This window comes from Acinetobacter sp. 778_lipA, from assembly GCF_058242985.1.
In genome coordinates, this window is sequence record NZ_JBZAYT010000001.1 from 2,822,629 (window position 1) to 3,053,314 (window position 230,686).

The window sequence follows — 230,686 nt, forward strand, 5'->3', positions numbered from 1 at the left end:
TACAATTAGCCAAATTCTACTTCAGCTCTTGCAATGAGTGCTTCAACCATTACCAATACATCATCTTTTTTTCTGGCATCCACCGCAAAAATTGGCATGGTTAATTGATTTAATTGCATCCAATCTTTATAAGGTTTTAACAGATATTGAGGATTTTCATCTATATGGGTTATACCAACCACAATATTGTTTAAATGTTCCTTAAAACTTTGAAAATAAAATTTTAAATCTTCAAGTGCATCTTTTTGCGTATGGTCAATCAGCACAACTGCTCCGATTGCACCTTTACATATCACTGACCAAACAAAATCAAAGCGATTCTGCCCTGGCGTTCCATATAATCCAACAATAACGCCTTCATCTAATTTAATTTCACCATAGTCAATCCCGACAGTGGTCAATGCCTTATTATGTGCTTGCTCATCTGTATTTTGTGCTTCTGTAGATAAGACTGAAATTTCAGATAATGATTTTATTGCTTCTGTTTTACCTGCGCCCATTTTACCGCCAAAAACAATTTTATACTTTTGTAAGATCACATCATCACCTATTTTTAAACTGATCACGGCATCATATAAACTGGTTATACATTTACTTATCGTGTCAGTATAAACAAACTTGATTAAAAGGTTAATTTTTAGAAGCCTTATTGGGTTCTCATACTCTTTACACAGTTAAAGCCCTAATTTTTTTCTTAACTTACCAAAAAAGCCACCTAAAATGCCTGAAGATGGTTTTTCTTCAGTAAGTAATTTTGCATCTTCCACTGCTATTTTTTTCAACGCATTGGTCATTATGCCAATTGAAACAAATTTAGCTAATTGCGCTTTGCTATAGCCTGTTTTCTGAGCCACCTGAGCAATACTTGCCCCCAATTCAAAACACGCTGCAATTTTAAAAACCATTTGGCGTTCATTTTGATGATTCGGTTGTGGCCAATCTACGAGTTTATAATAATCACTAGAACTGATTTGAATATTTACATCATCTGAATACCACAATAAATTCCATAACCATGATTTTAGCTCTACCCCTTGGAAAATACTGACAGACTGCGCCATTTGCATAGTGGCATAAGTAAAATTTAAAGAAACATCCGTCCCTTGAACTTTTCGTAGCGCGTCTACCCAAACTTGTTGTGTACGAATATTGACTAATGCGATGTTGCCTTTTGAGTCGAATACTTGAACGTTACCATTCCGTTCATTAGAAAGCTCAGCTACCACCTTGTTTAAATCAGCTTTTTTTGAAATTTGATTGACAATTTTGACGGTTTTTTCACTGACAGGTACGTGTAAATAACGGTCTTTAAACCATTTTCGAATGTCATCTGAAGCTGAAAAAGGTAGATATAGTTTATCTCCTTCGATTTGCCCTGATTTTTCGTTCTTATTAATCAGACGCAAGTATGGGACTTTCTTAACACCAATCAAATTCTGAATTGTTGGCGAACTAAAAAACATATCATTCACAAGAAGAATATCTAAATGAGGATCAGCAATATTCGCCCAACTTACTTGAAGTGAGTCATCATACATAGATCGTATCTTTTGCTTAATTGCATCAAGCACATTTAAACTTAAACCGAATATAGCGATTTTTACTTCTTCTTTCATTTAGCCCTCACGGCCTCATATAAAGTGTGAACAGTTTATCATTTTTATTAAAAAATAAAATATAAAACACTATAGATGCGGTAAAAAATATCTACAAATTTAATATACTATTAAGCGTATAAATTACAAGAATAGTTATTAAAAACATTTGCAGTAATCACGAAACTCAAGCAGTCAAGATAATATATAGTATTAAATTTCAACAACTTAATTTAAAAATAGCTAAAAAATTGACGTCACGGGTTAGAAAAAATTCCGATCATTTTTAATAAAACTTAAAATTTTATTTAAAAATATTAATTACATTTGTATATTAATATCGGACTCATGCATAAATTGTGTTTTAATAAGTTAACCTTATTTCTTAAGCTACCCCATTTCCAAAAAGAGCAGTTAAATGAATATCAATGCATTCAGCAGCACCAACATATCTCACACTATTTAACGGGTGAATAAAGCCTAGACTCGTTAGGGCTTCAGTCGTTGTAATTGCTTGAATTGCTAGATTTTCAATATAATCATGATTATTATTATTTTTAATATCAGATTGATCAGAAATATAATCAGTGTTAGTCGGATTGGAAGCGTGTAAATACTAGATTTATAAATACTGTTAAGATTTGAATGTGACGATGCAGTTATGGCTGCATGAATTTGATTAGATACAAATAACAACATTAAAGCACCTGTTATATTTTCACTTATTTACCTTTTTATAATTTTGCTCTTACCTTATTTTTAATAAATAATTGAAAATAATATGTTTGAATATTTCAACTTTAGAAAATATCAATTAAATCTTCTTCAATCAATTAAAAATTTTCTATAATTTAACAATATATGACAAACAGAGAATTTTCAAATTTTTAAGTATTAAAATGAGTAAAATAAACTTAATCAAATTTAAGAAATAGGTTTTAAGCATAGTTATAAAAAAGTATATAGCTAATCAGTAAATCTTATATATTGAACTTTATCGATTTTCATATACTAATTATAATGAGCATCTTTAAAATTTAGTAGTAAAAAGATGTCTAATCACCCTTTAAAACTATTTTCTTTTTAACTTGTCAGCGTATCAACCTTACCCTATACGTCCTGAAAGCTAAAATTTATGCGTCTTTACATTAATTAAGATTGAATGCGAAAAATAGCCATCACGTGGGCTTTTTTCTATAAGTTGACCGAATTTTCAAGCACTAACTGTTCATCTTTCCTAATCTTCAACAACAATTTAACATTTATGAATTGTCATAGGCTGATATAAAAAACCCACCTTTCAGTGGGTTCTCGGAGATAAAGCATGAAGTGTGTGAGTCATACACATATATACTATAGCTGAATTTCATAGGTAGAAATCAAAAACAAATACGTTATAACGTAACAAAATAATTCCCTAAAATTAATTCAGAGTCTCTGTAAATGCGAAACTATAATTGCTGATAAATAATGATTCGACCAATCGAGAGAACTGATCAGAAATAATCTAAACCTAACACGATGACCAATAAAATAGAAGAGAGAATCAAATAGGTATTAATAGTATTAAAGCTCTTAAGATAATTTAACATTCGTCATTTCCCATAAGAATTTAATAAAATACTACATAGATGACTGAATCAAAAAAGCTTAAGAAAAGAAAAATAGACAAAAAAACACTCAATGAAATTGTTCACTGCACTTATGAAACATTAAATCTGTTTGGATTCATTTAATCTTGTATAATTGAGAGGTGACACATTCCCAGTACTGATATGCGGCAACCAGTGTTACATATTTGGCTTTATTGTACCAATTTGAAAGAGTTTGCATGAATATACCAAGCTGTCTTGCTATTCCTGAAGCATTGCCCTCATTTTTTCGATTAATTTTATGGTTTCAGCTTAAACTCCGCTGTATAAAACTTTTGTTTTGCTTATGGTAAACTCCTGATAAGTGTGTTTAGCTTATCAAGTTAAAGTCTTTATTTTTTAACAAAACACATCATTATTGTATAGATTCGCATAAATCATATTATATTAATTTTAGAAAAAGTTTAAAGAACATAAATTATGAATGTAAAAATAATTATACTGCGCAATTTTCCTAATAATGACTTTTATGATAAATTATCATTTATAGGAATGTTGCATGAAGAAAAAATATGGGATATGGAGGAATATTGGCTTTTAGAATGGGGGATTTATAATCTTAAAAAAAATTCATCTGAAAAATTAGATTGGGAAGTTTTTAGGATTTATAGCTTTATTATGCTTTCCCTAAGCTCTCATTTAGATAAGAATGACTCCTTTAAAATAAGGAGTTTGGAACTAGCATTAATTTATGAATTTAGGGAAAGAATTCAACTAGTATTTGAGGGTTATTTCTCCCAAATAATGCCAAGGCAAAGCATTTTTGAAAAAACTAATCCTTTACTTGCTTTTACTTCAACATAATCAGTGTTAAATGAAACGTCCCTCACTTAAAGGATCATGCTTTACTCAATCTTTCAAGATCAGGTACATGTTCATAAGTTGTAAATCAAAAATTTATGTAAATCCAAGTGATTTCAAAGATCGAAAGTGATCTATGAGCCGAGATAAGCTGTCTAAGAAATTAATTTACTAAAAATTGGACGATTAAAGTTTATTAAATCTATTTCTAAACTGCCTATGTACCCGTGAACCGAAGCAACTGAGAAAAGAGCTAAACCAATTAATTTGATTTTTCATTTTCAAATCTGCCCTATCTAAATTTAATACGTTCAAATCATTGGTTTACTAAACTCATTTTGTCTTTATCAATATATTTATCGTATTCATGTTGATACTTTTTCGCTAAGCTTACTTTATCATCATCTTTTAAAATTTTGCCAGATTGCTGGAAAAATTTATGCTCTTCTTCATCTAAATGATGATGTACCAGCTTACGTAGCTGTTTTGCTATACGTAACCAACTGGGGTTATTGAATTCATTTTCAGTCAGTTGTTCAAGTAGCTCATCTATTTCATGATGCTCAGACAAAGCATGCCTTGTTATATTTAAACCTGCATCTGTCATCATAAGAGGTATGTAAAAATACCTGTCTTCAGCCACAGCATGTGCAAATAATTCATTTTTTAATAATGAAAAATAATGTTTTCTTTCTTCTGAGTTACCAGTGGTTTCAATTAACTTATCAGATAACTCTCTTTGTTTTTCATGACTAAATTTTAAGACATCAAATATGGTGAGTTGCTTACTATGGCTCATACTTTTATCCTATTGATGGAAAAATTAATTTCATATTCAATCTTAATGGATAAACTTATATTTATTATTTGATTCTTGTTTCAATAGTATTTTAATTGTAATTACTAATTATATAGTATGATCTATAAAATTTAAAAATCAATTAAAAAAACATCGACTTAAGGCTTTATTCTGCTCATCATTCAAAGTACTACACTCATTGTATGTTCAAACAGTATCAATGAGCCATAGCGTGATTTCGTTACCCTACCCTAATTCTAATTTTAAGAGTTTAGAGCAAGCCTGCCTTAAAAACCGCTTCGCTCTGCTCCCTAGGTCATATTCCCAAAATAAAAATGTTGAAATTAATTGCGACAAGTTTATATTAGGTATATCGGTCTACCTAATTTTTTAATATGAAAACTAAATCTGCTAAAGAAAAAATCTTAGAAGCTGCAGCTACATTGTTTTATAACGATGGAATTGCTAACACAGGAATAAATACAATTACTGATAGGGCTGGTGTTGCGAAAATGTCACTGTATAACAACTTCCCAACTAAATCCGCTCTAATCTCTTCATACGTTGAATTTAGGCATCAAGAATGGCTGGATCTGTATCAGAAAAGGAATGCTCAAGCTAAATCTCCCCTCGAAAGTATTTTAGCTGTTTTCGATGCATATCAAGATCACGCTGAGTTTGCTTATGAAAAAGGATTTAGAGGATGTGGATTACTGAATGCAGCTGCTGAATTTCCTGCTAATAGTGTTGAAAGAAAGGCAATAAAATCACATAAAGATGAAATTGAAAATATTATTTTAAATCAACTCTCACTGCTTATTTCAAATCACGAAAAAGCTCATGAAATAGCATTAATGTTTTCTTTTATTTTAGAGGGTTCAATTGCGAGAGCTGGTTTGGAAGGTTCTAGTCAAAAAATTAAAGCAGCCAAAAAAATTGTAATTAGCATTCTAGAACAAGAGGCCATTCAATGAATCATTCAATTTCGAATTCTTCTAGTTATGGTTTTATTGCAGTTCTTTTAGCGGCATTTCTTTGGGGAACTACAGGTACAATAGCTACTTTTGCCCCAAATCTTAGTCCTCTTGCTATTGGTGCAGCAGCAATGGGCGGTGGTGGCCTTTTACAGGCAATTTTAGCTCGAAAGAACATTAAAAATAACATAACTCAGATAAATTCTAATTTAATCATTCTTTTCATAGGTGTCATTTCTGTTTTCATTTACCCATTAGCATTTTATTCTTCAATGCATCTAGCGGGAATTACAGTCGGGACAGTCGTTTCGATTGGCACAGCACCACTATTTACAGCTCTTTTAGAAAGATTTTTTGATCATAAAAAGCTTTCTATTAAGTGGTTTATTTGTTTTGTGTTGGGTATTAGTGGTGTAATTTTATTATCAATTGGAGAAAGTCATTCATCGATTTCGTCAAAACAGATTACAAATGATAGACAAATTCTAGGAATATTTTTAGGAGCTCTGGCAGGACTTACCTATGCGTTATATTCTTGGATTGCCAAAAAACTGATAGATAGAGGTATAGATTCAAAAGCCTCTATGGGCCTAATATTTGGTATTGGATCTCTATTTTTACTGCCAACATTATTTTTTACTGGTGCAAATTTGTTTGAGGAAAATATAAATATTTATGTGGTTGGCTATATGATGCTCATTCCAATGTTTTTAGGTTATGTCTTATTCGGATATGGATTAAAAACTGTCCCAGCAAGTAAAGCGATTACCTTAACGTTATTTGAGCCATTAGTTGCTGCCATATTAGCTATTGTTTTAGTTGGGGAAAAATTGGCACCCATTGGTTGGATTGGCATGATTTTTATTTCATTGTGCTTAGCGCTTCTTTCTAAAACTAAGTAGCCCTCAATCTAAGAGCCATGCTTCATCTAATTTTTCTTTATCAATTCGCTCTGTATCAGCTCGTTTCGTTCTGCCACTTTTGTATATCTCTTTATGTAATCAGTGATCAGCCAGCTGAATCGAATGATTTGCCAAGTGAAGTGGTTAATAGTTTGGGAGAAGTGGTGTAAATCAAACTAAACAATGTATATGGACTGAATATCTGGATGGTAAAGAAGGAAGGTTAATGGAAATTGATCGTCGTGTCCGAGAAAAGGTTTTTATTGATTACTTGGATATGGTCGCAAAAAGTTCTACTCTGAAATTAAGCAAGTAAATATCAAACAACCCAATCGAATTTCGGAAAAGATGTGTTCGGATATGACTCCTATGCAAAGTAAAAAGTGGAAGAATTTAAACAAGAATCTGATATCATAGCCTGCACCTAGCAGGCTTTTTTTATTTTGTGCTGTAACTAGGTACTTTTTTCAAAATGGGTAACCTAATGGGTATCCAAATTCATCAAACAAAATAAATTGATAAATTTCTATAGGTTAATATCAATATGCTTCTAATGATCGATAATTACGATAGCTTTACGTATAACATTGTCCAATATTTTGGCGAGTTAAACCAAGACGTTAAAGTTGTTCGCAATGATGCCGTGACCTTAGAGGATATCGAACGATGGCAACCAAAGTACTTAGTGATTGGTCCCGGTCCTTGCTCACCATCTGAAGCAGGAATTTCTATCCCTGCAATTCAGCATTTTGCAGGAAAAATTCCAACACTCGGTGTATGCCTAGGTCACCAAGCGATTGGTCAGGCTTTTGGCGGCGAAATTGTGCGTGCCAAAACAGTGATGCATGGTCGTTTATCTGACATGTACCATAGTGACCAAGGGATCTTCAGCAACTTACCTTCTCCATTTTCAGCAACACGTTATCATTCACTTGTGATTGATCAAGCCAGTGTGCCTGAATGTCTTGAAGTCACTTGCTGGACCAATGAAGCAGATGGCTCTATTGAAGAAATTATGGGTGTCAAACATAAGACATTGCCAATTGAAGGCGTGCAGTTCCATCCAGAATCCATTCTGAGTCAACATGGTCATCAGATCTTTAAAAACTTTTTAGAAATTTATGCTTAATGTGTGTAGTACAAGATAATGAATATTCAACAAGCTTTAAATAACATCACTAAAAATATCGAACTCACTCAACCTCAAATGGAAGAAGTGATGCGGACCATCATGCGTGGTGAAGCCACAGATGCCCAAATTGGTGCATTTATGATGGGACTTCGTTTAAAAGGTGAAAGTATTGACGAAATCACCGCTGCAGCACGTGTAATGCGTGAGTTTGCAATTAAAATTGATGTGGGTGATATCCCGCATTTAATTGATATTGTTGGTACGGGTGGTGATGGACAGAACCTATTTAACGTCTCTACTGCCTCTTCATTTGTTATTGCGGCAGCAGGTGCAACTATTGCAAAACATGGAAATCGTGGTGTTTCCTCTAAATCAGGCTCGTCTGATCTTTTAGAACAGGCCGGGATTAACCTTGATTTAAATATGCACCAGACAGAACGATGCATCCGTGAAATGGGGGTTGGTTTCTTATTTGCCCCAAATCATCACAAAGCAATGAAATATGCTGCTGGTCCACGTAAAGAATTGGGATTCCGCAGTATTTTTAATCTCCTTGGCCCGCTTACGAATCCGGCTGGGGTACGACGCTATGTGATTGGTGTATTTTCTACAGAATTGTGCCGTCCTTTAGCGGAAGTTCTAAAACAATTGGGTGCTGAACATGTCATGGTAGTTCATTCAAAAGATGGATTAGATGAAATCAGTTTAGCTTCATCAACCTATGTTGCCGAACTAAAAAATGGTGAAATCACGGAATGGATGATTCAACCTGAAGATGTAGATATTGAGTCTCAGACCTTAACTGGTCTTTCTGTTGATAGTGCTGCTGAGAGCCTAGCATTAATCAAAGATGCGCTCGGTAAGAAGAAATCAGCAAAAGGTGAAAAAGCAGCCAGTATGCTGGCATTAAATGCAGGTGCTGGAATCTATGTTTCAGGTCTGACCAAGAGTTATAAACAAGGTGTCGCTTTAGCACATGATATTATCTATGGTGGGCAAGCTTTAGAAAAAATGGGCATTTTGTCTGAATTTACCAAAACACTCAAAGAGTATGAAGCTTAAGGATTAGAGGACGTTATCATGGTGGATATTGCCAATACAATGTTGGGTAAAATTGTTGATCGTAAATACGAAGAATTTGCTCAACGTTTAAAACAACGTAGTTTAAACGATGTAGAAGCGCTTGCCCAAGCTGCAACACCTGTGCGAGGTTTTGCAAAATCTTTATACAGTAAACGCCCAGGTGTGATTGCTGAAATTAAGAAAGCCTCACCATCAAAAGGAATAATTCGTGAAAATTTTAACCCTGCTGAAATTGCTCAACAATACCAGCAAGCTGGTGCAGCCTGCTTATCTGTTTTAACAGATTTAGATTTCTTTCAAGGTGCTGATGAAAATATTCAGATCGCACGTAGTCACTGTGAATTGCCTGCGCTACGTAAAGATTTTCTGATTAATCCTTACGGCGTTATCGAAGCGCGTGCTTTACATGCCGACTGTATTTTATTGATTGTGGCTTGTTTGTCAGATCAACAACTTGAAGAAATGTCAAAGACCGCATTTGAGCAGAACCTTGATGTTTTGGTCGAAGTTCATGATGAAGCAGAACTAGAACGTGCATTGCAACTTTCAGAGCATTGTTTACTGGGTGTAAATAACCGTAATTTAAAGACCTTTGATGTCGATTTAAATACCTCATTGCGCTTGAAGAAGTTACTACCACCTTCACGTTTACTGATTACTGAAAGTGGTATTGCAACACCAGATGATGTGCGCATGATGCAAGAACACGATATTCATTCGTTCCTTGTGGGTGAAAGCTTTATGAAACAACCACGCCCTGATCATGCATTTAATGCTTTGTTTGGTCTGCCTGAAACAGTGTAATTAAAAGTCAAAGGGTGAGTTCGCTCACCCTGTTTTCATATTTCTCCCACTCCCCCTATAAATTTTTCAACTCCCAACATTCAGGTCATGATCAAAGCAGATATAACTGTGTGAATTCAATTCAGTTCAAATTTGACAAGATTCAGACTATACTGAGCGCCTAATACCGTCCATTTACTGTTTTTTGCAATTATGAGTAAATCTGATTCCACATTCTCTAAATCACAGCTTGATTTATTAAAACAATTCAAAAAACAAATCACTCCTCCTCACTCTTCAAAAGTTGCAGTGCAACCTGAAAGTAAGAATGCCCAAGTAACAGTACCTGAGGAGTTAGATGATGCTGATTTGTTTAAAACCGCACTTGGCGGTGTAACCAAACTTGATAACGGCAATATTGCCAAAATCGAGCGTAGTGATTTGCGCAAAAAACCTGATGCAAAAACCCTTGCCAAACGCGCGGCGGCTGAAGGTGCATTTGAAATTAATGATGCAGAATTGTCAGATACTCAAGCGATTTTAAATCCTGTTGCAAGTCAGGCGGCTTTAAGCTATCGCATCGCAACACTACAACATAAAGTTTTTGAAGACTTAAAAGCTGGTAATCTACGCTGGTTTGAAGCTGTTGATTTACATGGTTGTACTGTTGAAGAAGCGCGCTCTGCTGTATTGCAAATCATACAAATGGCAAAAGATGAAAACCAAAATGTCATTAAAATTGTCCATGGCAAAGGCCCAGAAGCCATACTCAAAACTTATGTGAACGGCTGGCTTCGTCAACATCGTGATGTTTTAGCTTTTGTAAGTGCTCCTGAAAAACAAGGTGGCACAGGCGCAGTTTTAGTTTTACTGAAACGTGCTGAAAGAAATCCAAAATTAAATGGAAATCCATGATCATTCGTTTTAAATGATCAAAACTCTCATAAGTGTCGGTTTATCTTGTAATTAGAAAATATTATTCATTTTTCTGATACAATGCCGTCCTTGTTCAAACCGTATAAGTGAACACGTTTTATGTCTATGCAGCAATCCTACGCGAATATTTTAACTGCCGTTGGCGAGGACTTAGACCGTCCTGGTCTGAAAGATACGCCTATGCGTGCGGCTAAAGCTTTTTCGTACTTGACGTCTGGCTATAGCAAAACGCTAGAAGAAGTGACCAATAATGCGGTCTTCCCTTCTGATAATGATGAAATGGTCTTGGTAAAGAATATTGAATTTTATTCTTTATGTGAGCATCATTTATTGCCTTTTCATGGTCGTGTACATATTGCCTATCTCCCTTCTGGCAATGTTTTAGGACTGTCTAAATTTGCCCGTATCACAGAAATGTTTGCTCGCCGTTTACAAATTCAAGAACAGTTGACCAAACAAATCGCAGATGCCGTGGCTGAAGTTACCCAAGCACGTGGTGTTGCTGTGGTCATTGATTCAGCGCACATGTGTATGATGATGCGTGGTGTCAGTAAACAAGAATCGACCACACGTACTGTGTCATTTGTTGGTGATTTTAAAACAGATAAAGAAGCACGTCGTGAATTTTTATCTGCCGTGCCTGAAGCACATTAAGACGGATCATTCAGTAAGCAATATAAATATCAAAGCCTCATTTTATTGAGGCTTTATTTTACGATAGGGTTTTACAATGTCTTTAATTTGGTTGGCAGGTCATGGTTTAACGCACAGTGAAACCAGTATCGACTATCCTCGTGCAGAACGGTTGGTTAAAGGAAATCCCAAACGACTCACGCAAAGTTTGTATGAACATCCCAATATGAATTGTGGTATTTGGCAATGCGAGGTTGGTGCATGGGATATTCAATTTGCAGACAATAAACAGGAATTTTTTCAGCTAATTGAAGGTATTGTTCGTTTGCACGATAAAAACACCTCATCATTTGTAGAAATTAAAGCTGGTGAAGCAGGAATTATCCCGCCTTCATTTATCGGTACATTTGAAGTTATTGAGGTAGTTAAAAAATATTTTGTTGTGGTTGAAGTTTGAGTCAGTAAAACTGGTGACTTTTTTTGATGATCAGTGCGTTCAAATATAAGCTTTTTTATATTTTTTGCTTTCCTATAACTTATATTTGTAAAACATTCGCTTATTGTCCACTTAAAACTATATGATTTAAATTATCTTAGCCTTATGCCATATTTTAAATGAAAAATTTACTGATCTTTATTTCAGCGTTAACTGCCACTAGCGCCTTTGCCGACAATCTAAATGCCAACGAATTAAAAGATGTGCAAAGTGTCATTAAATTATTTAAAAATAAAAATATCACCGCGATTTCAAATAACATTACCTATCCCTTACATCGTGAAGAACCCATCCCAAGTATTGCCAATGCAACCCAGATGAAACAACGCTTTAACCAAGTGTTTGATACTCAACTTATTCAAGAGATCGCCAACTCAAAACCATCACAATGGAAAAGTATGGGTTGGCGTGGTGTGATGCTCAATGGTGGCACACTATGGTTAGATGGTCATAAAATTAAAGCCATTAACTACAGTAGTGATGCTGAACAAAAATATAAAGCACAGCTGATTTCACAACAAAAAAATCAATTACATTCATCACTTAAAAATTTTAAAACACCTGAATTACAGTTTAAAACAGCCAAATTTCAAGTGCGTATAGATGCCATGCCCAATGGTAAATACCGTTATGCATCTTGGGGAACAAAACAGTCGCAAGCGACAAAACCTGATCTGATTTTAAATCAAGGTCGTGTTGAAATGGATGGTTCAGGCGGCGATCATCACTACATTTTTAACAGTGGTACATATCAATATGTAGTTTATCGTAATGTTTTAGGTACAAGTGAAACACCAGATGTCACATTAGAAGTCACTCAAAAAGGCAAAAAGATCCTTTCTCAAGCAGGCAAATTATTTAAATAGTTTGTATCAATGATTGAGCTGAATCATTTTTCTCAAGTTTTTTTAATTCATAAGATTTAAAGCTTATCGAGCAAATCACCATAATGAAATGAACTGCTCGATAAGCTGTTCAAAATCATGTGCTGTGCGATATATCACAAACACACAGCCAATCCTTTAAATATGATATTTGATTATTTTTTTTCAGCCAATTGATAAATCAATTGCTCCATTTGTTGCATGTATTGACGATTCTCATGGTCCCACGGATGGAAGTTTGGACGGAAATAATCGATATAATTTCCCAATTGCTTTCTTAATACGCCTATACCGCCAAAGGTATAATGATAGGTCTTTTTCCAGCTGGATAAATCGCTTAACTTCCCTTCTCCTTTAACAATGGTCAAAAATACAGGAATCACTAAGCCCCAGAACACAATCGTTGCGACCACCAATCCAAAACTACGAACAGCATAGGCATAAGGACCATGCCCCATTGCAGTATTCCATACATCAAAAGCTACAGCTTTATGTTCGGTTTCTTCAAAAGCATGCCAACGCCAAATATTGGCATAATGTTCTTCAGCGCCTTCAAATAACTCAGGTGTGCGTAATACAGAATCTGCCAATAAAGCGGTAAAATGTTCTAATGCAATTGTTCCACTGAGCCAAAAATATGCAGGTAAATGCTGTTTAAGCAGACCAAAAAACTCTAAAACCAATGCTTCAAATTTTGGTGCAATCGGTGAGCGTGCAAATAAGGCTTGGTTATATTCTTCATGCTCACGTCCATGCATCGCTTCTTGACCAATAAAAGCCGTCACTGCTTTTTGTAATTCAGGGTCTTGGACTAAATCACGATGTGCCCTTACCGCATCAATAAAGAAACGCTCTCCAATCGGCAAGACGATAGAAAACGTATTTAGCAATGCGGTAAAAATTGGACCTGCGGCGGTATGCCAATCTGCGATTCGCTCCGCAGGTAAGTTAAATCTGACATCACGGCGAATAGGTAATGGCTCATGATATACACTCGATTTAATAAATTTTTTTAAAATGCCCATGGTTGATCCTGCCTCTGGCTGATTATCATTTTTTTAATTTAGCTGGTGCGCTTATTAGAATTTTACTTAACTGGGTATAATTCCATAGGTCATTTCGACTCATTTACATGTCATTGCATCTCTTTTTTTCTGATATTTCGATCGAATAAGTCTCTCGAAGTATGTCGATATATGCTTGCGATACCATCAACAGCATGATCTAAATTGTGTAAAAAGTGGATCGTCCAAATGCCTTTTTCTGTTCAAAAATAGACTTTGCTAAAATGCCACATCAAGCATATTTAATAAAAATACTGAGTTATAACGTGGATTAGTTATGCAACATTTAAGTGAGATGCTTGCCATTATTCAGTTTATTTTTCTAAATTTGGCCATGTCCAAGAAGCTCACTCTTGAATAAATTTGTGCATTAAGAAAGCCATGCCTTATAAAACTAAAACATTGCTTTCCTGAAGGTATAAAGAATTTAACAATTAAAATAATAATTTTTTTAGATGCTCATCGCTTTGTAATGGAACCACATGGTCATCTTTTAAATCTACACCCGAAAGTTGTAATTTGAATGAATTACGCATCAATGCCATTAAACGCTGTGTGGCAATTTGAATACTCAGCCCCGCAGGTCTTACATTGGAAATACAGTTTCGGCTGGAATCCAAACAACCTTTTCTCGCTTTCCACGTATAATAGATACCCATACTATCAGGTGAACTTAAACCAGGCCGTTCACCAATTAACATAATTAGCAACGGCGCATTAAAACTTTGTGCCACTTCATCACCTAATGCCACACGGCTACCTGTCGCAATCACAATAGGGGCAAGTTTCCAACCCTCAGTATCAATATGTTCACGTAAAGAATTGATATAAGCAATCGCATTCTCCTCTATTGCTCGCGCAGATAAGCCATCACCAACCACGATACATACATCACATTGCTGTGGGTGCTGCTGCACATAAGTCTTGAGCTGAGTTTGAGCCTGTTCCGATAACTCACGTCCCAAATCGGGACGTTTTAAATATACTTCTTTGTCAGTTGCTTTACTTTCCACAATGAGACTTTCAAATTTTAAATCTCTAAGCCGAGCTTGCATGTTTTCAGTATCTAATTGGTGAAAAACAGCATCTTTGGCCTGTGCGTGAGAGAGTTGAAACTTAAGCAATTCTTGGGTTGGAATGCTACATCCTACTCTTCCCATCGCAATTCGGGCATCAGTATATTGTTTTAACTTATGCCAAGGATCTTCGTGAAAACCATTTGGAAAAGTTTCAAGTTTTGAGAGCTTCATGATTTACTCTCCTTTTTATGATAATAATTTAGCAAAGTTTTTTGGCATGCTACTAGGCCAATGAATTTGCCGTTGTTCTTGGTGCAAAATTCCTTGCTGATCTAACCAAGCCGAAAACTCAGGGGCAGGTTTTAATCCCATTAACTGACGTAAATATAATGCATCATGAAAAGATGTGGTTTGATAATTCAACATCACATCATCCGAACCTGGAATTCCCATGATAAAGTTAATTCCCGCAGCGCCAAACAAGGTGAGTAGTACGTCCATGTCATTTTGATCTGCATCAGCATGGTTGGTATAACAAATATCACAACCCATAGGTACACCCAGTAATTTGCCACAGAAGTGATCTTCTAATCCAGCACGAATAATCTGCTTACCATCATACAAATACTCTGGTCCAATAAACCCGACCACAGTATTAACCAATAATGGATTGTATTTACGTGCGACTGCATAGGCTCGCGCTTCGATAGTTTGCTGGTCAACACCATGATGTGCGTTACTGGATAAAGCACTGCCTTGTCCAGTCTCAAAGTACATCACATTTTGACCAATTGTGCCTCGATTGAGTGCTAAAGTGGCCTCATAACCTTCCTGAAGTAAATCTAAAGTAACTCCAAAACCTTCATTAGCCAGTTGCGTACCCGCAATAGATTGGAACATCAAATCAATTGGAATATTACGTTCTGCAAGTTGAATCCCTGAACTGATATGGGTTAACACGCAAGATTGCGTCGGAATTTCATATTCTTGAATAATATGGTCAAGTAACTTTAACAACTCTGACAAATTATGGAGATTGTCTGTGGCAGGATTAATCCCAATGACAGCATCACCATTGCCATACATCAGACCATCCAATAAGCTGGCTGAAATACCCAATATATCATCCGTTGGATGATTCGGTTGCAAACGAGTAGATAAATGACCTTTTAAACCAATTGTATTACGAAATTGGGTGACCACTTCGCATTTACTCGCAACCAGAATTAAATCTTGATTACGCATAATTTTACTCACAGCAGCAACCATTTCAGGGGTTAAACCCTTAGCTAAATTGGTCAATTTTTCGGAAGTTGCATCTTCACTCAGCAACCAATTTCGAAAATCACCCACAGTAAAGTGTGAAATCGGTGCAAATAAATCATCACAATGTTCATCAATAATTAAACGCGTAATATCATCTTTGTCATAGTCAATAACCGTTTCATTTAAAAAATTTTTTAAAGGGACTTCTGCCAAGGCCATCTGCGCTGCCACACGTTCTGTTGCATTACTGGCAGCAACACCAGCCAATTCATCTCCAGAACGTAATGGCGTTGCCTTTGCCATTAGGGTTTTTAAATCTTGGAAAATATATTGTTGCTGAGCAACGCTATAACGATAACTCATAATTATAATTCCTGTTCTGCTGCCTTAATGCTGGCAAATTCTGCTTCAGGTGTACCTGAAATCAGATGATGACGACTATAAACAAGAAAATAAACAATGAAGACCACATAAATACCCAAAGCAATAAACCAGACTTTAGGATCGACAAGAAAACCTGCAACCACCGCGACAATTGATAAGATCAACGCAATACTTGAGGTAAAAATACCACCTGGTGTTCGATATGGACGATATACATCAGGCTGTGAAATACGTAATTTGATATGTGCCATCATCATTAAAACATAAGAAATCGTCGCACCAAATACCGCAATCAAAATCAGTAAGTCACCCTGTTTAGTCAATGATAATATGAAGCCAATAATCCCTGGAATAATCACGGCTAAATACGGCGATTTATTTTTGTTGGTCAGCGACAATGATGTTGGCAAATAACCCGCACGAGAGAGGGCAAAAATTTGACGCGAATATGCATAGATAATCGAGAAGAAACTTGCGATTAAGCCTGCCAAACCAACAAAATTTACAAAGTTTGCTAACATGCCATGCCCATATACTTTAACCAAGGCATCCACCAAAGGGGCACCTGAATCTTTGAGTACACTTGCACCTGCGGCACCCGCACTCAGTATTAAAATTAAAATGGCGAAAGCAGCCAAAATCAACATTGCACCCATCAAACCGCGTGGTAAAGATTGTGCTGGATCTTTTGCCTCTTCCGCGGCCAAAGGAACGCCTTCCACTGCAAGGAAGAACCAAATTGCGTACGGAACTGCTGCCCAGATTCCTATATAACCTTGTGGTAAAAAACTACTCGCGCCTGCTTTAGCTAAATCTGGTGCAATATCAAATAAATTGGCGCTGTTAAAGTGAGGAACCATCGCGACAAGGAAAACCACAACTGCAACAACAGCAATAGCTGTGATCACAAACATGATTTTAAGTGCTTCACCTGCACCTTTTAAGTGAATTCCCATAAAGACCAAATAACAGATTAAATAAATTAGCCATCCGCCCACTCCAAATAATGATTCGCAATATGCACCAATAAAGGTCGCGATTGCTGCCGGAGCGATGGCGTATTCGATCAGAATCGCTGTTCCTGTTAAATAACCTCCAAATGGTCCAAAAGCCATACGCGCAAAACTGTATCCACCGCCTGCTGTAGGAAGCATAGTCGACATTTCTGACATTGAAAGGCATAAACATAGATACATAATCGCAGCAAAAATGACAGCGACAAACATACCGCCCCAACCACCTTGTGCAATACCAAAGTTCCATCCAGCAAAGTCACCTGAAATCACATAGGCAACCCCTAAACCGACCAATAGTAGCCAGCCAACTGCGCCCTTTTTTAATTCTCGTTGAGCAAAATATTCTTTGGAATCTTCTGTTTTTACGATAGTTGATTGTTCATTTCGAGCGTCCATCATCGTACCTTTAAATTTGCCTTTTTTTGTATAAGCAAAAAAAGTGCCTTTCCTTGGATGACGTCAATATTTTTTGTTCAATCCTATGAACATAACGCCTTCTTAGTCGTATAAAACTGCTTTTAGATAAATCTATCAAACAAAGGTAGGAGAAAAGTTGAATAGCTTATAATAGGAAATCGAAAAATTTATGAAAAATGAATAATTAAAAGAAAAGTAATGAAATTAATATATTTTTTTACTTTGTTATTTGTTTGTTTAATTTAAGATATTATTTAGTATATATGCATAAATGAATTATGTGATGCATTCAAAACCACATGCTAAAAAAACAAGAATCAAAAAAGAAAAATTAAACTCCACTCAACCAAACTCAATTTTCCAACAAGCTTTACAATCCGCACTGATTCAATGTCAGCAGGATTTACTCAACACGGCCCACCTAGCATCTGTCGTGGTACAGATCAAGGATATGCAAAAAAAATCAACTCTGGTGTTCAGCCAATACAGAACAATTCGCAGGATTCCAGCAAGATCAAGATTTAAAAACAAAGCTAGATCAGTATATTTATAGTGCACCTATTCTTGATTTAACATCAGGGGAAGCATGTGGTGAAGTAGTTTTATTTCACAGCTTAAATCAAGCAAATATTTTTGGACAATTGGCCGTTACACAATGCGCTGAGATCATTGCACAAAAATTATATGCACAACCCTTCAATCATTTAACCATCCATGCATTTTCAGTGCCACAGAAAATAATAATCAATGATCAATCAATTCTTTTAACACCTCGGCAGTTTGAAATCATATGTATTTTGATTCTGAATCCTATGGGCTTGACCCTAAAGCTACTACATATTTATCTCTATAGTGATGAACAAATCAGCTTAAATACACTTAAATCTGAGATTTCATATTTAAAAAATAAGGTGGGCGAATTAATTTGTGCAAGGACCTATCAGATACAGGCAGAAATTCACGCAGATTTTAAAGAGTTGGAAGAAGCTGTCGATGCGGATTATCTTGATACAGTGAAACAATTGTATCAAGGTGGTTCATTCATTAAAACCAAAAGTCCTTTTCTAAACAATTGGCAACAAATTCTAAGTTTGAGAATCAATAATCTACTTGTATAAAGAACCTTGGCTTGCGATTGATTAATACTTATCGCAGTATGTCATTCTCAAAATCCGATTTGTCAGATCCCTCTTTAAAAATAATGTACAAAGCCTAAACCAATTTTTTGCCAATCGAGTTGGTTTTGTTGTTGGTATTCCCAATTGACGTTTAATGAATTTTGACGATTAAGTGAATATTGCAGTGTACTCTGGATCCGTAAATTCCACTTACTTGAATCTTGCCAATAAGGTAATTCAACTTGAACAATACTGTTTAAACGATCTGACCATACATTTTGACAGCCCAGTGTTGGTCCTAGACCAACACGCCAGCCTTTATCCAATGAAGTACCTGCTTGAAGCTGTGTTTGCAGCTCTGCATAACAAAGATGCTTACGATCATCATCTGCAAGAGTATAACCAGATTGGGCTTTTGCACTGACCACCCCATGTTGTTGCTGATCGCTGAATTGTCCATTTTGAATGGCTTCCTGCTGCCAGCCCAAAGTAAAACCCCAGGTGATTGGCATTTTAAATGGGGTGATGGGGTTATAAGAGTTTACCGTTAATAAATCAAGATGTTCCAATTTCAGTCGATCATCACGCCATTGCGCGGCACCATCTAGAAACATCAATTGTGTGCCTGTACGGAAGCCGCCCTGCGGATCTTTTAGTTCGTGATAGGCCTGACGATGACCAATTTGTACATATTTTTCACCTTGAACCTCACCCGCTTCCATGGACCACTTACGCGAATCATGTCCATTGACTGGATCAACTTTCGGACGTACAGGTGCTAAACGTTGTTTCTCTATAGGAATTTGACTACGTAAGCCTAAGAGTTGTCTAAAGCGCGGTTGGGTAAAACTTGCATCGACCTGACGAGCAACAAATTGTAAATATAAATCGTCATAGGCCATTTCTAATATTTTTGCGCGATCTTGATCATCGTAATTAATTAAAGCCTCTTGCATCTGCTGCGGTTCTAACACCGTAATTGCATGGGCTTTTTTTGCCAAAGCATGACCATGTTGTTTGGCCTGCGAATTTAATTGTGTTTCTAACGCTGGACGATATACCGCTTCTCGTACTAATCCCTGTTGCTCTACGGCTTTAATGGTTTCAATCGGGATCGCTGCATACGTAAATTGCTTGCGTAAATTCGAGCTTGGGCGGACTAAATCAATCAATCCCAATAAACGATAGGCACAATTATCACTGACAAAATAATAAGGAAAACTGACTTTTTGCATTTCCCAAATGTGTTTTACCAAAAATGCAGTCTCTTCAGGATCTAAATTCAGTTCATACTCCCAAAGATCACGGCTTTCAAAATCACCATACTCTTTCACTTTGCGATAATAAGGCATTAAAGAGTATTCACCAGGATATTTGCCAACCACCCCTTTCCATGCATAAGACCAATTATCATCACTGTTTACTGTGGCTGCGTAATTCACTGCATAAGAGACTAAATTGAGCTGCTTTTGATCTTTAGGATCAAGACGTAGCAAAGTATGCCCAAACATTGAGCTTGGATTACCCATAAAATCAGTCGCATAAATCAACGTCACTTGATAAGGTTTGATCTGTGCATACCATTGATCAAATTCAGGACAAGATACAACTGGTAATTGTTGTTGTGAAATATTCAATTGTTGCATCAGCCATTGGCTACGCGCAGGAAATTTACAACGAATAGATTGATTGACATCGGCGAGTTGAAACAGTGCAGTGATATCCGCATTCATTTCATTTTGAATATTCTGACGGCCATCTTGAGCAAAAAAATAACCCGAATAACTAACTTCACTTTGATTTACATTTTTGACAGAGGCATCTTCTGCATAAAGTAAACGTTTCCATGTGATATTGCTGGCTAGTCGTTTTTGTTGTGCCATTTTTAATGCATTTTCTAATACATGCGATTTCTCTAAAGATGATTCTGCATGCAAATGAGTTGTAAAAAATGAACTGAGTAAGCTTAAGCTAAATACTAAATATTTCATTCAATCATCAATTTATATAGATATATTATAAAACTGTGCAATTAAAAAATGTCGGTTCAATACAGGAGTTAACTTAAGATTTACTCATGCAAAATTCATTTCTCAATAATGGGTATTCGATAAAATTTAAATAAAAAAACCCTGCAACAAGGCAGGGTTTTGGCGCATTAAACGTATGCTTTTAACACTTCGTCTTTTGCCATCACTTGCTGAAGTGATGCTAATACTTGTAGAGAATTTTGATTTTCTGCTGAATAGATACTGGCAAAGTTTGACTTCGCCACAGCATTGAAACGTGCTTTATCTGCATCTTTAACATTTAATAATGAAGCAAGTACATTTAGGCTTTCACCTTGTCCTACAGCCATATCACGTGCAAGAGATTCTGAGTTTTCATTGGTAAATGTCACGACTTGAGCAGTTACTTTGCCATTACCATTACATCCTAAAGTACCAAATGTAATACCTAATAATTGGTTAGTGAAAAGACCATTAGTGGTTGCCGCTAAAATCTTAGGTACTTTTCCAGACTGACCAGCCCAAACTTGCGAGCCGACACCACAACCCACATCTGGATCAGCCATAGCAACACTTGAACCCGCAGCCAATACAGCAGCTAAAGCGATTTTTTTTAACATATAATTCTCCAGAATTTTCATATGCATTGTTTTAATTCAACATATGTAAATTGTTATTTTCCATTATGTGTAAGTTTGATTACACCTATTTAGATTTATCACATAAATTCAGATATGCAAATCTAAATGTGACAATTACGAAATTATTTATTGTACTTTTTTAGTGACCATTCACCTTCTTTATTACGTACTCCAAGAATTTTAAGGACCAAAACTAGACTTAAAAGTAAGAGTAAATACCAAGAGCCTAGCTTCCCCCATCCCACCATATGCCATGCATCTACTTGACTTGGGTACAACCAAATTTTATTAAAAGTGCTAATATTTTCAGCAACCCAAATTAAAAATGCCAAAACGACCAGTACTGGTAACATCGGAAGCTGAAATTCATGTTGCTGTAACTTAAAACGAACTTTTGTTTTCCAAAAAATTACCACACTCCAAATAAATAGTGCATTTCGAAAATCTGGAATAAAAAATTTGCTCATAAAATTGAGATAAGACAAAACTGCTAGACACAACATATTGGCAAAATTGGGCAAATTTAAAAAAGAAACCTGATACAAACGTAAAGAACGGGCAAAAAAACTGCCAACTGCAGAATACATGAATCCTGCAAATAAAGGCACAGTCAAAAGTTTAAAAACGGAAGGTTGTGGATATTGCCAAGAAGCAATCTGTGGGTGGGTTAAAAAAATTTCCATACCCATAGCCATAATATGAAATAAAGCAATGACTTTGGCTTCTGCCCAAGATTCAAGTTTTAAAAACAATAAACAGGCTTGAATGATCAGCGCATATAATAATAAATAGTCATAACGGAATAAACCATAAAATTCATGGCTGCCCATATTCGCCGTAGTAATAAATGCAATCAACAATAAAATACCAAATAAGGCAGCCGATGCTGCCTTAAGTAGAAATTCAAATAATGATTTAAAATAGATCATAAATACATTTACAACAATAAGTTAACCTAAATATTTGGCACTGTATTGGTGTACAGTATCAATAAATGCTTTGGGTTTTTCAGGATCAACCCACTGCGTAATTCCATGACCTAAGTTGGCAATATAACCTGTTTTCTCTCCATTAGCATAAGCATCATCAAGCATAGCTTTGGTTGCTTTTTCAATAGAATCAGCTGAACCATACAAGGTTGCTGGATCTAAGTTCCCTTGTAATGCTGCACGTCCATTAACTGTTTGACGAGCCACGTTTATTGGCGTAGTCCAATCTAAGCCAAATCCATCTGCACCAGTTGCAATCATTGGCTCTAACCATTGACCACCACCTTTGGTAAATAAGATCACAGGCACTTTACGTCCTTCATGCTCTCGTTTTAACCCAGCAACAATTTTCTGCATATATTTGAGCGAAAATTCTAGATATTCACGGTGCGCCAATGCACCACCCCAACTATCGAAAATTTGTACGGCTTGAGCACCCGCCTCAATTTGGGCATTTAAATAGTCAATTACAGCATCGGCTAAACGATCTAATAAAGCATGTAAAACTTCAGGTTGTGCATACATCATGTGTTTCGTAAAACGGAAGTCTTTGCTTGAACCGCCTTCCACCATGTATGTTGCCAAGGTCCATGGACTACCTGAAAAACCAATCAAAGGCACTTGACCAGCCAAAGCTGAACGAATGGTTGAAACAGCGTTCATTACATAAGCCAGATCAGATTTGGCATTGAATTTCGGTAAATTAGCCACATCTTGTTCTGTACGAACTGTTTTATGGAATTTAGGACCTTCTCCAGTTTCAAAATAAAGTCCTAAACCTAAAGCATCGGGAACAGTCAAAATGTCTGAAAATAGAATTGCAGCATCAAGCTCATAACGGCGCAAAGGTTGTAAAGTCACTTCACAAGCAAATTCTGTATTTTTACAAAGAGAAAGAAAATCACCTGCTTTCGCACGTGTTTCACGATATTCTGGTAAATAACGCCCAGCCTGACGCATCATCCAAACTGGAGTCGTATCTACAGGTTCACGCAATAAGGCACGTAGAAAACGATCATTTTTTAAGGTCGTCATTTACTTTCCCAATCAAAAATTAAATTCGCCCCATCATAGCAAAAAGGTTTGCTCCATAACCATTTCTAGAAAATTTTTCTCAACAAAGTTTAGGGTCTGTTGATATTTCATAAATGGCTTGCGTTGTAGATTAAAATTGAGCATGAGACGTATACGTCGTAAAGCATGAAGAGAATAGCGAGACTATTTTCGAGTTTCATAACGAAGGCTGAGATAAATTTAGCCACTACCCTAAGCAAGAACAAAGCACTGCTTTGTTTGCAGCGCAAGGCGCAGCAGAGGGCTAGCGTGTTTTTTGACGCTACGTCGTTACCTTGCGAAACAATGTTCCTCATCACTTAGAATGACTAAATTTCATACTCCGCTCCTAGTATCGCCTAAAAAATACACGTAGTCGCAAACGTAGACGAATTGTCAACTGACCCGATTTGATTACTTAGATTTAAATTCCCACGGGTATACGAAAATAAAACAAAACTTGCAGACTAGGAAAATGTCTATAGAAAAAAATGATTAACACAAAACAAATACTGCAACACCTTATAATTTCTGCAATACTTACACAGATTTTTAGTTATAAATTATGAATAATTCTTAAGGTTGATCTACATGTTCGTTCGCTCAATTCTTGCTTTGAGTTTAAGCTGTTTATTAACAGGTACAGCTTTTGCTGCATCTACAGCTGAGCAACCTCTAACGCCTAAAAAAGTTGCTGCTCCTGTTGAAGATCCTATTGATCCACTTGCTATTGATGATTCTGCTTCAAGTGTAGAAACACAGATAAGTCAGCAAGAGCAACAAGACTTAGACAAAGCTGCAAATACGCTACAAAATTTAGAAAAAACTGAGGATAAAAACTCAGGTACCGCTATCTCTCCATCTTCACCACAGACCACGACTGCAAAAACGGCAAGCAATCCTAATGCACCTAAAGCGTCATGGACTTTAGATGGAATAAACAATGCACAATGGTACGAAAATATTGGTAAGGGTCAATTCCCTGTCTATGCCCGTGCCCATGTCATGTTAAATAATGCCCATGCTTCACCTGGTGCCATTGATGGTTCAAGCGGTATGAATACGCTTAAAGCAATCGCTTCATTCCAACAAATGAATGGTATTAAACCTACTGGTGAATTGACTCAAGAAACTTGGGATGCTTTAGTTTCTCAACAAGGCAATAAGCCTGCTTTTGTGGAATATACGATAACAGCTGAAGACCTAAAAGGTCCTTATGCAAAATCGATTCCGCATGATTATGCATTACAAGCAAAAATGCCAGGCCTGTATTACACTCGTGTAACAGAAATGCTAGGTGAAAAATTTCACATGGACGAAGAGTTTTTAAAGAAACTGAATCCTAAAGCGACATTTAATAAAGTTGGTGAAAAAATCGTTGTGACGAATATTCGCAATGAATTACCTGAAAATATTCATTTGATTGTCGCGCATAAAGGTGCTAAGCAATTATATTTGTTTAATGCACAAAACCAAATGGTTGGCTCTTTCCCTGCAACAATTGGTAGTTCTGATACACCATCTCCAAAAGGAACTTATAAAGTTACTGGAGTTGCACGAAACCCATGGTATAGCTATTCACCTAGTAACTTTGTACAAGGTAAAAACTTAAAACCATTATCATTACCACCTGGTCCAAATGCTCCTGTAGGGAATATCTGGATTGGATTGAGTAAAAAATCATTTGGTATTCATGGTACACCAAATCCATCTGCAATTTCGAAAACAGCTTCACATGGTTGTATTCGTTTGACCAACTGGGATGCCAATGACTTAGGTAAAAAAGTTAAATCAGGTGTAACGGTTAAATTCTTAGAATAATCTTATACTTGATGAAATAAAAAACCAGTGTGCATACACTGGTTTTTTATTGCAAAGATAAAAATTTATCGTTCCAAAAATAAAACAATATGTTGCTTTTTTGCTATTTCATCCCAATTACTTAAATATTAAAATTCATTCATGTTAAAAATAAAGAATTGGAGATTTGAGATGAATACTTTTTTACATCACAGTGAAAACCGTGGTCACGTAAAAATGGGGTGGTTAGATACCAAACATAGTTTCTCTTTTGGTAGTTGGTATGATCCTAAATATATGGGTGTTGGTTCTTTACGTGTAATCAATGACGATACCATTGCAGCACATAAAGGTTTTGGTACTCACCCACATGACAACATGGAAATTTTGACTTGTGTGCTTAAAGGTACTATCTCACACAAAGACAGCATGGGAAATGAACGTCATATCCATGCGGGTGAATGGCAATTGATGAGTGCGGGTACAGGTGTACAACACAGTGAAATCAACCAAGGTGATGAAGCAGTTCATATGCTACAAATTTGGGTAATTCCAAATGTTCAAGATGCCGAACCGAATTATCAACAAATTGAACGTGATCCTAAAAAATCACCCAATGAATGGCAATTGATTGTTGGCCCAAATAACAATGCGCCAATGCATATTCGTCAAGATGCTGAAATTAAAGCGGCATATCTGGAAAAAGGTCATACCCTTGAAGTTAAAGCAACCCAAAAATTTAACTATGTACATGTAATCGATGGTGAGATTGATATTGCGGGTCAAGTCGTTAAAGCAGGTGATGGTTATTTATTTGACGAAGATTCGACACTCACTGCACATGAAGATAGCCAATTTATTTGGTTTGATTTAAACAGCTAATTCATATGCAATAAAAAACCTCCGCATGTATAGATGGAGGTTTTTTATGTCTAGCTTATTGAACAAGTTAGAAGCCGTGTTTAAGCACAAAAATCTTTTTTCTGATCTTTAATCAATGATAAAGCAGCATTCCAAGCAGCCTGAACAATCGGTTCAGCAGCATCACTTTCAAATTGCTTCACCGTATATTCGCATATTTGCTTACTCGGATAATGAAGTTTTGAGCTGCTCATGGCTTTAATCTGAACCTGACAAGCTCGCTCTAAAAAATAAATTTCATGAAATGCTCTTGCAATACTGTTTCCAGTGGCTAACAAACCATGATTGCGTAAAATCATGCAACGATAATTTCCCAAATCCTGAACCAAACGTTCTCTTTCAGCTGTAGAAAAAGCGATACCCTCATATTCATGATAAGCAATATTGTTATAAAATTTCAGCGCATGTTGTGACAAAGGCAATAAACCTTTTTCTTGTGCAGAAACAGCTATGCCATCCGCCGTATGGGTATGAATGACACAGTGAATATCATCTTTAGCATGATGTAAGGCAGAATGAATGACGAAGCCTGCAACATTAACCATTTTGCCTTGATCATAATCTGCCACAATATTCCCTTCATGATCAATTTTCACCAAATCTGAAGCTTTCATCTGATCAAATGTTACACCATAGCGGTTAATCAGAAAATGATCAGGCTCATGCGGGACACGTAAACTGATATGGGTATCTATCAAATCAGTCATTCTATAATGTGCAATTAAACGATAGAGTGCTGCCAACTGGCAACGCGCTTCCCATTCAGTCTTATCAATATACTTTGGGCGTTTCATCATAAAATCCTTTTTATTGCCTATGTATAAAACATCCATAGTTTTAGCGAGAGTTCAGCAAATAAACAAGTCTTAATTCGTGAATGAAGACTAAAAAATTATTTTTTGGGTTGCATAATATAAAAAATCCAAACCAATAATTGAATATTGATTTGGATTTAAATTATTAATTATCATATTTCATACTATTATTTATATTTATTAAATTATTATAATAAGTTTTCATTTTTGTTTATTTTTATTAAAATAAAAATTAAATTATTATTTATTTTAATTCTTCATTATTATTATAAAACACCCTCATTATCTATTATAAAAAGTAGATTTAAATACTTAACTGATAAAGTAATTTCTTTCCTTTAAAAGTTAAATTCTTAATAAAAACAATATCTCTATTATCTAAGTAAGAAATAGCATCATCAATTTCAATGTAGTCTTCATCAATCAACCATGAAATATCCAATTCATTTAAATCAACCATACCGACTAAGTAAATAGTCTGTTTTTTATTTTGCCGATTTTGAATATTTTTTAAAATTTCGCGTATCTTAATCCAGTCTTTCATATTTTAAATCTCATCGTGCTTACAGGTTCTATTATATTTATTGGAGAATTAAATACTAGATAGAGAAATGCCCTGTGCGACAAAATTTGTCGCACAGGGCAGCACCCTAAAAAACCAAATATCTGTAAAAATTTCAGCCACCAATATGGATACGAATTTCCCCGATAATCGCTTTAAAATTGCAATACTAAAGCTTGAATTCATACCCTATATTCAATTCTCTTGCTTATAGTCAAACAAGGAAAAATCACCTATGCTGTAACGCTTTTTACAAACTCACTGCAAGCGTCGCAAATTTTTGTGCATGTGATTAATCTTTGCAAAATCTTGATTCCATACTTTCACTCAGGTACAAACTTTGCTCAAGGACATGCCGTATATCATCTCATTGTCCCTAACCTACTAAATGCCACACCGTTCACTATAAAATCTACTGTTCAATCACTTAAAATCTCAATCTGCGCCTTTAGTTTAAGAGGACTGCGATAAGGACTTTGCAGCATCACTTGATTCTAGCTTGATCTCATCGGGCTGTTTTTCTCTACGATTTAAAACTAGATTCAATAAAATTGCAGCCAAAGTTGCTGTACCAATTCCACCAAGATCAAATGAACCAATATGTACACTAAAATTACCTGCGCCCATGATCAAGCTGACCGCAGCAATAATTAAGCTACTGTTTTTAGTGAAATCAATTTTATTATCAATCCAAATCTTTGCACCAGCCACTGTGATTAAACCAAACACCACAATTGAGGCACCACCTAAAAGAGCAACAGGAATAGTACTAATCACAGCACCGAATTTAGGTGATAAGCCCAACAAAATTGCAAAGATCCCAGCGATTACGAAAACTGTGGTTGAATAAATTTTAGTGACGGCCATAACCCCAATATTTTCAGCATATGTGGTCATACCTGTTCCCCCAACAGAAGCTGACAAGCTGGTACATACCCCATCTGCAAAAAATGCACGGCCCATATAAGGTGATAAATCACGACCCGTCATTGCAGATACAGCTTTAAAGTGACCTAAGTTTTCAGCGACCAGAATTATTGCTACTGGCGCAATTAACAACATGGCGTTTGCATTAAACGAGGGTGCAACAAAATGCGGGAGACCAAACCACGCCGCATTGCTAATGACTGCAAAATCGATCGCTTTGCCAAAGCCCATTAAATTGGCAAGGATAAAATATAGAACATATGCACACACCAACCCCAGTAAGAGCAATAAGCGACGCATCATACCTCGGGTAAATACAGCAATCGCACTGATACAAAGGATTGTCAGAATTGCCATCCAAGTATCAAATGGGTTTGCAGAAACACTTTTAATGGTGACAGGTGCTAAGTTTAGACCAATAATCATCACGATTGCACCCGTAACAATCGGTGGCATCAACTTTTCAATCCAACCAGTTCCCGTCTTCATGACAATTAAACCAATTCCGGCATACACCAAACCACAAGCGATGGTCCCCCCTAAAGCCAAGGTAATATTTGGATTTGACCCCACACCTGCATAGCCCGTTGCAGCAGCGACAGCGCCAATAAATGCAAAACTAGATCCGAGGTAACTCGGCATTCTTCCACCCGTCATCAGGAAAAATAAAATCGTGCCGATACCCGTGATAAATATAGTCAAATTGGGATCAAAGCCCATCAGCAAAGGTGCGAGAACCGTTGCACCAAACATTGCAAATGCATGTTGCAAGCCCAAAACGATACTTTTTCCAACAGGTAAATATTCATCAATTTGCACAGGGTTTTGATCTAAATTACCTGTGTATGGTTTAAATGATGTAAACCATGGTTCTTTTGTCGCCATTTTCTAATTCCCCATATTTAGAGATCAACATACATTTTGAGGTTCACAATAACTGCGTTTGAAATATAGAAGCGCATTTAAACTTGGGTTGTGACGAATTGCTTTGACCCGACAAAACAATACATCATGACTACCGACCACCTGACTTGATACCACTTCACAATCAAATGAAATTAGGGCGTTATCTAACACCGGAGAACCTGTCACGAGTTCACTCCATTCACCTTGTGCAAATCTGTGTTGCATGGGTGTTTTGCCACCAAATAAATTAGACAATGCGGCTTGATTTGAACCTAATGTATTGACACACAAAACTTTATTTTCAGAAAAAACGCGATATACCGATGCGGCGCGATTAAGGCATACCAATAAGGTTGGAGGTGAATCCGTTACACTACACACTGCAGATGCGGTAAAACCTGCCTGTCCTGCATCACCTTTAGTAGTGATCACATTGACTGCTGCACCCAAATTAGACATACCTTGTCTAAAGATAGCTTGATCAATTTCTAAATGGACTTTAGTTTCACAAGGCTTGGTAAATTCAATAATTTCACTACTAACTGTACTTTCCTGTTTGACCATTTGCATCATAACTCTCCCACCCCAATGCGCAAATGTTCATCGAGGTTAAAATTCATTTTTAAAAAAATGACTAAAACACATAGACAAATTTAGACATGCATTATCCCACATGTGCTATTGATGCAATTTCAACAAGGGCTTCAGGTTTAACCAGTCCGACCTGTACACAATAACGAGCGGGTTTGTCATTGGGAAAATATTCAGCATAGACCACATTTATTGCGGCATAATCTGCCCAATGTTTGACGAATATTGAGTTAAACGTCACATCATCCATCGTGCCACCTGCAGTTTCGATGACGTTTTTAATGGTTTCTAAAATATGTCGGGTTTGGCCTGCGGCATCACCGACACAGACCACCTCATTATTTTCATCAAATGCTAAAGTCCCAGAAACATAGACAATATTGTCTGCTTTGGTTGCAGGCACATAAGGTGCAAGGGGTTTAGCTGTACCTACTGGGATCACAACTTGTTTGGACATTTTAAATTCCTTTATTTTTTCCTTAAAGCATCTTCGCCATAGACTAAAACTCTAGAAAAGACACTTGATCTGGTTAAAAGCATTAAGCTGATTTACTAAAAGTGACTGAATTTGGCTGCTCTTGTTGGGTTTTGAATGTCTGTACAAATGATTCCGTATCAGATACCCATCCAAAAAAGGTTTTAATATTATATAAGGCTGCCTCTTGTGCTGATTGAGGGCCAGCTTGATAACATGCATCTTTTAGCGCTATACCAAAATATTCCAAGAAAAAACCATCTCTAAGGGTTGATTCCACACAAACATTGGTGGCAATCCCAACGAAAACTAAATTTCGGATGCCACGAGTACGTAAACTACTGTCCAATGCTGTATTAAAAAAACCGCTATAGCGTGATTTCTCGATCACAATGTCTTGAGGTTGAGGCTTTAGTTCATCAATTAATGCAAAATCCCAACCACCTTTTGCCAATAATTTGCCTTGTAAATCAGGATTTTTACGCATGGTTTTTAAAGCATTGGATTTATGAAAGTTAGGAGAACCTATGCCACCGGCTTCTACATATTGTTCATCCCATCCATTTTGAAAATAGATCACTTGGATACCGGCTATATGTGCTGCATCAATGCTTTTTTTAATATTAGCAACCACAGGTTGAGTAGTGGAAACATCAAAACCAGCCAAATCCAAATAGCCACCAATTGAGGTATAGGCATTTTGCATATCAATGACGATAAGCGCCGTTTGTTCAGGTGCGAGCTGAATCGATTCTGGCTCCGCTTTTAAAATTTTGCCTGTTCCTGCATGAGTCGTGAAATCTGTACAAACCAGATTTTCTATCATTTTCGAGTTTTCAACTATACTCATGCGCTTTTCTCCAAAACGGGTTGAGCTAGCTGTTGATAACTTGCAACAACCTCCTCACGACAAGCCATCAACGGTTGGACGCGCTGTCCAAAATCCTCAACCCCTTGGATAAAATCATCAAATGTTAAAAGAATTCCTTCAGTGCCTTTAATGGTAGAAATTTCATCCAGCATCATGGCAACATTTTCATAAGAACCGACGATTGTGCCCATATTAATATTGACGGGTGAAACACTAGATGCCATTTGACGAATATTGGTATCTGTACCTGATGTTTGATCTTTACCGCCTTGATTCATTAACCAGTTAATTGCTGCCAGGTCTGCACCTTGGTTATAGTTCTCCCATTTCGCCATAGCTTCTTGATCTGTTTCAGCTGCAATCACCATAAACAAAACATAGGTTTGAACATCTCTTCCTGTCTGATCAGTATGTACTTTTAGACGTTCATTGATTTCAGCATAGGCCGTTGGTGTATTGAAACCTTTTCCAAAAACAAAATTATAATCTGCATATTTTGCAGAGAATGCTAAGCCCGCATCAGATTGACCAGCACAAATAATTTTCATGGCGGATTGTGGTATTGGCTTTACTTGGCAATCATCCATTTGGAAGAAATCACCTTTGAAATCAGATGTTCCCGTTGCCCAAAGCTCACGTAAAATTTCGACATATTCAGATAAGTAATCATAACGTTTAGAGAAATAATCATCCCCTGGCCACAACCCCATTTGGGTATATTCTGGTGGTTGCCATCCAGTCACAACATTTAGCCCAAAACGTCCATTTGAAATCGAGTCAATCGTTGATGCCATACGTGCCACAATGGCTGGTGGCATCACCAAAGTCGCTGCCGTAGCAAAAATTTTTATTTTACTGGTCACTGCCGCTAAACCCGCCATTAATGTAAAGCTTTCTAAGTTATAATCCCAGAATTCAGTTTTACCCCCAAAACCACGCAGTTTAATCATCGACAATGCAAAATCAAAACCATAATGTTCTGCACGTTGTACAATCTGTTTATTCAATTCAAATGTTGGCTTATATTGCGGTGCATTTTCTGAAAGCAACCAGCCATTATTTCCAATCGGACAAAATACACCAATTTTCATAGCTAAACCTCACTGTACAAAAAAATATTCTAAAAATATTTGATATAAAACCAAAAACAAAAACCATCTTGTAATTATAAATAATGCATACAACATGCCACTAAATTTAATTAGTTGTTTTCATTATTAATTTTTTTATATTTATTTTTTATTTTACCTTTTGGTAAAATTTATGAATTTTCAAGCCATAAAAAAATAAACTAAAATAGTGCATAAATGCGTCATTTTAGATCATTTATAATTTTAAAATTAACCGACACTATAAATAAAAAACCGCAGACGGTATGCGGTTCAATAAGATAAAATTCTGACGAAATACAACACTGGTTCAATAAAATTAGTAATCTAATAAAATAGTTATTAAAATAAATCTTTATAATATTTTACAAGCATCATCAAAATCTAATCTTGGTAATCTTGTATATATTTTTGTATGATCCCCATATCCTATGTTGATAATCATATTAATCGAATAATCAGTCTCTTTAAAGAAAGTCTCATTCACTTGCATATCATCAAATCCAGACATTGGCCCTGTGTCCAAAACTAAACTTCGACATACCATAATCAAATACGCAGCTTGCATCGAGCTATTTCTTAAAGCTGTTTCATTGGCAAGTTTGGGATTTGAGGTAAACCAAGATTTAGCGTCTGTATGCGGAAAAAGTTTAGCAAATTGATTATAAAATTTCTGATCCGTTGCAACCAACACTGTCAAAGGCGCTGTCATGGTTTTCTCTATATTTCCCGAGGATAGCGCAGGCTTTAGTTGTTCTTTCGACTCAGATGTCATTAAAAATATAAATCGAGCAGGGCAACAATTGGCAGAGGTAAGTCCCATTCTCACTAAATCATAAATTTGCTGAATCTATTCAGTGCTGACTGCCTTATCCAACCAAGTATTGTGCGTTCTGGCATCTGGAAACAATTGGTTTAAATCTATGTTGAGGCTCTGGTTCATAGGGTTTCTTCTACTAAATTTTGAATTAAAATCTGATTGACTGTATTACTTTCTGTTACAGATGAAGCATGCGCACCGGTTTCCAATAGTGTTAATTCGCCATGCCCCAATATTGCTTTAAGGTCTATACTCTTTTGATAAGGCACTAAAAAATCATCTTTGTTGGCAATGTAATACACATCAGTGTTCGCCAAAGCAGCGATATGTTGCGGTAAAATTTTAAAATTCATCAATGCATTTAAGCGTAGCAACACGTTATTAATCGGTGGGAAATCTTTAAATCCCTTGCTTTCGATCTCTTGAATTTGTTGAATATGCTTTGAAATATAAGCAGGTGGATATAGAAATAGAGCTTGTGCACGTATATAAGCTTCAGCACCAGCATTTTCTAACAAGGCAATACGGGTTTTGAAACATTTATCTGTATGTGGATCAAGAGCATCCCAAGCATTAATAAAGGTTAGACTCGACAGTGAAATTTCGGTGTTGTAGATCAAAACAGCCAATTCAGCTCCAATTACCGCACCTAAGGCATGCCCAATAAAATGGCATTGTTTGATTTGTTGCTGTTGAAGTATGTCTAATACTTGCTTTGCCATATTCTTTATTGAATATGCTGTGGGTAATGCTCCAGAGTCTGCATGACAACCTTCTTGGTCATAAACAAGCACCTGAAAATATTGAGTTAAAGTTTTAATTTGTGGTTGCCAAAAAGATGCATGCCCACCTAAACCAGAAGATAGAACCACAGTTTCAGCATCTGGTTGCGCTACACACGGAAAAATTTGATAGCTCATTTTTGACCATTTGATAAATTAATCACTTTGATGACAGCAAAAAATATGCCGAATAATATTTATATTTAGTTTTGAAGGTTTTTGATGGCGAATGTGAATATGAGGATTGTTATGTTATTGGCTACTTGCTCAGTAGCTATAGGTCTATTATTGATAAAACACACAATGAGCTTTTGTAATAAAGCGAGTTTATATTCAAAATAATCTGATTTCACAACTAGAAAACTACACGCTCAAATTTTGATGTGTCCTTAGTATTCTTAAATTGATCATAAAAAAAGCAACAAAAATGTTGCTTAAAAACACGACAGACTTAAAGCGTTATCCTCAAATATCTTCTCTATCAATCAACGCATCCGCTTTAAGTTATAAGTCACAACTCCCCATATTTCGAATTCTTGCCCTTCTTCAATATAAATATTTTTAAACTCTGGATTCTCAGCTTTTAACCAGACTTTCGGTGGATCAAATTGTTTATCAATCATCAAGCGTTTCACCGTAAAATCATTATCAATACGGGCGATGACAATATCACCAGATTTTGCAGAAATGCTACGATCTACAATCAAAGGGTCTTCGATATCAATCCCCACATCTTGCATTGAAAGCGAATTTGCTTTAACAATAAATGTAGAACTCTCATTTCTAATTAAATATTCATTCATATCTAAAGATTGTTCTATACTATCTTGAACTGAAAATGGTACACCAGCAGCGACCCTTTCAGTCGCAAGTGGAATCTGATAGACCTTATCATTCTTAGGCTGTATGGTCTGGATCTTTATGCTCGCTGTTAAATCACTGAGCTGACCATTTTTGAAATTTTTCAGTAACCAGTTTTTGATAAAATCGACTTGTGACTCTGGTACACGGATGACTTTGGTTGGCTCACTAAACTGTGCCTTACGCCCAGCATTTGCTCTAGCACCTCCGTGTTCAAATTCTACTTTCTTAGACATTATTTATCCTATATGCTTCATAAAAGCCTGTAAAATCAATATAGCTTGAAAAAGTTACAAATTCAAGTTGACGGCAAGTTTTTTTTGAATAACAATAACTCTATCGATCAGTTTTGATACATCTATTTGAACAAGGACGACAAAGATAATCAATATACTTATCATAAATCAATAATTTAGAATACAGATATCTTGTTAATTTATTGATAATTTTGAATAAGTTCTCTGATCTCACTTAAGCACTTAATTGATTGATTTTCTATGTGGAGACATAAAAATGGCGACTCAACGTGATGCAATTCTTGGTTATGCAGACGAACAACATGCTTACTATATTCGTTTGATTGAAGACAATAATGTATTAGGCAGCCAATATGGTTTATTTTGTGAAAATACCAATAGTGATATCGCTGAAAGTATAATGACTACATTATTTTTAAAGAAATCATTTTGGCTAAATGGCTCTGAATTTAGTGATATTGTAAAAGGTTTAGAACCTCTTCCCCTTTAAACAGATGCTCACCTGATAAAATTGAATATGCTTAAATATTCAACTGAAGTTTATGATTTGATATGTATTTAATAATTAAAATGTCGTTGTATTCCCCTCGATACAACGACGATTTAATTTCAATTAATCATCAGATCAATAGGTTTGAATGGCAGAGCTAAGCATTCAGAATTTTATTAAATCAGCACCTAATCTTGCACGATTACTTTACTTTTATTCCTTTCATATTTTTTATTTCCTTGTAGTTCTCTTCCTGTTTGGGTATTTTCAGCATGCTTTAGCGCGATGAGCTCCTACAGATCATTTATCACCGACGACTCGAGCGTTATTGATAAATTCTAATTAGCCTCGCCTCATTATATTTATTCATGGCACTTATTTTGCTTAACAAATATTACGTTTTTCAACAATCGTAATACTCAAGCTAAAATGAGGGCGGTAAATATGGGTTATGTTGTAAAGGAAATTGGTCAAAAGAATAAGCTATTACTGAGCTTGTGTTCTTTTCTGATCCCTATATTGCTCTGGTGCGCTGTCAGTTATTTACCTTTTATTTGGCATCCTCAAGTCCAAATCACAGATTCAGGCAGTGTCTCATATTTACAAGTCGGTAGCCGTATCGAAAAAAGTGTGTTCTATAGTGAGGCACAAAATGCGGTTGCTCATGATTCTGCACCACCACAAGGTATTTTAGTCAATCCCATTTACTTACCTGCACCACATGAAGTGGCTAAGGCCTTGGTCACTGCATTTACCACACCGCCAGAACAACCAGATACCCCATGGTTTCATCAAAGCTTATGGCACAGTATTAAAATCGTATTTTCAGCTTTTTTAATTTCTTCAATTTTTGGTATTCCATTGGGTATTCTCTGTGGTTTCTCACAAAAAATATCACTGCTCACAGAACCTTTTGTTGAATTTTTCCGTTACTTACCAGCCCCTGCTTTTGGCGCGCTTGCTGTTGCCATTTTGGGAATCAATGATGCACCTAAAATTGCAATTATTGTGATTGGTACGCTTTTTCAACAAATTCTAATAATTGCCAATACAACACGTATGGTCGATAAAGGCTTAATTGAAGCCGGCTATACCCTAGGAACCAATAAGCTCAAAAGCCTATTCAATGTGGTTATTCCTGCTGCTTTTCCAGATATTTATCGTGATTTACGCGTGCTACTAGGTTGGGCTTGGACCTATTTAATTGTCTCTGAATTAATTGGTACTACTTCTGGTATTACATGGTTTATTACCCAACAAGCACGCTATCAAAACTTTGACAATGTCTATGCTGCGATTTTGATTATCGGGGTGATTGGACTGGTTTGTGATGTGTTATTAATGAAATTAGGCGAACGTATGTTCGCATGGAAAGCAGGGGCCAAATAATGAATGACTCAACTTTTAATTCACATGAATATTTTCAAAAAATTTATGCACGCCCTGTCATCTTAGAAGCCAAACAACTGAGCCAAGTATTTAAACATGGTAAAAACGAACGAACTGTTTTAAATCAACTGGATCTTAAAATCCATAAGCGTGAATTTATTTGTGTGATTGGCCCATCAGGTTGTGGTAAATCAACGTTAAGTCGCGTAATTGCAGGTTTAGATCCTTATCATAGTGGTGAAATCTTAGTCGATGGCCAACGCATCACAGGACCTAGCCCTGAACGGGGCATGGTGTTCCAAGGGTATACCCTGTTTCCATGGAAAACGGTTAAAGAAAATGTCATGTTCGGACCACGGATGAAAGGTGCCAGTCAAATGACTGCGGAAGCCCATGCACGAGAATGGATCAATATTATTGGCTTGGACAAATATGAAAATCAATATCCACATCAACTTTCTGGTGGAATGAAACAGCGTGTTGCGATTGCTCGAGCTTTAGTCAATGAACCTAAAATTTTACTGATGGATGAACCTTTCGGCGCGCTCGACCCTCATACCCGTCAAAAGATGCAAAAACATTTAATGGATTTATGGCAAAACATTGATATCACCATTATTTTTGTTACCCATGATATGGATGAAGCCATTTTATTGGCTGATCGTATTATTGCGCTAAAAGCCAATCCCGGTGAAATTAAAGAAATTATTGAAGTGGATTTACCTCGCCCACGTTCATTAGCTCTCATGGCAACTCCTGCTTTTCAACAATTAAGGGCACGTGTTGATCAGTTGGTACACGCTCAGGAAGATGAGCTTGATCCATCACTTCAAGACTTACCCAAAATACCGAGGATGACCCAAGTCAGCACGGATAAATAAACAAACAGATTTCTTATAGCCTTTGGGACGACCCAAATCGCTTAGTTCATTGTTGGACGGCCAACCTTGGTGATATTCATGTCAAACACATATGTTTTACCAATTGTGGACATTTCCCTATTATCCAGTCCTGACCTCGAAGATCGTCTAGTCGTGGCACACGCTTTAGATCAGGCATGTAAAGATGTGGGTTTCTTATATCTAAAGGGAGAACAATTTAAACCTGCGTTATTCAACAATCTTTATCAAACCGCACAGCAATACTTCGCCCAAGATACTGCAATTAAGATGAGGAATTATATTGGCTTATCTGAAAATCACAGTGGTTATGTACCGATCGGTGAAGAACGTTTTGTAGAAACGAGTTATGATCTTAAAGAGGCCTATGATGTCAATTATGATCATCAAAGCCCCGCAGATCGCCGCCCTTTGATTGGTCCAACCCAGTGGCCAGATGACCCCATTTTTAAACAGCATGTTTCAGATTATTATCAACATATTAAAAATATTGGGCACACAATTTTCCAAAGTTTTGCGCTAGCACTTGGCTTAGATGAGCATTATTTTGATGCACATAATTCCAAAGCACCCAGTCAACTTCGCCTTATTCATTATCCTTATCATCCTGAAATTCAGGATAAAGATGGTATTGGTGCACATACCGATTATGAGTGTTTTACTTTGCTCTTACCCACAGCACCTGGATTACAAGTCCTCGATAAAACAGGGCAATGGATCGATATTCCACTGCTTGAAAATACATTGGTTATGAATATTGGCGATATGATGGAAATTCTGTCTAATGGGCGATATTTGGCAACCAAACATCGTGTTAAAAAAGTTTCCGAAGAACGTTTTTCATTTCCCTTCTTCTTCTCTTGTGATTATGACTATCTGATTCAACCTTTGCTTAAAGATCAGCCTGCAAAATATTCCCCTTTAAAAGGCGGTGAGCACCTTTTTAATCAAACCGCACAAACTTTCCAGTATCTAAAAGAAAAAGTAGCCCGGGGTGAAATTCAACTTGAAAATCCCCGCCCGCTTTATTCATTTGGTTTAAGTCAAAACGAGGAGTCACTATGAACTTATTAGAACTCTGTGCACAACTTAAACCGAGTGATGATTCAGCCTGCGTATTACCTCGGTATTTATTGGGTGCTTTTCGCCGTAAGAGTATTACTTTTTCCAATGGTTTAACTGATGAAAATACGCTGGTCTATTGGTTTCAATCTAAAACCTTTACCATTGATTTACGCTTAAAAGACCCCATTTCAACGCCCGTTTTAGAACGACAGGGCTGGGTTGGCGATACAATTTGGGATGCTCAAAATCAATTACTTTCATGGAATGTCAGCAGTAATTATCAAAATCATGTGCAATGGCCCGAACCAGCAAAATTGTATTCAATTGGCAATGCCATATTAGAGTTTTCACCAAGCCATGCTTATGTTGAAGATTGGCGGCAACAAGCTACCCGTGGGCTATATCTTGGCCTACGTTTATTTAAAGTTGAAAATATCGATTTAAGTATCAGTTATCCTGCAGATGGTGGCTTCATCCTTTGTGATCATTTTATTGCCTTTGCCAAGTCTCGACATCCAGATATACAACAGGCTTTTCACTCCACTAATGCTTTAAAAGATGCTATTTCTCAACAACAGATTAGTCTAGAAGCAATTCAGGACTATGAGGTTTCGATCAGTTTTGATAAGCAGATCATCGATCTTAGCACCATCAGCAACAAAGTTGGAACTATGATTGATCTTGAAAATTTCCAACAACTCGATCACAACACACTTGTCCAACAGCAACTGATCAATGGTGAACATTGTCGTTTATTTTTTACACTTGATGTATTTCAAAAAGATTTTTGCTTTACAACGCTTACGGGCACTTCAACTGAAAGTCAAAATTGGTTTGATCATGAAGAAAATCATCTTTTTCATCATGCAAAAATAGCGTTATAAGGGATATTCTCAATCAATGTCTTTTTTATATTTAATGATTGCCATTGTTGCAGAAGTCATCGCGACTTCTGCAATGAAGGCTTCAGATGGTTTTAGCCAGTTATTTGCATCGATTATTACCGTGATTGGATATGCGGTTGCCATTTATTTTTTATCACTGACCATGAAAACGATTCCTGTCGGTATTACTTATGCGCTTTGGTCTGGCGCAGGCATTATTTTGGTGTCCTTGGTCGGCTTCTTTTACTATAAACAACACTTAGATTTAGCTGCAATCATCGGTTTGGCTTTTATGATTATTGGGATTTTAATTATTCATCTTTTTTCAACGAGCACTGAAATATCATAGACTTCTTGTGTTAGTCAAAAATAAGCACTCGATACGTGTAAACTTTTAAATTTTGATGAAACATAGATGGTGTTTCTATCGTGATGCGACATGGATGTCGCCTTATTGGGTGGGGATACAGAACGTGCCCCTCACTCAACATGAGCAAAAACAAAGTACTGCTTTGATTGCAACGCGGGGTTTAGAATCCCCTATGAAAAGTGATACATCGCCTACACAAAGCGATTTAAACTTTAAATGTAAAGCGCGGCATTGCAAATTTGATCCTCATACACTTAATTTTTATGTAATAGTAAAATTTTCATGATTCATAAAGCTTAACCACATTTAAATATCATCTCTAAGTTTATTTTGGCAAGAGCTCTAGTGAATAGAAAATCCTCTTTTAATGTGATTAAAGTGACGCCTTTGTAATCAATTTAAATTTAATTTGTTAATCTTTAAAACAGATCTACCACCATAAAAATTTCACTGATTTGGTTAGTTTTCCTGCATTCAAATCTGTTCAAAAATTGCGTCTAGGCTCTATATAAAGCTTTTGCACCTAGAATAAAATAGCCCAAGACATGCTTAGGCTATTTTTCCAACGATCTAATTCTTTTAAAACCGCTATTTCAACTCTTGCAACAATGTCGGATAAATCAGACCATCGACATTTTGTTCAGTTTTATAGATGCCATTTTCCACGTTAAATTTATTGACGTGATAGGACGAGCCATAGATCGAATCAAAACCATTGCCTTTGCTAAAGACTTTTTGATTGGCGTCTAGATCAAGTAAATGGGTGCCATTCACCATCGTTTCGTATTGTTTTGGATCTACCCCTGAACGGATTGCCATAATTTTTACAGCATCTGTATGTGTTGCAGGATCATTAATATATTTCACTGTCTTGTCCCACACTTGAAGGATCTTTTTCCATTCATCTTTATGGGCAGTTAAATGACTCATATTCACAGTTAAGGTGTCATAAATTAACCCCGGTTTATCCTTGGAGGTATAAATGATTTTTGACCCTGCAACAGTTTTCAATGCTTGACTGGCAACAGGTTGCCATACCGCAATAGCTGAAACATCTGGGCTCGAGAATACTTGTGGTAATTGATTGGTAGCTGAATTAACCAATTTTATTTCATTGATGGGAATCTTTTGATCTGACATTGCCGTTGCTAGAAGCAAATGATCGACTAGACCTTTTTCAACGCCGACAGATTTACCTTTTAAATCTTCAATACGATTGATCCCCTCTTTGGCAATAATCACATCATTGCCCGCAGAGTAGTCAGTCGCCATGATCATCATGCCTTGAGTACCACCCGAGGCCGTCACCAAGTTATCACCATTGGTAACAAATACTGCATCTAATTGATTGGCAGAAAATGCTGAGAGTGATGCTGAATAATCAAACCATTTAAAATCAACATTGAGACCTGCTTCTTTTAGCCAACCTTTTTCAATTGCAACTTGCCATGCCACAAATCCGGGCCAATCACTATAGCCAATGGTAATAGGTTTAGCATCTGCTGAAGCTTGCGCACCCTCTTTTGCTTGAGGAATTTTTGCCGTGTTGTCACAACCAGATAACAGCATTGCTGATAATAATGATACGGATAAAAAAGATTTATAGATCATACAGAAACTCCCCCGATTTTCTCGCTTTTAAATTGTGTATTGGTTTGATTCAGCGACTGTATATATGCACGCCAACCACCTAAATGGCTGATATCTATAGCGTCTTTAATTGCATAAGCTTCGCAAATAAAACCTTTTACCCAACTGCCATCTTCAAGTTGTAAATTGCCGATTCCCAACGGTGCTGGAACCTCAGCAACGATTGCGCCAAAGTTTGCCAATGGAATTTCCCAAACTTCAACTTCAATAGACGTTCCTGTTGCATCACATTGCAGACCAGGTTTTGGTGGACTGGTATTTTTTAAAGCAAATAATTTGTAATTTTTAGCGGTATAGGTTTTCTTTAATAAAGTCCCTTGGCGTGTAGTGAGCTGAAAATTAAGTGGCATCGCTGTTAAATGCGCTCCCACAACCGCCAACTTGACTGAATTTTTTGAAGCAATCTCAAGCATTTTTTGATAGTGCTGCTGAGATTTGCCTAATGTAAGGGCTGTTAGTGTTTGCCATTTTTGAGCAAAATTTGCCAAAGCTTGATCATGCCAAGCAGGTGCAATAAATGTTACTCCGCTCGGCAACCCATCTGAGCGAATTGTATTGGGTAATGCTATGGCTGCTAAATCGGCAAAATTGACAAAGTTGGTATAAGCTCCCATATGTGAGTTCTTTACGATTGGATCTACTTCAACATCGACAATACGATAAATCGTGGGTGAAGTCGGTACCATTAATGCATCATAGGCTTGTAAAGCCAGATTAATTTTTCGTGCCAGCACAGCACGTTTATATTCAGCTTGAAGTGCATCCGTGGCTGTAAATTTATCTGCTTGAGCTATGATTTCAGCAATGACCGGATGCGCTTGGTCACGTGTTACAACTTTTTCCACAGCAACAGTCCGTTCCGCTACCCAAGCCTCGTTATAGAGGGCTTTGGCAAGTTCATTAAAATCTGTGAAATCAATACTTTCAACTTTATAACCAAGTAATTTGACTCGTTCTACTGCGGTCGCAAAAGCTTTTTCAGTTTCTGTGTCACCATAAAACTCAAGCTGTGCAGGTATGGCAATTTTGCCTTTAGAAAACTGAGAGGGAACATTTGCTGGATGAATACGTGAATATTCATCTTTTTCATCATAGCCTTGCATAACACTGGCAACCGTCCAAGCATCGTCACTGCTCAATGCAAAGATAGAAATGACATCAATCGTTCTACAAGCAGGCATCAAGCCTGTGGTTGAAAACCAGCCTTTGGTCGGTTTAAGACCAACAATATTGTTATGCCCTGCTGGCACACGACCCGAACCTGCTGTATCGGTCCCTAAGCTAAAGGGCACCATACCATTTGCAACTGCAACGGATGAACCAGAGCTGGAACCACCGCTGATATATTCTGGATTAAAACTATTTTTGACCGCGCCATAAGGTGAACGTACCCCGACCAATCCCGTTGCAAACTGATCAAGGTTAGTTTTTCCAATCACCACAGCACCAGCTTTTTTTAACTTGGCAATCACCACAGCATCATTGGTTGCTAAATATTCAACGTCTTTACAAGCAGCGGTGGTATGGAACCCTGCGACATCGATATTATCTTTGACGGCAAATGGCACACCGTATAAAAGTAAATCATCTCTATCTTGTAGTTTTAAGGCTTCAATTTGGGCTTGAATTTGCGTTTCAGATGCGATTTCAATCCAAGCATGATCATCATTGTGAATGGTTTTAACATAATCGATTAACCCCTCAATCTTGATTTTCTGGCTGGTATACGCCTCTCGCCAGTCTTGAATTGTCCATAAGTCTTGCATCACCCTACTCCCGATTTAATCATTTTGCAGAATTGGTGGCATTACAGCATCCATCAGCTCTAGATGCCCTTTGATCACACCCTTGAGTGCTGTAAATTGTTGGCTAATATGTCGAAGCTCAGAACTTGCGCCCTGCATCAGCATGACTTGTAATATTTTTTGTTGATCTAGCTGGATATGCAGTGAGCTAATCACTTGAGTTAAAAACTTTTGTTGAAAATCAATCAGTTGGTTTCGAAGTGGCATTTGTCCTGCATCATAAAGTAGGGTCAGAGTACCCACCATAACCTCATTGGCCTGTGCCTGTTCCGCAATCAGATGTTTATTGATCATGTCGACAATGGCTTGAGATCGACTTTCATAGTGCTGATCGACAATTTTCTGATCGAGTGCATTCAACGTTGCTTCTGGTACAGTAATGCTGATCCGAGCCAACTTTTGTTTAGCCACACAGTTATCCTTTTATCTTATTTACAGGAGTGTTTTGTTTGATATACACACCTGCTCGTACAGTGAATAAATCAACAAAAAATCTTTTAATCGAATGTGTTTTTTTGACTGTTGTTTTGACCTGATTCATAGCACAACTCCATCTCAGTATTACCAAATTAGGTTTTTGTATTACCAATATAACAATGCAGAAAATGTGCCAGTTTTTAACCAAGTTTTTGCTGGTTTTAACGTGTATTTATGGACGATTTGTGGGCAAAAACAGTGTAAATGCACAAGCATAGCGCGTAGGGTTATATGCGCTTAAAATCCAAAGTTTTTACTAATTTTATTTTAGTTGGCTAAGTATTTGTAAATTATTACAATCCATAGAGTTCTGCTTATAAAATAAAACAAACCATACTTACAAAAAAAGGAGCATCATCATTGATGCTCCTTTGCTGACTTTTATCAGGCTACAGGTGCCAAAGTAAACAATACCTGTCCGGTCTTGACGGTCTGACCTTTTTCAATGGAGATGGCTTCCACCTTCATCCGTTCAGGTGCAACAATCGGAATTTCAATTTTCATCGCTTCAATCACTGCAAGGGTTGCACCTTCTTCAACAATATCTCCAGAAGCACATTCGATTTTCCAAATTGAACCTGGCATATGTGATTCAACAGCACAACCACCTTCTGGGATACTGACTGCTTCACCATCCTCTACAGTATCTAAACTTTCAGAGACATACTCTTGTAAACCTGCAGCATGCCAACGAAGGCGCTCTGCTTCAAAATTGGCTTGTTGCCTCTGTTTAAAAGCATGAATACTGTCCTGATTTGCAGCAAGGAAATCATTGTATTCTTTTAGATTAAGCACCCCGTCTTCAATACGTAGTTGCAACCGCCCTGCTTTAAAATCTTCGCGCATCTGTAGCAATTCTGCTTCTGAAACCTCATAGAATTTAACCTGATCAAAGAAGCGTAATAACCACGGCTTGCCAGCTTCAAAATTGGCGTTTTTACGATAACGGCTCCACATTTGTGTAGTACGGCCCACAAATTGATAGCCCCCGGGACCTTCCATACCATAAACACACATATATGCCCCACCGATACCAACAGCATTTTCCGGTGTCCAAGTCCGTGCAGGGTTATATTTTGTTGTGACCAAACGCTGTCTCGGATCAAGTGGTGTGGCAACGGGTGCGCCTAAATACACATCACCCAATCCCATGACCAGATAATTGGCACTATAAACCACATCTTTTACCGCTTGCTTGGATGCTAGGCCATTGATACGACGAATAAACTCGATATTATCAGGGCACCACGGTGCATCAGGACGGACGATTTGCGTATAGCGCTCAGTCGCCAATTGGGTTTGTGAATCTTCCCATGCCAGTGGTAAATACACCGTCCGTGAAGGGACTTGCATATTGTGTATATCTAGCAGTTCCGCTTCCGCGTGTTGAAGTTTTTCCAAGAGCTCAAGTTGATCAATTTGAATTGAATCAAAATGAATCTGTAATGAACGAATCCCCGGTGTAAGATCAATAATTCCGTGGATATTCTGGTCTTTTACCCATTGCATTAAAGCATGAATACGGAAACGTAGATTTAAGTCTAAAACCAGATCACCATATTCAACTAATACATAGCTATTTCCCGCAGGTCGGTAAGTCACACTGGGTAAATGTGCTTGTCCTACGCGTGTGGCTAAAACAGCATTTTCTAATGTGTCATTTTCTGCGTGGAATACAGGATTAAAATTCACTGCATCTGTGTCAGAAGCGATAATACTTTGATGATATGTTTGATCCAAGGCTTTTGCTTGGGCATAACTCACAGGAATAAATTTAACTTTATCCCCTGCTTTAAGCTGACCAATTTTCCAAAGTTCTGAATGAATCACCACAGCTGGACAAACAAAGCCACCTAAGCTTGGACCATCAGGCCCTAAGATGATCGGCATGTCGCCTGTAAAATCAATCGCACCAATTGCGTAAGCATTGTCATGAATATTTGAAGGATGTAGACCTGCTTCACCGCCATCTTCACGTGCCCACTCTGGTTTTGGGCCAATCAAGCGAATGCCTGTACGACTGGAATTATAGTGAATCTCAAACTGGTTACTAAAGAAGTTATCTATATCGTTTTTGGTAAAGAAATCTGGTGCGCCATGCGGACCATACATCACCGCAATTTCCCAATGACGCGCAAATTTAGGGATTTGATCTGTGGCTAAACTTTTGCTTTGATCAGATGAATATTCAGTAATCGCAAGCATATCTCCAATTAATAAATTACGCCCTGCATGCCCACCAAACTGCCCCAGAGTAAAGGTTGCTTTTGATCCTAAATATTCGGGAACATGAAAGCCACCTTTGATCCCAATATAGCTTCGACATCCCGTACTCATTGTTCCACACTTTAACACCTGACCTTTTTTAACATTCACGGTTTGCCACATTGGAACCAGTACGCCATCCAGCTTAGATGGCATATCGCCGCCGGTAATCACAATTTGACTATCACAATGAAACTTTAAACTCGGGCCTTGCAGCGTACATTCCAATCCAGAAGTATTATAAGGATTACCTAAAAGTTGGTTGGCGACATTTAAACTCAAAGGATCAATCGCTCCTGATGGTGGAACACCCACATCCCAGTAACCTAAACGACCTGTAATATCCTGAATTGCGGTTTGAATGCCCGATTGTAAAACCTCAATTTTTTGGGTTTTCCATACAAATGTATTTAAGAAGCGTGTGGTTTGTGTCCCTGAATTAAACACCTCACCCGCAATAATATTTTGTAGATATTCCAAATTGGTTTCGATGCCTGCAATCTGTGTATCTGCCAGACTTGATTGCATGGCTTGAATTGCTGAACCTCGATCAGATGCTGTCACGATGATTTTGGCAAGCATGGGATCATAAAATGAAGACACATTTGAACCAGTTTCGACCCATGTTTCGACCCGTGCATTTTGATCAAATTGCACATAGGTGAGTAAGCCTGCGCTGGGTTGAAATTGTTTAATCGGATCTTCCGCATATAAACGAACTTGAATTGAATGTCCTTTTGACACTAATTTTTCAATGGGTGCTGTCCAATCTCCACTGGCCAAAGTCACCATCCATTCAACCAGATCCACGGCATAGACTTGTTCTGTCACACCATGCTCAACTTGCAGACGGGTATTCACCTCCAAGAAATAGAATTGCTCAGTTTCAGTATCCATCACAAACTCAACTGTACCTGCTGAACGATAATTCACAGATTGCATAAGTTGAATTGCGACAGTTTGAATATAGTCACGTTGCTCATCGGTTATATGCGGTGCGGGTGTTTCTTCTATGACTTTTTGATTACGACGTTGTACAGAACAATCGCGTTCCCCTAAAGCCAACACCTGCCCTTTTCCATCACCAAAAATTTGTACTTCAATATGTCGAGCATGCTGCACAAATTTTTCTAAATATAACCCTGCATCTTTAAAGTTGGCTTGAGCCAAATACGAAACGGTTTGATAAGCGTCTTTGAGTTCAGATTCGTTCCAAACTAAACGCATACCAATACCACCACCACCCGCAGTACTTTTTAACATCACAGGATAGCCAATACGTGCAGCTTCCGTGACTGCTTCTTGCTCACCAGAAAGCAAAGAACTCCCCGGCAACAACGGCACTTGGCTTTTAATCGCCAGCTCACGGGCAGTATGTTTTAGACCAAAATCCAGCATTTGACTAGAGGTTGGTCCAATAAAAGCAATACCCTGATTTTCACAGAGATCACAAAACTCCGCATTTTCAGATAAAAATCCATAACCTGGATGGATTGCTTCAGCACCTGTTTGCTTGGCAATTTCAAGAATTTTTGCAATGTTTAGATAACTTTGTTGTGCTGGTGCAGCACCAATGCAAAATGCTTCGTCGGCTAAAGTCACATGTAAAGAATCTTGATCAGCTTCTGAATAAACCGCAACTGAACCAATCCCAAGTTTTTTTAGCGTACGAATCACGCGACATGCAATTGCACCACGATTGGCAATGAGAACTTTTTTAAACATAATTATGCTCCCATACCATTATGTATCAGCAATTGAATTTTCGATGGGTTATAGCCATTACACGGATTATTTAATTGTGGGCAATTTGAAATCAGTACGATTAAATCCATCTCAGCTTGAATTTCTACATATTTACCAGCGGCAGAGATACCATCAGCAAAGGTTAAATGTCCGTCCGAGCTGACAGGCACATTCATAAAGAAATTAATATTGGGGCCGATGTGCCGAACGTTTAACTGATGTTTTTGTGCAATGGGATGTTTGGCTAATGCATACATAAAATTATTACGGCAACTGTGCATCGGATAGGTGTCATGTGCATAGCGAACCGTATTACTTTCACATGAACAAGCACCGCCTAAGGTGTCATGACGACCGCAGTTATCATCGACAATCACTGCAATTGGGCGGCCTAAATTACTGTATAAGGTTGTCCCTTTTTCAAGGTAAACATGCTGATTAATGGCCAAAGTATCTGTTGCGCTATAACGTTCTGCTGGGTTTTCTGCTGACATAAATAAGGTATCGACGGCTTGATTGCCTTCTAAATCAACAATACGGAAATATTGGCCTTTTTTTACTTCGCCCATCCATGCTTCACCCGCAGGACAAACTTCATTTAACAAGGCTTGATCTAAAATAGGTTTTTCGATTGACGTTAAAATGCTCATGATGATTGTCCTTAAATGCGTGTGTTATTAGATGAACTCAGCGCGTAATAACGCTGGTTATTGTCAAATGCACGTTGATTTTGCGGACATGAGTCTCGACAAATATCGTTTTCCGTTAAGGGCAATGCAGTAAAAAGTCTCATTTCTATATCAGCAGGGGAATATTGCGCTGAATGATCTAAGCCATGCGGTGCAGCCGATAAGAATACAAAGCAATCCATTTCAAAACGCAGCTCAATGAATTGCCCAGTATTGTCTGAGCGGATATAAGACAAAGCACCCACATCATCTGGGGTCACTTTTGAAAATAAATTCACTGTTGCGCTGAGATCAATTTGCCCAAGTGAATATTTACTCATTTCAACCAGCAAACCATCTAAACCATTTTGAATCATTTGATTTCGGGCATCTTGGAATGTCTTTATTCCAAAAGTAGCTTGGATTTGTTCTGGACGACTTGGACCACACAAAGCGTCATTCCAGCCATGATCATCATACATAATTGAGGCCATAACCCGTCCCAAATCGGAATACAACACATGACCTTGAGTTAAAAAAGCAGTATGTTGCCCTTTTAAACTATCTGGCATATTAAAACGCTCAAGTCGATCATGGGCATTCACACAAAATAAAGAGACATTGGCATCGGCAGATAAAGCTTTAAATTGAAGTACGCTTCCTTTGGGAATGCGACCTGACCAGTGATGTCCACCGGGTAATTTTTCAGACCAAATGACCTGTTGATCATGATAATTTGTCGTATGCATAGCCACTCCTGTTCGGATAGTTTATTGACTTCCTCCCGGGCTTTTATCCCTCCGTGTAGTTCTTTCGAACCGCGAACTCTCGGTCCAGACATACTCTTTTAGACAAGTATCGGAACCCTAGATCACTTTTTATAATTTTATTTGATGCAAAGGATGTGCCAATTTGGTATTACGATTTTAGGCTTTAGTAATACCAAATTTGTGCAATAAGAGTGCATTTCAGGGCATAGAAAGCAAAAATGAGTTATTAATGATCTAAAAAATGGCGATGTGCTAAATAAAAACCCGTTCTAAATTAAAACGGTCTCTAATTGAAAGCCATCTCTAATAAAATCCTTTTTAAAAAAACGTGTCATAGAAACAACACGGCGCAAAAATATTTAGGTTCGCCGATAGGTTGACTTAGGGTATGGCAAACCTTACGCTGCAAACAAAGCCAAGCTTTGTTTTGCTCATATTCTGCTTAAGAAGTTAATTCAGGGATATAGCGAAAACACCCGATAAAAAACACGCGCTCATTTAGGCCAAAACCAGCCTGAGTAAGCGCGTGTTAAAATGATTCATCGTATTCAGCAAGCAGGTGCTACAGGATGAATCATTAATTAATAATATATTTTAATAATACGTTGCTCTTTTTTTCGAGAATTTATCCAGTTGCTTAAGAAAACCATCAAAATAATCTTTTTCTTTTTCTTCTACACGATAACCTGCATATAAAGTTCTACGTAAACCTTCAGGCGCGACACAATCTAAACGGCGAGAAACCACCCAGCCCTTCTGCTCATATTCATTGACCACCCAATCAGGCAGTGCTGCGATACCATGACCACTTGCCACAAGTTGAATCAACATTTGAGTTAAATCTGTAGTTCGAATATGTTTTGGCTGAATATTGGCAGGAATAAATAATCTCGACATGATATCCAGTCGATGCTTATCCACTGGATAGGTCACCAAGGTTTCTTCAGCCAACTCTTGTACCGTAATTTGTTTCATTCGTGCTAAAGGATGCGTGATTGAGAGCACCAATCTCGATTCATATTCAAAAATTGGAAAATACTCTACCCCTTTTAGCGCAATTGGATCTGCTGTAATTAACAAATCAAATTCACCGGTTTGTAATAACTCATGCGGATTGGCTTCAAATCCTGAGGCAAAATCCAAATCTACATCTGGGTATTGCTGACGATACTGATTCAGCAACGGCATAAGCCAATCAAAACAACTGTGGCATTCAGAAGAGAAAACGATTCGTCCCGTTTGCCCATGCACAATACGGGTAATATCAGACTGGGCAATTTGCACTTGTGGTAAGATATCATCAGCAAGTTTCAGTAAGCGTTGACCAACATTAGAAAAACTCACAGGACGTGAGCGACGATTCACCACTTCGACACCAAACCATTGATCTAACTCTCGAAGCTGGTGTGATAAGGCAGAAGGTGTTAAACACAAATCTCCTGCTGCTGCAACCAATGAACCATGTTCACGTAAAGCAGTCAGTGTTTTTAGATGTCGAAGTTCTAACATTCCATCATTACCAAATTAATATGTTAAAGGTGATCTGGCTATAGCATAACGGATTGATGGCATTTATGTTTAATTATTTTCACTTAAATTTAAAATTTGTTATTTTTATTCATTTTTAAATGATACGTAAAACATGAGGATACTTTTACTCATCCATACAATTAAATCGCTCGATTTTTGGAATGAATAAATTGTACAGTTGCATACTTCATCTATACAGCTATATAAGTTTCTTTGTGAATGAACTAAATCTGGCTTTTTAAAATATCATCCTTAAAAACTTTCAGCTTAGACTGAAAACATTTCAGTGAATTCAAGCACCACAAGACGTTAAAACTTTTACAATAGAAGATTATTCATTTTTTATATTGTTTAACATGACTCTGGAACGCCAAAAGCTCACACTCCCCCAAGGCCACGACAAATTGTTGCTGCATTCATGTTGCGCGCCGTGCTCAGGTGAAGTCATGGAAAGCTTAATTGAATCAGGCATCAACTTTTCAATTTTTTTCTATAATCCGAATATTCATCCAGTCAAAGAATATTTAATTCGCAAAGAAGAAAATATTCGCTTTGCTGAGAAGCATAATATCCCATTTATTGACTGTGACTACGATACAGACAATTGGTTTGAACGTGCCAAAGGTATGGAAAATGAGCCTGAAAAAGGCATCCGCTGTACCATGTGTTTTGATATGCGTTTTGAGAGAACCGCACTCTACGCACACGAACATGGATTTAGTTTAATCAGCAGTTCATTGGGCATATCGCGTTGGAAAGATATGCAACAAATTAACGGCTGTGGAATCCGAGCTGCCGCACATTATCCACACATTGAATATTGGGATTATAACTGGCGTAAAAGTGGCGGTGCACATCGTATGATCGAAATCAGCAAACGTGAAGAATTTTACCAACAAGAATACTGTGGCTGTGTTTATTCACTGCGAGATACCAATCGCTGGCGTATGAAAAACGGTCGTGACCGAATCAAATTAGGTGAAAAGTTTTATACCAACGTGATGGACGAGGAAAATTAATTTATTCAGACTCGCCCCTTTATCACTGCTTCACATACCAGTTTTTCCAAGAGCTGGTTCCACGTACTTCTATCGGTACAGTTGGAATCAGCTGTTTTTTTAATATCTGAATTTGATCGACCTCTTCAGCCAATCGAGCTTTGACAGAGTGTATACACTCTCGATCCCCAAACTCACAACGGTCTAAATGTGTGCCACCGCATGGCCCATTTGCTAAACCTTTAGGGCAAGTTTCAGGGCAAATATATAAGGTTTCAGCCAGCCGACACTGACCACAGCTCTCACACCCGACAATAAAGTGCTTACTCAAATATTCCGCTTGTAATAGTAATTTTGCTGCAAGGGCTTTATTCCAAAAACCCGCACTAAAAATATAAGCACCCAGCCCTTTGACCAAACTAGAATTAAACATGGTACTGTGAATAGTATCTAAAAATTGATATTTCACTTTCTGATGCAAATTACTCAGCTTAGACTTTTCTACAGCAGCTGGGCGTAATTCATTGCCCGTTTTAAGCTGCCATAATTGAGTCCATAATTGTTCACATTGTTTAAGATCAAGATGTCGATACTGTTCAATATAACTAGTTAAAATCGTTTGCTCATCGGCTTTATGGCACGCAGAAAGATGCACACCAGCATAACCAATATGCTGACAAATCAAAATTTGTAAAGCACAACGTAAATAAGTATTTTCAGTTTGATCAGAATCATGTTCTTGAGCCAACACTTCAAGCATATGTGGTGTAATCACAATACCTGCAACATTATGTTTCAGCATAAATTTCGCTCGTGCTAAAGTCAGCGGCATCACACAAGCAAGAATTTTTTGTGTATAGTTTTCTTCAATTAAAAACTCATGTGCTTGTTTAAGTGCCACGAGGTCAAAGCCCAACTGGGTAATAATATAATCAGCGCCTGCTTGTAGTTTTTTATGTAATTTTAAATACTGCGCTTGTTTTTCTGCTTGGCTATATTTAAACGGATTCAAAGCAACGCCGATATGAAAGCCGCCCTGTTGTTTGGCAGCGATGACCGCATTCACCGATTCTAAATAGCGTGTTCGAGCGTGGCTACCTTGTCCATCATGATGTCGTTTTAACTTATCGCCAGTCAGTAACAATAAATTTTGCTGTCCGTGTTGTTTGGCTTGCACTAAAAAAAGATTGAAATCATGTATATCTCGACCTTTACCTGCATAATGTAATACTTTTTCAATCTGTTGCGGATAAGATTGTGCAGCGATTAAAGGCGCAATATCGTCATCTGAACGTACTCGATCTGACAAAGTCATACATACAGGAAAGCCCGCCAGTTGTGTTGCTACAGGCAATACCTCTTGCATCGAAGGTAAATATTCTACTAAACAGCAAAATTTGTTTTGAGCAAAGTATTGGGAAAGCTGAGACATAAAAAATTTAGATAAATACAGCAAAATAAATAGGCCTGAATTATAGAATGTTTTAAATCGAATTACTGTAAGCATAGAACGCTTTTCAAGCAGATCTCTGCATAATCGACATCATTCATTGCATCTTAATTTAAGCTTTTTTATCACTTCTCTATAGGAGCAATGGTTTTTATTACGATGGTAGAAATTAGACATAGTGTTGTTCTAAATTGAATATCTTAAGGTTTTCACTCGATTAGCCATTATTCTAATAAATCCGAGTATCTTTAATTCCAACTTTTTTATACTGAAAAAAGCGGGTATTGTTTCCAATACCCATAAAACTTAGGTCTGAGCATTAAATTCAAATAGTGAAAACAACATCTAAACTAAGCTACTGTTAATATTTAAATTTTACATTCAGACGAACCATCATAGGATCTCCCCAATTGACCAATTGTGCATTGGGTGTGGTCCCTGCCAGATACTCTCGATCAAATAAGTTTTTAATTGTTAAACCTGCGCCCCAATTCTTGGCTTCGTAACCCGCATTTACATCAAATAAGGTATAACTTGGTAAATAGACAAAATCCGTATTGCGCTGTGCTGTTCTAGAACCTTGATAACGAATTCCAGCACCGATGTTCCAACCTAATTTATCTGGGCTAAAATAATACTGGGTGGATAACGAACTGGCATTTTTAGCTACATGATTGGTCCGTTTGCCAATATCACTGGCAATCACACTTTCAGTGACTTTTGCTGTTGGGATATAGCTATAGGTTGCTGTGGCATTCCATTGATCGGTTAATGCCGCTGCGATTTCTGCTTCAAAACCTTTGGTAACTTGCTCACCTGTTTGGATTGAAAATTTTTGAGAGATATCTGTTTCAGTTACATTTTTACGGGTTAGATCATAATAGGCAATATAACCTTGTAGACGCTGATCCAGTGCTTGTAACTTAACCCCGACTTCGGTCTGTTTACCCTCTTCAGGATTCAGCAATTGACCATTTTCTCCAGCATCTGTTACAGGCATAAATGAGGTCGAATAACTGATATATGGTGCAAACATATCATTGATACGATACATCACAGATGCACTGCCCGTAAAAGCATTGTCAGAGTTTTTGCTGTTGCTATTTTTTAATACATCGTCAATTTCAACCTGAGTCCAATCATGTCGACCAGACAATCCGATAATCCAGTGGTCATCTACTTTAATTGTATTGCGTAGATAGAGACCCGTAAATTGGCTATAGGTCAATTGTTGTGTTGGCGTCCCCAATTTGGTACTGGTAATTCCATAGGCTGGATGGTCAGAATTAAAAGAATTGATGGTATCGTTTCTACGATAGTAATCACTGCGCTCTCGCATCATATCGATACCCACCATCACATCGTAATTGATCTTTCCAAAATCAAAATTACGTTGCAGGTTGCTGTCCAAGGTATAGTTGGTATCTTGCTTATCTTGATTATTTACAGCGCGTTTAATGATTGGCAGTGTGTTTGTACCTGATGCCAATATCGGATTGCCTTGGGTATCAGTTTTGGTAACCGCAAAGTTTTGTTTAAATACCCAATTATTGTCAAAGTAGTGCGCATAATTTGCACCAAGACGATAAACATCGATATCATAACCATGATCAGGTTCACCAAAGAATAGACTTGAAGGGTATTTTTTATAATCGCCTTTGCTATAAGGAATGCCCTGTTGACGGATGTATTCACGGTGTTGATAACTGGCAATGACGGATAAATCATCTTTATCGCCTAGATCAAAATTGTAAGATGGAGCAATATATTGATTTTTAAAATAAACATGGTCAGTCGGGTCATCTTGATCAGAGACCCGTCCTACAATACGAAAAGCGCCTTTTGCACGATTGTCAGGGGCATAATTTAGGTCAAATGTACCTTCTTTTAAAGCATAGCTTCCATAACTTAATGTGCCTTTGTAAGCGGTTTCTGCTTGTGGTCGTTTGGTGGTTAAATTGACTAAGCCCCCTGGCAGCGCCAAACCAAAACCAACTGAGGTTGGCCCTTTGACCACTTCAATAGACTCCAAGCCTGAAATATCTTCCGCTCGTAAAACATTATCCGATGCTTGGATACGCAACCCATCAATATAAGTTTGTGAACTGGATATTTGTCCACGAATAATAAAGTCATCCCAGCCTCTTCGTCCATATTGACCAGAGGTCACGCCTGCCACACCTTCTAAAGCTTCTGCTACTGTTTTTGCTTGCTTTTGTTCAATTTGCTGATTGGTGATCGCACTAATCGACTGAGCTGTTTCAAATAAAGGTGCTTTAGATCGCAATACCGCGCTTGCTGTTTTTGCTGCATAGGCTTTTTTATCACTGTCTGCTTGTACGGTAATCGTTGGCAATTTATTGCTTACAGCATTTTGCGTTATCTCTGATTCTGACTCAGCATGAGCGGTGGATAGCATGATGGCAAAAACTGAAAATGCGAGGGAGGATTTATTAAACTGCATTAAACAATGACCTAAAAACTTGAAGAATAATTATAATCATTTTCATTTATATTTATCACTATTTTTTACACTTTCCTTTCACTGATATATGTTTGAAAAGCAACATGCTTTAAATAAAACGTGTTTTTTCTAATGATTCGACTGTATCAATCAGGTCACTGATAAGTTAGGCTTATTTTTATAACGTTCAGTCAAAAATCAAAAATACAGTTTATCTAGATGTTTTATTTTGCAGATGCCCCATATATTGAGTCGGGCTTAAACCTAGAACTCGGTGAAACATGGTGGTGAATGCAGCAGGATTTTTAAAGCCAAAATCATAAGCAATTTTCTGGATCGGCTGATTTTGGAGCAATTTTTCAAGACTTAACAGTACACAAGCATGTTGTCGCCATTTTGAAAAAGACATCCCGACTTCACTTTTAAACAGCCGACTAAAATGCCGTTCGCTGATATAAAGTTGTATCGCAATTTCTTCAGGTGATAAATGAATATTTGGCTGCTTTAAGAACTTTTGGCAAATTTCTAACATGGCTTTATCTTCTGGTAAAGGTAAATGCAGTTCAATTGTTTCAGAAATTTCCAGCTCGGTTAAAATCAATTCTTGAATCAGCTCATCATGTCTTGAAAGCGGTTCATTTAACTCTGGTGCTTTTAAAAGTAATTGTCTAAGCAAAGGCGAAATTGACAGAACTTCACAGCATTCAATCTGCCTAGGGACGTATTCAGGAAGGATATACAAACTACAGGTTTTAACATTAAACAAAGTCAGTTGATGCGGAACTTGTGGTGGAATCCAAACTGCCCTTTCTGGTGGAATGATCCAGTTTCCTTGTGGTGTTTCAACATGCATCATGCCCTGAGCTGCATAGAGTAATTGTGCTCGTTTATGGCTGTGCATCTTCAACACATAATAATCAGCATACTGCGTTTCTATCGCAATCATTTTATGTTTTAAATGCTCAACGCTATGAATCGAGATTTGTTTCATATCTCTGTCTGATTTGAGTAATTAAATGCGGAATATAACAAATTTTATTGATTGGGAAATCCTTAAACTGGTATTTATTTTCAAAGATCTATGCTTATGGAACTCTATCTTATTTTATTGGTTGCAGGATTTGTCAGTGGCATACTCACCATATTATTTGGTTTTGCTGGGGGCTTTGTGGTGGTTCCCTTGGTTTATTCGACAATCCGTATGCAATATCCAATTCATTCTACCGCCTATGATTTAGCTTTTAAAAGTGCTGTTGCCACCTCATTGTTATTGATGGTGATCAACTCAGGATTGGCAAGCTATCAGCAATATAAACAGCGAAAAATACACACGCAGTACTTATTCCCCATTGCTTATTGGATTGCTGCTGGTGCAATTTTAGGCACTTTGATCGCCCTGAATACTTCATCACATCTGTTAAAATGGGCTTTTGCACTCTATTTGTGTTTTACAATTTTTGATTGTCTGATTCGTCAATTCAGACAGCCCCACTCAAATGCTCAAACAGTAAGATTACTCACCAAAACAGAGCAAGGCTTAGGCGGAATATTCATCGGTGGGATAGCTGCTGCTTTGGGTGTCGGAGGCAGTGTGATGACTGTTCCCCTGTTCCGTCGTTGTGGTTTGGATATGTCTTCATCGGTTGCCCTTGCCAATCCTTTGAGTATGCCAGTTGCGCTTGCAGGTTGCTTCACCTTGATCATTGGACAATTCATTCAACCCCAACATTTAGGCATGCATTTTATTGGTTATTTTTATTACCCTGCTTTAATTGCGTTGATTATAGGGGGCTTTTTAGGCATGAAACTTTCGATAAAGTGGATAGGGAAATTGTCTAATCAGCTGCATGAACGTGGTTATATCCTATTACTCACGCTGGTTTTGATCAGTATTTTATTTCAATAACCAAGACTGGCAGCTTAAAGACTTAATGCTTACCTGTTAACAATCCAACTGAAAACCAAGCCATATATCGTTTTAACACTGCAACTGTTAAATTTGATAGATGTTGCAATCGAACGCCTCGTGCTAAAAATTATATGATTTTAGAGATTTAAATTTATGCTGATGAGTTAATTAAAAAAAGCGAAAAGTGAATTTAATGGTTAAATTAAATTTACTTTTCGCCATGTCATTCTTTCATTTCGTATGGTTGGTGCAGGTACATTAGAATTTCTGAGAAATACTTACCTTATAATCTCGACCTGTACCTGTCATATATTCACCCAAATACATTTTGTAATCACGATTAAATAAATTATCAATCGAGAAATTCAGCGTAGGCCCTTTTGCACCGATTGGCTGCCAGTCTGCATAAACACTATGTAGTGAATAGCCTTTGGTTTTAGGTAATGAAAATGAAGATGCCGCAATTGACTTATCATTGTCAGAAAGGCTTCGGTCTTGCGCAGCTACAAATATCCCTCTCCAGCCCATAGTTAAGTAATGTTCAGGCACATTTACCCCTAAAGTCGCCGTGGCTTTTTTCGGTGGGATATTGGTCATCCATGTTTTTTGATCAAACCATGGATTTACCGGGGAATTATCACGTTGCCCGCGAATATAGGAATAAGTTAAACCTGCGAACCAAGTTGGCTGGTTATAAAAGGCTTCGGCTTCATAGGCTTTGATGGTGTAATCAGTCACATTACGATAAAAACCATGATCATAGTTGCCTTTACAATCCGCTACGCTACCCGAGCCATTGTTGGCATTGTTTTCTGCTTGTGCTCGACAGAATGTTGAACGATTACGAAATATCTCATCACTACCCCGATTATGATGATAAGTTAAACGAACTTGCAGATGATCTTCATTGCTAAACACATCATCAAAATTCATCTCATTTCCGATACGAATCGCCAACATTTTTTCAGGCAGTAGATAACGACTAGTCGAGGGAACAGTGGTCGCTGCGGATTGCACATAATATTGTTCATCAACACGAGGCGCACGCCAAGTTTTACTCACATTTGCAAACCAAGTCATATAGTCCGCCTGTTTCCAAGACATCGCTAAACGTGGAGACCAGCCAGTATAAGTTTTACTAGAATAATCATGTCCAGCAGTTGGATCATTAAATCGTGATGCACGATTTGGCTTGCCGTTATTTTCGATATGATCATAGCGTAGCGATGGTGTAATGACGAAATTATTAATCTGATATTGATCTTCAACAAATGCACTGAGCATTTGTTGATCGCCAGCAGGCATATAGTTCGGTTCGTAATAACCAAAATTATAATCTGGCTTTTTGCCATTGTTCTTGTCATATATCAGCGAATTTTGTTCCATTTTCTGATATTGCGCGCCAACTTTTAATTTATGCGTCCCCAAATTTGTTGGAATGTCGCTGATATTATTTATTTTCAATGCAGTATTGGTATAAGTCACCCAACTTTCGTTGCCTAACAGTGCCGCTGAACCGTTTACACTTGGCAAGCGTTGATCATGCTGATAAGTCTTTGAATAGGATGCGACCGCTTTTAAATTTAGATATGGATTAGCGTCAGGGTTGAACTCATAACTTGCTGAGTAACTGGTATCTTCTTGATCACGGTCCACCAAACGGCGCTTCCAAGCCTCTTCATAGCCATATTTGGCAATATCTGCTTCAGTTGGTACTGCATCCTGATCACGCATAGCAGCAAAAGGTTCCCAGCCCTCATGCCCACTTTGCATCGCATTTAAAGAAATTTTATGACCATCTGCTGGATAAAAATTCAGTTTGGCTAAATAGGTTTCTTGCTCTTGCCCAGAATATAAAAACTGACTGCCATCTGGGCGCTTTACATTTCCACTATCGCGATTGGTATAGTAAAACAGACCATCGACCAATCCATTCTCTGCTTTACCATATACTGCACCAGTATAAGTATTTTGGCTGTTATTGGAAAAACGTGAATATTTTAAAAATGCACCAATATTTTTATCAGCGTCCAGTAGATCAGTGGCATCTTTGGTTTCAAGTGTGACCTTACCGCCAAAACCGCCATTTCCGACTTCAACATTATGCGGTCCTTTATCCACCGTGATTTTCTTTAAAATTTCTGGCTCAATAAAGACTGAACCCTGTCGATATTTGTCAAACGTTTTAACAGAATCGTCTAAGGTAATGGGAACATCTGCTACACCACCCATCCCCAAAATATTAATCGTTTGCCCCCCCGGGCGTGGAGATCCGGCTGAACCAACACTGGGCATATGATCCAGTAATTGTGCAACATTATTTGCCTGATAACGATCAATCGCCTTTTGATTCAGTACGCTTTGGCCAAATTGTATAGTGTCTTTTTTTATGGCTTCTACCACAATCGGTGTCATCTGATAAATTTGGTTTTCATCAGTACGGGCATTTGAACTTGTTGTTTTTCCTGTTGTTGTATTCGCTGTATTAACTACTGGGATTTGTACAGTAACGGGCTTTTCAACTAACAGATAACCTGCTGAGGTTTTTTGAATCTGAAATGGCGTATTTTGCACCAATAACGCAAAAAACTGGTCTAAGCTATATTTACCCTGAATCGTCTTCACCCGATAACGATTAGTTTTTTCTGGATCTAATAATAAAGATACGTTGGCTTGCTGTGCCAAACTATTTAAAGCTTGGGTAAGTGAACCGCTTTGCACTTGATAAAAAGTTACTGGTAAAGTGTTATTTGCATGCGTTTGCATACTCATTGCACCCATAGAAAGTGCGATTGCAACAGCCAAAGCAACAGGCTTTATTACTGTCTGATATAAAGATTGAGACATTCTTTACTCACCCAAGGTTAAATGATAATCATTAACTTCATTCAGTTAAAATAATCTGTGTTTTCATGCGTTCTAAGTTATATGACGAAGCAGACAGAAAAAAACCGCAATGAACTGCAGTTTTATTTAATTTTCTCAATCTGCAACAAACAAACTATTCCCTGTTGAAACCATCAGACGAAAATTAATTATAGTGCAATGTATAATTTACTCTCGCTGTGACATCCTGAGCATCGACAATCCCTGTTTTGGAAAAATAGCTTACTCGAAAACCTACTCGGGCGACATTACTAGTCCCATAAACAATACTTCTTGCTTGGGTATCCCAAGGCGCAGAAAGATCAACAATATTCCAGCCACCTGGAGTACTTATTTGAATAAAAACAGGGTGTTTAACAGAAGCACCTGTGGCTTTATTGATCAACAAAGTCTTATCCGATTCATCTAAGTCAGTTGCTGAAATTGGACTGAGATGAATACCTTTAAAGGCTATATTTTGTGCCACATCACAGTAATCACCCAAGCCATTTACTAAGTCCAGAAAAATGTTTGTGGTCCCTTGTATCGTATTTGTAGGGGTAAAGCTTGAATTAGGCACAGCGGCCATCGGAATCATTATATTCTTCATGCCAGTTCCTGGATGAATTTTAGTAGGTCGTAAAGTACATGTTCCATCAGTCACAGCACCATTCACTGTAATTTTTCCATCTACAGCAAACACATGACTACTTGCCAAAAGTAAAGCCCAAATAGCCAATGTAGGTAGAGTAAGTTTCTTCATTGAATTCACCTTACGAAGTTTTAATTATTTTTTAATTGGCTTAATCAACAACAAACATATTGTTCCCAATTGAAACCATCAGACAAAAATTAATTATAGTGCAATGTATAATTTACTCTCGCTGTGACATTCTGAGCATCGACAATCCCTGTTTTGGAAATATAGTTGACTTGATAACTTACGTGGACGGCCTGACTATGGCCATAAACAGCGTTTCTTCCCTGAGTATTCCAGGGCTGAGAAAGATTCACAGGTACATTGCCACCCGAAACACTTAATTGAATAAAAACAGGGTTTTTAACAGAAGCACCTGTGGCTTTATTGATCAACAAAGTCTTATCCGATTCATCTAAGTCAGTTGCTGAAATTGGACTGAGATGAATACCTTTAAAGGCTATATTTTGTGCCTCATCACAGTAATCACCCGCACCATTTACTAAGTCCAGAAAAATATTTGTGCGCCCTTGTAACGTATTTGTAGCAGTAAAGCTTGATTTAGGCACAGCGGCCATCGGAATAATTATATTCTTCATGCCAGTTCCTGGATGAATTTTAGTAGGTCGTAAAGTACATGTTCCATCAGTCACAGCACCATTCACTGTAATTTTTCCATCTACAGCAAACACATGACTACTTGCCAAAAGTAAAGCCCACATAGCCAATGTAGGTAGAGTAAATTTCTTCATTGAATTCACCTTACGAAGTTGTATTATTTTTAACTGCTTTATCAACAACAAACATACTGTTCCCTGTTGAAACCATCAGACAAAAATTAATTATAATGAATGTTATAATTTACAGTCGCTGTGACACTTTGAGCATCGACAATCCCAGTCTTGGAAACATACGTAACAAGATAATTTATAATTGTATCTTGCTGCGGAATAGGCGTGGTTGCTGGAGAGTACGCCTGAGTTCCCCAAGGTGCAGAAAGGTCGACAGCTGCTCCCTGCCAAGTGGTTAGTCGAATAAATATAGGATTTGTAGCAGAGGCGCCTATAGCTTGATTGACCAATAAGGTCTTATCCGTTTCATCTAAGTCTGTTGCTGAAATTGCACTGAGATGGATACCTTTAAAAGCTTTAGTTGTTGCTGCATCACATTTACCACCCGCAGAATTTGTTAACTTTGCAAAAAAATATGCACCAGCTTGCTGTGGGGTACTGGGAGCAAACCCAGATTTAGGTACATCTTGTAAGTGCATTGTTAGATCTTTCTTACCACTTGCCATTACATTGTAAGCTTGTAATGTACAGGTTTGGTCAACCACGACACCATTCACTGTAATTTTTCCATCTACAGCAAACACATGACCACTTACCAAAAGTAAAGCCCAAATAGCCAACGGGGGTAGAGTAAGTTTCTTCATTGAATTAACCTTACGAAGTTATAATTATTTTTAACTGGCTTAATCAACAACAAACATATTGTTCCCTGTTGAAATCATCAGACAAAAATTAATTATAGTGAATGTTATAATTTACAGTCGCTGTGACATTTTGAGCATCGACAATTCCAGTTTTAGAAACATACTCAACTTGATAACTTACGAAAGAGAAATCTTCCTTATCGCCATAAATCATACTTTTTGCCTGAACTCCCCACGGTGCAGTAAAATCCACAACATTTCTATGATCCGCGAACATTTGAATAAAAACAGGATTTTTAACAGAAGCACCGCTTGCACCTGTAGCTTTATTGACCAATAAAGTCTTATCCATTGCATCCAAGTCAGTTGCAGAAATTGGAGTGAGATGGATACCCTTAAAGGATTTATTATGTGCCACATCACAGTACGCGCCCGTACCATTTACCAAGAACAGAAAAAAATTTGTGGAGCCTTGACTTGTATTTGTAGGTGTAAAGCTTGATTTAGTGATAGCCTTCAACGGAATAATAATATCCTTAATGCCAGATCCCACACCAAGTTGAGGTTGGATCGTACACGTTCCGTCAGTCACAGCACCATTTACCGTAATTTTCCCGTTGACAGCAAACACACTATTACTTCCCAAACTTAAAGTCCAAACACTCAATATGGGGAGAATAAGTCTCTTCATAGAATTAACCTCATGAAGTTTAAAACAATATTACTTTATCCAAATTACAAAAAAATAAACCCCACATAAACAAACACATTTAAATATATACACCCCTGCTTCCATTTATTTAAATTGCCTATTTATTTTAAAATCTGTTTATTTTAAGCATAAACTTGTTTTAAAATCCAGCTATTCAAAATTTATTTTTATTTTAAATTTCAACCAATTTTAAAAAAACCACCACCCCCACAACAATATATTCTCACCACAATATCTCCCAAGTTAAATTTTTATCATGCACATACATTAAAAAAATAAATAAATTATTTTAATTGTTTTTATTCAATATCTTAAAAATTAAATTAATAAAGTTATAATCAATATTGTATTTTAAAACAGAATTTAATGATCTAAAAATATAACCAAACATAAATAAATTATTTTAAAAAAAATCTATTAAATTAGGCTAAAATAACATTTTTGTTATTTTGAAGTAATATAAATCACATAATTACCAAGTTTAGTAATTTTAATTGGATAATGACTAACCAATAAACGCAGGGTTTGATCTAAATCCTGTTGCGCATTAATCACACCACTGACTTTATAATCTTTTAAAGTAGAGTGATTAAAAATTAAATATTGATGATGATAACGACTTAAGTTTGTGAGTAAATCAGGCAAAGGAAGTTGATCTGCCAATATCTGATGCTTATCCCAAGCAAACTCTGTCGATGCAATATCAAGTTTAGATATTGGACTCAAACCAAGTGGATTAGCGGTAATTTTTTCACCCTGCTTGACTACTTTTGATTGATGATCCTTGCCCAAGGAACGAGTTTCAACTTTAGAATGCAGCATATTTACCACGCTGCTGTTTGAGTATTGATAAACGATAAATCGAGTACCGAGCGCTTTAAAATCTGCTTGAGGTGTATGAATGATTAACGGTCGTTGAGGGTCTTTGGCAACATCAATATACATGTCCCCTTGAACTAAATTGATTTGTCGTTTTTCAGAACTAAAATCTAGTTTAATTGCAGATTTTGCACCTAAAGTCACTTTGGAACCATCTTGCAAGGTGATTGAATGTATTTGGCCAACTTCAGTTTTAAAATCAGCAGTATGGTACGACAGCATCGTTGAATCACTGGCTAAATAGATTACACCGCCTACCCCTACAAAGAACAGCAAGGTTTTACTCAGCATTTGTAAAATATGTTTTTTACTTTGCTGGCTGAGTTTCATTGAATTTCGAACATTTTGGCTAGATATGCCATGTGTTGTTGAAAATTGCTGCATCGTTTGTGAGAAACTAAGCATTTGATCGAGTTGATCATGATGTTCAGGGTACTTGTTTCTCCACGCTTCAAACTCGATTTGAGCTTGTTGACGTTCATGTAAATTATCGGTATTTAAACGAACAATCCATAAAGCCATCTCTTTTTGTAGTTGTTTAGCGTTCATCTTGCTCTAGCTCAAGCAGATTGTTTTTCGCCTCATAACATAACTGTAAACAGTCAGCTAAATATAGCTGTGTCGTGCGTAAAGATTTACCAATCTCAGTCGCAATTTCACTCTGACTATAACCTTCAAAGTAATACATAATAAAAGCTTTTCGAGTCAGTGCTGTCGTACCCTGCAAAGCAACAGTGAGAAAATCTAAGATGAGTACTGCTTCTTCAATTTGATTTGAAGATAATAAAATATCCTGATCATCAGCATGCTGTTTTAGGGTTTCTAAATAATTCTGCTCTAAAATATAACGACGATGTTTATCAATAAGTAAGTGTTTAGCAACATTCACCAAATATGCACGCGGTTCTTGAATAGAAAAAAGCTGTTGAGTTTGTAGCAATTTTACAAAAGTATCTTGAACCAAATCCGCTGCAGTAAAGGGATAGCGGACTCGCGAGTTCAACCAGTGTCTCAACCAATCATGATGATCCAAATACATGTCTTGCAATATCTGCTGCCGTGAGGGTGTGGGGAGAATTGGAACCATAAAATTAAATTTAAAAACCCTAAACAATAATAATTATCGTTTACATTCCATGATTTGTAAATGCTCTCTGAAGGAACTTTTTTTGTAAGGTCTTTTGCATGTTTTTCTCCTTCCATTCGTCATCTCTTATATACCGCCTTTTAAATCAGAGAATGGAATGAATCAAGCACTGATCAATGAACCAAACGCTCAGCAACAACTTAGTTTGTCAATGCGTCTAAAATTACAAACTGCAGATGAGCATGAAAGAATGCATAAGCTGATGGCACAAGCAGATGTATTTTCAAGTTTAGAAAAATATGCTTTATTCACATTGTCTCAGTATTATTTTCAATTAGAAATCGAACATTTATTTCAACAAGATCAAGTAGCTTCATATATAACTGATATTGATATTCGTGGTCGCTCTGCTCAGGCTTTACTCGATCTGCAAGATTTAGGTATTCAGCCTCAAGGTCAAACTTTAGAAAGCTTAAATGTGACTTTCCCTGCTGCCCTAGGTTGGATTTACGTTTCAGAAGGATCAACATTGGGAGCTGCATTTTTATTTAAACAAGCTCAGCAACATTTAGGGCTCAGTGCGGAAAAAGGCGCTCGCAATTTGTCTGCTTATCCTGAAGGGCGAGCTAAGGTTTGGAAACGATTTGTTCAAGCTCTAGATCAAGCTCGACTTAGCCCAAGCCAGAAAGATGAAGTTATTCAAGGTGCGCTTGATGCATTTGAATATTTTGGCAATGCATTAATCAATTTAGAGCAACTTCATTAGTTCTGTTGCAGAACAGTGAATTGATCTGATGGTAGAAGCTTGTACAGCCACCTATTACAGTGAAAAGTTTAAATTTGATTGGCATAAACAATAGATCTTTCATAAATAAAAATATGATTATATGGCGTGAATCGTATTGGTATTGAAAGTCCCTTCTCCCTTCGAGAGAAGGCTAGGATGAGGGGCTTTTATCTTGATTTACGGTTTTAAAAGGACTAATGAAAGAAGCCTAATGTCTCACTCTTGTACTGTCTCATCCTTACGCTACAAAAAAGTCATGCTTTGTTCTTGCTTATGTTGAGCAAGGGGTACGTCCTATACGCCCACGATATCTACACCATGTAGAATTCAATGACGCAAAGGTGCTTGCACAGCCCTATATTACAGTGAGAAGTTTAAATTTAATTAGCGAAGGCGATGCCTCACTTTTCAGAGATGAAAAGATGACAAAAATCTTCCGTTTAACAGGGCTCTTGCGCTGCAAACAAAGCAGTGCTTTATTTTTGCTCATATACCCCCGCCCAACAGCGACATCCATGTCGCCATGCGATAGCTACACCATCTAGGATTCAATGAAGAAAAGGTACTTACACTGCCCAACCTAGGTTGCAAAGTTTTAGCTCATTGGTGTAAACAATAGATCTTTCATAAATCAAATGATTGAATTAAAGAATATTAATTAGGAGAAATTATATTCTTGTGTATGAGTTTTTTGACAGGTTAACTATATCAACTATTTCGCTTGTTTTTGGCTATACAGCATAACCAAAATAGACAATAGAAATAGTCCCCCCATCAACATAACAGTAACATGAAAAGCCATCAGTTCAGCAGATTCTAGGCTATTGCCTTGCTGTTGAGAAAAAGCCGTCATAAAAGTCATCGTCGTACCCAATACTGCAATTCCGAGTGTCATTCCAAGTTGGCGTAGGGTATTTAAGATTGCTGCCGCAAAATTTGCATCTTGAACTTGCACACTTCCCATAATCAATGTACTTGAACCTGGCACGATCAGTCCCATCCCGATTCCCATCAGTCCACCACATAAGACAAATAGCAGCAAAGATGAATCGAGTTGAAAACTCATCATGGCCAACAACGCAACGCCTGCAATTGCCAAGCCCAGTATCAATAAGCTTGCCACTGTAAATCGTTGATGTAATTTGGCAAAGGCTATTGAAACAAATGCTTGAGTTAAAAACTGTGGTGCAATCAACCAGCCAGTCTGTGCTGCACTCAACTCGATCTGATTTTGATAAAATAAAGCAAATATAAATAACGAACTATATCCTGCAAAACCCAAGATAAATGAAATTGCGTTATAAGCTAAAAAATGTTTGTTCTTAAATAAATGATTGGGGATCAAGGGATGAACTGTATGTTTTTGCTGCCATGCAAATGCCATACTCGCCACACCAAACAAAACAATACTCAGCATCAACCAATGCTTTAAATAGTCGTGTTGTAGGGCAATAATACTATAGGTTAATGTGACAATGGCAACAGCGCTATATAACAAACCAAGATAATCAAACGGTAGAGATTGAGATTTCTGGTCTGGGTCAATTCCCTTATATCCCAAGTAAATCGTCACAACCCCAACTGGAAGGTTAAGCCAGAATATGCTTTGCCAACCAAAATGATGCACCATCAAACCACCGATTAGCGGGCCAACAATCAATGAAAAAGCACTAAAAGAACTCCAGCGACCAATTTCACGTGCTTTGTCTTGTGGTTGATGAAAATGATGTACCAAAATCGCCAAAGCCAGAGGGATTAAAACTGCGCCAGCCACCCCTTGAATCATACGGCCAATGATCAACAAACTAAAATTGCTTGCCATTGCACAAATCATTGAACCCACTATAAAAATGATGACACCCAACAGCCATAATTTTTTACGCCCTAAACGCTGGCTTAATGCCCCCACTGCTAACATCAAACTCGATAGGCTTAAAGCATAACTATCAATTACCCACTGTAGATCAGCCATATCGCTATCAAATTCTTTTTGAATGCTTCCAAGTGCCAGATTGACACTACTTAAATCCACCAAACAAAGAAATGTGCTGATATAGAGCGCTAAAATGAGATAAATCGGTTGGCGAGATGCGTTCATACATCACCTAAGACAGATAAATGAGAATCATTATACTATATACTGACCGACCGTCAGTCAATTGAAAAGCACCGAAAAATAAACACCTCATTTTGGTAGACATGACTCAACTATCTTTTTGAAGATCACCAACGAGATATAACTAAATGACTTGCTCTTAGATCACATAATCATTTTTTATCTAAAATATAAGCTGAAATAAATATAGAAAGATCACTCATCATGACCTAGCATTTTTAAATATTGCATCGCAATTTGTCGCGAGAAATCTGTACTATCTTGCAGTTGATTGGCAATTGCTTCATCCGTTACCCCATGCACCCCCGAATAAATCAACAAAGCGGTTAATTTTGGCTGTTCTAAATGCCAAATGCCTGCTTTCTGACCACCCTTTAAGATATGCAGTAATTGTTCAACTATCATATTTTTTTCTTTATTTTGACGCTCATGATGATGTGCGCCAAAAACAATATCATGTATAGGATAACTGTTGAGATAGGTGTGAATATTTGCAGCGACCCAAACTTTAAATTGACTGACCCAATCTTCTGCATCACATTTTGCAACTGCTGTATCTAGAGCCTCAATAAAAAAATCGATATAACGTTTTTTTAATGCTTCAACAATATGCTGTTTTGATTCAAAATAATGATAGAACGTGCCTTTAGCCACACCCACGCTGGCGATAATTTCGCTAATCGTGGTTGCTTCCACCCCTTTTTCTAAAAAAAGCGTTTGTGCAGCATTCATCAGCTCATCAATTCGGACTTCTGCTGGCTTGGTTTGCCTTTTTGTCACCTGAGTAGAAGCGACTTGAGATTGTGATGACATACTTCTCTATTTTCTACACATAAGAATTTAATTATAAATGAGCCCTTCCCAATTCACAATTGAAGCCAAGCTCAGTTCTCTAATCACTTTAACATCATGAAGATATACAGACTACTGATTTTAGATTGAGCATATCTGACAGAATATCAAAGCCAGCTTAGACAGTTTTTGACTTCCTGAGGCGTTTATTCAATCTCTCTATAGAGTTGCTTCATAACTCATCATGTTGAGTGAATCATATAGGTACTGAAAGTTCCATCTCTCTTTGGGGGGACTAGGATCAGGGAGGAATTTAAAATTGTTCTATCGTTTTAAAAAATGACTTACAAAAGAAGTATAATATTCATTCACCTTAAAAAACTGGTTATTTCCGGATAATAACCAGATTGATAACTGCTAATCTAGCCGTATAAGCATCAAGAGCATAAAATAATCTGGCATCATCTTTAAACTATTTAAATGAGACAAACCAATTTAAATGAGATAAAAAATCTAAATCATTGAAAATTTCAGCTTAAAGTAATCCAATGTACAAATAAATAATTACAACTCAAATTAAAATAAATATTTACTAACATAAAGACAAACTCATTAATTCTATTCATATTTTACTTATAAATAACGATATCTTTAATATTTTGAAATAATTTAACAAAATATATATTTGTAATCTCTGTATGTTTTTTGTCTATATAACATAAATAATCACCTTAAAAGCAATAATTAAAGTAATAATAAATTAATTAAATTATTTAAAGGTAAAAGAATGAATGATTCTTTAGCATTAAAAAAAGCGAGGATTATTTCACCTAAAGCACTCATCCAAAATATACATCATGAGAAAAATGATCTAACGCATCCGAACTACAGTTTATTTTTAGATATTGATGGCACACTGGCTGATTTCACTTCAGATCCAAGCCAAACAACTTTGAATCAAAGAAATTTTAATATTATTCAAAAACTTGTCAACAATTCTATAATTATCAGTATTGTTACGGGTAGACCTATAGATCAAGCAAAAACCTTTTTCCCAAATCTAGCCTTAAATATTGCAGGAACCCATGGTCTGGAAATGCAATTAAAAAATATCGATACGCATATTTCTATGCCCCATACTCATTATAATCCAGAAGATTTAATTCAAATTAAACATGAGATTAATCAACTTTGCTTATCTCAACCCCATATTCGAATAGAACATAAACCTTATTCTATTGCGCTACATTATAGAGAACACCCTCAATATAAAAACCAAGCGTTGCATTTTTTAGAACAAGTGCAAGCGAAAAATTTAAATTTTAAAATTATTCAGGGTAAGTACGTATTTGAATTAATTCCTACACAGGCCAATAAAGGAAATGCAATTCACAGAATAATCCAACAATGTAAACTAGAAAATAGTATTGCATTATTTATTGGCGACGATTTTACTGATGAAGCAGGTTTTGAAGTCATTAATCAGGTTGGTGGTATCAGTATCAAGGTTGGTGCAGGCGATACCCAAGCTAGATTTAGATTAGAAAATACAATGGCTGTGACCGATTTTCTCGAATTATTTGCTCAACATATCCAACAAGAAAAGATTAAATCTTCGGTAAAACGCTTGGAGAATACTCATGTCTAGATTAATTGTTTTATCAAATCGTGTCAGCTTACCCGATCCCTCGAATAACTCAGCAGGTGGTCTAGCAGTGGCTGTGCAAGATGCACTACATGATATTGGTGGAATATGGTTGGGGTGGAATGGTCAACAAATTGACAATCATAAGTCGGTAAAGTTTGAACATATACAGCAAGATAATATTGAATTTATTACCTGCCCACTACAGCAGAGTCAATACCAACAATATTACTGTGGCTTTGCCAATAACACCTTATGGCCTGCTATGCATGAGCGTGCCGATTTAATTGAGTTTAAATCCGAAGAATATGCTTCATATCAACAAGTTAACCAATTTTTTGCCGAAAAGCTGTATGAGATTGCTCAACCTGATGATTTAATTTGGGTACATGACTATCATTTTTTCAGTATAGCGCATTATTGTCGAAAACTTGGAATGCGTAATCGTATCGGTTTTTTCTTACATATCCCATTTGCCAGTGCTTCAATATGGGAAAAATTACCGGAGGCTCGCACCTTACTGCAAGATTTAACTCAATATGATGTATTAGGCTTACAGACTCAATTAGACCAACAAAAATGTATGCAGCTTTGCCAAAATAGTTTGAAATTTAGCCGCGTACAAGATGATCTTTTGATTCAACCTGATCAACAAACCCGCATTAAATGCTACCCTATTGGTATTAATCCTGAAGTGATACAACAGGCAGCACAACGTCAGAATCAAACCATGAAATCGATATTCGATTTTGAAGATAATCCTTTGTATAAAACTATTATCGGTGTTGACCGTATTGATTACTCAAAAGGTTTACTTGAGCGTTTTGGAGCTTTTGAATGCTTTTTACAACAGCATCCTGAGTATCATCAGCATATTGTGGATTTACAGGTTGCGGGCCCATCTCGCATGGACATTACGACATATCAAGATTTTTATCTATCTTTCATGGACAAAATTAAGCAAATCAATCAAGACTACGCTACTGCTGACTGGACGCCCATTAACTGCACTCAGGACGTGGTAGAGCATGATGAATTAATGCAGATTTATCAGTATGCCGACATTTGCTGGGTTAGTTCGTTAAAAGATGGGATGAATTTAGTTGCCAAAGAATATATTGCAGCACAGGATCCTGATAACCCTGGGGTGTTGATTCTCTCTAAATATGCAGGTGCAGCAGAGCAAATGACCGAAGCGGTGCTGGTCGATCCAAATAATGAAAAGCAGATGGTTAAATCCCTTGAAACTGCTTTGTTTATGTCGAAAGAAGAACGTATTGAACGTTATCAACAACTGATGCTGGGCATCGAGCAGTTTGATATCAATGACTGGCGTAATGCATTTTTACATGACTTACAGCAACCCATAGATGAACCAATTTATATGCACAAGGCAGGGATTTCATCTCGGGCTTCAATATTTAAGGTCTAGTTTGCTCCTATTCACTTGAATGTGCTGCTTTCAATTTTAATCTGCCCAGCAAGGGTTACAGCAAATTGCTGTAACCCCGTGTGATTCTATTTTGCTTGTATCTGGGTGTATCTGTTGACGATGCCAATCATTGCCAACAGCAGTGCAATGATAATAAATACCGAGCCTAATCCAATCACTTCACTTAAAAAGCCTACCAGTGCAGGGCCAAGTAAAGCCCCACTATAAGCAATTGTTGAAACCAATGATAATGCAGCTGCTTTGGGAATTAAATTTTGCTCTCCTACCCGAGAAAACATCACTGGTACAATGTTAGAACTCCCCAAACCTAAACAGCAATATCCTAACAATACTACCGACCAGTGAGGAGCAAATACGATAATCATTAAGCCCAAAGCAGCCAAAATGGCGCCATACAATACTACCTGCTTGGCACCAAACCATCGTAACAAAGCACTGCCTGAAAACCGCCCTACTGTCATAGCGATTGCAAAAAAAGTATAGGCAAAACCAGCGTAAGTAGGATCTAAGTGGTATTGCTTTACCAGATATATCCCACTCCAGTCCATTGCTGCCCCTTCAGATAAAAAACTGATAAAACATACCAAACCGATCAGAAGTAAAGTGGGATGCATCAATTCTTTTAACTTTAATTTTTCTGGCTTATTTTCTACTACTGTGCCTTGCTCTATGTTCTCTATTCGAGTCAAACATAGCGGTATGGCAAAAAATGCAATGCTTAACAATATACAACTGATACTCAGTGCGGCAAGTAATGGTGTAACACCTAAAGCCAATAAGATGCTGACCAATGCCACACCCATTAAGCCCCCTAAACTACACATGCCGTGAAAACTGGACATTCTATTGCTTAGGCTATTTTTCTCAACAATGACTGCTTGCATATTAATAGCAACGCCCAAGCTTCCTACCATCGTGCCAAACACAAACAATAAAATGGCCATAGATAAAGCAGTATTGCATATACTTAGAAAGGGCAAAATACATAGCATAGCCAATAGCGTAAAACCAATAATTGACTTACACCCCAACTTTTGGATTAAAGCACCCGTGGCAGGCATAGATAAAAATGAGCCAATACCTGCGCAAAGCAGAAGTAAACCAAAATCTGCATGATTCAGATACAAGCGTTGCTGGGCAAATGGAATTAATGGCGCCCATGCTGCTGTCGCAAAACCCAAGCTAAAAAAACTAAGCTGAGTTGCTAAAATTTGACTATGGATGGGGTTCGTACGATCCCATACAGCTGTTTTAAAAATGAACATTTACGATGCCACTCACAAAAAATTTAGGCATTTCCTTACAAAACCACAATCCATAGAAAAACCCCTTGTCTTTTGCCATGTAAAACTGACAAATGAACAAGGGGTATTTGGCGAAATTATACTCAGATTTTAAATGCTGTCATTGTTTATTTTTGAGTTTTCTCTAGAAATTTGTAACATAGACAATGCAGTTCCCACTTAAATCTATATAACTAATATATATCGTTTTTTTATTTTTAGATTTAATTAACTTTATAGTAATTCGCAAACATGGGGTTGAATTATCCTATCTCCAGTTGCCAAAGCATAAACTATTTTAAATCTTATATTGAGTTGAACGCTTTACGTTTTATATCTTTATGATGACTGTTAAGAAAGATAGGTTCATCCATGATTATTTATAGCTCAGCATTTTCCAACCGACTGAGAAAATAAGATAAGCCCTCTGGCGCACGTGCATCCAAACGGCTACTTGTACTCACGCGTACTTGATTAGTCCAAGTAATTTGATATCCGTGTTGAATAAATTTTTGTACCAATCCAACATCTTCATGGCAGCAAATCGCTTCAAAACCACCCACTTGTAGATATACTTGCGCACTAAAGCTTAAATTAGCTCCATGAATATGCTGATGGTTCATACGATCTTTGTAATGGATCAAATAGTTTTGCTGAGCATTTAGGGACAAATGGCTAAAATCATCAAGCTGCACCACGCCGCAAATGACATCAGTGGGTTGATGCTGTATTTGAGCATATAACCAATCTAAATCTACACAACTGTCCGCATCTGTGCATGCAATCCAAGTCGCACCCTGCGCGATTAAATGCCGAATTCCTAAATCACGTGCTTGCCCTACGCATTGATAGCTACATGTAAGCCAACGTATATGATTGTTTTTTACGATATTTAAGGATTGATCATTACACTGATCTAATACCACTAAAACTTCAACTTGATGGTGCTTAATTTGTTCAATTGCTTTTTGAACAGCTTGCAAGCATGCCGATAAGTACTGTTCTTCATTATGGGCCGGAATAACGATACCTATTTTCAAATACTTCCCTCCTGTTGTGCCAGTGAAGAAGCGCCAACTGTCCAAAGATCGACGATAAAATCGGGATCACTCAGCGTTAAATAATGATGAAATGGCAATTGATTCCTCAAGCTTTCATGAACCCGTTGCGCATCTAGCTCAAAACCTTCTATCTCATGGCGCCAATGGCAGCACAGAATTTCTCCATGTGGCGTTAAACTATGCGTTAAATGATCAATTAATTGATGTAATTCTTGTGAGGTCAAATAATATGCAACCTCACTCATTACAATGAGATCAAAATGTCCAGAAGGATAAGCGTTGGGTATTCTTCTCTGTTCTACCTTAACATGTTTATAGCCGTGCAAACGTTTGGAAGCCAATTGAATAGCATTTTCGGAAGCATCTATTGATAAGACTCGATCAGCGCGCTGTGCCAAATGTTCGCTTAGATGGCCATTAGAACAACCTATTTCTAAAAGATTTATGTAGTGTGGTCGCGTCAATAACGCCAGACAAATTTGCTTTTTTCTAGCTTCATACCAACGGTGATCATACCCCCATGGATCCTCACTTTTTGAATACAATTCTTCAAATACATCGATATAGTCATTCACAGAGATAGACCTCATAAGGCATGAGCAGACGCTCAATGATTGATGGCGATAGAACAGCATTCTGTCCCGTACTCTCATCTGCTTGGGTTTGAGAATTGAACTGTAAAATGGCTTGACGTTTTTGGCTAATTTGCTCATCAGTCAAGCAATAAGCGTAGGCTTGATGCCATGGGATTCGGGGATCCTGAGGAATTGCCCAATGCCAAGCCCAGATCAGAACTTGCAAACAGGGCAATTGGTGTACTTTTGCGAATGACTGAACGGTCTTACCTACTGCTTCATGATCTGGATGACCATCGTATTTATAGGTGCAAATTAAAAAATCTTCTGGGTGAATGGTCTGATCTAATCCAGACCAAAGTTGATTGATTTGTAAATGAACTTGTCCATCAGTCAAATTCAATCCGATACGTTGGGTATGTTTAGCAATCGCTAAACACTCTAGGGCAGCCAAACTTTCTAGTGGACGCAATTGATTTAACTGTTCGGGTGTGTATTTTTTCGATTGTGGATGGCTCTGGGTACCATTTGTAACTGCCAATACAACAATGTTGCAATCTAATTGCATAAGCTGTTGCATTAAGCCAGCACAACCCAGTATCTCATCATCAGGATGCGGTGATATTATCACCACCCTTTTGGAACGAAATTGCTCAAGATCGAGTGGTGGCAACGGCTGTTTTTCAAATGCCTGTAACCATTGACTCTTTTGAGTGCCCTCACCCTGAATCATCCGATCTTCAACGAGAGGATGTCTTAAAGTTCCCATGACATATGCTCCTGTAAACATCGTTCAGCAATTTGCACATCATCAAATGCGGCATGGCTTTGCCGAATAAATACAGGTAGATCAGCCATTAATTGAGCAAAAACACCCTCTTCACAATATGGTCTTGCCCCTAAAGCTTTACCAGCCAAATCCATGACAGCTTGACAGCATTGCTCAGTTTGCGCACGCAAAATTCGAATCACACGTTCATGATTCTCATGAGGCTGTGTGTCTATAAGTTTGGCTGTATATTGAAAAAATGCTTTTGTCACTGCCAACTGCTGAGCCAGCTCACCCATATACATAGACTTAAATGAATTTGGACTATCTTGACAACTCAGTTGTAAAAAATGCATCAAACGTGCAGCAGCTCCATACCAACACGCTGCTATACCTGCTGCACCATGCCAGAAACCTGGACGTTGTAAATATTGATCAGGTTGCCCGATAAGCCGAATTAAGCAGTTGTGAAAATGAACTTTCGCTGTTTGGGTATGTTGCATACCCACTGCTTGCCACTGACTAAAATCTATAGAAATATTAGGCTGATCTAATTGAACCATGCACAACTGAGATTGACCTTGTTGATTCTTATAACTCATTAATGCTCGTTGTACAAAGGCAGCCCCAGAACACCATAACTTAGTTCCAGTACAATGGTTATTTGCCACCTGTAGAGGCGCTGGACCGCCTTCAGCAGCCCATACAGCCCATATCTCTGAAGAACGTATGTTTGTCGAATCGCCTAATTCGTACAAGATACTAAGTGCATCACAATGTGATTCAAATAGTTTTGCCAAACTTAGATCAATTCCCGCTATTTCAGCAAAACACTGCCAACGTGCATAGGTTTGCCCTTGTGCGGGAAAGGGTAAATTCTCAGATAAAAGGGTTAATTGGCGAAATACAGATATACGCTGCTGATTTTTATATTCGAAAGTTGCCGAATCAAAATCTGCTAATACCTGTTTCATGGACTTATTTATTTGGATTTGAAGATTCATTTTAATTTAGTTTTTCATAAGCTTTAAAATTTAATCTATCGTTTAAAATTAATATATTAAATTTAAGTTTTGTAAAAAAACAGGAAATTGCCAAACAACTCACATTAAGCAGATAAAATATCATTTCATTTTGTGACGTTGTTATTGAATAACGTGAGTTAAGTTATTTTAAAAGACTGTTCTGTAACTATTATTATAAATTAAAGAATAAATCCAAAATACACGGTAATCTAAATACTCTAAATCGTTTTATTTTTAATAAAGAAGAGGCTGAAATGACTACTTTCTTTCAATATTCAAGATATTAAAAAGCACGCGAATGTTATTGCATCTTGTGGCACACAAGTTGGAACAGTTGATCATCTCGAAGGCGATAGTCAGCTAAAATTAACTAGTGATGATGATCCGAATGGTCAACATCATTTAATTCCAACGTCTTGGATTAGTGATGTTAAGGGTGATCAAGTTATCCTGAATAAAAACTCAGAAGAAGTCCGTGATCAGTGGAAAGCTATATAAATAAACCTAGCGCAGTCATACTTATTTGGCTGCGCTTTAAGCTATTTGTAGATATTTACAAAGTGCAAGCTAATCGAACTCACCAACACCTACAACAGCGTAACAAGTGCATTATGTAAATATAGGCTCTCAAAAAGGAAAATCAACCCGTAGGTATTACAAAATAAGTTTCTTAATTATGCTGACTATATAAAAATATAAGGTTGATAAAATCAAGATTAAGCTCTTAAACTATCGAATATTGATACGATCAACATGACCTATATATTTACTCAATATATTAAAAAAATGACACAATCAAGTCATCTTTAATAAAATGTTATTTTTAATAAAAAATATTTCACAATATTTTATCTACCTTTTAGTTAAAAATATCGCTTAAAGCTATTATTTATGAGTAAATTAATATAAAAATAAACATTTTTTTAAACAAGTTGCCAATTAAAATTCCTCCCTAGAAAATACGCTATAAAATTCAAAAAATATTTAACAAAGTAGCAACAGGGTTAAAATCATTATAGTTTACTTTTAATTTTGAATACCGTTACAAGAAATGATTTCTTTTATTGCCTGCGATAAGAGTGGGAGAACTAAGTTGATAAGTTCCCCCATCTATATTTAGATCTACTGATTTAAGCTTATGGCTCTATTTATTTGAGCCTAGCCTTGTAACTTTAGCCATTTGGTCGAGTCACAATTGGGAAAATTGAATCTGGCCGTTTAAACATTGCAAAGAATTTTCCAATTTTCAGTGGATTGCCTTTGACTTTACTGTCTTTAGAAAGGAGGATTTTTACCCCTTCTATTTGACCTGTAATCATTTTTAGATATAAGGGTTTGGTTAAGGTTAATGTTGGGCAATCCGATGCCAAAGCGCTACTGTGATCATAACGCTTGAATTGCATGACTGAGTTTTCAACCCACAATGAAAAATTCTCTTTGGTATCCGATAAAACCAGATTGAGACACTGGTTTTCACTTTTTAAATTTTCTACATCTAAATTGGTTGCCATGGCTTCAAGAAATCTTTCTGTTGGCGTGTGAATCAATAAGTCACTTGGATCAGATGTATTTTGCAAAGGTAGATTATTTTGTAGCTCTTGGGCACCGACTAAAAAGAAATTACGCCAAGTTGAAGCCTCAGCAGCATAGCCCAATTGACGATAAGTATTTGCCAATAAGTTTTTCGCTTGTTGGTTTTGAGGGTTATTCAACACAATATGCTTTAAAATCTCAGCAGCCCATCTATAATCAGCTTGATCATAGGCATCTTGCGCATTTTTCAACGCTTTGCTCTCCCCACCTGCTAATTCAATATATTTTTTTGCAACAGCTTTAGGTGGCAATGGATCTAAATTGGAAGGATGGGCATCGAACCATCCCATATAATATTGGTATACCGCTTTTACATTATGCTTTAGGGTTCCATAATAGCCATGAGCATATAGTTTTTGATCAAGTGCCGCTGGAAGCTGAATTTTCTCAGCAATTTCAGCGCCATTTAAACCAGAGTTCATATATCTCACCGTCTGGTCATGGGTAAACTTATATACATCTCGCTGCGTTTTAATAAAATCTTGAATATTGTCATTGCCCCATACTGGCCAATGATGCTGTGCAATCAACACATCCGATGTTTTGGCATGTTGCATTGCCTGATCTAAATAACCCACCCATTTTAAGGCATCTCGTACTTTAGCACCTCGAAGGGTATAAAGATTATGCATGGTATGCGAAAGAATTTCCGCGCCATTATAAAGTTTGAGTGATGGGATAGAGAAGGTTAACTCGGCGGGCGCTTCTGAACCCGGCACGTTATAAAACACAAAATCTAGACCATCAACGGTCATTTTCTGTTCCGCCTGAGTAATCAGTTGTGTAGGCTCAAGGATTCCCATTTTCCCAACAGCAACTGCCTTACCTAAACCTGTATCTACCAGCCCTTGTGCATTCTTCGGTAGAAAAGTTCCATACATGTAACTGGCACGACGTAGCATGGCTGAACCTGCCATCACATTTTCACTGGTCGCTTCTTCCATAAAGCCTTGTGGCGCTATAATTGGCGTTTTTCTTGCGTTAATTTCTTCGGTAGAAATAACACCTAATGCCCCACCAAAATGATCGATATGGCTATGGGTAAAGATAATGGCTGAAATTTTTTGCTCACCTAAATGCTGTCTAGCAAATTTGAGTGCAGCTTCAGCTGTTTCTTTAGAAGTTAATGTATCCACAATAATCCAGCCAGTATCACCCTGTATAATAGTCATATTTGCCAAATCGAAACCACGAATTTGCCAAACTCGATCTGTAACTTTAAAAAGACCGACATTGTTGTTTAACTTTGCTTGTCGCCATAGACTCGGATTAACAGTATTTGGAGCTTGATCGTTTAAAAAATTAAACGCATCAAAATCCCAGATAACATTGCCTTTCTCACTTTTAATTTGACCCGTCGGCTTGGCAATAAAGCCTTTTTGCGCATAATTAAACTCAGTCATATCATCTAAATTATATTTATTCTTATAGGTATTATTTGACTCAATGACTGCTTTTTCTACCGCTGCATTTGCTGCAAAAACAGAAAATGGTAAAATAAACATCAATGAGACCGTCAAAAATTTAATTTTCATTGTCTTTCCTTTTAAAAACATCCATATTTTTGGGTTTTATGATTTGTGCATTATTTTCATCTGGCATTCAACCCTGTCTTATATCCCGCTATAAAATCCTCTTCCTTCTACAATTTGATTCATCCCCGCTTTCAATTGGTGATTTTATTGATCAATCATAACTTTGATTTACCTTGAATCGAATGCCACCTTCAATATAGTCTTTTAAGTATTTACCCAACAGTTTGTGATCTTTTACCTTGGTCGGCCAAAAGTGTTCAAGACCAATATCACTGACCACATTGAGTATCGTATTGAAGGTAAAAAGTACTTTTAATGCAATCGCGTCAGGTTCAGAATCTGGTAAAGCCAGTTGTAATAAAGAGACTGCTTTATCTGAAATAGGTACCAATGTCTTTACAACAATGATCCGCCCTTCGTCTCCTGCGCTAATCGTCTTAGAAAAGAATTTTATATAATGAATCCCATTTTCCTGTAAAAGAATCTTCACCATCGGTTTCATCAAGGCATCTACAACATCAGAAACTTGTACATGTTCAGATTGAATCGCATTTAAGAGCGCGAGGCTGTCTGTAACATAAGGTGTCATGACATGATCAAGCGCAGCTTCTACCAATCCCCATTTAGATTTGAAGTGGTAATATAAAGCTGATTTATTTGCTACTTTTGCAGTTTCATTAATTTTCTGTACAGACAAAGTTTCAATATTGTTCTGTGAAAAGAGAACAATCGCAGCCTCGATAAGCTTTTCTTTGGTTTGATTACTCATCACATTCCATAGAGAAAAATAAAAAGAGAGGTCTTTTTATATCAAAAATGATAAAAAATAAACCAGTCCAATCGACTGGCTTATTTTTGACAGATGAACTATGAACAACCTTTGGCTTCAAATTCCTCTTTAGAGCTGTAGTTCAAGTCTGGTAAATAATCACCCATGACTGTCTTTTCATCTCCCCAAACTTTGGTGTTCTGGATTGCTTGACTAAAGTTTGAATACGGTAATAAATTTCTCATGATCAGGAAACCAACATCGTTATGCCCTTTTTCCACCGCATCTGGACCAGTATACCCATCACCACGTGGACTTAAAGGCAAGTACGCAATTCCACATTCTTCTGTTGCATTCTTTGGTCGATCTTCTGGTAGAGATACAACGAGAGTATAAAAGCCATTTTTGTCTGTATGCTTTATTTGCTCATCATAGATACAAAAGTTAGTTGCTGTCGAGATCAGCTCATTGCTACAAATTGACCAATATCGAATATCACCTTTCCCTAAAGTGGTTTCGTTACCAGAAGTTGCTGCGATTTGTGGCAGTTTACCTTTCACCACAACCACCTTACCGAGCTTACGGCTAATCACAGAAAAGGTATATTCATTATCTGGTGTAGCCCATTGATTCAGCTTACGTTCAGTTTTAAATCCTTCACACTGAGCTAAGTTATATTTATAAATACAACTAATATTCGCAGGCCCGTTATAGGCGGTATACCATGTTGGGGTCAATTGCGCAGGGAAACCCGTGTAAGGCTGTTTATTATACAAACTTAAAATTAAGTTCAAAGGCGTTTGCACATTATCCAAAGCTTTTTCTTTCACTTTAAGGACCGTACAAACTTCTGCACCTGTTTTGATTTCACCATTGGCTAACTGCACTTTAAAGCGAGGAAAATTAACCCCTCCTTTCTCATTAAAGCCTTTATTCGGCACATAAACACGATAGATTAACGCCACTTCATTACTGTCTGTTTTAGGTGCATATAAAGTATTTTCTTGAGGCAATGCAGGTAGATCCCCCAAGACCAACTCAGCTTTAAATCCTCTTTCTTTATTTAAGCGGTTATTCCCCACAATAAAGGGATTGGTCACACCGTGATTGGGTTTAATATTGACATCTACCAAAGAGTTAACGCGTTCTCCTTTAGCTGTATAGCTAACCAGAGAAGTGTGACGGGCATAAGGATAATCACCATCGATAAAAACTTTTGCACCTTCTGGCACTATAAATTCACTCGACCAATAATTTACATTGGAGTCTGGAAGCGCATAATTCATAGGATTGGCACCACCGGTTCCATCCTTACTTGAAACCGCATTTTGCCACATACAATCTGTCAGTTCTGCTTTAGGCGGTTGGGTTAGATATTTCTCATCATCATTGTCGTTACAAGCACTTAAAGTGATTGAACCCATAACCGTCGTCAGCAGTATCCCTACTTTTAATTTATTCATTTTTTCCATAACTTACTTTTCCTTTACACCATGTACTTCGATCCTAGAACGATGGCGACTTCATTTTAATTTTAATTGATCATTTAAATGGATTGTTTTTTAATCCACTTAGATTAAATATAATAATCCACTTAGATTAATTTTCAAGCGTTTTTTTTTGATGGGAAAAAATAGTACTTCCCCATATCCTTTAGTCATTATTATGGTCTGGGATTCAACCTATTAAAAATAAGGATAACCAACATAAATACATGAATTATATTAATAAAATTATTATAATTCTCATTTTTCACATTTTAAGTTTATAGATGTATTTAACAAATATCTGCTACAGCATCGTTCCTTCCAGCAGTCTTGTTTTTGACAAACGAGTAGTCATTATACTCTGTTGAATTATGCTGCTTTGGTAATGATTCCGGATATAGCATTCCCTCAAGTTCAAGCGGAATTTTTTTGATATAAAATCCATTGCAACAAAGCCTTCAAGAAGGGGAAACTTTATTTTTATTCGAAGTCAACAAAGTCATACGCCTATCACAGTTATTCCATCTACTTTGTTTTCTAAAATTTTTTTTAAAAAATTAACAATTTGATCAATCATTTCAATAGCATAATTTTTATATAATTCAAAATTTTCAATAAAATTTAACTTACTTTCATTAAAAATTAAACGAATATCATCATTTTCATTTATTACTGTTTTAGAATCCAAATACATTCTATAAGCTTCTAATCTCCCAATTATCACTTCTACCTTTTTTGAATCAAGATAAATATCTCTCCAATGCGCCCATTTATCTTCGTCTTCAAAAAAGAACCTCTCGATTAAAGAAAAAGCAGTTTCGCCAATCACAATAGAATTTAAATAACTCCTATTATTTTCAATACTTGAAGGAATAATTTGCATACAAAGCCCTCCACACAAACCATCATTTTTTTTTACTTTAAAGTTAATATTTCTGATTTTCTTTGCCATTAGTTTTAGTATCCTCTTTTCCCAAATGAAACAATAATATTACCGGTGCACTATCTATACACTTATCTCCTTTAGGCTTTGTTGCACAAACCTATCTCTAAAGGCTTATTCAGTAATATAGCTTGCACCTAAAACCTATCGTACAACGAATTGGTCTTCTTATAACCAAGCTTTAATCAATCGTGGAAACATCATGATATGGTTTAATCCTAAAATTCAATCGTATGCCGAGTCAAAAGACAAACAAAGGAGAAATCAAATCTACTCAGATACAGCGATTCAGTGCTCTTTAATGATTAAATCTCTCTTTCGTTTATCTCTACGTATGCTCACTGGCTTCGTACAAAGTCTGATTAAACTTTGTGGTTTGAGTTTGACTGCGCCCCAGACTATACGACGATTTGTAGGCGACAAAATATCTTAATATTGCCATTGGCTCTCAAAAAAGCAGTGATGGACGTCACCTATTAGTTGATTCTACAGGTTTGAAATTTTTAGGCGAAGGAGGAATGGAAATGTAAGAAACATTAGCCTGAATATCGTAGACCATGGCGTAAATTACATATTGCAATGGATGCTAAAGCCTAAAAATACGCGCAGTTCAGATAACAACAAATAACGTGGTGATTCACAAGTGCTTAGCGACTTATTGAATCAGATCCCACAAGATGAACACACAGAGTCAGTGTATACCTATGGAGCATATGACACGAAATGGTGCCGACAGTTTATTTCAGATCGTCAAGCTCATGCAGTAATCCCACCCAGAAAAATGCTAAACCTTGGAAAGATACAAAGACTAGCTCGCTAGAACGCAATGAACTGCTTCGAACTGTTAAACATTTGGGCAGGACTAAATGGAAAAACTGGTCTGGCTATCATCGCCGGAGTTTGGTTGAAAGCAAGATGCATTGCGTCAAATTATTAGGGGATAAACTGACTGCAAGACATTTTCAAAGCCAGATCAATGAGATTCATGCACGTGTAGCTGTACTCAATAAATTCACGGATTTAGGAAGACCTGATACCCGAGTTGTATCTTAAATTTAGATAACTTAGGTGAACTTTAATTTTAAATCTTTGTGCAACAAAGCCCTGATCAATTATGATAAGAGCTATGATTAATTATAAAAAGATTAGTCCCATAAATGCTGATAATAAGTTGCAAATAAAGCTAAGCCCTTATCAATCTCAACTTCATATTCCGCTTTATAATCTTCGGCTAAGATCAATTCAAATGCATGGATCATTTCTGTTAAGTATTCCAACCAAATTTTATTTAACTGTGCTGCGCTAAAATTCTTAACATTATCATTATTTACAACCCATTCTGGTAAAGAATAATTTTGACCATCTGCTATTAACTTCCTATATGCTTGTAATATAGGAAGGACTTTCAATGCTATTTGTCTTTTAGGATCAGCATAGTATAATGTGGGGATAAATCCATACCCCCTTTTCCAATTATATAATCTATCTTTAAAAGACGACAAAAAATCAACCACCTTATTCAATAATGTTATTATAATCATGACCTTTCACAAAACCTCTAATTTGCACTTCATTATCAGTTACTCTGTACACAACTCTGCCAGCACCTCTTTTATTTCCTGTATAGGAATATCTATCGCTCTCCAACCTGTTAAATTACCACGGCTTTGTTGCACAAACCTATCTCTAAAGGCTTATTCAGTAATATAGCTTGCACCTAAAACCTATCGTACAACGAATTGGTCTTCTTATAACCAAGCTTTAATCAATCGTGGAAACATCATGATATGGTTTAATCCTAAAATTCAATCGTATGCCGAGTCAAAAGACAAACAAAGGAGAAATCAAATCTACTCAGATACAGCGATTCAGTGCTCTTTAATGATTAAATCTCTCTTTCGTTTATCTCTGCGTATGCTCACTGGCTTCATACAAAGTCTGATTAAACTTTGTGGTTTGAGTTTGACTGCGCCCCAGACTATACGACGATTTGTAGGCGACAAAATATCTTAATATTGCCATTGGCTCTCAAAAAAGCAGTGATGGACGTCACCTATTAGTTGATTCTACAGGTTTGAAATTTTTAGGCGAAGGAGGAATGGAAATGTAAGAAACATTAGCCTGAATATCGTAGACCATGGCGTAAATTACATATTGCAATGGATGCTAAAGCCTAAAAATACGCGCAGTTCAGATAACAACAAATAACGTGGTGATTCACAAGTGCTTAGCGACTTATTGAATCAGATCCCACAAGATGAACACACAGAGTCAGTGTATACCGATGGAGCATATGACACGAAATGGTGCCGACAGTTTATTTCAGATCGTCAAGCACATGCGGTGATTCCGCCAAGAAAAAATGCAAAACTATGGCGTGACAAAAAACTATGATCTTTAGAAAGAAATGAATTATTGAAAACAGTCAAACGTTTAGGAAGATCAATTTGGAAAAAGTGGTCTGGGTACCATCGAGGCAGTTTAGTCGAGGCCAAGATGCATTGCATCAAATTATTAGGCGATAAATTAACGGCAAGGAACTTTCCTAGTCAGGTGAATGAGATTCATGCACGCGTAGCCGTACTCAATAAATTTACAGAATTAGGCCGACCTCATACCCAAGTTGCATCCTAAATTTAAGTCCATTAGGGGAACTCTATCTCTCAGCTCTTTATGCAACAAAGCCGTTTATAGATCAAAATAAACACTAACCATTTTCTCTTTCATATTCTGCAATCGCTTCTTTCGCAATACGTAAACTATCCATACCAGCAGGCACTCCACAATAAATTGTGACTTGTAACAGGACTTCTCTGATTTTTTCTTTGGGAACTCCATTACGTAAAGCACCTTTCACATGTAGTTTCAGCTCATTTGGGCGGTTAAGTGCTGAAATCATAGCCAGATTAATCAGACTTCGTTCAGGCTTAGTCAATCCATCACGTCCCCAAACTGCACCCCAACAATACTCAGTGGCTAATTCTAGTAATGGCAAATTAAAATCATCAGCATTTTTCATAGATTGATTAACATATTCTTCGCCGAGTACTTGTTTACGGATCGCCAGTCCTTTTTCAAATATTTCATTACTCATTTGCTTGATCCTCATCATTAATCAGGTGCTTAATCCACCCAACAATACATATTTAATTTCCAAATAATCTTCTACTCCATATTTAGATCCTTCACGTCCTAATCCAGATTGCTTTATCCCACCAAACGGCGCCACTTCGTTGGACAATATTCCAGTATTTAGTGCCACCATGCCATATGCAAGAGCATCAGAAACACGCATTGCTCTAGCTAAATCACGCGTATAAAAATAAGATGCCAAACCAAACTCAGTATCGTTGGCATAGCCAATGACCTCGTCTTCAGTTTCAAACTTGAATATAGGTGCTAAAGGACCAAAAGTTTCTTCTTTAGCAACTTTCATTTCAGCAGTAACATCTTTGACAATAGTTGGTTCAAAGAACAGTTCTCCGCATGGATGGGGGTTTCCACCCAATACAATCTGGGCACCTTTACTTACTGCATCTTCGATATGTTCTGCCACTTTACGGATCGCCATACTGTCAATGACGGGTCCAAAATCTACGCCAGCATCCATTCCATTGCCGACTTTAAGCTGTTTTACCGCCACCGATAATTTTTCAATAAATGAATCATAGATCGCTGATTGCACATAAATACGATTGGCACATACACAAGTCTGTCCGGCATTACGAAATTTACTTGCAATCACACCTTTCACAGCAGCATCAAGATCAGCATCATTAAATACGATAAAAGGCGCATTCCCACCCAACTCCATCGATACCTTTTTCACTGTTGATGCACACTGTGCAATCAATTTTTTACCCACCTCAGTTGAACCCGTAAAACTAAACTTCTGCACACGCTCATCAGTAGTCAATACTTGACCAATTTCGCTAGAACTCCCTGTGATGACATTGAATACACCTGCTGGAATACCTGCGCGTTGTGCCAACTCTGCAATCGCAAAGGCAGATAATGGAGTTTGTGAGGCTGGACGGACAATGATGGTACAACCTGCCGCCAATGCAGGTGCAACTTTACGGGTAATCATGGCATTGGGAAAATTCCATGGAGTAATTGCAGCACAAACGCCGATGGGTTGTTTGTTGACTAAAATTTTCTGATCCGCGGCATTTGAGGGAATAATGTCGCCATAAATCCGTTTGGCTTCTTCTGCAAACCACTCTATATAAGCTGCGCCATATGCAATTTCACCCTTGGCTTCTGCGAAAGGTTTACCTTGTTCCAAGGTTAAAATATAGGCCAGATCATCCTGATGCTGCATGATTAAGTCAAACCATGAGCGTAAAATCAGACTTCGTTCTTTGGCACTCTTCTTACGCCATAAGGGTAATGCTTGCTCAGCTGCTGCAACTGCATCCAAAGCCTCTTGCTTCGCCATTTTTGGCACGCTGGTAATGATTTCACCCGTGGCAGGATTAGTTACATTGAAGGTTTGTTGAGAGTAAGCAGCTCGCCACTGCCCATTGATCAATGCTTGAGACTTTAATAAACCAACATCATTAAGCTGTGCCATTTTATTGTTTTCCTATTTTTAAAATCTTTTGCGAAACATCAAATGCTTCACATATTTAGCAATGTATTTGTCGATTTAAATTACTTGTAGTGAAAGGTTTTGACCAAGTACCTTAAATTGATATTCCCCCACTTTTAAATCCATGGGCCGAATGATTGAACCTGTTAAAATCACATCATCTGCTTGCAAACTTTTAGCCTGCTCCATGACAGTCCGTACCAACCATAGATAATTACGAATTGGCTGATCTTGTGGCTGTGTTGTCACTGTTACATCTATATTGCTATGCTCAATGAGTCGGTGGATATCTAAATCCTCTATAGATATCTCCACCTCATTGCCAAGTAGATAAAATTGCGCTGCCGCATTATCGACCAAAAATTGATCTAGATTAAAATGCCAGTTTTGCCAGCGTGTATCTGCAATTTCAATTGCTGGACGAATTTTTCCTACTTTCGCCAACAATTCAGCATCGGTTAAATCCCTGCTCAAAATGGCTTCTTTTAAAGTAAAGGCCAACTCAACTTCCAGTTTAGGTTGGTACAATTGGCTAAGCTCAATACAACTGCCATTTGCCAATTGCATATCTATACAAAGATGTCCATAAACAGGATGTTGTAAAGCATATTTTGCTTGAGCAGGTGCACCCGAAAGTGCCACTTTCCAACCCGAGAGTTTACTGTCTGTTTCTTGACAATATTGTTCAATCAGTTCAGCCTGACTGAGATAAGCTTGATCGTGTTCAATAAAGTCAAACTCATTGGCATCCAGTACATGTCGCGCAATACGAGCATCTAATAAGCGATGTTGTAATTCGGTTAGTTGATCAACTGACATGCCAATTTCTCCAATGTTTCTTCAAGCTTTTCCAAAGCACATGTGGCTGCAATAAAACGGTCAGGACGTACAATCACCACCTCATCACGGGCAAGATCAAACCAGTCTTCTAGTTTACGCTCCACATCCTCTACACAAATCACCTGCTCAGAAGCATTTAAAGGTTGCTTACGATTTAGACCACTTTTAGCGCGATTGATCTGAATAAAACGAGTTTCCCGACTTTGCCAAAATTCACGAGTCTGCTCGGATAAATGCTGAAGTGGGTCTTTTCGGAATGCAATTACGGCATACCATTGACCAAGAATCTCATCAAATTTCACCTTGTTGGCTTGAAGATCTTCGACGTAAGGCTGAATAAATATTTTTCCAACAACATCACTTTCTTTAATGTGAGGACGTGGATGATAGACCAACCCCTTATGAATAAAGGGTTTAGGTTTAAATTTAAATTCAACTAAATGGCTGCGTAAGGCATCGACATTATTAAAAGCTTGAAATAGCCAATCGCGCACTCCAGCCATCAGTGGATTGGTCAAACCCAATACCATGCCCATATTGTCAGCTAAGGCGACTAATTCTGTAGCATGCGTACGACGCTCATCATCATAGCTGTCCATAATTTTTTCTGAAGCATAACCTTTTAATATTGCAGCCAATTTCCATGCAACATTCCCAACATCACGAATACCTGAATTTAGACCTTGCCCCGCCCAAGGTGGAGTAATATGTGCCGCATCTCCAATCAAGATGATCCGTCCATCAATAAATCGGTTGGCAACCCGTGAATTATGGGTATAGGCACGAATTCGAATGATTTCCAGTTCATCAACGCTATCACCAATATGGTTACGGATCAGTTGGCGAATGCTATCTTCCTTACACATGCTTTCTTCATCCTCACCATCAAACAACATAAACTCCCAACGGCGTTGCTGATAAGGTAAATATATACAAACAAATGGACGGTTTGGGTCAGCATGTAAAGCTGTATACGGCGCATCTAGAGAATCATGTGCAGTATCCACAACAATCCATTTATGTGGATGAGTTAAGCCTTCAAGCTGAATCCCAGCGTTCTTACGTACACAAGAACGCCCACCATCTGCACCAATGATATATTTGGCTGTGATTTGGTACGTTTTCCCATCAGGATCTTTGACTTCAACCGTTGCCAACTCATTGCTCTGAGTGATATCAAGCATTTCATGCCCAGAACGTAATTCAATCTGCGAATAATTTTGCAACATTTCCCGCATGGATTTTTCTAAAAGTTGTTGCATAAAGATATTACGCATCGGCCAACCATAGTCGGCAACAGATGGTTTTACTTCAGCAAAACAAATTCCACGCGCATTGTAATAACGCAATGGCACATTGTGGATCATGTCTTTCACAACTTCATCAGCCACACCAATGGTTTGCAAGACACGCAATGCCTCATCATCCATTCCCACTGCACGAGGGTATGGCAAAATATCAAGATTTTTTTCTAGAACAATGGCTTGAACCCCATACATTCCCATATAGTGTGCCAATGCAATTCCATTTGGGCCACCACCTACAATCACAACTTGTGTGTGTTCTTGCTTCATGCCTATTGCTCCCTTCCTTGTTACTTTCCTATGTCACTCAACAAACTGATTTAAAAAATCCTGTACAGTCTGATTAAACTGCTCACTTTGATCATCATGGACATAATGTGATGCATCCGCAATTTCCACAGTTTTCACATCATTTTTTTTGATCTTGATGTGTTTGAGCATTTCAGTGGTTAAAAAATCTGACAAACCACCTTTTATAAATAGCGTAGGACAAATCAAACTTTCAACCGCAGGCCACAGATCTATCGATGGAAAACTCAAACGCGCTTTAGCAATACCTTCTTGATCATGTCGCCAATAAATCTGCCCATTTTTTTCCACCAAGGTATGTTTCAAACGCGATTGAATACCTTGCTCATCAATCAATGGGCGAAGCTTTTGCCAAAATGCTGTGGCCTCATCCCATGAAGCAAAGGACAAAGGTGTGGTTTGCATTTCATGTCGAATACGCAATGCGCCATCACCTTGGATTGATGAACCTGGCCCAATATCCTCAACAATCAATGCTCGGACCTGTTCAGGATGTAAACGGGTAAATTCAAGTGCATTGGCTCCGCCTAAAGAGTGACCTAATAAGATAACTTCACTTACCCTTAATTCAGCAATCAGATCTTCAAGATCATGCACATAATATTCAGTTTGATAACTTGAATATTCCGCCCATTCACTTTGTCCACGACCACGCTGATCTAATGCGACTACATAAAAATGCTCTGCAAGCAGTGGTGCAAGCATGTGCCATGTTGCAGCATAGGAACGTAGTCCATGCAGCATGATTATGACGGGTTGCTCCGGATCGCCCCAACTTAAATAATGTAGTCCAAGGCCACTGCGGTTTTTAAAAAAATGGCTCCCTATGCGCATGATGTCCTATCCTTGTATTTATCTGCGATGCTTAAAATTGAGTGCGTTATCGCTAACTTAATTCAAACCATCCTGACCTTTAATTTCAGAAGCCTTTAAACCACCTAAACGGGCATGTAAGCGTCCACGGGTTGCAAAAGCCCAAATCACGATAATTTCATCACTATTCGGTGCATCATTAAACGATAAAGAAAAGGTGTCATAGTGTGAACGTACATAAAGCGCATCTTTGTGAGCTAGAGGAACATCAATAATCGTCCCGGCAACGCCACGTTTACCTGTAGAGGGTACCCATGATTTACCGCCTCCAATCGCTTCACGTACAGGGTTCGCTGCTGGATTGGTGAGAAATGCGTTGCCATGTTCATATTCACTATTCATTCCTACCAAAATGGCTTTGCCATAACTTTCAATAACACGTCCTTGAGCCAAAGCCTGTATACGGCGACCAAACTCACTCCCCAGTTCAGGTGATTTTTCAATCAGCGCATTGAGATCTTGCTGAAACTGACCAGCAAATGGATTATGGATCGCAACAGCAACCGCATATTTATAAATTGGCTCACCATCTGCCAACACACCGCTTTCATTAGCAAGTGTTTCCTCTACAAAGCTGTACCATTTACGAATATGGTAATGTTCAAAATTTGCTTTTTTCATATCAGAACCATTTAAAAAATAGGTTTAATTTCAATAGGATTACTTGGCGCACCTGTATCATGAAAAGCTTTAATTGCCTCGCTATCGTCATGAATCGTTTCTAAAAAAAATTCTAGACGATTACCATCAGGGTCATTGAAATATAGGCCATTGCCTACGGTATGATCTGTGGTTTTGACCACTTCTACGCCTTTTTGAATCAGCATGCCATGCAATTTTTGCAGGGTTTCAAATGTTCCCTCAATTTCCAAACCATAGTGCTGCAAGCCAAGCCCACCTTGCTGTGCATCAGGTGCGGCTTTGATCAGAGCAATATCATGATGTTTCACACCAAAACTCATCATGATCCATGCAGGGCCTCGTGCATGTTCTACCATCCCCAAAACATCGGTATACCATTGAGCAGACAGCTCGGGATCTCTGACGAAGAGTGAAAGATGGGTACGCAATATTTTAACTTTCATCTTTTTCCTCGCTTTATTTTTCAATCACAGATTGATGTAATGCCTTAATTTCAGTAATGGCTGAACTCCATAGAACATCTGCAATTTCACTAAATTCACGCCAATGTTTAATCCAGCTATTTCCGCCATTCTCACTGGTAAACAGATGACCATACTTAGTTCCAGCGATCATCTGATCAGGATTATTGAAGTTTTGCTGAATCGCCCAAATGCATGAATTTGGTTGTTGTGGTAAAGGCAAGATTTCCCATGTTGCAGCAGCATTCTTCGATACCAGAATCTTGCTGGTCGTACCCGGTGTCCCATCTGAAATACTGATATAGACTGTATCCTGATTCTGATGATGTGCTGACATCGCACGCACGTAATACAAACCAAATGTTTCTTTAGCAATAATTCCTGTCCATGTCTGCCCGTCATCAAAACTGCGATAAACGGCATTGACACAAACCACCACCACCACTTTCTGACCATGGTTTGGCAAGACGGTAATCGCGTGAACATCCGAATTAAAATCCCAAAGCAAGCGATCATCTAGTCGCTGCCAAGTCTCACCGCCATCCTGTGAGTGGAATAGTCCACCTTCTTCTAAACCAAACCAAATTTTATTGGCATCCGTTGGATCATAAGCAAAAGCCAGCAATCGTGGGCGACTTACCCCTGCACAAAACTCTGGAATTTCAACAGGTGCAGCATCCCAAGTCTGACCACCATCTAAGCTACGCCAAAGCACAGCACGTGACGGGGCTCCTGTTCCAACAAAAATTCTTTGACGATTTTGAGGGTCAACAGCAACTTTCCAAACCGTTTGCCCATTAAAAGGTGTATCCAAACGTTGCCACGTGCCACCACAATCATGGCTGACACATAATCCAATATCAGTTCCCACATAGATCACATTGGGTTGTTCAGGATCTTGCGATAAAGAACGGGTTATCGCATCAAACTCTATATCTTGCCCAACCCCTAAACGGTGCCATAACTTGCCATCATCACCACTACGAATTACCGCTTGCCCAACTGTAGCTACTAATAATGTTCCATTTGACATGATGCTTACTCCTTAGATAAAGATGCCACGGGTCAAACCACCATCAATCCCAATCGACTCACCTGTAATCGCACCTGCTTTAGGGGAGGCAAGAAAACCGATTAAGTAACCCATTTCGATAGGCGCAAGTGTTCTACGAATTGGTGTGCTGTCGATATAACCCTGACGCACTTGCTCAGGAGTTTTGTCCTGCTTCACGCCTTCACGTTCATAAAGCTCCTGAATATGTGGTGTATCAACAACGCCAGGATGAATCAGATTTACAGTAATACCCGATGGACCAAGTTGGTCTGATAAGGTCTTGGTCAGATGGGCAATCGCAAGATTACGCATCCCTGACATAACCTTACTGCCACGACCTGTTAAACCACCAATATTAATCACTCGCCCAAAACCAGCCTTTTTCATATGGGGGGTGACAGCTTTGATGCAACGAAAATATCCAATAACCTTGGTATCTAAATCCCCCAATAGCTCGTGGTCTTCTGCATGTTCAATATCATTACGGACTACACCTGAAGGCGCTGCCGCACCATTCACTAAAATATCAATTCGTCCAAAATGCTGCATGGCTTGATCAACCATAAACTGTACCGCTTTCATATCCGTGGTATCACAAAATAATGGCAAAACCTCATTTCCGGTTTCAGCAAAAATCTCTCTGGCTGTTTCCTCCAAATAACTCATACGACGCGCGCAGATCACGACTTTGCAGCCTTCTTGAGATAAAAGACGGGCAACATCTTTACCTATTCCCATCCCACCGCCTGTAACGATTGCAACTCGATCTTTTAATTCCAAATCCATTTTTTAGTCCTTTTTGAGTTAGAAATCCCCCTCATCCCCGCCTGTAGCGGGAAAGCTCTCTGTTTCATCAAGAGAAGTTCGGAGGAATTTTATTAATATAAATTCACGCAAACATTTTTGGTTTCAGTATAGGCCTCAATCACATCGTGGCTCATTTCACGGCCCCAACCTGATTGTTTATAGCCACCAAATGGAGAAACTGGGTCAACCACGTTATAGCAATTCACCCAAACAGATCCGGCTTCTAACTTGGCTGCAATCTGATGCGCCTGAGATAGATCTTGTGTCCAGATACCAGCAGCTAAACCATAAATTGAGTTATTGGCACGCTCAATCAACTCATCTGTATCTGACCAACTCATCACGGTTAATACAGGCCCAAAAACTTCCTCTTTGGCAATACATGCTTTTTCTTCACGATCAAGGAAAATGGTCGGCTCGATAAAATATCCGTGATCAAAACCGTCTGGACGCTTACCGCCAGTCAACAATTCCGCACCGTCAGCTAATGCCTGCTCAATATAACGATTGACCGTTGCATACTGACGCTCCGACACCAATGGTCCCATCGTAGACGTTTCATCTAAACCATTTGCAATCTTCATGCCTTGTGCTTCTTTAGATAATTTATCTAACACTTCATCAAGGACTTTTTCATGAACATACAAACGGGAACCCGCTGTACAGACTTGCCCTTGGTTATAAAAAATTGCTTGTGCGGCGCCAGGGATAGCTTTGCTCAAATCAGCATCAGGTAAAATAATATTGGGTGATTTACCACCTAACTCTAAAGTGACACGCTTCATATTCGATGTTGCTTGCTGAGCAATGGCTTTACCCACTGCTGTTGAACCCGTAAACGCCACTTTATTGACTTGCATATGTGCACTCAGCGGCTCACCCACTTCACGCCCTGTACCTGTCACTAAATTTACCACTCCAGCTGGGAAACCTGCTTGTTCAAAAAGTTGCATTAAACGCACAGCAATTAAAGGTGTTTGTTCAGCAGGCTTTAATACTGCTGTACATCCTACTGCCATTGCTGGTGCAAGTTTCCAGATACACATGGTAAGCGGAAAATTCCAAGGTACAATCAAGCCACAAACACCCACAGGATCACGCAAGGTATAGTTTAAAAATGTGCCATGAGGTGCACCTGAAATAGGCACCTGACGACCTTCAACTTTTGTGGCGAAACCCGCAAAATAACGCAAAATATGAGCAGCTCCGCCACACTCATGGCGTGAATACAATAAAGGCTTACCATTATCCAAAGTTAGAATTTGCGCCAGTTCTTCAGTGTGTTTTTCAACTAAATCTGCCAATTGATACAGCAATCTGGCACGGGTTGCAGGAATCTCGTAACGCCATGTCTTAAATGCTAAATTGGCAGCATTAACTGCTAAATCAACATCTGCAGCACTACCTTTTGCTACTTGGGCAATAACTTCTTGGGTTGCTGGATTTTCAACATTAAATGTCTGTTTACTGACTGCATCTATCCATTGACCGCCAATAAACAATTGTTTTGGTTGAGCTAAAAAGCTGCGTACTTTTGGAAAAATCGCATTTAAAGCCATGTGATACACCTCATATTTCCATTATGATTAGATGGGGTTGCATTGATTGATTGGTTCGGGTCAATGCAGTTTGTAATTCTTGATTGGTTCGAGTGACTGTAGACTCTAATCCATATGCCTTTGCCAAAGCAGTCCAATCTATTTTGGGTTGATTGATTTCGGTTAAGGACAATGCTGTTTCACTAAACTTCTCTACACCAAAACGCCTTAATTCATTTTGTAAAATGGCATAGCGGTGATTAGCAGCAATTAAAATCGTAATTGGTAAACTTTCACGCGCAATGCTCCACAAGGTTTGAATGGTGTACTGAGCACTACCATCAGACTGTAAACAAAATACCCGTGTGCCTTTTTCAGCCAATGCCGCACCAAAACCTGCTGGAATCCCTTGCCCGATTGCTCCCCCTGTATTGGTCATGACCCGATGTTTTAGCCCATCATTCGAAGCGGTAAAAAATGGATAACCACAAGTACCACCCTCAATAGAAACAATACAGTCCTCAGTCAGGCTTGCAGAGAGAACTTTAGCAATAGATGCTGGACTTAATACTGCTTGAGCTGGTGGTAGTTCTATCGCTTTGCTTACAACAGGCACAAAGGCTGGTGCATTCAGTTCATCCGCCAGTGCATTGAGTGCCGCAGGAACATCCTCACCTACCTCAGCCAGATAAAGCAAACGATCTGATTCAGCCAAACGCGATGGCAACCCTTCATAGCCAAAATAGCTAATCGGATCAATGACGCCTGCACACACCACATAATCATATTGCTCCAACACCGCAATCGCCTTTTCTGGAAAATAGGGCAAACGATCCAAATCCGGCAAGCCACCACCACGATGACTGATCCGTGGGAATGTCTCAGCAAACATATGTACATGGGGTAGTTGTGCCAAACGCCCTGCTGCTTTTAATCCTTCGTCATTTACACCAGTGTCTCCCACAATAAACACCAGAGATTTACCTTGCTGATACTGGCGAGCAATCCGTTCAACCTTACTCGCAATAAAGTGACGTTGTGGTGCTGTGGCTTGAAAATGCTGACCAACATCCTGAATCTGTTGTGCTTGAAAATCCATGGGTAAAATCAGCGTGGCAATTTGTCCTTTTGCTTGCCAAGCCGCTTTCATTGCATCCTGTAAATCATCACCAATACTGTTGGCATTACGTGTCATACGCACCCAACCAGATACCGTTTTCGCCATACTTTCGATATCACTGGCCAATGGTGGATCATAGTTCACATGCCATGACGCATGATCACCAACAATGTTAACGATTGGCGTATTGGCACGGCGAGCATTGTGCAAATTTGCCATACTATTGGCAAAGCCAGGCCCCAAATGCGTCAGGGTTAAAGCTGGTTTTGCAGCTACACGACCATATCCATCAGCAGCTCCAGAACAGACTCCCTCAAACAGAGAAAGTATGGGCTTGATTGTTGTCTCAGCATCCATCACTGCAACCATAGGAATTTCTGTTGTTCCAGGGTTAGCAAAACAGTATTCAAAACCAAGTTGAGCTGCTGTTTTTACAAAATATTCCGCACCGATCATCTTTTTCACCAGAAAAATTAAATTATTCCCTTATTAAGAGATTTATAGAACATTAAATTTATTATTTCAAGAGTTATTTTCATAATACGGGATTTTTTACATTTTCAATATTTCAATTGACCAGAATGCATAACTCGTGAAAGATATGAAAAGTAATTTGCAGTTTTAATCGAGAAAATATGAATAGCAGCTTGGCCAGAATACTCAATGTACTCAACCTATTTGGTCCTGAACAATTAGAAATTGATGCGGAACTTATCGCACAAAAGTTTGATTTATCTAGAACTTCTTCTTATCGCTATATCAAAGAATTATGTGATGCTGGACTCATTGTAAAGCGGGGACCCGGTGGTTATGCCCTAGGCCCTCGTGTTATTGAGCTGGACTGGATGATGAGAAAATATGATCCAGTTTTAAGTACAGGTCGCCCGTATCTAGAAAACTTAAGCCAAATTACTGGGCTAACTGTTTTTGTCAGTGCTTTTTATGATAGTAAAATTATCAACACCTTTATTTTAAGTCCAAACAACGAAATGCATTTCAGTTTTGGACGTGGAAGACCTTTACCCCTATTTAGAGGGGCTCAAGCCAAAGTGTTGACTTCCTATAGAAGCATAAAAAAAATTAAACAGCTTTATGAAAATCAAATATCCAAAGACCCACAAAATATTTATTCACTTGAAGACGTATTAAAAATTTCCAAGAATATCCGTAAAAATGGCTATTGTGCGACGAACAATGAATTAAATGTAGGCAATATCGGGATCGCAGCCCCAATTTTTTCAGACTTTGATTCAAAAGAAGTGACACATAGCGTCTGTGTAGTGGGCTCCGATCAACAATTTAATTTATTACGACAAGAAACCATCATTGAGATTTTATTAGAAACTGCCAAAAACTTGACTCAATCGATTGTGTCATCCCCAAAATCAATCCATACACCAATTGAAATTGATGAAGTCCAAATTCAAAGAGAAGAGGTTGAACATCTAGAATAAGCAAAGAATGTGAAATAATCATTCATTTTAATATACGGCATTATCGCTATAACAGCATAATGACCGTACATTCAAATTTTAAATGAATCACAAATATTTAGGATCTAGCGAGACTGAATCAATAGATCTGCCCCTTTTTCAGCGATAGCAATGGTAGGTGCGTTGGTATTACCACTGGGTATAGATGGCATCACTGAACAATCAATAACACTTAACCGATCAATACCATGCACCTTTAAATTTAAATCAACCACTGAGTTTTGTGGATTTAGTCCCATCCGACAAGTTCCAACAGGGTGATAGGTGGTTTTACAGTATTCTCTTACAAAGGCCTCTAATGCGACCACATCATCCCGTTTTACGGCGTGATCTGGTGCAAAAATTTCATCAATCTCATTGAACAATGCGGGTTGCTGAAGTAAGTCCAGACCAAATTGAGTTGCTCGAATTAAACCTTGTAGATCATCAGGGTGCTCCAAAAAATTGGCTTCAATTCTGACTTGGTCTTCTGGATTTTTACTCCGAAGATATAATTGTCCCCTAGACTTTGGCCGTAAATGACACATCTTTAGGGTAATACCATGCATATAATTTTTACCTTGACCACTTGGATCATCAAATACATCTAAAACAGGTAAAAACATTGCCTGCACATCTGGACGGCCCTCATGGTTGGTATCCTTAAATGCCCCGCCTTCTAATACGCTTGAGGCAACCACACCCTCTCGAAATAACAGCCATTGCAAACCATGCTTGTAACGTCTGATTCCTTTATCTTCGTCATATAAAGAGATCGGGTTTTTAATCGTGGCATTAATAGAGGTATGTAAGTGATCGTGATAGTTTCTTCCAACAGGAAGATCTTTTTGTACTTCGATACCAATATCTTCAAGATGCGTTTTAGGCCCAATACCAGAAAGTAATAGGATTTTTGCTGACCCAATAGAGCCAGAACTTAATATCACTCCTTTTTTGCTTTAATACGAGTACTTACACCCTTTATCCGACATTCGATACCCGTTGCTTTTCCATGCTCAATCAAAACTCGATCTACCTCAGTATTCAATTGCACTGTTAATTGGGGACTTTGCCGCACTGAGGCTAGATAAGTTCTTGACGTGCTTCCTCTTTCACCATTCTTGATCGTATGTTGATAAAAACCTACGCCTTGTTGAGACTGCGCATTAAAATCAGTTACATAGGCTAAGCCAAACTCTTGCCCTGCTTTAATAAAGGCACGAGTTAAAGGATGTTTAAGGCGGGTATCACTGACCGACAAATGCCCATGACCTCCATGGTATTCACCTGACAGACTTTCATTATTTTCTGCTTTTTTAAAATAAGGCAATATAGACTGAAAATCCCAACCTATACAGCCATAATGGCTAGCCCATTCATCATAATCTTCCGCCTGCCCCCTTAAATAAATCATACCGTTAACAGAACTACTCCCCCCTAAGACTTTTCCTTGTGCACAAGACATTTCTCGTTGCTTAGTTCTTACATCAGCCTCAGTGGTATAACTCCAGATGGCATTGATCACCACTGGAATACCCGCAGGAATCTTATAATTAAAACCCTGATCACTACCACCTGCCTCAACCAATAAAACAGAGCCTTTGTTCTCCTCAATCAAACGTGTTGCAACCACACAGCCTGCCGACCCTGCACCACAAATAATATAGTCAAATTCCTTAACTTGCATGGTCACTCCTTTGATAACATAAGAATTTTAAACCATATTTCACCTTCTAAAATAGTCAAGTTGAACACCACAAGACCCACTTCAGCAAGACGAATGCGATCGTTTAAAAGTTTTTGGTTATACTGAAATACAAACGGTCATCATACATATCGAATTGGCTATCAATATTATTACCAACCCACGCAAATTCAGTGGTTACCCCTTTATAGTCACCGCGAACACCGACTTTATAATCAACGTAACTGTCTTTTTTACCATCTGGAACAGAACCTAGCTGAAATTCAGCAATACTGTCTTGTTTGGTATAGCCAGCTGAACCAAAGAGTTGTACATTTTCAATAACTGGGAAGCTATATTCACTACTAAAGTAATACTCATTGCCTGAACCAAAAACATAATCCGGTGAATAGTAAACGGCGGCATTAAAATTATCCTGAGCAACCAATGTGCCAGTGCGTTTGTACATCACACCATACTCACCAAAATCAGCAGATTTTCCATTTGGACTAAAATTTCCTCCTGGATAATTTACATCTGCATAAAAGAAATCCAGACTGTTTTTGTCATCAATCCGCCATGTATAACCTAAGATTGCGTCTGCCTCCATGCTTCCACCATTCGGTGTAGTAGCACTTGCTCCCCATAACATCAAGTAAGCACCCGACTGATGAGCTAAAATCAAGCCGCCTTGAACTGATGGTTTTTGATCTGACTTGGAAAAACCACGACTACGATAATCTGAGGATAAAGTTAAGGTTCCATGCACTGAAAATTGATCCATAAATGTTGCTGGCTTTGAGGTTGATGTATCTGCTTGTACTGCCTGTCCACATCCGATCAGCAGCATAGTCGCTAAAACTGAATGTTTCATATTGTTCTCTCCTTTCGTCCTTGTTGTTTTGCCCACCACAACATTCAGCTTGAATGTAGATGAGATGATGCCTAAATAGGCATTATTTAGTGTTTTTATCCCTTATTACGGGATTTATATATTCAAAATAGAATAAATACAACATATTTTTTAAAATATTTTCACATTACGGTATTTTTTATTATTTAATTTTAAATAAAATACAAAAGGATACTGCATAATTTCATCAAATTTTAAAAATGTATTTTTTAAGATTTTATCAAAATAAAAGATTTTTTATAATTTAACTCTTGTTTATCGCTTAAAAAAGTAATATATATCCCATATTAAGGGATTTTATTGTAAATGGAATTTAATTATGATACTCAAACAAACAGGCTTTTTCTCAGATGAATGGTGTTTCTGGCACACTACAGGGCTACACGCCACAGTATTACCTGTAGGCGGATGGGTGCAACCCCCTGCAAGTGCAGCGCATGCTGAATCACCTGAATCAAAGCGCCGTTTTAAAAATTTATTGGATGTATCTGGTTTAACCAAACACCTAGATAACCGTTCAGCCTCTCCGGTCACAGAGGAAGACTTACTCCGTATTCATCCCGAACATTATCTGAATAAATTTAAAAATTTAAGTGATCAAGGAGGCGGATTGCTCGATGAGCATGCTCCCATTGGCCCAGGTAGTTATGAAATTGCCAAAATTTCAGCTGGGCTTGCTTGTGAAGCAGTCGAAAAAGTATTTCTAGGTGAATTAAACAATGCATATGCACTATCACGTCCACCAGGTCATCATTGTTTGCCAGATAAACCAATGGGCTTTTGTTTTCTTGCCAATATTCCCATTGCCATTGAACGAGCTAAAGCTAAATTGGGCTTAAATAAAGTTGCAGTGATTGATTGGGATGTTCATCACGGTAATGGTACGCAGCAAATCTACTATCAACACAATGATGTGCTCACCATCTCCTTACATCAGGAGCATTGTTTCCCGCCAGGCTATCGTGGTGCTGAAGATGTAGGAGAAAATCAGGGGCACGGTTATAACATCAATATCCCTCTATTGGCAGGCTGTGGTGATGAAGCTTACCTTTATGCCTTTGAAAGCATTGTACTGCCAGCTTTGGACAAGTTTAAACCAGACATGATCATTGTGGCCTGCGGTTATGATGCTAATGCTTTCGATCCATTGGCTCGTCTTCTACTACATAGTGAAACCTTTCGACGTCTAACACAACTCACCAAACAGGCAGCAGAGCGGTTATGTCAAGGCAAATTAGTTATGGTTCATGAGGGTGGTTATGCCGAATCTTATGTTCCGTTTTGTGGTTTAGCTGTCGTTGAAACACTTTGTGATATTCGAACTAAGGTACAAGATCCGTGTATAGAACTACTCAAATTACAACAACCCAGTGAACACTTTAATCAGTTTCAGAAGCAATTAATTGATCAACTCGCTCAAAAAATAAACTCAAACTCATAACTCAACGATTCATTGCATGGAAGAAAATGACTTCAAGGAGAAGATTATGTTAGATCGGATATGGGCTGGATGGAAGATTTCAGATGAACATTTTCAATACGGTATTGCATGGCTATATTTTTTAGCGAGTGTTCATTACAGAGAATTCAAACTGAATTGGCTTAACAAAAAAATAAAAACCATGGGAGAACAAGAATGAATACTCAGGCTTTTTTTGATTCAAAAGGACATATTTTTGCGCTGTGTTTCTTCGCAGCTATTGGTCCCTTGGTGATGATGACCACCCCAGTGCTCGCTTATCAACTTTCAACTGAATGGCAGTTTGCGCCCTCACAGGTCGGAACATTTTTCTTTTATGAGCAAATATTTATGGGCATTGCGGCATTGCCTGCAATTTATTGGGCGAAACGCTATTCACCACAGAAAGTGATGAAATTTTTTATTGGCTTGTTTATTTTGGGAAATTTTCTATCTTTATTTGCAGATAGTCTGACTACACTGGTGCTTACACGCTCATCCGCAGCCTTTGCCGCAGGCAGTATCATGATTGTCACCATGGCTTCATGCAGTATGACCTCCAAGCCTGCTCGCACGTTTGCCTTATGGTTACTCGGACAAACACTTTTTGGTGCCTTAGCCATCTTGATTTTACCCCACTTGTTTGCACAGTTTGGTTTAAAAGCATTCTTTGTGCTTTTAATTGCCCTCATGCTAATTGCAGCACCTTTTTATAAAAAACTCAGCAATGAAATACCTCAAGCATCACAGCAAATTGAACCAAATGCCCATAATTCTTCAAACCAATCCATCATATGGGGTATCATCGGAGTTGCGTCGGTTCTATCCTTTTTTATGTCCATCAGTAGTATCTGGACCTTTCTCACCAGCATTGGTCTCAACTCAAAAATTCCTGAAGCATCTATAAATGGCTATTTATCCTTCGCCACTTTATTTGGAATTATTGGCTGCTTTATTGCGACGCTCATTGGACATAAGATCAGTCGAATGATTGTTGTGTTCATTGGCTTTGGGCTGTTCTTTGTTTCACTTTACTTATTATTAGGCACAATTGCGGCTTCAACCTTTATGACAGCAATTATTGTTTTTAAATTTGCATGGATGTTTACTTTCCCATTTATACTCGCCAGTTTAGCGATCATGGATCACACAGGCAGTATTATGAAGTATGTCAGCTTGATGATTGCAATTGGTATGGGGGTGGGCCCTGGTGTTTCAGGTCAAATTATCGAACATACAGCAAGTTTTAATACACTTGTAATGTATGCCATGTCGATGTTCATCATTTCTTTAATTTTAGTGACTTTATTAAATAGCAAATACCATAAACACAAAAATAAGGATCAATCGCAAACTTTAGTACATTGATTTTATCCCCATAAACATCAAAGCCAGTCAAAAGACTGGCTTTGATGTTTTAGTGCAACCCCTTTGAATGAAAGTTTTGAGCAAAAATTACCTCATCTTTTCATAATGAATCACTCGTAATTATACAATCCGATAAATTTTATCATCCATGACTCATCAGCATTTATTTGCACTTTGCCAATGTTTGCGATGGTGATTCACCAAACAGTTTCTTATAGTCTGTCGCAAATTGCGATAAGTGCCAAAAGCCCCAATCGCTGGCCACTTCACTTACTGAAGTGGATGCAGCATTTTGAATAAAACTACGCCTTACACCATTTAAACGTAGATGTTTTAAAAACTGTGCGGGACTTTCTCCAGTGATCAATTCAAAACAGTTCTGTAGGGTACGGCGTGAGGTAAAGGTTAACTGGCACAACTCGTCCATCGTCAAAGGATTATTCTGACAAGAGTACATCGCATCTAATGCGCGTTGGACTACTTTTCTTGCTTTAATGGTTGATACACGAATCACATGTCGTTGTTGCTGTAAAGCTTGAATATATTGAAAACCTAGATCCAAAATCTCAGATTTTGCCTGCTGCATACTAACTAAATTTACGCTGTCAGGAAGTTTAGAGAGGTTATTTAATAAAGTTGAGAGCTTAGAATAAATTTCTTGTGCTAAGTGTTGATCAATTAACATACTTGCACCTTGTGGAATCTCTCCCGCCTCCCCCAATAAAGAAATGGGTAAACTTAAAGATAAAAAGGACGATTGCTCTGGGGTTCGCATCATAATTTCACCACCTTGGCATAATGAGATAATTTCTGCGCCTTGTAATACTTGTCCCATCCACAGTGCGGAGTTAGATAAATTTGAAAAAACACCTAAACACAGTGAGTCCGCCTTTCCTTCTCCACTTTGAAAAATTGCAGGACTGATTTGTTCTTCATAAATTTGAATATCATCTAGCCAAAGTTCATTTAAATGACTTTCAAAATGACCTGAAGAAAGTTGGTCATAGGATAAAGACCAATCTTTTAAAATTTGGGTATGTTGTAAAGACTCACGTATTTGAAAGGCATGCAACAAACCTGTATTTACACTTGGTTCAACGACTAACATCCGTGCCTCGCTTTACCTAAAAATACAAAAAAAATCTTACACTTAGATTTAAATGAAAAATAAAACTCACCTTTTATTGTAAAACTAATCCTTTATTTCACAAGCCCTTAAGTGTAAATATTCCAATATTATCTTTACAAGCTTTTTAACAAATAAAACAGGATCAAAGTGCCGCATAGCGCAGACACTTGATCCTATTTTTTAACACAAATTTGTCGAGTTATACATCGACCTGTTCAAATGCTGTCTGTAATGCATTGACCAATAACTCACAACCCGCCTGATCAATCACCAACGGTGGGGCTATTACAATTTTTGGTCCGACAGGGCGAACCACTGCACCTGCATCACGACAAGCTTCGGTAATACGCCAAGCTAAATTATTATCAGGCATAATCGATTCACGGGTTTTCTTATCTGAAACCAGATCAATTGCTAACATCAAACCTTTACCACGTACATTACCAACAGATGGAAATCTTTCTTCAAAGGTTTTTAATTGGTTCAGTAAAGTATCACCCATTTTGGCTGCATTGCCAGGCAAGTCTTCTTTTTCGACAATATCAAGGACGGCTAACCCTGCTGCACAGCCTAATGGATGCCCACCATAGGTATAACCCTGCATCAAAATACCTCGATGATCTTTGTTTTGTAAAAAGGCTTCTTCAATTCGATGATTGATCAATGTTGCTGAAAGCGGGATATAACCAGAGGTTAAAGCCTTGGCAAACACCATAATGTCAGGTTTTACCCCCCAGCCTCGTGAACCAAACATATGACCACTACGACCAAAACCGGTCACCACTTCATCCGCGATCAAGAGTATTCCATATTTATCACAAATCTGACGGACTAAAGGCCAGAAATTGGCAGGAGGAACAATCACCCCCCCTGCACCTTGAATGGGTTCTGCAATAAATGCGGCCACACTGTCGGGACCATAATATAAAATGTCTCGTTCCAGCTGTTCAGCAACTAACTGTCCTAATTGCTCAGGATCATCACAGTTCCAAGGATTGCGATACAACCATGGCGATTCAATTTGTGAACAGCCCTCCAAAACAGGACCATAGTTCATTCGATAAATAGACAAACCACCCACTGAAGTCCCGCCAAAATGCACACCATGATAAGCATTTTTCAATGAAATAAAGCGAGTCCGTTGAGATTGTCCCTTTAAAATCCAATATTGACGTGCTACTTTTAGAGCTGTTTCAACACCATCCGAGCCTCCTGTCCCATATAGCACTCGTGCCATATTTTCCTGAGCAGTCATTTCAATGAGTTTGTTTGACAAAGCTTCTGCTTTTGGATGGCTCACACCATCAAATAACTGATAGTAAGCCAGCTCGTCCATTTGTTGATTAATCGCTTGTTTAACTTCTGCACGATTATGCCCAACATTGACACACCATAAACCCGCAAAGCCATCCAGCATTTTACGACCTTTATCATCCCAGATAAAAAGCCCATCTCCTTTGACGATTCGCAACGGGGTCTTATCCACCCAATTATTGGGATGAGTCATAGGATGCCAGAATTGATAATCTTTTTTTGCAACCATTTGGCTATTCATAGAATAAGCTCCTTGTCTATTTTGATGTTAAGAATGAATAACAATATTTGTGACATCTTCATATTTTTGTGGATTGATATGTTTCAACACACGGGCTGTGATCATGCCAATGACCATACAAGCCAGCAGTAGCCAAGGTAAAAACAGCACGACTGGAGAAGATGACCCACTCAACATTTCCAGATTTGCAATCACCACATACAGTATGACCAACATACCGAGTGCTGAAATAATCGGTGCAATCAAACGACTCCAGATCGAGACAGGTAACGTATTACGTTGTCGAAAATATTTTATTACTGCGAAAGAAACGCCGATCTGTAATACCAAAATTGCCATACTTCCGAGTACAGATGCCCATGCAAAAATATTGATCATTGGATCAAGTTTAAACAGCCCGAAAGTCACTAAAGCGACAATCATAAAAATGCCTTGGACGATACTGGCAATATAAGGAGTTTTATAAACAGCATGTGTCTTGGCCAATTTGGACCATAACAAACCATCACGGCTAATGGTAAATAAGTAACGTGACAACGAATTATGGAACGCTTGAGTTGCTGCAAATAAACTGGTGATCAATAGAATTGAAATGACTTCAACAGCCCACCCCCCTAGCAATTGTTCAGCGACACTGTAAACATAGACACCTGGATCTTTCGCCGCCTCAGTAGCTATTTGGCTAGCACCTGTATATTGCACCAACACCCATGCAGTTAAGGCATAAAAAAGCGTAATTAAAATCACAGCAGTAAAAGTTGCTTTAGCCACAACTTTTTTGGGTTCTTTACATTCTTCAGCATAAATTGCTGTTGCTTCAAAACCGATAAAAGAACAAATCGCAAAAACCATGGCAATCCCAAAATTACCATTTAAAACCGTACTGGGTTGAAAAGAGCTAAACTCCCAAGTCACTGGTCGAGCCATAAAGACTGCATCTATCAGCAAAACAATTGCAATCTCAAGTAGCATGAGTACACCAAGGACTTTTCCGCCAATTTCAACTTTGGCAATCCCCAGTCCGATGACCACCATTTGCATCAATGCTGCATATGCCCACCAAGGCAAACTGCTACCCAAGTGTCTCGTAACAAAGAGTTCAGTAAAGAAACCAAACATTGCACTGCATGAAAGTTGCATCGCAGCATAAGCAAGTAAAGCAACATTGAATCCCGCTAAACCACAGGTAAGCCCCAGTCCTTGCACAATATAAGAATAGAATGCGCCTGCATTGACAACATGACGGCTCATTGCTACAAGACCGAAACTAAAAATGAGTAATAGCGCACCTGCAATAATAAAAGTACCTGCTACCCCAGCTCCATTACCAGCCATAAAAGCGACAGGCAATGCTCCAACCACACCAGTTAAGGGTGAAGCTGCGGCGACCACAAAAAATACAACGTACCATAGCCCTAAACTTCCTTTTTTTAATTTATATTCTTTTGACATGCTGATCTCCTTCCTTGATCATCTCTTGAGTCTATAAAGGAAGAACTATTGAGTGTTATCAAAATATGGCAATTTTAGCGATCAATCCTGATAGAGATACTAGGAAGGGATAAGCCCTATTCTTGAAAACATAGTAGATAAAACTAATGATTAGAAAGATAAGTAAGAGTAAATGTGAGATCTGATCATTTCTAATCTAACTTAATTTCTTATAGAGCTCATAAAGGGCAGTAGACCAAGCGCGCCTATAATACCCGCTCAAAAAAAAGATACGGTCAGGTCGATTTCTCCTGAACTTCAAGCCTTGGTTCGTTACTCATTTCCCCCCATTCATCGGTATGTTTGAGGGCAAACATCCATTGTGCACTTTGAAACAATCTTAATCGGCTTGTTTCATAAGCCTTTTTTAAAGTACAGATTAATATCCCTCTCATGCTAGCCTTCTCCCGTTGGGAGAAGCCTCATTCAATAGCGATATGATGTACTCAACATGAGCTTTATTGATTGATAAAATCGCTCTAATATTCCAGAGTTCAATATCTTTTAAAATTCCAGCTGCAATATCGTTTTCAAACTAGGTTATCTATAACCAATCAATTACAATAGCTTCTTTTATTCAGCACAGCATATTTTGAATCGCTCATCTTCCCAATTAAAACGTGGACTTAAAAATCGTCATATCCAATTGATCGCTATGGGTGGCGCTGTGGGTACAGGATTATTTCTAGGTTCTGCACAAGTCATCCAATCTGCTGGCCCTTCGATTATTTTAGGCTATGCCATCGTCGGTTTGATTGCCTTTTTAATCATGCGCCAAATGGGTGAAATGATTGTAGAAGAACCTGTTGCAGGTTCATTCAGTTATTTTTCACAAAAATATTGGGGAAAATTTCCTGGCTTTTTATCTGGCTGGAATTACTGGGTCATGTATATTTTAGTCGCCATGACTGAGCTTACAGCGGTAGCTAAATATGTGCATTATTGGTGGCCGCATATCCCCGCTTGGGTCTCTGCTTTATTTTTCTTTGTCATCGTGACTGGTTTTAATCTGGGCAATGTTAAATTTTATGGTGAATCAGAATTTTGGTTAGCCATTATCAAAGTTGTTGCTGTGATTTCGATGATTGTATTTGGTTTATATCTTTTGCTCACAGCTGGTGCTGATTCAACTGCAACTGTGGCAAACCTATGGCAACATGGTGGATTTTTCCCACATGGTTTTTCAGGGCTGTTTTATATGCTGGCCTTTTTAATGTTTGCATTTGGCGGCATTGAATTGATTGGGATGACCGCTGCTGAAGCAGAAAATCCTGAAAAAAGCATACCACAAGCAGTCAATCGCGTGATTTTCCGCATTTTAGTTTTTTATATTGCTTCTCTTGCCATTATTATGTCATTAATCCCATGGAATCAACTTGATCTGGGTGGTTTAGATAAAAGTCCCTTTGTAATGATTTTCAGCCAACTGGGCTTAGGCTGGGCAGCACATTTACTCAATTTTATTATTTTGACTGCGGCACTTTCAGTATATAACAGTGGTATGTATGCCAATAGCCGTATGCTGTATGGGCTTGCAGTACAAGGCAATGCACCGAAGATGTTTGCAAAAGTGAGCAAACAAGGTGTTCCAATATCTGCTGTGGTATTTTCTTCTATTCTAATTTTTGGCTGTGTGTTACTGAACTATTTTGTGCCTGAAGAAGCATTAAGTCACCTGATGTATTTGGCTGTTGCTGCTTTGGTTTTAAACTGGGCAATTATTAGCTTTACTCATTTAAAATTTAAACAAGCCATGAAATTGGAAGGCAAAACCGTAAAATTCCCTTCAATTTTTTCACCTATTAGTAATTATATTGTTTTAGTTTTTATTAGTATGATTCTATATATCATGTGGAAACAAAACTTTAAGGAGTCTGTCATCTTGATTCCTATCTGGATTATGGTGATGTTTGGATTATTTAAAATTTTAAGCTGGAACAAGTCACGCTAATATTTAAAAAGGCTTATTGAACCGAATAGGCCTTTAATGATTCTAATATTCTCAGCGTTCCATAACCAGAATTTGGTTAAAGTATCTAAAAACTTTTTTTCACAAAAGCTCGAATGATTGACGTAGAATTTCTTACATTGAGAAGTCCAAATCTACAACGATAAAGCATTGATAAAAATTTCATATCTACAACTTTCAAGTGATAATATTCATAAACTCAAGTTGCTATGAATGAAGCATGTTCTTTTGGAAAATTTTATGACGCAAGATACAAAACGAAATAAAGGTTCATCGATCACACGAGTACTTGAGATTTTAGAAGCAATTGGTGAAGCAAAACATCCCCCCTCTCCACTTGATCTCTCTTTAGCACTTGATATTCCAAAACCCAGTATTCATCGACTCATTCAATTATTAGAAAAAGAGGGTTATGTCAAAGTAGATTTACACGGTGGCTTGTTGGTGGGTGGAAGAGTCAAACACTTATTATTCAATGTTTGGGAAAATGAAAAATTTAGAATTGAGCGATTTTCTATTTTAGAAAAGCTGTCAAATAAGATTGGCGAAACCTGTGGTATTGCCATACTACAAGATAATCATATGCTATACGTGGACCGTATACAGACGAACTGGCCATTACAGGTATATTTACCTGTCGGTTCAACAGTACCTGTTTGGTGTACATCAAGTGGTAAGCTTTTTCTAAGCCATTTATCCGCAGAAAAAAGGAAAAATATTTTAAAAAATATCCCAATTACACAGTACACAAAAAACACCATTACAGATCCTAATTTGCTTGAATCTGAAATTCAGCGCATTGGCGTAACAAATTTAGGTACAGACAATGAAGAGTTTATAGCCGGTATGGTGGCTTGCTCAGTTCCTATACTCCACCCCAACGGTGAAATCATTGCTTGCTTATATACCCATGCACCAAGCATTCGAAAATCTTTAGATGACTTAATCAGTTATCAAGATGCATTAAGAGATGCAGCCACAGATTTAAATACTTATATCAAAAACTCTATCCATTAAAAGATGAGAGCTCGTGATTACACTTGTTGTATTAGTCAAAAAATTGAGCATTGAATACCGATCCCTAATTTAGACTGTCTATTCAATGGCTTGCTGATAATTTAATGAATTACACGTAATCGTTTATAATGTTGCGACTTAGAATTCGCCCCTAAACGCGTGTACATGTGGAGGTACAGGACGTACCTCTCAACTAATATGAGCAAAAAAAGCATAGCTTGGTTTGCAGCGCAAGGTTTGGCATCCCCTATGTAAACTTTAACTGTAAAGAGTGTATTACAAGCTTTTAAATCCAACATATTCATTTCTATGGAAGAATATAAGTTGCATAATTTATAAAGTTTACTGAGGCATAAGAACTACTCAACATGCACAAGCATCTAGTCTCAACAATTCAGTCGTTAAAATGATCCAAAATATGTTCCAAGCGTTATCACTCCGATCAGTGCCATCAGGGGGAAAATAACTGCGACAACAAACATGTCATAATAGGACTGTTTATGTGTAAGACCGCAAAGTGCAATAATAGTAATCACCGCACCGTTATGTGGAAGTGAGTCTAAAGAACCTGAAGCCATAGAAGCGACTCTGTGCATTAATTCTGGTGAAATACCAAAATCTTGCGCTAGGTTCATATAGGTTTCGCCCATCGTATTTAATGCGATACTCAAGCCACCAGAAGCAGAGCCGGTGATGCCAGCCAGTACATTGACCAAAATTGCTTCTGAAACCAGCGGATTACTGGGTGCTAAACTGACTAAAAAATCTTTTAAAATGACAAAACCAGCTAAGGAAGCAATAACTGACCCATATCCAACTTCTGAGGCAGTATTAAAAATCGGTAAAAAAGAAGAAGAAACACCATTTTGAATGCTGTCTCGAATATCGTTAATTCGCTTCCAATTTAGACCAATAATGGCAATACATGCGATGACCAATGCCGTAATAATAGACCAAAGGCCAATCACTGAATTCAAACTTGTATTACCAAATTGAGCAGTTGCCAAATATGAAGTATCCATATTTGGAAAAATTACTTTAGATAACATTAAATTAGATAAAATAACCAATACAATCGGGATCATTGCAATCAGCAAACTCGGATCTGAGTGGGTTAAAATTTCTTTATGATTTTCGATGTGATTACCATACCCTTCACCTTGTTTTATTGAATGCTTGACTCTTCTATTTAGCCACCACATCCCCGTAATTAACATAAAAATTGATGCAATGATGCCAAGAACAGGAGCCGCATATAGATCCGTTTTAAAATACGGCATTGGGATTGCGTTTTGAATCGCGGGAGTTCCAGGTAAAGCAGTCATGGTAAAGGTTAATGCACCAAGCATAATTGCAGCTGGAATGAATCGTTTAGGAATACCCAATTCTTTAAATAATGCCGAAGCAATGGGAAATACTGCAAAACCCACTACAAAAAGTGAAACACCACCATAAGTTAATATCGCACAGGAAATAACGATCGATAACATCGCGCGGTGATGCCCTAAACGTTCAACAAAAAAAATTGCAATCGTACGGGCCGAACCACTATCGTCCATGAGCTTTTCGAAGACTGCACCTAAAAGGAAAAGTGGAAAATATTTGATAATATAACCACCTAAACCACTCATAAATACTTGCGAATAAAATCCTAATAATTCATGTGTCATTCCACTCCAAATGACTGCAAACAGTGCAAGTACAGGCGCCAAAATAATGACACTAAAGCCTCTATAAGCTAAATACATCAGCAAAATCAAAGAAACTACTATTCCAAATAGTCCTAACATCTTAAACTCCATTTATTTAATTATTATGATACATATTGTATCGATATACATGTATATCCAATTTTTAATGATGAAGCTAGATAAAAATATTTTCCACTTTAAAAAATCACTCAAGATATTGTTATTTATATATAAATATTTTTATTTTAGTAAAAATCATAAAACGCCTATTTACATATTAATTTATATTGATACGATACATATCAATATACAAGTATTATAAAACTAATCTACAGCATGCAAACTCATCATTTTCAAATGAAAAATGCATGTAAATGGAATGAAACTAAAATGGAGTTCGCTGATGTCACATACAATTTTATTGCCCCGATTTATTGAAGTTGGAAAAAATGCTAGAAAAAAAATCCCTGAAATTTTAAAAAGCTTAGGCTGCCATAAACCATTGATCATTACCGATCAAATGATGGTGAAATTGGGCTATATCGCTGATATTCAAAATATTCTCAAAAATGAGCATATTGAAGCAGACTATTTTGATCAAACTATTCCAGAACCAACATCAAGTTCTATTGAGGCTGGAGTCAAATTTATTCAAACAAAACAATATGATTCAATTATTGCCATTGGTGGTGGGAGTCCAATTGACAGCGCAAAAGCGATTGGTATCTTAGGTCGCTATGGTGGAAAAATCAGAGATTACAAATTTCCTCGGCAAGTCAATGAACAAGGCTTACCGATTATTGCTGTTCCAACAACTGCAGGGACAGGTTCCGAAGCAACCAAATTCACCATCATTACCGATGATGAAAGCAATGAAAAAATGCTTTGTGTTGGTGCTGGTTTTATGCCGATCGCTGCAATTGTGGATTATGAACTTACTTTAAGCTTGCCTGCTCGTACCACAGCGGATACTGGGATTGATGCCTTAACACATGCGATTGAAGCCTATACCAGTAAAAAAGCCAATTTATATAGTGATACCCAAGCATTGGAAGCAATGCGCTTAATTGGACCCAATCTAAAAAAAGTCTATCTAGACCCAAGTGACAAAGGTGCCAGAGAAGCTTTAATGCTTGGTGCAACATTGGCAGGTGTGGCTTTTAATAATGCTTCGGTCGCTTTAGTTCATGGCATGAGCCGACCTATTGGCGCATTTTTCCATGTCCCACATGGTTTATCGAATGCCATGTTATTGCCCATGATCATCGAATATTCAATTCCGGCCGAACCTGAAAAATATGCTGATTGCGCAAAAGCCATTGGCGCAGCGCAGCAAACTGATTCTGTTGAATCTGCCAATGCTAAGTTAATTGAAGCATTAAAAGACATTAATTCATCACTGCAAGTGCCAACCTTGGAAGCTTTTGGTGCAGATAAAAGATATTTTGATGAAGTTGTAAATACTATGGCAGAACAGGCACTTGCTTCAGGCTCACCCAGTAATAACCCTCGTCTACCGACGAAAGAAGAAATCGTAAAACTTTATCAACAATTATGGTCTTAATTTTTCAACGAAAATAAACAAGGAGATATCAATGAATACCATCGGGCATTTCATTAATGGACAACTCTCAACTGAAGCAAGCCGCACTCAAAAAGTATTTAACCCAGCAACAGGTGAATCAAATTCCGAAGTTGCCATTGCTAGCCAAAAAACGGTACTTGAAGCAATAGTAGCAGCAGAAAATGCATTTCCTGCATGGCGCGACACACCCGTCATCAAACGTGCGCGAGTCATGTTTAAGTTTAAAGAGTTACTTGAAAAGAATGCAGATAAAATCTGTGAGCTAATTGGTTTAGAGCACGGAAAAATTTGTCATGATGCTGCAGGAGAATTACAGCGCGGTATAGAAAATGTTGAATATGCTTGTGGTGCCCCTGAGTTTTTAAAAGGTGAATTTTCAAAAAATGTAGGCCCCAATATTGACTCTTGGAGTGAATTTCAGCCTTTAGGTGTCGTTGCAGGGATTACCCCTTTTAACTTCCCAGTGATGGTGCCGCTTTGGATGTTCCCAATGGCAATTGTCTGTGGTAACTGCTTTATTTTAAAACCATCCGAGCGTGATCCATCCTCAACATTATATATCGCACAATTATTAAAAGAAGCAGGTCTTCCCGATGGTGTCTTCAATTTGGTCAATGGGGATAAAGTTGCTGTAGATACACTTTTAAACGATCCACGTATCCAAGCCATAAGCTTTGTCGGCTCAACTCCAATCGCTGAATATATTTATAAAACGGCAACAGCTGCGGGTAAACGTTGTCAAGCTTTAGGTGGTGCAAAAAATCACGCGATTATCATGCCAGATGCTGATGTAGATAATGTGGTTAATTCTCTACTTGGTGCAGCTTTTGGTTCATCAGGTGAACGTTGTATGGCACTTTCTGTTGCTGTTGCAGTCGGTGATGAGATTGCGGATACCGTGATTACAAAACTTCAAAATGAAATCAGTAAATTAAAATTTGGACATTTTTCCAATAAAAATAATGATTTTGGGCCTGTAATCACAGCAGACCATAAAGCTAAAGTGGTTGGTTTTATCGACAGTGCTGAGCAACAAGGTGCAAAAATTGTCGTGGATGGTAGACAAGCAACCGTTGGTGACTATAAAAATGGCTTCTTTGTGGGACCGACCTTAATTGATCAAGTTACACCAAACATGCATAGTTATCAGCAGGAAATTTTTGGTCCAGTCTTACAAATCATGCGGGTAGAGACTATGCAAGAAGCTATGGATCTGATTGATAATCACGAATATGGTAATGGTACATGTATCTATACTCGTGATGGAGAAGCAGCACGTTATTTCTCTGATCATATTAAAGTGGGGATGGTTGGCATCAATGTTCCTTTGCCTGTACCTGTCGCTTATCATAGTTTTGGGGGGTGGAAGCGCTCACTATTTGGTGATTTATATGCATATGGTCCAGATGGTGTCCGTTTTTATACACGCAGAAAAACGATTACTCAACGCTGGCCTTCTGCGAACATCCGTGAAAATAAACAATTTTCAATGCCCACTTTAAATTAAGATTTTTAAATTAACACAGTTTATTTATTTATCGATTTACTATTGCGATTTGGGAAGTATCTAACATTTTTTGATATTTCCCAAATTCTTCGATATCGGCTTCCTTAAAATAAATTTATAATTTCTCTTAATAAAATCACATATAAATTCTCTCTTTATAAATAATTTTAATTGAATGTTTTTTAAGATCACATAATTCAAAAAAATAGTCTCTTAGATCAAAACATTAATTAAAAAACAAAATTAAATACTTGTTATTTATACTATTTAAATCAATCATATTATTTACATGAGTAAATTATCATAAAATAATACTATAAAATTCTATTTTTTATAAAAATTTTTATTTGCATAATATATTAATTACCATCGCCATACTTTCAAATAACCAACATTAAAAAAATTAAAAACATAACTTAAAAATATAAATAGATGTATATTTTTGATTTAACTCAATCATTTAACTTACTATTAAACTTATAAAGTTAATAGCAAAAACCCATACCTGCATTAAAAAATTATAAAATCTATTTAAATAATGATTTTGTTAAATCCACAACATATAGACTTGATCCATATAAAAATATAATGGTTTTTCCTCCATGCTTAATTCCTTGAACTCTATAGTTGACCAAACCATTTAGCGACTTAATTTCAATACTATACTGACTGATCAAATTTTTTGCTTTTTTATGATTTGCTTGTCGTAACACATAAACCAATTGCACAATAATTGTTTTCTTAACATCAGTTTTTTTTTGAGCAATTGCAAACCTGCTTATATGATTCTTATCAAGTTTTTTATTCCTCATCTATTGGTCGTCACTATTAATGACATCAGAGGATTTTAGTATTAAGCGTTGGATTACAGTTCGAGTAACTGAATAATGCTTAGCGATTGAATAAATGCTGTGACCTTTTTTAAAATTCTCCAAAGCTTCTTTTTTTTGTTTATCGCTTAAAATTTCAGGACGACCAACACGCTTTTTTGCTTTATTGAGGACACTTTTTTTTGAAATATTAGCTTTTCCTTCAAAATCAGCACATAGCTTCAAAAAGTGTATAAAAAATTTCTTAAGGTCTCCTGAGATTTCGTTCTTTGAAAACTCTAAACAAATTAATTTAATTTTTTTTTTAAATATTAAATTAGCACTTGAAAAAACTTCATTAAAATTCCCACCTAATGAATCAATTCCATTGACTAATAATATATCTCCACTTTCCATAGAATAATTAACTAAATTAATAAATTTATTTCTGTGCTTTAATGATATACCAACTTCTACTTCTTCCACAATGATTCTCTTAACTGGTATTTCATAACCCGCATTTGAAATAAAATCAACACAAATATTTTTATTTATAGATATATTGTCAACTCTACAATATGCATAGACACGCACAACAGATAACCTTTTCATTTAAAAAAATATTATAATATTTAATTCACAAAAAAAACACCTGTTGAAAATTATATTTATGTTTTAAACACTACAAACGTTTCAAATAACACACCCATAAAAATAAATAAAAATACAAGCGTATAAAAAAATAATATCTTAATTTGAATTTTTTCTTTTACATTTTAAATTTTAAATTTATAAAACACTCTATATTCTCACTTCAAAAAACAAAATGTTTACAAACAAAAAATTTAAAATAATACTTTCAATTAAGAAAAACGATGAACGGTAATTTATATTAAAGATAAATTTATGATTTACATTAAGTCTTATAATTTATTTATATGTTTATTTTTATGACATCATAATTTTTTATCATGATGTCATTATCAGTATTACTAGAATTCAACCTGTACAGTCACAGTATCACTGTATTTATCAGCCGGTAAATTGTCAGGATTATTTTCAAGGATTTTTGTTGTGAAGGTATAACCCTGTTGAGTTTTTGCATCATAAATACCAGCATTTGTGGTTGCATTACTGCTTGACCATTTCTCAGCTCCGTTGCTGCCCCAACGATCAGTAGTTGAATTTTTATATATTTCATAACGTAGAAAGTTATTGCTATTGACCGCCTTCATCGCACGTTGATTACCACTTTGTGGATATAACCCATTGTTTAATCCCACATTATAAGGCGTTTTTACAGAACAGCGTACTCCCATTGAAGTTTGAACAGGCTCAAAGGCTGTCGCAAAAGCAGCCGTTCCAAAATTAACATCTCTAGTTGATATGCGACAATCAGGTAGAACCTCAAGGCTTAAGTCAAAAGCAGAATCTCTACCACTCCCCCAAGAACCTCCCCAAGTATCAGGACCAAATCCTAAATATCCTCGACTAAAACCAGGGCTTTCAAATTTGGTAGAAAATGCTCCAATCCCAAAACCTGCTACTGAATACCACCATTTTAGTTTGAATGGCTGTTCAGCTTGATATATCCCAGGTGATACGGCTTGGCCTGGATTAACATTTGCAATAAATTGTAAGGAACCACCGGGTCCACTAAATAAGTTCACAAGTGAAAATCCACCTAAATCTCTTTCAGATCCGACTTTAATTACATTGTTATTCGTATCTAAATAATTTACTGTAATGCGCTCACCTGTCGCATTATTTATATAGTTGACTGGCATTTGATCTATTCGATAATATAAATAATTCGTTGTTAATACAGTCAAAAATGCCTGACAACTCATCCCTGAATTAAACTTTGTAGATTGTATCCCCGTTTCGGCTAATGTAATTGAAGGAATCTTCCCAATCGAAGTATTGCCACTGGTGCTAACTTCACAATCTGCATAACTCTGAGCAGTAATCAATATCAACCCAGAGAATAAAAGGCCTGTGGGTATTATTTTTTTCAAAGTAATCATGGTTTAACCACCTCATGACAAACAACCGATTTAATCACTGCGATCTGTTGTTGCGCTTTTTTTAAATCTAACGAAAAATTTGCTTCACATAGGTGCTGATCTGGCAGTTGCACTCGAATTGTATTTTCTGCCGCCAGATCTTCAAGATAAGCAATTCCATCCATCCCTACATAACTCGATTCTTGATCTGTACGATGTACCACCGCACCCACTGGAACCGCTTGCCCATTACTCTGTACCAAAGACACATTTGCCGCATAAGATTGTTTAATTGGGAAACCAATCACTACACCTGAACCGCGTTTTGCCGCAATCCGATTTTCAACTTGAGTTGCATTAAAGTTAGAAGGTAAATCTATCGGGTTGATGCTGTATTTGGCTGCGTAATACGGGGTCACTGACGGTACAAAAACATAACCCTTGGCATTACTCCGCCCCACAAGGCTGTTTTCATAATGCACAGGAACATCTGCAACTTTGTTAGTATCAATCAAGGCAAAAGACTCACCCAATCGATTGGCAGCAAAGACATTGCCTGACATCAACACTACTGAACCAGAAAGTCCAAACCAGTAGTTATAGTCATTGCTACCCGACATGCCGATATCGGTATTAAAATATTGGTTACGGTAGCTTATTCGTGCTTGATTAAAATCATCACTTTTTTCATTAAAGCGTCGAGTTAAATCTACACCAACCCCTCCGTCCAACGGTGCACTACGGTTATAGTTGATATAACCATAATCGCCGTTAGATTGCTGACTATAGCCTAAACTGGCTGTGGATCTGCTTTTGGAAAAAGGAACCGACAACTGAAATGCAGCACTCCAGTCTTTTTCTATAAAATCCCGATTGGCACTTAACGACACTGTCGCACCACGCAGATAGGAGGGTAATACCGGTGCCCAAGACAGGTTCATTAGTTTATTTTTGATGTCGCGGTTCTTGGTTTGGATATAGGCCACCCCAAAAGTACCTGACTTATCCGTCGCAAAATAAGTATTGGCAACCGAACTTTTATGACTGTTGGCTGAAATCAAATTGCTATATTGTAAACGCGAAAGATCATAATAGTCCTGATCGCGTTGGGTATGATTGAGACTAAATCCAAAGCGTTGCTGGTTATAGCTATAGCCTAAAGTATATTGATTTCCCTTCATGTTTTGACTATTGATCCGATTAAATTCACGGTCTGCCCAGCTTTGAGTTGCCGAACCACTTAACACACCAAACTGATTCAGCTTGAGTACTGAACCCAGTCCAGCCAACTGAATTGAATCTGAAAGTTCAACCCGCCCTTCAGCGGTGAGCCAATCATTGATCCCATAACGTGCATCCGCTGAACCAGCAAACTTGCCGTATGAAAAGTTTTTGATTCCATAATCTTCGCGGATTTGCCCCATCGACACCGAATAATCCAATAATCCAGGTTTAAGCAAAGTATTCGAAATATAAAATGGCACTGAGGTGGCCACCTGACGACCCACGCTGTCCGTGGTGACAATCACCGCCTCGCCTTTACCATTGATAAACGGAACATTATTAAGAATAAAGGGGCCTGACTGTACATCGGTTGAATTGGCTTTCTGTCCATTGATCAATAAATCTACGGTGCTTGGTAAGGTCGCTTGTCCTTTAAACTGCGGTAAAGGATAAGTAATCAAATCTGGGCGAGTACCAAAATTACGCTGGAGTTGTAATCCACCTAAACGCACTGAACTTCCCCATGCGTTTTTACTTCCGGTAATTACATCACCCGCTAAAAATGAAAATACCCTGACTGGGTCATCATATTGCCAAGTGGTGTCATAGCGACGGTAGCCATCATTATTTTGATTTGAGTCTTTTCCAACAGAATTAAAATCTGTTTTGCTATAGACCCCAGAGTTTCTCAGTACCCCATAAGGTGAGAAAAAGCGTTGTTCTGTAAATAGCGTACTGCTATAGCCACCATTCTCTGGGCGGTAGGTATAAAAGTCATAGTTATTTAATAAACCAATACCCGACTGTGCTGTTTCAGGTTGATACCAGGAGTCTAATCCACGTATTTGCACCGGCATCCAGCTGGCTGGAAGATCTAGACTAAAATACTGTTGTGCTGAATTATATTCATACTTCAATTCGGGAATCTGATTGAGGCTGACCCAATCCAAGGCCTTGCCCGAAAAGCCTAGAGTAAATACATCCAGATCAGTCAGGTTTTTTTCGGTCTGTTGCTGTAGGGCATCCACAGGCAGCTTGATCTGTAATTCATCCAGTTTTGACTGCTGGATAAAATATTGATCTCCTTTGACTATGATGGGAACAACCCGTTGTGTCGAGTATTGATTGATCACCAAGTCCAGATAGAGCTTAAATAAGCTATTCACTTCTGAAACATCTCTCGGTGGTGGAGGTAAGCCATTTGCATACACATTGCAGCTCAACATTGGGATATTCGAGATCAATATAAAGGTCAGGCTTTTGCATAAAAAAGAAGGTGAATTTAAACCAGATAAATAACCCATTTATCTCCCTCCTTGTTTTTTAATCTCAATCAACTCCTGTTGTACCCCTGAACTGTCGATTCCATACAAGCTTGTTTGACCACTTAGGCTGTTGAGTATCTTGCTGTCCAGATCAAACTTCATGGTGCTGTTTGCCAACACATAACCAAAGGCAGTTTTGCCAAAAGCCATTTGTTCTGAAGTTGGAGTCAATTTAATTCCTGAAAGTCGTGAAAATTTTGAACCGGTATTTTGAATATAAAGTTCAGGTTTACCCTGTTCATTATTTTTGACCCACCAGCTTAATATCGGTTTAGCCAAAGGATTTTTCGCATTGGTTTTTTGTGAAAGCTCAGTCAAGCCACTGCCAAGTCCTTTGCCATAGCTAAACAAGGGAATTGAATAACGCATCTGAAAACTGACTGTCGAGGCTTCTTTATCGTTTTCTGGATTGAGCTTGATCGGCAGTTCATCAACAATAATTCGATAGGCAAGTTCTTTTGTATCTGGTACTGAGGTTGCCCGAGTTAAACGCAACATATGCTTTTCACCGGCTTTGATCTTTGCCACCGGCGGACTTGGGATAATCTCAGTTTGCTCCTCAAAAGCATCTTGCTGATGATTCTGATCCCATTTAAATACCCGAATCTGTACCATGGCATCAGAGTTACCAGTATTTTGTAGCCATACCGCAGTGGCTTTTTCGTTTTCTTCAATTTTAGGGTAAATTGGCCAGATTAAAAAAGTAGCCTGTGCGAATACAGGTGAGGTCATCATCAATATTGCGGCTGCAAAGAAAGTCCTGCCCGACCATATGTTCATTTTATTTAAGCTCATAGAATCACCATGTAATCGTAATTGCGACCGTATCTTTATAAAGGCCTGCTGATCGTGGTTGATTGTTATTATTCAAATCTGCAACACCATAAACTGAAAAACCCAGTAGAGTATTCGATGTAGTGGTTGACGTCAGTGAGTAACTATTCCCACTGGTATATTCATTCTGCAAATTACTGTTCTGATAAAGCTGATAGGACACAAATTCATTCTGTTGCGCATGTTTCATCCGTCGAGAATTATTTGAGAAGTGATCTCCACCATTCAACATGACCTTTACTGGTAACCGTGCAGTGCACTGGATATTCCAGCTTTGTGCAGTATTGACGACTGACCCAGTTAACTTTCCCTGTCCCACAACAGGATGACGACCAAAATTAAGTCGCTGCTCAACATTGCTGAGTTTGCAGCCATTTTCAATGGTTGCCTGCACTTTAAAATTCGCTGTTGTTCCAGCAAATACGCACGGCCCAGCCAACATAAGCAGAACACTTAAACCTATTTTTTTCATGATTTTGTTCTTTAAAATTCAATGGTAATTGGAATAGTGTCGGTATATTGTCCAAGCGAGACTGACCGACCATTATTAACAGTTTGACCTATGATATTAAGCGTCTGTGGCTGACCATTGTTGGTCAAAGTGATGGTTTGATTCGGTTTTAATGCTTCCCGAGCAGTGCCATATAAGATGTTGTAGGCAAGGAAATCGGTACCATTACTGATAGCACGGAAATAATTTGCACTAAAAGGGGCTGGAACCTTGCTGTCATTCTGTCCTGCACCAAAAGTAACTTTTATCGGAGAATTGCCAGGACATTGAATGGTCAAACCCGATGCAGAAGCATTACTTAAACTCGTCTCAATCACACGATTAAATGCAGCAGTAGTTTCCCCGAAATCTAACTGACCAAAATTCAAGCCAGTTGTTTCGTTATTTACAGACTGATTGTTAATCTTGCAGGATGGCTCTAATTCAAGTTGGATATTTAACTTAGCGGCTAACTGCCCAGCACTACAGAGTGACGAAAAAAGGCTACAAAGTAGCAATCCAACGCTTTGTTTAAGTAACAGGTGCATACGTTCCTCCTTAAAACAGGCTTGTTCAACAACAAACCTGTTTACTGTTACGTATACTGATTAGAAATTAACTGTTACCAACAAAGTGTCTTTATAGTCACCCTGTGCTTTTGCAGTTCCACTGTTTGCAGCAATTGCACCAAAGATTGGGACTTCTTGAGATTCACCACTCGCAGCTGTGAAAGCTTGAGGTGTATTGATTGCGTAGAGATTGGTACGTGCTGCATCACGATAGACGTTATAGCTAACCACGTCTGCAGCAGTGGTATGTTTAAGACTACGATCAGCACGCTGACCACCATCAATTGCAACAGTAAACGCAACAGGATCTGTACTGTCACATTTTACAGCGAGGTGACTACCTGTACCTGCTGAAGCAACCTGAGCAGTTAGAACGTTGGTCCAAGTACCAGAAGTTTTACCAAAATCCAAACTACCAAATTGGTTCATAGCTCCAGCAACTTCAGAACCTTCAACAGAACAACCTGTTGAAACATTCAGCTTGACATCAACTTGACCAGTAACAGCAGCTTGTGCAGTCGCGATATATCCTGTACCTAACAATACAGTTAGCGTTAGTTTTGTTAAAATATTCATATTATGTCCAGTGATATGCATTATTTATTAACTTTTACACAAGAAGTGTGAAAGCATTTACATAATCACATGTGACGAATAAGTGTTCAATAATGACCCTAATTAACAGCACAAAACCACACTATCAAATTGTTTTTACTTTAGATTATGTTTAGACATTGGAATTAAATTATTATTACATTTAAAACATAAATAAATACATTTCATTTGATAGATTAATAAAGTTAAAAGTTAAAATTAATTTAATTATTGTTCAAATAACATAAAGATTAATATGCCGATCTCAGAGCTCAAATTCCGCTTATGCATATCGGATTATATGTGGTTCACATTTCAAAAAACATAATTAAATTATATACTTAAAATATTAATAAGTAAAAATCTATACATTAAATCTAATTTAGCACAATAACTACAAGCTTAAACATCTCTTTATTTTCTATAATATTAAATATTCTTTTTTAGGATACTTTATTACTCCCATCTTTCTTTTAAGTTTTACACCTAAAAAATTTTAGAATATCTTTTATTTTCAACACTTACATTTACAAAAAATAAATATTCTTTCATCTGATTTTATGTATTAAAAATATGAGGACAGAGTAACCCTGATATTATCCAAAGAAAAGCAACTAATATTAACCTTTTCCAATCGTTGCTCGTATTTGTTTTGTATGGATAGAACCATCATTATTAAGAGACTACAAATTAGTCATAGAGACCTCGTTAAACTACGATTTTATCAATAAATATTAAGACTTAAACGTTATTTTATCTATTCATCAAAAAAAATCCCATTCGTTCTGGGGTGAAGAATGGGAACCGATATGACACTTTAACATGTCGACCGAAAATCAAAAATTTATACGAATGTCTATAAAATTTAGAGGGTGACTAAAGATGATAAGTATTTCCACTTGGCTGAAGAACATCTCGTTCTTTAACTCTTAAACAAATGCATTGGTCAATTGTAGCGATTGCATCACGAAGAAATTCAGCTTCCATTCTATCTACATGGAAATGGCTTTCTTTATGAACTTCTTCAAATAATGCTTTTAAATCATATTGATCATCACTTAGACATGCCAATTTAAAATTACTCAGTTCAGCATCAATATCTAAACGTATTAATTCAATAAAATGCTGACGTGAAGCATAGGTATTTTCACTATAAAAAAAATGAGTGCTTTCATCTATACCTTTATGAAACACCATTTCATAAATTTTCATTATTTATTTATATCCAACATTCATATTTCTATTCTTCAATATATCTGCTAGAACACTTTAAGCTATTCAGATAATGCATATTTTTTATCACTACCTACCTTGTTTTGCAAACTTTCACACTTTTTTATATTATAATTAAATACATAGTTTATTAAAAATATAATTTAAAAACAAATATTTAAATTTATATTATTTTTAAAATACAGCTTGTAATAGTGTTCATATTATTATAATTTAATGCATATTTCATGTAATTCACCACCAAACAACAGGTTAATTTTAGGCCAATTTAACAGATACTATTGATAATAATTTTTATCCTTATTCTATCTTCTGTATTGCTTAATTCTAGTTTTGATTGGAAGTGAATTAATATGATGTTAATTATTAAATCTATATTTTTTATTTTCGGTGAGCTTACTAATTATAAAGTTATTGAGCATTTATTCTGATCACCTCGCCTTGGCAAATATGATTAAATATTGAGAGGGATATGCCCATTCTTATAATGATTAAAAAGCATATCACAATCAATATCCTTAGAGAATCTAACAGCTGCCATATCAATAAGTTTGAATAATTTAATACCTTCAACAATAGAAAAATCAGTTTTTCCCAAAGCTATATAGCCGTTTGATCTATAAATAAGTTAAATATTTATGATTAAAAGATGAGCTTTTTTTGACACCAACGATCCAATAAACATAGCATCCAATTTTTAAATTCCCAACTTCAAAAATTAGCTTTAAATATCAATGAAGCAAAATCTCGGTCATCGATTGTACTAAAATCATTCGAACCAAAAAAATTGGTATATGCAAGTTCAGCAGTATATTTTTGCTGATAGCTTACTGAAATAGTAGCTGCGATACTCATTTGACCTTCTTGAAAATTTTGGCTAGATCCTGTTATGTCATGGCGAAAGATAAAACTAGGTGTAATGACAACTGCTGGTAAAATATCTTGATAGCTTAACACTCCACGTAAACGATAGCCGTAAGACCATTCAGTAAAGAAACCATCTTTATTACAAAAGCGCTCATTCATACGATCAACTACATCATTTGCAAGGTGTGCTGTGCCATAAAGCGTACATTTGTATTCCTCAGTTTCAGGATTATAGGCACCAGATGAAAGCTCACTCCGCCCAAAAGCCCCTACTCGCCCAAAGCGATGATTACCGATATTTGCAATATGATTGACTGCAATTTCTACCGCCCAATTCAGTGTAGTTGCACCCAATATATTATTCAGATGATCACTTGCACCTACTGAAAATTGCGTTACTGGTGTTCGTACATAACCTTCAAGATATTGTCCAAATTCAGCTGCAACCCCAGGTGGAGTGAGCGGAGTATCTTTATCTAGAACTTGTGCATAGACAATATCTGTACCATTTAATTGCAAAGGTTGATTTGCTTTATGTGTTAATTCGCTAAAAACAGACGTAGTACCCAATTTTCCCGCAAGACTTAATCCATACATTTGGATATTTTCTGGATAAACTGAAAAAAATCTGGCTGTATTAAAATGTGCAGGTCCGGAGGCTGTCACTGCTGTACCGTCAAAATTAGCATTACGACTGTGATAATTTGCGAAATATAAGCCAAGTTCAGCATTGTTCCAACCCAATAAGCTTTGCTTTAAAGAGAATCCATATTGTCCGCTATTTCGAGCATACCGACTTTCTGAACGTGGAATATAGGTCTTTGCATCTAAAGCACTTTCAGACAACTTATCTCCTGGTGTAACGGTCAAAATAATTGGCCCACAATTTTCTGGAACAAAGTCAGAAATTGCAAAAAATGTCCCGCAACCGTCCACAATAGAAGGTCTAAACTTAAACTGATAAAAACCACCTAATTTAAGGTTTGGCGTTATTCCAGCCTCGAATGAAAACATTTCGACAGGAATTATTCGTTCTTTTACTTCCCCTCCCGGCCGATTGATTGCAGCATAATCCAAGGCACTGACTGAATTTAAACCATTTTGGAAAAACAGCGATTTCCCCCAATTTAAGCTATGTTTACCTAATTTTAGATTGGCATTTTGACCATTTTGTAAAGTAAAGTTTTTCCAGATATAGGTATCCCAAAGATCAATACCCTTAAATTTGGCTAATCTAGGCCATCTAGAATCATCAAAGGCTTTTAAATCTCCACGACCAGTTTCATAAGCATGGTCATACCAATATTTAGCACTGAGTACTGCACCTTGTTGTTTTCCTTTTAAACGAAACTCGGTCAGCCCTTTTGCAATTTGAGAAATATTATCGTTTTTACTGAAATTCAAATGTCCATCGTCGCCATTCACATCTATGCTTAAACCATTCTTACCGATATGATTTGCATCAGGCTTATACACCAACTGATTTGAAGCATCTTGAATACTCCAATTTGCACCTAAGCTGAACATCGTATTGGTTTCAAATTTCCAATCATCATTAATCTCAACACTTGTCGCAGATACTTTTGAAAGGCTTAAGCACAATATTAAAAAGACACCAAATTTTTGAGTAAAAATAACAGTGTGTTTATTATATAAATAATTTTTCATCATTCGATCTCCATATCGACATGATTTAATTTGATTTAATTTCATAAGTAGCCATGATGACTGTTTTGAAATATGCATTTTTTTTAATTGTTTAATCTGTTACGAATACTACTAACCTATGAGCAATGCTGTCTTAAAACGGCGTGTATACTAAACAAGCAATCTCTAAAACCATTCCACTATAAATATCTAAAACTAAGCGATACATATAGACTCATCCACTCGGTCTAATTGTTGAATAAATTGTTCAGCTTGTGCCCAATAGCCATAGCCAGCAGCTGGATTAAGATGCCCCACTTCGCCTAAATTCACCAATCGGCTGCCCCATGTTTTTGCCATTGTCGTAACTGCACTGTAACTGGCTAAATGGTCATTGGTACTTGCAACCACAATGCTTGGAAATGGCAAAATTTTGTTGGGTAAAGGATCCCATCCTAGTTTTTTTAGCATTGCAGAATTTGGATAATTTTCAGGCCATTTGGCTGATAAATCAGGTGGTGTCACCAACAAAGCCCCTTGAATCTTGTATTGATATTTAGCTGCCCAATGAACGATCATTAATACCCCTGCACTATGTGCAACTAAAATCACAGGACCATCAATTTCTTCTAGTTGTGCTTGGATCGCTTTAACTCTTTTTATGCAGTTGATTTTGTCTGTTTCCAGCGGAGGGACAGATCGTACCTTGACCAGCCTTTCTTCCAATAAGGTTTGCCAATGTTCAGCAACATGGTCACGTAAACCTGGGACAATTAAAACAGTTGCCTTTGTTTGTATTTTTTCCATTGATCTACCTTAAATTATGAGTGAATAAATGAATGTGAATTTTATAAATTGCTTATTCACAATATGATTTAGTTGATTTTGCTGATGCACATTTGATGACAACTTCTTTTCATTTGATGACAAATTACCTATCAAAAAATCCTTCAAACATAAGCAATCAAAAATATAAGGTATTGATTTTATTTTTATATTTTAAAATTTAAATATTTGTTAATAAATTCTAAATGTTGTTTATAACGTACTTGAGATTGCTTTAAAGAAGACCTGCTTGAATAATGGTGTCGTGTTTCAGAAAGATTCCACTGAAACCATAAAAAGTGAACTACAGGGAAATTTTAATGAATCAGATTTATAGAGTTGATGTACTATTCGAATGACTTTGCACAGCCAACTTAGCTTATAAAGCTACTGATTACTCAAGAAAGTTCAGTCCTTTTAAAACACTCATGTTTCTAAGCAAATTTGATAATTTATTTCTATCACCTGAATGTGTACTCAATTGAGATACTTTTTTTAAGATATTTTGATAAAATTGTCGAGATTGCAAAAATGCTAGAAATTTTTATAGTGCTTATTAGCAAAGTTTGTAAACAATAATGTATTGACCAGGATGGTTAATAAAAAAATAAGGAGATTGGAAATTGATTCCTCTTGCACATACAGCCGTACTCAAAAATTATCTAGATGTTAGTCGACAGTTAGACCTCAATCCATACCATTTATTATCTGATGCTGGAATTTATTCTGCTCAATTAAATGATTCAAAACAACGTATTTCGGTCGATAAAGTCATTACATTGTTAGAACATTCTGCTCAAATCAGTGGCTGCGAAGTATTTGGTCTACATATGGCAGAACAACGACAAATTGCTGATTTTGGCAAACTTAGCCTATTGTTAAGTTATCAGCAAACCTTAGGTGATGCCTTAAAAACAATTGTAAAATACAGAAATATCATCAATAACGCGCTTGAAATATATATTGAAGAAGTTGGAAAAACAGTGATTATTCGCGTGGAAGTTATTTCCGCTTCAGCAAAATATAGTCGCCAAGCAATTGAGTTAGCTTTGGGGATTATTCAGCGATTCTGTGCTACATTGTCAGCTCAAAAATGGCAACCATTAAGCATTCATTTTACGCATGATGCACCACATGACTTATCTGTGCATCAACGTATCTTTGGGAGTTCATTTGAGTTTGGTAGTGAGTTTAATGGTATTGTCTGCTCATCATCTGAACTTGATAAAATCAATCCACAAGCAAATACAGCAATGGCAGACCATGCACAGCGCTATTTAGATCTCGACATCTTACAAAAAGATAATGAGTCATCACTTATTTTTGATATCCGTAAAAGTATCTATCTGCTTTTACCGATGGGACGAGCTACAATTGATCAAGTTGCTCAAACGCATGAGGTCAATGTTAGAACGTTGCAACGTCGTCTAGAAGCCGCACAAACAAATTTTAGTGAATTAATGAATGATGTACGCAAAAATTTGGTCTTTCGCTATTTAAGAAATATCAATTACTCATTGGCACAAGTTTCAGATATTCTTGGTTACTCTATGCCAAGCTCTTTTACCCGATGGTTTATTGGTCAATTTGGCATAACACCGAATGCTTGGCGTACCCACAATAAAACCGAGATCATCGATGCGAATATGATAAAAATTAAACCAATGAGCTACTGACGTTTGGTATTGATTTCAAAACAATAACTTAAAAACGAATCAAAACAAAAGTTTTGCACCTAGCAAATTTTTTTATTGCGCCTTGCAAAACTTTTATTCAATGAATGACCAATTAAAACAACCAATGCATCAGGCTTAATACCAACAATACCAGAAAAATACTTTCTCCAATCATCAGCAGTATCGGTTTTATACCGACTGTTGCTAACTCTTTTAATTGTGTTTTCATCCCTAAAGCACTGATCGAAATAATCAAACACCAACGAGATAATTCATTTATTCCACCTTGAACGAGTGTTGGCACCCCTCCAGTACTATTAATACATGCGAGAATCAAAAATCCCACTGCAAACCATGGCAACAATGGCGGTCTTTTCCCAGTAGACGGCGAACCTTGCCTACGAGTAATCATGGCTGCACAAATGATGACGGGTAAAAGCATGGCAACGCGCATCAATTTCACCACTGTTGCAGTATCACCTGTTTCTGTAGACATGCTATAGCCTGCCCCTACCACTTGGGCCACATCATGGATAGTTGCACCTAAAAAAATTCCAGCATGTTGAGGGGTTAATTCTAACCATCGCGCAATCATCGGATAAACGATCATTGCCAAAGTTGATAGTGCGGACACCCCAATCACCGTGAATAAGGTTGCTTTTTCTTTTTGAGGATGACTTGGTAAAGCAGCAGATAAGGCCAATGCTGCGGAAGCCCCACAAATGGCCGTCGCTCCTCCTGTCAGCATACCGAAAAACTTATTAAATCCAAGCACTTTGGCTGTAATGACTGAAGCTAGAATGGTAATAACAACTAATGAAATCACCAAAACAAGGGGTTGCCAACCTAGCGCAGTCATTTGCTCAAGGGTAATTCGCATTCCGAGTAAAGCGATCCCAAAACGCAGTACTTCTCGCGCAGTAAATTCGATACCCGCTTTACACTTTCCTTCTGTTGCAAGAAAGTTCACACCCATCCCGAGCAACAAAGCGAATAACATCACTGGCGCACCATAATGCTCAGATAAAAAACAGGCCGCTGTGGCAACAACAGTACTGACAATAAATCCTGGCATGAGTTCACTTAGACGTTGTCGCCAAACAATAGGAGCTAATTTACTCATCAAACGCGGCTCCCAAATCTAAACCAATAAAGACATTTTCTCCAATCACCTCTACTGGGTATATTTGTACTTTCAGCTGTGTTGAATTGAGTAAATAACCATTTACTACGTCAAAACGTAAACCATGTGCACAACACTGAATCACTTTGCCTTCCAATTTTCCATTGAGGAGAGAAGCACCTTGATGTGGGCAACTGTCTTCAATCGCATAAAATTGTTCAGCAATATTAAATAAAATCAGGGATTGGTCACCAATCATCAAAAAGGATCGATTGCCTAAAGTTGGGATTTTTTCTTGAGGAACTTGAAAACGCAAGGTCATACCATTTGTCCTTGTGCTTGTGCTTGTGCTTGAAGCGTATCCAACATTGCTTGATAAAGTGCACTTGCAGGTTGTGCCCCAGCCATTGCAAAACTTCCATCAAAAACAAAATACGGCACCCCTTTACCCCCTGTATCTGCTGAGATAAAAGGAACAAATGGCTTGGCTAAAATACTTTCAACTACCTCATCCGCAAAACCACAATACATGGCTATTTTCTGCAATGTTGCTAACTCACCTATATTTTCCGAATGATGAAAATAGGCTGTGAATAGCGCATCTAAAAATCGCTCACTTTGATCTGAATGATATACTTTTGAAATGTTTGCAAAAAAATGATGCGCCATAGCTGTGTTTGGCATACGCCGAATCTGATCAAAATCAATATCGACATTGACCGCTTTCGCGGCTTGACGAACTTGAGTTTGGCGCATTCGAACCGCTGTTGAACTGCCTAATCTTTGTAAATAAAAGGCACCAAAAGGAACCCCCAACAGCGGAATATGGGGTAAAAGCTGTACACCACGCCATTGGATATTGACCACAACATCTGGATCACTTTGTTTTAATTTTTGAATCGCAGTCTGTAAATGACGTTTTCCAATCACACACCATGGACAGATAAAATCAAAAAAAACTTCAATATTCATTTTACGCGTCATTATTGATTACCCATATTGCATGACTGTGCTTGTACTGTTTGACCTTGTCGTGCTGTTTGTACATTAAAGTTTTTAATATCATTGGCATAATGGCGTTTTGCATAGAAGAATACGGCAGCAGCCACAATGCTCATCAGTGGCATCAATTGAAAAGCGTGATGTAAACCGATTAGATCAGATAGCTTCCCAATCACTAAAGGTCCTAAAGCTAAGCCGAGAAAATTATTTGCTAGAGTTAAAGTTGCAAATGCTGTGCTATGTACAGAATGATGTGTCAGGTTGGCAACCATTGCGCTGGATGGTCCATTGGTACCCAAAGCGATAAACATCCCAATACAAATCATGATCAATTGAGCATTTCCGACAGACATGGCAAAAGCGATGAATAGCAACACACAACCGATCAAACAAAATGCAATCGCCAAACTGACTTTTCGGTCTGGTCGATCTCGTCCTAAACGATCACATAACATCCCACATAAAATCGTACCAACTGCACTACTGAGTACAACCATTGCTGCGACCAACCCAGCTTTATCTGTCCCCAATCCGTAATATCGATTGAGATAACTGGGAAGCCAAACGATGACCGTACCACCCACAAACAATTGCAAGCCACTGCCAATATAAGTGGCGATCACAGACCGACTTGAATAAATCGATCTCAAAGGACTTATCGACTTATCCTGTTTCTGTTGGATCTTAATTTTTCGCTGAATGCTTCCTATCTTGTTTTCTTTAACCACAATAGGGTATAAAAATGCCAGAATCAGCCCAAAAACAGCCATTCCACCAAATGCCCAACGCCAACCAAAATGCTCAGCCATGACACCACCTAAAGCCATGCCTAAGAATGAACCAAATACACCACCTGCCATAAAAGCACTTGCTAAAGTTGCACGCATATCACGGGGGAAAACTGCTACAACAACAGCTATCCCGACACTACCATAGGCAGCTTCGCCAACACCCACCATAAATCGGGCAATAAACATATGTTGATAACTTTCAGCAATTGCACAGCCTAAGGTTGCCATACTCCATAATACGGCCATCAAAGTTAAGCTTTTTACTTTGCCAAAACGATCTGCCAAGATCGATAAAGGTAAGGTTAATAAACCCACCATCAACGCCACAATCCCACTTAATAATCCGAGTTGGCTGTCTGTTAAAGCCCATTCACTTTTGACCAATGGAAATACTGCATTTAAGACTTGCCGTGACATATAGTCAGAAATCAACAAACCAAATGTGAGTGCAAAAACCAACCATGCATATTTACGTGGTATGCCAACCGAAGTATCTACACCGCCCGTAGGACTTGAATATTGATGCGCATCCATACGTTCTCCTTGTGTTTTATAATTTATCATTGATTTTTTTGATGACTACGCGACTTCACCGTAACGTAATCCTCTGGTTCTCACTGTTTGAATCAAAAATCCTTTAGACTCAAAACATTATTTACGCTGTGGAACACCCTTTTGACCAGCTTTACGATTGGGCGCCATACCATTTTCCAACAAGGTTTCTTCAATCGTGTCGTATTGCACGCCAATACGATAAATTTCACGTGCTTCTTTACCTGATGCGACTTCACGACCTAATTCATGGGCAATACGCACAGTCTGTTGAATTTGCTGTACTGAAGAAAAACGTTGCCCTTGATGATCGATAATGGTGTCTTCATTTCCGACACGTGCATGTAAGCCCATCGCCATTGACATGGTGTTAAACGGCAAAACATTTTTAAGTAAAGACTCTGAAGTTAAAGTACAGCCATCAGGTACGCGATGAATAAAGTTAAAGAAGTTAAAAGGATTTGGCCCATCAAAACCGCCCCCAATTCCAATCCATGTTAAATTCAACGGACCTTTATACAGCCCTTTACGCACCATACGTTCCAGCGTTTCTAAACCATGCATCCCAGTTAACTGGAAATGCGGTTGAATGCCATTTTGAGTTAAACGCTTTAAATGCTCTGCTACCCATGCTGGGCCTGCTGGTACAGTCATTTCAGCATAAGCAGCCTGAATTGCTGGATGAGACAAAGAAGTGCCTTCTAAATATTCAGGATAGAGCAACTCCATAATATTCATTTGAGTGGTGTTGATTGCCACGGTTACTTGGTCTGGTTTTGGCATTAATTCAGCCAGCATATGACGCGTATCATCGCTTAACCAAATTGCAGCCTCACCTTCACTTTCTGGAGCAAAAGAAATTGATCCACCCACTTGAATAATCATATCAGGCACCGCTTCACGCACACCGGCAATGAGTTCATTGAACTTAGACAGACGTTTCGAACCTTTCCCATCTAGTTCTCGAACATGCAAATGGAGGACTGAGGCACCTGCTTCATAACACTCTACCGCTTTTTGAATTTGTTCTTGCATTGTCACGGGGATATCTTCAGGAAAATCCTCAGGCATCCATTCAGGCCCATAAGGCGCTACCGTAATCACCACTTTGTCCATGTTTTCAGGGTGTAATGAGTCATCAAAGAATTGCATAAACATCTCCATATGTATTTTAGAATTAGGGTTTGGATAAAATCTTTAACTGCTACTGCTACGCTTAGTAAGTTGCATCGCCAATAATGCCTGCCCGTTCCATTTTTCGATGACATGGTGGATAGTCCATTACGGCATAATGTTGGGTACTGCGATTGTCCCAAATTGCGATACTATTCGGTTTCCAACTCCAACGAACTTGGTACTCTGGAATATAGGCTTGGGTAATTAAATAACGCAGTAAATCGGTTGCACCAGGATTGGCATCTTGTCCAAAACGAACGTGTTCTTTGGTATGGTAGTTACTAAAATGAGTGGTAAACGCGTTGACATAAAGAATCTTCTCACCCGTTTCTGGATGAGTACGTACCACAGGATGTTCTGCATCAGGAAACTGTACTTTTAATGCCAAACGTTTTTCAATCGGCATCATTGCGCCAAAACTGGCTTCAATACTGTGATAGGCACGTAAATTTGCAATTTTTGTTTTGATTTCTATAGGTAAATTTTCATACGCCATCACCATATTGGTCCACATGGTATCGCCACCCACTGTCGGACATTCAATACAACGTAGCACACACCCCATTGGCGGAACTTTGCGCCAGCTTGCATCGCTATGCCAAGCATTTTCATAACGATCAATTGGACTCTCTGGGCTTTTATAAATTTGTACCAGTCCAGGATGCTCTGGATGGCTTCCGACAGCAGGATGACTTTCTAGTTGTCCAAAACGCTCAGCAAATGCCACATGTTCTGCTCGGCTTAGGTCTTGGTCTCTTAAAAATAAAACCCGATGCTTTAACAAATTCTGATGAATTTCAGTAAATAACCCATCATCGCCAATGGCATCAGCCAGATTTACACCTAACAATTCTGCACCGATATTGCAACTTAATTGTTCAACTTGCATAAGACATCCCTTCAAATTACAAAAATTGATGATCCCGTGGTTTTACGTGCTTCTAGATCACGGTGAGCTTGAACTGCATCCTTGAGTTCATAGCGTTGATTGATTTCAATTTTGATGCGTCCATGTCGGACATGATCAAATAACTCATTGGCAAGTTCTTGTTTTTCTAAAGGATCGACAATGAAATCTGCTAGTGCTGGGCGGGTCATATATAAAGAGCCTTTCATTGCCAATAAGACCGGATTAAATTCTGGAATTGCACCTGAAGCAGTCCCTACACAAACCAATAAGCCACGGCGTTTTAACGAATCAAGCGATACCATAAACGTGTCTTTACCGACACTATCAAAGACCACATTTACCCCCACCCCATCGGTTAATTCTCGTACTCGTTCTGCAACATTTTCATAACTATAATTAATGACATGGTCACAGCCATATGTACGGGCGATTTGTGCTTTTTCTTCTGAAGAGGTTGTACCAATCACTATCAATCCGAGTAACTTTGCCCATTGAGAAACAATCAAGCCCACACCACCAGCGGCGGCATGTAATAAAATGCTGTCCCCTTTTTTAAAGTCATAAATACGACGCATTAAATAAGCCGAGGTTAAACCACGCATGGTCATTGCTGCGGCTGTTTCACAAGAGATTTCTTCAGGTAGTTTGATTAATACATCAGCCGAGATTAAACGTGCAGTGCTATAAGCACCTAAAGTATTTAAAAAGCCGGTATAAGTGACTCGATCACCCACTTGAATATGATCTACCCCCTCACCCACAGCTTCGACTACACCAGACGCTTCTACGCCCATACCATTTGGCAGTGGAATTTTATATGTACCATCGCGAAAATAAGTGTCAGCATAATTTAATCCAACTGCCACATGACGCAGACGCACTTGTCCTGCTGCTGGTTCACCAACATCAATGTCTTCATATTGCAAAACATCTGGTGTTCCTGTTTCATAAAACCGTATTGCTTTATTCATGCCATTTCCCTATCCATGCCGTATTTTTATCAATATTTAAAAATCATGATTAAAACTACAACACAGCAGATGCAGCTCACTTTACATAACACGACACTGACTTAGCATTTTACGACACGCTTGTTTTTAAAATTGTAAGCTAGTTGAGTAAGGCACTGTTTTTAAATTATTTTATGATTTTAAAAACAGATCACCTATGTTGTTTTTTTAAAACTTATACTTGTATATCTGTGACCACCCAATTGGTATGGGAAATTTTAGCTGTAAGCCTATTTCTTGGAAATTCTAGAATTGAATCAGTCTTTAGAGTAAATAAATCATTTCACTTATTGTTTTAATTTTTAAACAGGTTGAGACTTCTGAACAATTTAAAATTCAGTTTTAACTTTCAATAAAACTAGAATGATCCACCTCTAAAGACTTATCACAAAACTTAGCTAACTTAGAAAATATTTAATTTAAACCCATTTAATTCTTAAAGGCTTTCACAATACAACCATTGAATCAAAGATAGATCTAAAACAGCCTATTTCTTATTCTTATGATTTTTCTCGGAAACATTAATGCTTTTCCTCAGCTATTTTATGCATAAAATCCGTTAAAGGCATAGGACATCCCCATAGGTAGCCTTGAAATTCAGTACAGCCATTTTCTTGAAAGCGATTAAATTGCTCATAGGTCTCAATCCCCTCAGCTAAAACACGCAAGTTTAAATCAAGGCCAATTTTAACAATTCCATAGACCAATTTATTACAACGTTCATCATCTAAAGCCGCTTGTACAAAACTCTGATCAATTTTGATCTGGCTAATGGGCATTTTCTGCAAATAGCTTAATGATGAATAACCTATGCCAAAATCATCTAAAGCAAGCTGAATGCCATTTTTATTCAGCAAACTCATTTTTTCTATAACACTTTCAATATTATTTAACGCAACCCTTTCAGTTATTTCTAATATGAGTTGGGATGGAAGCACTGCATTTCTCTCCACCATAGAGGTCACGATTTGCTCAAAATTCTCTTGCATAAAATGATCAGCACTTATATTGACTGAAAGTGTAAGATCTTTTGTAGATTCATTTTTACTCCATTGTTGTAATACTTTAGTTGCCTGAATCAGTATCCAATCTCCAATTTTAGGCATTAACTCCAAAGTTTCTGCGACAGGAATAAAATCGTTTGCTGGGATATATCCAAGCGTCGGGTGATGCCAACGTAGCAAAATTTCAGCACCTATAATTTTTTCAGAAGAATTTACTTGAGGTTGATAAAAGAGCTCAAACTGTTGTTTTGAAAGTGCCAAGCGTAGATCATGTACCAGCTTACTTTCTATCTGCAATTCCAATTGCATGACAAAAATTGATATACACATCATAAGCGTGGCAACAGATATTGCAATCCAACCACCATAAGCCCGAATACTTTCAGATAAAGGTATTGCCGCATCCAAAGTAAAAGCACTTCCACCAAAAAAGATAAAAGCAGCTATCGATAAGATAATTAAAATCAACTGTAAAGCATTGGGATCTCTTCGATAATTCAAATATCCCAATATTGCTCCTGCTGGAAGAAATAAATGTGAAACTCTAGGATGGTCTAGTGTGGCCACATCAAATATTAAGCAAAAAACTACAGGAAAAATAAAGAGGACGACTTGTGAAAGCAATATACCCGCTGAAATCCGATGTATATAAATCAAAAATAAACTGAAGATAGACATTGTTGTAAAAAAAATATCAATACAAACAATGAACCACATCTTTGCAAAGCTGAAATATATGGTCCAAAATAGGCAAAAAGCGATACAAATAGCAATATTTGCTTTAGCCGCAATCGTTATTTGCTGGTTTTTTATGGCATTGAAATATTTATTTTGGTTTTTTAAATAGGATAAAACGACCATAAATCACTCCATTACAAATATTTATTGATCAAGTATCCACATTGTTTTTATATACAATTTCAGAATCACATCAATAAACACTAAGCTATTAAAAATACTTATAAATTATAAATATCTGACTTGTTAACATGCTTGATTAGCTTTAAAAAACGACTGTCGTTTTCAATTTAGTCCTTTAAATAATTATCCGTCTAGTAATCGATCAATTTATATTTTTTGACATTTATAGCTCAAAAGTGTTCAAAATCAATATTGTGAATAATATTAAAAATAGTCATAAAGGTAAAAAGTATTTTTTAATGAAATTGTATATGCTCCAGCATCCTGCTAAGTGAGTTGTATTAAAAAGATAGCTTTAATTGAAAAACTATCTTAGACAAAAACAGAATATACCATGTTTTTTCACATGTTACGGCGCCAACAGATGAGTAGATAAAATAAATATCCACAAGCATTGTGTAGTTAAAACAACGCAATACTCATTTTCACCCACTCAAATAAACAACCAAATTCACGTGAAAAAACATATTTTCTAAAATATTTCATAAACCCTACAAAACCCAATATAAAAAAAATATAAGTTTTACATCTGAATAATTTTTTGGAAAAACATATCATGTCCCCAAGTAAAACTTACCTATTTAAAACAAATACATCACCATTCTCTATTACTCAAGCAATAATTTATATAGACTGAATCAGCACTTTTTAGCCTATAACTTTAAAAATCAAATTAAAATTAACGTATTAAAATATTTATAATTTAGCTAATTTTTCGAATTAATGTTTAAGAATTTCTTTAATATTCAGAAAAATTTATCATTTGTAAAGCTGATATAGAGTTTCTTTCATAATCTGTTGTCATTTGGTCTTTATCAAAGTCTAAGGACACATTCTCATCTAACTTAGGCAAGTTTGGTGTACAGCATGAAATAGACTGTCTCCAGATGCATATCAAACTTATAAATTTGCCGAGAATATTTATGCAACAGGAATTAGTGCCCAAAAGAAAGTTTTATACAAATGATTTGCTCTCAGGTTTAGTTGTTTTTTTAGTCGCTCTACCGCTCTGTTTAGGTATAGCCAGTGCCTCAGGTGCACCATTAATTTCTGGCATTATTGCAGGTGTTATTGGTGGAATCGTTATAGGTTATTTGAGTGGTTCTCATATCAGTGTCTCAGGTCCTGCTGCTGGACTTACTGCTATTGTTTTAACGCAATTGGATAAGCTTGAAGGCAATTATCAAGCTTTCTTATTTTGTTTGGTTTTAGCAGGTCTCCTCCAATTATTTTTTGGATTATTTCGCTTAGGAACATATTCAAATTTTATCCCAACCAATGTGATTATGGGGCTTCTTGTTGCCATCGGGTTAATATTGATCATCAATCAGCTTCCTCTGCTCTTTGGGATCAAAACTGAAATTCTTCAACAACGTTGGAACGAAGGGATAGGCCTACTACAACACCTTGATTATGGTGCGGCAATCATTGGTATTTCTAGTGTATTCATTATTTTATTGTGGGATAAAACACCTTTAAAAAAAATGGTGATCCCCTCTGCGCTTATTGCGGTTATTTTTGCTGGGTTATTAAATTATTTTTTTATCAATACAAATTCCAGCCTCGCAGTCAGCACTGAACATTTAGTCAATCTTCCCAATATCTTTTCAGGTGTTGAATCAATTATCAGTTTCCCTGACTTCACTCAATGGAATAATCCTATTATTTATACAGGCGCCATTACACTCGCAATCGTCGCCTCGCTTGAAACGCTATTAAATCTTGAAGCAGCGGACAAAATGGATCCGCAAAAGCGGGCCTCTCCGCCGAACAAAGAGTTGGTTGCTCAGGGTATCGGAAATACCATGTCTGGTTTAATTGGAGGTATGCCGATTACTTCAGTGATTGTTCGAAGTTCAGTCAATGCAGCAAGTGGCGCAAAGACTAAATTCTCTGCAATTTTTCACGGTATTTTATTGATTATTGCAGTTTTATTTCTAACACCATTAATCAATGTTGTTCCATTATCTTCCCTTGCCGCCATTTTAATTTTAACTGGCGTGAAATTAGCAAGTCCTTCACTTTTTAAACGGATCTATGGTCAAGGATGGAAACAATTTCTACCTTTCATTGTAACGGTTATTGCAATTATTGCGACTGATCTGCTGATCGGTATTTTGTTGGGGTTGTTGATTAGCTTTATTATTGTATTAAAAAATAATTTATTCCGTGGAGTTCGTATCATTCATGAAGCACATTTGCATGGAAATATTACCCGTATTGAACTAGCACCCAATATTAGTTTTTTAAATCGTTCGGCTTTGGTTTCTGCTCTAGAGAAAATAGTCAGTGGTGATACCGTAGTGATCGATGCATCAAATACCTACTACATCGATCCTGATGTATATCAAGTGATTAAAGACTTTAGAGATGAAACTGCTACAGAAAATGGGATTGATGTAAAACTTATTGGATTTAAAATACATTATCCTGAAATTAAAGAAGAAGAACTGGATATTGATGTCAGTACTCAGGAAATTCAACGACAACTTACGCCTTCGCAAGTATTTGAGCTACTCAAAGAAGGTAATCAAAGATTCGTTAACCATGAACGTATTTATCATAATATTGCTCGTCAAATTCAGGTCACTGCACAATCTGGACAGCATCCATTTGCAACTGTTTTAGGTTGTATGGATTCACGTGCGCCAACTGAACGGATTTTTGATGTCGGAATTGGTGACCTATTTAGTTTACGAATCGCTGGAAATATTGCGGGTGAAAAAGTATTAGGTTCTTTAGAGTTTGCCTGTAAGAGTAAGGGCTCAAAATTAATTTTAGTATTGGGACATACAGACTGTGGTGCTGTGACTGCTGCTTGTCAGATGTATGAACAAAAAAAGGATATCACTCAACTGAGCGAAACCCCACATGTACAATATTTCCTGAAACCGATTATGCAGGCAGCTGAAAACGTACATAAAGAAATGACTGATTACCAACTCACCAGTAATTTCATTCAAGCGGTGACTATTGCAAATGTACAAAATAATATTGCCTATATCTTAAGAAATAGCCCAGTACTGAAAAAGATGGTCGAAGAAGGTGAAATTGGCATTGCAGGTGGTATTTATGATGTAAAAACTGGAAAAGTAGATTTTTTATAAAGTCGATACCAGTATAATCTCATTGTGATCTGTATAAGGATATCAGCATAAAGCTGATCTTAAAGGCAAGTGTAGTGATCGACATGGATGTCATCTTCGCCCCTTTTGCAAGGATCTCTAATAAATCTTTATCAGCTTTCTATTCATAAATGAAAGAATCTAAATCTTTAGTAAAAATTAAACTGAAAGCCCATCACTATACTCTCAACAAAACAAAAGAAGCCTGAATATTCAGACTCCCTTCCCTTATGATGCGCTTGATATTAATTTTGAAAATATTAGGTCTATTTCTTTAAATATTTGCTTATAGCCCTTCAAGTTTAAGACGATTGACCTGTTGACGATAAAGTGACACAGGATCTGGTCCAAACCATGCTTTTAAGCCCAAAATCTGATTGATTTCGTCTAGGTGCGTTTGATTATAGTCGTCTCTAATCACTTGTCCAAAATGTGCATTGCAACGGTTAACCAAGCCATCATTGTCATTATTTTTATAAGATCTTGGTGCCATGGTGGAAATGGCAACGTCAATGACATCAAGTAGATTGGTTGCTTGAGCTTTACCTGTCCACGAGTAATGATATACCCCATTACTGGTAATCTTCTGACCGTTACCACAATCAGATGGGATTGCTGCAGTTGGGAATCTTGCATTGAATTCTGCAGAACCCTTTTCACTTAATGATTTTAATGAGCGATCTAGACTAATCGGCAAATCAGGATTACCTTGTAGGAGTAATTCCACTGGAGCAACGATATACTGTCCTAAGACGGTAAATAAAAATTTCTCAGCAGGATTATCCAACATGTCATCTCCCACTTTGGACCCTTTAAACGTTCCAGCAACAGCAGTGAGTGAAGCAACTTTTTCAGGTGCAATCGCTTCAATATAACGAATGGTCGGTCCACCATGACTATGACCAATCAGATTAACTTTTGACTTTCCCGAGAGTGCCAAAACTTCATCTACTTGTTGTAGCAACTGCTCGCCACGAACTTCGGTGGATTCTAGTGGAGAAACCTGGGTTGCATAAACCGTCGCACCATTACGTGCCAAATCAGGAAGCACCTGATAAAAATAATCCATCCCAAAAGCTGTCGGACCGAGTCGAGTAAAACCAAACATCCCATGGTTAAATACAACAGGATATTTGGTTTTTGCATAATCAGAAGCCACATAGTCGCTGCTGACGCTGTTTAAACCAGAAGCAAAAACTGGCATAGCCAATGTGGCCAAAGCCACAATACTAGCGGTGAGTAAAGTCTGTTTCATATATTTCCCTGCTATCTTGATTTCTTTTATTAAGAAATAAGCATCATTCACGTTATAAATCCTCTATAACCATGCATTTTTTGTTTTTTGCATAGTGCTCCTCATAAATAAAGCTATCATCTAAAAGCCTTATTTACTCAATCCTATTTACCCTCCTTGGTTATGGATATATTCAAAGTTGTGTAGGCACAATTATTCTGGTTGATTGCATAAATGAAATGACTGCATTTGTTTGACTAAATCACGCAGTGTCCTTATATCTTTTAGTTTTGACTGTTGCTGAATTTCTTCTTTTCGGCCTTTCTAAAATCACATTAAATTATTTTTCCAGTTTTGAGCTTACTCAGTAGCTGAAAGATTTTCATGATCTATCACGTTTATTCGCTTGACTGTGTAAATATTGTAAGCTGCTTACTTGTCTAATTAGATCGCTAGCCTCTTCCCCCAGAAGAAAGAGGTTTTGTAGTGGTCTTAAATTAAAATAAGCTCATTGATAATATTTAAAATATTCCTGAATTATATTACGGGGCGTTGATGACTTCGTTGCTTAGGATATGAACAGAACGAAAAGTAACTCATCAGTTCATTTTACTGAAAAAACTGAGATATCACTTTAGAGATGTTGTGTAAAGCCAAGAAAATCGTCCAGTTGGCTAAATACCACCTAAACAGATAGATGTGAATAGTCATCATTGTTTATTAGTATGGCATTTAATTACTTAACTATAAAAACCTTACATTTTTCAAAAATTACCACTGCATTCCCTTGCAACCTGCTTAAATACTTTTACAAAAAACAATTCCATTACTTAAATATTGATTTAACTTGTCCGTTTTAAAATTCATTATTTTTAAAAATTTCTCTATAAAATCAAAATTTTACTGAAAATACACCTCAAACGATACAAGGCAAAACTCAGATTTCTCTTATGATTTAAAGTACATTGGTTAAATGATAACTGCTAATTTTGTTGGACAATTTCGATTGTAACTATCCCAAAAAGTCATTTAGTACAGAACGATAAGTTCACATTCAGCTTTTATTTTTTAAATTTCAGATGAAATGAAAACTCAACATTAGAAATGCACTTGAATGCTACTTATTGTTATATTATAACATAACATTTAAATAATCTCATTAACTGCGTTCCTTTAAGTCACAGGGCATTTTTTACATGTTTAGGTCGTTTTTTCCCAATCCAAAGTGGTTTTTTTTATCTTTAATTACTTGGTTGATTATTAATTTATTTTTGTGGAACTTTGGTGGAAGCCATTGGGGTGAGTTTTTAGGTTTACCCAAAGGTTATGCAAATTTAGAACTTCCCATAGGCGTTAGTCGCTTCTGGTCACTCTCTTTCATATGGTTTTATTTATGGTTCTTCATCTCAACATCTATTTTTGCAGGTTTTTGGCATTTAAAATCAGATAACCGTTGGCAAAGATGGTCCGTATGGGGGTCATCATTTATTCTATTTAATATCTGGTTTGGCGTTCAAGTAAGCGTCGTAATCAATGCTTGGTATCAACCATTCTATAACCTTATTCAAAACATGTTAGAAAATGGTGGAGGTGATATTAAAGAACTCTATATGGGAACAATTACTTTCTTATTGATTGCTCTAGTTGCAGTTACTTTAGCTGTAATCAATTCTTTTTTTACCAGCCATTATGTATTTCGTTGGCGCACAGCTATGAATGAATATTATACCAAGCACTGGCAAGAACTACGTCATGTAGAAGGTGCTTCCCAACGTGTTCAAGAAGATACCATGCGTTTTGCAACAATTTTAGAAGACCTTGGTGTAAATTTTATTAAGGCGATCATGGTCCTAATTGCTTTCCTGCCTATTTTATTTGAACTTTCTAAACAAGTAACAGAATTACCACTGGTTGGAAATATTGATCATTCTTTAGTCTGGGCAGCAATCATATGGGCAATATTCGGTACAGTTTTACTTATGCTGGTCGGGATTAAATTACCCGGTCTACAATTTAATAATCAAAGGGTTGAAGCTGCTTATCGCAAAGAATTGGTTTATGGAGAGGATCATGAGCAACGGGCACAACCTAAAACATTAAAAGCACTATTTGGAAGTGTTCGGCAAAACTATTTCCGATTGTACTTTCATTACACCTATTTTAACCTTGCAAGCATCTGGTATATTCAATTAGATATTTTGTTTAACTTATTCGTTTTATTTCCATCCATTGCAGCTGGAAAAATGACATTAGGACTCATTACCCAAATTACCAACGTTTTTGATCAAGTACGTCAATCTTTTCAATATTTGATTAACTCTTGGAAAACAATTATAGAGTTACTTTCCATTCACAAACGCTTAAAAGCTTTCGAATCAATTTTAGATAAATAACATTAAGACTAAATTATCTTCTCCTGTAACAGCTTTGAAATGTGTTGATCGTCTTTATACTGATTTTTGTATGATTGATGTGGCTGAGAAAGGTGTGAAAGTCATTGAAAACGTAGACAGTTTAAGCTTTGACGAATTGCAGTCGATAACTGGATGCGAAGTTGATTGATGTAACTATATAAAACCTCCCTTCGTCCCTCATGAAAGGGGGGTAACTTAAATTGCAAAACATTGGATGGAAGCTATTAGGCAACATAAGTTTTATAAGCATAATTTTGGAAAACCGTACTCACTTCCTTATAAAATCGATTTAACTCATAGCTTGGTCTACCACAAACAACCAAGCAAACACTCAAGTTAATTAAACAATTTCTCATGGATTCATCATTTTCATGCAGCATGAGGAAATTAAAAAAAGAATTGATACTTCAGCACTAAAAAAATACCAGTCATAAAGACTGGTATTCATCATCTGTTAAGGCTTTTCACCATTTGCTAAACGCTGTTCAATCGCATCCAATACCGCAGGTAAGTCAGCAATACTATCAATCACATAATGTGTACCTGAAGCATTCATTTTTGCGTATGCTTTTTCTTTTAAACTTAGTTGTTCAGACGCTGAAAGTGCAGACCATTCTTCGAAGCTTAGCCCCACTTCATTCCCACTAACGGCCAAACCCACAGTCCAACAACCAGCGTTTAAACCTTCTTCGATGCCGACCACTGTGTCATCCACTTTCACCACATTTTTAACATCTAACACATCAAGTTCGATTAAGTTTTTCCACAACATTTCAGGATATGGACGACCATGTTTCACATCACTGGCTGTGATAGTACAGTCAGGCACATAGCCTTGATCAGCTGCATCTTGCATCAATTGACCAATCATCATCGAAGCATAACCAGTATTACTGCCTATTTTTGCACCACGGGCACGAATATCAGCAAATGCCTCTAATGCCCCCGGAATCAATTTTGAGCAGCTTGGGATGCTTTTCAATTGGTATGGAATAAAGTCCTGATATAAACGGTCAATATCCGCCACAGTCACTTCAGCACCATGTGCCTGTTTCCACGCATCTGCAACACGTGGCATTTTCAAAACTGCCGCAATGTGATCGCGTTTTTCCAAACCCATTGGCGCACGTGCTTCTTCAATTGAAATTTCAACTTTATTATCTGAAAATAAGGCCATAAATGCTAAAATTGGTGCACGTGAACCAAAATCTACTGTTGTACCTGCCCAATCAAAAACCACGGCTTGTAATGCTGAAGTTGAAGTGTTCATAAGTTTGTCCTATTCATTTCTCAAAGTTAAAAATAGCTATCTTGCGTAAGTTGAGTTTTGCGTAATATTTAATTTCAAATGGAAGCGCCCGCTCCTTTCAAAGGAGATAGCTAGGGAGAGGATTTATAATCTCCCCCCATCCAAACCTCCTTCCTGAGCCATAAATGGCGCAAAAATGAAGTTGTGAATTCCAATCAAATTCGATAGTGCTCAATCGCTGTTAAAAGTCGTTCAATATCATCTAAATAAATCTCTCCGATATTGCCGATACGGAAGCAATTTAAATCGGTGACTTTGCCGGGATAGATCACAAACCCTGCTTGTTTCAGATTTTCATACAAGGCTTGAAAGCTAAAATCGACTTCATTTGGATATAAAAATGTAGTGATAATTGGAGATTGTGGTGCGTCTTGATCTAAGACCATTTCAAAACCAAGCGCTTGCATACCTGCAGCTAAACGTTGTTGATTATGGAAATAACGCTGATAACGAGCGGTTACTCCACCTTCTTGTTCTAATTCTAAAAGTGCTTGATAAAAAGCACGCACCACATGAGTGGGTGAAGTAAAACGCCATTTACCATTATGCTGTTCCATGGTGTTCCATTGGTCATATAGGTCTAAACTGACTGAACAAGCCAAACCTTTGCACGCTTGTAATTGCTCACGTTTTGCCAAAATAAAACCAAAACCTGGTACACCTTGGATGCATTTATTGGCACTTGAAATCAAGAAATCAATTTCAAGCTCTGCAATGTCCATTGGTACACCACCAAAAGAACTCATCGCATCGACAATCCACACTTTGTTTTTGGCTTTGACAATGCGTCCAATCGCTTGAATTGGATTTAATAAACCTGTGGTGGTTTCGCAATGCACACATGACACATGAGTGATATTGTCATCTTCAAGTGCTTTTTCGATATCAGCCAGTTGAGGGATTTGCATTTCAGGGTAGCGTAATTCCACCACGTCAATTTTTAAACATCGAGCCATTTGCACCATGCGTGCACCATATGCCCCGTTATTGATAATTAAAATTTTACCATCCTTTGGAATCGCCGAACCTAACACTGCTTCTACAGAGAAACTCCCACTGCCTTGCATCAACACAGCACTATATTGTTCAGGTTTTGCAGTTGCCAACGCCACCAAACGACTGCGGATCTCCTGAACCAATGCGTTATATTCTTTGTCCCAAGTACACCAATCACGTTGCATCACACGACGCACACTTTTCGAGGTAGACAATGGTCCCGGTGTCAACAGTAAGTATTTATTTTCAACATCGTTTTCAATTGTGTTTGCAAGTTCAATTTGTGCGTTCATTTCGCCTAACCTTGTTCAATTTCATACAGTATAAACAAATCTGGTTTAAACCAGATTACAAAATATAATTTTCTAACATTTCTTTCATAAATCCTGCGCCTGTGGTCATGCCTTTGCCTGCAATCGCACTAACAAGGAAAATATTGGTTTCAGCTTCTATCACACATGCCAATTCCGTAGGATGAGTCAGATAGTAACCATTCCAACGAGATTCAATTTCAGGTAGTTCTAAGCCAATATTTTCTTTGCAATATTGCAAAATGAATTGGTTAATTTCTTCACGTTGATTAAATTGTGGTATGTCTTCAATCGGATAATATTCATGGCTATCGCCCAAAATAATTTGTCCGAATTCATTTTGTTTAATCAGGATGTGAATACCGTATTTTTCAACTAAACCGATTTGTGATTCATTGCGTAAATCTTGATGACTAGGGCAAATCTCAAAAGCGGGATAACGAGAGATCGACAATCCTGAATAAATCGAAGCTTTAAGATTGACTTTTAGCGGTTTGGTTAATGCCATTTGTAAAGTACAACGTAATAAACCTTTTTGTTGTAAGAGCTCGGGATACAAGGATTGTGTCTCTTCACCATGACAAATCATGACTTTATTTGCGGTAAATGTTTGACCTGATGCCAAGCGAATATGCGCCATGCCTTGATCAAAGTTCGTCAATACCACAGAAGCATTGCAATGAATGTGTACACCAAGTTTTTCGGCATATTGCAACAAACGCAATCCCACCAAATGTGGCTCAACTGAATAATCTTCATGAAACACCATACCGCCACGTAGCGCAGTTTCTGGGTTTAAATAAGCATATTGATCAAACAGTTGCTGCTTAGACAATAGACTTACAGGAATCTGATAATCAGCTGCAGCTTGAGCAAACTCGTTTAATACTTGCCATTCAAGTTCAGTATTGGCGAGATACAAGCCGTTTCGCTGTTGAAACGAAATATCGGTTTGTGCCTGAATCCGTTGATAAAATTCACGGGTCGCCAAAGCATATTCACGCCATTTCGCATCAGGACGGCTTAGAGTCGAAGTCCCAACCATGCCAAAGTTACGGCGAGTCGCACCTATAGGTTGTGCATATTTTTCAAAGACTTGCACCTTTAAACCTTGCTCTGCCGCTTGGATTGCAGCCGATAATCCTAAAATGCCTGCACCGACAATAATTAAGTCAAATTGTGCTGTATTCATTGTCTTTTCCACCTTATCTACCTTTTTTAGGACGCAAAATCCCCAGCGCCTAAAAGAAAGCGTTCAATTCAAATGATTTAGTTAATTAAAAAGATTGACTGAAAGATCAATTTGTTATGAATGTGTTTGCTCACGCCAACGTTGTGTCGATACCATCATTTTCCGAGTGAATAACCAATGCAGCAACTTGACTGCACATGAGGTGAGTAAAATCAAAATACTCATCGCCACAGCTGCCACGGTATCACCTGCATCATCCATATTCAGCACCGCCACCGATGCCAAATTGGTATCAGGTGAATAAAGGAAAATCGCAGCTGAAACAGTTGTCATAGCATTGACAAATAAATACACCAACACATCACACAGCGCAGGAAAGGTTAAAGGCAAATATACTTTGCGGAACATTGTCCAATGTGAAGATCCTAAACTTTGTGCAGCATGATCAAGTTGATTCGGGATCTGTTGAATCGCATGCGTTAAGGTCAAATGTGGCACGGTGTAATAATGAATAATGGTTGAAATCACCAACAGCGTCATCGTACCGTAAACGAAAGATACAGGATTTTGCGGTGCGTTAAAGAACAAGATATAAGCAATACCCAACACCAAGCCCGGCACAGCCAAAGGCAATAACACCAAGGCTTTTACATAGTTTTTTAGCAAAGGATGTGCTTTAAAACGGGTACTAAATAAGGCAATGATGAAAATTATCATCGTACCGAAAACTGTACTAAACAATGCCAATTTTATTGAGTTAAAATAACTTGACCAACCACCACCATCAACATAGTCAAAACGATAATGATTTAAGGTCATTGACAAATCATAGGGCCAATAGCGAATGAATGATGCGAGAATCGCAGTCACAATAATCAGTAAAATACCGCCTGAAATCACCCCACAAAATACAGTTAATGCTTTTTCAATTCGAGGATTGGCACGCAAACGATAAGGCTGAATTTGGAAATTTTGATAGCGTTCCTGATGGCGACTTTGGTATCGATCAAAAATGAATGCCAACACCGCAGGACAGAGTAACAGAATCGAAATGACGGCACCCATGTTCATATTTTGTTGACCAATGATCTGCTTATATACATCCAACGCCATCATATTGAATGACCCTCCAATCACTTTGGGAATCCCGAAATCGGTAATGACATAAGTAAATGCCACTAGACAGGCACTGACTAAACCATAGCGAATCGCAGGAAAAGTCACAGCCCAATGAGTTTGTAGTGTATTTTTTCCTAAAGCATGAGAAGCCTCAATCAAATGTTGATCAATATGGCGAAATGCACCCATCATCAACACGACCATGGCAGGAAATAGCCAAAAGCAATAACTGATCAAAATGCCTAGTGGACCATAAATTTCCACCTCTCCCAGCATGCCCTTAAAAACACCTTGCTGACCAAATAAATATACCAAAGCCAATGAAGGCAGAAGTGAAGGCGCAAGAATCGGTAAAAATGCCACGGTTTTAAAGAAAGCTTTGCCTCGAATATTGCAATTGATCAATGCAAAAGCATAAACACTTGCCAAGCTCACCGTAATCAACATGGCTGTAATGGCAATCCACATCGAATTAAAAATCGATGAGATTAAGGCCGGATTGGAAAAATAAGCTGTAAAGTTATCCAACCCGACAAATTGATGCTGTTCATTTAAAAATGCGCTTTGCATCAATACGATTAAGGGTGCAATCAAACTCATGGTGAATAGAATTGCTGCGACAAACAACACCGCACTTGAACGCAATGAATAACGAAAACGATGTGCTGTTTGACTACTTAATAAAGCATCTGCAGCAGACTGATTTAACATCTCGCATGCCCTCGTGAATTAAACACATGTAAGTCACGAATCGGCACTTGCAGATACATTCCAGCTTGCACCACCGCCATATGTTGATGATCCACATCAACTTGCAACATATTGTCATCTGCCTGATCTTGGTTTTGCATCACGCAAAATAGACGACGTTTAGCACCTAAAAACTCAGTATTGACAATATGTACAGCTAAATTTAAATATTCAGTAGAAGGTTCATTTCCAGCAACAAATTTGACATTTTCAGGTCGAAAAGCGATTTCATAATGTTCATCTTGGGCAAAGCTTAAATGTGGAAATTCAATAAAAGATTGCTCATTCATTTTTAAATGATGCGTATCGACCGCTACTGTCTGTATAAAATTCATCGAACCAATAAACTGTGCTACAAAACGAGTTTGCGGTTTGTAATAAATATTATGTGGCGTATCGAGTTGTTCAATCACACCTTTATTCATCACCGCCACACGGTCAGAAATACTTAACGCCTCTTCCTGATCATGCGTAACCATGATCGCAGGCAAATTTAATTGACATTGAATGGTACGAATTTTTTGGCGGAGGTTTAAACGTACCAAAGCATCCAAAGCGGACAAAGGTTCATCCAACAATAAAACATCAGGATTGGGCGCAATTGCACGGGCTAAAGCCACACGCTGTTGCTGACCACCTGACAATTGATTGGGATATTTTTCTGAGATATTGGGCAATTCAATTAAGTTTAATAATTCATTGATACGAAATTGAATCTCTTGCGCTGACCAGTGTTTTTTATGCAAACCAAATGCAATATTTTCCGCCACAGTTAAGTTTGGAAAGAGTGCATAGTTTTGGAAAACAATGCCACATTTACGTTTTGCAGTATTAAAATGGGTAATATCAATTTGTTGTTTAATCACTTTGCCATAATCAGGCTGTTCAAGCCCAGCAATGATGCGTAGCAATGTTGTTTTACCACAACCTGATGGACCTAAAAAACTAACAAATTCACCTGCTTTCAAGTCAAGGTTAATGTGCTCCAAGACACGGCTTGAACCAAAAGATTTTTGAATATCCATCACTTCAAGCACTGTTTTTGATTCTGCCATTTTAAACGTTCTTAAAGTTGAGAGCAGATGCCCTGCCGAGTTTGGCATGTCTTGCCCTGTCCTACTATTTTGTAAATGCGATGGAATTTGCATACTGCACCTAGTTTTTAATCGTTAATTTTGAATAACTGATTCTGAATAGCTTTTTGTGTGTATATGATTCAATTACTTTTCAAATTTTGCTGACCATTGTTTTAGAATTGATTCACGCTGTTCAGCTGCCCAATAAAAATCATTCTTCACCAATTGCTGCGCGAGATTTTTTGGGAAGTCTTGGTTTTTGCTATGAACATTTTGATGTGCCACCATTGAAAAGTTTTGTGCATAAGCTTCATTGGCAGCTTGGCTAACACTCCAATCAATAAACTTCTCTGCACTGCTGAGTTTTTTCGTACCTTTGACAATGGCTGAGGCTTCCATTTCCCAACCTAGCCCCTCTTTCGGATAGACAATTTCTAAAGGTGCACCACGTGATTTCAGCTTAAAGCCCGGATAACCAAACGAAATACCGATGACCGTTTCACCTTGAGCCGCCATCTTGCAAGGCTTCGAGCCTGAATGTACATACTGAGAAATGTTTTTATCGAGTGCCTGCATATATTGCCAAGCTTGTTTTTCACCAAAAATTTGTATCCATGCAGTCACATCCAAATAGCCTGTGCCACTCGATGCCGGATTTGGCATCACGATTAACCCTTTATAAATTGGTTTAGTCAGGTCTTGCCATGTTTGCGGAATCGGAAGTTTTTTCTTTTCCAATTCAACAGTATTGACACAAACAGCTGACTCCCAAGCAGTCATGCCTGTCCATGTTGGAATGTCGTTTTGGCTATAAAAATCAGTTTTAAGTTGTTCGATATGCTTCGGACGATACGGTTGCAATAAGTCTTTTTTTTCCATGACCAATAAACTGGTCAAAGCAAGTCCCATCACTACATCGGCTTGTGGATTCTTTTGTTCTGCTAATAATTTTGCGGTGATCACACCTGTCGAATCACGCACCCATTTTACTTTTAATTCAGGATGTACTTTGCGTAATTCCCATTGATAACGCTTTAATTGATCCGCTTCAACCGCGGTATAGACTGTGATTTGCTCAACATCATTCGAGGTTGAAGACGTGGTGCATGCTGTGCTGACACAAGCAAAGAGAATACTTGTGCCCATGGCGAGGAGCTTTTTTTGCTGCTGTTTCAGATACGGGCTCATTATGACATTCCTAACGAATGCTGCTTCTTGATAGCCTGTATTTCAACAAAAGTTTATGACAATTTAATTAATCTGGTTTAAACCAGATTAATTATTTTAATTCTATATTATGACGCTTCAAAATGTAAATCGAGTACATCATGTAACCAATATTCTTGGTCAACATCGGTAATCACTCCATTTTGATCGCAGTTGGTACGGCAAATATATAACCCCATACTACCAACATTGACATGCAAAGCTTTGGCTTGTTGTTCTGACAATACCGTTGGATAAAGATTAATATGCGCTCGGGTCAATTGCCGTTGATAATGCTCTGCCATCAGAGTCGTAATAGAACCTTCTAATTGTTGTTCTAAGAATTGAGGAAATAAACTTGCATTGATACGTAAATGTTCAACTACCGCAGGACGACCATTGATACTACGACGTCGCCACATCGAATAAATATCATCACCCACCGAAATTTTTAAATGTGCTGCATCCCAAGAGGTCGCTTGCAGCAATTCCGCAGAAATCAATTCCGTACTTGGTACACCCCCTTGCTCAGTCACATATTGGTTAAAACTTTTAGTCGATTGCGGCCGGTAAATAATTCGTGGCGCACGAACAAACCAACCACGGCGATCTAAACGATAAATCAGACCATCCATTTCCAAAGCCAATAATGCTTCTCGAACTGCGACACGTGTAGTAGCAAATTGTTCCATCAACACACGCTCTGAAGCGAGTTTGGTATTGGCACTCCATTGCCCAGACTCAATCTCATGGGCAATAGCATCTCGAATGGCAATATATTTGGGAATACGTGGAGAAGTCGTTTCTTGAACAGGCATACACATTTATTTTGTGAAAATTTCTTCTAATATACTCAAATATCGTGTCTAAGCGATGACATTTTTAAAATAAGCATAGTTCATACACAAATTTTATGTTTTAAAAAGCTCATCTTTTGATGAGCTTTTGGAGATCACAATGAAATGTGTTGAGTCAAAAAGACTCATGATTTTTCTCAAAGAATTACTTATTTGTTTTGTTTGGCATCTCCATATTTGAATGATTCATATCCCTCATCGAAGAAGGCATATTGGTCATTTTTGAATGATCCATTTGTGACATTTCTGAAGCGTTTCCATGCTGATGTTGCGTTGAGTTATTTGTTTGAGTTTTAGGATCATTGTTTGTTTTACAATTTTTTTCACATTTCTTTTGTTTTTTGTCTATTGGCTGTTCATCGACTGTTCTAGTCAATACTTTGTCTTCATCCTCATGTGCCCATGTTTGAACTGTGGTCATTAAAGCACCCATACAGATTAAAGCTTTTACACTTCGACTAAGTACATTTCTCATGAGTTTCTCTCAGATTAAGTTTGTTCACTTTTACAATAAAATAATTTGCCAAACTTTAAAGTGACATGAAAATGATATTTTAGTCAGCCAAAACTATATGAGCTTTTATAAAACAATCTGCAGCATATGATCACAGTATAAGTACTTTGGTGTTCTACTCATTCAATCAACTCAAAATGGGGGTTTTCCGAACGATTTGTTTTTTCTATAAAAAAGAAAGCCAATGTTCATTTTAATGCCACATCAATTCGCTAAATTATTGCATTAAAAGACGGAACTAAAAATTTTAGCTACTATACTTTCTACCGAGAATACACTGACATTTAAAAACACAAGAGAACCTAGTATTATTTTAAAATATAAAACTCATACAAAAAAATTCATAGTATTTTTATCATTAATTTCTGATTTTAAAAGGGCTTAAAGAATGATATTGACAAATAATCAGTTTTTTTATTTATCCATTTTCTTTATTCTTATCATTTATTTAACTATTGAGAATGCACATGCTGAAGGGAATTGTCCTTCAGGCTATTATCCTATAGGTGGACAAGGTGTTCAAGGTTGCGCACCTATTTCAGGCGGAGGAAGTGGTGGATATACAAATCAAAATCCAACGTTGTATCCTCAGATTGAAACATTATGGGGTGCGATTGCAGAGGATAAAAGTAAAGGCTTAAAAGGGCGTCCAATTGGTTTTACAAGAAATTTTAAATCTAAAGATGAGGCACAAGCAAAAGCATTAAAAGCGTGTCAACAGGATGGCGGACAAAAATGTGAAGTATCTAAAACTTATTCTAATCGCTGTGTTGCTATAGCTGATCCAATTAATGATGGTCAAAAATCAAAAATTTTACTTGATTTTTCAGAGGATGGTGCTAAAAAAGGTGCATTAGTGTTTTGTTTAAGTGAAAATTTACAGCCTTGTCGTATTGTATATTCTGGTTGTAGTATTGGAGATTAGATACTAAAAAATGAACGTATTCAAAATACAAATTATGAAATAGATTTAGAAATCGCCAGATTAAAACGATCTCGATGAATCACACAATTACCTCATCTCTTTTAGACAAATTTCTGAATAAATTAAAAAAATCCCTTGTATCAACAAGGGATTTTTAAATATTTGGCGGAAGCGCTTCATACTGTCTAAAACTGTCTGACATAAAATTATTTTTTAATAACTTAAAATAAAAACCAATCCAACCGATCAGTTTTAAAACTTAAAAAATTTAAATCTCGCTCATCTTCTTTTTATAAATATTTTAAAAATAAAAAACATTTTCAACTGGGGCTAAAGCATCATGATCTTTTATTAAATTAATATAACTCATCGGAAAGTTATATCCTAAACTACTCTCAACTTCATGTATTATATCTAAGGATAGTTGTCCGTTATCATCATAAACTCGCATCTTATTTACCTATCTTAATAATTACCACTTGATAAAGAATTTTGCCCCGAACGAGGAACAGCCTTATTCGAATGAATAGAGTTTGGAACTAATTGCATATTATTCGGCGCTGACTGACTATTATGATACCAAGTATAATCAGGGATCATCTTTAATTACATTCCACATATCTTTTGATGCTTGAATCATTTGTCCTATATAATTTTTTTCTCATCTAGCTTAGTTTTAAATATCACAACATCATCAAAAATTGCTAAACCTCGACTATGAAATGGTGCAATTTATAACTCTGGATTTTAATATTTACCAAATTCTAAATCTATCCACTTAATTTCCGAAAATTTACTCTTAAAAAAATACCCTCCAAATTAGACTATAAGTGTCCAACTTTCAGGGTGCAATTCAAATTTTAGAGGTTTTTAACATTAATCATTAAATTCATCCATACATGATTGTATTTCATAAATAAACTGCGTTTTCGCTTTACCTTGCTCATCTATAGTTAATATAAACTTTCTCCAATCACCGCCTGTATGTGATTCCATTTCATCATGAAGTTTTTGACAAAGATTGCTAATGCTATCTTTTATTTCATCTGATAAACCTGAAGAAAATTTTTCCTCATTTAAAAATGTAGTTAGTTGAGTTCCAACCCAATTTTCCTCGGGGTTGAATTTATATATATATATAATTTGATCAAATTTGATCAAATTTTCATAAAAAGTCTTACATATCTCATTCAATATTTCAAATTGCATTTGCATTATTTTCCACCACCTGCTCCATTTTAAAGACTTGCTCAAACTCACCCCCATAAACTTTAAATGTTAATCTTAAGCTATTAGGTCTTAATGAGCTAGTATCATTTTGCATAAACATAATTTTTATTATTCATTTTTATTTTTCAAATATATTTATATTAATTTTTATAATTTGATCCCTTTATCTAGCCAAATATGAGGGCTGCTAAAAAATACCAGCCCTTTTTATTAATATCTACTACTCATGTAACAAATTTAAAAAATCATCAAAATCATTGGCAACATTATTAACAACCATAGAACTTGTTCCATCTTCAAAATCCACAAAATCATCATGATAAACTAATACTATTTTAGGGTTTGAAGTTTGAGAGTCCTCTCGATAATCAAAACAAATATAGTCTCCATTTGCACATATTCCAAAAACAACTAGATCTTTTATACCATAATTTTCAAGATCATTTACATTATCCTGATTGCTTAAAATATCACCATCCAAATGATCAGATTTAAAACTTAAAAAATTTAAGTCTCTTTCATCAACATTATTGTAAATATTGGTAAAATTAAATATATTTTCCTCTAATCTCACTGCATCATGATTCTTTATAAGATCAATATAATTTTTCGGAAAAAAATAACCTAATTCATCTTGGACTCGCTGAATTTCATTTAGTGAATTTTTACCATTATCTCTACGAATTTCCATAAGTTACTCCACTATTTACCATCTTTTAATGAATTTTGACCTGAATGAGGAACTGCTTTGTTTGAATGAAATTCATCTGGGACTAATTGCATAGTGTTGGGTGAAGATTGAGGATTGTGATGCCAAGTATAATCATCTATTTTTTTCTGAACGCAATTAATACAGTTGAGCAGATCAAAATTCAGAATTTTAACAATCCATTAAAAAAAATAGTATTTTAAGGGAGTTCATAACCAGAATTCTTCATATTTTCAATAATTAGCTCATCAAACTGTTCATCACTTATTCCTCTTATTGATTTTATACTTCTCCAATTCCATATTAATGGTAAAACTTTGCTGTCTAACATTGTAAAATGAGCTAAAAACATATCTGCTAAGTCATATTTATCTAAAATATTATTCTCTAAAAGAAATGAATTGAATACTTCACTTGGCCTTTTACCACTTAATATTTCATTAAAAGATTCACTATTTTCCGAATATGACATATGTTACTCCTCCACTGCTTTCAATTTCTTCAACTTTTGTATAACCATGTCTTTGAGCAATTTTTCCTGTCCAAGTATTTAGTGCAGCATCATTCAAATGAGTGCCTTTCATTCAAATGAGTGCCTTTCATTCCAATAACATCTGAGCCAATGATATTAATATTGGATTTGTCTCCTGCACCTGTGACAACAATATTGGTTTTTCCACCTGCATAAACTTGGCTTTGGTTCGCGGTTGAATAAACCCAACCTTACTCTATTAACAATTATGAATTTTATAAAAAATCACATATAATCAACCATATAATTTCCAAAAATTCATTCCATTAACAATCCAATATTGATATTTATCTGGAATTAATGACCAAAATTGATTAGAAGCTTTACCACTCCAATCCTCAGGTAGATTTTCTTCAAAATTACGCTGCCAATCTGTGTGAAAAAATAATTTACGATCAAGATTCAAATAAAATTTTGGCAGCCTACATTCTAACAAAGACCACTTATCATTATTTATATCCCCCCTACTAGACATAAGGTAACTTTCCACATATTTATATAAATTTTCCAAGTCACTTTCATCTATTTCATGAATAAAAAAACCAATCATCCAATCTAATGATTTAATATTATTTCTAGGCAAGCTAGACAAATATAAAGGCAAATTTTCACTATTTAGTTTAGAGGCGCCCCCTCTAAAATTTTTCAAAGCGCACAAGTAACTTTCCTTATTAAATATCCCCTTCTCCAAATATAAGTCGTAAAACGGCTTAATATCTATTACAAAATTCTCTTTATCATCAACTATAAAATAATGACTCCCTTCCGAAACAATAATTGCTATTTCAACATATCCTTCAAATATAGAGTTCATCAAACTCTGATATTTATTGTTATTTTCTATACTCATTTTCAAACTCCTTCTGTGTCATTACTCTTGCTTTTAAAGATTTCTCTTCTTACAATCGCTCCATATTTTGTTTCTATCGCAACAATTAATATTTCTGTTAATTTAATTGGTTTAGATAAAGTTTTGGAAAAACCTAAACCTAACATTGCTGCTTTAGTTTCTTTTATTTCTCTAGGTGAAAAATACTCCTTTGCAAGTGGATCATATTCAGCACCTAAAGCTGCTGCTAATTGACGAACTGTCAAATCGTTTATGATTCCAATAGCCTTCTCACCCATACTTTTTTCAGGAATTGGAAAAATACAATCTTGACCTTTTGGACAGCTAAATTTAGGCTGAGCTTCATCTTTCTTTTTATTTTCAGTTAATTTCTTTTCAGTACCCTGACTAATTATTGAAAACTCATTATTTTCAACAGCATTCTGCCCAACAACACCAGCAAGCTGCGCATTAAATGCTGAATCTCCAACTGTTCCACCAACCCCTGCTCCTATCGCTGCAGTCAGATCTCGAATTTGAGTCTTTACATCTTCTGGTAAAAGATAGGGTATTGGCTGCAACTTGTAAATCTGTTTGACCGCCCAATGCTCCTGTAACTGCCATAGCTACCGCATTGACTGCTCGACTCTTATCTCCACCCATACCCCAATCTTGGGCTGTTTCTGAAGCTTGTTTGTAACTTGGTGAATTATTTTTCAGAAGTTCTTGTTTTTCAGCTTCATTGTTTGAGTTTTGATACTTATTCCAATCTTCTCCACCTTTGGCTTGTAGTTCTGCTATCGCTGTTTGTTCAGTGTTTTTCTTCTCTTGTTCCGCTTGTTTTTGCTGATTTTGACTATAGGTTCTTGTCGCCGCCACAATGGTTGAAGTCACTTATTTACGTCGGACTTATCTTGAAAAATGTAAAGCTCTGATGTCTGACTTGGCTAAGTTTTGTGCTGCATAAAAAATAAATAGCATAAAATTAATGCGCCTACCTTTGAGGCAGAATCATCAATCCATTTATTAATAATCAAAAAAACCTAAAAATTAACTTACACAAAATAATTTAAGAGCTCTACTACATTTAATTTACAGTCCCATTATTACTTATAAATTTTTTAACCAATCAGGCTCTTCTTCTTCAATAAGCTCAGCATATTCTCTATTTTCAATGATATTAATCCATCCTTCTCCTCTTACAAACATTTTAAGAGATTCAATAATATAGATATCACCAATTTGATGACTAATCGTTATTAAACCATGTTTATGATGTATATATTTTCCGCCAACACCTGCTGGAACTCGCTCATCAATATCTTTAATATTCCATTCATTTACTATCCCTGTCATTTCTGGAATAGATTCAAAAAAGATTATTTCAAAATTTTCATAAATTTTGCACAAGCAAGGATTATCTCTAGTTTCCAATAGTATCTTTGTATACAAATTATTTTCGAACTGTACCTTAACACTTAACATTTATTTATAATTCCTTGGAATAACAGTTTCACCTGTGAAATATTTTTTAAAACTTGCAATGGGGGTATAGTATGAAACATTATGTGGATCTCGAATTACAACTACTTTCTGGCCAGCTTTTTCAGTAATACCATCAACTACCACAAAATGAGAAAATGAGTCTTCACCAATTTTTCCATTAGAAATTCTAACTATAATTGGAGTTCCCTTATTTATTTATCTTTCAATGTCTGAAATTGTCCTACCTGATAATGCTAAATTCTCAACTCCATTACTTGTGAGTAGTCTAAATACATCTTTATAGAAAATTCCACTATCAGATGGAGGTATCTGTTTTATCAATTCATTAACATCCACCTTTTTTTCCTAAAGTATCAAATACCATCACACAAGAGTTATGACCACAAGTTGGTGCATTGCATTCCCTTGGCTTACTAATAATCTTTGTGTTTCCTTCACGATTGCATCCGTTTTTATTAAAATGTGACGGTTTCTTTGCATAAAGGTCTCATAACTATATGATTTTAAAAAATTTGATTAAATTTTAATCCAAATTTAAATTTATTAAAATCAATAGCTTACGTACCTATACAACAAAGCCGTTGACCCCTTTGCAATAGGACTATTTAGTAAATTTTATAATTTCATCAGGAAGATATATTCCTTTATTAGCTACTAAAATTCCATTATCATCAAATATGAAACTATTTTCACTTTTAGATAATACATAAGCTAATTTATTCATAATTTTTATTGTTTCGGGATCTCTACTTTTTGAACTAACATCATACATATAACAATATAGTACATCATCTTCATTTTTATCAGGAAAGCAACTTAAAATTATTGACTCACCTAATACTGTATCCTTTAAGTCACTTAAAGTTGTTTCAATATTATAAATATCAACCCAAACTCTCGCCTTTAAAGTATCTATATATATTTTTTTCTGATCTTCATCAAAAATTAACTTAACATCTGAAATATTGTTTTGTTCCAATTCATTTTTAATAAAATTAAACAAAAAATTAGATGAAAGATTATTTTTACATGGAATCGAGTACGAAATCATAAAACACCCTTTTTTACTTATTAAAAGTAGATCTATTAATAATTAACCAACCATCTTTTGTGTTAATTGAAACTGATTTTACAGCACCTTCATTTAAGATATTACTGATAGGTGTTCCTGGTTTTATAAAATCATTTAACTGTTTTCGGGTAATCCCTGTTTGGACAGCATCAATATACATTTCTGCTTGATGATATCCTTCTTTTTTCAAAGCAGTATCTGCTTTTAATATATTTCGCTTTATAGCAGTTAAACCATTTCCAGTAACTGTTTTAAGTTGAACAGGTATACCATCGAGCCAACCATCAATGGCAGGATATCTAGCTGTAGGAGTACCTTCAAAAACACCACCTTTCAAATCAATAATACTCTGAGCCTGTTGAATTTCATGTGAATCCATGTGTTGCATATTCACTAATTTACTAGATTTAGGAGCTGGTAATGCTAGAAGTTTCTGCGTTGCAACTTTACCTATTTTTGATTCTAAAGCAATAATGACTTCTTCAGTCAATTTTATTGGGCCTGATAATGTTCTAGAGAAACCTAAACCTAACATTGCTGCTTTAGATTCTTTTATTTCTCTAGGTGAAAAATATTCCTTTGTAAGTGGATCATATTCAGCACCTAAAGCTGCTGCTAATTGACGAACTGTCAAATCGTTTATAATTCCAATCGCCTTCTCACCCATAGTTTTTTCAGGTATTGGAATAATGCAACTCTGACCTTTTGGACAGCTAAATTTAGGCTGAGCTTCATCTTTCTTTTTATTTTCAGCTAATTTCTTTTCAATACCCTGACTAATTATTGAAAACTCATTATTTTCAACAGCATTTTGCCCAACCACACCTGCTATCTGCGCATTAAATGCTGAATCTCCTACAGTTCCGCCAACAGCGACTCCGATTGCAGCTGTCAAATCGCGGATGCTAGTTTTAACACCTTCTGGTAATAAGTTTGGATCAAACTTACCTGTGTTCGGGTTAATTGCTGTTTTACCATCATTATATTTATTCGCAAAATACGTTGCTGCTGCTTCACTCGCGACTGCCGCACTGCCTCCTGCCGTTGGATTACCACCATTCACATAGGCAAGTGTTGCACCCAAAATCGCATGGCTGACCATTTGCGCTGTGGTATTCTTGTCTTCACCATGACCAAAGGTTTGACCAATTAACTGTGATGCATATGGTGCCAAAGCATTGCTTGCAACTTGAACATCCGTTTGTCCACCTAATGCTCCTACAATCGCCAACGTAACTGCATTTAATACACGACTATTATCTCCTCCCATACCCCATTTTGCAGTTACATCTTTCTCATTAGATGATGCAACCAAATAACTTGAATATTGAGAAAAATATCTATCCTGCTCAACTGGGCTCATTTTTTCTACAATCGCTAAATCCTCAGCGCTTAAATCCCCTTTGATTGAATTTTCAATCGTTTCTTTATCTGCCGTTGCATTTTTAATCTGATCTTGCGCATAAGTCCGTGCTGCTGCCACAATGGTTGAAGTCGCATCTGCTACAGTTTTTTTGCTTGTCGATAATCTCTTGTAGATTTGGTAATGTGTCTACACTTCGATGTGCTGTATTGGCATCACTATGGATCCCTAACGCTGTAGTCGTTGTTGCTTGACCTCCAATCGTGATATTACCTTCGCTTAAGGTTGAACGAGTGACACTACTGTCTTTGTCAGATTCATGCTGTGGTAAGCTTGGGCTAAAAGTCGTGCTATCTCGCCAATTGACGTTATTGGTATATTTATTTCCCTGATTATCTGTTTTGGTTTCTTCTCCAAAGCGTGTTCCACCAGATAAACTCACCGAAGTCGCATCATAACTACTGTTATTGTTGATATCGCTAAACGTCAAACGATTTGCAGTCAAATCATTATTTTCTTTCTTCGCGGTAGAAACAATTGCACCACCTTTGAGATCAACTTGATCTGCTTTGACATGGTAACCACCATCACCCGCGAATAGGCCTGCTTGCTGATTCACGCTATTGGATGAACCGTTTGCGCTACTGTTGGATAGATTTCCAGACGCTTGCCATGCTGTACCCAATGAAGCTTGGAGACGTGCTCCTGCACCACTTTGTTCTATCTTTTGTTCAACTTGGTCTTGTTGACTGATGATACTGAGCTTGCCACCGACATCCGCATCAATACGATTTGCTGTGGCTTTAGCGCCAGCCAAAGTTGTATCACCCTTACTCGTCAAACTCACTTTATTGGCTTCTAATGTTGTTTGACTATGCGTATTACGATCAAGCTGATTACTGCCTTTACCATAGCCTGCCTCAGCATAGATATACGCACCTGTTTGTGCCCCTACCGATGCACCGACACCGACACTTAAGCCAGCATTACTATTTTTCCCCTGCGCCTTTTCTTTGCTTTGTCCTGATTCTAAAAGAATATTTTGAGCCGAATCTAAGCTTATTGTTTCTTTCGCTTTGACTTGAGTATTCTGTAAATGAATATCACCTGCTGTACTGGTGAGATTGACATTACCACCCGCGCTGATCTGGTTCTGTTGTGAATAAGTTGATTGATTATCCTGCTGAGCTTTTACATTTGATTTACCATAACCAATACTCCCTTACAATCCCTAATATTTTATCTTTTTTACTTAACTAACCCTCTTTACTCTTTGTAAATAGCCTTTCCCCATAGTTCCGGTATATGAGGAAATTCAATAAATTTTCTATCAACTCTTTCTCTATATATCTGAAGTTCAGCAGGCATAAATGAATCATTAAACCATTCACTCCATAACATTAATAAAAAATTAAAATAATTTTTTTCTTCATTATCCCAACTATCCCAACTAGCCCAATATGTACTTTTTATATTAGGATTCTCTAAAAAGCTTGTATTGCCTTCAATATTATTTAGAAAAGCATTTCCAGTTACCCATTTTTTTAAAGTAATGCAATATCTTAAATCTTCTTTATACTGAAGCATAGCCTGAGTAGAAGGCCACTTTACAGATAACCATTTTTTTATAGCGTAAAATACATCATTTTCATTTGAAAAATCTAAACTATAAAATTCATCTTCTTGCTGATAATACTCCAAAGTATCTGGATTCCAACTACCATCTATTAATCTTTCTATATGTTTTGGGCTTACATCAATCATTCTAATATCACTTTTAACGAAGTTTTAAAGGATCAGGTTTTGTAACTCCCAATTTTACATTTGGGAATGCAGTAAAAGCTTTTCCTGTATTTTTATCAATATTTACTGTTGCGGTATTACTCCATCGATATTCACCAATAGGCTGATTTGACCTAATATTTGCTCTAGTATTACCTATATATCCCTCTCCTATTGGGCGTTTAAATGTAATATTTACACTAATTGAACCATTAGGTTGAGTATATTTTGCAGGGTTCTGCATATACAATGCTTCAGCTTGATCAATTGCTGTTTTCATGTCTGTAGAATTAAAAAACTTCGAAGCATCAGCTGGTGCTCCTCTAGTTCCAGTTTGAGGATTAGTACCATTCATTGCCCTTTCGTATTGTTTCTCTAGTGAGGTATAAGCACCGTGTTTACTATCATAATGTGGATTATTTACCCCACTACTACTATCAATACTCTTCTTCTGACTTATGGTTATGTCGGCTGCTGCATTAGGATTTCCATTTAAAACATTATTTAAATCTCCATCACGATAGATATTATTTTCCTGAATTGTTTTTGAGCTACCTGTAGTTTTCACTCCTTTAGGTAAAAATGCCCCTGTAATCATACCAAAGCTTCCTGCCGCATCCATTGCTGCAAAAGCCCTATCGACCATACTTAGCTGTTCATTTGTCAGTATTGATTGACCTGTAGTTGAATCATGAAGTCCTTTTACTAAATTTGCCAATGGGGCTGTTAATGCTCCTCCTTGCGCTAAGGCCCGTGAGGAGTCAAGGTCTTTAATTGAATTAATCACTTGGTAATTGAGTGGTAATAATTTTGCCTTTAAAACTCCATTTTCTTTCACAACGAGGTATTGTAACCCAGCACCAATGATTTCTCCCTCTTTGTAATTTGACCCATTGAGTATTAATATTTCAGGTGCAGTTTTCATTGCATCTTTTGCATTATTGGTTAAAACCATATTTACACATTGCGCATGACTACAACTTCTTAAAGCCTCTAAATATTCAGTGTTTTTCTTACCATCATATTTTTTACCATCAGGAGTCAAAATTGCATATAAATTATTCTCCACCGCATTCTGCCCGACCACACCCGCTATCTGTGCATTAAACGCTGAATCTCCAACTGTGCCTCCAACCACTGCACCTATCGCTGCCGTCAAATCTCGGATTTCAGTCTTCACATCTTCGGGTAAAAGATTAGGCTCAAACTTACCAGTTTTAGGGTTGATCGCAGTTTTACCATCATTGTAACGTTCAGCCAAATAATCCGCTGCTGCTTCACTTGCAACTGCCGCACTGCCTCCTGCTGCTGGATTACCTCCATTTACATAGGCAAGGGTCGCTCCCAATATCGCATGCGCTACTAATTGGGCTGTCTTGTTTTTGTCTTCTCCATGACCCAACTCTTTCCCGATCACATTCGCTGCATAAGGTGCAAGTGTATTCGCAACAACTTGTAAATCTGTTTGTCCGCCCAATGCACCTGTAACAGCCATAGTTACAGCATTGACTGCTCGACTCTTATCTCCACCCATACCCCAATCTTGGGCTTTTTCTGAAGCTTGTTTGTAACTCGGTGAATTATTTTTCAGAAGTTCTTGTTTTTGAGCTTCATTGTCTGAGTTTTGATACTTATTCCAATCTTCTCCACCTTTGGCTTGTAGTTCTGCTATCGCTGTTTGTTCAGTGTTTTTCTTCTCTTCTTCCGCTTGTTTTTGCTGATTTTGACTATAGGTTCTTGTTGCTGCCACAATGGTTGATGTCGTTTTTACGCGGGACTTAGCTTGAAAAAGTAAAGCCCTGATGTCTGACTGGGCTAATTTTTTATGCATAAAAAATACTTCTGCCAATTAAAGCAGAAACATTAATAGACGTATTTAGTGAATGATGGACATACCATTTAGAAATATGGAACTTACACAAAATAATTTCCAATCTTATAAAAAAGCCTTGAGTACAATTTCAAGGCTTCATATAAAAATTAATTTTTACTTACTCTGATTTCTCAGCTTTACTCGCTTTTCCCACTCTTCTAATGGAATATAGTATTCGTCTATCTCTTCTTCTTTAAGATCACTAACTCTTTTCATATATAATGTGGGCCAATGGTCTTCTTCAGGTACGTAAGCAAATTCTGCATTAAATCCCCCCCCTTCTGTTAATGTTATTCTGTAATTGGTCCATTTCTCAGAGAAAGAATCTAGCGATCTTAATTTTGCCATTAACTGGCATATTTCATCTTCAACCTCAGACGCTCGTTGTTTAAAAGGAAAAGTTTCTATATTTCCATTTTTCAATAACCACTCTGCTCCCCCTGAATAATTATTTGGGTAAATATCTCCTGTAAAATAAATTTCGGTAGCTTCTTCTGGCATAATCGACCAAAGTAACTTTCCAATTTTCTGATAAAGTTCTTGTTCACTCATAACTATTTTCCTGATGCTGTATTCTGTAATCTTCGTGCTGGAAGGCTAACACCATTAATCTGTTGTTCCACTACAAATGAAGTTGGTCGTTTACTGGTACCTGAATAAACTGGCTGAATAGAAACTTTTACCTCTTTATTTTGCTTCAATGCATTTTGCCATGTTTTTTCAAGCAGCCCCCAGTCACCACCACCACCATTAAAAGTCTTATCCATAGGTACAATATTTATACCTTCACCAGGTCCTTTAAACATGGATGCAATTAAGTGACCACCATGATCATCTTGAAGTCTTCCATTATTTTTACCTGAATTACTTTGCTGATATTTGTTACGGTCATTAGCTTCAAGTTTTAAATTTGCTTCAACATTACTTACACGACCATTTGCATCTGTTTTGTAAGTATAACCATTGTCAAACTTATAGATTGAATTCGCTTCAGGTTTATTTGCAAGTTTATTCCATGCACCTTTTTGCCCTGCTTTCAAATCAAAATATTTGCCATCTATCTTTGTAATCGTAGATGGTGTTTGTGTAGGAGGTTTAATTGCACTATTAGGTGCTTTGATTTCACAACAATTCGCATTATGAACCCATATACCCAGCTCACCAACATGATACGTATGGAATCCATCAACTTCAATATTGTAAACAGTTTCAACTTTATTTGGGATCAGTAACTGATTAACAATTGTTAACTCTTCATTATTTCGATCTAGTAAAATCATCCCCCTTTGAAGTAATGAAGCCTTTAACCAACCAAAATTCTTAATCCAGAACGGATGTTCAGCTGTCGTTTCAATTGTTTCTTCTTTACCTTGTTGATTTTTAATAACAACTTCAAATATCGCTTGTTCAGCAGTCACTTTTGTCGCTATAACAGGACGATAGCCATATTCTAAAGTAGTATCATTCCTTGACCAAACAAGCTCACCACCTTCGAATTTCTCTACAGCTTTTAATCCTTCACTCGTTTCAATGAGTGTTCCAGCTGTAAAACATGCTCCTCCCGAACAAGCCTGTACAGCATCATTCATCGCTGCTTTCATCTTGGCGACATCACGAACATTACTGGCTTCTTCAAACATTTTTTGTGCTTGGTAATATTTTTTTGCAGCATCGCCAGCTAAAGGCACAATACCTGCTGTAGCAAAAACATACTCTCCAACGGTGGTAGCTTCAGCAAATCCTTTAATATCACCAATAAAGGGAAGAAAATCTAAGGTTAAATTCCCTGCACTTTTAAGTACAACTAGAGTTTCCTTACGAATATACTGATTACATGCAGCAGAACCTGCCGCCAATCCAGCTGATGCACACGCCGATTTATATAGTTGGTTTGCATTTGCTTTAGTATCTTTTCGGTCAGCTGGTGAATCAATATTATTCTCCACCGCATTCTGCCCAACAACGCCAGCAAGCTGCGCATTAAATGCTGAATCTCCAACAGTTCCACCAACCACAGCTCCTATCGCTGCTGTCAGATCTCGAATTTGAGTCTTCACATCTTCTGGTAAAAGATTTGCTTGGAACTCTCCATTGACATCTTGATATTCTTTTTTGTCTTTGTATTGATTGGTGAGATAATCCGCTGCTGCCTCAGTTGCAACCGCTGCACTGCCTCCTGCTGCTGGATTACCACCATTTACATAGGCAAGTGCTGCTCCCAATATCGCATGGGCAGCCAACTGAGCTGCTTTGTTTTTGTCCTCTCCATGACCTAACTCTTTTCCAATAATATTTCCTGCATAAGGTGCAAGGGCATTGGCTGCAACTTGTAAATCTGTTTGACCACCCAATGCACCTGTAACTGCCATAGTTACTGCATTGACTGCTCGACTCTTATCTCCACCCATACCCCAGTCTTGATTTAATTGACTTGCTTTATCGTAGTCAGGTGAATATTGGCGTAAATATTCATCTTGTTTTGCAGGGTCAAGACTTTGATAGTAATTAAGCGCATCGCTATTTTGATTGAGTTGTTCTAGTACATCTTGCTTGGCAGTTTGTTTTTCTGCTTCCGCTTGTTTTTGCTGATTTTGACTATAGGTTCTTGTTGCTGCCACAATAGTTGAAGTCGCATCTGCTACGGTTTTTTGCTTGTCGATAATCTCTTGTAGATTTGGTAATGTGTCTACACTTCTATGTGCTGTACTCGCATCACTATGGATCCCTAACGCTGTAGTCGTTGTTGCTTGACCACCAATCGTGATATTACCTTCGCTTAAGGTCGCACGGGTAACACTGCTGTCTTTGTCTGATTCATGTTGTGGTAAGCTTGGGCTAAAGGTCGTGCTATCTCGCCAATTGACGTTATTGGTATATTTATTTCCCTGATTATCTGTTTTGGTTTCTTCTCCAAAGCGTGTTCCACCAGATAAACTCACCGAAGTCGCATCATAACTACTGTTATTTTTGATATCGCTAAACGTCAAACGATTCGCCGTTAAATCATTATTTTCTTTCTTCGCGGTAGAAACAATTGCACCACCTTTGAGATCAACTTGATCTGCTTTGACATGGTAACCACCATCACCCGCGAATAGGCCTGCTTGCTGATTCACGCTATTGGATGAACCGTTTGCGCTACTGTTGGATAGATTTCCAGACGCTTGCCATGCTGTACCCAATGAAGCTTGGAGACGTGCTCCTGCACCACTTTGTTCTATCTTTTGTTCAACTTGGTCTTGTTGACTGATGATACTGAGCTTGCCACCGACATCCGCATCAATACGATTTGCTGTGGCTTTAGCGCCAGCCAAAGTTGTATCACCCTTACTCGTCAAACTCACTTTATTGGCTTCTAATGTTGTTTGACTATGCGTATTACGATCAAGCTGATTACTGCCTTTACCATAGCCTGCCTCAGCATAGATATACGCACCTGTTTGTGCCCCTACCGATGCACCGACACCGACACTTAAGCCAGCATTACTATTTTTCCCCTGCGCCTTTTCTTTGCTTTGTCCTGATTCTAAAAGAATATTTTGAGCCGAATCTAAGCTTATTGTTTCTTTCGCTTTGACTTGAGTATTCTGTAAATGAATATCACCTGCTGTACTGGTGAGATTAACGTTACCACCCGCGCTGATCTGGTTTGGTTGTGAAGTTGCATAGCTATTGCTTTGTTGATTTTTACTGGTACTAAAACCTATACCAGCCTCAGCTTTAGCAACTGAACCGCCTTTGATGTCACTATAACTTTGATAGGCTTGCGCACCCGCTGCCAATCCCTGTAAAGCTTGGGTACGATCATCTGCGGCATTGCCTTTAGCGGCTTTGTCTGCCGAACCCAGCAAATCTAAAATTGGTGAACTTATCCGTTTAAATACACCGACTTTTAAATCTTTCGATGAACTGTCTGAGCTTCCAGTATTGTAATCATCCAATACACTGATTTGTTTTGCAGTAATATTGATATCTTTATTGGCAACAATATCTGCAACTTGCTGATTATAGTGATTCCCTGCCTGAATATTAACATTGCCCTCTAAACTTCCGACTTGGCTACGTTGCTGTTCAATACTTTGACTATTGCTTTGGTTGTTACCCTTCATATAGCCATAAAATTGTTCAGTATCTGAAATCTGAGCACTACCAATGCCTTTATTTGAACTGCTTTGACTTTGGCTTTGACTACTCTGTGCTGATTTAATATTGACATCATTCGCAGCATTGATCTTCACATCACCTTGTGAAGCGACTGAACTGCCAAGGATATTGATGTCACCTTTTTCTGTTTGTAATGTGGTTTTTCCACCCACAGAAAGTTGGGTACCTGTAACCTTATCTACATTTCCTTGACCTTTGTCTTTATTATTATAAACACCTGCAGGCGCAGTCCAATTTCGTGTATCAACGCTAAACCCACTTTGTTTACTATTTGCAGTCTGATCTTGACGATCAGTCACATAGTTCAAGTTAATGTTATCTTTAGCATGTAACAGTGCATCGCCTTCAGCAGCGAGTTGTGCACCTTGGCTATTAATATTTCCGCCTGTTGCAATGATATTTAAATTACCTTTTGCTTCTGCTTGAGTCACAACGGCTTGAGTATTTGTATAGTTACTACTTTGATTGGATTTTTGATTTCCTGCAGTCAGCACAATAGGCGTTTGTGCGGCCATCAATGCTTTATCAACAGCATCCGCTCGTGACATCACCTGACCTACAGCACTATCACTAAATTGACCATTATCGGCATTTTTCTTATAGGTTGAAGCCGCTGCTGTTGCAGGTGAATAGGTTAACCCAACTGAAAAACCTGAGTTTTTACTCTGTACCTTTGTATGTTGCTTACTACTTTCATATCCTGCATTTAGACTAACATTAGCACCTTGTAGATTGAGGTCTTTGCCTGCACCCAAAATAGCGGCTTCCGCTTTCAAATCCTTGCCTGCTAGAATATTGGTATTTCCTTGCGTACTTATAATTTTACTTTGCAGTAACTCAGTTGATTGATTATCCTGCTGAGCTTTTACATTTGATTTACCATAACCAATACTGGCTACACCACCTGAGAGGCTTGCAGTAAAACCAGATTTTTTAACACGCTTTTCTGACTCATTTAGGTATTGGTTTTCAGCAGCGGTAATACTGACATTTTCTTTGGCCTGAATTTGTGTTAATTCATCTGAAATTATTTTACTGCCTTGTATCTTGACATTTTTGGCATCTAAAATAACTTGCTTACCATCAACAGTACTGGCTATGCCCTCATCTGACTTATCTTTTCGGTAAGTTTGGGTTGTTTTACTGCTTAAAAAGCTCTTTTTCTTCACTTCATCTGCATGTTCAACTGTACTACGAGCACGCCCTTCTTGAATATTGAGTTGTTCTTCAGCACTTAAAGTCGTCCGACCTAGCACACTACTGACCTGAGAACCTGTAATATCAATATTTTTCCCAGTCAATGTTAAGTCGCCTTTTGCAACGATTTGATTACCTACATCTTGTTGCGTTGTACTAAAGTCATAATTTTTATTATTTTTATAACTATTGTTAATCCGCTCTGTTTGTAATGTCGCTAAATTTACATCCCCTTGCGTTTGTAGAATGGTTGAACCATTGCTATTTAAAATTTCTGCGCCTTTCAATGTGGTATTACCAGCCACTTTGATATTTAAAGTCGTTTTTAAATTATCACTACCTTCCACTGAGCTAGTCTGGTTATTACCCACATAGATCCCTGCTTTGCGATCTATAGCGGTAAAACCATAATTACTCCGGCCTTTTTGTTTATTATTACTGGTCAATGTACTATTTACATTTAAATTTCCGCCAATATCAAAAGATGCTGCTTCTTTTGCAACAATCTGACTGCCAATATTGTTTAAATCATTTTGCGTTTTAATTCCAACACGATTGGCTTCCATTCGTCCAGCCAATTGGTTGACATTATTTGCATTGATGATGAGTGCTTCACGTCCAGCGATCGTCGCTTGATTAAGCACATCACCGTTCATATTCAGTTGCACTTGATCAGCACTGATCAAAGTACCATCACCTTTTAAATCACCAGGTCTTGCTCGAACATAAACTTGTGGAACCAATACTTTACTGCTTGTCCCATCTGCCAATGTGATGGTTTTTTCTTCTAACCACACAATATCACTGGTGAGCTGTGCAATCTGGGCAGCAGTTAAAGCAATTCCAGGACGTAAATTATAACTTTTAGCAAAGGTTAAGCCGTTGTTCATTAAAGCTTTATATTGCTCTTCATCACTACCATAACCAGATAAAAAACGATGCCCTGTCAATTGTGCAATTTGATCTTGCACCAAACGTTGCTCATAAAAACCATCACCTAGTCGTTTTTGTTGATTTGCTGGATCTAAACCAAGTGCACTCAGCATGTAATCGGATGATAGCCATTTTTTATATTGGCTAAATGCTGGATCAGTTTCTACCAAATACTGCGCTTGGCTATCTTTGGTTGTGCTATACAACGCATTACTTGGCAAGGTAATTGTCTTTTGTTCTACACTACGCACTTCATAGTCAGATGCTTTGTCTACCCCAGACACCTGCTTGTCTAAAGCATTTAGCTGTTGAGCTGAATCAACTTTTTGATTTTCAGTTGGTTGGACTTGCTGTTGTGAACCATTCGGATCAAGCTCACCAATCTGCTGATTTTGTGCATTTTCTGATTGTTTAACGTTGACCTGTTGTCCAGCATCCACTGCAACTTGCTTTTGTTGAGCCTGTTGTTTTTCATATTCAAGTGCTTGCGCTTGTTTGGAACCTGTTACATCCACTTGAACAGTGTCATTGGTCTTGTCTTTAATCTCTGTCGTTGGAACAGCAATAACTTTATTGCCACCATAAAGGCCACTTAACTGATATGGCTCTGTCTCATCAGCAGGCGTATAGGCCATTGAACTCTTTCGACCAGAATCATAAAACCATTTTTTTGGATTTTTAAATTGAATGAGTTTATTTGCTAAATAGGCTTTGTTATCAATATCAGTTCCTTCTACCTTTAATACGCCTGCTGCAAGTATTTGGCTCTGATCATTTACGATATGATCAGATTGAAGCAACATATTGCCCCCACTCAATATTTGCCCAGGTGTACTGGTTAATACTTCGGGAACATAGGTTTCTTTATCATATTCAAAAATATTATAGGTACGTAAACGTCGCCCATCACTTAACACAAGCCAGTAAAAACCACCGTCTCTCTCCAGCTCAACAAGCAAATCTGCAACATCAATCCCAGGATGTCGATTATCCTCATAACTATGTACAAATTTGGAAGACTCTAATACTTGATGTACTGAAAAATTATCATTTAAATTTTGAATTTCTTTTGCAGTGAGTCGCATATTGCCTTGAGACTCAATGGTTGCACTACGATTATTAATCAGTTGGGCTTGACCTTGTGCTTGATAATTACCATCCAGTGAGCCCCCAACATTTAATTGCCCCATACTCAATATCCAAGCATTGTCTTTTGAGTCACTATTGATCAAACCTCCTGCTTGGTTATTTAAAATATCAATCCCTAAATCAATATCTCCACGTGAAGCAATAACTGCGCCTGAGGAAGGACTAGCAGAGCACTGCTCTGTCCCGACGCAAGAGCCGTTCGATTTGTTATTTAAGGTCTGTGCTTGTATAGCAATATGATCACCATAAATTTTAGCACCATCATTCCAGACTAAGTTTGCTTTTAAGTGGGTTAACTCACCATTAATTAAACCTTGATTATGTAGTACATCGTTGGCGATTAAATGCGTTTCAATACTACTAATACTCGCCCCAGTTTGATTTAAAATATTCTGAGCATTTACAGTAAGGCCTTTGCCTGCACTTAGGACAGATTGATTGATGAAATCGTGTTCGCTATTGATCTTCAGTAAACCATTGGCACTCAGTTCATCACCTTGCTGATGTGTATAACTTTGCTTTAAATTCAATTCAGCATCACCAAGGCTAATGATTTTACCTTGATTGATTAAATTGTTCGCACTGATTGCTAACCGATTTTGCGCGATGAGTTCCCCTTGAGTATTCTTAATATTTAAGGTTTTTTGAGAATCGCCAATCAATAATGTCCCTAGGCTGGTCACACTGCCTTGTTGATTATCAAAGTTCTGCTGAATCAAAAGTGATGCATCTTTGCTTGCTCTAATTACACCAGATTGGTTATTTAACTCACGTGCATTTAATTGGATATTTTGGGCATCTAAACCACCCAAAATCGTATCATCTAAATTTTGTCGATTGTCGATCACTTGCGCTTGGATTGATAAATCCTCAGCAGCAACAATATGGCTGCCTTGACCACTGTTGTTCAATTGGTCGGTATGAATTTGAATATTTTTTAATGCTTGAATTTGACCTTGGTTATTCAGCACCCCACTTGACTGTTGTTGAGCAATTGTTAGATTGCCTTGACTATTGATTTGTCCTTTTTGATTGGATAATTGCTGTGCGCTGATTTCTACATCATCTGCTGAAGCAAGAATGCCGTTATCATTTAATAACTGTTGGACATGGGTTAAATTAAGTTTTCCTTGGCTGAGTATTCCACCACGAGCACCAGAATTTTGATTCAACAAATCATGCTGATTGGTATCGATGCTTAATTCAGAATTAGATTGGATCAAACCTGAATTATTATTAAGCAAGCCAGTTTTTAGCAAAATTTGATCTGCTAAAATTTTACCTGATTCATTATTCAATGTTTGTAATTGACTGTCTAAATTCAATTTTTCTAACGATGAGATTTGCCCTAAGCGATTATCAATCCCTTGAGCAACAACATTTAATCCTTTACTTGCAAATAATTCGCCCTGATGATTATTCAATGCACCTTGTACAGTTAAATCTGCGCGTCCCTGTTCTGATTGAATAATACCTTGCTCATTATTTAAATCTGTACTGTTTATCTGTAGATCTTTTTGTGCAGCGATTATACCTTGCTGATTTTGAATTGCTGACTGTGCCAACAGTTGTAGTTGATCTTGGCTATAAATTGTTCCAGATTGATTATCTAAAGTGTTTGTTTCAATCTTGGTTTTTAAAATACTCTGTATTTTACCTTTTTGATTATTGATTTGCTGCGCTTTTAAATTTGCTTCTTGTTGTGCAAATATTTCACCTGACAGATTACTCAGCTCATTGTTTACAGATAAATTTAACGAACCTTGTTCTGCTCTGATTTTACCCAAATCATTAAGCAATGACTGTGAGGTTAAATCAATCTGTTTAGACGCAATAACCCCTGAAGTATTATTCACTTGACCAGTGGCTACAATCTTAGACTGGTCTTGTGCATAAATCACACCAAGATGATTGTCTAATGTAGCGGTATTTAGGTGTAATTTTTGACCCGCTACAGCTTTACCTTCAACATTATTCCAATGACCACTATTCATTGTTAAGTCTTGCGCGGCTGAAATCTCGCCTTTGATATTGCTTAATTCGTTGGCAATATCGAGCTGCATTGCAGATTGCTGTGCAATTAATTTACCAGCATTATTTGATAATGAAGCTGCATTTAAATTAAATCCTTGGTTAGCCGCGATCACACCATCTTGATTGTTAATATGCGCTAAAGCATTTAATTTTAATTGACCATCTGCATAGAGTGTACCAGAAGTATTATCCAAAGATTGAACGGTTAAATCAGCATGTTGACCTGCTTGAATTTGTCCATTTTGAGAAGATAGATCCTGTGCAGTGATCGCAACATTTTTTGCTGCCACAATAACGCCTGAATCATTGTTTAAATTTTGCTGAGTAATAATATTTAAATGTTGTTTTTCAGAGCGTATTTGCCCTGAAGTATTATCTAATGATTGAGCATTAACTGAGATATTGTTATTGGCAGCAATTGTACCAGACTGATTTTCAATTCCCCCGTCTACATCTAAGTTTAAGCCTTGATTAGAAAAAATTGTTCCAGATGCATTGTTTAAACTTAGACTTTGAATACTGATATCTTGATTAGACAGCAGTTTTCCACGTTGATTATCCAGCGCTCCACTGATACTGAGATCAAGATTTGACTGTTCGGATTGAACTGTACCCTCTGTATTATTTAATGATTGTGCCTTTACGTATACCGCTTGTTTGGCTGCTAAGATACCTTGCTGATTATTAATGCCATGTTTTGCAATGATACTAAGCGAATCGTCTGTATATACAGTACCTTGTGTATTGTTGATATCATCAGCTTTTATCCCAAGTTGTTTATCTACAAGAAGCTTAGCTGCACTGTTATTCAGTTGAGTAACATTCAGCTGAGCGCTACCAGCAGCACTAATCACACCTGAGCTATTATTCAATGTTTGTGCAACATTCACTTTCAACTGCCCATTGGCATCACTTTGAAGCAATTGCCCTTGTTGATGGCTCAGTTCAGTTGCATTCAAATCAATATTTTGTGCAGATGTAAGCGCTTGATCTAAATTGGTAATGCCTAGATCGAGTTGTAGATGGCTGTTACTTTGGATTTTGCCTTGTTGTCCTTGTAGGTTTTGTGCTGTGATTTTTAGCTGTTGATCACCTGCATGTAAAATTTCACCTGCAACAGAGTTCAATGCATTGGTCTTGATTTCTGTACCTGTAGCATTACTGATGATCTGTCCAGCATTGTTATCAATCTGATTTGCGACATCCAGAATAAAATCATTTTTACCTGTGTGTTGAATTAAACCTTGGTTGTTATTCAACTGTGCTGTATTAAGATTGACCTGTTTTGCACTATATTGCCCTTTTTCATTGACAATACTTTCTGTTGCGGTTAAATCCAGTTGCTCATCTGCAATAATTTTTACATTGTTGGTATTCAGTTGGGTTGTAGCAATGTTTATATTTTTGGCTTGGCTTTCACTTTGACTTAAGTCTGCTGTTTGAGCTGCTTTAATTTGCAACTCAGCACCTGACAAAATTTTCCCTGCCAGTTGAACCTGTTGCGCATCAATATTCAGTGTGGCGTCTGTATTGCTGAGTTTACCATCTTTGTCTAATCCAGCTGCCCATACTGCATTTTTATCACTGGTGATGGTATTTGCTTGAACCTTGATTTTGTTCTGCGCAGCAAGCTGACCATGCTGTTGTAACTGATTCACAGTTAAATCAGCACTATTGCCAGCATAGATTTGCCCAGTACTTTGTAACTGCTGGGCATTCAATTTAAGATTTTGCGCAGCAATCAGATTCCCTGCTGAATCCTGCATCGTACCATTATCAATTTGATCAACATTGATGTTTAGATCTGCTGTTTTGGATTGAATTGTACCCTGTTGATTGTTTAAAATCTGACCTGTCAGGTGTACATTCTGTGCTGAAATCTCCCCTTTACGATTGTCTAAAGTTTGAATAGACAGCTTGGCATCCGCATTGACTGAACCGATGATGCCTTGGGTATTATTGGTATTTGCAGAATTTAGCGTTAATGCATCCGCAGCAAGTATTTGACCTTGGCGATTATCAATCTCAGCTGAATTTAAATTGAATGTCTTGGCGCTTTGTAAACGGCCTTGATTGTTATTGAGTTGCTGTGCAGTTAAATCAAAGCTTTGATTGGCACTAATGACACCTTTTTGATTATCCACCTGCTGTGCATTGATATTCACCACATTCGCAGTGAATTTACCTTGTTGGTTGTCAAAGTTTTGTCCATTAAATTGCAATTCAGGCAGTTGAATTTCACCTCCATTGTTTTTAATGCTGTCTTGTACGTTTAGACTGATATCTGCATTGTTAACAATTGCACCTTCAATATTGGCAATATCTTGAGCAATCTGAATATTTCCTGCTTGGAAAACCTTGGGTGTCAAATCTGTAGGTGCAACTTCAACCGTACTTGAGTCTTGCGCTGAAGACTGTTGCTCAGGATCAGTCACACTTGGCGATGTGGTTCCACCCGGTGTTTGTCCTGTCCCGCTAGGATCGACGGTTGCCTGACCAATTAAGCCTTGAGTATTGTCTAAGTTTTTTGCAGCAATGTTGAGTTGTTGCTGACCTGTTTGCTCGATTTTACCTTTATTATTGGTTAAGTTTTGTGCAGTAAAATCAATTCGTCCTGCGTTAATCACCCCCTCATTATTATCAATCTTGCCTTGAGCATTGAGCTTAATTTCATCACGAGTCGCAATCAGCCCAGTGTTTTGAATATTGTCGGCTTGAATCTGTATTTGTTGTTGTGTACTACTGATATTACCGCTGTTTTTTACATTGCTTGCCTGAATTAGAATTTGATCTTTATTGGCAATCATATTGCCTGTATTGATTAAGTCACCATTGGCATTTAAATGCATTTGACCGCTCAAAGCATTGAGTGACCCTGCATTACGTACCCCTAAACCTTTTTCAGTACCGACCAAATAGATTTTTCCAGCATACATCCCACCTAATTTTCCAACATCAAGGGCAAAGCTCGGTGTAGGTGAAGATGGGGTACTTGTTGTTGCACTAATTTTTGCTGAGTTTGGATCTTGAACATTGATGTCGTTTTGACCCAACACGGTTTTTAGCTCATTGGCATATAGACCCGCATTGACATTTAAAGCACGTGCATAAATATCGGTATAAGGGGTTAAGCTTCCATTTAAGCCTTTCCCTTCAATCGTAACTTGCCCTTCACGTACTCGGAATGAATCAAGATAACCTTGATGCATTACTGCTTGACCCGTGGTTAAGGTAAAACGATCTGCGTTAATCACCCCACAGCCATCACAGACCAAACCAGATGGATTGGCAATCACCACTTGCGCTTGTTTACCCGCAACCTCCAAATAGCCCTTTAATTGACTCGGATTACTGCTGTTCACTTCATTCAGGATGACCTTGGCTTCACCTTTGGCGAGCCATGGATTACCTTGTACCCAGCCACCCAATTGGGTTTGGGTATTATTTCGTGCATTATTTAAAATCGCACCTTCCTGCCCCACATCAAATTGGCTATAGGTATTGCGAGAGACACCACCGGCACTTGGGGTTTGAATATTGACTTGGGTCAAGCCATTGCTGCTGTTGAGAATGGTGGCTTGTTGTGAGTTTGGTGCTGATCGATCTGCCACAATTTGACTTTCAGCAATCGTCGCCATCGGCAAGGTGTAAATTGCTGCACCCAATAGGCTCACCACAGCAAAATTAACAGGATTGAGTTTTTTATAAGTGATTGAAGATGCTCCCGTGACATCCTCTATCTCGATTTCACCAACAGCATGTGATTGCCCCGCTGTTTTGGTACGGCTTTTTACAATCTCAGCAACCGCAATAAACATGCCACGTGCTTGGCTAAAAATAACGCGATAACGATTCTTATTCATAATGTTTTACCTAAATGTTTTAATATTTTTTCAAGATTGAATGTTGCATATGGACATTGAATGTAATGGATTAATACATCCAGTTCAGGCTAAATCCTGTCGTCACATTGTCTGTTTTAAAGTGGTCTGGTTTTTTTAACGGCGTCCCAACAAAAACGTCATAATTGACCGATTTTAAGACTTGCCCACGTAATCCAAAGGCAGCACCCATTAAACTTGTTCCCAACAATGGATTTGGCTCATGTGCGGTTTTACCCCCCACTTCACCATAGTCAATTCCGGTGTACCATTGCATCGGAAGCTTAAACATCGAGCCACTGATTTCATTACGCACTAAAAATCCATTATCTGCCAATAAGGTCTGTTCACCATCAAACCCTCTTACCGTATAGCGATTCCCAATCGAGAATCGATCTTGTGGGGTCAGGGGTTTTTTACTATATTGTGTTCGCCATTCAGCGAGATACTGTAGCGATTGATTACCCACTTTAAATGGCACTTGCAGACTGGCATTGGCTTGTAAAATACCGACATGGGTATAGGCTTCGCCAAACTCTTCTTCAGGTGCATGCATTGCATTAAATGCACCTGTGCCTCGTTTATAGGTTAAATTGCCTGTTAATGTCGAATTGGCTAGATATTCTATATGATCCAGACTGGCTTTCCAGCCACCAGTTTTTCGACGTTGTACTTCAATTTCTACATCATTGATAAAGTTTTGTGATTCCCGATACCAGCCTCCTACACTGGCTGTAGTTTTTCGTTTGGCATCACGATAAAGTACCCGAGATAAATCAGCCCCGATCAGTTTGCTTTTGCCGCTATAGTTATAGCTTTGGCTATCACCTGCAACCGTTTGGTTATAATCAGACTGACTATAACTGGTGCTAAGTAACCAATATTTGAGTGGAATGCTATAACTTAAGTAATAGCCATCTGTCCCTCGTTTACCTTGATCTCCTCCGCCCAAATCATGGTTATAACTACCATAAAACAGGTCATTTGCAGTAAACAGATGGTCTAAAGATAAGGTTGCTGTACCTTGATACTTCCCAGTTGAATCTGAGCCTGCATCATCAACCCCCAAATGAATCCGATAGGGTTTTGATTGTTGCCATGCCAGTTCTAAATCACTATAGCCGGGTTGATTACGTTGTTCTGAGGGTTTGATTTTAAAGTCTGCCTCAACAGTCGGCACACGTTTAAAGTTTTCTAAGCCTTGTTCAATATCCCGAATATTTAAAATATCCCCAGAGCGAACAGGCAAGGCATTAAATTTGTGAGCACGCTTAGACGTCCCTTGAACAAATTGAATTTGATCTACTTTCCCAGCAATCACTTGTAGTTTAATCTCACCCGAAGCAATATTTTGTTGAGGGAGCAGCATGCGGGTGGTGACATAACCATGACTAATAATACTGTTTTGAATCAGATCTAAGGCTTGGTTTAAGCCTTGTACCCCAATACATCGGCCAATGAGATTATGTTCACCTTGCGTGACGGAGCGCATAGCAAAAGTAAATTGATGCGCATCCTCTCCCATCAACACAAATTTTTTAATTTCAAAACATACATCTTCACTGTTTGATTTTAGATAGTGCAGTTGTGTTTGGGTTTGAAGTTGTTTTTCTAATCCCGTTTGCACTATAGCTTCGGGCTGTAATTGCTTTTGTAATGCTTGATCACGTTGTTGCTGGCGCTGAACAGCATCTAATTCTAAATCTGGACGCGGCTGTGGTTCTGCAGCTTGTATTGTTGTTGCTAAAATCGTAAAAAAAACACACAAAGTAAGTTTATTAAATTTAAAATTATTCATGTCAATAGTGATTGTGATGAGTTTCACATTTAATTATGTTTAAATTATTACGTTTTGTAAATAGGACGCCGTGTATAATTCTAATCAATTTCAATAATAAAAATTAAGAATATAATTTCTAAATAAAAATATATATAAATTCAATATTTTAAATAAAATAAAGAGTGCTCTTTTTGGATTTTAAATTAATCCAACACTTGTCCAATCGAATAATAGGCTTGAGCAATAGGAGTTAACATATCATCAACCTGATACTACTGAATCGCATAATCACCCGTTTTCTAACCATCAAATAGAACATAACTCACCCAGTTTTGATCACTTTGAGGATTTACAGGCTGAAGCGTAAATAATTATACTTATTCACTCATTTCACAAAACCTGATCAATTTTCGATAGTTTCCCTAATGTATCGAAGTAAGCAATGATTAGTCGATTCTTATAAACTTCCGACATGTGCACAGACTGTGAGTTATTACTTTGATTTCTAGATAAAATGAGTTTACCTTATATATCTTCTTTAGAAACACTAGCTTCACTCGTGAGTACTTCTAATAGCCTTTCTGAAAACTGTTTTTTATTTTGAATAGAACTAAAATTGTTTAAAGGAAATGCTTTCGACAAATAGTGTGCAACCTCCTGATTAGGCATTTGCTTGAGTACCATTTTTATTTTATCTATTGTTGCTTGGGATAAAATATGCCCATTCGGTTGTGATATCAATGCATTAAATTAATCATCATGACTGTTTGGAATTGGTTTATTTATATTTTCACTTAATATTTTAGAATCAATTTCATTTTAGAATCAATTTCATTGTATGGCTGAGACGGATTATTTAATCCTTTATCAAAGTTCTTCAAAGCGATTCCATAGCATGAAACAAAATAGAATTGGCCAACAAGAATTACCTTAAAATTCATTTTATAAAGCACACTGATAATTTATGTTATTAATAAGAAAATTAGAAATAGAAAAATTGCTCCCACTATCAATCACATACTATTTAGTAAAGCCTGTACTAGTGAATGATTTAAAACTTGATGTGGATGCACAAACAGCTGTTTTTGCATCAGCAGAGATTTTCACCAAACACCGACCTATTGTAATTTAAATAAGTTTTCAAATTGTCTAATGTTAAATAGCTTCCCCCTGATTTCTGGCCGATTGCAACTACAGACACATATAAATTCGAAAGCGCATAATCTATTGCTTAGTGTTTAACTTCACGACTAAAGCATTTAGCCATTTTTACATCTCCAAAGTTAATATTGCATTAGCTTTAAAGCGACTATATGTCCATTTTTTCGTTTAGGATCAATTCACAGCCCCTGAGTCACTAATTGGGATTTTTTATTTGATGAACGTCATTTTATGAGCTTGTAGAAATTTAAACTAAATGAGTGACTATTCCTACAATGCCCTAAATACACCCAATTAATGTCATCTAATCTAAAATTTTATGTGAGTTACAGTGTGAGAAAAAAATACACATAAAAAAAAGGCCCTTGTAAAAACAAGGGCCTTTTAAAATATTTGGCGGAAGCGGTGAGATTCGAACTCACGGAGGACTCACACCCTCGTCGGTTTTCAAGACCGGTGCATTAAACCGCTCTGCCACGCTTCCATGTGCGCAAGAATACTAAGCTTTTCCAATTCTGACAAGAAAAAAATAGACTTAAACCATTCAAATGCATATTGTTTCATCAAAATAGATGATTTTGATTAAAGTTTAGCTGCTATTTCAGCACCTTCACGAATCGCACGCTTGGCATCAAGCTCACCAGCCAATTTTGCACCACCGATAATATGGTAATTTGCTAAAGTTGACTCCCCCTCTAGAGGCATTAAATCCTTAACGGATTCCTGACCTGCACACACCACAATCGTATCGACTCGTAACAATTGATCATGACCATTGCTTTCAATCCATAATCCTTCATTGGTTACAGACTTATATTGCACACCACGCATCATTCTTACTGCATGTTTTTTCAATTGTGCACGGTGTACCCAACCAGAGGTTTTACCTAAACCAATACCAAGAGGTGTGGTTTTACGTTGCATCAAATATATTTGACGAACCGGTTGCTCTACTTCAGCAGGAACAAAGCCACCTTCAGTCATATAGTTCGGATTTGGGTCTACGCCCCACTCACGTTGCCAATCTGCCAAAGGTTGTGGTTGCGGCTGATGCTCAGGTTTTAACAAGTATTCAGATACATCAAATCCAATACCACCTGCACCGACAACAGCAACTCTATTGCCGACAGGTGCGCCACGTAATACTTGAGCATAAGACAACACTTGCGGTGCGTTACTGCCCTCAATATTTAAACCACGTGGAATCACACCTGTTGCGATCACCACATCGTCAAAACCTTCACGCTCTAATTGCTCACGATTCACTTTGGTATTTAAACGTAAATCTACACCAGTTTTTTCGATCTGAACTTTAAAATAACGTATGGTTTCATGGAACTCTTCTTTACCGGGCACAACTTTAGCGAGGTTAAACTGTCCACCGACCTCAGTAGAGGCTTCAAACAAAGTTACTTGATGTCCACGACTTGCAGCTATAGTGGCTGCAGACATTCCTGCAACACCACCACCTACAACTGCAATTTTCTTCGGCTTTTTTGTTTTGAGATAAACCAGTTCAGTTTCATGTGCTGCTCGTGGGTTCACCAAGCAACTTGCACGCTTATTTTGAAAACTATGATCTAAACAGGCTTGATTACACGCAATACAAGTATTGATTTCATCAACACGATTGGTTGCGGTTTTACTTACCCAAAAAGCATCTGCCAATAATGGGCGCGCCATTTGCACCATATCAGCTTTACCTGTTGCCAAAATTTCTTCAGCAGTATCAGGCATATTAATTCGATTAGAAGCAATGACAGGTACAGCCACATGCTTTTTCACTTCTGCTGTGTAATCTACAAATGCAGCGCGTGGAACAGAAGTGACAATGGTGGGTACACGTGCCTCATGCCAACCAATCCCTGTATTGAGCAAAGTAATACCTGCTTTTTCCAATGCCTGTGCAACAGTGATCACCTCGTCCATGGTATTACCATCATGAACTAAATCGAGCATCGACAAACGGAAACAAATAATAAACTTTTCACCAACTTTAGCACGAATCGCTTTTACAATTTCTACCGCTAAGCGCATACGATTTTCAATTGGCCCACCCCAACGGTCTTCACGTTGGTTAACATGACGACTTAAAAATTGATTCAGCAAATAGCCTTCTGAACCCATAATCTCTACGCCATCATAACCGGCCTTTTTTGCCAGACTAGCTGTTTCAGCATAATCTTGAATGGTTTCAAGTATCAGTTTGTCACTCATCTGACGTGGTTTAAACATCGAAATCGGCGATTTAATTGGGCTTGAAGACACAACGAATGGCTGATAACCATAACGCCCTGCATGCAGAATTTGCATCAGAATTTTTGCACCATGCTTATGTACCGCATGTGTGACTAAACGATGTGGTGCAATATCACCTAAAGTATTCATCGTACCACCAGCGGGGAGTAACCAACCTTGGCGGTTTGGGGAAATCCCCCCTGTAATAATTAGCCCAACACCACCTTTGGCACGTTCTCCAAAATATGCAGCAAGTTTTGGATAGTTATAAAAACGATCTTCTAAACCCGTGTGCATTGAGCCCATCACGACACGATTTTTAATGGTCGTAAATCCCAGATGGAGTGGTTTTAAGATATTTGCATAGCTATTTGACATGATGAATCCTTTAAGTTTGGCTTTGCAACTTGTTGCATACTACTTTATCGAGTTTTAATTTTTTTTTGATGGCAATTTTTGATATTTTCATCGTATATAGTGTCAATTCTAACTGTCTTACGCATAGCGAGAAGTAACACATCTTGATATGATTCATAAAAGAAAAGTGTTATACAGTTTTATAACAATCTTCTGTGTCAATTTTCGTTATTTTGCAATATAACTGCTGAATAAAAGTAAATAAGAAAAGGCATCAACGTTATGAGCCACCCAGTATTTTTAACCAGTTCTACCTTTAGCCGTATGCCAAGAGGTAGTCAAAATCAATGGGCTGAGTTTTTTCAAAGCGCATCTTTTGAACTTGAAGCAAATGCGTTTATTCCAATTTTATGGTTTATGCTGTTTAAGCAAGAGAATATTTTCTGGACTAGATATATAGATGATCTTGATATCAACGATGATCGCAATCAAGTTGATCTTGAAGAACGCCAAGAAGATTTTGGGGAGAGTCAGTATGCTTATTTAGTCATTGACCAACAACAAGCACTTCTCAATTTAGCAGCTCGAAAACCCTTATTTATAGAAATTTTTGGTACAGAAAATATCTACCATTTTGATGATTTTAAATCTTTAATCGAACAACATTATCCTGAGTACATTCTATTGCGGACCAGTGGTTTACCTTTGGATTTAAATGATGCTTATTTCTTAACCCAATTGCTACAACACATCGAAAACAAAGCACAAGATGATTCACAGCAGCACTCTTTTATCGAAATGCAACGTATTGAACTTGCGCGTTTTGATGATCATCCTTATTTCTTTTATGGTGTCAATCTGCATACCCCTATTCTCAATTTAACCACCACAGAAAACCAATCAACAGTTGAACAAAGCAACCATGCTCAATCTCAACAACACTCTTTAGAAACTTCTGGTTTGGCGATTTGGATTTGCACAGCTATCGTTGCAATCTTAACCATTGCAGTATGGTTTACGACACAATCCGCACTCTATGCTGGTATTACCTTCTTGATTAGTGCTTTTGTTCTTGGGTTTATTTCTTCCAAATTTGGCGAACCGAAATAAAAAATAGCCATGTTTTTTAGCATGGCTATGTTAATCAAATAAATCAGTTCTTCATTTATTACTTTTTTTAAAGACTGCTGATTTGATCAATCAGCATGAGCAAGTTAAATTAAAACGGCTCAACATCATCATTTCCAGTACTTTAATTTACTGGTCTGCCCAATCCCAACATTAAAACTATTGGTTGGATCAAGTTTTTGATAATGATTTTTTAAAGTAGGCTTTGCAATATATAAATGCCCGACATTGTGCTCCGCTGGATATTCTGCACCACGACTATCTAGCAAATGCCACATTTGATGTTCCATCGCCAAAGGATCTACACCTTTTTTGACAATATAATCTTGATGAAACACATGACAGAGGAAATGCCCGTAATACAATTTATGGGTAATCAAATCATCCATCTCTTTAGGTAAAGTTTCGACCCATTCACGATCGTTACGACGTAAAGCAATATCCAGCGCAACAATGTCCTCAACTTCCGAACGATGTGTATCACGATAACGAATGGCAGCACCTGCCACTGCGAAACGGTGTAAAAATGCCTTTCGGCCTTCTTCATCTGTACAACGGAAAAAATGGCCTGATGTTTTATGTTGGAAATACTCATTTAAAAAGAGTTCAACTTGTTCAACATCCTGATTTTCGATACGAATCATCAAATGATGTTCATATAAATCACGAAATGTATTCATTCGTTTTGGCAAATGATTTGGCAACAACTTCGTCACCATCTGCAAAACTTTATCAGACAAACTGCGAAGACCAATTTTTTCAAGATATCCGTCTACCTTATCTTTTAACGCAAATGCAGCAGGCACTTTTGCCGTACCAAATTTTTCGATAAACATAAAGGTATCTTTGCCAAATTCAGCACCAATATCATAGGCAACACGATGAATATATTCACCAGCAATCGGCAATCTCGGCAAATCTTTCAATAAGAAACGGCGGATTTCAGTCAAATCGGCATGTGAGTTGGTTCCCACATAAAATACCTGACTTGGAATTTTTTCAAAGGTGTCTAAACGCACTGCAAAGACACAGACTTTACCCGCAGAACCTGAAGCTTCAAATAAACGTGATGGATCAGCATTAAAGCGTGCAGGCGTATTTTCATCGACCTGTTTAACATCATGCGCATAACGATGGTCAGAAGCACAACAACTAGAATTATTAATAATATCATTGAGTTGATATTTTTTATTTTCAAGTTTTGTCAAAATTTCTTCAGGTGTTTCACCCAGATTCACACCCAAATGATTGACCAATACTAATTCACCAGACTCATTTATCCGTGCATAAAGCGCTAACTCCGTATAAGCAGGCCCTCGACGAACCAATGCCCCACCAGAGTTATTACATATTCCACCTAAAACCGATGCACCAATACAAGATGAACCAATTACTGAATGCGGCTCACGATTATAGTGTGCCAACTCTTTTTCAAGACGATCTAAGGTTGCACCAGGTAGGCAAATCACTTGCTGACCTTGATTAATCACTTGAATACCAGTCAAACGACGTGTACTCATTAAAATAACTGGTCGGTCGTAATCATCACCAAAAGGTGTTGAACCACCCGTGAGGCCAGTATTTGCAGCTTGCATAATCACAATACAGTCCGCATTTACAGCAGCTTGTAACACTTGCCATTGTTCAAACAAAGTTCCAGGAACCACAACAGCCAAGACTTGCCCTGAGCCATAACGACGACCCTGACGATAAAGGCGGGTATCATTATCATGAGTTAAAACGTGTTGCTGACCGACGATGTTGATTAATTGCTGAATGGTTTGTTGTGAATCAATATTAGATTGCATTTTCCCTATCCTATTGATGAACCCTTATTTAATCTCAGTCAATAAGGCATTCATTCCGACAGCATTTTTTTCAATATTATTTGTATTGAGGGATTAATGATCAGTTCAAGCTACTGTTTTGATGAAAAGTAGCTTAAACCTCGCTTATCCACAAAACTTGTTAAATCACATCTTTTCATTTGATGCTTTGCAAAAACAACATGTTATAAGGTCGTTCTACCTGAAAGCTTTTCAGATGACATTTGCACCTATCAAATTTAAAAATATCATTTATCTTGATGAATTATCAAAAATACATCATTCATCCAATCCTTTGTCTAACTTCACTAAACAATCGGCGCTTATGTCTGCAATTGTTTTGGCGCCCGTCAAAGTCATTGCGACACGCATTTCTTTATCAATTAACTCAAGCAGATTTGAAACGCCTGCACCACCCGCTGCCCCTAATGCATAAACAAAGGCACGTCCCAGCATGCAGGTATCTGCACCCAATGCGAGCATACGTACAACGTCCAAACCATTACGAATACCAGAGTCAGCAAGGATTTTAATATCGCCTTTGACGGCATCTGCAATTGGCGGAAGTGCGCGCGCAGATGACAAGACGCCATCTAACTGACGACCACCATGATTTGATACAACAATACCATCGGCACCGAAACGAACTGCATCTTTGGCATCTTCAGGGTCAAGAATTCCTTTAATTACCATTGGGCCATCCCAAAATTCACGAATCCACTCAAGGTCTTTCCATGAAATAGACGGGTCAAAGTTATTGCCCAACCAACCAATATAATCTTCAAGTCCAGTCGGCTTTCCTAAGTATTTTGAAATATTTCCTAAATCATGTGGACGACCCAGTAAACCGACATTCCAAGCCCAATGTGGATGAAAACATGACTGCATATAACGACGCATCGCTGCATTTGAACCACTCATGCCAGAATGTGCATCACGGTAACGCGCCCCTGGTACAGGCATATCAACAGTAAACACCAAGGTTGAGCAACCTGCAGCTTTGGCTCGCTCTAAAGCATTTTTCATAAAGCCACGATCACGCAGCACATATAACTGAAACCACATTGGGCGGTTAATTGCTGGTGCAACTTCTTCAATCGGACATACTGACACTGTAGATAATGTAAAAGGAATGCCCTTTTTATCTGCCGCTATAGCAGCTTGAACCTCACCACGACGTGCATACATACCTGTTAATCCAACAGGAGATAATGCAACAGGCATTGATAAAGTTTCATCAAACAATTTTGTTTCTAGACTTAGCTGAGACATGTCATTTAAAACACGTTGCCTTAACGCAATTTTTGATAAATCTTCTACATTTCGTTTCAGTGTATATTCCGCATATGCACCACCATCAATGTAATGAAAAAGAAATGGTGGTAAACGACGTCGCGCGGCTTCACGATAGTCATTTGCAGAAGAAATAATCATGCTCATATCCTGTTTAATCGACTCGCACGCTGACGACGGGCTTCTTCCTCATCAATCATACGTACTTGCTGTACTACAAATTCTATATGTCCACATACTGCATCTCTTGCTGCATCTGGATCATGACGTTCAATTGCATCCATCACTTTAAAATGTTGATCATGCAATTGATCAAAACGATGTGTTTCTGAATACACTTTACGTCTACCCAGTAGCACGTTAAATTGCAACAGATCAAAAACGCCCCGCATCATCTGAATCAATACTAAATTGTGTGATGCTTCAGCAATCGCTAAATGGAATTTAGCATCTGCTAGAGAAGCCTGCTCATCATCGCCAATCGACTGAAAATATGAAATCTGATCATAATATTCGCGAATCTGAGCTAGATCTTTAGGCGTTGCACGTTGCGCAGCATACCAAGCTGAACCACCCTCAAGTATTGTTCGAGCCTCTTGCACATCAAAACGATATGCAGGGTCTTCATCAATCAAATTACTTAAAGGTTCAACAATCTGAAATTTTGACCAGTTCACAGGGAATTGTTGTAAATACGTCCCTGCTCCAACTTTACTGACCAGCATACCCGTACTGGTCAGTTGTGAAATCGCTTCTCTTAAAGAGGAACGGGATACACCGAGTTGTTCACACAATTTTCGTTCAGCAGGTAGACGTTCTCCGACTTGCATGTTTTTTTCTTCAATTAACATACGAAGGCTTTGTACCACTTTGTCAGAGACTTTCATCTGCTTTCCTCAGTTTTGTGTTGGTTCAACGATGCTTCATTCTCATGGAATCATCCAAGGGAACACATAAGCTTGTAGTGTAACGATAATACCGATCATTATAGTAAACGTTATACTGTGTTTAACCGTAAAACGGAACAAATCAGATTCTTTACCTACAAGCCCCACTGCCGCACATGCTATTGCAATCGATTGAGGCGAAATCATTTTTCCTGTCACACCACCACTGGTATTTGCAGCCACCAATAATACTTCTGGAACTCCAATTTGCTGTGCAGTCGTGGCTTGTAATGCGCCAAATAAAGCATTTGCAGAGGTATCAGAACCTGTGAGGAATACCCCCAACCATCCTAAGAATGGAGAGAAGAATGTAAATGCCTGACCCGTATGTGCAAGTGCCAAAGCAAGCGTGGCAGACATACCTGAATAATTTGCAATAAAGGCGAAAGCCAAGACCATACCAATAGAATAAATTGGAATTTTTAACTCATTAATCGTTTCACCAAAAGTTACAACAGCTTCTTTTGGCTTCATTTTTAAGAAAATAATGGTAATGATCGCTGCAATAAAAATTGCGGTACCTGTGGCTGAGAACCAATCAAACTTATAAATTGCATCATAATCTTTCATTTCAGAAACAACAGGTGGCATCTTTTGAATCATTTGATGCAAATAAGGCACTTGGATTGAAATCACTAAATCATGTAGCGCACCATCTTTGGTAAATAAATCCTTAAACGGTTTTACACTCCATATCGTGACCATCACAGTTAAAATTGCAAATGGAGACCACGCTTTAGCTATTTGAGCAAGGCTATATTTCTGTTGTTTTTGTGCAGCAAGATTCTCATCCATGCTGGCATCTTCATTTGCAAAACGGAAAATATGCTTTGGCTGCCAATATTTCAATAAAATTGTTAATGAAACCAAAGAAGCAATTGAGGCAGTAATATCTGGTAATTCTGGCCCCACAAAGTTTGAAGTCAAATATTGTGCAAGTGCGAAGGAGCCACCACCAACAATGACAGCAGGCCAAGTTTCTTTCACACCACGCCAACCGTCCATAATCGCCATGATCCAGAACAGCACAATTGGCACCATAAATGGTAATTGACGACCAACCATCTGACTGATTTCCATCGTTTCCACACCAGAAACCTGACCAGCAACAATAATTGGAATACCCATTGCGCCAAATGCCACAGGTGCTGTATTTACAATTAAACATAGACCTGCTGCGTAAAGTGGTTTAAAACCAAGTCCCACCAACAATGCAGCGGTAATTGCGACAGGTGCACCAAAACCAGCGGCACCTTCCAAGAACGTACCAAAAGCAAATCCCACAAACAGCATTTGCAAACGTTGATCTTCAGTAATCGACAAGATCGAAGAACGAATAATATCAAATTGCCCTGTTTTTACTGAAATTTTATATAGAAATACTGCTCCGATAATGATCCATGCAATTGGCCATAAACCATAAAGGAAACCATAGACCAATGATGCCAATGCCATCATCGTTGGCATTTGATAAGCAAATAATGAAACCAGTAAAGCCAATACAACCGTAATTGTCCCCGCAACACTTCCTTTCATGCGGAATACAGCAAGGGCTAAAAAGAAAAATATAATTGGTATAAGCGCAATAGCACTAGATACCCAGATATTGCCCATCGGATCATAAATCTGTTGCCAATGTTGAAGCATTGTCATCTCCTTGAAATGCTTGCTAGAACGTGGAATGTCATTGAATCATCCATTTATTTCTCAATAATTGGTATGACCAATTTAGTTTTAAATTAAAAAATTTTGCACTAACTGCCACTTAATATTAATTTTTGCTGATTTAAAGATCAATAGTTGACACTCAATTAATTATTTTGGTATGACCAATATTGCAAGTATTTAAGTCAATTCACAAATCAATCCTTCAGATTTCAGGGTTTCAAATCGAATAACTCATTTGTTTTATATTATATTTTTTTAAATTAAACTAATTTTCTACAACTTTAGTCGCATGCTATTCTTAATGCACTTTTTAGTAACACTGATTTAAGTTTATTATCGGGTTTGGAAATACCTCAAAACCAAAATTAGTCAGACCAATTTAACAATCAGTTAAAATAAGCGTTAAGGCATCGCCTTAAACAAACAAATATCAAGTAAAAATAGAAAGAAAAAGCAGAAAGAAAAAAAGCAAAACCAATAAATTTTCACTGATTTTGCTTTTCACTTTAATTAAAAAATTATATAAATTTAATCAACTATAAATTAATTCATCAATACGCATTTATTGATTTAACGATGCTCACAACTCAATAAGGTTTCAGGTTTTTTCTTGATTTTAAGGTTTAAAGAACTTGAAATAATTCCTGAACAGATCAATGCCGCGCCGATAATAATGTTGATTGTAATCGGCTCATGCCAAAGCACATAACCAAAAAATAAACTTAGAATAGGAATACACATGATTGAAATAGACGCAACAAAGGTATCTACCTGACTCACAATCCAATTCCACAAGGCAAAGGCAAAACCAGTACCAATTACAGCAATATAGAACAGGATTGAATCATTCAGTGGATTCATCCAAACTTTAACATCTACAGGTTCAAAAATTAAAGCACCGATCAAAATCACCACTCCACCCATCAACAACTGCCAAAAGGTCAATTTGATTTTGTCATAAGTTGCAAAATTCTGTTTGATATACACTGTGGTTAAAGCCCAAAAGAAGCCAGACAAGATTAAGAAAGCTTGACCAATTAACGATAAATTCAAATGAATATGATTTAATTGTGGCCAAAGAATCGCAACCAAGCCCAATGTGCCAAGAACCAACCCAATCATTTTTTGGCTATTTAAACGCTCATTTAAAATATAATGCGCCAATACACCAATAAAAATAGGCATAGTAAACACTAAAACTGCAGACAATCCTGAATCAACAAATTGCATGGCAAAGGTTTGTGTTGCATAAAAACCAATACAAATCATCAAACTTGAGATTATCAGTTTTTGCCATTCACCTTTTGCGGGTAAAACAGATTTTCTTAACAGTACTTGAACCAACATAAGGGTAAGCGCAGCTAAGATTAAACGCGTAGAAATAAATAAGAATGGCGGAAATATTTGCAAACTATGTTTGACCAATCCCCACAAAGATCCCCAGACGAGACACAATAATACAATTGCACCAATCACTCGAAGATTCATTTGCTGTACTCAACAGATGGAAAGTGCTTAGAGTATAGAAAATAAATGACATCATGAATAATGCTGTGTTTTAATGTACACATCATTTTTTTTGATGCCAAAGTGGATACTTTAGTGTCAGCGCTTATTCAATGCATTTTTGAGGAATTGAAATGAATATCGATATGGGTGATATCAAATCATTTGTGACTGTTGCTGAACTAAAAAGCATTACAGCAGCAGCAAATAAACTCAATTATTTACAATCAAATATGACTGCAAAAATAAAAAAGATTGAAAATCACTATAAACGTCAACTATTCATCCGAAAACCTAAAGGTGTTGAGCTCACTGAATCTGGCATGAATTTATACCAGCAATATAAAAAAATGATTTTCACATGGGAGGAAACTGAAAATAAAATCTATCAGCAGGAAAAAAATTTACGCTTTGGTACCAACACCAGTTTAGGCGGAATGCGTTTCTACCCTTCTTTTAGCCAGCTATATGAAACTTACCCTGAACTTTCGATCACCATGAAAACAGGTGCGACAGGTTATATTGAAGATGAAATATTACTTGGAAATCTAGATATCGCCTATGTTTTAGGTCATCCCAAGCAGAAAAATATTCAGTATATTCAAAAAGCAGATGACCAGCTTGTGATTATTGGGAAAAATGTCATCAACCATGACAACCTTGAAGATTGTCTCAATCATCAAAATATTTTACTTGCTTCTGAAGAATGCTGTTATGCAACCACTTTAGATCACATTTACACAGACTATAATTTAACCAAAGGCGAGTTAACCCATATTTATGATCATGAGGCCTTAGTCAATTTCACTCAATTGGGTATGGGAATATCAATGATTGCAAAATCACTGATTAAAAAATTTAATATTCAATATTATCGAGAAACACCTGAACAATATCGAGATATTGGATTCTATCTGATTGCACGAAGTGAGCATGTATTTACGCCGATTGAAAAGCAGTTTATCGGATTGAATGATCAGCTTTAACCACACCAATATTTTGCTTTTAAACATTAGCTTTCATAATTTATATTGGGTTATTTTATTTGGTGCGCGTTTTCCGATTTAAACACTGAGAAAAACAGCATAACCGTGGCAACAAAGTACCAACAGGAAATATTTTGAGCATAAAAAGAGGAAAGAAAATTGAGCCTAAACGATTGCACAAGCTTCCAGATTTCACTCCATTTGCGCATGAGAAGTGAATAAGAATTAACACCAATTTCTCTAATATAGCACCAACAAAATAGCTGCCTTGATTTGTAAACACATAATACAGCATGTTTATTAAATCAAAAATCAAGGCAAATGCTACAATTTTATGCAATGTTGATGAAGTTTGATTTTTCTGTATTCGTCACACTTTTTTATCTTTGTTATTTGATTCCATTTCAGTTTTTTACTCAATGTAAAACCATCGTTTTTGCTATATTAATCTATTTTTCAAATTAAAAAAAAATGATTTCCACTGACAATAGCCCAAAATTTGTATTGAAGGGTGTTATAATACTGCGTTTATAAAATTCTCTTTGGCCACCCATATATGTGGTGCCTCTTTCGAAATAGTTAGGACGAGCAATGACTGATAATGCAACGATCTTGCAGAATGTACCAGTAGGCAAAAAAGTGGGTATCGCCTTTTCTGGTGGTCTAGATACTTCAGCAGCTTTATTGTGGATGAAACAAAAAGGCGCAGAACCTTATGCTTATACAGCAAACTTAGGTCAACCTGATGAAGATGACTACGATGCAATTCCGCGTAAAGCTGAAAACTATGGTGCTGTAAAAGCCCGATTGGTTGACTGCCGCTTACAACTTGCATTGGAAGGTATTGCTGCAATTCAATGTGGTGCATTCCATATCAGCACTGGGGGTGTTCCTTATTTCAACACAACACCATTAGGTCGTGCAGTAACAGGTACAATGCTTGTTACAGCTATGAAAGAAGATGATGTTAATATTTGGGGCGATGGTTCAACTTATAAAGGGAACGATATTGAACGTTTCTATCGTTATGGTTTATTAACCAACCCAGCACTTAAAATTTACAAACCTTGGTTAGATCAGCAATTTATTGATGAATTAGGCGGTCGCGCTGAAATGTCACAGTTCTTGATCGACAATGGTTTTGATTACAAAATGTCGAAAGAGAAAGCTTATTCAACAGATTCAAATATGTTGGGTGCAACTCACGAAGCAAAAGATCTTGAATATCTCAATGCAGGCATCAAAATCGTTGAACCAATCATGGGCGTTGCATTCTGGAAAGAAGATGTAAAAGTTGAAGCTGAAGAAGTTTCTGTAACGTTTGAAGAAGGTTTCCCAGTTGCATTAAATGGCAAGCGTATTGAAGACCCTGTTGAATTCATTCTTGAAGCCAACCGTATTGGTGGTCGTCATGGTCTTGGGATGTCTGACCAAATCGAAAACCGTATTATTGAAGCAAAATCTCGCGGTATCTATGAAGCTCCGGGAATGGCGCTTCTTCATATTGCTTATGAACGTCTTGTAACGGGTATTCATAACGAAGACACTATTGAACAATATCGCATCAATGGTTTACGTCTAGGTCGTTTATTGTACCAAGGGCGTTGGTTCGATTCACAAGCATTGATGCTACGTGAAACAGCACAACGCTGGGTTGCTAAAGCAATCTCAGGCACTGTGACTTTAGAACTTCGTCGTGGTAATGACTATACGATTATGAACACTGAATCAGAGAATCTCACTTATGAAGCTGAGCGTTTAACCATGGAAAAAGGTGATTCAATGTTTAGTCCTGCTGACCGTATCGGCCAATTGACTATGCGTAATCTTGATATCACTGATACCCGTGCAAAACTTGGTATTTATACCAATACTGGTTTATTGGCTGTTGGTACAGGATCTGCGATCCCTCAATTGAAAGACAAAAATAAATAATTTTTGATGAAAAAAAACCGCCAAATCAGGCGGTTTTTTTAGCTTTAGTCTTTGTGATTTTTCATTAAAGATCGCTTATCAAGACACTGCATTCTTAGTTTCAGGCTGCGATAAGTTTTGTTGCCCTAATTTTTGCTGTTGTTTTTGCAACTCAATCTTTTCAGCATGTTCTTGGCGAATTTGATCATATTGTCGTTTGGTTTCAGCATCACTTTTAGCCGCAAGAAAAGCCATTCCCACTAAAAATACTGGAAATAACAACGCTAATGTCGCAAAGATATAAAATTTTTTCGAACTTGTCTGTGACATAAATTCAAGGCTTTCAATAAATTTAATTAGGCTAATTAATATAACAGAATAATCCCATCCAATACATTACTCACCTACAGCCATAGGACGACAATCTCCTATATATTTAAAGCGAAAAACTTAAGTAAAAATCACACCACCCTGTGACCTAGAAGCTTTATAAATCACTTTCAGCAATACTCTTCATCAATCAAACTATTGTTATATGGAGCTTATCCCGCAAACTTCTTTAATAAATGTAACTTTAATAAAAACCAGATGCCCATAAAACAAAACGGTCTAAGCCAATTTAAAGAATAATTAACGATTCTTTGTTTGTTTATAAGCTTCTTGCGCTATAGCCAAACTTTTCTTTTTACCTTCAACTGTATCTGAAATCTCATTAGAAGTTCCATTTCCTGAATGACGTTGCAGATGTTGCTGTTGAGAATACTGATGCATTTCAGACTGAGTTTTTTGTTGCTGTATCGAAGTTTGGTTTGCAGTTCGTTGGGTTAATTTTTGTTGAAGTTGTTGCTGTGGATTTACAGTAGCAGTTCCTGCACAAGGTCTAGATTGGTAAGTTACCGAACCTTTTACCACACATTTGTGTACGTCTTTAGCAAATACATGATGCGAAATCCCTAAAGCTAAGATAACCAACAATACTTTTTTCACAACCAACACTCCATTTAAGTTTCAACAAAATATCAATAATTGATTTAAATTGCTATTTACACAGGAGTTTTCTTATTCACAGGATTTTTCATTTACAATTAAGGTATAAATATGACTTTTTTTGCCAAGTTTTACAGCATTTTGTCATAGTTCAAATCCTTCAGTTTCAAGATTTAATTTGAAGGTTTTTAAGTGATTGCTGAACAATAAAACCATGAACTAAAGACACAGGCAGCATATAAATTTTCCCGAAAAGATTATAGGTGACTACACTGGTACACACCTTCAGTTCATTTCTAAGTTCATCATATTCCTCGATTTGTAAAACCAGCAATACACTCAAATGTTTATCGGTTGACTGTAAAAAAAGCTCACGATCGGAGACTTTAATCACATCAAAAAAATCTGCTTTCCTACCTACTTGAAGTGGTTTAGTTGATTCACCAAAGCCTTGAATAGGTTGCACACCACCTAAACGCTGGCTTAAAAAATCCCTCAGCTTAAACGCAGCCTTCAACCAAACTGGCGGCTTGCTAGTCATTAGATAATAGGCTTGAGTACTGGTGAGATTTTTATCAATATATTGCTTGGCTTCGTGTAAAAAATTTAATTGATCAAGTGGAGCAACTAAAGTTTGTGGATCTCTTTCTATATTCAATTAACCACCCCTATAAATATAATTAATATTTTTTCAAACAACCGCTAAAAACAGTCTACAGTAATCAGTTATTGGTGCAATTACTCACAGCCTAAAGTTTAAGAAATATATAATCGACCTGTCAAAAAAGCTTAGACACAAGAACATAATTCCCCTTAATCAATATTTTCAATTAAATCAATCGCATGGACAAACAAATTATTTAATTATAAAAAGCTTGTACTGCCACACCTTACATTCAAAGTTTAAATACCTTTGCGTAGGCGATGCCAAACCTTGCGCTGCAAACAAAGCAGTGCTTTGTTTTTGCTCATGGGCGAGGGGTACGACCTGTACCCCCCCCAACGGCGACATCCATGTAGCCACACAGTAGGATCACCATCTAGGATTCAAAAATCTAAAAAATGAATTGATAACTAAAATTTTATAAAAATTATTAAAAAACATAAGCTTAATTTATACTCAATGACTTAATAAAAGTCACTGGTATGAATAATTAAGTAGTTTGAATACAACAAAAAGGTCTGCACTTGACAGACCTTTGATTATACTGACTTTAGTGCGTTTATCTTTTAATTAACTATCCATATTTTCAATAATCGCTTGACCGAATTCAGAACAGCGAAGCAAAGTTGCACCTGGCATCAATCGCTCAAAGTCATAGGTGACAGTTTTCGCAGCAATCGCTCCCGATACGCCCTGAATAATCAAATCAGCAGCTTCAATCCACCCCATATCACGAAGCATCATTTCCGCAGAAAGAATAATAGAGCCTGGATTGACTTTATCTTGGCCTGCATATTTTGGTGCTGTACCGTGAGTTGCTTCATATACAGAAATTGCGCCACCAATATTTGCACCCGGTGCAATACCAATACCACCTACTTCAGCTGCCAATGCATCAGAAATATAGTCACCATTTAAATTAAGTGTCGCAATCACAGAGTATTCAGAAGGACGCATTAATATTTGCTGTAGGAATGCATCTGCAATCACATCTTTAATAATGATCTCTTTACCCGTTCTTGGATTTTTAATTTTTACCCACGGGCCACCATCAATCAGCTCTCCACCGAAACGATCAATTGCCAGTTCATAACCCCATTCTTTGAACGCACCTTCGGTATATTTCATAATGTTGCCTTTATGCACTAAAGTTACACTTGGCTTATCATTATCAATCGCAAACTGAATCGCCTTACGCACCAAACGCTGAGTACCTTCTTTTGATACCGGTTTAATACCAATCCCACAATTATCTTCAAAACGAATCTTAGTTACACCCATTTCTTCTTTTAAAAATTTAATGACTTTTTTCGCTTCAGGAGAATCTGCTTTCCATTCGATACCCGCATAAATATCTTCGGAATTTTCCCGAAAAATCACCATATCGGTCAGTTCAGGGTGTTGAACAGGTGACGGCACTCCTTCAAACCAACGTACAGGGCGTACACAAACATAGAGGTCGAGCTCTTGGCGTAAAGCCACATTCAATGAACGAATACCGCCACCCACAGGTGTGGTTAATGGCCCCTTAATCGAAACAACAAATTCCCGCAGCGCCTCAAAAGTTTCTTCAGGCATATATGTTCCGTAGATTTTATCTGCCTTTTCACCACAGTAAACTTCCATCCATTCAATCGAACGTTTGCCACCATATGCTTTTTGAATTGCTGCATCCACAACAGCTTTCATGGCTGGTGTAATATCAACACCAATACCATCCCCTTCTATAAAAGGAATGATTGGATGATTTGGAACATTCAGTGACAAGTCCGCATTTACAGTAATTTTGCTACCATCAGCAGGCACTACGATCTTCTGATAACCCATTGTTGAGGTTCTCCATTTTATTATAGTTGGCAAATCCAAAATAATTGCCAAATCGACAATATTTCTAACCATTCTTAACGCATATCAGTCTAGTCTAATTTGTACATTTTTTGAGATTTATACGAGGAATAACAACATTTCTCTACTGAATAAAGCACATTGTTCCATTATTTAATGTCATTTAATTCATCATTTTTTATATAAATCAATATTCTCAATCACCTCGAATATTGAAAAATAAAAGTATTAGCTATGTTTTTCCACACAAAGAAATTTTCCAAGAGTCGGATCTTCTCCATGTTTCACACTGTAAACACAAGTAGTTAATTCTTATTTTTTAAATGATAGCCACTCTATCCAACATATCAGCCGCCAAAATAACTACAAAACCACCCAATCGGATCTTTAAAAGTGAGAGCTAATATACCTTTTCACTATAAGCTTTATTTTCAATTTTTTGATTTGATATTCGTTATTTAATTTAAAAATTTATAACATTTTGACAATAGATTAATGACCAAACTGGCCACCTTAAAACCACAATATATTCATATATTTCATTGTATTAAAATACGCACCACAATAGAACACAAACAAAAACCCGTAAATTTATTTTGATTACTGGTATTTTTTGCCATTGCTTTTAATTTAAAAATCAAATTATTAAAAAAAACATCATCGACTTAAGATTAATTACAAAAATATTTCACTTTTACTATATGTTTTCACATGAATTTTAATGAAAGAATAAATCGAAATTCATTTTTTGATTCCTTCTGTCTATCCTATAGCCTCCAATCAAATTAACCATCTTTGCAATTATTATTTAGTCTTAAAATCTTTAACATTATTCCTGTTTTTTTAAATCGCAATGAATTTTGAATTAATTACGATTCAACCTAACTCATGGATGTAAATAATGGATCAAACTTACAGTAAAGAAGAGAAACGAGGCCGTATACGCGGTATCGTCGGCGCAGCTTCAGGAAACTTAGTAGAATGGTTTGATTTTTATATTTATGCTGTATTTGCGGCATATTTCACTAAAGCATTAACTGCACCAGATATGGACTCCGGTACTCAAGCCATTTATGTATGGGGTGTCTTTGCAGCCAGCTTCTTTATGCGACCAATTGGTAGCTGGGTTTTCGGACGAATTGCTGATAAACATGGCCGCAAAAAATCAATGGTCATTTCAATCTGTCTTATGGCAGTAAGCTCTTTCTTATTTGCCGCACTCCCAACCTATGAACAAGTTGGGATGGCAGCACCTTTCCTACTTTTACTTGTTCGCCTGCTACAGGGTTTATCTGTAGGTGGTGAATATGGTGCTGTCGCAACCTATATGAGTGAACTTGGCTTAAAGGGTCAACGAGGCTTTTTTGCTTCTTTCCAATATGTCACCTTGTCAGGTGGTCAGTTATTAGCAAGTTTGCTCGGTGTTATTATGCTGGCATTCCTATCAGAGCAGCAATTGCTTGATGGCGGCTGGCGTATTCCTTTTGTCATTGGTGGTATTGCTGCAATTATCTCCCTACTTGCACGTAGTCGTTTGGAAGAAACATTATCTAGCGAAGACAGTGATAAAGAAGAATCAGGAAGCTTAAGTGAACTGTTTAAAAATCACTGGAAAACCTTCTTATTGGTCGTAGGTTATACTTCTGCGGGTTCCCTCACCTTCTATGTGATTACAGTATATTCAAAGACCTACCTCACCAATATGGGTGTGGATAGTAAGACTGTCGGATTCATTATGACAGCTTCACTATTTATCTTTATGCTTGCACAACCTGTGTTTGGTGCTATTTCTGACCGCATTGGTCGTCGTGCTGCAATGCTTGCGTTCAGTGGAACTATGGCAATTTTCATCTATCCAGTTATGGTGATCTGGATGCCACATTTCAGTTACTCACCATTGATGGTTGCACTGCTACTTATTTTCCTGATGATGTTACTCAGCTTCTATACCTCTATCAGTGGATTGGTTAAGGCAGAAATGTTCCCGCCACATGTTCGTGCATTGGGTGTTGGTTTCTCTTATGCTGTGGGGAATGCAATCTTTGGCGGTTCTGCACCATCTGTAGCACTACAGTTCAAAGCAGCCGGTATTGAAAGCACCTTCTTCTTCTATGTGATTTTCATGTTAGTGATCTGTTTCTTGTGTAGTTTTAAATTACCGAAAGAGCCAGAATATCTAAAACATGACCACTAAATAACATGGTTAAGTCATAAATAGCTTGTGATCACTGATTAAAATTTGAGATCTACACTATTCAAATAAGCTGTACTATCCAAAGGTGGTACAGCTTTTTTATTATATGGTTTTACTTCAATAGACGCTGTTTTTTCCAGTTGTTTAGCTTAATTTTATGCAATGGTAAATTGCAAAAAGATAAAACCTCCCACCCTACTCTAAAAACCTCGTATCTTAAGATCGCCCATCTAAGAAAAATGTATTTACAACTCAAGCTTGGTAAATAAATAAAGTTGAAGAATACAAAGCGTAATCTGATATAGTAGCGCACATATCGTAGTCTTTATCTTTACCCAACTCTCTTCAAACGGGTAACTTTATCAAACTCAAAAATTTTATTGATATTTATTAGTGGTCTAAAGTGAAAATTGTCATTCTTAATAAACCTTATGACGTCCTCTCCCAGTTTCGTAAAGACGAAGCACATATGACGATGTCAGACTTCGTAGATGACTCGACTTTGCGTTTGGCGGGTCGTCTCGATATGGACTCTGAAGGTTTAGTTTTTTTAACTGATCATGGTGGTTTAAATCAGTACATTACCAATCCTGCCAATAAGAAATTTAAAACTTATGTGGTGCAAGTTGATGGTGATGTGACTGAAGAAGCCCTTGAACAGTTGCGCAAAGGTGTTGAGCTAAAAGATGGTATGACTTTACCTGCTCAAGCGAATAAAATAGAACAGCCTGGATGGTTGTGGGATCGTGATCCACCTGTACGCTTTCGTGCGAACATTCCAACATCTTGGATTGAAATTTCGATTTGCGAAGGCCGTAACCGCCAAGTACGTCGTATGACTTCAGCTGTCGGTTTCCCTACTTTACGTTTAATTCGTACCAAAATTGGTGCAATTGACTTGGTACAAATGGGTTTACAGCCTGGTGAAACCAAAGAAATTGAACCATTGCTTTATCCTGACTTCCAAAATATTCCTGCGGACGAACCTTATCGTTCACGATCTTATGTGAAGAAACCTGGTGGTACAGGTGGAAAACCAATTGTTCGCAAGAATAAAGATGGTTCAACAAAAAAGTCAGGCACTAAACGTATCTGGCAAATGGAAGATGGTGAAAAACCACGTCGTAAGACCAATGGTACCACTCGTCCAAATACCAAAACCCCACGTGGTCGTGGACGTAATGGTCGATAGGATTTAGTTATTCGAAGCCATTAATCGATTGTCGCATATTATAAAAATGCCTAATGAAATTCATTGGGCATTTTTATTTTTATAATTTAAAAAAACTCAAGACCAATTAAAACCAATCTCCCCCTCATCATTTAAATTGATTCATACAAAACTTGCAAATAAATTACTTAAACAAAGATTTATTCCCTCAATAAAAAAGCCGATGCTTATGCATCGGCTTTTCTCACCAACAAGATCGTTGGTTTATAGCATTTAAAACTTAAACATTAGCAAGTGTAGCGTTAAGCGTAGCACTTGGACGCATTACAGCTTCAACTTTAGCCGTATCAACTGCATAGTACCCACCGATATCCGCTGGCTTACCTTGAACAGCAGCAAGTTCAGCAAGAATTTTGTCTTCGTTCTCAGCTAATGCTTTTGCAAGTGGTTCAAACTTGGCTTTTAATTCAGCATCGTCATTTTGAGCAGCAAGTGCTTCAGCCCAGAATTTCGCAAGGTAGAAATGGCTACCACGGTTGTCTAGCTCACCCGTACGGCGAGATGGAGACTTATCATTATCTAACAATTGACCTGTTGCTTGATCCAATGTCTTCGCCAACAACTTAGCACGCGCATTGTCTTCTTTAATACCTAACTCTTCTAAAGAAACTGCTAATGCCAAGAATTCACCAAGAGAATCCCAACGCAAGTGGTTTTCTTCTACAAGCTGTTGTACGTGTTTAGGCGCTGAACCACCCGCACCTGTTTCGTACATCCCACCGCCCGCCATTAACGGAACGATAGATAACATTTTCGCAGAAGTACCCAGTTCCATGATTGGGAACAAGTCAGTTAAGTAATCACGTAAAATGTTACCTGTCACTGAAATTGTATCTAAACCACGAGCAACACGTTCAAGCGTATAACGCATTGCACGTACTTGTGACATGATTTGGATATCAAGACCCGCTGTATCATGATCTTTCAAGTATTTTTGTACTTTCTTGATCAATTCATTTTCATGCGGGCGGTATGGGTCAAGCCAGAAGATTGCAGGCATACCTGAGTTACGCGCACGCGTTACTGCAAGTTTTACCCAGTCACGAATCGGTGCGTCTTTCACCTGACACATACGCCAGATATCGCCTTCCTCAACGTTTTGTGACATCAACACTTCACCAGTCTCAAGATCTGTGATGTTTGCAACACCTGCTTCAGTGATCTCAAAAGTTTTGTCATGTGAGCCGTATTCTTCAGCTTTTTGCGCCATCAAACCAACGTTTGGCACAGTACCCATAGTACGTGGGTCAAAATTGCCATTCCACTTACAGAAATTGATCATTTCTTGGTAAATACGTGCGAATGTTGACTCTGGCATAACAGCTTTACAATCATACTGCTTACCATCAGCTCCCCACATCTTACCACCGCCACGAATCATCGCTGGCATAGATGCATCTACAATCACATCATTTGGTGAATGGAAGTTGGTAATACCTTTCGCTGAATCGACCATTGCAAGTGCAGGACGGTGTTCTTGACAAGCATGAAGATCTTCGATGATCTCTTCACGCAATGATGTTGGTAAAGTTGCAATCTTCTCATAAAGACCAGCCATACCGTTATTGACGTTAATACCTAACTCGTCAAATAACTTGGCATGCTTTTCAAATGCTTCTTTATAGTAAATTTTTACACAGTGACCGAATACAATCGGGTGTGAAACTTTCATCATCGTTGCTTTTACATGCAACGAAAATAAAATGCCCGCTTCACGGCAATCATCAAGTTCTTTTTCATAGAAATCGCAAAGCGCTTTTTTGCTCATAAACATTGAGTCGATGATTTCGCCATCAAGTAATGCAACTTTTGGCTTCAGCACAATGCTCTCACCATTTTTGGTGATAAGCTCCATTTTGACGTTACGCGCACGGTCAAGGGTCATTGACTTTTCACCGTGGTAGAAATCACCCTCATCCATATGAGAAACATGTGTTTGAGACCACTGTTTCCATTCGTTCATTGAATGTGGATGTTTCTTGGCATAGTTTTTCACTGCAGCAGGTGCGCGACGGTCAGAGTTACCTTCACGTAACACTGGATTCACCGCTGAACCAAGGCATTTGCTATAACGTACCTTAATTGCTTTTTCTTCTTCAGTTGTTGGATTTTCAGGATAGTCAGGGATTGCATAACCCTTTGACTGAAGTTCCTTAATACATGCGCTCAACTGAGCAACAGATGCACTGATATTTGGGAGTTTGATAATGTTAGTGTCTGGATCTTGAGTAAGACGCCCTAGCTGTGCAAGGTTGTCAGATACTTTCTGTTCATCGCTTAAGTATTCCGCGAATTCTGCAAGAACACGAGCAGCTACAGAAATATCAGTTTTGACAATCTCTACGCCAGCTGGCTTAGTAAAGGTCTCAATGATCGGCAGTAGCGAATAAGTCGCCAACAATGGCGCCTCGTCAGTCAGTGTGTAAATGATTGTTGACTTTCCACCAGCCATATATAGCCCCTTGCTTTAGATTGTGTTTTGAGAACCGAGCTTGTGACCCAGCTCTTACGAACCGACTTGCTTAAATTTAACCCCAAGAGTATCAGCCTTCCTGCTATTTCAGTCAACGTAAGATCTGTGATAACGACATTTCGTAAAAAAATGGTACATCACAAATATTGCATTAATAGCAATATTTGCACAAAAATTAATCACTTTCTTGTAAAAATAGCCATTCCGACCAAGAGCAACAACAATCCATACCATCTTCTTCTTTATTGTTTTAAACATTAAAAATTTTATCTTGCTGATTCTTACAAACAGAGCAACCAATTAAAAACCATTGAAAACACATCGACGCGCTTCAGCGACATAAAACAAGCCGAACAGCACAAAAAAAATCAGCTAGATACTGTTTAAATTTTAAATCATTCAAGTCTGTCTAAAAAGTGAATGAGCAAATGAATGGAAAATTTATTTATTCCCCAATACTCTGGTCACGATATGACAATAAATATGCTTTGGTTAACTTATACTCACAAAACAACAATACTTTTACCTTGAATAGTAAGTCAAAAAATCGTTATTAATAAATTACATGTTTAATTTTTCATCACATCATTAATGAAAAAATAAGCTTCAATGATGTATTTCCGATCCCCAAATTAATATTAAAACTGTAGAGGTAATATGTTAATGCTATTACTCATCGCAATACTTATTCAAATCATCTCACTCTGGGCCGTTTTCTTTTTTGCACTTGATCGGACAATCGGTAGTATCACCACGATTGTCATTGCGATTCTGAGTGCAGTGATCAGCCCATGGTCTCTCATCCTTGGTCTCCCGCTTATTCTTATCAGTTTAGTTTTACTGATTGAGCCACTGCGAATGCAAGTTTTGACTAAACCAGCTTATAAAACATTAGCCAATGCAATGCCAAGCATGAGTAGCACTGAACGTGAAGCATTGGATGCGGGTACCAGTTGGTGGGAAAAAGAATTATTTATGGGGGCGCCAGATTGGGAAAAATTTAACAATTACCCCTACCCGACGCTTAGTAATGAAGAGCAATCTTTTTTAGATCATGAGGTTGAACAACTCTGTCAGTTGCTAGATGAATGGGAAATTCATCAAAATAAAGACCTGAACGCAGAGACATGGCAATTTATTAAAGACAATGGCTTTTTTGGACTTATCATCCCTAAAACTTATGGTGGTCGTGAATTTAGCTCTTTTGCACAAAGTCGTATTATGAGCAAAATCGCTTCACGCTCATTAACCACTGCCGTAACCTGTATGGTGCCTAACTCATTAGGGCCGGGTGAGCTTTTACTGAATTATGGTACAGATGAACAAAAAAATCGTTATTTGCCCGGCTTAGCCAAGGGTGAAGAAATTCCTTGTTTTGGACTAACCAGTCCTGAAGCGGGTTCTGATGCTGGAGCGATTCCTGACACTGGGGTAGTTTGTTATGGGGAGTTCGAAGGTCAACAAGTGCTTGGCTTAATTATGAATTTCTCAAAACGCTGGATTACCTTAGCACCCGTTGCAACCGTAGTCGGTCTGGCCTTCAAACTGTATGACCCAGATGGCTTATTGGGAGATAAAACTAAAACTGAGTATGGTATTACATGTGCACTTATACCCGCCTCTCATGCAGGCGTAGAAGTTGGACCTAGGCACCATCCGGGTGGTTCTCCATTTATGAATGGCACAGTTGAAGGTAAGGACGTCTTTATTCCGATTGACTGGATTATTGGGGGCGCAAAAAATGCTGGGAATGGCTGGCGTATGCTGATGGAATGTCTGGCTGTTGGACGCGGTATTTCCCTTCCTGCATTGTCTACAGCCGCAGGTGAAATGACGTATTTATCTGTAGGTGCATTCGCTAAAATTCGTCAACAATTTAAATTATCAGTCGGTAAATTTGAAGGGGTCCAAGAAGTTAGCAGTGACATCGTCAGCCATACCTATATGCTTGAAGCTTTCCGCTATTTAGTCACTTGCGGTTTAAATCAAGGTGGCAAACCCGCTGTTATGACCGCAATGGCAAAATACTACGCCACTGAAACGATGCGAAAAATCGTCAATCATGGTATGGACATCACAGGTGGTCGTGGTATTCAACAAGGTCCGCGTAACTTTCTTGCCAATATGTATCAAGCTATTCCGATCTCGATAACGGTTGAAGGAGCAAATATCTTAAGCCGTTCGTTGATGATCTTTGGTCAAGGTTCAATGCGTTGCCATCCTTATTTATTTGAGGAATTACAATTGTTACAGGCTGCAGATAAAGCTTCTGCCTTAAACACATTTAACACCATGTTATATCAACATTTAGGCTACACTTTAAACCGTGGAGCTCGTGCATTCACTTATGGATGGTTTGGGGCAAGTAGTCAACGACCTGACTCATCAGATGCTTTTACTCAACCTTATTATAAAATCATCAATCGCTTCAGTACTGATTTTGCCCTAACCGCAGATATGTGTCTTGGACTATTAGCTGGTGATATTAAACGTAAAGAAATGCTCTCAGGGCGATTAGCTGACATTCACTCCAAAATGTTTATTGCGACAGCCATACTCAAATTTTATGAAAATGGTCAAAGATCCACGCAAGAACAGGTACATGCCAAACTTGCATTAGATGAAACGCTTTATGATGCCCAAGAAGCATTTTATGGCTTATTTGATAATTTTCCGATTCAAATTGCATCAAGTCTGGTTAAATTTGTTTGTTTCCCATTTGGTCGACCGATCAAGAAACCGAGTGATCGTCAAAAGAGTGAAGCAGCAGAACTGCTCATGCAAGATAACCCATTCCGAGATTATTTAAAAACGCAGGTTTATTATACTGTTGATCCGAATGATGCTTTTGGCCGAATGGAAGCCACCTTCAATCTACTCTCAACCGTTGAAGACGATTGGAACAGCTTTAAAAAAGCGGAATCTAAAGGTGAATATCAGGGGCTAACATTTGAAGAGCGCATACAGGATGCAGTCACTCGTGGCTTAATCAGCGATGATTTAGCCACAAAATTAACCCAATATAATGCCCTGCGTTATGACAGTATGCTCACAGATATTTTTGATGAAAAATTAGAGCAGGTATTGGTATTAGAAAATCCTCATCTTCACTCAACTTAAATCTATTTGGCAAATGCCATTTAAGAGATAAGACGATATAAAACGTTGACCATAAACAGCGATTCACCATCGCTGTTTTTTAACATAGACATATTGCCAATGGGTTATTTGGTTATTTCGGTATAGTGTTAAAAATATAACAGCTGAGGAAAAAAGCAATGTCTCAACAAGATTATGAAAATGGCTTAAAAGTCCGTACAGAAGTGATGGGAGAAAGTTTTGTAAAACGCGCTCAAGATAACACTGTTCCTTTTACAAGACCTTTGCAAGACTGGATCAATGAGCATGCATGGGGTTCAACTTGGCAACGTGAGGGTGTTTTACCACGTAAATACCGCTCTTTGATTACCATTGCATTTTTAGTTGCGCAAAAAAGCCCAACCGAACTTAAAGGTCATATTCGTGGCGCATTAAATAATGGCGCGACAGTTGAAGAAATTCAGGAAGTATTATTACACAGCCTACCTTACTGTGGCGCACCAGCGACACAAGAAGCATTTCGTGCTGCACTCGAAGTCATCAATGAATACCAAAAGGTAGATTCATAAACAATTAATGCGATCAAATTCTTCAATATAGGCCATGCTCCAACATGTTGCCTGTATTGCTGAGTTAATTCCAAAACACATTAAAACTATAAAAAAACTCATCTACTTCAAAGCGAACATGGTATCCCAACTGAGTTAACTCAGAAGAAAGCTCCCGAATATCCTCTAAAGCTAGATGTTTAGGTAAAACTGTAAAAACAGCAGTATTGCCCTGCTTGGCATTTTCTTCAATCATTTGAGCTAAACGAAATTTATATAGCTCTATATTTAAGTTAGAATTGGCTGCCAATTGTTTGGCGTCTTCAGCATGAATAAACATGATTAAATTTCCATATTATTGTTTTCCACGATATCACTACAAGATATAAATAAATATCGGAATACGCTGTATGCTTTATGTTCGAAAGCACATGCACAAAAATATACTCACGAAAAAATTTTTATAGCCATAAAAAGCTTATAAAATTCTCACACATATCTTCAGAATTAACTTGTATAAAAGTGTGAACATAAAAATTAAATTAAATCCAGTGCTTTATTTTGGTGGAATTTAATTTTTTGTATTTAAAAAGTAAATGATAATTGTTATTATTTACTTAATTTTTAACCTTTCTTATTTGATTGCCTATGAATAGCCAGACTGAACTCGATGTCCTAAACGCATCTGTTTCAACTCCGACTGTATCAACACGAGCTAAATCCGCACACTCTCTCATACAATATCGCATCATGATTGCCTACCGTTTTGCTCTGGCAATTCTTGGTGGTTACCTGCTTGCATCCATGTCCGCTATAGTGATTGCAAAAACATTTGCCGATTATCGTGCTGCCGCTGCAATGAGCGCCACACTTCTTGCTTTCTGTATTCACTGTGCCGCATTCATTTGGGTTTTTATGGTCAATAAGACATTAAAAGCCAGCTTAGGCATACTTGTTCCAAGTATCATTTTATTTGTCATTTATAAAATGATGGGGAATTAAGATGCGCGTAGATGCAAAAGTTGAAGGTCCACGCCAATCCATGTCATGGTTACATACATGGGCAAGCTTAATTCTTGGTTGGTTACTTTATGCAATTTTTTTGACAGGAACATTGAGTTTCTTTCAGTCTGAAATAACTGCTTGGATGAAACCTGAAATTCATCAATCTGTTCCAAGTGATTCTCAAGTACAGCAAACGCAGGTTGCTTTAAATTATTTACAAAAAAATTATCCTGATGCAGGTAGTTGGTCAATTCAATTACCCAACTCCAGACAAACCACAACTGAGTTAAATATCCGCAAAAAAGGTGAAGATCTACAAGCACGTCGTGGTGGAGAAAGAATCACCCTAGACAGTGCAACTGGACAAGTCATTGAGGCTCGAGATACGCGCGGTGGTGGATTTCTCTATCGCTTTCACTTTGAATTGTATGGATTTGATCGTATTTGGGCCCGTTGGATCGTCGGTTTGGCTACTATGCTGATGTTTGTGGCAATTATTAGTGGCATTATCACCCATAAAAAAATTTTTAAAGACTTCTTTACTTTCCGTTCCGGTAAAGGGCAACGATCTTGGTTAGATGCACACAATGCCACAGCTGTTTTTGCCCTACCCTTTCACATTATGATTACATTCAGTGGTTTGTTATTGCTGATGTTTATGTTTATGCCTTGGGGAATCAACCAAGTTTATAAAGATCGACAAGAGTTTTTTCAAGAAATGCGCGGAGGCGCAGTTCAGCAAAATAATTCTCGCAATAGAAATGTTGAAAATCGCTCATTATCTGCAAATACATCCCAAGCTCGAGGCATCACTGAACAACGCTCACGAGGAGAAAGAGGCAAACAACATGAACAAGAAGCAGGATATCCTGCACCACTTACGAACTTAACACCACTTATTATAGCAGCTCAGGCACAATGGAAAGAAAATCCAATTGCCTCTATTCAAATCCTTGCGCCAAATACATCCAATGCCACCATTGAACTTCGTGCTTTATATGCAAAAAGTGTGGTAGAACGTGGTGTTTACCCAATTTTGAAATTCGATGGTGTAACTGGTAAAGACATCAATGAAACTGTTCAAACAAAGAATGCATCTATCCCGATGGGAATTTACAATGTTGTGACTGTATTGCATGAAGCTCGAGGTCTTGATTTAACCTTCCGCTGGTTATTGTTCTTCTCTGGCGTAATAGGTACCTTAATGATTGCAACTGGACTTATTTTATGGTGTGTCAAACGTGCACCTCAACAACAAAAGCAAGGCTATAAATCATTTGGTTATCGTTTTGTTGAAGTGATGAATATTGCTGCTGTGATTGGACTACCTATCGCATGTGCAAGTTATTTCTATGCCAATCGTTTCATCCCATTTGAGATAGAAACACGTTTAAATTGGGAAATTCGTGCTTTCTTTATCGCATGGTTAGCTACGTTAATTTATGCAGCGATTCGTCCACACCGTCAGGCTTGGCTTGAGCTTCTAGCTTTTGCTAGTGTTGCTTTTGCACTACTGCCTATTGTCAACTTTACCACGGGTGGTCAAGCATTTTGGAACAGCATTGCCAATGACCAATGGATGATTGCCTCTTTTGATTTAATGACATGGGTACTCGCCATTTTATTTTTCTTGTCATTTTATAAAGTTAAAAAGCACAAAGGACTTCCTGTCAAAAAATCTAGAAATGCACCATCAAATAAGGAGATTTCAGCGTGATTTTCTTCTTACTGGTTTGGTCTTTGTCTAGCTTGGCTTTTATTGCACTTGCCAGTGCAATGTCAAAGCATCAAAAACAGATGTATGGACAGGAGTTAACAGCTCAACAAACACGACTCGCTTCTATTTTAGGTTGGACTTTACTGCTTATATCACTGATCATTTGCGTAATATCAGGGCCGCTTAGTAGTATGCTCAGTTTTTGGATTGGCATTCTGACATTTTCAGCATTATTTGTGGGTGCCTTATTAACCTATTACAGTTTAAAAGTGAAATTTGTTGCCTGCTTTTGTGCGGGAATGAGCTTTGTCACCAGCGTGATCCTACTCATTTAAACTGTTTCAAAAAATCAGTTATACTCATAAGCCAATCTCTAGATTGGCTTTTTTTATCAAATTTATTGCTTAGTGTTGGTATTTTTATGTCTAAACCACTTTCAATCCCTTCAGAACTACTCAATCGTGCTGCAATGGGTAATCCAGCAGCACAATTTGAACTTGCTGAAATATATATGCAAAGTGAAGATGAAGATAACAATCAACTTGCAGAAGAATGGGCTCTTAAAGCAGCACAATTAGGCCATGTTGAAGCCATGTATTGGTTAGGTGAAGGCTATGCTTATTATGCAAAAGATATCCTTGAAGAAGATCCTAAAGAAGCCAAGGCTTATTTTGAACATGCCCACCGCTGGTTAGAGCAAGCGGTCAAACATCAACATCCTGCTGCGATTTTAGAGTTATCTAATTTCTATCGCCGTGGGGATGTGGTTGAAAAGGATCTGGTGAAATCAGTCGAATTGGTTGAGCAAGCAGCAAAACTGGGTGAAGTTCAAGCCATGCGTGATCTTGTTTGTATTTACGAACACGGGATGGGGGTTGATGTTGATGAAGAAAAAGCTGATTTTTGGGCTGAAAAAGCCAAGTCAGCTGAAGACACTTCGGTATAATTGATAAATTTCAGCCCACATTAGTCAAACCACCTAATTATTCATACAAATGATTGCTATCAAGTCATTGATCATAAATAAAGCTTATATTTTTGTATGAACTTTTAGAACTGTTGGTTATCAATTCATTTTTACTTTTGAATCCTAGATGGTGATCCTACCGTGGGGCGGGGGTATATGAGCAAAAATAAAGCACTGCTTTGTTTGCAGCGCAAGAGCCCTGTTAAACAAAAGATTTTTGTCATCTTTTGATCTCTGAAAAGTGAGGCATCGCCTACGCAAAGCTATTTAAACTTTATGTAAGGTGTGGCATTGCAAACTTTTTTATAATCAAATAATTTATTTTTCCATACAATTGATTTAATTAAAAATATTTATTAAAAGAAACTATATTCTTGTGTCTAAGTTTTTTGACATGTTGACTATAGAATGAGCTTAAATTTGATTCACTAATTTAATTACCTAAATGCACAAAAATTACATCTAAATCTTGTTTAGGTACAAAGTTTTTCTCAACCATTTGGAACTGTGTCGGACTAATTTTATTGACTTTACCTTTCCAGCAAAACGATACCAACTCTCCCGGATCACGTTCAATGATCAATTTAAAATTTTCGATCGGTTTTGCCCAATTTGCCCCAGTAGTCAAAATATAACTCAGTGCATTAAAAGGCGAATGTTCCGACTGTGCTTTTTTCAAGCCTTTCTTAAAATTACTGTCCATACAAAATTGTTGATTATATTCATCTGGATATAGTGCAACCGAACCACCCACTAAAGGTTTATATTGATGTTTGACCTGTGTAATTGAATTGGCTTTAAAAGTTTGCTTCCAGCTATAAACCACTTGTGAAGACCAGTTGATGACTTCGTCTGGATTTTTAGGCAAAATACTTTTTACTTTAGGGTTTGAACAGCCTTTTAGTTTCTTTTCAAATATCCCATATTCATCAGTTTTGCGATTCCAAGGATTTAACATTTCAGTTTGTGAAAAGCCACATTGCTTAAATAACTCAGTGACATCAATTGCTTTAGACTTTTCATCTCTTTGTATAAATGTCTGCACATGCATTGTCGGTTGAACCGCTTTTCCATTAACCTGAATTTTAAAACTTTTTAATAATTCCTCAGTATGGGCAAAATCGGATTCAAAAGTATTATCAACGCGTGGTAAAGGGAATAAAACAGTTTCAGTAATATCTTGATTACTGAGGTTTTTAAATTGATAATCAACCTTAATTAATTTTTTACTAATGAATAAGTCTTCACGTTGCATTGCAATATTTTTATTTTTAAGGTACTCAATTCCCCCTGTTCCCACATAGCCCGTAGAGTCATTAGCAAAAGCAGATGTCGCTGTCAGAATCGATGTGATCAATACGATTTTTTTCATTCTATTTCATCCAAATCAGTTAATCTAAATCAGGAAATTCTATTGTTTGATAATGCACACAATAAATGGATTCATCAAAAATAATATTTGTAGCAATCTGTTTGATAATTTGTTCTTGCAAAAGAATTTCTTTTTCTAAAACTTCATTCCAATAGATTGAGTTTTCTGAAAAATTCTCATAATAATCCAGTACTTCAATCATAGCATTAAACAAAGCCACTAAATACTGGCTTTTGTTTTGATTTGATACCATCAAGAAAAACGCATCCAAAGAAATCACTTCAATGGCCTCTAATTCCTCATAATCATCGGCATATTCATCTACAGAATCATTTGATTGTCGAATTCTCTTTTGATAATCAATTAAATTTTCTTGATCAATATCATGAAACAATTGTTTTTTATCAATTTTTATTTGATAATTTTGTTCAATAGAAGATTGAAAGTTTGGTAATTTTTCATAAAAAGCAAAAATAGCTTTCACTAAACTTTTCCGCTGTTCAAGAGAAGCCTGCTCAATGGCTTGCCTCAATGCAAAACTATGCTGATCAATTACTTTTAAAATATCCATAAACTCACTGTCCCAATATTTACTTTTCAAAACCGAAACCACCTCACAGAAAAAGCAAAGTACTTTTGATCGTTAAAAATACTGCAATCCCAGATACATGCCTCAGTGACTTAGCAACCATTAAAAAGCATCATCTTGATTTTATTTTTGTTTATAGATCAATAAATACGGATCTTATTTTTGCATAGATTCTCTATTTAAAAACAATTCTATCTTTTAGTTGAATATTAACCAACTACATTTGAACTCTATTAAAATCTAGGTACAATAGTCGCCAGTCGAGGGATGCTGCGACTTTTTCACAGGCACATAAATGTGAAATCGCTAGGCTCGACGATTCGGTCAGACTTTCGTGCTGGTCAACAACGGCATCCGCGAACTGAATGATCAATATTTTTTTAATATAAAGGAGATCGTGATGAACTCGGTTAATGCTTCATTTACAGATTATAAAGTTGCAGATATTTCCCTAGCTGACTACGGTCGTAAAGAAATCAAACTAGCTGAAGCAGAAATGCCAGCATTGATGGGCTTACGTAAACGCTATTCAGCAGCAAAACCACTTGCTGGTGCAAAAATTCTTGGTTGTATTCATATGACCATTCAAACTGCTGTTTTAATTGAAACACTGGTTGAATTAGGCGCGGAAGTACGTTGGACTTCATGTAACATCTTCTCAACTCAAGACCATGCAGCAGCAGCAATTGCAGCATCTGGTGTTCCAGTATTCGCCTGGAAAGGTGAAACTGAAGAAGAATACATGTGGTGTCTTGAACAACAAATCAATGTTAATGGCACGCCTTGGGATGCCAACATGATTCTTGATGATGGTGGTGATTTAACTGCTGTTGTTCATGAAAAATACCCTGAACTTATTGCTAAAATCCACGGTATTACAGAAGAAACCACAACAGGTGTTCAACGCTTAAACGAAATGTTTCGTGATGGTACTTTAAAAGTTCCTGCAATTAACGTGAATGATTCGATCACGAAATCTAAAAATGACAATAAATATGGTTGCCGTCATTCATTAAATGACGCAATCAAACGTGGTACAGATATGTTGTTATCTGGTCGCCGTGCGCTTGTGATTGGTTATGGTGATGTTGGTAAAGGTTCTGCTCAATCACTTCGCCAAGAAGGTATGATTGTCCGTGTAACTGAAATTGATCCAATCTGTGCAATGCAAGCATGTATGGACGGTTATGAAGTTGTTTCTCCATATAAAAATGGTGTACAAACAGGTAAAAAAGAAGATATCAATCTAGACCTTCTTCAAAATACTGACTTGATCGTGACGACTACGGGTAACTATCACGTATGTGATTCTGCAATGTTAGATACATTAAAAGCTGGTTCAGTTGTATGTAATATCGGACACTTTGATACTGAAATCGATACAAACTATTTACGTGGTTATAAGTGGGTTGAAGTTAAGCCTCAAGTACACCAAGTGTATCGTACAGAAAATGAAAATGATTATCTGATTCTTCTTTCAGAAGGTCGTTTAGTTAACCTTGGTAATGCAACTGGTCACCCTTCGCGAGTGATGGATGGTTCTTTTGCAAACCAAGTATTAGGTCAAATGCACTTATTCGCAGAAAAATTTGCTGATCTTCCAGAAGATCAAAAAGCAGCACAGATCCGTGTTGAACTGATTCCTAAGAAGTTAGATGAAGAAGTTGCTGCAGCAATGGTTGCTGGTTTTGGTGGTGTATTGACGCAATTGACTCAAGTTCAAGCAGATTACTTGGGCGTTGCAGTTGAAGGTCCATTTAAATCTGAGGCTTATAAGTACTAAGTTTTAATCCCCTCTCCCTAGCTTTCTCCCTAAGGGAGAAGCAATATTCATTTACTGATTAATGAATTAAAAGCTAAGTCCTCTCTTTTTTAAGAAAGGACTTAGGAGAGGCTAAAACAAATTAAAAAAGTATGAATAAAAAAGGATTTAACCATGACCAAACGTGTTCCAATTTCGTTTGAGTTTTTCCCGACCAAAACTGATGCAGGGGCGGAAAAACTTAAGCTTGTTCATCAAGAATTACAGCTTTTAAATCCAGAGTTTTTCTCGATTACTTATGGGGCTGGTGGTTCTACTCGTGAGCGTACACTAGCCGCAATTGCTGACTTTAATGGTAAAGGCACACCTGTTGCCCCTCACCTTTCATGTATTGGTGATGATAAAGTACGTATTGCTGAATTACTCGATATCTATAAGGCTCAAGGAATTGATCGTATTGTTGCGCTTCGAGGTGACTTACCTTCTGGTCAAGTCGGCCTAGGTGAGCTTCCTTATGCGACTGATTTGGTCCGTTTTATTCGTGAATACTCAGGTGATCATTTTAAAATTGAAGTTGCAGCATATCCTGAAATGCACCCACAAGCTGACAACTTTGATGCAGACATCAAGCACTTTGCTGAAAAAGTCAAAGCAGGTGCAAATGCAGCCATCACTCAATTTTTCTTTAATCCAGATGCCTATTTCTATTTTGTAGAGCGTATCCAAAAGCAAGGAATCGATATTCCTGTTGCGCCTGGCATTATGCCAATTACCAATGCAAACAATTTAATCCGCTTTGCAGATGGTACAGGTGCAGAAATTCCACGCTGGATTCGTAAGCAACTGGCGACCTATGGTGATGATTCTGAAAGTATCAAAGCCTTTGGCCATGAAGTTGTAATCAAACTGTGTGAACGCCTTATTGCCGGAGGTGCACCAAGTTTGCATTTCTATAGCATGAATCATACTGAGCCAAACCGCCAATTGGTACTTGATCTCGGTTTAGCTTAAATCAAAATTGCATCATCCACTTGTGAGTAAAACTGCATGCCCCGCTTTTATATTGAAACTGATTTAGCTGTCGAAACTACGGTTGAACTCACTGAAACAGTATTTCATCATTGGGTCAAAGTATTGCGTGCACAAGTCGGTGAAATAGCCACCTTGTTCAATGGACAAGGTGGCGAATATGAAGTGACTTTAACAGAGGTCGCCAAAAAATCGGCCGCTGTTAAAGTCATTTCGTTTAATCCAAACAATCGTACCCCTGCTTTTACAGCGCTTCTCGGACAAGTAATGAGTAAGGGAGATCGTATGGATTATGCGATTCAAAAAGCTGTTGAATTGGGTGTATTTCAAATTCAATTACTGACGTCAGAACGTTGTGAAATGCGATTAAAATATGATCGAGATCAAAAGAAGTTAGATCATTGGCAAGGTATAGCGATTGCAGCTTGTGAACAGTGTGGTATGAATATTGTTCCAGAGATTTTAGCGCCTATCAGCCTAAATGAGTGGATAAAAACTGAATTGCCCGAGACTAGATTTGTCCTTGCACCTGAAAAAGAGCAGACTGATGTACTCAAAGGAATTAGTCCAAATATTGCCCTTTTGATCGGCCCTGAAGGCGGTTTAAATGAAGCTGAAATTGATCAGGCAAACCAATCTGGATTTAAAAATTGGTGCATTGGTGAACGTATTTTAAGAACTGAAACTGCCCCTGTCGTTGCTTTGTCAATTTTGAATTATCAAAGCTTTAAAAAGTGATGTATGTCATGTAAAATAATTGCAAATTGGATGATTTCACAGTATTTTAATCCCAAAGAAACTATTAATTAGCAAATTTTAAATAGTTGCTCCGTTAAACCTACACATTCTAAAAATAGCAGAGGTGCAAGCGCTAATGAATGATGTTCAGGAAGAGCTTCTTTCATATGATGTGAATTCTTCGAACATCAGAAAGATAACCAAAGATATCCGGATATTTTTTATTTGGGTATTTTTTACGTGCATCTGTGACGCTTTACTTTATATTTACTTATTTGATACGTCTTCAGAGCTATTAAGCAGTTGGTTTATTGTCACTGTCTTATTTGTATTATCAGCATGTTTTTTCTCCACCTATCTCTTACAGCAAAATAAAATTCAAAAATTTAAAAATATTGATCTTTTTTTTCAGTTTTCGTGTTTAATTTTAGGAAGTTTATTTGGGATTGGCGTTTATATCATCAATTTAGAATTTATGATGATGCCAAATCGGGTTGACCCATTTTTTTCATTTCTTTTATCCAGTTTTTTATTAAGTTTTTCATATGTTTTGGCAATGAATTTTCTAAACCAAAAATTTAGTTATTTTATTGCCTTATTTGTTCCCTCTGTAATCCCAATACTGACAATCCCCCTGCTTTTCCCTCAAAATACCAACGAAATCTATAGTACCATTTTCATTATTTGGTTTTCTTTACTATTCTTTAGTACTTATGCCTCACATAAAATTTATATTAATGCAGAAATATTAGAACTCAAAAATAAGTTTTTATTTAAGCAATCGCAAGAACAGCTTGGAAAATATACAGACCTTGAAATACAACTTAAAAATGAAATCTTAAAAACACAGGTCATGAAAAGTGAATTGCAACTACATAATCATTTATTAGAACAAAAAGTTAAAGAACGGACTTTTGATTTTAAACAGATGAACGACCGTTTAGAGAATCATCAGGCCAATTTAGCTTTTGCACATGAAACTGCCGGTATTCACTCTTGGGTCTGGAATATTGAAAAACGAACATTTGAGATCTCTGACTCAAAAAGCGGTGCCGAATTTAAACAACTCAATCTAAAACACAATAGTGTAGATGAATATGTTCATCCTGATGATATTGCTAATTATAAAACAACTCTCAAGCACCATCTCAAAGGTTAAACTGAGCGTTTTGAAGCAATCTACCGAGTTAAACGAGATAATCACTGGTGTTGGATTCAAGACATTGGCAAAGTGGTTTCTAAGAATATCAATAACAAACCGCTCAGAATGGTGGGTATCCAACGTGACATTCAAAAAGAAAAGACTGACCAAGAAAAGTTAAAACTCGCAGCAAATGTTTTAGCCCAAGTGGCTGAAGGTGTTTTCATTTTAGATAATAATTTATGCTACTTAGAAGTAAACCCTTATTTTGAAAAACTCTTAGATTACAAACAACACAATATCGTTGGAAATCATCTATTTGATATTACGATCAATAATAACCCACGTACTCAGCAAATGTATAATGTGATTACCCAAAGTTTAATTCAAAAGGGAGAATTTGAATCTGAATTGCAAATTGATTTTACCTCTGGGAAAAAACTCGCACTTTGGGTACATATCAACGCAATTTATGATGAAAAAAATAAATTTTCCAATTATGTGGGCATTATTACTGACTTAACTGATCGAAAAAAACAAGAACAACGACTCTCGTATTTAGAACATTATGACATTCTCACCGATTTGCCAAATCGCTTTTATTTTAAACAACAACTGCATAATTATTTAATTCACTATTCTGATTCATTTAAAAACTTTGCGGTTTTACGCATCAACATCGACCGTTTTAAATTATTTAATGAATTTATGAGTCATAAAGAAGGTGATGAGTTATTAAAACAAGTCGCTCACAGGTTAAGATTATGTTGCCCAAATGCCTCTCTCATTGCCTATTTAAATAATGATGATTTTGCTGTGATCTATAATTTAAGTAGTAATAACATTAATATTCATCAACATACCCAACATATTTTAGATGCATTTAAACAACCTTTTGATGTTAAAGAACAAGAACAAACCATTACGATCTCAATTGGCGTTGCATTATATCCAGAGCATGGTTTACAACTCGATAGTCTCATTGGCCACGCAGAATCAGCATTACATGAAGCAAAGCGTTTAGGTGGAAATACTGTATATTTTTATTCTAATAAAAAAACACCTCTACTCAACCAAGGTATTAATTTAGAAAATGAGTTGAGAAAAGCGATTAAACACAAAGAACTAACCGTACATTATCAACCTAAAATTTGTGTTAAAACCCACCGTATTTATGGTTTCGAAGCATTAGTGCGCTGGCAACATCCAAGTTTGGGTTATATCTTGCCAGATATTTTCATTCCACTTGCTGAAGAAACTAGCCTCATTTCAGATATTGGCTTAATTGTATTACATGAAACTTGTCAACAAATACAGCAATGGCAATCGCTCGGTTTTGATCATTTTAGAGTATCGATTAATATTGTTGCTCAACAAATCTACCGTGGTCAGTTGGTTAAAGATATTGATTACGCCCTCAAAAAATATAACATTTCGGGGGATATGCTTGAATTGGAACTCACTGAATCATCTCTATTTGATAAATCTGAAGAAGTCAATTTTCTCTTACAACAATTAAAAGATCGCCATATTTCTATTTCTTTGGATGATTTTGGGACTGGTTATTCATCTTTAGCATATCTAACCAGTTACCCTTTTGATATTTTAAAAATAGATCGAGCTTTTATTTCAAAAATCGGACAAGAAAAAGATGAAGCCATCGTCAATGCGATTATTGCAATGGGCAATGCAATTGGTATTACCTTGGTGGCTGAAGGTGTTGAAACAAAAGAACAAGCGTTATTTTTAGAAAAACATGGTTGTTACATTTTACAAGGCTTTTATTTTTCTAAAGCATTGTCATCGGCAGACAGCACAAAATATTTGGAACAGCATAAACTTATAAAGATTTGTTAATTTTTTTAGACTTTATATCTATTACTTTGTTTGAAATAACTATTTTTTGACTGTCGGTATCGCTCAACAAATGTTATATTCGATTAAATTAAGTCAAACCACCAGCCTCGCTGGAACATGTAATAATCGAGATTCAGATGGATGATCAATCTTTAAAACAGCAAGCCCTTTACTATCACGAATTTCCAACACCAGGAAAAATTAGCGTTACACCAAGTAAGCAACTCGTCAATCAACATGACCTTGCGCTTGCTTACTCGCCAGGTGTAGCAGCGCCTTGTTTAGAAATTGAAAAAGACCCTTCAAAAGCAGCCCTTTATACTGCTCGTGGTAACTTGGTTGCAGTGGTCAGTAATGGTACAGCCGTTTTAGGTCTAGGTAATATTGGTCCATTAGCATCTAAGCCTGTAATGGAAGGTAAAGGCGTATTATTTAAAAAGTTTGCTGGTGTAGACGTTTTTGATATTGAAATTGCTGAAAATGATCCAGATAAAATTGTTGATATCGTTGCAGCTTTAGAACCTACTTTTGGTGGTATTAACCTCGAAGATATTAAAGCACCAGAATGTTTTTATATTGAGCAAAAACTTCGTGAACGCATGAAGATCCCTGTGTTTCATGATGACCAACACGGTACCTCAATTATTGTAGGCTCAGCTCTTCTCAATGCTTTACAATTAAATGGCAAAAAAATTGATGAAATCAAGATTGTTGCTTCGGGTGCAGGTGCTGCAGCGCTTTCTTGTTTAGACTTGCTGTGTGCAATTGGCGCTAAAAAAGAAAATATCGTGGTTGCTGACTCACGTGGTTTATTGACCACTAAACGTGAAGGCTTGGATGAGTCTAAAAAACGTTATGTACAAGATATTGAAGGAACTCAACTTGCAGATGTCATTGCGGGTGCAGATATGTTCCTTGGTCTTTCTGCGGCAGGTATTTTAACCAAAGAGATGGTTAAAGTGATGGCAGTTGATCCAATCATCTTTGCGCTGGCAAACCCAGATCCAGAGATTTTACCTGAACATGCACATGAAGTACGCCCAGACGTGATTATGGCAACTGGTCGTTCAGATTATCCGAACCAAGTAAACAATGCACTTTGCTTCCCTTATATCTTCCGTGGCGCCTTAGATGTTGGTGCTACGACGATTAATGAAGAAATGAAAATTGCCTGTGTACATGCGATTGCTCGTATGGCACATGTTGAAGCTGATGCTGCATCATATGGGGAAAAATCTGCATCATTTGGTCGTGATTACTTAATTCCGCGTCCTCTTGATCAACGCTTAATTCTTGAAATTGCCCCTGCTGTTGCACAAGCTGCAATGGATTCAGGTGTTGCAAGTCGCCCAATTGCGGATTTCTCTGCTTATCGTCAACGTCTATCTGAATTTGTTTATAATTCAGCATTGATGATGAAACCAATTTTTGCACAAGCGAAAACAGCGCCTAAACGTATTGCATATGCTGAAGGTGAAGATCTTCGTGTATTACGTGCGATCCAAATCGCAGTAGATGAAGGTTTAGCACAACCTATTTTGGTCGGTCGTACTGCAGTCATTGAAGCAAATATCAAAAAATTAGGTTTGCGTCTTGAGCACGGCGTAAATATTACCATCGTGGATCAAGAAAAGAATCCTGATTACGATAAGTTTGCAGATGACTATTACAACTTGATGCAACGTAAAGGTGTAACGCCTGAGTATGCACAACGTGAAACACGTCGTCGTTCTACCCTGATCGCCGCTATGTTGGTTCGTCACGGTCTTGCCGATGGTATGCTATGTGGTACTTATGCAAGTTATGATATTCATTTAGACTTTGTTAGAAATGTGATTGGTTTAAAAGAAGGTCGTAACAACTTCTTTACGCTTAATGCATTAATGCTTGAAGATCGTAATATCTTTATGGCAGACACTTATGTAAATACCAATCCTACTGCTGAACAGCTTGCTGAAATGACTATTTTAGCTGCTGAAGAAGTTCGTCGTTTCGGGATGACGCCAAAAGTTGCATTACTTTCGCACTCTAGCTTTGGTTCAGATCAAAATGATCCAAGTGCACAAAAAATGCGTAAAGTATTTGAAATCTTAACTGAAATCGCACCTGAATTAGAAGTAGATGGCGAAATGCACGCAGATGCTGCACTTGATGAAAATATTCGTCATTTTGCATTTCCAAATTCACGCTTCAAAGGTTCAGCGAATTTGTTGATTATGCCAAATCTTGATGCGGCAAATATTTCATTCAACTTATTAAAATCAACTTCAGGCAACAATGTGACCATTGGTCCTATCTTGCTTGGTGCTGCTAAACCTGTTCATATTTTAACACCTACGGCGACAACACGTCGTTTGGTTAATATGACAGCTTTAACCGTTGCTGAGATTCAACAAGCTGAAGGCTAAGCCTTATTGTCAATTTAACATCAATAGCTCAGAACTTTAGTCAATCACTCAAGTTCTGTACTTGAGAAAACCTCTATTCTGTTGCATGATGGCAGTAAGAATAGAGGTTTTTTCATGCAAGTTTATTTAGTAGGCGGTGCCGTTAGAGATCATTTACTCGGTCACCCCTATCACGAAAAGGATTATGTTGTTGTTGGCGCTACGCCAGAACAACTTCTTGCCCAAGGTTATCAACCCGTTGGGAAAGATTTCCCTGTGTTTTTACATCCTAAAACAAAAGAAGAATACGCCCTCGCCCGTACTGAACGTAAATCGGGACATGGTTATCATGGATTTGAGTTTTATACCGATCCAGATGTCACATTGGAAGAGGATTTAATTCGTCGTGACTTAACCATAAATGCTATGGCGATGGATGAGGCAGGTCAAGTGTATGATCCTTATCATGGTCAAGATGATTTAGCACATAAAATCTTACGCCACGTTTCAGACGCTTTTGCAGAAGATCCTTTACGTGTACTACGTGTGGCTCGTTTTGCTGCTCGTTATGCACAATATGGTTTTCGTATTGCCGATGAAACCCTTACATTGATGCGCAAACTGGTTGAATCTGGCGAATTAGAAGCACTGACACCTGAACGCGTATGGAAAGAAACCTCTCGTGCTTTAATGGAACAGCATGCAGATGTTTACTTTGAAGTCTTACGTGAATGTGGTGCATTAAAAGTGCTCTTTCCTGAAATAGATGCCCTGTTTGGCGTTCCACAACGACCTGAATATCATCCTGAGATTGATTGTGGTATTCATACACTGATGTCTTTACAGCAAGCATGTAAAGCCAATTACTCTTTAGATGTGCGTTTTGCTGTACTAGTACATGATTTAGGTAAAGCTTTAACCCCAAAAGATGAATTACCTCGTCATATCATGCATGAAGAACGCGGGATTCAGCCTGTCACAGATGTATGTGATCGTTTACGAGTGCCTACTCAAACGAAACAGCTTGCTCTAGCAGTATGTAAAGAACACTTAAAATGCCATCAGGCTTTTAGCTTAAAAGCAGGCACTTTATGGCGTTTGTTACAGCGTTTAGATGTGTTGCGTCGCCCTGAACGCGTTGAAGCTTTTGCACAAGCTTGTGAATGTGATGCTAAAGGCCGTTTAGGCTTAGAAAATCGCGAATACCCCCAAGCACATTACCTATTAGATGCAATGAAAACCGTACGGACGATTAAAGCATCGGATTTGCCCTCGGATATTCAAGGTCCTGATATTGGTGAAATGTTAATTCAAAAACGTATTGAAGCGATTGCTCATTTAAAGCATGAGTTAGGTCATCATCATCATACAGTTTAAAAAAATGCCTCTCAGCAATGAGAGGCGTTTTATACATAGTTTTTTCTATTAAATAATATCCAAGCATTCGTTAACCATAGCATTCATAAATACCAGCAGCCTATAGTCCAAAACAACTTTATATCAAGACACATCCGCAGGAAATGTAATCACCCTTTCCAACTTGATTTGGTTCATCACCACCATTAACAAACGATCAACTCCCAAAGCAATACCCGCACATTCCGACATATTCGGTAAAGCAGCGAGCAAATACTCATCGATTGGCATCACATATAAGCCCAGCTTTTCACGCTCTGCATTATCTGCTTGAAAACGACTACGCAAAACCTCAGCATCAATTAACTCATCATAGGCATTGGCAAGTTCTAACCCTTCAATATAGAGCTCAAAACGTGCAGCAACTAACTCACCGTCCTCATCCAGTTTGGTCTTTGCCAACGAGGCCAATTCTGGGGGGAAATCAGTTAAAAATACCGGCGTATCAAAACCTAAACTTGGCTCAACCATATGAGAAAATAACAAATCAATATAGGCTAAACGATCATCACCCAAATCAAGATTGAGCCCCACACGCTGTGCTGCATCTTTTAATTGTTGCAATGTTGCTTGCAGTGGATTCAAGTCCAAACGATCGATAAATGCATGTTTATAACTGAGTACGGTTGGTCGAACTTCACCAAAACGTTCAGCCAAAACCACATTTAATAAATCAGTAACTTCTAGCATCAAATCTTTCAAGCTGAATTGCGGACGATACCATTCCAACATGGTAAATTCACTATTGTGCTTACGCCCATGTTCATCATCTCGAAAAACTTTACAAATTTGATAAATCGCACCACTACCACTCGCCAATAAACGCTTCATGGCAAACTCTGGTGAAGTTTGTAAATAATGCGTTTGTTTTTTGCCATGTACATGACGCTGAGCCTGTACAGAAGCCAGATGGACATCAGTTACACCCGCTTGAGACAAGATCGGAGTTTCAACCTCTAAAACATCACGCTCAATAAAAAATTGGCGAATTTGTCTATAGAGTTTTGCTCGTGCTTTAAGCGCCTGAATATCACATGTTGGTTTAAAATCTATGCTCATGCTTTTGGCCCTCCATGAGCAGCCCATTCACGGCGCAAAGGATAAGTTTTACGAAGGTAATCAAAGGCTTTTTGATCCACCTTGCCGTCCTTTAAGCAATCTCTTAAATTTTCATCATCTCGCTGAATATTGTAAATTTCAGCTAAGTATTTTTTTAACGTTTGTTTAATGTTATTGCCATAAAAATATTGTTCGCATGCTGGTAATTGTGATTCAAATTTCTTATGTGCGGTATAGGCAAATGTTTTACAAAATGCGTCATAAATCATCTGAGTACCACGTGCTTTACCTTCCAGACTGTAACCTGCAATATGTGGCGTCACGATTGTAATTAAATCCAGTAGACGTTGTGAAATCTCAGGCTCATGTTCAAAAACATCCAACACCACTTTACGACGTTTTTTTAAGATATCTGCCATTAATGCTGCTTCTTCAACAACAGCACCACGCGCTGAATTAATTAAAATGGTTTCTGGCTGCATTAGCGCCAATGCATTAGCATTGATTAAATGATGTGTTGCAAACGGCCCTGTTTGGGTTAAAGGCACATGTATGCTGATCGCATCGGCTTTCTTTAATAAAGCGTCAAATTCAACTTGCTGAACATTTTCTCGTTGTACCAAGGGATCATAGCCAATTACATTCCAGCCCAACAACTGAGCCATATATGCTAATCGTGTTCCCACATTGCCTAGACCAATAATGCCTAAAGTAAACTTTTTCCCTAAATCTAGAAAATCCTGATTGAGATGCAATAAAGCTGTAATCACATATTCTGCAACGGCTTGTGCATTGCAACCTGCTGCATTTGACCATGCAATTTGATGCTTTTCTAATGCTGGAATATCTAGATGATCTGTACCTATGGTTGCACTACCGACAAATTTTAGTGCTGTATCTTGGACCAACTGTTCATTGACTTTTGTTATAGAGCGTACCAATAACGCATCTGCATCATTCACATCATGATGAGTCAAATTGCGTCCTGCTGCTTGATGAATGGTTCCGAATTCTGAAAAGAAATATTCAGTAAATGCTAGATTTTCATCTGCAACAATTTTCATAGCGTCATCCACAAGTTTAACTGCCGCTATGATAAACCTTTGAACCATTTAAGACTATGCAGTTCACACATCAAATCTTTTAAATATGGCATAAAAAAACCCGCAAGATGACTTACGGGTTTTTAATTCTGAATATTTGTTTAGAACAAACGATTCATACCATTCAATGTTGCAACACGATAGGCTTCTGCCATTGTTGGATAGTTAAATGTCGTTTCAACAAAATACTTAATGGTATTGTTTCCACTTTGCATCACCGCTTGTCCAATATGGATAATTTCGGCCGCATTATTGCCGAAACAATGCACACCCAATAATTCTAAGGTGTCACGATGGAATAACAGTTTAAGCTCGCCGACTGTATCCCCAGTAATTTGCGCACGTGCCAAATGACGGAATGATGCTTGTCCAACCTCATATGGAATTTTTTCAGCAGTTAACTGGCTTTCAGTTTTACCAAAGAATGAAATTTCAGGAATAGTGTAAATCCCCGTTGGAATATCTTTCACTGGTTTAACATTTTCTTCGCCACTCATATTTGAACCAGCGCAACGACCTTGGTCATATGCTGCAGAAGCAAGTGATGGCCAACCTACAACATCGCCTGCCGCATAGATATTTTCAACTTCGGTTTGATATTGGTCATTTACCGCAAGTTGACCACGGCTATTTGGTGTAATACCTACATTTTCAAGACCTAAACCATCTGTATTTCCTGAGCGACCATTACACCAAAGAATGGCATCAGCTTTAATTTTTTTACCGCTTTGCAAATACAATACTACATGATCATCAAATGTTTCTAAATGATCAATTTGCTCATTGTGACGCATCAACACGCCTTGTTCACGTAAGTGATAAGACAATGCATCAGCAATTTCATCATCAAGATAACTAAGCAGCTGATGCTGTGTATTGATCAAGTCAACTTTATGGTCTAAACCAATAAAGATAGATGCATATTCACAACCAATTACACCCGCACCATAAATAATAATTTTATGAATTGGATAATCTAAATCTAAAATTTTATCTGAATCAAATACACGCGGATGATTAAAGTCTAAACCTTGTGGGTGATAAGGACGGCTACCTGTGGCAACCACAAGCTGTTTGAAAACTAAAGTTTCTTTAACACCATCTTCGCTAAAAATAATCACCGTGTTTTTATCTTGGATATATGCGCGACCGTGAAATACATCGATGTGGTTACGGTCATAAAAACGTGAATGTGTATCAACTTGCTGTTGAATCACTTTATGCGCATTACGTAAAACTTGCTTCATAGTGAATTGTTTCCAATCCCCTACTTTTTTAAACATTGGATCACGTTGGTAACGGATAATACTTGAAACTGTCTGACGTAAAGCCTTACTTGGGATGGTGCCGACATGGGTACAGTTCCCACCAAGTTGCTCACGAATATCTACAATTGCAACACGCTTACCCGATTTAGCAAGCTTCATTGCCGCGCCTTCACCAGCAGGACCAGAGCCAAGTACGACCGCATCGTATTTCACAAATTTCCCACTAACGACTTCTTTCTTACGTGGCATTCAAAGCTCCTTATAGTAAATTCAGTCTATATCTTGTCTTATGCGATATTATGACCTAAACCAAAACAATTTTCTGTATTTCGCATGCATATATTCTGTGATAACGACATTTAGTATATGAATAGTGTTTTTGCCCTATCTTTTTGCATTTCCGCTATAATGAGCATAATCTCCCCCGTAGAAAACAGTGGAAAAGTTGAATATGTCAGAGAACCGTAAACCAGAACAGGGTGTCAAATTACGTGGCGCGGAAAAAGTTGCTCGTATACCTGTAAAAGTTATTCCGACGGTTGAAGCACCACGAAAGCCGGATTGGATTCGTGTCAAAATGGCTGCGCCTGATGAAGTTCAACGAATCAAAACCACTTTACGTGCACAAAAACTACATACTGTGTGTGAAGAGGCGGCTTGTCCTAACCTTCCAGAATGTTTCGGTGGTGGTACTGCAACCTTTATGATCATGGGTGATATTTGTACCCGTCGCTGCCCGTTCTGCGATGTTGCACATGGTCGTCCAAATGCACTTGATCCAGATGAACCTCGTCATATGGCAGAAACCATCGCCAATCTCGGTTTAAAGTATGCAGTGATTACCTCTGTAGACCGTGATGATCTTTTAGATGGTGGTGCGCAACATTTCGTTGATTGTATTCAAGAAGCACGTCAACTCAGTCCAAAAACACTATTAGAAATATTGGTTCCAGATTTCCGTGGTCGTATGGATATTGCACTGCGTATCATGACTGAATGTCCACCAGATGTATTTAACCATAACATTGAAACAGTACCTCGTCTCTACAAAGCGATGCGTCCAGGCTCAGACTATCAACATTCTTTAAACTTGTTAAAAATGTTTAAAGAGTACTGCCCTGACGTGCCAACAAAATGTGGTTTGATGGTAGGTATTGGTGAAACCGAAGAAGAAGTGATTGCCCTGTTAGATGATCTACATGCACACGGTGTTGATTATGTGACAATCGGTCAATACTTGCAGCCTTCTAAAGAACATGCACCAATCGACCGTTTTGTCACACCAGAAGAATTTGAACGTTATACTGCACATGGTCACAAGCTTGGTTTCAGAAATATCTGGGCTGCACCAATGGTTCGTTCTAGCTATTTTGCAGATCGTCAATATTATGGTGAACCTGTCCCAGTGGTACGCCGTAAAGTTGATCCAGCGAAAAAAATTGCGGTACAAGCCATCGAAGCTTAAGTCATTGTTCAAAAAATTTAAGCGTCCAAAAAGC

General features: G+C 37.4%; 184 protein-coding genes, 1 tRNA gene, 7 pseudogenes and 1 riboswitch. Of the genes and pseudogenes, 59 read left to right on the plus strand and 133 right to left on the minus strand.

The window, feature by feature from the left end; all coding sequences use genetic code 11:
• Positions 1 to 5 precede the first annotated feature (5 nt).
• From AC4CUY_RS13535 to AC4CUY_RS13545, 3 genes and pseudogenes are all read right to left on the minus strand, one after another.
• The gene (locus tag AC4CUY_RS13535; protein WP_336954005.1) at positions 6 to 539 is read right to left on the minus strand and encodes a GTP-binding protein; all 534 of its coding nucleotides are present in this window, start codon (positions 537 to 539) and stop codon (positions 6 to 8) included.
• Positions 540 to 674: 135 nt separating this feature from the next.
• A complete protein-coding gene (locus AC4CUY_RS13540; protein WP_336954006.1) occupies positions 675 to 1,616 on the minus strand; it encodes a hypothetical protein in 942 nt (313 codons plus the stop codon).
• A 1,746-nt stretch (positions 1,617 to 3,362) separates the two neighbouring features.
• Positions 3,363 to 3,498: pseudogene (locus AC4CUY_RS13545) on the minus strand (IS3 family transposase); the annotation flags it as partial.
• 169 nt (positions 3,499 to 3,667) lie between these two features.
• Between AC4CUY_RS13545 and AC4CUY_RS13550 the strand changes: the two are divergent.
• Entirely contained in the window at positions 3,668 to 4,051 is a 384-nt protein-coding gene (locus AC4CUY_RS13550; RefSeq protein WP_336954007.1) for an Imm41 family immunity protein, read from the plus strand.
• A 313-nt stretch (positions 4,052 to 4,364) separates the two neighbouring features.
• Here AC4CUY_RS13550 and AC4CUY_RS13555 read toward each other — a convergent pair whose 3' ends face one another.
• The gene (locus AC4CUY_RS13555; protein ID WP_336954008.1) at positions 4,365 to 4,847 is read right to left on the minus strand and encodes a hemerythrin domain-containing protein; all 483 of its coding nucleotides are present in this window, start codon (positions 4,845 to 4,847) and stop codon (positions 4,365 to 4,367) included.
• Positions 4,848 to 5,242: 395 nt separating this feature from the next.
• Between AC4CUY_RS13555 and AC4CUY_RS13560 the strand changes: the two genes are divergently transcribed.
• The 9 genes from AC4CUY_RS13560 (at position 5,243) to AC4CUY_RS13600 (ending at position 12,652) form a co-directional block, all read left to right on the plus strand.
• The gene (locus AC4CUY_RS13560) at positions 5,243 to 5,821 is read left to right on the plus strand and encodes a TetR/AcrR family transcriptional regulator (RefSeq protein WP_336954010.1); all 579 of its coding nucleotides are present in this window, start codon (positions 5,243 to 5,245) and stop codon (positions 5,819 to 5,821) included.
• Positions 5,818 to 6,723: a DMT family transporter gene (locus AC4CUY_RS13565; RefSeq protein ID WP_490774260.1), complete on the plus strand. Its 906-nt coding sequence runs from the start codon at positions 5,818 to 5,820 to the stop codon at positions 6,721 to 6,723. The genes AC4CUY_RS13560 and AC4CUY_RS13565 overlap by 4 nt, the downstream gene beginning before the upstream one ends.
• 544 nt (positions 6,724 to 7,267) lie before the next feature.
• Positions 7,268 to 7,852: an anthranilate synthase component II gene (locus AC4CUY_RS13570; RefSeq protein WP_004724599.1), complete on the plus strand. Its 585-nt coding sequence runs from the start codon at positions 7,268 to 7,270 to the stop codon at positions 7,850 to 7,852.
• A gap of 18 nt (positions 7,853 to 7,870) precedes the next feature.
• Positions 7,871 to 8,917 carry an anthranilate phosphoribosyltransferase gene (gene trpD, locus AC4CUY_RS13575; RefSeq protein ID WP_004724601.1) on the plus strand — a complete coding sequence of 349 codons (1,047 nt, stop codon included), beginning with the start codon at positions 7,871 to 7,873 and terminating at the stop codon, positions 8,915 to 8,917.
• An 18-nt stretch (positions 8,918 to 8,935) separates the two neighbouring features.
• A complete protein-coding gene (trpC, locus tag AC4CUY_RS13580) occupies positions 8,936 to 9,742 on the plus strand; it encodes an indole-3-glycerol phosphate synthase TrpC (protein ID WP_419336658.1) in 807 nt (268 codons plus the stop codon).
• A 192-nt stretch (positions 9,743 to 9,934) separates the two neighbouring features.
• Positions 9,935 to 10,636, plus strand: a complete 702-nt coding sequence (locus AC4CUY_RS13585) for a Smr/MutS family protein (protein WP_419327842.1) — start codon at positions 9,935 to 9,937, stop codon at positions 10,634 to 10,636.
• Positions 10,637 to 10,762: 126 nt separating this feature from the next.
• Entirely contained in the window at positions 10,763 to 11,311 is a 549-nt protein-coding gene (folE, locus tag AC4CUY_RS13590) for a GTP cyclohydrolase I FolE (protein ID WP_171064926.1), read from the plus strand.
• Positions 11,312 to 11,387: 76 nt separating this feature from the next.
• Positions 11,388 to 11,747 (plus strand): cupin domain-containing protein, encoded by a 360-nt coding sequence (locus AC4CUY_RS13595; protein WP_336954016.1) that lies wholly within the window; start codon positions 11,388 to 11,390, stop codon positions 11,745 to 11,747.
• A 158-nt stretch (positions 11,748 to 11,905) separates the two neighbouring features.
• Positions 11,906 to 12,652 (plus strand): hypothetical protein, encoded by a 747-nt coding sequence (locus tag AC4CUY_RS13600; RefSeq protein ID WP_490774261.1) that lies wholly within the window; start codon positions 11,906 to 11,908, stop codon positions 12,650 to 12,652.
• A gap of 173 nt (positions 12,653 to 12,825) precedes the next feature.
• On the opposite strand, the gene AC4CUY_RS13605 is transcribed toward AC4CUY_RS13600, so the two are convergent.
• From AC4CUY_RS13605 to eat, 4 genes are all read right to left on the minus strand, one after another.
• The gene (locus AC4CUY_RS13605; RefSeq protein ID WP_490774262.1) at positions 12,826 to 13,695 is read right to left on the minus strand and encodes a metal-dependent hydrolase; all 870 of its coding nucleotides are present in this window, start codon (positions 13,693 to 13,695) and stop codon (positions 12,826 to 12,828) included.
• A 473-nt stretch (positions 13,696 to 14,168) separates the two neighbouring features.
• Complete coding sequence (gene eutC / locus AC4CUY_RS13610) at positions 14,169 to 14,984, minus strand: ethanolamine ammonia-lyase subunit EutC (RefSeq protein ID WP_336954019.1); 816 nt, start codon at positions 14,982 to 14,984, stop codon at positions 14,169 to 14,171.
• Positions 14,985 to 14,999: 15 nt separating this feature from the next.
• Positions 15,000 to 16,382 carry an ethanolamine ammonia-lyase subunit EutB gene (locus tag AC4CUY_RS13615; RefSeq protein WP_419327840.1) on the minus strand — a complete coding sequence of 461 codons (1,383 nt, stop codon included), beginning with the start codon at positions 16,380 to 16,382 and terminating at the stop codon, positions 15,000 to 15,002.
• Between the two features lie 2 nt (positions 16,383 to 16,384).
• Complete coding sequence (gene eat / locus AC4CUY_RS13620) at positions 16,385 to 17,815, minus strand: ethanolamine permease (protein WP_336954022.1); 1,431 nt, start codon at positions 17,813 to 17,815, stop codon at positions 16,385 to 16,387.
• 304 nt (positions 17,816 to 18,119) lie between these two features.
• Here eat and AC4CUY_RS13625 point away from each other — a divergent pair, with 304 nt between their 5' ends.
• The gene (locus AC4CUY_RS13625) at positions 18,120 to 18,389 is read left to right on the plus strand and encodes a hypothetical protein (protein WP_490774263.1); all 270 of its coding nucleotides are present in this window, start codon (positions 18,120 to 18,122) and stop codon (positions 18,387 to 18,389) included.
• Between the two features lie 259 nt (positions 18,390 to 18,648).
• Positions 18,649 to 18,954: a hypothetical protein gene (locus tag AC4CUY_RS13630; RefSeq protein ID WP_336954024.1), complete on the plus strand. Its 306-nt coding sequence runs from the start codon at positions 18,649 to 18,651 to the stop codon at positions 18,952 to 18,954.
• A gap of 74 nt (positions 18,955 to 19,028) precedes the next feature.
• Here AC4CUY_RS13630 and AC4CUY_RS13635 read toward each other — a convergent pair whose 3' ends face one another.
• The 4 genes from AC4CUY_RS13635 to hemE all read right to left on the minus strand — a co-directional run bounded on the left by AC4CUY_RS13635 (position 19,029) and on the right by hemE (position 23,628).
• Complete coding sequence (locus AC4CUY_RS13635) at positions 19,029 to 20,945, minus strand: Lnb N-terminal periplasmic domain-containing protein (protein WP_490774264.1); 1,917 nt, start codon at positions 20,943 to 20,945, stop codon at positions 19,029 to 19,031.
• 167 nt (positions 20,946 to 21,112) lie between these two features.
• A complete protein-coding gene (locus AC4CUY_RS13640) occupies positions 21,113 to 21,583 on the minus strand; it encodes a DUF3015 family protein (protein ID WP_336954027.1) in 471 nt (156 codons plus the stop codon).
• Positions 21,584 to 21,726: 143 nt separating this feature from the next.
• A complete protein-coding gene (locus tag AC4CUY_RS13645) occupies positions 21,727 to 22,533 on the minus strand; it encodes a DUF817 domain-containing protein (protein ID WP_419820243.1) in 807 nt (268 codons plus the stop codon).
• 21 nt (positions 22,534 to 22,554) lie between these two features.
• Positions 22,555 to 23,628, minus strand: a complete 1,074-nt coding sequence (gene hemE / locus AC4CUY_RS13650) for a uroporphyrinogen decarboxylase (protein ID WP_336954030.1) — start codon at positions 23,626 to 23,628, stop codon at positions 22,555 to 22,557.
• 609 nt (positions 23,629 to 24,237) lie between these two features.
• On the opposite strand from hemE, the gene AC4CUY_RS13655 reads away from it, so the two are divergent.
• Positions 24,238 to 25,467 (plus strand): L,D-transpeptidase family protein, encoded by a 1,230-nt coding sequence (locus AC4CUY_RS13655; RefSeq protein WP_336954031.1) that lies wholly within the window; start codon positions 24,238 to 24,240, stop codon positions 25,465 to 25,467.
• A gap of 171 nt (positions 25,468 to 25,638) precedes the next feature.
• Complete coding sequence (locus AC4CUY_RS13660) at positions 25,639 to 26,328, plus strand: pirin family protein (protein ID WP_336954032.1); 690 nt, start codon at positions 25,639 to 25,641, stop codon at positions 26,326 to 26,328.
• Positions 26,329 to 26,408: 80 nt separating this feature from the next.
• Here AC4CUY_RS13660 and AC4CUY_RS13665 read toward each other — a convergent pair whose 3' ends face one another.
• The 10 genes and pseudogenes from AC4CUY_RS13665 to AC4CUY_RS13710 all read right to left on the minus strand — a co-directional run bounded on the left by AC4CUY_RS13665 (position 26,409) and on the right by AC4CUY_RS13710 (position 35,322).
• The gene (locus tag AC4CUY_RS13665) at positions 26,409 to 27,161 is read right to left on the minus strand and encodes a class II aldolase/adducin family protein (protein ID WP_336954033.1); all 753 of its coding nucleotides are present in this window, start codon (positions 27,159 to 27,161) and stop codon (positions 26,409 to 26,411) included.
• Positions 27,162 to 27,486: 325 nt separating this feature from the next.
• Positions 27,487 to 27,726, minus strand: coding sequence for a hypothetical protein (locus tag AC4CUY_RS13670; RefSeq protein WP_336954034.1), 240 nt, complete (start codon positions 27,724 to 27,726; stop codon positions 27,487 to 27,489).
• 471 nt (positions 27,727 to 28,197) lie between these two features.
• Positions 28,198 to 29,556: a pyrimidine utilization transport protein G gene (gene rutG / locus AC4CUY_RS13675; RefSeq protein WP_490774265.1), complete on the minus strand. Its 1,359-nt coding sequence runs from the start codon at positions 29,554 to 29,556 to the stop codon at positions 28,198 to 28,200.
• A 24-nt stretch (positions 29,557 to 29,580) separates the two neighbouring features.
• Positions 29,581 to 30,150, minus strand: coding sequence for an NADH-dependent FMN reductase RutF (rutF, locus tag AC4CUY_RS13680; protein ID WP_490774266.1), 570 nt, complete (start codon positions 30,148 to 30,150; stop codon positions 29,581 to 29,583).
• A 91-nt stretch (positions 30,151 to 30,241) separates the two neighbouring features.
• The gene (rutC, locus tag AC4CUY_RS13685; RefSeq protein WP_336954038.1) at positions 30,242 to 30,625 is read right to left on the minus strand and encodes a pyrimidine utilization protein C; all 384 of its coding nucleotides are present in this window, start codon (positions 30,623 to 30,625) and stop codon (positions 30,242 to 30,244) included.
• Between the two features lie 82 nt (positions 30,626 to 30,707).
• The gene (gene rutB / locus AC4CUY_RS13690; protein ID WP_419327956.1) at positions 30,708 to 31,469 is read right to left on the minus strand and encodes a pyrimidine utilization protein B; all 762 of its coding nucleotides are present in this window, start codon (positions 31,467 to 31,469) and stop codon (positions 30,708 to 30,710) included.
• A gap of 20 nt (positions 31,470 to 31,489) precedes the next feature.
• Complete coding sequence (gene rutA, locus AC4CUY_RS13695) at positions 31,490 to 32,605, minus strand: pyrimidine utilization protein A (RefSeq protein WP_490774267.1); 1,116 nt, start codon at positions 32,603 to 32,605, stop codon at positions 31,490 to 31,492.
• Between the two features lie 373 nt (positions 32,606 to 32,978).
• Positions 32,979 to 33,566 (minus strand): annotated as a pseudogene (locus AC4CUY_RS13700) (malonic semialdehyde reductase).
• Positions 33,563 to 34,363 carry a pyrimidine utilization protein D gene (rutD, locus tag AC4CUY_RS13705; RefSeq protein WP_490774268.1) on the minus strand — a complete coding sequence of 267 codons (801 nt, stop codon included), beginning with the start codon at positions 34,361 to 34,363 and terminating at the stop codon, positions 33,563 to 33,565. Before rutD ends, AC4CUY_RS13700 begins: the two are co-directional and overlap by 4 nt.
• 347 nt (positions 34,364 to 34,710) lie before the next feature.
• Positions 34,711 to 35,322 carry a LexA family protein gene (locus AC4CUY_RS13710; RefSeq protein ID WP_490774269.1) on the minus strand — a complete coding sequence of 204 codons (612 nt, stop codon included), beginning with the start codon at positions 35,320 to 35,322 and terminating at the stop codon, positions 34,711 to 34,713.
• Between the two features lie 277 nt (positions 35,323 to 35,599).
• Between AC4CUY_RS13710 and AC4CUY_RS13715 the strand changes: the two genes are divergently transcribed.
• The 6 genes from AC4CUY_RS13715 (at position 35,600) to AC4CUY_RS13740 (ending at position 40,419) form a co-directional block, all read left to right on the plus strand.
• On the plus strand, positions 35,600 to 35,833 hold the full coding sequence (locus AC4CUY_RS13715) for a hypothetical protein (RefSeq protein ID WP_004724652.1): 234 nt from the start codon (positions 35,600 to 35,602) through the stop codon (positions 35,831 to 35,833).
• 444 nt (positions 35,834 to 36,277) lie between these two features.
• Positions 36,278 to 37,222 (plus strand): ABC transporter permease, encoded by a 945-nt coding sequence (locus tag AC4CUY_RS13720; RefSeq protein ID WP_336954044.1) that lies wholly within the window; start codon positions 36,278 to 36,280, stop codon positions 37,220 to 37,222.
• A complete protein-coding gene (locus tag AC4CUY_RS13725; protein ID WP_419327833.1) occupies positions 37,222 to 38,103 on the plus strand; it encodes an ABC transporter ATP-binding protein in 882 nt (293 codons plus the stop codon). The genes AC4CUY_RS13720 and AC4CUY_RS13725 overlap by 1 nt, the downstream gene beginning before the upstream one ends.
• Positions 38,104 to 38,181: 78 nt before the next feature.
• On the plus strand, positions 38,182 to 39,186 hold the full coding sequence (locus AC4CUY_RS13730) for an isopenicillin N synthase family dioxygenase (RefSeq protein ID WP_490774270.1): 1,005 nt from the start codon (positions 38,182 to 38,184) through the stop codon (positions 39,184 to 39,186).
• Positions 39,183 to 40,070, plus strand: coding sequence for a hypothetical protein (locus tag AC4CUY_RS13735; protein WP_336954047.1), 888 nt, complete (start codon positions 39,183 to 39,185; stop codon positions 40,068 to 40,070). Before AC4CUY_RS13730 ends, AC4CUY_RS13735 begins: the two co-directional genes overlap by 4 nt.
• A 16-nt stretch (positions 40,071 to 40,086) precedes the next feature.
• Entirely contained in the window at positions 40,087 to 40,419 is a 333-nt protein-coding gene (locus AC4CUY_RS13740; protein ID WP_336954048.1) for a DMT family transporter, read from the plus strand.
• A 609-nt stretch (positions 40,420 to 41,028) separates the two neighbouring features.
• Here AC4CUY_RS13740 and AC4CUY_RS13745 read toward each other — a convergent pair.
• From AC4CUY_RS13745 to AC4CUY_RS13780, 8 genes are all read right to left on the minus strand, one after another.
• A complete protein-coding gene (locus tag AC4CUY_RS13745; RefSeq protein ID WP_490774271.1) occupies positions 41,029 to 42,051 on the minus strand; it encodes an ABC transporter substrate-binding protein in 1,023 nt (340 codons plus the stop codon).
• The gene (atzF, locus tag AC4CUY_RS13750) at positions 42,048 to 43,859 is read right to left on the minus strand and encodes an allophanate hydrolase (protein WP_490774272.1); all 1,812 of its coding nucleotides are present in this window, start codon (positions 43,857 to 43,859) and stop codon (positions 42,048 to 42,050) included. Before atzF ends, AC4CUY_RS13745 begins: the two co-directional genes overlap by 4 nt.
• Positions 43,860 to 43,871: 12 nt before the next feature.
• Positions 43,872 to 44,306 carry a CopG family ribbon-helix-helix protein gene (locus AC4CUY_RS13755; protein ID WP_490774273.1) on the minus strand — a complete coding sequence of 145 codons (435 nt, stop codon included), beginning with the start codon at positions 44,304 to 44,306 and terminating at the stop codon, positions 43,872 to 43,874.
• A 4-nt stretch (positions 44,307 to 44,310) separates the two neighbouring features.
• Complete coding sequence (locus AC4CUY_RS13760) at positions 44,311 to 44,436, minus strand: hypothetical protein (RefSeq protein WP_419360523.1); 126 nt, start codon at positions 44,434 to 44,436, stop codon at positions 44,311 to 44,313.
• Positions 44,437 to 44,756: 320 nt separating this feature from the next.
• Positions 44,757 to 48,362, minus strand: a complete 3,606-nt coding sequence (gene uca / locus AC4CUY_RS13765) for an urea carboxylase (RefSeq protein ID WP_419820237.1) — start codon at positions 48,360 to 48,362, stop codon at positions 44,757 to 44,759.
• 2 nt (positions 48,363 to 48,364) lie between these two features.
• Positions 48,365 to 49,033, minus strand: coding sequence for an urea amidolyase associated protein UAAP2 (locus AC4CUY_RS13770; RefSeq protein ID WP_490774274.1), 669 nt, complete (start codon positions 49,031 to 49,033; stop codon positions 48,365 to 48,367).
• An 11-nt stretch (positions 49,034 to 49,044) separates the two neighbouring features.
• A complete protein-coding gene (locus AC4CUY_RS13775; RefSeq protein WP_336954054.1) occupies positions 49,045 to 49,800 on the minus strand; it encodes an urea amidolyase associated protein UAAP1 in 756 nt (251 codons plus the stop codon).
• Positions 49,801 to 49,830: 30 nt separating this feature from the next.
• A riboswitch (guanidine-I (ykkC/yxkD leader) is annotated at positions 49,831 to 49,932 on the minus strand.
• A gap of 483 nt (positions 49,933 to 50,415) precedes the next feature.
• Positions 50,416 to 51,330: a LysR family transcriptional regulator gene (locus tag AC4CUY_RS13780; protein ID WP_336954055.1), complete on the minus strand. Its 915-nt coding sequence runs from the start codon at positions 51,328 to 51,330 to the stop codon at positions 50,416 to 50,418.
• 377 nt (positions 51,331 to 51,707) lie between these two features.
• On the opposite strand from AC4CUY_RS13780, the gene AC4CUY_RS13785 reads away from it, so the two are divergent.
• Positions 51,708 to 52,370 carry an epoxyqueuosine reductase QueH gene (locus tag AC4CUY_RS13785; RefSeq protein WP_490774275.1) on the plus strand — a complete coding sequence of 221 codons (663 nt, stop codon included), beginning with the start codon at positions 51,708 to 51,710 and terminating at the stop codon, positions 52,368 to 52,370.
• A gap of 22 nt (positions 52,371 to 52,392) precedes the next feature.
• On the opposite strand, the gene AC4CUY_RS13790 is transcribed toward AC4CUY_RS13785, so the two are convergent.
• The 3 genes from AC4CUY_RS13790 to AC4CUY_RS13800 all read right to left on the minus strand — a co-directional run bounded on the left by AC4CUY_RS13790 (position 52,393) and on the right by AC4CUY_RS13800 (position 57,254).
• On the minus strand, positions 52,393 to 53,781 hold the full coding sequence (locus AC4CUY_RS13790; protein WP_336954057.1) for a methylenetetrahydrofolate reductase C-terminal domain-containing protein: 1,389 nt from the start codon (positions 53,779 to 53,781) through the stop codon (positions 52,393 to 52,395).
• Between the two features lie 379 nt (positions 53,782 to 54,160).
• Positions 54,161 to 56,263: a TonB-dependent siderophore receptor gene (locus tag AC4CUY_RS13795; RefSeq protein ID WP_336954058.1), complete on the minus strand. Its 2,103-nt coding sequence runs from the start codon at positions 56,261 to 56,263 to the stop codon at positions 54,161 to 54,163.
• Between the two features lie 211 nt (positions 56,264 to 56,474).
• Positions 56,475 to 57,254: an AraC family transcriptional regulator gene (locus tag AC4CUY_RS13800; protein ID WP_419327824.1), complete on the minus strand. Its 780-nt coding sequence runs from the start codon at positions 57,252 to 57,254 to the stop codon at positions 56,475 to 56,477.
• A gap of 96 nt (positions 57,255 to 57,350) precedes the next feature.
• Between AC4CUY_RS13800 and AC4CUY_RS13805 the strand changes: the two genes are divergently transcribed.
• Positions 57,351 to 58,169 (plus strand): sulfite exporter TauE/SafE family protein, encoded by an 819-nt coding sequence (locus tag AC4CUY_RS13805; RefSeq protein WP_490774276.1) that lies wholly within the window; start codon positions 57,351 to 57,353, stop codon positions 58,167 to 58,169.
• A gap of 261 nt (positions 58,170 to 58,430) precedes the next feature.
• Here the strand turns inward: AC4CUY_RS13805 and AC4CUY_RS13810 are convergent, their stop codons facing one another.
• The 7 genes from AC4CUY_RS13810 to AC4CUY_RS13840 form a co-directional block, all read right to left on the minus strand.
• Positions 58,431 to 61,019 (minus strand): TonB-dependent hemoglobin/transferrin/lactoferrin family receptor, encoded by a 2,589-nt coding sequence (locus AC4CUY_RS13810; protein ID WP_490774277.1) that lies wholly within the window; start codon positions 61,017 to 61,019, stop codon positions 58,431 to 58,433.
• 184 nt (positions 61,020 to 61,203) lie between these two features.
• Complete coding sequence (locus AC4CUY_RS13815; RefSeq protein WP_483770831.1) at positions 61,204 to 61,800, minus strand: fimbrial protein; 597 nt, start codon at positions 61,798 to 61,800, stop codon at positions 61,204 to 61,206.
• Between the two features lie 89 nt (positions 61,801 to 61,889).
• Positions 61,890 to 62,486: a fimbrial protein gene (locus tag AC4CUY_RS13820; protein ID WP_336954062.1), complete on the minus strand. Its 597-nt coding sequence runs from the start codon at positions 62,484 to 62,486 to the stop codon at positions 61,890 to 61,892.
• Positions 62,487 to 62,572: 86 nt separating this feature from the next.
• Positions 62,573 to 63,169, minus strand: coding sequence for a fimbrial protein (locus AC4CUY_RS13825; RefSeq protein ID WP_336954063.1), 597 nt, complete (start codon positions 63,167 to 63,169; stop codon positions 62,573 to 62,575).
• A gap of 88 nt (positions 63,170 to 63,257) precedes the next feature.
• Entirely contained in the window at positions 63,258 to 63,860 is a 603-nt protein-coding gene (locus AC4CUY_RS13830) for a fimbrial protein (RefSeq protein WP_419360538.1), read from the minus strand.
• A 465-nt stretch (positions 63,861 to 64,325) separates the two neighbouring features.
• Complete coding sequence (locus AC4CUY_RS13835; protein ID WP_490774278.1) at positions 64,326 to 65,309, minus strand: FecR family protein; 984 nt, start codon at positions 65,307 to 65,309, stop codon at positions 64,326 to 64,328.
• Positions 65,299 to 65,847, minus strand: a complete 549-nt coding sequence (locus AC4CUY_RS13840; protein WP_336954066.1) for a sigma-70 family RNA polymerase sigma factor — start codon at positions 65,845 to 65,847, stop codon at positions 65,299 to 65,301. The genes AC4CUY_RS13835 and AC4CUY_RS13840 overlap by 11 nt, the downstream gene beginning before the upstream one ends.
• Positions 65,848 to 66,004: 157 nt before the next feature.
• Between AC4CUY_RS13840 and AC4CUY_RS13845 the strand changes: the two genes are divergently transcribed.
• Positions 66,005 to 66,613 (plus strand): biliverdin-producing heme oxygenase, encoded by a 609-nt coding sequence (locus AC4CUY_RS13845; protein WP_336954068.1) that lies wholly within the window; start codon positions 66,005 to 66,007, stop codon positions 66,611 to 66,613.
• 733 nt (positions 66,614 to 67,346) lie between these two features.
• Here AC4CUY_RS13845 and AC4CUY_RS13850 read toward each other — a convergent pair.
• Together AC4CUY_RS13850 and AC4CUY_RS13855 are read right to left on the minus strand one after the other, a co-directional pair.
• Positions 67,347 to 68,732 carry an MFS transporter gene (locus AC4CUY_RS13850; protein WP_336951485.1) on the minus strand — a complete coding sequence of 462 codons (1,386 nt, stop codon included), beginning with the start codon at positions 68,730 to 68,732 and terminating at the stop codon, positions 67,347 to 67,349.
• A gap of 213 nt (positions 68,733 to 68,945) precedes the next feature.
• On the minus strand, positions 68,946 to 69,563 hold the full coding sequence (locus AC4CUY_RS13855) for a TetR/AcrR family transcriptional regulator (protein WP_336951487.1): 618 nt from the start codon (positions 69,561 to 69,563) through the stop codon (positions 68,946 to 68,948).
• A 766-nt stretch (positions 69,564 to 70,329) separates the two neighbouring features.
• Between AC4CUY_RS13855 and otsB the strand changes: the two genes are divergently transcribed.
• Complete coding sequence (otsB, locus tag AC4CUY_RS13860) at positions 70,330 to 71,190, plus strand: trehalose-phosphatase (protein WP_490774279.1); 861 nt, start codon at positions 70,330 to 70,332, stop codon at positions 71,188 to 71,190.
• A complete protein-coding gene (locus AC4CUY_RS13865) occupies positions 71,183 to 72,619 on the plus strand; it encodes an alpha,alpha-trehalose-phosphate synthase (UDP-forming) (protein WP_336951491.1) in 1,437 nt (478 codons plus the stop codon). Before otsB ends, AC4CUY_RS13865 begins: the two co-directional genes overlap by 8 nt.
• An 86-nt stretch (positions 72,620 to 72,705) precedes the next feature.
• Here the strand turns inward: AC4CUY_RS13865 and AC4CUY_RS13870 are convergent, their stop codons facing one another.
• The 5 genes from AC4CUY_RS13870 to AC4CUY_RS13890 form a co-directional block, all read right to left on the minus strand.
• On the minus strand, positions 72,706 to 73,905 hold the full coding sequence (locus AC4CUY_RS13870; protein ID WP_336951493.1) for an MFS transporter: 1,200 nt from the start codon (positions 73,903 to 73,905) through the stop codon (positions 72,706 to 72,708).
• 398 nt (positions 73,906 to 74,303) lie between these two features.
• A complete protein-coding gene (locus tag AC4CUY_RS13875; protein ID WP_336951495.1) occupies positions 74,304 to 74,963 on the minus strand; it encodes a glycosyltransferase family 2 protein in 660 nt (219 codons plus the stop codon).
• Positions 74,960 to 75,559, minus strand: a complete 600-nt coding sequence (locus AC4CUY_RS13880) for a class I SAM-dependent methyltransferase (RefSeq protein ID WP_419330669.1) — start codon at positions 75,557 to 75,559, stop codon at positions 74,960 to 74,962. Before AC4CUY_RS13880 ends, AC4CUY_RS13875 begins: the two co-directional genes overlap by 4 nt.
• Positions 75,552 to 76,328 (minus strand): PIG-L deacetylase family protein, encoded by a 777-nt coding sequence (locus AC4CUY_RS13885; RefSeq protein ID WP_419328609.1) that lies wholly within the window; start codon positions 76,326 to 76,328, stop codon positions 75,552 to 75,554. Before AC4CUY_RS13885 ends, AC4CUY_RS13880 begins: the two co-directional genes overlap by 8 nt.
• Positions 76,316 to 77,332 carry an acyl-CoA dehydrogenase gene (locus tag AC4CUY_RS13890; RefSeq protein ID WP_490774280.1) on the minus strand — a complete coding sequence of 339 codons (1,017 nt, stop codon included), beginning with the start codon at positions 77,330 to 77,332 and terminating at the stop codon, positions 76,316 to 76,318. The genes AC4CUY_RS13885 and AC4CUY_RS13890 overlap by 13 nt, the downstream gene beginning before the upstream one ends.
• 294 nt (positions 77,333 to 77,626) lie before the next feature.
• Here AC4CUY_RS13890 and AC4CUY_RS13895 point away from each other — a divergent pair, with 294 nt between their 5' ends.
• Positions 77,627 to 77,851, plus strand: a complete 225-nt coding sequence (locus AC4CUY_RS13895) for a DUF2171 domain-containing protein (RefSeq protein WP_490774669.1) — start codon at positions 77,627 to 77,629, stop codon at positions 77,849 to 77,851.
• Positions 77,852 to 78,525: 674 nt separating this feature from the next.
• Here the strand turns inward: AC4CUY_RS13895 and AC4CUY_RS13900 are convergent.
• The 4 genes from AC4CUY_RS13900 to AC4CUY_RS13915 all read right to left on the minus strand — a co-directional run bounded on the left by AC4CUY_RS13900 (position 78,526) and on the right by AC4CUY_RS13915 (position 83,689).
• Complete coding sequence (locus AC4CUY_RS13900; RefSeq protein ID WP_490774281.1) at positions 78,526 to 80,481, minus strand: alkyl/aryl-sulfatase; 1,956 nt, start codon at positions 80,479 to 80,481, stop codon at positions 78,526 to 78,528.
• 151 nt (positions 80,482 to 80,632) lie between these two features.
• Positions 80,633 to 81,250, minus strand: a complete 618-nt coding sequence (locus AC4CUY_RS13905) for a TetR/AcrR family transcriptional regulator (RefSeq protein ID WP_490774282.1) — start codon at positions 81,248 to 81,250, stop codon at positions 80,633 to 80,635.
• Positions 81,251 to 81,348: 98 nt separating this feature from the next.
• Positions 81,349 to 82,722 (minus strand): hypothetical protein, encoded by a 1,374-nt coding sequence (locus tag AC4CUY_RS13910; RefSeq protein ID WP_490774283.1) that lies wholly within the window; start codon positions 82,720 to 82,722, stop codon positions 81,349 to 81,351.
• 514 nt (positions 82,723 to 83,236) lie between these two features.
• Complete coding sequence (locus AC4CUY_RS13915) at positions 83,237 to 83,689, minus strand: hypothetical protein (RefSeq protein WP_336951511.1); 453 nt, start codon at positions 83,687 to 83,689, stop codon at positions 83,237 to 83,239.
• 127 nt (positions 83,690 to 83,816) lie between these two features.
• Between AC4CUY_RS13915 and AC4CUY_RS13920 the strand changes: the two are divergent.
• Positions 83,817 to 84,733 (plus strand): annotated as a pseudogene (locus tag AC4CUY_RS13920) (IS5 family transposase); the annotation flags it as partial.
• A 92-nt stretch (positions 84,734 to 84,825) separates the two neighbouring features.
• Here the strand turns inward: AC4CUY_RS13920 and AC4CUY_RS13925 are convergent.
• Positions 84,826 to 85,221 (minus strand): hypothetical protein, encoded by a 396-nt coding sequence (locus AC4CUY_RS13925; protein ID WP_336951513.1) that lies wholly within the window; start codon positions 85,219 to 85,221, stop codon positions 84,826 to 84,828.
• A gap of 175 nt (positions 85,222 to 85,396) precedes the next feature.
• Between AC4CUY_RS13925 and AC4CUY_RS13930 the strand changes: the two are divergent.
• A pseudogene (locus tag AC4CUY_RS13930) lies at positions 85,397 to 86,314 on the plus strand (IS5 family transposase); the annotation flags it as partial.
• A gap of 73 nt (positions 86,315 to 86,387) precedes the next feature.
• On the opposite strand, the gene AC4CUY_RS13935 reads toward AC4CUY_RS13930, so the two are convergent.
• The 11 genes from AC4CUY_RS13935 to AC4CUY_RS13985 all read right to left on the minus strand — a co-directional run bounded on the left by AC4CUY_RS13935 (position 86,388) and on the right by AC4CUY_RS13985 (position 97,678).
• Positions 86,388 to 86,774 (minus strand): carboxymuconolactone decarboxylase family protein, encoded by a 387-nt coding sequence (locus tag AC4CUY_RS13935; RefSeq protein WP_490774284.1) that lies wholly within the window; start codon positions 86,772 to 86,774, stop codon positions 86,388 to 86,390.
• 21 nt (positions 86,775 to 86,795) lie between these two features.
• On the minus strand, positions 86,796 to 88,256 hold the full coding sequence (locus tag AC4CUY_RS13940) for an NAD-dependent succinate-semialdehyde dehydrogenase (RefSeq protein ID WP_490774285.1): 1,461 nt from the start codon (positions 88,254 to 88,256) through the stop codon (positions 86,796 to 86,798).
• 75 nt (positions 88,257 to 88,331) lie between these two features.
• Positions 88,332 to 89,093, minus strand: coding sequence for a 2-keto-4-pentenoate hydratase (locus AC4CUY_RS13945; protein ID WP_490774286.1), 762 nt, complete (start codon positions 89,091 to 89,093; stop codon positions 88,332 to 88,334).
• Positions 89,075 to 90,688, minus strand: a complete 1,614-nt coding sequence (locus AC4CUY_RS13950) for a bifunctional 3-(3-hydroxy-phenyl)propionate/3-hydroxycinnamic acid hydroxylase (protein WP_490774287.1) — start codon at positions 90,686 to 90,688, stop codon at positions 89,075 to 89,077. The genes AC4CUY_RS13945 and AC4CUY_RS13950 overlap by 19 nt, the downstream gene beginning before the upstream one ends.
• A 33-nt stretch (positions 90,689 to 90,721) precedes the next feature.
• Positions 90,722 to 91,561, minus strand: a complete 840-nt coding sequence (locus AC4CUY_RS13955) for an alpha/beta fold hydrolase (RefSeq protein ID WP_419820220.1) — start codon at positions 91,559 to 91,561, stop codon at positions 90,722 to 90,724.
• 57 nt (positions 91,562 to 91,618) lie between these two features.
• Positions 91,619 to 92,221 carry an amino acid synthesis family protein gene (locus tag AC4CUY_RS13960; protein WP_336951524.1) on the minus strand — a complete coding sequence of 201 codons (603 nt, stop codon included), beginning with the start codon at positions 92,219 to 92,221 and terminating at the stop codon, positions 91,619 to 91,621.
• Between the two features lie 11 nt (positions 92,222 to 92,232).
• On the minus strand, positions 92,233 to 92,685 hold the full coding sequence (locus AC4CUY_RS13965) for a VOC family protein (protein WP_336951526.1): 453 nt from the start codon (positions 92,683 to 92,685) through the stop codon (positions 92,233 to 92,235).
• A gap of 13 nt (positions 92,686 to 92,698) precedes the next feature.
• Complete coding sequence (locus AC4CUY_RS13970; RefSeq protein ID WP_490774288.1) at positions 92,699 to 93,736, minus strand: WD40/YVTN/BNR-like repeat-containing protein; 1,038 nt, start codon at positions 93,734 to 93,736, stop codon at positions 92,699 to 92,701.
• 12 nt (positions 93,737 to 93,748) lie between these two features.
• Positions 93,749 to 94,543 (minus strand): SDR family NAD(P)-dependent oxidoreductase, encoded by a 795-nt coding sequence (locus AC4CUY_RS13975; protein WP_336951530.1) that lies wholly within the window; start codon positions 94,541 to 94,543, stop codon positions 93,749 to 93,751.
• Between the two features lie 92 nt (positions 94,544 to 94,635).
• On the minus strand, positions 94,636 to 96,123 hold the full coding sequence (locus AC4CUY_RS13980; RefSeq protein ID WP_490774289.1) for an aldehyde dehydrogenase family protein: 1,488 nt from the start codon (positions 96,121 to 96,123) through the stop codon (positions 94,636 to 94,638).
• A 10-nt stretch (positions 96,124 to 96,133) separates the two neighbouring features.
• On the minus strand, positions 96,134 to 97,678 hold the full coding sequence (locus AC4CUY_RS13985) for an acetolactate synthase large subunit (protein ID WP_336951534.1): 1,545 nt from the start codon (positions 97,676 to 97,678) through the stop codon (positions 96,134 to 96,136).
• 179 nt (positions 97,679 to 97,857) lie between these two features.
• On the opposite strand from AC4CUY_RS13985, the gene AC4CUY_RS13990 reads away from it, so the two are divergent.
• Complete coding sequence (locus tag AC4CUY_RS13990; RefSeq protein ID WP_483770821.1) at positions 97,858 to 98,676, plus strand: IclR family transcriptional regulator; 819 nt, start codon at positions 97,858 to 97,860, stop codon at positions 98,674 to 98,676.
• Positions 98,677 to 98,780: 104 nt separating this feature from the next.
• Here AC4CUY_RS13990 and AC4CUY_RS13995 read toward each other — a convergent pair.
• Both AC4CUY_RS13995 and AC4CUY_RS14000 read right to left on the minus strand, forming a co-directional pair.
• Positions 98,781 to 100,381: pseudogene (locus tag AC4CUY_RS13995) on the minus strand (GMC family oxidoreductase).
• 103 nt (positions 100,382 to 100,484) lie between these two features.
• Positions 100,485 to 101,252 (minus strand): TorF family putative porin, encoded by a 768-nt coding sequence (locus AC4CUY_RS14000; RefSeq protein ID WP_336951540.1) that lies wholly within the window; start codon positions 101,250 to 101,252, stop codon positions 100,485 to 100,487.
• A 358-nt stretch (positions 101,253 to 101,610) separates the two neighbouring features.
• Here AC4CUY_RS14000 and AC4CUY_RS14005 point away from each other — a divergent pair, with 358 nt between their 5' ends.
• Genes AC4CUY_RS14005 through AC4CUY_RS14015 form a run of 3 tightly spaced genes read left to right on the plus strand, consistent with a single transcriptional unit; the run spans position 101,611 to position 104,118 of the window.
• Positions 101,611 to 102,732 (plus strand): class II histone deacetylase, encoded by a 1,122-nt coding sequence (locus tag AC4CUY_RS14005; protein WP_336951542.1) that lies wholly within the window; start codon positions 101,611 to 101,613, stop codon positions 102,730 to 102,732.
• A 46-nt stretch (positions 102,733 to 102,778) separates the two neighbouring features.
• On the plus strand, positions 102,779 to 102,931 hold the full coding sequence (locus AC4CUY_RS14010) for a hypothetical protein (RefSeq protein ID WP_336951544.1): 153 nt from the start codon (positions 102,779 to 102,781) through the stop codon (positions 102,929 to 102,931).
• A complete protein-coding gene (locus tag AC4CUY_RS14015) occupies positions 102,928 to 104,118 on the plus strand; it encodes an MFS transporter (RefSeq protein WP_419820216.1) in 1,191 nt (396 codons plus the stop codon). The genes AC4CUY_RS14010 and AC4CUY_RS14015 overlap by 4 nt, the downstream gene beginning before the upstream one ends.
• A gap of 163 nt (positions 104,119 to 104,281) precedes the next feature.
• Here the strand turns inward: AC4CUY_RS14015 and AC4CUY_RS14020 are convergent, their stop codons facing one another.
• The 3 genes from AC4CUY_RS14020 to AC4CUY_RS14030 all read right to left on the minus strand — a co-directional run bounded on the left by AC4CUY_RS14020 (position 104,282) and on the right by AC4CUY_RS14030 (position 108,254).
• Complete coding sequence (locus AC4CUY_RS14020) at positions 104,282 to 105,226, minus strand: helix-turn-helix domain-containing protein (RefSeq protein ID WP_336951548.1); 945 nt, start codon at positions 105,224 to 105,226, stop codon at positions 104,282 to 104,284.
• Between the two features lie 220 nt (positions 105,227 to 105,446).
• Positions 105,447 to 106,802, minus strand: coding sequence for an aminotransferase class III-fold pyridoxal phosphate-dependent enzyme (locus AC4CUY_RS14025; protein ID WP_336951550.1), 1,356 nt, complete (start codon positions 106,800 to 106,802; stop codon positions 105,447 to 105,449).
• A 27-nt stretch (positions 106,803 to 106,829) separates the two neighbouring features.
• Positions 106,830 to 108,254 carry an APC family permease gene (locus AC4CUY_RS14030; RefSeq protein ID WP_490774290.1) on the minus strand — a complete coding sequence of 475 codons (1,425 nt, stop codon included), beginning with the start codon at positions 108,252 to 108,254 and terminating at the stop codon, positions 106,830 to 106,832.
• A 631-nt stretch (positions 108,255 to 108,885) separates the two neighbouring features.
• On the opposite strand from AC4CUY_RS14030, the gene AC4CUY_RS14035 reads away from it, so the two are divergent.
• Both AC4CUY_RS14035 and AC4CUY_RS14040 read left to right on the plus strand, forming a co-directional pair.
• On the plus strand, positions 108,886 to 110,244 hold the full coding sequence (locus AC4CUY_RS14035) for an amino acid permease (RefSeq protein WP_336951554.1): 1,359 nt from the start codon (positions 108,886 to 108,888) through the stop codon (positions 110,242 to 110,244).
• A 258-nt stretch (positions 110,245 to 110,502) separates the two neighbouring features.
• Positions 110,503 to 111,279, plus strand: a complete 777-nt coding sequence (locus tag AC4CUY_RS14040) for an IclR family transcriptional regulator (protein ID WP_336951556.1) — start codon at positions 110,503 to 110,505, stop codon at positions 111,277 to 111,279.
• A gap of 401 nt (positions 111,280 to 111,680) precedes the next feature.
• On the opposite strand, the gene AC4CUY_RS14045 is transcribed toward AC4CUY_RS14040, so the two are convergent.
• Positions 111,681 to 113,069 (minus strand): GntP family permease, encoded by a 1,389-nt coding sequence (locus AC4CUY_RS14045; protein WP_490774291.1) that lies wholly within the window; start codon positions 113,067 to 113,069, stop codon positions 111,681 to 111,683.
• Between the two features lie 304 nt (positions 113,070 to 113,373).
• On the opposite strand from AC4CUY_RS14045, the gene AC4CUY_RS14050 reads away from it, so the two are divergent.
• Together AC4CUY_RS14050 and AC4CUY_RS14055 are read left to right on the plus strand one after the other, a co-directional pair.
• A complete protein-coding gene (locus tag AC4CUY_RS14050; protein ID WP_336951561.1) occupies positions 113,374 to 114,534 on the plus strand; it encodes an iron-containing alcohol dehydrogenase in 1,161 nt (386 codons plus the stop codon).
• 31 nt (positions 114,535 to 114,565) lie between these two features.
• Positions 114,566 to 116,062 (plus strand): CoA-acylating methylmalonate-semialdehyde dehydrogenase, encoded by a 1,497-nt coding sequence (locus AC4CUY_RS14055; RefSeq protein ID WP_336951563.1) that lies wholly within the window; start codon positions 114,566 to 114,568, stop codon positions 116,060 to 116,062.
• 527 nt (positions 116,063 to 116,589) lie between these two features.
• On the opposite strand, the gene AC4CUY_RS14060 is transcribed toward AC4CUY_RS14055, so the two are convergent.
• The 11 genes from AC4CUY_RS14060 to AC4CUY_RS14110 all read right to left on the minus strand — a co-directional run bounded on the left by AC4CUY_RS14060 (position 116,590) and on the right by AC4CUY_RS14110 (position 128,467).
• On the minus strand, positions 116,590 to 116,874 hold the full coding sequence (locus AC4CUY_RS14060) for a hypothetical protein (protein WP_336951564.1): 285 nt from the start codon (positions 116,872 to 116,874) through the stop codon (positions 116,590 to 116,592).
• Positions 116,875 to 117,465 (minus strand): recombinase family protein, encoded by a 591-nt coding sequence (locus AC4CUY_RS14065; RefSeq protein WP_336951566.1) that lies wholly within the window; start codon positions 117,463 to 117,465, stop codon positions 116,875 to 116,877.
• Between the two features lie 398 nt (positions 117,466 to 117,863).
• A complete protein-coding gene (locus tag AC4CUY_RS14070; protein WP_336951568.1) occupies positions 117,864 to 118,898 on the minus strand; it encodes a Csu type fimbrial protein in 1,035 nt (344 codons plus the stop codon).
• Positions 118,895 to 121,405, minus strand: coding sequence for a fimbria/pilus outer membrane usher protein (locus tag AC4CUY_RS14075; RefSeq protein ID WP_490774292.1), 2,511 nt, complete (start codon positions 121,403 to 121,405; stop codon positions 118,895 to 118,897). Before AC4CUY_RS14075 ends, AC4CUY_RS14070 begins: the two co-directional genes overlap by 4 nt.
• Positions 121,406 to 122,206 carry a fimbrial biogenesis chaperone gene (locus AC4CUY_RS14080; RefSeq protein WP_336952127.1) on the minus strand — a complete coding sequence of 267 codons (801 nt, stop codon included), beginning with the start codon at positions 122,204 to 122,206 and terminating at the stop codon, positions 121,406 to 121,408. It lies immediately after the preceding gene.
• Positions 122,207 to 122,225: 19 nt separating this feature from the next.
• Positions 122,226 to 122,732, minus strand: coding sequence for a Csu type fimbrial protein (locus tag AC4CUY_RS14085; RefSeq protein ID WP_336951572.1), 507 nt, complete (start codon positions 122,730 to 122,732; stop codon positions 122,226 to 122,228).
• Positions 122,733 to 122,743: 11 nt separating this feature from the next.
• On the minus strand, positions 122,744 to 123,298 hold the full coding sequence (locus AC4CUY_RS14090) for a spore coat protein U domain-containing protein (RefSeq protein ID WP_336951574.1): 555 nt from the start codon (positions 123,296 to 123,298) through the stop codon (positions 122,744 to 122,746).
• Between the two features lie 60 nt (positions 123,299 to 123,358).
• The gene (locus AC4CUY_RS14095; protein ID WP_336951576.1) at positions 123,359 to 123,895 is read right to left on the minus strand and encodes a Csu type fimbrial protein; all 537 of its coding nucleotides are present in this window, start codon (positions 123,893 to 123,895) and stop codon (positions 123,359 to 123,361) included.
• Between the two features lie 894 nt (positions 123,896 to 124,789).
• Positions 124,790 to 125,125: a hypothetical protein gene (locus AC4CUY_RS14100; RefSeq protein ID WP_336951578.1), complete on the minus strand. Its 336-nt coding sequence runs from the start codon at positions 125,123 to 125,125 to the stop codon at positions 124,790 to 124,792.
• A gap of 732 nt (positions 125,126 to 125,857) precedes the next feature.
• Positions 125,858 to 127,684, minus strand: a complete 1,827-nt coding sequence (locus AC4CUY_RS14105; protein WP_490774293.1) for a DUF1302 domain-containing protein — start codon at positions 127,682 to 127,684, stop codon at positions 125,858 to 125,860.
• A 192-nt stretch (positions 127,685 to 127,876) separates the two neighbouring features.
• Positions 127,877 to 128,467 carry an RBBP9/YdeN family alpha/beta hydrolase gene (locus tag AC4CUY_RS14110; RefSeq protein WP_490774294.1) on the minus strand — a complete coding sequence of 197 codons (591 nt, stop codon included), beginning with the start codon at positions 128,465 to 128,467 and terminating at the stop codon, positions 127,877 to 127,879.
• A 641-nt stretch (positions 128,468 to 129,108) separates the two neighbouring features.
• Between AC4CUY_RS14110 and AC4CUY_RS14115 the strand changes: the two genes are divergently transcribed.
• Entirely contained in the window at positions 129,109 to 130,161 is a 1,053-nt protein-coding gene (locus AC4CUY_RS14115) for an AraC family transcriptional regulator (RefSeq protein WP_419328593.1), read from the plus strand.
• Positions 130,162 to 130,273: 112 nt separating this feature from the next.
• Here the strand turns inward: AC4CUY_RS14115 and AC4CUY_RS14120 are convergent, their stop codons facing one another.
• The 8 genes from AC4CUY_RS14120 to AC4CUY_RS14155 form a co-directional block, all read right to left on the minus strand.
• Positions 130,274 to 131,284, minus strand: coding sequence for a YeiH family protein (locus tag AC4CUY_RS14120; protein WP_490774295.1), 1,011 nt, complete (start codon positions 131,282 to 131,284; stop codon positions 130,274 to 130,276).
• Positions 131,277 to 131,606: a Rieske (2Fe-2S) protein gene (locus tag AC4CUY_RS14125; RefSeq protein WP_490774296.1), complete on the minus strand. Its 330-nt coding sequence runs from the start codon at positions 131,604 to 131,606 to the stop codon at positions 131,277 to 131,279. The genes AC4CUY_RS14120 and AC4CUY_RS14125 overlap by 8 nt, the downstream gene beginning before the upstream one ends.
• Positions 131,603 to 132,268 (minus strand): DsbA family oxidoreductase, encoded by a 666-nt coding sequence (locus AC4CUY_RS14130; protein WP_490774297.1) that lies wholly within the window; start codon positions 132,266 to 132,268, stop codon positions 131,603 to 131,605. Before AC4CUY_RS14130 ends, AC4CUY_RS14125 begins: the two co-directional genes overlap by 4 nt.
• Positions 132,268 to 133,611, minus strand: coding sequence for an MFS transporter (locus tag AC4CUY_RS14135; protein WP_336951592.1), 1,344 nt, complete (start codon positions 133,609 to 133,611; stop codon positions 132,268 to 132,270). The genes AC4CUY_RS14130 and AC4CUY_RS14135 overlap by 1 nt, the downstream gene beginning before the upstream one ends.
• 117 nt (positions 133,612 to 133,728) lie before the next feature.
• A complete protein-coding gene (locus AC4CUY_RS14140; protein ID WP_336951594.1) occupies positions 133,729 to 134,781 on the minus strand; it encodes a beta-keto acid cleavage family enzyme in 1,053 nt (350 codons plus the stop codon).
• Between the two features lie 64 nt (positions 134,782 to 134,845).
• Complete coding sequence (locus AC4CUY_RS14145) at positions 134,846 to 135,694, minus strand: TauD/TfdA dioxygenase family protein (RefSeq protein ID WP_419328587.1); 849 nt, start codon at positions 135,692 to 135,694, stop codon at positions 134,846 to 134,848.
• A gap of 11 nt (positions 135,695 to 135,705) precedes the next feature.
• Positions 135,706 to 136,686, minus strand: a complete 981-nt coding sequence (locus AC4CUY_RS14150; protein ID WP_490774298.1) for a quinone oxidoreductase family protein — start codon at positions 136,684 to 136,686, stop codon at positions 135,706 to 135,708.
• Positions 136,687 to 137,246: 560 nt separating this feature from the next.
• Complete coding sequence (locus AC4CUY_RS14155; RefSeq protein ID WP_490774299.1) at positions 137,247 to 138,590, minus strand: putative bifunctional diguanylate cyclase/phosphodiesterase; 1,344 nt, start codon at positions 138,588 to 138,590, stop codon at positions 137,247 to 137,249.
• 983 nt (positions 138,591 to 139,573) lie between these two features.
• On the opposite strand from AC4CUY_RS14155, the gene AC4CUY_RS14160 reads away from it, so the two are divergent.
• Positions 139,574 to 141,757 (plus strand): solute carrier family 23 protein, encoded by a 2,184-nt coding sequence (locus AC4CUY_RS14160; protein WP_336951602.1) that lies wholly within the window; start codon positions 139,574 to 139,576, stop codon positions 141,755 to 141,757.
• A 304-nt stretch (positions 141,758 to 142,061) separates the two neighbouring features.
• On the opposite strand, the gene AC4CUY_RS14165 is transcribed toward AC4CUY_RS14160, so the two are convergent.
• Positions 142,062 to 143,030 carry an esterase/lipase family protein gene (locus tag AC4CUY_RS14165; protein WP_490774300.1) on the minus strand — a complete coding sequence of 323 codons (969 nt, stop codon included), beginning with the start codon at positions 143,028 to 143,030 and terminating at the stop codon, positions 142,062 to 142,064.
• Positions 143,031 to 144,205: 1,175 nt separating this feature from the next.
• Between AC4CUY_RS14165 and sbmA the strand changes: the two genes are divergently transcribed.
• A complete protein-coding gene (sbmA, locus tag AC4CUY_RS14170; protein ID WP_490774301.1) occupies positions 144,206 to 145,402 on the plus strand; it encodes a peptide antibiotic transporter SbmA in 1,197 nt (398 codons plus the stop codon).
• Positions 145,403 to 145,877: 475 nt separating this feature from the next.
• Here the strand turns inward: sbmA and phnX are convergent, their stop codons facing one another.
• From phnX to AC4CUY_RS14210, 8 genes are all read right to left on the minus strand, one after another.
• Positions 145,878 to 146,693: a phosphonoacetaldehyde hydrolase gene (gene phnX, locus AC4CUY_RS14175; RefSeq protein ID WP_336951607.1), complete on the minus strand. Its 816-nt coding sequence runs from the start codon at positions 146,691 to 146,693 to the stop codon at positions 145,878 to 145,880.
• Positions 146,694 to 146,887: 194 nt separating this feature from the next.
• Positions 146,888 to 148,021 (minus strand): 2-aminoethylphosphonate--pyruvate transaminase, encoded by a 1,134-nt coding sequence (gene phnW, locus AC4CUY_RS14180; RefSeq protein ID WP_419328583.1) that lies wholly within the window; start codon positions 148,019 to 148,021, stop codon positions 146,888 to 146,890.
• A gap of 55 nt (positions 148,022 to 148,076) precedes the next feature.
• On the minus strand, positions 148,077 to 149,231 hold the full coding sequence (locus AC4CUY_RS14185; protein WP_483770805.1) for a TIGR03364 family FAD-dependent oxidoreductase: 1,155 nt from the start codon (positions 149,229 to 149,231) through the stop codon (positions 148,077 to 148,079).
• A gap of 114 nt (positions 149,232 to 149,345) precedes the next feature.
• Positions 149,346 to 151,061, minus strand: coding sequence for a putative 2-aminoethylphosphonate ABC transporter permease subunit (locus AC4CUY_RS14190; protein ID WP_490774302.1), 1,716 nt, complete (start codon positions 151,059 to 151,061; stop codon positions 149,346 to 149,348).
• The gene (locus AC4CUY_RS14195) at positions 151,055 to 152,248 is read right to left on the minus strand and encodes an ABC transporter ATP-binding protein (RefSeq protein ID WP_490774303.1); all 1,194 of its coding nucleotides are present in this window, start codon (positions 152,246 to 152,248) and stop codon (positions 151,055 to 151,057) included. The genes AC4CUY_RS14190 and AC4CUY_RS14195 overlap by 7 nt, the downstream gene beginning before the upstream one ends.
• Before the next feature lie 72 nt (positions 152,249 to 152,320).
• Entirely contained in the window at positions 152,321 to 153,322 is a 1,002-nt protein-coding gene (locus tag AC4CUY_RS14200; RefSeq protein ID WP_419328621.1) for a putative 2-aminoethylphosphonate ABC transporter substrate-binding protein, read from the minus strand.
• A 149-nt stretch (positions 153,323 to 153,471) separates the two neighbouring features.
• Complete coding sequence (locus tag AC4CUY_RS14205; protein ID WP_410549091.1) at positions 153,472 to 154,206, minus strand: UTRA domain-containing protein; 735 nt, start codon at positions 154,204 to 154,206, stop codon at positions 153,472 to 153,474.
• 178 nt (positions 154,207 to 154,384) lie between these two features.
• Complete coding sequence (locus tag AC4CUY_RS14210) at positions 154,385 to 154,660, minus strand: hypothetical protein (protein WP_419328575.1); 276 nt, start codon at positions 154,658 to 154,660, stop codon at positions 154,385 to 154,387.
• A 481-nt stretch (positions 154,661 to 155,141) separates the two neighbouring features.
• Between AC4CUY_RS14210 and AC4CUY_RS14215 the strand changes: the two genes are divergently transcribed.
• The gene (locus AC4CUY_RS14215; protein ID WP_336951620.1) at positions 155,142 to 155,678 is read left to right on the plus strand and encodes a DUF4189 domain-containing protein; all 537 of its coding nucleotides are present in this window, start codon (positions 155,142 to 155,144) and stop codon (positions 155,676 to 155,678) included.
• A 465-nt stretch (positions 155,679 to 156,143) separates the two neighbouring features.
• On the opposite strand, the gene AC4CUY_RS14220 is transcribed toward AC4CUY_RS14215, so the two are convergent.
• From AC4CUY_RS14220 to AC4CUY_RS14315, 20 genes and pseudogenes are all read right to left on the minus strand, one after another.
• Positions 156,144 to 156,278: an HNH endonuclease gene (locus tag AC4CUY_RS14220; RefSeq protein ID WP_490774304.1), complete on the minus strand. Its 135-nt coding sequence runs from the start codon at positions 156,276 to 156,278 to the stop codon at positions 156,144 to 156,146.
• A gap of 276 nt (positions 156,279 to 156,554) precedes the next feature.
• Positions 156,555 to 156,893, minus strand: a complete 339-nt coding sequence (locus AC4CUY_RS14225) for a hypothetical protein (protein ID WP_490774305.1) — start codon at positions 156,891 to 156,893, stop codon at positions 156,555 to 156,557.
• A 235-nt stretch (positions 156,894 to 157,128) separates the two neighbouring features.
• Entirely contained in the window at positions 157,129 to 157,599 is a 471-nt protein-coding gene (locus AC4CUY_RS14230) for an SMI1/KNR4 family protein (protein WP_490774306.1), read from the minus strand.
• A gap of 11 nt (positions 157,600 to 157,610) precedes the next feature.
• Complete coding sequence (locus AC4CUY_RS14235) at positions 157,611 to 157,796, minus strand: HNH endonuclease (protein ID WP_490774670.1); 186 nt, start codon at positions 157,794 to 157,796, stop codon at positions 157,611 to 157,613.
• A gap of 20 nt (positions 157,797 to 157,816) precedes the next feature.
• Positions 157,817 to 158,089, minus strand: coding sequence for a hypothetical protein (locus AC4CUY_RS14240; RefSeq protein WP_005032613.1), 273 nt, complete (start codon positions 158,087 to 158,089; stop codon positions 157,817 to 157,819).
• Positions 158,090 to 158,202: 113 nt separating this feature from the next.
• Positions 158,203 to 158,328, minus strand: a pseudogene (locus AC4CUY_RS14245) (hypothetical protein); the annotation flags it as partial.
• 56 nt (positions 158,329 to 158,384) lie between these two features.
• Positions 158,385 to 158,999: a hypothetical protein gene (locus AC4CUY_RS14250; RefSeq protein WP_336951623.1), complete on the minus strand. Its 615-nt coding sequence runs from the start codon at positions 158,997 to 158,999 to the stop codon at positions 158,385 to 158,387.
• A 2-nt stretch (positions 159,000 to 159,001) separates the two neighbouring features.
• A complete protein-coding gene (locus AC4CUY_RS14255; protein ID WP_490774307.1) occupies positions 159,002 to 159,559 on the minus strand; it encodes a VENN motif pre-toxin domain-containing protein in 558 nt (185 codons plus the stop codon).
• Positions 159,450 to 159,872, minus strand: coding sequence for a hypothetical protein (locus tag AC4CUY_RS14260; protein WP_490774308.1), 423 nt, complete (start codon positions 159,870 to 159,872; stop codon positions 159,450 to 159,452). The genes AC4CUY_RS14255 and AC4CUY_RS14260 overlap by 110 nt, the downstream gene beginning before the upstream one ends.
• A 216-nt stretch (positions 159,873 to 160,088) precedes the next feature.
• Entirely contained in the window at positions 160,089 to 160,463 is a 375-nt protein-coding gene (locus AC4CUY_RS14265) for a hypothetical protein (RefSeq protein ID WP_490774309.1), read from the minus strand.
• Positions 160,464 to 160,679: a C39 family peptidase gene (locus AC4CUY_RS14270; protein WP_490774671.1), complete on the minus strand. Its 216-nt coding sequence runs from the start codon at positions 160,677 to 160,679 to the stop codon at positions 160,464 to 160,466.
• 406 nt (positions 160,680 to 161,085) lie between these two features.
• Positions 161,086 to 161,535, minus strand: coding sequence for a hypothetical protein (locus AC4CUY_RS14275; RefSeq protein ID WP_490774310.1), 450 nt, complete (start codon positions 161,533 to 161,535; stop codon positions 161,086 to 161,088).
• 805 nt (positions 161,536 to 162,340) lie between these two features.
• Positions 162,341 to 164,132: pseudogene (locus AC4CUY_RS14280) on the minus strand (hemagglutinin repeat-containing protein); the annotation flags it as partial.
• A gap of 53 nt (positions 164,133 to 164,185) precedes the next feature.
• Positions 164,186 to 164,683: a hypothetical protein gene (locus AC4CUY_RS14285; protein WP_490774311.1), complete on the minus strand. Its 498-nt coding sequence runs from the start codon at positions 164,681 to 164,683 to the stop codon at positions 164,186 to 164,188.
• Positions 164,684 to 164,696: 13 nt separating this feature from the next.
• Complete coding sequence (locus AC4CUY_RS14290) at positions 164,697 to 166,532, minus strand: VENN motif pre-toxin domain-containing protein (RefSeq protein ID WP_490774312.1); 1,836 nt, start codon at positions 166,530 to 166,532, stop codon at positions 164,697 to 164,699.
• Between the two features lie 156 nt (positions 166,533 to 166,688).
• A complete protein-coding gene (locus AC4CUY_RS14295; RefSeq protein WP_336951629.1) occupies positions 166,689 to 167,126 on the minus strand; it encodes an immunity protein YezG family protein in 438 nt (145 codons plus the stop codon).
• 2 nt (positions 167,127 to 167,128) lie between these two features.
• The gene (locus tag AC4CUY_RS14300; RefSeq protein ID WP_490774313.1) at positions 167,129 to 179,914 is read right to left on the minus strand and encodes a hemagglutinin repeat-containing protein; all 12,786 of its coding nucleotides are present in this window, start codon (positions 179,912 to 179,914) and stop codon (positions 167,129 to 167,131) included.
• Between the two features lie 70 nt (positions 179,915 to 179,984).
• Complete coding sequence (locus AC4CUY_RS14305) at positions 179,985 to 181,730, minus strand: ShlB/FhaC/HecB family hemolysin secretion/activation protein (RefSeq protein ID WP_490774314.1); 1,746 nt, start codon at positions 181,728 to 181,730, stop codon at positions 179,985 to 179,987.
• Between the two features lie 1,537 nt (positions 181,731 to 183,267).
• A tRNA-Ser gene (locus tag AC4CUY_RS14310) sits at positions 183,268 to 183,357 on the minus strand.
• Between the two features lie 98 nt (positions 183,358 to 183,455).
• Positions 183,456 to 185,489 (minus strand): oxidoreductase, encoded by a 2,034-nt coding sequence (locus AC4CUY_RS14315; RefSeq protein WP_336951667.1) that lies wholly within the window; start codon positions 185,487 to 185,489, stop codon positions 183,456 to 183,458.
• Positions 185,490 to 185,750: 261 nt separating this feature from the next.
• Here AC4CUY_RS14315 and AC4CUY_RS14320 point away from each other — a divergent pair, with 261 nt between their 5' ends.
• Positions 185,751 to 186,578 carry a hypothetical protein gene (locus tag AC4CUY_RS14320; RefSeq protein WP_419327194.1) on the plus strand — a complete coding sequence of 276 codons (828 nt, stop codon included), beginning with the start codon at positions 185,751 to 185,753 and terminating at the stop codon, positions 186,576 to 186,578.
• A gap of 128 nt (positions 186,579 to 186,706) precedes the next feature.
• Here the strand turns inward: AC4CUY_RS14320 and dld are convergent, their stop codons facing one another.
• The 5 genes from dld to AC4CUY_RS14345 all read right to left on the minus strand — a co-directional run bounded on the left by dld (position 186,707) and on the right by AC4CUY_RS14345 (position 193,818).
• The gene (gene dld, locus AC4CUY_RS14325; RefSeq protein WP_419820193.1) at positions 186,707 to 188,404 is read right to left on the minus strand and encodes a D-lactate dehydrogenase; all 1,698 of its coding nucleotides are present in this window, start codon (positions 188,402 to 188,404) and stop codon (positions 186,707 to 186,709) included.
• A 297-nt stretch (positions 188,405 to 188,701) separates the two neighbouring features.
• Positions 188,702 to 189,856 carry an FMN-dependent L-lactate dehydrogenase LldD gene (gene lldD, locus AC4CUY_RS14330; RefSeq protein WP_336951672.1) on the minus strand — a complete coding sequence of 385 codons (1,155 nt, stop codon included), beginning with the start codon at positions 189,854 to 189,856 and terminating at the stop codon, positions 188,702 to 188,704.
• Between the two features lie 2 nt (positions 189,857 to 189,858).
• Positions 189,859 to 190,602: a transcriptional regulator LldR gene (gene lldR, locus AC4CUY_RS14335; protein ID WP_336951674.1), complete on the minus strand. Its 744-nt coding sequence runs from the start codon at positions 190,600 to 190,602 to the stop codon at positions 189,859 to 189,861.
• A 42-nt stretch (positions 190,603 to 190,644) separates the two neighbouring features.
• Positions 190,645 to 192,315 carry an L-lactate permease gene (gene lldP / locus AC4CUY_RS14340; protein WP_336951676.1) on the minus strand — a complete coding sequence of 557 codons (1,671 nt, stop codon included), beginning with the start codon at positions 192,313 to 192,315 and terminating at the stop codon, positions 190,645 to 190,647.
• 585 nt (positions 192,316 to 192,900) lie between these two features.
• Positions 192,901 to 193,818, minus strand: coding sequence for a DMT family transporter (locus tag AC4CUY_RS14345; protein ID WP_336951677.1), 918 nt, complete (start codon positions 193,816 to 193,818; stop codon positions 192,901 to 192,903).
• A 152-nt stretch (positions 193,819 to 193,970) separates the two neighbouring features.
• On the opposite strand from AC4CUY_RS14345, the gene AC4CUY_RS14350 reads away from it, so the two are divergent.
• Together AC4CUY_RS14350 and argG are read left to right on the plus strand one after the other, a co-directional pair.
• Positions 193,971 to 194,822: a LysR family transcriptional regulator gene (locus AC4CUY_RS14350; protein ID WP_336951678.1), complete on the plus strand. Its 852-nt coding sequence runs from the start codon at positions 193,971 to 193,973 to the stop codon at positions 194,820 to 194,822.
• Between the two features lie 591 nt (positions 194,823 to 195,413).
• Entirely contained in the window at positions 195,414 to 196,757 is a 1,344-nt protein-coding gene (gene argG / locus AC4CUY_RS14355; protein WP_004724905.1) for an argininosuccinate synthase, read from the plus strand.
• A gap of 78 nt (positions 196,758 to 196,835) precedes the next feature.
• Here argG and AC4CUY_RS14360 read toward each other — a convergent pair whose 3' ends face one another.
• From AC4CUY_RS14360 to icd, 4 genes are all read right to left on the minus strand, one after another.
• Complete coding sequence (locus tag AC4CUY_RS14360) at positions 196,836 to 197,066, minus strand: hypothetical protein (protein WP_336951679.1); 231 nt, start codon at positions 197,064 to 197,066, stop codon at positions 196,836 to 196,838.
• Between the two features lie 300 nt (positions 197,067 to 197,366).
• Positions 197,367 to 197,723, minus strand: a complete 357-nt coding sequence (locus AC4CUY_RS14365; RefSeq protein WP_166782095.1) for a DUF4124 domain-containing protein — start codon at positions 197,721 to 197,723, stop codon at positions 197,367 to 197,369.
• A 166-nt stretch (positions 197,724 to 197,889) separates the two neighbouring features.
• On the minus strand, positions 197,890 to 198,381 hold the full coding sequence (locus AC4CUY_RS14370) for a DUF2867 domain-containing protein (RefSeq protein WP_336951680.1): 492 nt from the start codon (positions 198,379 to 198,381) through the stop codon (positions 197,890 to 197,892).
• A 576-nt stretch (positions 198,382 to 198,957) separates the two neighbouring features.
• The gene (gene icd, locus AC4CUY_RS14375) at positions 198,958 to 200,214 is read right to left on the minus strand and encodes an NADP-dependent isocitrate dehydrogenase (RefSeq protein ID WP_333667652.1); all 1,257 of its coding nucleotides are present in this window, start codon (positions 200,212 to 200,214) and stop codon (positions 198,958 to 198,960) included.
• 919 nt (positions 200,215 to 201,133) lie between these two features.
• On the opposite strand from icd, the gene AC4CUY_RS14380 reads away from it, so the two are divergent.
• Together AC4CUY_RS14380 and AC4CUY_RS14385 are read left to right on the plus strand one after the other, a co-directional pair.
• Positions 201,134 to 202,426, plus strand: coding sequence for an MFS transporter (locus tag AC4CUY_RS14380; protein ID WP_336951681.1), 1,293 nt, complete (start codon positions 201,134 to 201,136; stop codon positions 202,424 to 202,426).
• Positions 202,427 to 202,829: 403 nt separating this feature from the next.
• Positions 202,830 to 203,618: a pseudouridine synthase gene (locus tag AC4CUY_RS14385; RefSeq protein ID WP_336951683.1), complete on the plus strand. Its 789-nt coding sequence runs from the start codon at positions 202,830 to 202,832 to the stop codon at positions 203,616 to 203,618.
• A 259-nt stretch (positions 203,619 to 203,877) separates the two neighbouring features.
• On the opposite strand, the gene AC4CUY_RS14390 is transcribed toward AC4CUY_RS14385, so the two are convergent.
• Positions 203,878 to 206,109 carry an NADP-dependent isocitrate dehydrogenase gene (locus AC4CUY_RS14390; protein WP_336951684.1) on the minus strand — a complete coding sequence of 744 codons (2,232 nt, stop codon included), beginning with the start codon at positions 206,107 to 206,109 and terminating at the stop codon, positions 203,878 to 203,880.
• A gap of 684 nt (positions 206,110 to 206,793) precedes the next feature.
• On the opposite strand from AC4CUY_RS14390, the gene AC4CUY_RS14395 reads away from it, so the two are divergent.
• Both AC4CUY_RS14395 and AC4CUY_RS14400 read left to right on the plus strand, forming a co-directional pair.
• The gene (locus tag AC4CUY_RS14395; RefSeq protein WP_490774672.1) at positions 206,794 to 209,250 is read left to right on the plus strand and encodes an acyl-CoA dehydrogenase; all 2,457 of its coding nucleotides are present in this window, start codon (positions 206,794 to 206,796) and stop codon (positions 209,248 to 209,250) included.
• Between the two features lie 158 nt (positions 209,251 to 209,408).
• Positions 209,409 to 209,798 (plus strand): carboxymuconolactone decarboxylase family protein, encoded by a 390-nt coding sequence (locus tag AC4CUY_RS14400; RefSeq protein ID WP_336951688.1) that lies wholly within the window; start codon positions 209,409 to 209,411, stop codon positions 209,796 to 209,798.
• A gap of 64 nt (positions 209,799 to 209,862) precedes the next feature.
• Here the strand turns inward: AC4CUY_RS14400 and AC4CUY_RS14405 are convergent, their stop codons facing one another.
• Positions 209,863 to 210,117, minus strand: a complete 255-nt coding sequence (locus AC4CUY_RS14405; RefSeq protein WP_490774315.1) for a hypothetical protein — start codon at positions 210,115 to 210,117, stop codon at positions 209,863 to 209,865.
• 308 nt (positions 210,118 to 210,425) lie between these two features.
• Between AC4CUY_RS14405 and AC4CUY_RS14410 the strand changes: the two genes are divergently transcribed.
• The 4 genes from AC4CUY_RS14410 (at position 210,426) to AC4CUY_RS14425 (ending at position 213,445) form a co-directional block, all read left to right on the plus strand.
• Positions 210,426 to 210,779, plus strand: a complete 354-nt coding sequence (locus AC4CUY_RS14410) for a hypothetical protein (protein ID WP_490774316.1) — start codon at positions 210,426 to 210,428, stop codon at positions 210,777 to 210,779.
• 1 nt (position 210,780) lies between these two features.
• Complete coding sequence (locus AC4CUY_RS14415) at positions 210,781 to 212,499, plus strand: PepSY-associated TM helix domain-containing protein (RefSeq protein ID WP_490774317.1); 1,719 nt, start codon at positions 210,781 to 210,783, stop codon at positions 212,497 to 212,499.
• Positions 212,496 to 212,834 carry a DUF3325 domain-containing protein gene (locus AC4CUY_RS14420; protein ID WP_336951695.1) on the plus strand — a complete coding sequence of 113 codons (339 nt, stop codon included), beginning with the start codon at positions 212,496 to 212,498 and terminating at the stop codon, positions 212,832 to 212,834. The genes AC4CUY_RS14415 and AC4CUY_RS14420 overlap by 4 nt, the downstream gene beginning before the upstream one ends.
• Positions 212,835 to 212,920: 86 nt before the next feature.
• A complete protein-coding gene (locus AC4CUY_RS14425; RefSeq protein WP_336951696.1) occupies positions 212,921 to 213,445 on the plus strand; it encodes a tetratricopeptide repeat protein in 525 nt (174 codons plus the stop codon).
• A gap of 454 nt (positions 213,446 to 213,899) precedes the next feature.
• Here the strand turns inward: AC4CUY_RS14425 and AC4CUY_RS14430 are convergent, their stop codons facing one another.
• Both AC4CUY_RS14430 and AC4CUY_RS14435 read right to left on the minus strand, forming a co-directional pair.
• Positions 213,900 to 214,838: a DUF4424 family protein gene (locus AC4CUY_RS14430; RefSeq protein ID WP_336951697.1), complete on the minus strand. Its 939-nt coding sequence runs from the start codon at positions 214,836 to 214,838 to the stop codon at positions 213,900 to 213,902.
• A gap of 19 nt (positions 214,839 to 214,857) precedes the next feature.
• Positions 214,858 to 215,409 (minus strand): hypothetical protein, encoded by a 552-nt coding sequence (locus AC4CUY_RS14435; RefSeq protein WP_419327189.1) that lies wholly within the window; start codon positions 215,407 to 215,409, stop codon positions 214,858 to 214,860.
• A 418-nt stretch (positions 215,410 to 215,827) separates the two neighbouring features.
• Here AC4CUY_RS14435 and ahcY point away from each other — a divergent pair, with 418 nt between their 5' ends.
• The 7 genes from ahcY (at position 215,828) to AC4CUY_RS14470 (ending at position 225,718) form a co-directional block, all read left to right on the plus strand.
• Positions 215,828 to 217,210, plus strand: coding sequence for an adenosylhomocysteinase (gene ahcY / locus AC4CUY_RS14440; RefSeq protein WP_490774318.1), 1,383 nt, complete (start codon positions 215,828 to 215,830; stop codon positions 217,208 to 217,210).
• 153 nt (positions 217,211 to 217,363) lie between these two features.
• Entirely contained in the window at positions 217,364 to 218,200 is an 837-nt protein-coding gene (gene metF / locus AC4CUY_RS14445; protein WP_336951701.1) for a methylenetetrahydrofolate reductase [NAD(P)H], read from the plus strand.
• A 36-nt stretch (positions 218,201 to 218,236) separates the two neighbouring features.
• The gene (locus AC4CUY_RS14450) at positions 218,237 to 218,956 is read left to right on the plus strand and encodes a 16S rRNA (uracil(1498)-N(3))-methyltransferase (protein WP_419820190.1); all 720 of its coding nucleotides are present in this window, start codon (positions 218,237 to 218,239) and stop codon (positions 218,954 to 218,956) included.
• Between the two features lie 136 nt (positions 218,957 to 219,092).
• On the plus strand, positions 219,093 to 220,115 hold the full coding sequence (locus tag AC4CUY_RS14455) for a hypothetical protein (protein ID WP_490774319.1): 1,023 nt from the start codon (positions 219,093 to 219,095) through the stop codon (positions 220,113 to 220,115).
• Positions 220,116 to 220,187: 72 nt separating this feature from the next.
• Positions 220,188 to 221,954, plus strand: coding sequence for a sensor domain-containing protein (locus AC4CUY_RS14460; protein ID WP_490774320.1), 1,767 nt, complete (start codon positions 220,188 to 220,190; stop codon positions 221,952 to 221,954).
• A 137-nt stretch (positions 221,955 to 222,091) separates the two neighbouring features.
• Positions 222,092 to 224,362 (plus strand): NADP-dependent malic enzyme, encoded by a 2,271-nt coding sequence (locus tag AC4CUY_RS14465; RefSeq protein WP_336951706.1) that lies wholly within the window; start codon positions 222,092 to 222,094, stop codon positions 224,360 to 224,362.
• A gap of 114 nt (positions 224,363 to 224,476) precedes the next feature.
• Positions 224,477 to 225,718: a multifunctional CCA addition/repair protein gene (locus tag AC4CUY_RS14470; RefSeq protein ID WP_419327185.1), complete on the plus strand. Its 1,242-nt coding sequence runs from the start codon at positions 224,477 to 224,479 to the stop codon at positions 225,716 to 225,718.
• A 123-nt stretch (positions 225,719 to 225,841) separates the two neighbouring features.
• Here AC4CUY_RS14470 and epmA read toward each other — a convergent pair whose 3' ends face one another.
• The 3 genes from epmA to sthA all read right to left on the minus strand — a co-directional run bounded on the left by epmA (position 225,842) and on the right by sthA (position 229,436).
• Positions 225,842 to 226,816, minus strand: coding sequence for an EF-P lysine aminoacylase EpmA (epmA, locus tag AC4CUY_RS14475; protein ID WP_490774321.1), 975 nt, complete (start codon positions 226,814 to 226,816; stop codon positions 225,842 to 225,844).
• Complete coding sequence (locus tag AC4CUY_RS14480; protein WP_490774322.1) at positions 226,813 to 227,880, minus strand: 4-phosphoerythronate dehydrogenase; 1,068 nt, start codon at positions 227,878 to 227,880, stop codon at positions 226,813 to 226,815. Before AC4CUY_RS14480 ends, epmA begins: the two co-directional genes overlap by 4 nt.
• Positions 227,881 to 228,020: 140 nt before the next feature.
• Positions 228,021 to 229,436, minus strand: coding sequence for a Si-specific NAD(P)(+) transhydrogenase (gene sthA, locus AC4CUY_RS14485; RefSeq protein ID WP_004717049.1), 1,416 nt, complete (start codon positions 229,434 to 229,436; stop codon positions 228,021 to 228,023).
• Between the two features lie 202 nt (positions 229,437 to 229,638).
• Between sthA and lipA the strand changes: the two genes are divergently transcribed.
• Positions 229,639 to 230,652, plus strand: a complete 1,014-nt coding sequence (lipA, locus tag AC4CUY_RS14490; RefSeq protein WP_004717052.1) for a lipoyl synthase — start codon at positions 229,639 to 229,641, stop codon at positions 230,650 to 230,652.
• Positions 230,653 to 230,686 lie beyond the last annotated feature (34 nt).

Excerpts from the sequence above, each read along its gene's own strand:
- AC4CUY_RS14220 (WP_490774304.1), bottom strand. The coding sequence starts at position 156,278 with ATGATCCCTGATTATACTTGGTATCATAATAGTCAGTCAGCGCCGAAT.
- AC4CUY_RS13975 (WP_336951530.1), bottom strand. The coding sequence starts at position 94,543 with ATGGATTTGGAATTAAAAGATCGAGTTGCAATCGTTACAGGCGGTGGG.
- AC4CUY_RS14450 (WP_419820190.1), top strand. The coding sequence starts at position 218,237 with ATGCCCCGCTTTTATATTGAAACTGATTTAGCTGTCGAAACTACGGTT.
- lipA (WP_004717052.1), top strand. The coding sequence starts at position 229,639 with ATGTCAGAGAACCGTAAACCAGAACAGGGTGTCAAATTACGTGGCGCG.
- AC4CUY_RS14185 (WP_483770805.1), bottom strand. The coding sequence starts at position 149,231 with ATGAATACAGCACAATTTGACTTAATTATTGTCGGTGCAGGCATTTTA.
- AC4CUY_RS14405 (WP_490774315.1), bottom strand. The coding sequence starts at position 210,117 with ATGTTTATTCATGCTGAAGACGCCAAACAATTGGCAGCCAATTCTAAC.
- AC4CUY_RS13665 (WP_336954033.1), bottom strand. The coding sequence starts at position 27,161 with ATGAAACGCCCAAAGTATATTGATAAGACTGAATGGGAAGCGCGTTGC.
- AC4CUY_RS13835 (WP_490774278.1), bottom strand. The coding sequence starts at position 65,309 with ATGAACGCTAAACAACTACAAAAAGAGATGGCTTTATGGATTGTTCGT.
- AC4CUY_RS14350 (WP_336951678.1), top strand. The coding sequence starts at position 193,971 with ATGAATATCGATATGGGTGATATCAAATCATTTGTGACTGTTGCTGAA.
- AC4CUY_RS13915 (WP_336951511.1), bottom strand. The coding sequence starts at position 83,689 with ATGGCAAAGAAAATCAGAAATATTAACTTTAAAGTAAAAAAAAATGAT.
- AC4CUY_RS14015 (WP_419820216.1), top strand. The coding sequence starts at position 102,928 with ATGAATACTCAGGCTTTTTTTGATTCAAAAGGACATATTTTTGCGCTG.
- sthA (WP_004717049.1), bottom strand. The coding sequence starts at position 229,436 with ATGCCACGTAAGAAAGAAGTCGTTAGTGGGAAATTTGTGAAATACGAT.
- AC4CUY_RS13540 (WP_336954006.1), bottom strand. The coding sequence starts at position 1,616 with ATGAAAGAAGAAGTAAAAATCGCTATATTCGGTTTAAGTTTAAATGTG.
- AC4CUY_RS14020 (WP_336951548.1), bottom strand. The coding sequence starts at position 105,226 with ATGTTAGTCGTTGAACCAAGTGTAAATACAGGTTTGTTGCATGCCTTT.
- AC4CUY_RS13830 (WP_419360538.1), bottom strand. The coding sequence starts at position 63,860 with ATGAAGAGACTTATTCTCCCCATATTGAGTGTTTGGACTTTAAGTTTG.
- AC4CUY_RS14145 (WP_419328587.1), bottom strand. The coding sequence starts at position 135,694 with ATGCAAGTTGAACAATTAAGTTGCAATATCGGTGCAGAATTGTTAGGT.
- metF (WP_336951701.1), top strand. The coding sequence starts at position 217,364 with ATGACCAAACGTGTTCCAATTTCGTTTGAGTTTTTCCCGACCAAAACT.
- hemE (WP_336954030.1), bottom strand. The coding sequence starts at position 23,628 with ATGACGACCTTAAAAAATGATCGTTTTCTACGTGCCTTATTGCGTGAA.
- AC4CUY_RS14100 (WP_336951578.1), bottom strand. The coding sequence starts at position 125,125 with ATGAAAATTTATGAAATGGTGTTTCATAAAGGTATAGATGAAAGCACT.
- AC4CUY_RS14315 (WP_336951667.1), bottom strand. The coding sequence starts at position 185,489 with ATGTCAAATAGCTATGCAAATATCTTAAAACCACTCCATCTGGGATTT.
- eutC (WP_336954019.1), bottom strand. The coding sequence starts at position 14,984 with ATGAAGCTCTCAAAACTTGAAACTTTTCCAAATGGTTTTCACGAAGAT.
- AC4CUY_RS14465 (WP_336951706.1), top strand. The coding sequence starts at position 222,092 with ATGGATGATCAATCTTTAAAACAGCAAGCCCTTTACTATCACGAATTT.
- AC4CUY_RS14285 (WP_490774311.1), bottom strand. The coding sequence starts at position 164,683 with ATGATTGATGTAAGCCCAAAACATATAGAAAGATTAATAGATGGTAGT.
- AC4CUY_RS13740 (WP_336954048.1), top strand. The coding sequence starts at position 40,087 with ATGTCTTTTTTATATTTAATGATTGCCATTGTTGCAGAAGTCATCGCG.
- AC4CUY_RS13950 (WP_490774287.1), bottom strand. The coding sequence starts at position 90,688 with ATGAAGCAAGAACACACACAAGTTGTGATTGTAGGTGGTGGCCCAAAT.
- AC4CUY_RS14345 (WP_336951677.1), bottom strand. The coding sequence starts at position 193,818 with ATGAATCTTCGAGTGATTGGTGCAATTGTATTATTGTGTCTCGTCTGG.
- AC4CUY_RS14060 (WP_336951564.1), bottom strand. The coding sequence starts at position 116,874 with ATGAGGAATAAAAAACTTGATAAGAATCATATAAGCAGGTTTGCAATT.
- AC4CUY_RS14165 (WP_490774300.1), bottom strand. The coding sequence starts at position 143,030 with ATGAAACAGACTTTACTCACCGCTAGTATTGTGGCTTTGGCCACATTG.
- AC4CUY_RS14075 (WP_490774292.1), bottom strand. The coding sequence starts at position 121,405 with ATGGGTTATTTATCTGGTTTAAATTCACCTTCTTTTTTATGCAAAAGC.
- AC4CUY_RS14010 (WP_336951544.1), top strand. The coding sequence starts at position 102,779 with ATGTTAGATCGGATATGGGCTGGATGGAAGATTTCAGATGAACATTTT.
- AC4CUY_RS13810 (WP_490774277.1), bottom strand. The coding sequence starts at position 61,019 with ATGTCTCAATCTTTATATCAGACAGTAATAAAGCCTGTTGCTTTGGCT.
- AC4CUY_RS13615 (WP_419327840.1), bottom strand. The coding sequence starts at position 16,382 with ATGAGTTATCGTTATAGCGTTGCTCAGCAACAATATATTTTCCAAGAT.
- AC4CUY_RS14205 (WP_410549091.1), bottom strand. The coding sequence starts at position 154,206 with ATGTGTATGCCTGTTCAAGAAACGACTTCTCCACGTATTCCCAAATAT.
- ahcY (WP_490774318.1), top strand. The coding sequence starts at position 215,828 with ATGAACTCGGTTAATGCTTCATTTACAGATTATAAAGTTGCAGATATT.
- AC4CUY_RS14160 (WP_336951602.1), top strand. The coding sequence starts at position 139,574 with ATGCAACAGGAATTAGTGCCCAAAAGAAAGTTTTATACAAATGATTTG.
- folE (WP_171064926.1), top strand. The coding sequence starts at position 10,763 with ATGCAGCAATCCTACGCGAATATTTTAACTGCCGTTGGCGAGGACTTA.
- AC4CUY_RS13565 (WP_490774260.1), top strand. The coding sequence starts at position 5,818 with ATGAATCATTCAATTTCGAATTCTTCTAGTTATGGTTTTATTGCAGTT.
- AC4CUY_RS14080 (WP_336952127.1), bottom strand. The coding sequence starts at position 122,206 with ATGAACATATGGTCGGGCAGGACTTTCTTTGCAGCCGCAATATTGATG.
- AC4CUY_RS13885 (WP_419328609.1), bottom strand. The coding sequence starts at position 76,328 with ATGGGAACTTTAAGACATCCTCTCGTTGAAGATCGGATGATTCAGGGT.
- AC4CUY_RS14425 (WP_336951696.1), top strand. The coding sequence starts at position 212,921 with ATGTCTAAACCACTTTCAATCCCTTCAGAACTACTCAATCGTGCTGCA.
- AC4CUY_RS13600 (WP_490774261.1), top strand. The coding sequence starts at position 11,906 with ATGAAAAATTTACTGATCTTTATTTCAGCGTTAACTGCCACTAGCGCC.
- AC4CUY_RS13785 (WP_490774275.1), top strand. The coding sequence starts at position 51,708 with ATGACTCTGGAACGCCAAAAGCTCACACTCCCCCAAGGCCACGACAAA.
- AC4CUY_RS13980 (WP_490774289.1), bottom strand. The coding sequence starts at position 96,123 with ATGGCTTTAAATGCGATTTTTCCAAAAGTACGCAGCTTTTTAGCTCAA.
- AC4CUY_RS14410 (WP_490774316.1), top strand. The coding sequence starts at position 210,426 with ATGAATAGCCAGACTGAACTCGATGTCCTAAACGCATCTGTTTCAACT.
- icd (WP_333667652.1), bottom strand. The coding sequence starts at position 200,214 with ATGGGTTATCAGAAGATCGTAGTGCCTGCTGATGGTAGCAAAATTACT.
- AC4CUY_RS13770 (WP_490774274.1), bottom strand. The coding sequence starts at position 49,033 with ATGAGCATTTTAACGTCAATCGAAAAACCTATTTTAGATCAAGCCTTG.
- phnX (WP_336951607.1), bottom strand. The coding sequence starts at position 146,693 with ATGAACACTTCAACTTCAGCATTACAAGCCGTGGTTTTTGATTGGGCA.
- lldR (WP_336951674.1), bottom strand. The coding sequence starts at position 190,602 with ATGAAAGTCTCTGACAAAGTGGTACAAAGCCTTCGTATGTTAATTGAA.
- AC4CUY_RS13660 (WP_336954032.1), top strand. The coding sequence starts at position 25,639 with ATGAATACTTTTTTACATCACAGTGAAAACCGTGGTCACGTAAAAATG.
- AC4CUY_RS14005 (WP_336951542.1), top strand. The coding sequence starts at position 101,611 with ATGATACTCAAACAAACAGGCTTTTTCTCAGATGAATGGTGTTTCTGG.
- trpC (WP_419336658.1), top strand. The coding sequence starts at position 8,936 with ATGGTGGATATTGCCAATACAATGTTGGGTAAAATTGTTGATCGTAAA.
- AC4CUY_RS14195 (WP_490774303.1), bottom strand. The coding sequence starts at position 152,248 with ATGCAAATTCCATCGCATTTACAAAATAGTAGGACAGGGCAAGACATG.
- AC4CUY_RS13845 (WP_336954068.1), top strand. The coding sequence starts at position 66,005 with ATGAATCAAGCACTGATCAATGAACCAAACGCTCAGCAACAACTTAGT.
- AC4CUY_RS13725 (WP_419327833.1), top strand. The coding sequence starts at position 37,222 with ATGAATGACTCAACTTTTAATTCACATGAATATTTTCAAAAAATTTAT.
- AC4CUY_RS13795 (WP_336954058.1), bottom strand. The coding sequence starts at position 56,263 with ATGCAGTTTAATAAATCCTCCCTCGCATTTTCAGTTTTTGCCATCATG.
- AC4CUY_RS14265 (WP_490774309.1), bottom strand. The coding sequence starts at position 160,463 with ATGTTAAGTGTTAAGGTACAGTTCGAAAATAATTTGTATACAAAGATA.
- AC4CUY_RS14070 (WP_336951568.1), bottom strand. The coding sequence starts at position 118,898 with ATGATTACTTTGAAAAAAATAATACCCACAGGCCTTTTATTCTCTGGG.
- AC4CUY_RS13865 (WP_336951491.1), top strand. The coding sequence starts at position 71,183 with ATGTCTAGATTAATTGTTTTATCAAATCGTGTCAGCTTACCCGATCCC.
- AC4CUY_RS14390 (WP_336951684.1), bottom strand. The coding sequence starts at position 206,109 with ATGGCTGGTGGAAAGTCAACAATCATTTACACACTGACTGACGAGGCG.
- AC4CUY_RS13850 (WP_336951485.1), bottom strand. The coding sequence starts at position 68,732 with ATGAACGCATCTCGCCAACCGATTTATCTCATTTTAGCGCTCTATATC.
- rutG (WP_490774265.1), bottom strand. The coding sequence starts at position 29,556 with ATGGCGACAAAAGAACCATGGTTTACATCATTTAAACCATACACAGGT.
- AC4CUY_RS13595 (WP_336954016.1), top strand. The coding sequence starts at position 11,388 with ATGTCTTTAATTTGGTTGGCAGGTCATGGTTTAACGCACAGTGAAACC.
- AC4CUY_RS13760 (WP_419360523.1), bottom strand. The coding sequence starts at position 44,436 with ATGAATCAGGTCAAAACAACAGTCAAAAAAACACATTCGATTAAAAGA.
- AC4CUY_RS13605 (WP_490774262.1), bottom strand. The coding sequence starts at position 13,695 with ATGGGCATTTTAAAAAAATTTATTAAATCGAGTGTATATCATGAGCCA.
- AC4CUY_RS14480 (WP_490774322.1), bottom strand. The coding sequence starts at position 227,880 with ATGAAAATTGTTGCAGATGAAAATCTAGCATTTACTGAATATTTCTTT.
- AC4CUY_RS13640 (WP_336954027.1), bottom strand. The coding sequence starts at position 21,583 with ATGTTAAAAAAAATCGCTTTAGCTGCTGTATTGGCTGCGGGTTCAAGT.
- AC4CUY_RS14000 (WP_336951540.1), bottom strand. The coding sequence starts at position 101,252 with ATGAAACATTCAGTTTTAGCGACTATGCTGCTGATCGGATGTGGACAG.
- AC4CUY_RS14230 (WP_490774306.1), bottom strand. The coding sequence starts at position 157,599 with ATGGAAATTCGTAGAGATAATGGTAAAAATTCACTAAATGAAATTCAG.
- sbmA (WP_490774301.1), top strand. The coding sequence starts at position 144,206 with ATGTTTAGGTCGTTTTTTCCCAATCCAAAGTGGTTTTTTTTATCTTTA.
- AC4CUY_RS13720 (WP_336954044.1), top strand. The coding sequence starts at position 36,278 with ATGGGTTATGTTGTAAAGGAAATTGGTCAAAAGAATAAGCTATTACTG.
- AC4CUY_RS14470 (WP_419327185.1), top strand. The coding sequence starts at position 224,477 with ATGCAAGTTTATTTAGTAGGCGGTGCCGTTAGAGATCATTTACTCGGT.
- AC4CUY_RS14290 (WP_490774312.1), bottom strand. The coding sequence starts at position 166,532 with ATGCATAAAAAATTAGCCCAGTCAGACATCAGGGCTTTACTTTTTCAA.
- AC4CUY_RS14305 (WP_490774314.1), bottom strand. The coding sequence starts at position 181,730 with ATGAATAATTTTAAATTTAATAAACTTACTTTGTGTGTTTTTTTTACG.
- AC4CUY_RS13965 (WP_336951526.1), bottom strand. The coding sequence starts at position 92,685 with ATGAAAGTTAAAATATTGCGTACCCATCTTTCACTCTTCGTCAGAGAT.
- rutF (WP_490774266.1), bottom strand. The coding sequence starts at position 30,150 with ATGATGCAAATGGTCAAACAGGAAAGTACAGTTAGTAGTGAAATTATT.
- AC4CUY_RS14430 (WP_336951697.1), bottom strand. The coding sequence starts at position 214,838 with ATGAAAAAAATCGTATTGATCACATCGATTCTGACAGCGACATCTGCT.
- AC4CUY_RS13910 (WP_490774283.1), bottom strand. The coding sequence starts at position 82,722 with ATGGAAAAAATGAATAAATTAAAAGTAGGGATACTGCTGACGACGGTT.
- AC4CUY_RS14415 (WP_490774317.1), top strand. The coding sequence starts at position 210,781 with ATGCGCGTAGATGCAAAAGTTGAAGGTCCACGCCAATCCATGTCATGG.
- lldP (WP_336951676.1), bottom strand. The coding sequence starts at position 192,315 with ATGACAATGCTTCAACATTGGCAACAGATTTATGATCCGATGGGCAAT.
- AC4CUY_RS13715 (WP_004724652.1), top strand. The coding sequence starts at position 35,600 with ATGGCGACTCAACGTGATGCAATTCTTGGTTATGCAGACGAACAACAT.
- rutC (WP_336954038.1), bottom strand. The coding sequence starts at position 30,625 with ATGTCCAAACAAGTTGTGATCCCAGTAGGTACAGCTAAACCCCTTGCA.
- AC4CUY_RS13710 (WP_490774269.1), bottom strand. The coding sequence starts at position 35,322 with ATGTCTAAGAAAGTAGAATTTGAACACGGAGGTGCTAGAGCAAATGCT.
- AC4CUY_RS14380 (WP_336951681.1), top strand. The coding sequence starts at position 201,134 with ATGGATCAAACTTACAGTAAAGAAGAGAAACGAGGCCGTATACGCGGT.
- AC4CUY_RS14275 (WP_490774310.1), bottom strand. The coding sequence starts at position 161,535 with ATGATTTCGTACTCGATTCCATGTAAAAATAATCTTTCATCTAATTTT.
- AC4CUY_RS13625 (WP_490774263.1), top strand. The coding sequence starts at position 18,120 with ATGCATTCAAAACCACATGCTAAAAAAACAAGAATCAAAAAAGAAAAA.
- AC4CUY_RS13555 (WP_336954008.1), bottom strand. The coding sequence starts at position 4,847 with ATGAGCCATAGTAAGCAACTCACCATATTTGATGTCTTAAAATTTAGT.
- trpD (WP_004724601.1), top strand. The coding sequence starts at position 7,871 with ATGAATATTCAACAAGCTTTAAATAACATCACTAAAAATATCGAACTC.
- AC4CUY_RS14030 (WP_490774290.1), bottom strand. The coding sequence starts at position 108,254 with ATGTCAAAAGAATATAAATTAAAAAAAGGAAGTTTAGGGCTATGGTAC.
- AC4CUY_RS14295 (WP_336951629.1), bottom strand. The coding sequence starts at position 167,126 with ATGAGTGAACAAGAACTTTATCAGAAAATTGGAAAGTTACTTTGGTCG.
- AC4CUY_RS13925 (WP_336951513.1), bottom strand. The coding sequence starts at position 85,221 with ATGATTATAATAACATTATTGAATAAGGTGGTTGATTTTTTGTCGTCT.
- AC4CUY_RS13635 (WP_490774264.1), bottom strand. The coding sequence starts at position 20,945 with ATGAAATATTTAGTATTTAGCTTAAGCTTACTCAGTTCATTTTTTACA.
- phnW (WP_419328583.1), bottom strand. The coding sequence starts at position 148,021 with ATGAACGCACAAATTGAACTTGCAAACACAATTGAAAACGATGTTGAA.
- otsB (WP_490774279.1), top strand. The coding sequence starts at position 70,330 with ATGAATGATTCTTTAGCATTAAAAAAAGCGAGGATTATTTCACCTAAA.
- AC4CUY_RS13960 (WP_336951524.1), bottom strand. The coding sequence starts at position 92,221 with ATGAAAAAAGCAAATTTTGAACATTACCATATTCGTAAATGGTACAGC.
- AC4CUY_RS14110 (WP_490774294.1), bottom strand. The coding sequence starts at position 128,467 with ATGGAAAAAATACAAACAAAGGCAACTGTTTTAATTGTCCCAGGTTTA.
- AC4CUY_RS14090 (WP_336951574.1), bottom strand. The coding sequence starts at position 123,298 with ATGCACCTGTTACTTAAACAAAGCGTTGGATTGCTACTTTGTAGCCTT.
- AC4CUY_RS13550 (WP_336954007.1), top strand. The coding sequence starts at position 3,668 with ATGAATGTAAAAATAATTATACTGCGCAATTTTCCTAATAATGACTTT.
- AC4CUY_RS14155 (WP_490774299.1), bottom strand. The coding sequence starts at position 138,590 with ATGGTCGTTTTATCCTATTTAAAAAACCAAAATAAATATTTCAATGCC.
- AC4CUY_RS14130 (WP_490774297.1), bottom strand. The coding sequence starts at position 132,268 with ATGACGCGTAAAATGAATATTGAAGTTTTTTTTGATTTTATCTGTCCA.
- epmA (WP_490774321.1), bottom strand. The coding sequence starts at position 226,816 with ATGAGCATAGATTTTAAACCAACATGTGATATTCAGGCGCTTAAAGCA.
- AC4CUY_RS13825 (WP_336954063.1), bottom strand. The coding sequence starts at position 63,169 with ATGAAGAAACTTACTCTACCCCCGTTGGCTATTTGGGCTTTACTTTTG.
- AC4CUY_RS13800 (WP_419327824.1), bottom strand. The coding sequence starts at position 57,254 with ATGAAACAAATCTCGATTCATAGCGTTGAGCATTTAAAACATAAAATG.
- lldD (WP_336951672.1), bottom strand. The coding sequence starts at position 189,856 with ATGATTATTTCTTCTGCAAATGACTATCGTGAAGCCGCGCGACGTCGT.
- AC4CUY_RS13655 (WP_336954031.1), top strand. The coding sequence starts at position 24,238 with ATGTTCGTTCGCTCAATTCTTGCTTTGAGTTTAAGCTGTTTATTAACA.
- AC4CUY_RS13730 (WP_490774270.1), top strand. The coding sequence starts at position 38,182 with ATGTCAAACACATATGTTTTACCAATTGTGGACATTTCCCTATTATCC.
- AC4CUY_RS13955 (WP_419820220.1), bottom strand. The coding sequence starts at position 91,561 with ATGCGCATAGGGAGCCATTTTTTTAAAAACCGCAGTGGCCTTGGACTA.
- AC4CUY_RS13900 (WP_490774281.1), bottom strand. The coding sequence starts at position 80,481 with ATGAAAATTAAATTTTTGACGGTCTCATTGATGTTTATTTTACCATTT.
- dld (WP_419820193.1), bottom strand. The coding sequence starts at position 188,404 with ATGCAATCTAATATTGATTCACAACAAACCATTCAGCAATTAATCAAC.
- AC4CUY_RS14400 (WP_336951688.1), top strand. The coding sequence starts at position 209,409 with ATGTCTCAACAAGATTATGAAAATGGCTTAAAAGTCCGTACAGAAGTG.
- AC4CUY_RS14105 (WP_490774293.1), bottom strand. The coding sequence starts at position 127,684 with ATGATGAAAAATTATTTATATAATAAACACACTGTTATTTTTACTCAA.
- AC4CUY_RS14125 (WP_490774296.1), bottom strand. The coding sequence starts at position 131,606 with ATGACCTTGCGTTTTCAAGTTCCTCAAGAAAAAATCCCAACTTTAGGC.
- AC4CUY_RS13940 (WP_490774285.1), bottom strand. The coding sequence starts at position 88,256 with ATGGCACAGCTTAATGATGTTGGTTTATTAAAGTCTCAAGCATTGATC.
- AC4CUY_RS14225 (WP_490774305.1), bottom strand. The coding sequence starts at position 156,893 with ATGCAAATGCAATTTGAAATATTGAATGAGATATGTAAGACTTTTTAT.
- AC4CUY_RS14455 (WP_490774319.1), top strand. The coding sequence starts at position 219,093 with ATGAATGATGTTCAGGAAGAGCTTCTTTCATATGATGTGAATTCTTCG.
- AC4CUY_RS14215 (WP_336951620.1), top strand. The coding sequence starts at position 155,142 with ATGATATTGACAAATAATCAGTTTTTTTATTTATCCATTTTCTTTATT.
- AC4CUY_RS13905 (WP_490774282.1), bottom strand. The coding sequence starts at position 81,250 with ATGAGTAATCAAACCAAAGAAAAGCTTATCGAGGCTGCGATTGTTCTC.
- AC4CUY_RS14095 (WP_336951576.1), bottom strand. The coding sequence starts at position 123,895 with ATGAATATTTTAACAAAACTAACGCTAACTGTATTGTTAGGTACAGGA.
- AC4CUY_RS14055 (WP_336951563.1), top strand. The coding sequence starts at position 114,566 with ATGAATACCATCGGGCATTTCATTAATGGACAACTCTCAACTGAAGCA.
- AC4CUY_RS14150 (WP_490774298.1), bottom strand. The coding sequence starts at position 136,686 with ATGAATAAAGCAATACGGTTTTATGAAACAGGAACACCAGATGTTTTG.
- rutD (WP_490774268.1), bottom strand. The coding sequence starts at position 34,363 with ATGAGCTATCAAATTTTTCCGTGTGTAGCGCAACCAGATGCTGAAACT.
- AC4CUY_RS14435 (WP_419327189.1), bottom strand. The coding sequence starts at position 215,409 with ATGGATATTTTAAAAGTAATTGATCAGCATAGTTTTGCATTGAGGCAA.
- AC4CUY_RS14190 (WP_490774302.1), bottom strand. The coding sequence starts at position 151,061 with ATGTTAAATCAGTCTGCTGCAGATGCTTTATTAAGTAGTCAAACAGCA.
- AC4CUY_RS14320 (WP_419327194.1), top strand. The coding sequence starts at position 185,751 with ATGAGCCACCCAGTATTTTTAACCAGTTCTACCTTTAGCCGTATGCCA.
- AC4CUY_RS13560 (WP_336954010.1), top strand. The coding sequence starts at position 5,243 with ATGAAAACTAAATCTGCTAAAGAAAAAATCTTAGAAGCTGCAGCTACA.
- AC4CUY_RS13890 (WP_490774280.1), bottom strand. The coding sequence starts at position 77,332 with ATGAATCTTCAAATCCAAATAAATAAGTCCATGAAACAGGTATTAGCA.
- AC4CUY_RS13970 (WP_490774288.1), bottom strand. The coding sequence starts at position 93,736 with ATGTCAAATGGAACATTATTAGTAGCTACAGTTGGGCAAGCGGTAATT.
- AC4CUY_RS13985 (WP_336951534.1), bottom strand. The coding sequence starts at position 97,678 with ATGATCGGTGCGGAATATTTTGTAAAAACAGCAGCTCAACTTGGTTTT.
- AC4CUY_RS13990 (WP_483770821.1), top strand. The coding sequence starts at position 97,858 with ATGAATAGCAGCTTGGCCAGAATACTCAATGTACTCAACCTATTTGGT.
- AC4CUY_RS13630 (WP_336954024.1), top strand. The coding sequence starts at position 18,649 with ATGGGCTTGACCCTAAAGCTACTACATATTTATCTCTATAGTGATGAA.
- rutB (WP_419327956.1), bottom strand. The coding sequence starts at position 31,469 with ATGATAGAAAATCTGGTTTGTACAGATTTCACGACTCATGCAGGAACA.
- AC4CUY_RS14040 (WP_336951556.1), top strand. The coding sequence starts at position 110,503 with ATGACGCAAGATACAAAACGAAATAAAGGTTCATCGATCACACGAGTA.
- AC4CUY_RS14240 (WP_005032613.1), bottom strand. The coding sequence starts at position 158,089 with ATGTCATATTCGGAAAATAGTGAATCTTTTAATGAAATATTAAGTGGT.
- AC4CUY_RS14300 (WP_490774313.1), bottom strand. The coding sequence starts at position 179,914 with ATGAATAAGAATCGTTATCGCGTTATTTTTAGCCAAGCACGTGGCATG.
- AC4CUY_RS14045 (WP_490774291.1), bottom strand. The coding sequence starts at position 113,069 with ATGTTAGGACTATTTGGAATAGTAGTTTCTTTGATTTTGCTGATGTAT.
- AC4CUY_RS13745 (WP_490774271.1), bottom strand. The coding sequence starts at position 42,051 with ATGATCTATAAATCTTTTTTATCCGTATCATTATTATCAGCAATGCTG.
- AC4CUY_RS13805 (WP_490774276.1), top strand. The coding sequence starts at position 57,351 with ATGGAACTCTATCTTATTTTATTGGTTGCAGGATTTGTCAGTGGCATA.
- AC4CUY_RS13645 (WP_419820243.1), bottom strand. The coding sequence starts at position 22,533 with ATGATCTATTTTAAATCATTATTTGAATTTCTACTTAAGGCAGCATCG.
- AC4CUY_RS13815 (WP_483770831.1), bottom strand. The coding sequence starts at position 61,800 with ATGAAGAAACTTACTCTACCTACATTGGCTATTTGGGCTTTACTTTTG.
- AC4CUY_RS13780 (WP_336954055.1), bottom strand. The coding sequence starts at position 51,330 with ATGTTAGAACTTCGACATCTAAAAACACTGACTGCTTTACGTGAACAT.
- AC4CUY_RS13735 (WP_336954047.1), top strand. The coding sequence starts at position 39,183 with ATGAACTTATTAGAACTCTGTGCACAACTTAAACCGAGTGATGATTCA.
- AC4CUY_RS14200 (WP_419328621.1), bottom strand. The coding sequence starts at position 153,322 with ATGGGCACAAGTATTCTCTTTGCTTGTGTCAGCACAGCATGCACCACG.
- AC4CUY_RS14250 (WP_336951623.1), bottom strand. The coding sequence starts at position 158,999 with ATGAGTATAGAAAATAACAATAAATATCAGAGTTTGATGAACTCTATA.
- AC4CUY_RS14140 (WP_336951594.1), bottom strand. The coding sequence starts at position 134,781 with ATGCAATTCTTTGATGACTCATTACACCCTGAAAACATGGACAAAGTG.
- AC4CUY_RS13790 (WP_336954057.1), bottom strand. The coding sequence starts at position 53,781 with ATGTCTCAGCTTTCCCAATACTTTGCTCAAAACAAATTTTGCTGTTTA.
- AC4CUY_RS13945 (WP_490774286.1), bottom strand. The coding sequence starts at position 89,093 with ATGTCAGTTGATCAACTAACCGAATTACAACATCGCTTATTAGATGCT.
- AC4CUY_RS14120 (WP_490774295.1), bottom strand. The coding sequence starts at position 131,284 with ATGAGTAAATTAGCTCCTATTGTTTGGCGACAACGTCTAAGTGAACTC.
- AC4CUY_RS14210 (WP_419328575.1), bottom strand. The coding sequence starts at position 154,660 with ATGACCACAGTTCAAACATGGGCACATGAGGATGAAGACAAAGTATTG.
- AC4CUY_RS14395 (WP_490774672.1), top strand. The coding sequence starts at position 206,794 with ATGCTATTACTCATCGCAATACTTATTCAAATCATCTCACTCTGGGCC.
- AC4CUY_RS14360 (WP_336951679.1), bottom strand. The coding sequence starts at position 197,066 with ATGTCACAGACAAGTTCGAAAAAATTTTATATCTTTGCGACATTAGCG.
- AC4CUY_RS13670 (WP_336954034.1), bottom strand. The coding sequence starts at position 27,726 with ATGAAAGACTGGATTAAGATACGCGAAATTTTAAAAAATATTCAAAAT.
- AC4CUY_RS14135 (WP_336951592.1), bottom strand. The coding sequence starts at position 133,611 with ATGGATGCGCATCAATATTCAAGTCCTACGGGCGGTGTAGATACTTCG.
- uca (WP_419820237.1), bottom strand. The coding sequence starts at position 48,362 with ATGTTTAAAAAAGTTCTCATTGCCAATCGTGGTGCAATTGCATGTCGC.
- rutA (WP_490774267.1), bottom strand. The coding sequence starts at position 32,605 with ATGAAAATTGGTGTATTTTGTCCGATTGGAAATAATGGCTGGTTGCTT.
- AC4CUY_RS13775 (WP_336954054.1), bottom strand. The coding sequence starts at position 49,800 with ATGCATACGACAAATTATCATGATCAACAGGTCATTTGGTCTGAAAAA.
- AC4CUY_RS13570 (WP_004724599.1), top strand. The coding sequence starts at position 7,268 with ATGCTTCTAATGATCGATAATTACGATAGCTTTACGTATAACATTGTC.
- AC4CUY_RS13935 (WP_490774284.1), bottom strand. The coding sequence starts at position 86,774 with ATGAGTAATGAAATATTTGAAAAAGGACTGGCGATCCGTAAACAAGTA.
- AC4CUY_RS14025 (WP_336951550.1), bottom strand. The coding sequence starts at position 106,802 with ATGAATAGCCAAATGGTTGCAAAAAAAGATTATCAATTCTGGCATCCT.
- AC4CUY_RS14085 (WP_336951572.1), bottom strand. The coding sequence starts at position 122,732 with ATGAAAAAAATAGGTTTAAGTGTTCTGCTTATGTTGGCTGGGCCGTGC.
- AC4CUY_RS13870 (WP_336951493.1), bottom strand. The coding sequence starts at position 73,905 with ATGTTCATTTTTAAAACAGCTGTATGGGATCGTACGAACCCCATCCAT.
- AC4CUY_RS14050 (WP_336951561.1), top strand. The coding sequence starts at position 113,374 with ATGTCACATACAATTTTATTGCCCCGATTTATTGAAGTTGGAAAAAAT.
- AC4CUY_RS13855 (WP_336951487.1), bottom strand. The coding sequence starts at position 69,563 with ATGTCATCACAATCTCAAGTCGCTTCTACTCAGGTGACAAAAAGGCAA.
- eat (WP_336954022.1), bottom strand. The coding sequence starts at position 17,815 with ATGGACGCTCGAAATGAACAATCAACTATCGTAAAAACAGAAGATTCC.
- argG (WP_004724905.1), top strand. The coding sequence starts at position 195,414 with ATGACTGATAATGCAACGATCTTGCAGAATGTACCAGTAGGCAAAAAA.
- AC4CUY_RS13820 (WP_336954062.1), bottom strand. The coding sequence starts at position 62,486 with ATGAAGAAATTTACTCTACCTACATTGGCTATGTGGGCTTTACTTTTG.
- AC4CUY_RS13840 (WP_336954066.1), bottom strand. The coding sequence starts at position 65,847 with ATGGTTCCAATTCTCCCCACACCCTCACGGCAGCAGATATTGCAAGAC.
- AC4CUY_RS13585 (WP_419327842.1), top strand. The coding sequence starts at position 9,935 with ATGAGTAAATCTGATTCCACATTCTCTAAATCACAGCTTGATTTATTA.